186 protein-coding genes, 5 tRNA genes, 1 other RNA gene, 7 pseudogenes and 3 riboswitches (1 of these 202 running past the window's edge) are annotated in these 197,849 nt (G+C 68.6%); of the genes and pseudogenes, 110 read left to right on the top strand and 89 right to left on the bottom strand.

Annotation, left to right across the window (positions count from 1 at the left end):
• Positions 1-79 precede the first annotated feature (79 nt).
• Positions 80-178 (top strand): annotated as a pseudogene (locus QNA08_RS05645) (DUF2274 domain-containing protein); the annotation flags it as partial.
• Here QNA08_RS05645 and QNA08_RS05640 read toward each other — a convergent pair.
• The 6 genes from QNA08_RS05640 to QNA08_RS05615 form a co-directional block, all read right to left on the bottom strand.
• Positions 175-1,137, bottom strand: a complete 963-nt coding sequence (locus tag QNA08_RS05640; protein WP_283739686.1) for a LysR family transcriptional regulator — start codon at positions 1,135-1,137, stop codon at positions 175-177. The pseudogene QNA08_RS05645 and the gene QNA08_RS05640 sit on opposite strands and share 4 nt — an antisense overlap.
• A 107-nt stretch (positions 1,138-1,244) precedes the next feature.
• Positions 1,245-3,587, bottom strand: a complete 2,343-nt coding sequence (gene metE / locus QNA08_RS05635) for a 5-methyltetrahydropteroyltriglutamate--homocysteine S-methyltransferase (protein WP_283739685.1) — start codon at positions 3,585-3,587, stop codon at positions 1,245-1,247.
• A gap of 105 nt (positions 3,588-3,692) precedes the next feature.
• A riboswitch (cobalamin riboswitch) is annotated at positions 3,693-3,904 on the bottom strand.
• Between the two features lie 64 nt (positions 3,905-3,968).
• A complete protein-coding gene (gene prpB, locus QNA08_RS05630) occupies positions 3,969-4,880 on the bottom strand; it encodes a methylisocitrate lyase (protein ID WP_283739684.1) in 912 nt (303 codons plus the stop codon).
• A gap of 11 nt (positions 4,881-4,891) precedes the next feature.
• Positions 4,892-6,094: a bifunctional 2-methylcitrate synthase/citrate synthase gene (gene prpC, locus QNA08_RS05625; RefSeq protein WP_283739683.1), complete on the bottom strand. Its 1,203-nt coding sequence runs from the start codon at positions 6,092-6,094 to the stop codon at positions 4,892-4,894.
• Positions 6,095-6,104: 10 nt separating this feature from the next.
• Positions 6,105-7,658: an MmgE/PrpD family protein gene (locus tag QNA08_RS05620; RefSeq protein WP_283739682.1), complete on the bottom strand. Its 1,554-nt coding sequence runs from the start codon at positions 7,656-7,658 to the stop codon at positions 6,105-6,107.
• Entirely contained in the window at positions 7,655-8,083 is a 429-nt protein-coding gene (locus tag QNA08_RS05615; protein ID WP_283739681.1) for an acyl-CoA thioesterase, read from the bottom strand. Before QNA08_RS05615 ends, QNA08_RS05620 begins: the two co-directional genes overlap by 4 nt.
• A gap of 145 nt (positions 8,084-8,228) precedes the next feature.
• On the opposite strand from QNA08_RS05615, the gene QNA08_RS05610 reads away from it, so the two are divergent.
• From QNA08_RS05610 to QNA08_RS05580, 7 genes are all read left to right on the top strand, one after another.
• The gene (locus QNA08_RS05610) at positions 8,229-9,650 is read left to right on the top strand and encodes a short-chain fatty acyl-CoA regulator family protein (RefSeq protein WP_283739680.1); all 1,422 of its coding nucleotides are present in this window, start codon (positions 8,229-8,231) and stop codon (positions 9,648-9,650) included.
• 64 nt (positions 9,651-9,714) lie between these two features.
• A riboswitch (cobalamin riboswitch) is annotated at positions 9,715-9,926 on the top strand.
• Positions 9,927-10,035: 109 nt separating this feature from the next.
• On the top strand, positions 10,036-12,927 hold the full coding sequence (locus tag QNA08_RS05605; protein WP_283739715.1) for a ribonucleoside-diphosphate reductase subunit alpha: 2,892 nt from the start codon (positions 10,036-10,038) through the stop codon (positions 12,925-12,927).
• Between the two features lie 29 nt (positions 12,928-12,956).
• A complete protein-coding gene (locus QNA08_RS05600) occupies positions 12,957-14,084 on the top strand; it encodes a ribonucleotide-diphosphate reductase subunit beta (protein ID WP_283739679.1) in 1,128 nt (375 codons plus the stop codon).
• 248 nt (positions 14,085-14,332) lie between these two features.
• A complete protein-coding gene (locus QNA08_RS05595; RefSeq protein WP_283739678.1) occupies positions 14,333-14,653 on the top strand; it encodes a hypothetical protein in 321 nt (106 codons plus the stop codon).
• Positions 14,650-15,003: a toxin-antitoxin system TumE family protein gene (locus QNA08_RS05590; protein ID WP_283739677.1), complete on the top strand. Its 354-nt coding sequence runs from the start codon at positions 14,650-14,652 to the stop codon at positions 15,001-15,003. Before QNA08_RS05595 ends, QNA08_RS05590 begins: the two co-directional genes overlap by 4 nt.
• Positions 15,000-15,398 carry an HVO_A0114 family putative DNA-binding protein gene (locus QNA08_RS05585; RefSeq protein ID WP_283739676.1) on the top strand — a complete coding sequence of 133 codons (399 nt, stop codon included), beginning with the start codon at positions 15,000-15,002 and terminating at the stop codon, positions 15,396-15,398. Before QNA08_RS05590 ends, QNA08_RS05585 begins: the two co-directional genes overlap by 4 nt.
• Positions 15,395-17,068: a recombinase family protein gene (locus tag QNA08_RS05580; RefSeq protein WP_283739714.1), complete on the top strand. Its 1,674-nt coding sequence runs from the start codon at positions 15,395-15,397 to the stop codon at positions 17,066-17,068. The genes QNA08_RS05585 and QNA08_RS05580 overlap by 4 nt, the downstream gene beginning before the upstream one ends.
• On the opposite strand, the gene QNA08_RS05575 is transcribed toward QNA08_RS05580, so the two are convergent.
• The 4 genes from QNA08_RS05575 to QNA08_RS05560 form a co-directional block, all read right to left on the bottom strand.
• Positions 17,024-17,100 (bottom strand) — tRNA-Arg (locus QNA08_RS05575). The genes QNA08_RS05580 and QNA08_RS05575 overlap by 45 nt on opposite strands.
• 148 nt (positions 17,101-17,248) lie before the next feature.
• Complete coding sequence (locus QNA08_RS05570; protein ID WP_283739675.1) at positions 17,249-18,694, bottom strand: sensor histidine kinase; 1,446 nt, start codon at positions 18,692-18,694, stop codon at positions 17,249-17,251.
• Between the two features lie 40 nt (positions 18,695-18,734).
• Positions 18,735-20,174: a dihydrolipoyl dehydrogenase family protein gene (locus QNA08_RS05565; protein WP_283739674.1), complete on the bottom strand. Its 1,440-nt coding sequence runs from the start codon at positions 20,172-20,174 to the stop codon at positions 18,735-18,737.
• Between the two features lie 119 nt (positions 20,175-20,293).
• On the bottom strand, positions 20,294-21,082 hold the full coding sequence (locus tag QNA08_RS05560; protein ID WP_283739673.1) for a TVP38/TMEM64 family protein: 789 nt from the start codon (positions 21,080-21,082) through the stop codon (positions 20,294-20,296).
• A 352-nt stretch (positions 21,083-21,434) separates the two neighbouring features.
• On the opposite strand from QNA08_RS05560, the gene rpmH reads away from it, so the two are divergent.
• From rpmH to QNA08_RS05520, 8 genes are all read left to right on the top strand, one after another.
• Positions 21,435-21,569 (top strand): 50S ribosomal protein L34, encoded by a 135-nt coding sequence (gene rpmH / locus QNA08_RS05555; protein WP_055459595.1) that lies wholly within the window; start codon positions 21,435-21,437, stop codon positions 21,567-21,569.
• Between the two features lie 22 nt (positions 21,570-21,591).
• Complete coding sequence (rnpA, locus tag QNA08_RS05550; RefSeq protein WP_283739672.1) at positions 21,592-22,071, top strand: ribonuclease P protein component; 480 nt, start codon at positions 21,592-21,594, stop codon at positions 22,069-22,071.
• Positions 22,068-23,882: a membrane protein insertase YidC gene (yidC, locus tag QNA08_RS05545; RefSeq protein ID WP_283739671.1), complete on the top strand. Its 1,815-nt coding sequence runs from the start codon at positions 22,068-22,070 to the stop codon at positions 23,880-23,882. The genes rnpA and yidC overlap by 4 nt, the downstream gene beginning before the upstream one ends.
• A 145-nt stretch (positions 23,883-24,027) precedes the next feature.
• Positions 24,028-24,726, top strand: a complete 699-nt coding sequence (gene yihA / locus QNA08_RS05540; RefSeq protein ID WP_283739670.1) for a ribosome biogenesis GTP-binding protein YihA/YsxC — start codon at positions 24,028-24,030, stop codon at positions 24,724-24,726.
• Positions 24,723-25,088, top strand: coding sequence for a DUF423 domain-containing protein (locus tag QNA08_RS05535; protein ID WP_283739669.1), 366 nt, complete (start codon positions 24,723-24,725; stop codon positions 25,086-25,088). The genes yihA and QNA08_RS05535 overlap by 4 nt, the downstream gene beginning before the upstream one ends.
• Positions 25,089-25,260: 172 nt before the next feature.
• A complete protein-coding gene (gene argB / locus QNA08_RS05530; protein ID WP_283739668.1) occupies positions 25,261-26,151 on the top strand; it encodes an acetylglutamate kinase in 891 nt (296 codons plus the stop codon).
• 45 nt (positions 26,152-26,196) lie between these two features.
• Positions 26,197-26,526, top strand: a complete 330-nt coding sequence (locus QNA08_RS05525; protein WP_283739667.1) for a DMT family transporter — start codon at positions 26,197-26,199, stop codon at positions 26,524-26,526.
• A 173-nt stretch (positions 26,527-26,699) separates the two neighbouring features.
• Entirely contained in the window at positions 26,700-27,425 is a 726-nt protein-coding gene (locus QNA08_RS05520) for a pyrimidine 5'-nucleotidase (RefSeq protein WP_283739666.1), read from the top strand.
• 43 nt (positions 27,426-27,468) lie between these two features.
• Here the strand turns inward: QNA08_RS05520 and QNA08_RS05515 are convergent, their stop codons facing one another.
• On the bottom strand, positions 27,469-28,338 hold the full coding sequence (locus tag QNA08_RS05515; protein ID WP_283739665.1) for a lytic murein transglycosylase: 870 nt from the start codon (positions 28,336-28,338) through the stop codon (positions 27,469-27,471).
• Positions 28,339-28,582: 244 nt separating this feature from the next.
• On the opposite strand from QNA08_RS05515, the gene QNA08_RS05510 reads away from it, so the two are divergent.
• The 7 genes from QNA08_RS05510 (at position 28,583) to QNA08_RS05480 (ending at position 35,840) form a co-directional block, all read left to right on the top strand.
• Positions 28,583-29,140: a thioredoxin family protein gene (locus QNA08_RS05510; RefSeq protein ID WP_283739664.1), complete on the top strand. Its 558-nt coding sequence runs from the start codon at positions 28,583-28,585 to the stop codon at positions 29,138-29,140.
• Between the two features lie 137 nt (positions 29,141-29,277).
• Positions 29,278-30,075: a methyltransferase domain-containing protein gene (locus QNA08_RS05505; protein ID WP_283739663.1), complete on the top strand. Its 798-nt coding sequence runs from the start codon at positions 29,278-29,280 to the stop codon at positions 30,073-30,075.
• Positions 30,076-30,103: 28 nt separating this feature from the next.
• Positions 30,104-30,235, top strand: a riboswitch (TPP riboswitch).
• A gap of 59 nt (positions 30,236-30,294) precedes the next feature.
• On the top strand, positions 30,295-32,124 hold the full coding sequence (gene thiC / locus QNA08_RS05500) for a phosphomethylpyrimidine synthase ThiC (protein ID WP_283739662.1): 1,830 nt from the start codon (positions 30,295-30,297) through the stop codon (positions 32,122-32,124).
• A gap of 168 nt (positions 32,125-32,292) precedes the next feature.
• Positions 32,293-33,135 carry a 2,3,4,5-tetrahydropyridine-2,6-dicarboxylate N-succinyltransferase gene (gene dapD / locus QNA08_RS05495; protein ID WP_283739661.1) on the top strand — a complete coding sequence of 281 codons (843 nt, stop codon included), beginning with the start codon at positions 32,293-32,295 and terminating at the stop codon, positions 33,133-33,135.
• 384 nt (positions 33,136-33,519) lie between these two features.
• Entirely contained in the window at positions 33,520-33,945 is a 426-nt protein-coding gene (locus tag QNA08_RS05490; RefSeq protein WP_283739660.1) for a PAS domain-containing protein, read from the top strand.
• Between the two features lie 32 nt (positions 33,946-33,977).
• Positions 33,978-35,168, top strand: a complete 1,191-nt coding sequence (gene dapE, locus QNA08_RS05485; RefSeq protein ID WP_283739659.1) for a succinyl-diaminopimelate desuccinylase — start codon at positions 33,978-33,980, stop codon at positions 35,166-35,168.
• Positions 35,169-35,249: 81 nt separating this feature from the next.
• Positions 35,250-35,840 (top strand): hypothetical protein, encoded by a 591-nt coding sequence (locus QNA08_RS05480; RefSeq protein ID WP_283739658.1) that lies wholly within the window; start codon positions 35,250-35,252, stop codon positions 35,838-35,840.
• Here the strand turns inward: QNA08_RS05480 and truA are convergent, their stop codons facing one another.
• The 3 genes from truA to QNA08_RS05465 all read right to left on the bottom strand — a co-directional run bounded on the left by truA (position 35,841) and on the right by QNA08_RS05465 (position 38,184).
• Positions 35,841-36,584, bottom strand: coding sequence for a tRNA pseudouridine(38-40) synthase TruA (truA, locus tag QNA08_RS05475; RefSeq protein WP_283739657.1), 744 nt, complete (start codon positions 36,582-36,584; stop codon positions 35,841-35,843).
• Positions 36,585-36,646: 62 nt separating this feature from the next.
• Positions 36,647-37,579, bottom strand: a complete 933-nt coding sequence (fmt, locus tag QNA08_RS05470) for a methionyl-tRNA formyltransferase (RefSeq protein WP_283739656.1) — start codon at positions 37,577-37,579, stop codon at positions 36,647-36,649.
• An 83-nt stretch (positions 37,580-37,662) separates the two neighbouring features.
• A complete protein-coding gene (locus QNA08_RS05465; RefSeq protein ID WP_283739655.1) occupies positions 37,663-38,184 on the bottom strand; it encodes a peptide deformylase in 522 nt (173 codons plus the stop codon).
• Between the two features lie 90 nt (positions 38,185-38,274).
• Here QNA08_RS05465 and QNA08_RS05460 point away from each other — a divergent pair, with 90 nt between their 5' ends.
• Positions 38,275-39,450: a DNA recombination protein RmuC gene (locus QNA08_RS05460; RefSeq protein ID WP_283739654.1), complete on the top strand. Its 1,176-nt coding sequence runs from the start codon at positions 38,275-38,277 to the stop codon at positions 39,448-39,450.
• Between the two features lie 95 nt (positions 39,451-39,545).
• Complete coding sequence (locus QNA08_RS05455; RefSeq protein WP_283739653.1) at positions 39,546-39,935, top strand: COG4315 family predicted lipoprotein; 390 nt, start codon at positions 39,546-39,548, stop codon at positions 39,933-39,935.
• A 72-nt stretch (positions 39,936-40,007) separates the two neighbouring features.
• On the opposite strand, the gene recR is transcribed toward QNA08_RS05455, so the two are convergent.
• From recR to ffs, 4 genes are all read right to left on the bottom strand, one after another.
• The gene (recR, locus tag QNA08_RS05450; protein WP_283739652.1) at positions 40,008-40,610 is read right to left on the bottom strand and encodes a recombination mediator RecR; all 603 of its coding nucleotides are present in this window, start codon (positions 40,608-40,610) and stop codon (positions 40,008-40,010) included.
• A 106-nt stretch (positions 40,611-40,716) separates the two neighbouring features.
• Positions 40,717-41,037: a YbaB/EbfC family nucleoid-associated protein gene (locus QNA08_RS05445; RefSeq protein WP_283739651.1), complete on the bottom strand. Its 321-nt coding sequence runs from the start codon at positions 41,035-41,037 to the stop codon at positions 40,717-40,719.
• Between the two features lie 152 nt (positions 41,038-41,189).
• Positions 41,190-43,073, bottom strand: a complete 1,884-nt coding sequence (locus QNA08_RS05440; RefSeq protein ID WP_283739650.1) for a DNA polymerase III subunit gamma/tau — start codon at positions 43,071-43,073, stop codon at positions 41,190-41,192.
• Positions 43,074-43,210: 137 nt separating this feature from the next.
• Positions 43,211-43,307: signal recognition particle sRNA small type (gene ffs / locus QNA08_RS05435), an RNA gene on the bottom strand.
• A gap of 98 nt (positions 43,308-43,405) precedes the next feature.
• Between ffs and QNA08_RS05430 the strand changes: the two genes are divergently transcribed.
• Positions 43,406-43,837 (top strand): HIT domain-containing protein, encoded by a 432-nt coding sequence (locus tag QNA08_RS05430; RefSeq protein ID WP_283739649.1) that lies wholly within the window; start codon positions 43,406-43,408, stop codon positions 43,835-43,837.
• A gap of 16 nt (positions 43,838-43,853) precedes the next feature.
• Positions 43,854-44,831, top strand: a complete 978-nt coding sequence (nudC, locus tag QNA08_RS05425; protein WP_283739648.1) for an NAD(+) diphosphatase — start codon at positions 43,854-43,856, stop codon at positions 44,829-44,831.
• A gap of 42 nt (positions 44,832-44,873) precedes the next feature.
• Here the strand turns inward: nudC and QNA08_RS05420 are convergent, their stop codons facing one another.
• The 3 genes from QNA08_RS05420 to QNA08_RS05410 all read right to left on the bottom strand — a co-directional run bounded on the left by QNA08_RS05420 (position 44,874) and on the right by QNA08_RS05410 (position 47,347).
• Positions 44,874-45,494: a GNAT family N-acetyltransferase gene (locus tag QNA08_RS05420; RefSeq protein WP_283739647.1), complete on the bottom strand. Its 621-nt coding sequence runs from the start codon at positions 45,492-45,494 to the stop codon at positions 44,874-44,876.
• Positions 45,495-45,722: 228 nt separating this feature from the next.
• A complete protein-coding gene (locus QNA08_RS05415; protein ID WP_283739646.1) occupies positions 45,723-46,583 on the bottom strand; it encodes a prephenate dehydratase in 861 nt (286 codons plus the stop codon).
• A 20-nt stretch (positions 46,584-46,603) separates the two neighbouring features.
• Positions 46,604-47,347: a 3-deoxy-manno-octulosonate cytidylyltransferase gene (locus QNA08_RS05410; protein ID WP_283739645.1), complete on the bottom strand. Its 744-nt coding sequence runs from the start codon at positions 47,345-47,347 to the stop codon at positions 46,604-46,606.
• 182 nt (positions 47,348-47,529) lie between these two features.
• Here QNA08_RS05410 and QNA08_RS05405 point away from each other — a divergent pair, with 182 nt between their 5' ends.
• The 14 genes from QNA08_RS05405 to QNA08_RS05340 all read left to right on the top strand — a co-directional run bounded on the left by QNA08_RS05405 (position 47,530) and on the right by QNA08_RS05340 (position 65,618).
• A complete protein-coding gene (locus QNA08_RS05405; protein WP_283739644.1) occupies positions 47,530-48,072 on the top strand; it encodes a c-type cytochrome in 543 nt (180 codons plus the stop codon).
• 225 nt (positions 48,073-48,297) lie between these two features.
• Positions 48,298-50,148, top strand: coding sequence for an extracellular solute-binding protein (locus QNA08_RS05400; RefSeq protein ID WP_422679863.1), 1,851 nt, complete (start codon positions 48,298-48,300; stop codon positions 50,146-50,148).
• Positions 50,145-52,019 carry an extracellular solute-binding protein gene (locus tag QNA08_RS05395; protein ID WP_283739643.1) on the top strand — a complete coding sequence of 625 codons (1,875 nt, stop codon included), beginning with the start codon at positions 50,145-50,147 and terminating at the stop codon, positions 52,017-52,019. Before QNA08_RS05400 ends, QNA08_RS05395 begins: the two co-directional genes overlap by 4 nt.
• A gap of 89 nt (positions 52,020-52,108) precedes the next feature.
• A complete protein-coding gene (locus QNA08_RS05390; RefSeq protein WP_283739642.1) occupies positions 52,109-53,218 on the top strand; it encodes a microcin C ABC transporter permease YejB in 1,110 nt (369 codons plus the stop codon).
• 3 nt (positions 53,219-53,221) lie between these two features.
• Entirely contained in the window at positions 53,222-54,367 is a 1,146-nt protein-coding gene (locus QNA08_RS05385) for an ABC transporter permease (RefSeq protein WP_283739641.1), read from the top strand.
• Positions 54,364-55,995 (top strand): ABC transporter ATP-binding protein, encoded by a 1,632-nt coding sequence (locus tag QNA08_RS05380; RefSeq protein WP_283739640.1) that lies wholly within the window; start codon positions 54,364-54,366, stop codon positions 55,993-55,995. The genes QNA08_RS05385 and QNA08_RS05380 overlap by 4 nt, the downstream gene beginning before the upstream one ends.
• Positions 55,996-56,161: 166 nt before the next feature.
• Positions 56,162-57,385 (top strand): phosphopentomutase, encoded by a 1,224-nt coding sequence (locus QNA08_RS05375; protein ID WP_283739639.1) that lies wholly within the window; start codon positions 56,162-56,164, stop codon positions 57,383-57,385.
• 99 nt (positions 57,386-57,484) lie between these two features.
• Positions 57,485-58,783 (top strand): aminotransferase class V-fold PLP-dependent enzyme, encoded by a 1,299-nt coding sequence (locus QNA08_RS05370; RefSeq protein ID WP_283739638.1) that lies wholly within the window; start codon positions 57,485-57,487, stop codon positions 58,781-58,783.
• Between the two features lie 141 nt (positions 58,784-58,924).
• Complete coding sequence (locus QNA08_RS05365) at positions 58,925-60,184, top strand: GTP cyclohydrolase II (protein WP_283739637.1); 1,260 nt, start codon at positions 58,925-58,927, stop codon at positions 60,182-60,184.
• Between the two features lie 38 nt (positions 60,185-60,222).
• Complete coding sequence (locus tag QNA08_RS05360; protein WP_283739636.1) at positions 60,223-61,479, top strand: URC4/urg3 family protein; 1,257 nt, start codon at positions 60,223-60,225, stop codon at positions 61,477-61,479.
• 100 nt (positions 61,480-61,579) lie between these two features.
• Positions 61,580-62,209, top strand: coding sequence for a uracil phosphoribosyltransferase (gene upp, locus QNA08_RS05355; protein WP_283739635.1), 630 nt, complete (start codon positions 61,580-61,582; stop codon positions 62,207-62,209).
• 51 nt (positions 62,210-62,260) lie between these two features.
• Positions 62,261-63,169: a ribokinase gene (locus tag QNA08_RS05350; RefSeq protein ID WP_283739634.1), complete on the top strand. Its 909-nt coding sequence runs from the start codon at positions 62,261-62,263 to the stop codon at positions 63,167-63,169.
• Between the two features lie 166 nt (positions 63,170-63,335).
• Positions 63,336-63,875: a retropepsin-like aspartic protease family protein gene (locus QNA08_RS05345; protein WP_283739633.1), complete on the top strand. Its 540-nt coding sequence runs from the start codon at positions 63,336-63,338 to the stop codon at positions 63,873-63,875.
• 243 nt (positions 63,876-64,118) lie between these two features.
• Positions 64,119-65,618: a phosphomannomutase/phosphoglucomutase gene (locus QNA08_RS05340; RefSeq protein WP_283739632.1), complete on the top strand. Its 1,500-nt coding sequence runs from the start codon at positions 64,119-64,121 to the stop codon at positions 65,616-65,618.
• 110 nt (positions 65,619-65,728) lie between these two features.
• Here the strand turns inward: QNA08_RS05340 and QNA08_RS05335 are convergent, their stop codons facing one another.
• From QNA08_RS05335 to QNA08_RS05320, 4 genes are all read right to left on the bottom strand, one after another.
• Positions 65,729-66,358 carry an HAD family hydrolase gene (locus tag QNA08_RS05335; protein WP_283739631.1) on the bottom strand — a complete coding sequence of 210 codons (630 nt, stop codon included), beginning with the start codon at positions 66,356-66,358 and terminating at the stop codon, positions 65,729-65,731.
• 165 nt (positions 66,359-66,523) lie between these two features.
• A complete protein-coding gene (locus QNA08_RS05330) occupies positions 66,524-67,120 on the bottom strand; it encodes a TadE/TadG family type IV pilus assembly protein (RefSeq protein WP_283739630.1) in 597 nt (198 codons plus the stop codon).
• Complete coding sequence (locus QNA08_RS05325; RefSeq protein WP_283739629.1) at positions 67,120-67,656, bottom strand: TadE/TadG family type IV pilus assembly protein; 537 nt, start codon at positions 67,654-67,656, stop codon at positions 67,120-67,122. Before QNA08_RS05325 ends, QNA08_RS05330 begins: the two co-directional genes overlap by 1 nt.
• Before the next feature lie 301 nt (positions 67,657-67,957).
• Positions 67,958-68,449 (bottom strand): pilus assembly protein N-terminal domain-containing protein, encoded by a 492-nt coding sequence (locus QNA08_RS05320; protein WP_283739628.1) that lies wholly within the window; start codon positions 68,447-68,449, stop codon positions 67,958-67,960.
• A gap of 446 nt (positions 68,450-68,895) precedes the next feature.
• Between QNA08_RS05320 and QNA08_RS05315 the strand changes: the two genes are divergently transcribed.
• The 21 genes from QNA08_RS05315 to QNA08_RS05215 all read left to right on the top strand — a co-directional run bounded on the left by QNA08_RS05315 (position 68,896) and on the right by QNA08_RS05215 (position 91,469).
• Positions 68,896-69,075, top strand: coding sequence for a Flp family type IVb pilin (locus tag QNA08_RS05315; protein WP_283739627.1), 180 nt, complete (start codon positions 68,896-68,898; stop codon positions 69,073-69,075).
• Between the two features lie 485 nt (positions 69,076-69,560).
• Positions 69,561-69,740 (top strand): Flp family type IVb pilin, encoded by a 180-nt coding sequence (locus QNA08_RS05310; RefSeq protein ID WP_283739626.1) that lies wholly within the window; start codon positions 69,561-69,563, stop codon positions 69,738-69,740.
• A 125-nt stretch (positions 69,741-69,865) separates the two neighbouring features.
• The gene (locus QNA08_RS05305) at positions 69,866-70,372 is read left to right on the top strand and encodes an A24 family peptidase (RefSeq protein WP_283739625.1); all 507 of its coding nucleotides are present in this window, start codon (positions 69,866-69,868) and stop codon (positions 70,370-70,372) included.
• A gap of 107 nt (positions 70,373-70,479) precedes the next feature.
• Positions 70,480-71,274, top strand: coding sequence for a Flp pilus assembly protein CpaB (cpaB, locus tag QNA08_RS05300; RefSeq protein ID WP_283739624.1), 795 nt, complete (start codon positions 70,480-70,482; stop codon positions 71,272-71,274).
• 4 nt (positions 71,275-71,278) lie between these two features.
• Positions 71,279-72,832 (top strand): type II and III secretion system protein family protein, encoded by a 1,554-nt coding sequence (locus QNA08_RS05295; protein ID WP_283739623.1) that lies wholly within the window; start codon positions 71,279-71,281, stop codon positions 72,830-72,832.
• 25 nt (positions 72,833-72,857) lie between these two features.
• Positions 72,858-73,586 carry a CpaD family pilus assembly protein gene (locus tag QNA08_RS05290; protein ID WP_283739622.1) on the top strand — a complete coding sequence of 243 codons (729 nt, stop codon included), beginning with the start codon at positions 72,858-72,860 and terminating at the stop codon, positions 73,584-73,586.
• An 8-nt stretch (positions 73,587-73,594) separates the two neighbouring features.
• Positions 73,595-74,860 (top strand): CpaE/TadZ family protein, encoded by a 1,266-nt coding sequence (locus QNA08_RS05285; RefSeq protein WP_283739712.1) that lies wholly within the window; start codon positions 73,595-73,597, stop codon positions 74,858-74,860.
• Between the two features lie 38 nt (positions 74,861-74,898).
• Positions 74,899-76,368: a TadA family conjugal transfer-associated ATPase gene (locus tag QNA08_RS05280; RefSeq protein ID WP_283739621.1), complete on the top strand. Its 1,470-nt coding sequence runs from the start codon at positions 74,899-74,901 to the stop codon at positions 76,366-76,368.
• 19 nt (positions 76,369-76,387) lie between these two features.
• Positions 76,388-77,368, top strand: coding sequence for a type II secretion system F family protein (locus tag QNA08_RS05275; RefSeq protein WP_283739620.1), 981 nt, complete (start codon positions 76,388-76,390; stop codon positions 77,366-77,368).
• Positions 77,369-77,395: 27 nt separating this feature from the next.
• Positions 77,396-78,373, top strand: a complete 978-nt coding sequence (locus QNA08_RS05270) for a type II secretion system F family protein (RefSeq protein ID WP_283739619.1) — start codon at positions 77,396-77,398, stop codon at positions 78,371-78,373.
• A gap of 471 nt (positions 78,374-78,844) precedes the next feature.
• Entirely contained in the window at positions 78,845-79,156 is a 312-nt protein-coding gene (locus tag QNA08_RS05265) for a GYD domain-containing protein (RefSeq protein ID WP_283739618.1), read from the top strand.
• A 1,784-nt stretch (positions 79,157-80,940) separates the two neighbouring features.
• Positions 80,941-82,221 carry a methionine adenosyltransferase gene (locus tag QNA08_RS05260; RefSeq protein WP_283739617.1) on the top strand — a complete coding sequence of 427 codons (1,281 nt, stop codon included), beginning with the start codon at positions 80,941-80,943 and terminating at the stop codon, positions 82,219-82,221.
• Between the two features lie 400 nt (positions 82,222-82,621).
• On the top strand, positions 82,622-83,440 hold the full coding sequence (locus tag QNA08_RS05255) for a class I SAM-dependent methyltransferase (protein ID WP_283739616.1): 819 nt from the start codon (positions 82,622-82,624) through the stop codon (positions 83,438-83,440).
• Between the two features lie 498 nt (positions 83,441-83,938).
• The gene (locus QNA08_RS05250) at positions 83,939-84,847 is read left to right on the top strand and encodes a LysR family transcriptional regulator (RefSeq protein ID WP_283739615.1); all 909 of its coding nucleotides are present in this window, start codon (positions 83,939-83,941) and stop codon (positions 84,845-84,847) included.
• A gap of 110 nt (positions 84,848-84,957) precedes the next feature.
• Positions 84,958-85,764: a carbon-nitrogen hydrolase family protein gene (locus tag QNA08_RS05245; protein WP_283739614.1), complete on the top strand. Its 807-nt coding sequence runs from the start codon at positions 84,958-84,960 to the stop codon at positions 85,762-85,764.
• Positions 85,765-85,775: 11 nt separating this feature from the next.
• Complete coding sequence (locus QNA08_RS05240; RefSeq protein WP_283739613.1) at positions 85,776-86,453, top strand: RraA family protein; 678 nt, start codon at positions 85,776-85,778, stop codon at positions 86,451-86,453.
• A gap of 61 nt (positions 86,454-86,514) precedes the next feature.
• Positions 86,515-87,576, top strand: coding sequence for an ABC transporter substrate-binding protein (locus QNA08_RS05235; protein ID WP_283739612.1), 1,062 nt, complete (start codon positions 86,515-86,517; stop codon positions 87,574-87,576).
• A gap of 23 nt (positions 87,577-87,599) precedes the next feature.
• Entirely contained in the window at positions 87,600-88,730 is a 1,131-nt protein-coding gene (locus tag QNA08_RS05230) for an ABC transporter ATP-binding protein (protein WP_422679859.1), read from the top strand.
• Positions 88,727-89,611, top strand: a complete 885-nt coding sequence (locus QNA08_RS05225) for an ABC transporter permease (protein ID WP_283739611.1) — start codon at positions 88,727-88,729, stop codon at positions 89,609-89,611. Before QNA08_RS05230 ends, QNA08_RS05225 begins: the two co-directional genes overlap by 4 nt.
• An 11-nt stretch (positions 89,612-89,622) precedes the next feature.
• A complete protein-coding gene (locus tag QNA08_RS05220) occupies positions 89,623-90,429 on the top strand; it encodes an ABC transporter permease (RefSeq protein ID WP_283739610.1) in 807 nt (268 codons plus the stop codon).
• Between the two features lie 216 nt (positions 90,430-90,645).
• A protein-coding gene (locus tag QNA08_RS05215) for an IS5 family transposase (protein ID WP_422679862.1) occupies positions 90,646-91,469 on the top strand; the annotation gives its coding sequence in 2 pieces (ribosomal slippage) (positions 90,646-91,008 and positions 91,011-91,469; 822 coding nt in all).
• Between the two features lie 195 nt (positions 91,470-91,664).
• Here the strand turns inward: QNA08_RS05215 and merA are convergent.
• Genes merA through QNA08_RS05195 form a run of 4 tightly spaced genes read right to left on the bottom strand, consistent with a single transcriptional unit; the run spans position 91,665 to position 94,049 of the window.
• Entirely contained in the window at positions 91,665-93,092 is a 1,428-nt protein-coding gene (merA, locus tag QNA08_RS05210; protein ID WP_340321622.1) for a mercury(II) reductase, read from the bottom strand.
• Positions 93,089-93,343 (bottom strand): hypothetical protein, encoded by a 255-nt coding sequence (locus tag QNA08_RS05205; RefSeq protein WP_283739609.1) that lies wholly within the window; start codon positions 93,341-93,343, stop codon positions 93,089-93,091. The genes merA and QNA08_RS05205 overlap by 4 nt, the downstream gene beginning before the upstream one ends.
• 6 nt (positions 93,344-93,349) lie before the next feature.
• Entirely contained in the window at positions 93,350-93,625 is a 276-nt protein-coding gene (gene merP / locus QNA08_RS05200) for a mercury resistance system periplasmic binding protein MerP (RefSeq protein WP_283739608.1), read from the bottom strand.
• Positions 93,626-93,647: 22 nt separating this feature from the next.
• The gene (locus tag QNA08_RS05195) at positions 93,648-94,049 is read right to left on the bottom strand and encodes a mercuric transporter MerT family protein (RefSeq protein WP_283739607.1); all 402 of its coding nucleotides are present in this window, start codon (positions 94,047-94,049) and stop codon (positions 93,648-93,650) included.
• A gap of 111 nt (positions 94,050-94,160) precedes the next feature.
• On the opposite strand from QNA08_RS05195, the gene QNA08_RS05190 reads away from it, so the two are divergent.
• Entirely contained in the window at positions 94,161-94,562 is a 402-nt protein-coding gene (locus tag QNA08_RS05190; RefSeq protein ID WP_422679861.1) for a MerR family transcriptional regulator, read from the top strand.
• A gap of 179 nt (positions 94,563-94,741) precedes the next feature.
• Here QNA08_RS05190 and QNA08_RS05185 read toward each other — a convergent pair whose 3' ends face one another.
• The 7 genes from QNA08_RS05185 to QNA08_RS05155 all read right to left on the bottom strand — a co-directional run bounded on the left by QNA08_RS05185 (position 94,742) and on the right by QNA08_RS05155 (position 106,560).
• Complete coding sequence (locus QNA08_RS05185) at positions 94,742-97,219, bottom strand: hypothetical protein (protein ID WP_283739605.1); 2,478 nt, start codon at positions 97,217-97,219, stop codon at positions 94,742-94,744.
• A gap of 186 nt (positions 97,220-97,405) precedes the next feature.
• Positions 97,406-98,515, bottom strand: coding sequence for an ABC transporter ATP-binding protein (locus tag QNA08_RS05180; protein WP_283739604.1), 1,110 nt, complete (start codon positions 98,513-98,515; stop codon positions 97,406-97,408).
• Positions 98,516-98,541: 26 nt separating this feature from the next.
• Positions 98,542-100,278, bottom strand: coding sequence for an ABC transporter permease (locus tag QNA08_RS05175; protein ID WP_283739603.1), 1,737 nt, complete (start codon positions 100,276-100,278; stop codon positions 98,542-98,544).
• 186 nt (positions 100,279-100,464) lie between these two features.
• On the bottom strand, positions 100,465-101,799 hold the full coding sequence (locus QNA08_RS05170; protein ID WP_283739602.1) for an ABC transporter substrate-binding protein: 1,335 nt from the start codon (positions 101,797-101,799) through the stop codon (positions 100,465-100,467).
• A 185-nt stretch (positions 101,800-101,984) separates the two neighbouring features.
• Positions 101,985-103,379, bottom strand: a complete 1,395-nt coding sequence (locus QNA08_RS05165; RefSeq protein ID WP_283739601.1) for a sigma-54-dependent transcriptional regulator — start codon at positions 103,377-103,379, stop codon at positions 101,985-101,987.
• On the bottom strand, positions 103,376-105,286 hold the full coding sequence (locus tag QNA08_RS05160) for an ATP-binding protein (RefSeq protein WP_283739600.1): 1,911 nt from the start codon (positions 105,284-105,286) through the stop codon (positions 103,376-103,378). Before QNA08_RS05160 ends, QNA08_RS05165 begins: the two co-directional genes overlap by 4 nt.
• On the bottom strand, positions 105,283-106,560 hold the full coding sequence (locus tag QNA08_RS05155) for an ABC transporter substrate-binding protein (protein WP_283739710.1): 1,278 nt from the start codon (positions 106,558-106,560) through the stop codon (positions 105,283-105,285). Before QNA08_RS05155 ends, QNA08_RS05160 begins: the two co-directional genes overlap by 4 nt.
• Before the next feature lie 326 nt (positions 106,561-106,886).
• On the opposite strand from QNA08_RS05155, the gene QNA08_RS05150 reads away from it, so the two are divergent.
• From QNA08_RS05150 to QNA08_RS05120, 7 genes and pseudogenes are all read left to right on the top strand, one after another.
• A complete protein-coding gene (locus QNA08_RS05150) occupies positions 106,887-107,381 on the top strand; it encodes a hypothetical protein (protein WP_283739599.1) in 495 nt (164 codons plus the stop codon).
• A 683-nt stretch (positions 107,382-108,064) separates the two neighbouring features.
• Positions 108,065-108,385 carry an ArsR/SmtB family transcription factor gene (locus tag QNA08_RS05145; RefSeq protein ID WP_283739598.1) on the top strand — a complete coding sequence of 107 codons (321 nt, stop codon included), beginning with the start codon at positions 108,065-108,067 and terminating at the stop codon, positions 108,383-108,385.
• Between the two features lie 188 nt (positions 108,386-108,573).
• On the top strand, positions 108,574-110,013 hold the full coding sequence (locus QNA08_RS05140) for an FAD-dependent oxidoreductase (RefSeq protein ID WP_283739597.1): 1,440 nt from the start codon (positions 108,574-108,576) through the stop codon (positions 110,011-110,013).
• A gap of 524 nt (positions 110,014-110,537) precedes the next feature.
• A complete protein-coding gene (locus QNA08_RS05135) occupies positions 110,538-111,080 on the top strand; it encodes a LysR family transcriptional regulator (protein WP_283739596.1) in 543 nt (180 codons plus the stop codon).
• Between the two features lie 41 nt (positions 111,081-111,121).
• Positions 111,122-111,763, top strand: a pseudogene (locus QNA08_RS05130) (ABC transporter permease); the annotation flags it as partial.
• Between the two features lie 21 nt (positions 111,764-111,784).
• Positions 111,785-112,394: pseudogene (locus QNA08_RS05125) on the top strand (substrate-binding domain-containing protein); the annotation flags it as partial.
• Positions 112,395-112,462: 68 nt separating this feature from the next.
• Positions 112,463-113,113, top strand: a pseudogene (locus QNA08_RS05120) (class II aldolase/adducin family protein).
• A 129-nt stretch (positions 113,114-113,242) separates the two neighbouring features.
• Here the strand turns inward: QNA08_RS05120 and QNA08_RS05115 are convergent.
• From QNA08_RS05115 to QNA08_RS05100, 4 genes and pseudogenes are all read right to left on the bottom strand, one after another.
• A pseudogene (locus QNA08_RS05115) lies at positions 113,243-113,842 on the bottom strand (DUF2270 domain-containing protein); the annotation flags it as partial.
• A gap of 278 nt (positions 113,843-114,120) precedes the next feature.
• On the bottom strand, positions 114,121-114,534 hold the full coding sequence (locus QNA08_RS05110; RefSeq protein ID WP_283739595.1) for a DUF305 domain-containing protein: 414 nt from the start codon (positions 114,532-114,534) through the stop codon (positions 114,121-114,123).
• Positions 114,531-115,955: a YncE family protein gene (locus QNA08_RS05105; RefSeq protein ID WP_283739594.1), complete on the bottom strand. Its 1,425-nt coding sequence runs from the start codon at positions 115,953-115,955 to the stop codon at positions 114,531-114,533. Before QNA08_RS05105 ends, QNA08_RS05110 begins: the two co-directional genes overlap by 4 nt.
• A 232-nt stretch (positions 115,956-116,187) precedes the next feature.
• On the bottom strand, positions 116,188-117,072 hold the full coding sequence (locus tag QNA08_RS05100; RefSeq protein WP_283739593.1) for a tetratricopeptide repeat protein: 885 nt from the start codon (positions 117,070-117,072) through the stop codon (positions 116,188-116,190).
• Between the two features lie 158 nt (positions 117,073-117,230).
• On the opposite strand from QNA08_RS05100, the gene QNA08_RS05095 reads away from it, so the two are divergent.
• From QNA08_RS05095 to QNA08_RS05085, 3 genes are all read left to right on the top strand, one after another.
• Entirely contained in the window at positions 117,231-118,622 is a 1,392-nt protein-coding gene (locus QNA08_RS05095) for a leucyl aminopeptidase family protein (protein ID WP_283739592.1), read from the top strand.
• Positions 118,623-118,708: 86 nt separating this feature from the next.
• Positions 118,709-119,059: a MarR family transcriptional regulator gene (locus QNA08_RS05090; RefSeq protein ID WP_283739591.1), complete on the top strand. Its 351-nt coding sequence runs from the start codon at positions 118,709-118,711 to the stop codon at positions 119,057-119,059.
• Entirely contained in the window at positions 119,056-119,919 is an 864-nt protein-coding gene (locus tag QNA08_RS05085) for a C40 family peptidase (protein WP_283739590.1), read from the top strand. The genes QNA08_RS05090 and QNA08_RS05085 overlap by 4 nt, the downstream gene beginning before the upstream one ends.
• Before the next feature lie 69 nt (positions 119,920-119,988).
• Here QNA08_RS05085 and QNA08_RS05080 read toward each other — a convergent pair whose 3' ends face one another.
• From QNA08_RS05080 to QNA08_RS05040, 9 genes are all read right to left on the bottom strand, one after another.
• The gene (locus QNA08_RS05080; RefSeq protein ID WP_283739589.1) at positions 119,989-120,933 is read right to left on the bottom strand and encodes a 2-hydroxyacid dehydrogenase; all 945 of its coding nucleotides are present in this window, start codon (positions 120,931-120,933) and stop codon (positions 119,989-119,991) included.
• Positions 120,934-120,937: 4 nt separating this feature from the next.
• Complete coding sequence (gene deoA / locus QNA08_RS05075; protein WP_283739588.1) at positions 120,938-122,254, bottom strand: thymidine phosphorylase; 1,317 nt, start codon at positions 122,252-122,254, stop codon at positions 120,938-120,940.
• Positions 122,255-122,341: 87 nt separating this feature from the next.
• Entirely contained in the window at positions 122,342-123,106 is a 765-nt protein-coding gene (gene deoC / locus QNA08_RS05070) for a deoxyribose-phosphate aldolase (RefSeq protein WP_283739587.1), read from the bottom strand.
• Positions 123,099-123,917: a purine-nucleoside phosphorylase gene (locus QNA08_RS05065; protein ID WP_283739586.1), complete on the bottom strand. Its 819-nt coding sequence runs from the start codon at positions 123,915-123,917 to the stop codon at positions 123,099-123,101. The genes deoC and QNA08_RS05065 overlap by 8 nt, the downstream gene beginning before the upstream one ends.
• Before the next feature lie 30 nt (positions 123,918-123,947).
• The gene (gene cdd / locus QNA08_RS05060) at positions 123,948-124,352 is read right to left on the bottom strand and encodes a cytidine deaminase (protein WP_283739585.1); all 405 of its coding nucleotides are present in this window, start codon (positions 124,350-124,352) and stop codon (positions 123,948-123,950) included.
• 1 nt (position 124,353) lies between these two features.
• Positions 124,354-125,322, bottom strand: coding sequence for an ABC transporter permease (locus QNA08_RS05055; protein ID WP_283739584.1), 969 nt, complete (start codon positions 125,320-125,322; stop codon positions 124,354-124,356).
• A 3-nt stretch (positions 125,323-125,325) separates the two neighbouring features.
• A complete protein-coding gene (locus tag QNA08_RS05050) occupies positions 125,326-126,453 on the bottom strand; it encodes an ABC transporter permease (protein ID WP_283739583.1) in 1,128 nt (375 codons plus the stop codon).
• On the bottom strand, positions 126,450-128,009 hold the full coding sequence (locus QNA08_RS05045) for an ABC transporter ATP-binding protein (protein WP_283739582.1): 1,560 nt from the start codon (positions 128,007-128,009) through the stop codon (positions 126,450-126,452). Before QNA08_RS05045 ends, QNA08_RS05050 begins: the two co-directional genes overlap by 4 nt.
• A gap of 129 nt (positions 128,010-128,138) precedes the next feature.
• The gene (locus tag QNA08_RS05040) at positions 128,139-129,140 is read right to left on the bottom strand and encodes a BMP family lipoprotein (RefSeq protein ID WP_283739581.1); all 1,002 of its coding nucleotides are present in this window, start codon (positions 129,138-129,140) and stop codon (positions 128,139-128,141) included.
• A gap of 201 nt (positions 129,141-129,341) precedes the next feature.
• On the opposite strand from QNA08_RS05040, the gene QNA08_RS05035 reads away from it, so the two are divergent.
• Positions 129,342-130,115, top strand: a complete 774-nt coding sequence (locus tag QNA08_RS05035; RefSeq protein WP_283739580.1) for a HesA/MoeB/ThiF family protein — start codon at positions 129,342-129,344, stop codon at positions 130,113-130,115.
• Between the two features lie 46 nt (positions 130,116-130,161).
• Here the strand turns inward: QNA08_RS05035 and QNA08_RS05030 are convergent, their stop codons facing one another.
• From QNA08_RS05030 to rpmI, 5 genes are all read right to left on the bottom strand, one after another.
• The gene (locus QNA08_RS05030) at positions 130,162-130,512 is read right to left on the bottom strand and encodes a hypothetical protein (RefSeq protein WP_283739579.1); all 351 of its coding nucleotides are present in this window, start codon (positions 130,510-130,512) and stop codon (positions 130,162-130,164) included.
• A gap of 165 nt (positions 130,513-130,677) precedes the next feature.
• Positions 130,678-133,101, bottom strand: coding sequence for a phenylalanine--tRNA ligase subunit beta (gene pheT, locus QNA08_RS05025; protein ID WP_283739578.1), 2,424 nt, complete (start codon positions 133,099-133,101; stop codon positions 130,678-130,680).
• A gap of 115 nt (positions 133,102-133,216) precedes the next feature.
• Positions 133,217-134,299, bottom strand: a complete 1,083-nt coding sequence (gene pheS / locus QNA08_RS05020; protein WP_283739577.1) for a phenylalanine--tRNA ligase subunit alpha — start codon at positions 134,297-134,299, stop codon at positions 133,217-133,219.
• A 157-nt stretch (positions 134,300-134,456) separates the two neighbouring features.
• Complete coding sequence (gene rplT / locus QNA08_RS05015) at positions 134,457-134,819, bottom strand: 50S ribosomal protein L20 (protein ID WP_283739576.1); 363 nt, start codon at positions 134,817-134,819, stop codon at positions 134,457-134,459.
• A 41-nt stretch (positions 134,820-134,860) separates the two neighbouring features.
• Entirely contained in the window at positions 134,861-135,061 is a 201-nt protein-coding gene (gene rpmI / locus QNA08_RS05010) for a 50S ribosomal protein L35 (protein WP_283739575.1), read from the bottom strand.
• Between the two features lie 558 nt (positions 135,062-135,619).
• Between rpmI and acuI the strand changes: the two genes are divergently transcribed.
• From acuI to acuR, 3 genes are all read left to right on the top strand, one after another.
• The gene (gene acuI / locus QNA08_RS05005; protein WP_283739574.1) at positions 135,620-136,609 is read left to right on the top strand and encodes an acrylyl-CoA reductase (NADPH); all 990 of its coding nucleotides are present in this window, start codon (positions 135,620-135,622) and stop codon (positions 136,607-136,609) included.
• 85 nt (positions 136,610-136,694) lie between these two features.
• Positions 136,695-137,273: a peroxidase-related enzyme gene (locus QNA08_RS05000; protein ID WP_283739573.1), complete on the top strand. Its 579-nt coding sequence runs from the start codon at positions 136,695-136,697 to the stop codon at positions 137,271-137,273.
• Between the two features lie 39 nt (positions 137,274-137,312).
• Positions 137,313-137,969, top strand: a complete 657-nt coding sequence (gene acuR / locus QNA08_RS04995) for an acrylate utilization transcriptional regulator AcuR (protein ID WP_283739572.1) — start codon at positions 137,313-137,315, stop codon at positions 137,967-137,969.
• A 314-nt stretch (positions 137,970-138,283) separates the two neighbouring features.
• Here the strand turns inward: acuR and infC are convergent, their stop codons facing one another.
• Entirely contained in the window at positions 138,284-138,814 is a 531-nt protein-coding gene (gene infC / locus QNA08_RS04990; RefSeq protein WP_283739571.1) for a translation initiation factor IF-3, read from the bottom strand.
• Between the two features lie 174 nt (positions 138,815-138,988).
• A complete protein-coding gene (locus QNA08_RS04985) occupies positions 138,989-140,224 on the bottom strand; it encodes a glycosyltransferase (RefSeq protein ID WP_283739709.1) in 1,236 nt (411 codons plus the stop codon).
• Between the two features lie 76 nt (positions 140,225-140,300).
• Between QNA08_RS04985 and QNA08_RS04980 the strand changes: the two genes are divergently transcribed.
• On the top strand, positions 140,301-141,077 hold the full coding sequence (locus QNA08_RS04980; protein WP_283739570.1) for an alpha/beta hydrolase: 777 nt from the start codon (positions 140,301-140,303) through the stop codon (positions 141,075-141,077).
• A 48-nt stretch (positions 141,078-141,125) separates the two neighbouring features.
• Here the strand turns inward: QNA08_RS04980 and QNA08_RS04975 are convergent, their stop codons facing one another.
• Together QNA08_RS04975 and QNA08_RS04970 are read right to left on the bottom strand one after the other, a co-directional pair.
• Positions 141,126-141,392 carry a BQ00720 family protein gene (locus QNA08_RS04975; RefSeq protein WP_283739569.1) on the bottom strand — a complete coding sequence of 89 codons (267 nt, stop codon included), beginning with the start codon at positions 141,390-141,392 and terminating at the stop codon, positions 141,126-141,128.
• 39 nt (positions 141,393-141,431) lie between these two features.
• Positions 141,432-141,860, bottom strand: coding sequence for an Hsp20 family protein (locus tag QNA08_RS04970; RefSeq protein ID WP_283739568.1), 429 nt, complete (start codon positions 141,858-141,860; stop codon positions 141,432-141,434).
• An 81-nt stretch (positions 141,861-141,941) separates the two neighbouring features.
• Here QNA08_RS04970 and QNA08_RS04965 point away from each other — a divergent pair, with 81 nt between their 5' ends.
• The gene (locus QNA08_RS04965; protein ID WP_283739567.1) at positions 141,942-142,595 is read left to right on the top strand and encodes a UDP-N-acetylglucosamine 2-epimerase; all 654 of its coding nucleotides are present in this window, start codon (positions 141,942-141,944) and stop codon (positions 142,593-142,595) included.
• 248 nt (positions 142,596-142,843) lie between these two features.
• Here the strand turns inward: QNA08_RS04965 and QNA08_RS04960 are convergent.
• From QNA08_RS04960 to QNA08_RS04950, 3 genes are all read right to left on the bottom strand, one after another.
• Positions 142,844-142,919 (bottom strand) — tRNA-Ala (locus tag QNA08_RS04960).
• A gap of 173 nt (positions 142,920-143,092) precedes the next feature.
• A tRNA-Ala gene (locus QNA08_RS04955) sits at positions 143,093-143,168 on the bottom strand.
• 96 nt (positions 143,169-143,264) lie between these two features.
• Entirely contained in the window at positions 143,265-143,645 is a 381-nt protein-coding gene (locus QNA08_RS04950) for a TIGR02300 family protein (RefSeq protein ID WP_283739566.1), read from the bottom strand.
• A gap of 180 nt (positions 143,646-143,825) precedes the next feature.
• On the opposite strand from QNA08_RS04950, the gene aroA reads away from it, so the two are divergent.
• The 4 genes from aroA to QNA08_RS04930 all read left to right on the top strand — a co-directional run bounded on the left by aroA (position 143,826) and on the right by QNA08_RS04930 (position 147,223).
• On the top strand, positions 143,826-145,169 hold the full coding sequence (gene aroA, locus QNA08_RS04945) for a 3-phosphoshikimate 1-carboxyvinyltransferase (protein WP_283739565.1): 1,344 nt from the start codon (positions 143,826-143,828) through the stop codon (positions 145,167-145,169).
• 11 nt (positions 145,170-145,180) lie between these two features.
• Positions 145,181-145,819, top strand: coding sequence for a (d)CMP kinase (cmk, locus tag QNA08_RS04940; protein ID WP_283739564.1), 639 nt, complete (start codon positions 145,181-145,183; stop codon positions 145,817-145,819).
• A gap of 132 nt (positions 145,820-145,951) precedes the next feature.
• The gene (locus tag QNA08_RS04935; protein WP_283739563.1) at positions 145,952-146,731 is read left to right on the top strand and encodes a DUF1194 domain-containing protein; all 780 of its coding nucleotides are present in this window, start codon (positions 145,952-145,954) and stop codon (positions 146,729-146,731) included.
• Positions 146,732-146,839: 108 nt separating this feature from the next.
• Positions 146,840-147,223 carry a methylglyoxal synthase gene (locus QNA08_RS04930; RefSeq protein ID WP_283739562.1) on the top strand — a complete coding sequence of 128 codons (384 nt, stop codon included), beginning with the start codon at positions 146,840-146,842 and terminating at the stop codon, positions 147,221-147,223.
• Positions 147,224-147,238: 15 nt separating this feature from the next.
• Here QNA08_RS04930 and hrpB read toward each other — a convergent pair whose 3' ends face one another.
• Positions 147,239-149,713: an ATP-dependent helicase HrpB gene (gene hrpB, locus QNA08_RS04925; protein WP_283739561.1), complete on the bottom strand. Its 2,475-nt coding sequence runs from the start codon at positions 149,711-149,713 to the stop codon at positions 147,239-147,241.
• Positions 149,714-149,809: 96 nt separating this feature from the next.
• Complete coding sequence (locus tag QNA08_RS04920) at positions 149,810-150,910, bottom strand: ATP-dependent DNA helicase (protein WP_283739560.1); 1,101 nt, start codon at positions 150,908-150,910, stop codon at positions 149,810-149,812.
• Between the two features lie 270 nt (positions 150,911-151,180).
• Here QNA08_RS04920 and mepA point away from each other — a divergent pair, with 270 nt between their 5' ends.
• The gene (mepA, locus tag QNA08_RS04915; RefSeq protein ID WP_283739559.1) at positions 151,181-152,140 is read left to right on the top strand and encodes a penicillin-insensitive murein endopeptidase; all 960 of its coding nucleotides are present in this window, start codon (positions 151,181-151,183) and stop codon (positions 152,138-152,140) included.
• A gap of 35 nt (positions 152,141-152,175) precedes the next feature.
• Here mepA and QNA08_RS04910 read toward each other — a convergent pair whose 3' ends face one another.
• The 5 genes from QNA08_RS04910 to QNA08_RS04890 all read right to left on the bottom strand — a co-directional run bounded on the left by QNA08_RS04910 (position 152,176) and on the right by QNA08_RS04890 (position 154,759).
• The gene (locus QNA08_RS04910; RefSeq protein ID WP_283739558.1) at positions 152,176-152,688 is read right to left on the bottom strand and encodes a TIGR00645 family protein; all 513 of its coding nucleotides are present in this window, start codon (positions 152,686-152,688) and stop codon (positions 152,176-152,178) included.
• Positions 152,689-152,756: 68 nt separating this feature from the next.
• Entirely contained in the window at positions 152,757-153,146 is a 390-nt protein-coding gene (locus QNA08_RS04905) for an MmcQ/YjbR family DNA-binding protein (RefSeq protein ID WP_283739557.1), read from the bottom strand.
• A gap of 13 nt (positions 153,147-153,159) precedes the next feature.
• Positions 153,160-153,813 carry a peptide-methionine (S)-S-oxide reductase MsrA gene (gene msrA, locus QNA08_RS04900; RefSeq protein ID WP_283739556.1) on the bottom strand — a complete coding sequence of 218 codons (654 nt, stop codon included), beginning with the start codon at positions 153,811-153,813 and terminating at the stop codon, positions 153,160-153,162.
• Between the two features lie 55 nt (positions 153,814-153,868).
• The gene (locus QNA08_RS04895; RefSeq protein WP_283739555.1) at positions 153,869-154,303 is read right to left on the bottom strand and encodes a hypothetical protein; all 435 of its coding nucleotides are present in this window, start codon (positions 154,301-154,303) and stop codon (positions 153,869-153,871) included.
• A 135-nt stretch (positions 154,304-154,438) separates the two neighbouring features.
• Positions 154,439-154,759 carry a hypothetical protein gene (locus QNA08_RS04890; RefSeq protein ID WP_283739554.1) on the bottom strand — a complete coding sequence of 107 codons (321 nt, stop codon included), beginning with the start codon at positions 154,757-154,759 and terminating at the stop codon, positions 154,439-154,441.
• A 278-nt stretch (positions 154,760-155,037) separates the two neighbouring features.
• On the opposite strand from QNA08_RS04890, the gene QNA08_RS04885 reads away from it, so the two are divergent.
• Positions 155,038-155,127, top strand: a tRNA-Ser gene (locus QNA08_RS04885).
• Here QNA08_RS04885 and QNA08_RS04880 read toward each other — a convergent pair.
• From QNA08_RS04880 to QNA08_RS04870, 3 genes and pseudogenes are all read right to left on the bottom strand, one after another.
• A pseudogene (locus tag QNA08_RS04880) lies at positions 155,122-156,144 on the bottom strand (IS3 family transposase); the annotation flags it as partial. The gene QNA08_RS04885 and the pseudogene QNA08_RS04880 overlap by 6 nt on opposite strands.
• A 282-nt stretch (positions 156,145-156,426) precedes the next feature.
• A complete protein-coding gene (locus QNA08_RS04875; RefSeq protein ID WP_283739553.1) occupies positions 156,427-157,068 on the bottom strand; it encodes an acyl-homoserine-lactone synthase in 642 nt (213 codons plus the stop codon).
• 100 nt (positions 157,069-157,168) lie between these two features.
• Complete coding sequence (locus QNA08_RS04870; RefSeq protein ID WP_283739552.1) at positions 157,169-157,906, bottom strand: LuxR family transcriptional regulator; 738 nt, start codon at positions 157,904-157,906, stop codon at positions 157,169-157,171.
• 247 nt (positions 157,907-158,153) lie between these two features.
• Between QNA08_RS04870 and QNA08_RS04865 the strand changes: the two genes are divergently transcribed.
• Entirely contained in the window at positions 158,154-158,888 is a 735-nt protein-coding gene (locus QNA08_RS04865; RefSeq protein ID WP_283739551.1) for a phosphatase PAP2 family protein, read from the top strand.
• Between the two features lie 364 nt (positions 158,889-159,252).
• Here the strand turns inward: QNA08_RS04865 and QNA08_RS04860 are convergent.
• Positions 159,253-159,697: pseudogene (locus QNA08_RS04860) on the bottom strand (gamma-glutamyltransferase); the annotation flags it as partial.
• A 243-nt stretch (positions 159,698-159,940) separates the two neighbouring features.
• Between QNA08_RS04860 and QNA08_RS04855 the strand changes: the two are divergent.
• From QNA08_RS04855 to arsB, 4 genes are read left to right on the top strand one after another with little or no spacing between them, the layout of a single operon-like run.
• On the top strand, positions 159,941-160,312 hold the full coding sequence (locus tag QNA08_RS04855; protein ID WP_283739550.1) for an ArsR/SmtB family transcription factor: 372 nt from the start codon (positions 159,941-159,943) through the stop codon (positions 160,310-160,312).
• Positions 160,305-160,832: an arsenate reductase ArsC gene (locus tag QNA08_RS04850; protein WP_283739549.1), complete on the top strand. Its 528-nt coding sequence runs from the start codon at positions 160,305-160,307 to the stop codon at positions 160,830-160,832. The genes QNA08_RS04855 and QNA08_RS04850 overlap by 8 nt, the downstream gene beginning before the upstream one ends.
• A gap of 8 nt (positions 160,833-160,840) precedes the next feature.
• Positions 160,841-161,266: an arsenate reductase (glutaredoxin) gene (gene arsC, locus QNA08_RS04845; protein ID WP_283739548.1), complete on the top strand. Its 426-nt coding sequence runs from the start codon at positions 160,841-160,843 to the stop codon at positions 161,264-161,266.
• Positions 161,267-161,275: 9 nt separating this feature from the next.
• A complete protein-coding gene (arsB, locus tag QNA08_RS04840; RefSeq protein WP_283739547.1) occupies positions 161,276-162,334 on the top strand; it encodes an ACR3 family arsenite efflux transporter in 1,059 nt (352 codons plus the stop codon).
• Between the two features lie 243 nt (positions 162,335-162,577).
• Here arsB and QNA08_RS04835 read toward each other — a convergent pair whose 3' ends face one another.
• From QNA08_RS04835 to QNA08_RS04810, 7 genes are all read right to left on the bottom strand, one after another.
• A complete protein-coding gene (locus tag QNA08_RS04835; protein ID WP_283739546.1) occupies positions 162,578-163,312 on the bottom strand; it encodes a glycoside hydrolase family 108 protein in 735 nt (244 codons plus the stop codon).
• A 123-nt stretch (positions 163,313-163,435) separates the two neighbouring features.
• Positions 163,436-163,903, bottom strand: a complete 468-nt coding sequence (locus QNA08_RS04830) for a hypothetical protein (RefSeq protein WP_283739545.1) — start codon at positions 163,901-163,903, stop codon at positions 163,436-163,438.
• Positions 163,904-163,951: 48 nt separating this feature from the next.
• On the bottom strand, positions 163,952-164,425 hold the full coding sequence (locus QNA08_RS04825; RefSeq protein WP_283739544.1) for a PLxRFG domain-containing protein: 474 nt from the start codon (positions 164,423-164,425) through the stop codon (positions 163,952-163,954).
• Positions 164,426-164,457: 32 nt separating this feature from the next.
• Positions 164,458-166,437 (bottom strand): hypothetical protein, encoded by a 1,980-nt coding sequence (locus tag QNA08_RS04820; protein WP_283739543.1) that lies wholly within the window; start codon positions 166,435-166,437, stop codon positions 164,458-164,460.
• Entirely contained in the window at positions 166,407-166,964 is a 558-nt protein-coding gene (locus QNA08_RS19015) for an LPD3 domain-containing protein (protein WP_422679858.1), read from the bottom strand. The genes QNA08_RS04820 and QNA08_RS19015 overlap by 31 nt, the downstream gene beginning before the upstream one ends.
• Before the next feature lie 41 nt (positions 166,965-167,005).
• Positions 167,006-167,677, bottom strand: a complete 672-nt coding sequence (locus tag QNA08_RS04815; protein ID WP_283739542.1) for a hypothetical protein — start codon at positions 167,675-167,677, stop codon at positions 167,006-167,008.
• A 290-nt stretch (positions 167,678-167,967) separates the two neighbouring features.
• Positions 167,968-168,057: transfer RNA gene (locus QNA08_RS04810), tRNA-Ser, on the bottom strand.
• A 267-nt stretch (positions 168,058-168,324) separates the two neighbouring features.
• On the opposite strand from QNA08_RS04810, the gene rplU reads away from it, so the two are divergent.
• The 14 genes from rplU to QNA08_RS04740 all read left to right on the top strand — a co-directional run bounded on the left by rplU (position 168,325) and on the right by QNA08_RS04740 (position 180,653).
• Entirely contained in the window at positions 168,325-168,972 is a 648-nt protein-coding gene (rplU, locus tag QNA08_RS04805) for a 50S ribosomal protein L21 (protein ID WP_283739541.1), read from the top strand.
• Between the two features lie 47 nt (positions 168,973-169,019).
• A complete protein-coding gene (gene rpmA / locus QNA08_RS04800; RefSeq protein WP_283739540.1) occupies positions 169,020-169,286 on the top strand; it encodes a 50S ribosomal protein L27 in 267 nt (88 codons plus the stop codon).
• Positions 169,287-169,481: 195 nt separating this feature from the next.
• The gene (locus QNA08_RS04795; RefSeq protein ID WP_283739539.1) at positions 169,482-170,177 is read left to right on the top strand and encodes a GNAT family N-acetyltransferase; all 696 of its coding nucleotides are present in this window, start codon (positions 169,482-169,484) and stop codon (positions 170,175-170,177) included.
• Positions 170,171-170,713: a GNAT family N-acetyltransferase gene (locus tag QNA08_RS04790; protein WP_283739538.1), complete on the top strand. Its 543-nt coding sequence runs from the start codon at positions 170,171-170,173 to the stop codon at positions 170,711-170,713. Before QNA08_RS04795 ends, QNA08_RS04790 begins: the two co-directional genes overlap by 7 nt.
• A 105-nt stretch (positions 170,714-170,818) precedes the next feature.
• Positions 170,819-171,853, top strand: coding sequence for a GTPase ObgE (gene obgE, locus QNA08_RS04785; protein WP_283739537.1), 1,035 nt, complete (start codon positions 170,819-170,821; stop codon positions 171,851-171,853).
• On the top strand, positions 171,841-172,971 hold the full coding sequence (gene proB / locus QNA08_RS04780) for a glutamate 5-kinase (protein WP_283739536.1): 1,131 nt from the start codon (positions 171,841-171,843) through the stop codon (positions 172,969-172,971). Before obgE ends, proB begins: the two co-directional genes overlap by 13 nt.
• Positions 172,972-173,099: 128 nt before the next feature.
• Positions 173,100-174,392 carry a glutamate-5-semialdehyde dehydrogenase gene (locus QNA08_RS04775; protein ID WP_283739535.1) on the top strand — a complete coding sequence of 431 codons (1,293 nt, stop codon included), beginning with the start codon at positions 173,100-173,102 and terminating at the stop codon, positions 174,390-174,392.
• A 16-nt stretch (positions 174,393-174,408) separates the two neighbouring features.
• Entirely contained in the window at positions 174,409-175,032 is a 624-nt protein-coding gene (locus QNA08_RS04770; RefSeq protein WP_283739534.1) for a nicotinate-nucleotide adenylyltransferase, read from the top strand.
• Positions 175,033-175,167: 135 nt separating this feature from the next.
• On the top strand, positions 175,168-175,530 hold the full coding sequence (gene rsfS, locus QNA08_RS04765) for a ribosome silencing factor (protein WP_283739708.1): 363 nt from the start codon (positions 175,168-175,170) through the stop codon (positions 175,528-175,530).
• A 13-nt stretch (positions 175,531-175,543) separates the two neighbouring features.
• Positions 175,544-176,023, top strand: a complete 480-nt coding sequence (gene rlmH, locus QNA08_RS04760) for a 23S rRNA (pseudouridine(1915)-N(3))-methyltransferase RlmH (protein WP_283739533.1) — start codon at positions 175,544-175,546, stop codon at positions 176,021-176,023.
• Between the two features lie 22 nt (positions 176,024-176,045).
• On the top strand, positions 176,046-177,440 hold the full coding sequence (locus QNA08_RS04755; protein WP_283739532.1) for a murein hydrolase activator EnvC family protein: 1,395 nt from the start codon (positions 176,046-176,048) through the stop codon (positions 177,438-177,440).
• Positions 177,440-178,765 (top strand): S41 family peptidase, encoded by a 1,326-nt coding sequence (locus QNA08_RS04750; protein WP_283739707.1) that lies wholly within the window; start codon positions 177,440-177,442, stop codon positions 178,763-178,765. Before QNA08_RS04755 ends, QNA08_RS04750 begins: the two co-directional genes overlap by 1 nt.
• A gap of 131 nt (positions 178,766-178,896) precedes the next feature.
• Positions 178,897-180,111 carry a divergent polysaccharide deacetylase family protein gene (locus QNA08_RS04745; protein ID WP_283739531.1) on the top strand — a complete coding sequence of 405 codons (1,215 nt, stop codon included), beginning with the start codon at positions 178,897-178,899 and terminating at the stop codon, positions 180,109-180,111.
• Positions 180,112-180,113: 2 nt separating this feature from the next.
• Positions 180,114-180,653 (top strand): RNA pyrophosphohydrolase, encoded by a 540-nt coding sequence (locus QNA08_RS04740; RefSeq protein ID WP_283739530.1) that lies wholly within the window; start codon positions 180,114-180,116, stop codon positions 180,651-180,653.
• A 9-nt stretch (positions 180,654-180,662) separates the two neighbouring features.
• On the opposite strand, the gene QNA08_RS04735 is transcribed toward QNA08_RS04740, so the two are convergent.
• A complete protein-coding gene (locus QNA08_RS04735) occupies positions 180,663-181,643 on the bottom strand; it encodes a DMT family transporter (RefSeq protein ID WP_283739529.1) in 981 nt (326 codons plus the stop codon).
• A gap of 161 nt (positions 181,644-181,804) precedes the next feature.
• Between QNA08_RS04735 and hisE the strand changes: the two genes are divergently transcribed.
• The 5 genes from hisE to QNA08_RS04710 all read left to right on the top strand — a co-directional run bounded on the left by hisE (position 181,805) and on the right by QNA08_RS04710 (position 186,685).
• Entirely contained in the window at positions 181,805-182,185 is a 381-nt protein-coding gene (gene hisE, locus QNA08_RS04730) for a phosphoribosyl-ATP diphosphatase (protein ID WP_283739528.1), read from the top strand.
• Positions 182,186-182,415: 230 nt separating this feature from the next.
• A complete protein-coding gene (locus tag QNA08_RS04725; RefSeq protein ID WP_283739527.1) occupies positions 182,416-183,765 on the top strand; it encodes an extracellular solute-binding protein in 1,350 nt (449 codons plus the stop codon).
• A 99-nt stretch (positions 183,766-183,864) separates the two neighbouring features.
• Positions 183,865-184,893, top strand: a complete 1,029-nt coding sequence (locus QNA08_RS04720; RefSeq protein ID WP_283739526.1) for an ABC transporter ATP-binding protein — start codon at positions 183,865-183,867, stop codon at positions 184,891-184,893.
• The gene (locus QNA08_RS04715) at positions 184,893-185,834 is read left to right on the top strand and encodes a carbohydrate ABC transporter permease (protein ID WP_283739706.1); all 942 of its coding nucleotides are present in this window, start codon (positions 184,893-184,895) and stop codon (positions 185,832-185,834) included. The genes QNA08_RS04720 and QNA08_RS04715 overlap by 1 nt, the downstream gene beginning before the upstream one ends.
• Complete coding sequence (locus tag QNA08_RS04710; RefSeq protein WP_283739525.1) at positions 185,831-186,685, top strand: carbohydrate ABC transporter permease; 855 nt, start codon at positions 185,831-185,833, stop codon at positions 186,683-186,685. Before QNA08_RS04715 ends, QNA08_RS04710 begins: the two co-directional genes overlap by 4 nt.
• Before the next feature lie 55 nt (positions 186,686-186,740).
• Here QNA08_RS04710 and QNA08_RS04705 read toward each other — a convergent pair whose 3' ends face one another.
• From QNA08_RS04705 to QNA08_RS04665, 9 genes are all read right to left on the bottom strand, one after another.
• Positions 186,741-187,571: an ABC transporter permease subunit gene (locus QNA08_RS04705; protein ID WP_283739524.1), complete on the bottom strand. Its 831-nt coding sequence runs from the start codon at positions 187,569-187,571 to the stop codon at positions 186,741-186,743.
• A 310-nt stretch (positions 187,572-187,881) separates the two neighbouring features.
• Positions 187,882-188,859 carry a metal-dependent hydrolase family protein gene (locus tag QNA08_RS04700; RefSeq protein WP_283739523.1) on the bottom strand — a complete coding sequence of 326 codons (978 nt, stop codon included), beginning with the start codon at positions 188,857-188,859 and terminating at the stop codon, positions 187,882-187,884.
• Positions 188,860-188,875: 16 nt separating this feature from the next.
• Positions 188,876-189,379, bottom strand: a complete 504-nt coding sequence (locus QNA08_RS04695) for a TetR/AcrR family transcriptional regulator (RefSeq protein ID WP_283739705.1) — start codon at positions 189,377-189,379, stop codon at positions 188,876-188,878.
• Between the two features lie 279 nt (positions 189,380-189,658).
• On the bottom strand, positions 189,659-191,875 hold the full coding sequence (locus QNA08_RS04690) for an amylo-alpha-1,6-glucosidase (protein WP_283739522.1): 2,217 nt from the start codon (positions 191,873-191,875) through the stop codon (positions 189,659-189,661).
• 19 nt (positions 191,876-191,894) lie between these two features.
• Positions 191,895-192,986 carry a glycosyltransferase family 4 protein gene (locus QNA08_RS04685; protein ID WP_283739521.1) on the bottom strand — a complete coding sequence of 364 codons (1,092 nt, stop codon included), beginning with the start codon at positions 192,984-192,986 and terminating at the stop codon, positions 191,895-191,897.
• Positions 192,987-193,178: 192 nt separating this feature from the next.
• Entirely contained in the window at positions 193,179-194,390 is a 1,212-nt protein-coding gene (locus QNA08_RS04680) for an ABC transporter substrate-binding protein (protein WP_283739520.1), read from the bottom strand.
• 70 nt (positions 194,391-194,460) lie between these two features.
• Positions 194,461-195,480, bottom strand: coding sequence for an SMP-30/gluconolactonase/LRE family protein (locus QNA08_RS04675; RefSeq protein ID WP_283739519.1), 1,020 nt, complete (start codon positions 195,478-195,480; stop codon positions 194,461-194,463).
• Positions 195,481-195,494: 14 nt separating this feature from the next.
• Positions 195,495-196,421 carry a 3,5-dioxohexanoate:acetyl-CoA acetone transferase gene (gene kce / locus QNA08_RS04670; RefSeq protein ID WP_283739518.1) on the bottom strand — a complete coding sequence of 309 codons (927 nt, stop codon included), beginning with the start codon at positions 196,419-196,421 and terminating at the stop codon, positions 195,495-195,497.
• Between the two features lie 36 nt (positions 196,422-196,457).
• The gene (locus QNA08_RS04665) at positions 196,458-197,213 is read right to left on the bottom strand and encodes a cyclase family protein (protein WP_283739704.1); all 756 of its coding nucleotides are present in this window, start codon (positions 197,211-197,213) and stop codon (positions 196,458-196,460) included.
• A 155-nt stretch (positions 197,214-197,368) separates the two neighbouring features.
• Here QNA08_RS04665 and QNA08_RS04660 point away from each other — a divergent pair, with 155 nt between their 5' ends.
• On the top strand, positions 197,369-197,849 hold the 5' portion of the coding sequence (locus QNA08_RS04660) for a TetR/AcrR family transcriptional regulator (protein ID WP_283739517.1). 236 nt of this gene lie beyond the right edge of the window; only the first 481 of its 717 coding nucleotides appear in the window; it begins with the start codon at positions 197,369-197,371; its stop codon lies off the right edge, out of view.

Raw genomic sequence — 197,849 nt, 5'->3', positions numbered from 1 at the left:
CCTGCTCTTCTTCACGTCCGTCTCCTCTAGGTGACGGACTCTCACTCAAACCGAGGGATCAGGAAGGGGGCAGGTCAATCCCCCTATCGATCCTGTGCGTCTGATCGTACCCATGCTGGAGCGGTTCATCGCTACGGATCGCGGTTTCGCCAAGGCGCGGCGGACCAGTCTAGCCTAGATCGTGGCTTGTTTGCGCGCGATATCCAGCAAGCCGCGAAGCGCCTTGCTTGTGTTCTGCGGGGACCATACAGCCCCGAATTTGACGGGCTCCGGTTCATCGAGCAGCCGGATGAACGTGATACCGGGAGGGGCAGCCTTGCTGGTCGCCTCGCTCACAAGCGTAATCCCATAATTCGCTGCGACCATTGACAGGAGCATGCAGTGGTCCACGTCGCAGCGCTGCACGTTCGGGTGAAGGCCTCGCTCCTCGAAGCGGCGGACGATATGATTATGTGCTTGCGGGCCAGTTCCGCCGTAGCGCACCAGGAACAGGTCGTCTGCGAAATTGCGCCAGGACAGGGCACTACACTTAGCCCGCGGATCGCTTTCCGGTGCCGCGATAACCAGTGGTTCTGTCCAGAGCGGCTTGGCATGACAATCAGGGATATCGGTTATCCCGGCGACGAAGGCGACGTCCAATTCTCCCTCGCGAACCTTGAGGATGGCATCGCGAGCACGACCATCGAACAGTTCGATGTCGATGCCTGGCCATCGCTGTCGATAGCGATCCAGAAGTTCGGCAAGGAACCCCGCGGCGATCGTTGTCGGCACGCCGATCCTGATGCGACCAATCTCGCCGCCGCCAATCATCCCGGCTGTCTTCACGGCGTAGTCGAGCTGATCTATCGCATCGGTGATTTGGGCGAGAAAGAAGCGTCCGGCTTCAGTCGGTCGAACTCCTCGATGTCCCCGCTCAAAGAGCCGGACCCCGAGCGCCTCTTCCAGCGCCCGGACACGTTCGCTGACCGACGACTGGCTAATGCCAAGAGCGGCGGCCGCATGCCGGAAGTTCAAGTGTTCTCCAACCGCGACAGCCTGGATAAGCGCAATGAGCGGGATGCGCGTACCCAAGAGTTCACGGCGCGCTCCATGATATGCGTTGGCCTTGAGCCGGTGGTTGCAAGGGCGGCGCCTCATCGCGCCGCCCTCGAACCGGTGGTTTCCCGGCAGCAAAGGATCACGCCGCCTTTAGGGAGTATCGCGCACCGCAGCCTCAGCAACACGGCCGGTATTCCTGACCACGATCAGGCCGCCGCCAGGCGGAGTTGCCTCGCCGCAGCAACCATGTTGACAAGCGCAGGGCGTACTTCTTCCCATTTGCGGGTCTTCAGGCCGCAATCCGGATTGACCCAGAGCTGTCCGTCGGCGATGCGCTCCCGCGCAAGACTAAGCAGTTGCGTCATCTCCACCGTTTCCGGCACACGCGGAGAGTGGATGTCGTAAACTCCGGGTCCGATCTCGTTCGGATATTTGAAGGTCCGGAAGGCATCGAGCAGCTCCATTTTCGAGCGCGAAGTCTCGATCGAGATGACGTCTGCATCCATCGCAGCGATGGCGTCGATGATGTCGTTGAACTCCGAATAGCACATGTGGGTGTGGATCTGGGTCTCATCCGAAACGCCAGAAGAGGTGAGCCGGAAGCTTTCGACCGCCCAATCGAGATAGGCCTTCCAGCCGGCCTTTCGGAGCGGCAGACCTTCGCGTAAAGCAGCTTCGTCGATCTGGATCATCCCAGCCCCGGCCGCCTCGAGGTCCTGCACCTCGTCTCGGATCGCAAGCGCGATCTGCCGGCAGGCGACGCTACGTGGAATATCATCGCGCACGAATGACCAGTTGAGAATCGTGACCGGTCCGGTCAGCATGCCCTTCATAGGCTTTTTCGTGAGGGACTGGGCGTAGCGCCACCATTCTACCGTCATCGGCTGCGGCCGCGACACGTCACCGAACAGGATCGGCGGCCGGACATAGCGCGAGCCGTAGCTCTGCACCCAGGCATGCTTGGTGAAAGCGAAGCCCGAGAGCTGCTCCCCGAAATACTGCACCATGTCGTTGCGCTCGAATTCGCCATGGACTAGCACGTCGAGGCCGATCTCCTCTTGCCAGCGCACGGCCGCCTCGGTCTCCTTGCGCAGAAAGGCCTCGTAATCAGCGTCGCTGATTGCGCCCTTAGCATGTGCCGCACGGGCTTTGCGAACGTCTTCGGTCTGCGGGAAGGAGCCGATCGTCGTCGTCGGGAACGAAGGTAGATTCAACGCTGCACGCTGCAGGCGGGCGCGTTCAGTGAAGGGGGTTGCTCGTCTCGCCATTTCCGGCGTGACCGAGGCGATACGGGCCGCGACGGCCGCGTCATGCACCTTCTCCGACGCCTCGCGCCGGCCGGCCGCAACGGCAGAGTCGGTGAGTTGCTGCATCACGGCCTCTCGGCCCTCGACCAGCGCCTTCCCCAGGACGGCGAGTTCACCCATCTTCTGGACTGAAAAGGCGAGCCACTCCTTAAGGTCGGGATCGAGGCCCGGTTCCAGATCGAGGTCGATCGGAACGTGCAGCAGCGAGCAGGATGGTGCGATCTCGACATGATCGGAGCCGCGTCGGGCCACGACCGGCTCCAGGTGGTCAAGAATGGCGGGCAGGTTAGCACGCCAGATGTTGCGTCCGTCGATAACACCGAGCGACAGCACGAGTCCTTGAGGTGCCCTCGCGAGCACGGTGTCGAGCTGCTCCGGCGCGCGAACAAGATCAAGGTGGAGGCCAGCGACCGGCAACCCAAGCGCCACGTCGAGATTATCGCCGAGCTCCCCGAAATAGGTCGTCAGCATGATCTTCAGTTGCGGTATCGCGTGCGCGAAGAAGCTGTAGGCTTGGCGGAATGCGTCTCGCGTCGCCTCATCGAGGTCGAGTACGAGGCAAGGTTCGTCGATCTGTACCCAATCGGCACCGTTCGCCGCTAAACGTCGAAGCACCTCAATATAGACTGGAAGCAGGTTGCCGATGAGCGATAGAGGGTTAAGCGTCGGATCTTTGCTCTTGCCGAGCTTTAGATAGGTGACGGGACCGAGCAGGACGGGACGTGTCTCGTAGCCGAGCGCCTTGGCCTCGCGATACTCGTCCACCGGCTTGTTCGAAGCCAATGTGAATTGTTGATCTTTCGTGAACTCCGGCACCATGTAGTGGTAGTTGGTATCGAACCACTTGGTCATTTCGAGCGCCGGAACACCGCGAGGCTCGCCGTGACCACCGTGGGAGCACGCCGCGTCATGGCTATCGCCCTGGCTGCCGCGCGCCATGGCAAAATAGGTGTCGAGCGGCACGGAGCCGCCCGTCCAGCCGTAAATTTCAGGGATGGCGCCGACCATGACGCTCGTATCGAGCACATGGTCGTAGAGCGAAAAGTCGTTCGACGGGATGTTAGTCACACCGAGCGCCTTCTGGCGCGCCCAATGCGCGGCGCGCAGACCGGCAGCGGCCTCTAGGAGCGCAGCGGCATCGGACTTGCCTGACCAGTAGGATTCGAGTGCGAACTTGAGCTCACGGCGCGGACCTATCCGCGGCACGCCGAGAGTGCTGACAGGAAGTGAAAGTAGAGACATCGGCTCAACCCCATGATGTTGGGGGCAAAGGCCGAGCGGGCGCGCGTGCGTACTCCGGCTAGAATACCGGTAAGACGTGCGACCACCGGGACACCCCGCCCGAGGACGTTTCATGCTGTCGCGGCAGGTCTCCTGGCTCGCGGGTCACGGCCTTCATCCTGCCTTCCCGAAGCCCGAGGGCTTCAGTGGCGCAATTGGGATGAAGGCTCGCCGCCTACAGTTGCGGGGGCAGCTCCGGTATTGCTTTTGGGCGCACCGGATTCCCTCTTAGCTCTGGCCAAAGACAGGCGCAGAGAACCACGACGGTGCAATAATGACGACTACCAATTCGATGTCAAGTGAGATATAAAGACATCTTTATATCATTCTATCGCTTGGCAGTCAGGCAACGGCCGGAAGTACGGTGGCGACAATGGAAGCGTCGAGTCGCTCGTAGTCAGCCAGTCCGATCAGGTCGTACAGTTCTGCGCGGCTCTGCATTTCGTCGAGCAAGGCCCTCGCGCTGCCGTCACGCGCAAGCGCGGCATAGAGCCTTTCCTGCGCCTTGTTGGCGACGCGCAGGGACGAAACCGGCCAGATCACTATGCGGTAGCCCATCGCTTCGAATTCAGACGCCGTGAAGAAAGGCGTTCTGCCGAACTCGGTCATGTTGGCGAGCAACGGCACGCCCGGCATGCGGCGCGCGAACTCGCGGAACATCTCGGCGTCGGTGAGCGCCTCGGGAAAAATCGCATCGGCACCCGCTTCGACATAGAGCTTCGCGCGGGCTACCGCGCCGTCGATTCCCTCGCTCGCGGCTGCGTCGGTGCGGGCGATGAGATAGAGGTTGCGGCGCGCCTTTGCTGCGGCCGCCACCTTGGCCGCCATGTCACGGACATCCGCGAGCTTCTTGTCATTGAGATGGCCGCATTTCTTCGGCAGGAGCTGGTCTTCGATATGGACGGCGGCAGCCCCAGCCTCCTCGAAGGTACGCACCATGTGCATCACATTGAGGGCTTCTCCATAGCCGGTGTCGCCATCGACCAGCACCGGCAGGCCGCTCGCTCGTGCCACCTGGCGGATGAAGAAAGCCACCTCGTCCACGGTGATGATGCCGAGGTCAGGCAAGCCCATGGAAGCCGTCATGGCGGCGCCGGAGAGATAGAGCGCTTCAAAGCCAACCGCCTTGGCCTGGAGCGCGGCCATGCCGTTGTGAGCGCCGGGAATGGGAAGAATGCCGCCTCTTTCCACCAGAGCCCGGAAGCGGGCGCCGGCAGGCTCGGCGGGAGATTCGGATGCAACGAAATAGGGCATATCGGTTTCCTTCAGGCCGCACGCACGGAAGAGCTGGTGCGGTCACGTGCCTCGATGGGCACGAACTGTTGGTGATCCGGGCCGACATAGTTCGCGGAGGGGCGGATGATCTTGTTGTCTTGCCGCTGCTCGATGACGTGCGCGCTCCACCCGGAGGTGCGGGCGATAACGAAGAGCGGCGTAAACATCGCGGTCGGCACACCCATCATGTGGTATGAAACAGCGCTGAACCAGTCGAGATTGGCGAACATCGTCTTGGTATCGCCCATCACCTGCTCGATCCGTTCGGCGATCTCGAACATCCGCATCGAACCTGCTTCGATAGAAAGCCGACGGGCCAACTCCTTGATGACGATGTTGCGCGGGTCCGACACCGTGTAGACAGGATGGCCGAAGCCGATCACGACCTCTTTGGCAGCCACGCGGCGGCGAATGTCCTCTTCCGCTTCCGCCGGATCGACATAGCGCCTCTGAATATCAAAGGCGACCTCGTTAGCCCCACCATGCTTCGGTCCGCGCAGTGCTCCGATGGCACCCGTGATGGCCGAATAAAGGTCTGCGCCCGTGCTTGCGATGGTGCGTGCGGTGAAGGTTGAGGCGTTGAACTCGTGCTCCGCATAAAGGATCAGTGAGGTGTGCATAGCCCGCACATGGCTATTGTTGGGCACACGGCCGTGCAGCAGGTGGAGGAAATGCCCGCCGATAGTCTCGTCGTCTGTCTCAACCTCGATACGCCGGCCGTTCTGGGCGAAGTGATGCCAATAGAGCAGCATGGACCCCAGGGAAGCCATCAGGCGGTCGGCGATGTCGCGGGCGCCGGCATGATTGTGGTCCGCGGCTTCGGGCAGCACGCAACCCAACGCCGAGACGCCGGAGCGCATGACGTCCATAGGATGGGCGGCGGCGGGCAGTTCCTCCAAAGTGCGACGCACGGCGGCAGGAAGGCCGCGCAAGCCCTTTAGCTTCGCCCGATAGGCCGAAAGCTCTGCTGCGGTGGGCAGGGCGCCGTGCACGAGGAGATGGGCGATCTCCTCGAAGCTGCAGGTCTCGGCGAGGTCGAGAATATCGTAGCCACGATAGTGCAGATCATTGCCCGTGCGGCCCACGGTACAAAGCGCCGTATTGCCAGCCACGACGCCGGACAGGGCCACCGACTTTTTCGGCTTCGGCGTCGCAGATGACGCGGCCGTGGCAACAGTCTGATTCTGGGACATCTGATCCTCCCTAACCGGACACGACTGAAGGCTCGGCCGCGGCCGGTGCAGCGCGACGCCAATCAAAGATGCCTGGGGTCGTGGGTGCGCTCAGGATCGCGGGGTCCACCGAGAAAGTGAGGCCGCCCAGATCATCCGATTTCAGCTTGGTGAGACGCTCCACCGCGTCGAGGAAACGGTCCTGCTCTGCGGAGGAGACGGCGCCCTCGGCGAGCGTGCGGAACTTGGCGATGTATTCCGTCCGGCCGAACGGGCGGGCTCCGAGCGGATGTGCATCGGCCACGGCAATCTCGTCTTCGATCACGTGGCCATCTTTGAGCGTCACCACGACGCGACCGCCGAACGCCTTCTGCTTCGGGTTGTAGCTGTAGTAGCGCTTCGTCCAGGACGGGTCTTCGATCGTGCTGATCTTGTGCCAGAGGGCGACGGTCTCCGGCCGGTTGGCGCGCTCCGGCGCGTAGGAGCGCTCGTGGTGCCAGCTGCCGTCCTCCAGCGCGACCGCAAAGATGTACATGATCGAATGGTCGAGCGTTTCGCGGCTCGCCTTCGGGTCCATCTTCTGCGGGTCGTTGGCGCCGGTGCCGATCACGTAATGGGTGTGATGGCTGGTATGGATGACGATGCTCTCCACCTTGGATAGGTCGCCGATCTTCGGCCTCATGCGTCGGGCGAGGTCAATCAGCGCCTGGCTCTGGTATTCGGCCGAATGCTCCTTGGTGTAGGTTTCGAGAATTGCACGCTTGGGCTCGCCCTTTTCGGGCAGCGGCACGATGTATTCCGCCTTGGAGCCGCCCAGTAGCCAGGCGATGAAGCCGTCCTCGCCCTCCCATGCCGGTGACGGCGCGCCTTCGCCGCGCATAGCCCGATCCACCGCCTCCACCGCCATCTTGCCGGCAAACGCGGGCGCATAGGCTTTCCAGCTTGAAATCTCGCCCTTGCGCGACTGGCGCGTGGTGGTGGTGACGTGCAACGCCTGCTGCACCGCCTGATAGATCGTCTCGGTAGAGAGCCCCAAGGCAGCACCAATGCCGGCGGCAGCAGACGGACCTAGATGGGCGATGTGGTCGATCTTGTGCTCGTGCAGGCAGATACCCTTCACGAGGTTCACCTGGATCTCGTAGCCGGCCGCAATACCGCGGAGCAGCGCTGCGCCGTCTAGTCCGCAATGCTGCGCCACCGCCAGAACCGGCGGAATGTTGTCGCCAGGGTGGGAATACTCAGCAGCGAGAAACGTGTCATGAAAATCCAGCTCGCGGACTGCAACGCCATTAGCCCAGGCCGCCCAATCGGGCGAGACGCGCCTCTGCGGGGACAGGCCAAAGATGGTGGCGCCGGGCTGGTAAGGATGGGCAAGTGCCTGCGTCCGCGCGCTCGCCACCGGGCGCCGTGTGAAAGAAGCGGCAGCCACAGCCGCATTGTCGATGATGCGGTTGCCGATCATTTCAGCCACGTCGGGCTCCACGGGCACCGGATCGGTGGCGACCTCCGCAATTTTCCAGGCAAGTTGCTCGGTGCGCGGGAGATTCTCGGCGGACTTGTGCGTTCGGACGGTGTGCTGCTTCACAGGTTGGTTTCCTCTACAAGGTCCGGCATTGATTGGGGTGCGATTGCGACCGGGCGTCCTGCTTCGTCCACGGCCACCATTTCGAAGGAGCCGCGCACGGCGAGCCGGCGCTGACCGGAGACGAGCGCCTCGGCCGTCATGTCCACCACCACGGTCATGGAGCTGGACCCGACCCGTTCCACCCGCGCGCAGAGTTCGACGAGTTCGCCCACGCGGACGGGCATATGGAATTCCACTTTCTCTGAGACGGCCATCACCACCGGGCGGCGCGCTCGCCGTGTGGCCGCAACGAAGGCTGCTTTGCCCATCAGGCTCAGCGCGTGGCCGCCGAACAGCGTTCCGTAGTGATTGGCCTGATCGGGAAAGACGAGCTCGAGGAAGCGCGCTTCGTCTGGTCCTGCCCGTGGCGACGCATCGGCCAACATCGATCACTCGCTCCCTTGCTATCGATCTCGAATATTCGCAATATTCGCACGAATCGGATCGCGAGAAAGGGCTGAAAATGTGTAGATTTGTGAAGCGAAATCGGCAGATTTGCAAAGTTTGCGAAGTCAACAGAGGCCTCGCCCGATGAGGAAGGTGCTCGCGGGGGTACGTTTGAAGCGGCTGCGGGAGGAGCGAAACCTGACGCAGCAGGCGCTTGCCTCCGCGATCGGAATTTCGCTGAGCTATCTCAACCAGCTTGAAAACAATCAGCGCCCATTGACCGTATCGGTACTGCTCAAGCTGGGAACCGCATTCGGCATCGATCTCCAACTTTTCTCGGAAGAGGACGAGGCGCGACTGATCTCCGATCTGCGCGAGGTCATGTCGGACCCCGCCATCAGCGAGACGATCGCCATTGCGGAACTGCGCGAGCTCGCGAGCAACATGCCTGCTGTCGGGCGTGCGATCGTTTCCCTTCATCGCCGCTATGGCCGTGCGCTCGACCAACTCGCCGCTCTGGCTGCGCGGGTCGGGGATGATCGGCAGGGGGATGTGCCGCTTCCCCCTTCAACGGCGTTCGAGGAAGTGAGGGACTTCTTCTATGCGCGCCATAACCACATCTCCCAACTGGACGAGGCAGCCGAGCACATCGCCGCTGAAATGAAGATGCCGATCGGACGGATGGGCACCGCGATCGCCATGCGTCTATTCGAGCGGCACCAGATCCGGATGGAGATCGACAATATGCTCTCCGCTGAAATGCAGAGGCATTTCGATCCGGTTGCGAGATTGCTGCGGTTGTCGGCGCATCTGCGACAAGGACAGCAGGCGTTCCAATTGGCGACACAGCTCGCCTTCCTAGAACAAGGCGAACTGATCGACGATCTCGCCGCCGCAGGCACTTTCACCAACAGCCAATCACAGTCACTTGCCCGTATCGGGCTCGCCAACTATTTCGCCGGCGCGCTGATAATGCCCTATGCAGCATTCCTCGCAGCCGCGGAAGATGCGCGGTACGATATCGAACTCCTCGGGCAGCGCTTCGGCGTTGGCTTCGAGACGACCTGCCATCGCCTCAGCACGCTGCAGCGGCCGGGCGCGCATGGCGTTCCGTTCTTCTTCATCCGCGTGGATCGTGCCGGCAACATCTCCAAGCGGCAGTCGGCTACGGACTTCCACTTCTCACGCTTCGGCGGCACCTGTCCGTTGTGGAACGTATATGAAGCCTTCGCCCAGCCCGATCACATCCTGACACAAGTGGCCAGCATGCCGGACGGGCGAACCTATTTGTGGATCGCCCGATCTGTCTCGCGCGGACAGGGCGGATATCGCGCACCTCGGAAGACCTTCGCGGTTGCGCTTGGCTGCGACATCCGCCATGCGTCGCAGCTTGTCTATGCCGACGGTCTTGATCTCAGTAATCCGGCGGCGGCAACCCCGATCGGTGCCGGCTGCAAAATCTGCGAACGCCCGGCCTGCCCACAGCGTGCATTTCCACCGATCGGCCAGCCTCTGAACGCCGATCCGAATCGCAGCGCTTTTGCCCCTTATGCTGCCATGAGGTAGCCGTTCCAAAAACAACATTGCGGCCATACGAACGCCACCCATTGACAACAGCGACGTCAAGCATACTAAATATAGTGGTCACGGTCTCTCGAATCAGATGATCGAGAGCTAAGAGGGAATTCGGTGCGCCCATAAGGCAATGCCGGAGCTGCCCCCGCAACTGTTGGCGGTGAGCCTTCGTCCATATTGCGCCACTGAAGCCCTCAGGCTTCGGGAAGGCAAGGATGCAGGCGACGACCCGCGAGCCAGGAGACCTGCCGCGACAGCATGAATCGTCCTCGGGCGGGGTGTCCCGGTGGTCGCTTGTTGTCTTGCCGGCCCCTTCTGCCGGACTACGCACGCGTCCGCTCGGCCTTTGCCCCCAAACACAAGGGGTCTCAAGCCGATGTCCTCAATCGCCGAAGCCGCGCTGCGGATCGAACCAGATGAACCCCCGATCGTGCTGCGAGCAGCGCGACCGGCTACCGAACCAAGCTATCAGGTAATCCGTCGCAACGGCACCGTCACACCGTTCGACGCCTCGAAAATCGCCGTCGCTCTCACCAAGGCATTCCTCGCCGTTGAGGGAAACAGCGCCGCCGCCTCGCGCCGCGTCCACGACATCGTGGCTGATCTTACCGAACAGATCGTCGCCGGCCTGACCAGGCGAGCCGATGCCGGGCGGACTTTCCACATCGAAGACATCCAGGATCAGGTCGAGCTCGCGCTGATGCGCGGCGAACATCACAAGGTTGCCCGCGCCTACGTGCTTTATCGCGAAGAACGGGCACGCGAGCGTCTGGCCGAGAAGCAGGCTGTGGCGGAGAACACTGCGCCGGTGCTGCACATCAAGGCCGAGGATGGCTCGCCTATGGCGCTGGACGAGGCGCGACTTGCAGCGATCGCGGAGGAAGCCTGCGCCGGCCTCGACGCCGTTTCATCGGCGCCCATTCTCTCCGAGGCGCGCCGCAACCTCTACGACGGCATCACGCTCGACGAGCTGTCGCTTGCGCTAATTTTCGCCGCCCGCACGCTCGTCGAACAAGAGCCGAACTACGCGTTCGTTTCGGCCCGCCTGCTGCTTGATCGGCTGCGGCGCGAGGCGCTGACCTTCGTCTCAGGGCTCCCGGAGCAGGCGACCCAGGCAGAGATGACGACGCGCTATGCGAGCTATTTCCCGGATTTCGTCAAAGTCGGTATCGAGGCCGATCTGATCGACCCGGAACTCGGCCGCTTCGACCTTGCCCGGCTCGGCGCAGCACTCAAGCCCGAGCGCGACCTGAACTTCCAGTATCTCGGTCTCCAAACCCTCTACGATCGCTATTTCCTCCACACGAAGGGCCAACGCTTCGAACTGCCGCAGGCCTTCTTCATGCGCGTGGCGATGGGTCTGGCGCTCCGCGAGATCGACAGAGAGGCGCGCGCCATCGAATTCTATGAGTTGTTGTCCTCCTTCGATTTCATGGCCTCGACGCCCACGCTGTTCAATTCGGGGACGACGCGGCCGCAGCTTTCGTCCTGCTTTCTCACGACGATCGGCGACGACCTTGACGCCATCTTCAAGGGTATCCGGGACAATGCGCTGCTCGCCAAATACTCCGGCGGATTGGGCAACGACTGGACGCCGGTGCGCGGCCTTGGCGCGCATATCAAGGGCACCAACGGCGAAAGCCAAGGCGTCGTCCCATTTCTGAAGGTCGCCAACGATACCGCCATCGCCGTCAATCAGGGTGGCAAGCGCAAGGGCGCGGTCTGCGCCTATCTGGAGACGTGGCACGTCGACATCGAGGAATTCCTCGACCTGCGCAAGAACACCGGCGACGACCGCCGCCGCACCCACGACATGAACACCGCCAACTGGGTGCCGGACCTGTTCATGCAGCGCGTGGAGGCCGATGGCGAGTGGACTCTGTTCTCGCCCGATGAGACGGCGGACCTGCACGACCTCACCGGCACGGCCTTCCGGAAGGCCTACGAGGCCTATGAAGCAAAGGCGGCGGCCGGCGGAATAAAAGTGTTCCGCAAGGTCCGCGCGCTCGACCTGTGGCGCAAGATGCTGACCATGCTGTTCGAGACCGGGCATCCATGGATCACCTTCAAGGATCCGTGCAACATCCGGTCGCCGCAGCAGCACACGGGCGTGGTGCATTCGTCGAACCTGTGCACCGAGATCACCCTCAATACCTCGCGGGACGAGGTGGCGGTCTGCAACCTGGGCTCGATCAATCTCGTCAACCACATCAGCGGGGACGGGCTCGACATGGAGCGGCTTGAGCGGACGGTGAAGACCGCGATGCGCATGCTCGACAATGTGGTGGACATCAATTTCTACACGATCCCGGAGGCGCGGCGCTCGAACCTGAAGCACCGTCCGGTCGGCCTGGGGTTAATGGGCTTTCAGGATGCGCTGCAGAAGCTGCGCATCCCCTACGCCTCGGATGCTGCCGTGGAGTTCGCCGATCGGTCAATGGAGGCGATCAGCTATCACGCGATCTCGGCTTCGGCAGACCTTGCGGCGGAGCGCGGGCGGTATTCGAGTTTCGAGGGCTCGCTGTGGTCGAAGGGCATCCTGCCGGTCGACTCGATCCGGCTGCTGAAGGAAGCACGGCCCGGCGTCGAGATGGACGAGTCATCGACCCTCGACTGGGAATCCCTGCGCGAACGGGTGAAGACGGTCGGCATGCGGAATTCCAACACGATGGCGATCGCGCCGACGGCGACCATCTCCAACATCTGCGGCGTGTCGCAGTCCATCGAGCCCGCCTACCAGAACCTGTTCGTCAAGTCGAACATGTCGGGGGACTTCACCGTCGTGAACGCGCAGCTCGTCCGCGACCTCAAGGAGCGCGGCCTGTGGGACGAGGTGATGGTGTCCGACCTCAAATATTTCGACGGATCCGTGGGCGAGATCGGCCGCATCCCGGACGACCTGAAGGCGCTCTATGCCACTGCCTTCGAGATCGACCCCAAATGGCTGATCGAGGCTGCCTCGCGCCGTCAGAAATGGATCGACCAGGCGCAGTCGCTCAACCTCTACATCGCCAATCCGAGCGGCAAGAAACTCGACGAGCTCTACCGCCTGGCGTGGCGCAAGGGCTTGAAGACCACCTATTACCTGCGCTCGCGTTCGGCGACCCATGTCGAGAAATCGACGCTGAAGGGCACCGACGGCAAGCTTAACGCCGTCTCCGCGACGGTCGTTGCGGCGCCTGTCACAGGACCGGTCGCGATCGCCACGAACGCCGCCTGGGGCAAGGCCTGCGCCATCGACGATCCCGAATGTGAAGCCTGCCAGTGAGCAGCCGGGAAGAAAGAAAGGAGAAAATCATGCTCGACTGGTCTGAGCCGAAAACCAATCCCTTAATCGCGGTCTCTTCCGAGCCCGCTGCGGTTCCTGTCGCCGATGCGACAGGCCTTGGCGAGATCGAGCGCGGCGCGGCACGCGTGTCGGTTGATGACAAGCGTATGATCAATTGCCGCGCCGACGTGAACCAGCTCTTGCCGCTCAAATATCGCTGGGCGTGGGAAAAGTACCTCTCCGGCTGCAACAATCATTGGATGCCGACCGAAGTCTCCATGCAGGCCGATATCGCGCTCTGGAAGTCGCGCGATGGGCTCACCGAAGATGAGCGGCGAATGATCAAGCGCAATCTCGGCTTCTTCGCCGCTTCCGAGAGTCTCGTCGCCAACAACATCGTGCTGGCGATCTACAGGCACCTCACCAATCCGGAATGCCGGCAGTACCTCTTGCGGCAGGCATTCGAAGAGGCGGTGCATACCCATACCTTCCAGTACATCGTGGAAAGCCTTGGTCTCGATGAGGGTGAGTTGTTCAATATGTACCGGGAGGTGCCGTCGATCACCGACAAGGCAGCCTGGGCGCTTGAACACACGCAGAGCCTCGACGATCCGTCGTTCACCACCGGCACGCCTGAGGCCGATCATGCCTTTTTGCGTGATCTCGTCGCCTTCTACGTCGTGTTCGAAGGGATGTGGTTCTACACGGGCTTCGCGCAGATCCTCTCGCTCGGGCGGCGCAACAAGATGGTCGGCATCGCCGAGCAGTACCAGTACATCCTGCGCGACGAGTCCATCCATCTGAACTTCGGCATCGATGTCATTAACCAGATCAAGCTTGAGAACCCGCATCTGTGGACGAAGACCTTCCAGGACGAGGTGCGGGGTATGCTGAAAGACGCCGCCGAACTGGAGGCCGCCTATGGCCGCGATACCATGCCGCGCGGCTTCCTCGGCCTCAACGCGTCGCTGTGCGAGCAGTACATGCACTTCATCGCCAATCGGCGTTGCGCGCAGCTCGGCCTTAATCCGGTTTTCGCCGAGGCCGAGAACCCATTCCCCTGGATGAGCGAAACGATGGACCTTAAGAAGGAGAAGAACTTCTTCGAAACCCGCGTCATCGAATATCAGAATGGCGGTGCGCTGAGCTGGGATTGAGTGGTCGTCGGAAAGTATCCACCACAGCGGATCGTCCGTCCCATCGAGGCAACCGTGGAAGCACTCTGTCTGCTCGGTGAATAGGTTCGAGCAATCCGCTTCATGTGGCAGCGGCTCCGCCGATTGGGGTGCCGCCAGCGAATAGGTGCGAATGCGGCACGCTACAGGCCGCCGATCCCCCTCCAAGGTTCGCCCAAATTCCGGGGCTAGAGCGCCCCGGAATCCACCGGTGAACCACGGAGGATTTCATGCGCGCGCAATGCTGTCGCGTCCGTAAGGGTCGTCCCCGACAGCCCGCCCCGAAGACGCTCCCCGACGATCTATACGACTACGCGAACGAACCCACGCCCGAGAAACGCCAGCAGCGCCACGATCCGCCGCTTCACGCCATTGATATCGAGAAGCTGCCTGTCATCGACGATTGGCCCGAGCGCGTGCCGGTGACCGAGGCCGAGATCGAAATCTTCGAGCGCTATTTCGGGGATGTGCTCGACCGGCTCTTTGGTCCGATCGGTGGCCCGGAAACGGGCTTGAAATCGTTATCGCATTCTGATAACAAAGCGCAATGAGCGAGGGTCGCGATCCGACCCTCGACACGCTTTTGGACCTCGACGGCCAAGTGCTCGTCGTCGATCCCGAAGGCGGTCATTGGGTGAAGTTCGTCGTCACGCGTGTTCCGGTCTCGCCGGAGAAGCCGCACGGCCTCGACTACTCGCTCACGCTTCACGGGCCTTCGGGCGAACGGCTGATCGGCTTCGACAATGCCCATCCCGTCTGCCGAGGCAGGCGCGGTGAGAAGATGGACCATCGTCACCGCCTCCAGACCGTGAAGCCTTACGCCTACGAGGACGCGGCCACCTTGCTGGCCGACTTCTGGCAGGCGGTGGACGCGGTGTTGAAGGATAGAGGCGTGCTATGACGACGCTGAAGGTCGGGATTGCCGACTACGACGAGATGAAGGCCCGCACCATGCGGATCGCGCGCGGCGAGGAAAAGCCTGCAGCCGGCGATCCCAAGGTCTGGTTCACCTCAACCGAATCTTTCGCCAAGGTTCTGTCGGCAGGCAATCGTGAATTGCTGCGCGTCATCCACGACCAGGCGCCGGACTCGCTGGAGGAGCTGTCGCAGATCACCGGCCGAGCGAAGTCCAATCTGTCCCGCACGCTCAAGACTATGGCGAGCTATGGCCTTGTCCGCATGGAGAAGGGCCAAGGGCTAAAGCTTGTACCCAGGGTGGCACACGACCGCGTGGAACTGGTGCTACCGCTGATCGCGCGCAAAACGCCTCGGAAGACCGCGGAGGGCCGGCGATGAACATTCAAAGTCCCCATGTAGCTCTCCGTGCCGCCCTCTATCTGCGTGTCTCCACGACGCGGCAGGCCGAGCATGACGTGTCGATCCCTGACCAGCGCAAGCAGGGCGAAGCTTGGTGTGCATCACGAGGCTATCGGCTTGTCGAGACCTTCGTGGAGGCCGGTGCCTCGGCCACCAACGACCGCCGACCGGAGTTCCAGCGCATGATCGAGGCGGGCACGTCCAAGCCCGCGCCCTTCGATGTCCTCGTCGTCCACTCGTTCAGCCGCTTCTTCCGCGATCACTTCGAGCTGGAGTTCTACGTCCGCAAGCTCGCCAAGAACGGCGTCAAGCTCGTCTCCATCACGCAGGAGATGGGCGATGATCCCATGCACGTCATGATGCGCCAGATCATGGCGCTCTTCGACGAATACCAGTCCAAGGAGAACGCCAAGCACGTCCTTCGCGCCATGAACGAGAACGCCCGGCAAGGCTTCTGGAACGGCGCGCGGCCACCCATCGGCTATCGCATCATCGCCGCCGAGCAGCGCGGGTCGAAGACCAAGAAGAAGCTGGAGATCGATTCGTTGCACGCCGACACCGTGCGGCTGATCTATCGGCTGTTCCTTGAGGGTGATGGCACGGCTGGTCCGATGGGCGTCAAGGCCATCACGAACTATCTGAACGAGCGACGTATCTTCACCCGCGACGGCGGGCGCTGGGGCCTTGCGCAAATCCATTCGGTCCTGACCCGCACGACCTATATCGGCGAGCACAGGTTCAACACGCGCTCGCACAAGAACCGGGAAAAGAAGCCCGAGAGCGAGGTGGCTATCATGGCGGTGCCGCCGCTGATCGACCGAGAGACCTTCGAAGCAGTACAGGCCCGCCTCAAATCCCGCAATCCTATGGTGACGCCGGCGCGCATCTCTAGCGGCCCCACGCTCCTGACTGGCATCTGCTTCTGCGCGAAATGCGGGGGCGCGATGACGCTCCGCACTGGCAGGGGCAGCGCAGGCGGCACCTATCGCTACTACACCTGCTCGACGAAGGCGCGACAGGGCAAGACCGGCTGCGAGGGCCGTACGATCCCGATGGACAAGCTCGACAACCTTATTGTCGATCATATCGAGGACCGCTTGCTTCAGCCCTCGCGACTGGAAACTATCCTCGCCAGCATCATCGACCGCCGGCAGGAACGCACCGAACGCGGTCGGGAACACCTTGCCGAACTCAACAGGCGAATCACCGAGGCCGACCAGAGGCTCAACCGGCTCTATGACGCCATCGAAAACGGAGTGGCTGATCTGGACGATTCGGCCCTCAAGGAACGCATCACTGGGCTCAAGGCGATACGGGAGCAGGCCAAAGCCGACGCCGAGCGCGTTCAGGCTGCGCTCGATAACGCCGGCAACCAGGCCGTCAGCCCCGAGATGCTAACGGCCTTCGCCCGCACGGCCCGCGAACGGCTTCGGCTGCGAAATGGTGGCTATCGCCGCGATCACCTGCGCGCCTTGGCCCAGCGTGTCGAGGTTGCCGACCAGGAAGTTCGCATTATGGGATCGAAGTCGGAACTACTGCGAACGCTGGTGGCCGCTGCGAGCGGGCAAACGGCGGCGTTCGGCGTTCATAGTTCTGTACTGAAATGGCGCGCCGGGGAAGATTCGAACTCCCGACCCCCAGATTCGTAGTCTGGTGCTCTATCCAGCTGAGCTACCGGCGCATCCCGCTCGGGCATCGGCATGTCTGCGGCGCCCGCGAGCAGTGGCGGTGGATTATCTGCTCCGCGCCCGCTTGGCAACCCCCCTCGACATGCTCGTGTCATCGGCCTGTGGGGAAATCGACTCTGGCGCTCCGTGGAGCCTTTCGTCTCACGCGGCCGGCGGTGCGCTGCGGTCGGGCACGACGAGGCGGAAGGACGCGCCCGCTCCGTTTTCCTCGAGGCGGATGCTGCCGCCGTGCAGGCGGATCAGCTCGGCCGCGATGGCGAGGCCAAGGCCGGCGCCGCCGGGGCGCGTCGTGCCCTGGAAGGCTTCGAACAGCCGTTCGCGCGCCTTCGCCGGCACGCCCGGCCCGTTGTCGGCGATTCGGATGACGACCGCCTGGCCGTCGCGCCGGGCGTCCACCCTCACCTGCGGGCGCTCGCCGCCCGCACCTGCCTGGGTCAGCGCCTGCACCGCATTGCGACCGAGATTGAGGAGGACGCGCGACAGCTGGTCCGGATCGGCATCGACGACGAGATCCGGCGGCACGTCGACCGCGAATTCGATGCTGCTGTCCTCCCCAAGACCGATGAGATGACCAAGGTCGCGCACCAACGGCGCGAGCTTCACCAGCTTGCGACGCGGCACCGGCTCGGCGGCGCGGCCGTAGGCCAGCGTCGCCTGGCAGAAATCGATCGCCCGGCCAAGGGTCGCGATGAGCTTGGGGGCGAAGCGCTTGACGGTCGGATCGTCGAGCTGGGACAGGCGATCGGAAATGAGCTGGGCCGAGGCGAGCATGTTGCGCAGGTCGTGGTTCACCTTGCTGACGGCGAGTCCCAGCGCCGCCAGATGCTTCTTCTGGCGCAGCTCGCCGGCAAGCGTTGTCTCCATCCGCGCCAGCGCGCGCTCGGCGAGCCCGATCTCGTCGCGCCGCGCCGAGGGCCTGATGATGCGCTGCACGTTCTCCGGATCGCGCTCGAAGGCCGTGACATTGGCGGCGAGCCGTCGCACGGAACGCACGATCAGCACGTGCAGTGCCAGATAGACGAGCCCTGCCGTGATGGCCGAAATGGCGAGCGACAGGATGAGGATGTTGCGCGAGAAGGTCAGCATGGCCGCGCGCAGCGGCCGCTCGTCCATGACGAGCTCGACGAAATCGGCCCCGCCCATGCCCGCGCCCAGGATGCGGATTGGCGACGCATCCGCTCTCAAGAGCGTCGAAAAGGCATCGGCGATCAGCGTCGTCCAGCGCGAATCGCGCAGATCCACGGTGCGCCCGACCTCCGGCAGCGCATCCGACATGGCGAGGAGGCGGCGCGTGCCTCCGATCTTGACGGCCACCGCCTGGGCGCCCACGCCGTCGAGCAGCTTGACTTCGAGGCCCGGCTGGATTCCCCCGGCCGGCACGGCCTCGAGCACCAGGGCGGCCACCTGCGCGGCCGCGAGGCGGTCATTGAGCCAGGTCTTGCGGAAGTTGGCGACCGAGGGAACGTAGATCAGCACCTCCGCCAGCATGACGAAGATGACGGTGAGCACGAGCAGACGTGCCGACAAGCCGAAAGTGATGGCGCGCTCGGGCTCCTCCTCGACGCGCGCGCTCACGTGTTCCTTCATTCTCCCCTCTGCCACCTGCTCCGCCAGCATGGTGGACGCCTCACCCCAATCTGCGCAACAAGCCGACGAGGGCCCTCACCCAGGGGCTGCTCGCCAGCGGCGCGTAGAACGACATGGCTGCCCGGCGCGAAACCTCCGACAAGGTCGGATAGGGGAAGACAATCCCCGCGAGATCCTTCACCGACAGGCGCCGGGCGACGGCGAGCGTCCAGGGCACGATGAGCTCGCCCGCCCGCGGGCCGGCGATGGAACAGCCGAGAATCCTGCCGCGCCTGCTCACGATGACCTTCACCTCACCTCGCGTCGTGCGCTCGGCCTGCGCCCGGTCGTTCTCCGCGAAAGGCCAGCGCAGCACGCGGATCGCACCGTGCCGGGCTCGCGCCTCCTCCTCCAGGAGTCCGACCGACGCCACCTCAGGATCAATATAGGTGACGCGCGGGACGGTCGCATAATCGACGTTCGGCGCGCGGCGGAAGAGCGCCCGGCGGACCACCAGCCCCGCGTGGTAGTTGGCCACGTGGGTGAAGCGGTATCCGGCGAAGGGCCCGCCGACGCAATCGCCCACCGCGAAGACGCGGCGGTTCGTCGTGCGCAGGCCCGCATCCGTGATCACGCCGCCCTTGTCCGTCGCGATGCCGGCTGCCTCGAGATCGAGGCCGTCGACGACCGCCTGCCGGCCTGCCGCCACCAGGAGATGGCTTCCGTCGATGATCTCCTCGCCCTCCTCGGCGCCCGCCAGCACAATCCGCACCCCTGCACCGGCCGTCTCGACGCGGAGGATGCGCACCGCCTCGCGGATCGTCACCCCTTCCCGTCGAATGGCAGCGAGCGCATGGGCGGCGATCTCGGGGTCCTCGTGCGCCAGCGCCCTCTCCGCCTCGAGCACCACGACCTCCGCGCCCAGGCGGCGGTGAGCCTGGGCGAGCTCGAGGCCGACCGGCCCCGCGCCGATGACGATGAGACGCTCGGGCCTGCGCGTCAGGTCGAAGACGGTTTCGTTGGTGAGATAGGGAACGCCGTCGAGGCCCGGGATGGGCGGCACCGCCGGGCGTGAGCCGGTCGCGACCACGAAGCGCCGGGCCTTGACGGTCACCTCACCGACGACAATCGTCTCCTTGTCGAGAAAACGCGCCTCTCCCTTGATGACGCGAACCCCGAGCGCCGTGAAACGCGCCTCCGAGTCATTCGGTGCGATGGCGGCGATGACGCTGCGCACGTGGTCGCGCACGCGCGCGTAGTTGGCGTGCGGCTCGAGCCCGTTCAGCCCGAAGGCCGCCGCCTCCCGCGCCGCCTGCGCACGATCGCCGGCGGCGATCAGCGCCTTGGACGGCACGCAGCCGACGTTCAGGCAGTCGCCGCCCATCCGGTCGCGCTCGACGAGCACCACGGGGACACCGAGCATGGCGGCGGCCGCCGCCACCGACAGGCCGCCGGAACCCGCTCCGATGACGCAGAGGTCGGGGCGCAGAATCTCAGGCACGGGCGATCTCCTGCTGGTGGACGGTGTCTCCGGAGGCGTCCCAAGCCTTGGAAAGGGGTCGATCCGGGCGATCGAACGTGGGGTCCGCCGGCGGAAGGACGTGATCCGACAAGAAAGGGTTACGAAACCGCGTTGCCGCCGTCGAGCCCGGAGAGCTTTCTGCCGAACAGTCGCTTCAGGGCGACGGGCAGGAGTGCAAGGAAGCCGAGCGCGACGAGCGCCACGATGAGCTCGCGATTGACGAGCGCCTTCTTGCTCATGGTCAGGCGGCATCCGGTCTGCCCTGCGGCGAGGCAGGCTTCGTAGGCCGCGCGATGCGCCTCGACCGCATTGTCGAGGCCCGCGCCGGCGAAGGCGAAGGCGAAGGTGGCGGGAAGGATGCCGACGATGGTCGTTGCCACATAGGTCGCGAGCGGGACGCCGAAGAGCGCGGGCGCCAGATTAACGAGCCAGAAGGGAAAGACCGGGACGAGGCGCAGGAACAGGAGATAGAACACCGCGTTCTCGCGGAAGCCGCGTGCGATCCTCTGCAGCGCGGGGCCGGCCCTGGCCGCGAGCACGGCGCCGAGGGAGGTGCGCGCCGCGAGAAAGACGATGGTCGCCCCGACTGTCGCGGCGACGACGGCAACCCCGCCGCCGACGGACCACCCGAAGAGGAAACCGCCGAGAATCGTCAGCACGAGGCCGCCCGGAAGGGAAAGGGCGACGACGCCGACATAGACGACGGCATAGAGCGCGAGCGCCGCCGCGTAGTGCTGCGACACGTAGCCCCGCAGATACTCGCGATGCGCGACGATGCCCTCGAAGCTCAAATACCGGTGCAGCCCGCTGGCGAGCACGGCCATGGTCGCCACGAGCAGCAGCACGAGGGGCAGGAAGCGCACGACGGACCGCCTGGAAGCGCTCATTCCCGCATCGTCGCCCGCCATGTCCGTCGTCTGCCCCACACGCTCCCGCCGCGGCCCCGCCCGCGACGGCGCTGGCAACATAACGTCACGCCGTACACCGCACAGCCGGGGGTCACCGGCTCGTGATGGGCTGTGAGGAGCTGCCCCGCCGCGTTCCGGCGCATTGACTTTCCGGGAGCCATCCGCCATAAGCCGCGCTCGGGTTTGCGGCGCTCGCATGGGCGCCGCTCGTCGTCTTGCGACAACCGACTGCACAACAACCAAGGGTCGTCGCCGATCGCATGTCGGCAGGACGACGGACGCCGGGGCTCCCCAAGCCTTCTGCGTCCCATTCGTGACCGGAGACTGGGCCGTGAAGAGGACCTATCAACCGAGCAAGCTCGTTCGCAAGCGCCGCCACGGCTTCCGCGCGCGCATGGCGACCAAGGGCGGACGCAAGGTCATCGCCGCGCGTCGCGCGCGTGGTCGCAAGCGCCTGTCGGCCTGACCTCCTCCGGGTCGTCCGTGCCATGCACGACGCCCCGAACCTGCAGGCTGAGCGGCGCGGAGCCCCGCTGCCGCGGCTGAAAAAGCGTTCCGAGTTTCTCGCGGCGGCCTCCGGCCGCCGCTTTCACACGGCGCGCATGACGGTGCAATCGATCTCTCGCGCAGGTGCCAGCGACGGCGGTGCGGTGCACGGACCTCGCTTCGGCCTGACCGTAACGCGCAAGACCGGCGGCGCGGTGGAGCGCAACCGCATCCGGCGCCGCTTGCGCGAGGCCCTGCGCCGCATTGCCCGTGCCTGGCCGGCAAGCGACATCGATGTCGTCGTGATCGCCCGTCGCGATGCGCTGACGGCGCCCTTCCTCCTCCTGATCGACGATCTCGAACGCGCCATGCGCTCGCTCGGTCGGCCACGAGGGACAAGGCCCCCGTCGGCCGGGACGACGGACACCCCGTCCGCCGACGCGCAGACAGACCGCCATTCAACCGCAACGGATCGTCCATGACCGGCGAAAACAAGAACCTGCTTCTGGCGATCGCGCTGTCCGTCGCCGTCCTGATCGGCTGGAACTACTTCTACGGCGTGCCGCAGATGGAGAAGCAGCGGCAGACGGCACGGCAGGAGCAGCAGACCGCCCCGGTCCAGCCCGGCGGCACGCCCCCCGCGCCCGGCCAGTCCGGCGCACCGACCGCCGGCGCCGCACCGGCGGTCGAGACGCGCGAGGCCGCTCTCGCCAAGGGCCCCCGCATCGTCATAGACACGCCGAAGGTCGCCGGCTCGCTCACCGTGCGCGGCGCCCGCATCGACGACGTGTCGCTCAAGGGCTACCACGAGACCGTCGACCCCAGGAGCCCGAATATCGTGCTCCTGTCGCCCGTCGGCAGCGCGCATCCCTACTATGCCGAGTTCGGCTGGGTCGGCGGCGCTGCGGCTGCCCTGCCCGGCATCGCCACCGAGTGGAAGGCCGACAGCGACCGCCTGACGCCGGCGAAGCCCGTGACGCTCACCTGGGACAACGGCCAGGGTCTCGTCTTCAGGCGTGTCGTCAGCGTCGACGACAACGCCATGTTCACCGTCAAGGACATGGTCGAGAACAAGGGTTCCCAGCCGGTCACGCTGCACCCCTACGGTCTCGTCTCGCGCTACGGCAAGCCGGCGACCCAGGGCTTCTACATCCTGCACGAAGGCCTCGTCGGCGTCCTCGGCGACAAGGGCCTGCAGGAGGTGAAGTACGACAGCCTCGACAAGGACCCGGTGCTCAACGGCAACGTGCGCGGCCAGGTCTACGACGGCGCGACGGGCGGTTTCGTCGGCATCACCGACAAGTACTGGGCGACCGCCGTGATTCCCGACCAGGCCACGCCCTACAAGGGCCGGTTCACGGTGACGCAGGGTGCGGCGGGCAAGATCTACCAGTCCGACATCCTGGGCGACGCCCGGACTGTGGCGCCCGGCGCGAGCGCCGAGGCTACGACGCGCCTCTTCGCCGGGGCCAAGGAAGTCGCGGCCATCGACGGCTACGAGCGGACCCTCGGCATCAAGCGCTTCGATCTGCTGATCGACTGGGGCTGGTTCTACTTCATCACCAAGCCGCTCTTCAAGCTGATCGACTTCATCTACAAGTTCTTCGGCAATTTCGGTGTGGCGATCCTCATCGCGACGGTGCTCATCAAGGGCGCCTTCTTCCCGCTCGCCAACCGCTCCTACGTCTCCATGGCCAAGATGAAGGCCGTGCAGCCGGAGATGATGGCGATCCGGGATCGCTATGCCGACGACAAGATGAAGCAGCAGCAGGCTCTGATGGAGCTCTACAAGAAGGAGAAGATCAATCCCCTCGCCGGCTGCTGGCCGATCCTGATCCAGATCCCGGTGTTCTTCGCGCTCTACAAGGTGCTCTTCGTCACCATCGAGATGCGCCACGCGCCCTTCTTCGGCTGGATCAAGGACCTCGCCGCCCCCGATCCGACGACGATCTTCAACCTCTTCGGGCTCATTCCCTGGAACCCGGGGGCGCTGCCGGTCATCGGCCCCTTCCTCATGCTCGGCGTCTGGCCGATCATCATGGGCTTCACGATGTTCGTGCAGATGAAGATGAACCCGGAGCCGACGGACCCGGTCCAGAAGACCATGTTCGCCTGGATGCCGCTCATCTTCACCTTCATGCTGGCGTCGTTCCCGGCGGGGCTTGTCATCTACTGGTCCTGGAACAACCTGCTCTCCGTCCTGCAGCAGGGCTTCATCATGCGGCGGAACGGCGTCAAGATTGAACTGTGGGACAACCTTCGCGCCATGTTCGCCAGGAAGGCGCAGGCCTGAACGCAGCCGCGACGGAGCGGCATGTCCACGGAGCCCGGCGCCGGCGCGCCGGGCTCTTTTCTTGCACTCTCCTTCTTGCATCCTGCCGCACCACGCGCGGCTGAGCCTTGAAGAACGGGCACGAAGGCCCGATAAGCGCAGGACCATGAGCGACGCCGCCACCATCGACGATCCCTTCCTCGAGATCGGCCGGAAACTCTTCGCCGGAGAGGCCGGGTTCTACTGGGCGGCCGCCTCCCTGGGCGGCCTGCCGCCCATGACCGGCGTGGAAATCGCCTTCGCCGGACGCTCCAACGTCGGCAAGTCGAGCCTCGTCAACGCCTTGACCGGGCGCAGGACGCTGGCCCGCACGTCGCACACGCCGGGGCGCACGCAGGAACTCAATTTCTTCCGCATCGGGCGGGCGGGCAGCCCGCTCGCCTTCACCCTCGTGGACATGCCGGGCTACGGCTTTGCCGCGGTCGGCAAGGAAAAGGTCGCCGCCTGGACGGACCTGATCCACGCCTATCTGCGCGGCCGTGCCAATCTCGCGCGAGTCTACGTGCTCGTCGACTCCCGCCATGGCCTGAAGGACACCGACGCCCGGGTGCTCGAGACGCTCGACAAGGCGGCGGTCTCCTACCAGATCATCCTCACCAAGGTAGACGAGCTGAGACAGAGCGAGGCCGAGGGGCGCATCGCCGCCACACGCTCGGCCATCGCCAAGCGTCCCGCGGCCTTCCCGGACATCCTGCCGACATCGAGCCGTACCGGCGCCGGCATCGCCGAGCTGCGCGCGGCGGTGGCGCGCCTGCTCGCCGAACGCAGCAGCACAGCTCCCGACCCATCCGGGACGCCCTCATGACCGATCGCCTGTTCATCGCTCTCGGCGCTCTGTTCGGTTTCTGGGGCGTCGCCGCCGCGGCCGCGAGCGCCCACGTCGCCGGATCGGGCTCGCTCGGCACCGCCGCGAACTTCCTCCTGTTCCACGGGCCGCTGCTCGTCGCCCTGCCGGCGGTGGCGAGGGCCTGGGTCGGCCATGCCGGCCTGCTGCGCGCCGGCGGCTGCTTCATCGCCCTGGGCGTCGGCCTGTTCAGCGGCGATCTCGCGCTCCGCGCGCTCGTCGGCCTCCCGCTCTTTCCCATGGCCGCGCCCACGGGCGGCTTCACGCTGATGCTCGGCTGGGCCGCCATCGGCGCCTCCTCGCTCATCCGGACCCGCCTTTGAGCGGCGAGGAGAGGGCGGCCGCAGGGGACAGGCCGGATCAGGCCCCGGCGGGGCCGACGGATTCCACTCGCTGAGAAAATGCTCTAGAAGGGCGCCGCCCTTTTCGGCATCCCGCCTCCTCGATCGCCCGCGACGATCTCCCAGTCATCGATCCATCAGGACCGGATCCGCCATGACCGACCTTCCCGACGTGCACACCCAGGCCGAGATCCTCGTGCAGGCGTTGCCGCACATGCAGCGCTACGATCAGGAGATCGTCGTCATCAAGTATGGCGGCCATGCCATGGGGGACCCGGCGGCGGCCGAGGATTTCGCCGAGGACGTGGTGCTCCTCGAACAGTCCGGCGTGAAGCCCATCGTCGTGCACGGCGGCGGCCCGCAGATCGGCAACATGCTCGGAAAGCTGGGCATCAGGTCGGAGTTCGCGGCCGGCCTCAGGATCACGGACAAGGCGACCGTGGAGATCGTCGAGATGGTGCTCGCCGGCTCCATCAACAAGCAGATCGTCGGCACCATCGCGGCGGAGGGCGGCAAGGCCATCGGCCTGTGCGGCAAGGACGGCAACATGGTGACCGCCACCAAGGTGACGCGCACCGTCGTCGACCCCGATTCCAACATCGAGAAGGTCGTCGACCTCGGCTTCGTCGGCGAGCCGGAGCGTGTCGATCGCACGGTGCTCGACGCGGTGCTCAAGGCCGAGCTCATTCCCGTGCTCGCGCCGGTTGCCGTCGGCCACGACGGCGCCACCTACAACGTCAATGCCGACACCTTTGCCGGCGCCATCGCCGGGGCGATGCGGGCAAAGCGCCTGCTCCTGCTCACCGACGTGCCGGGCGTCCTCGACAAGGACAAGAACCTTCTGCCGGAACTCACCGTCGACGAGTGCCGCCGCCTGATCGCCGACGGCACGATCACGGGCGGCATGATCCCGAAGGTCGAGACCTGCATCTACGCGCTCGAGCAGGGCGTCGAGGGCGTCGTCATCCTTGACGGAAAGGTGCCGCATTCGGTGTTGCTCGAGCTCTATACCGATCACGGCGCCGGCACGCTGATCACACGCTGAAGGCGCCGCCGGCGCGGCATCCAGGCACGGTGGAGTGAGCGCCCGATGAACTACCTCTTCCTCGCCATCGCCATCGTCAGCGAGGTCATCGCCACGTCCTCCCTGAAAGCTTCCGAAGGCTTCACCAGGCCGCTGCCGTCGCTGGTGACGGCAGTGGGCTACGGCATCGCCTTCTACTGCCTGTCGCTGACGCTGCGCACGATCCCTGTCGGCATCGCCTATGCCATCTGGAGCGGCGTGGGCATCGTGCTCATCGCGCTCGTCGGCTACCTCTGCTTCCGCCAGACGCTGGATGCCGCTGCGTGGCTGGGCCTCGGCCTCATCATCGCCGGTGTCGTGATCGTGAACGTCTTTTCGCGCTCCGTCGCCCATTGACGGCGGCCGCCGGCGACCGCCGCAGCCGGGCCGCAAGGAGCCGTTAACCTTGGCCGTGGCAGCCTCGAACCCCGGGGGGCCGATCACGGAGCGATGATCGACCGGGGACTTGCGGAGGGCCTTTTCAGACCCCATGTCCTCGCTCCCTCTCCGTCATGAGAGCGGAGGTCATAATGAACAAAATCGTCAATCCGCCGACCGAAGCGGACACCTTGTCGAAGCGCGGTTTCGCTCATGTCGATACCTGGATCTTCGACCTCGACAACACCCTCTATCCGCACGAGGCGAAACTCTGGCCGCAGGTGGATGAGCGCATCACGCTCTTCCTCGCCGACTTCTTCGGCCTCGACGGCCTCTCCTCCCGCGCCCTGCAGAAATACTATTACGGGCGCTACGGCACGACCCTGAAGGGCCTGATGGAGGAGCAGGGCATCGACCCGCAGGCCTTCCTCGATTTCGCGCACCAGATCGACTACTCGGGCCTGCATCCGAACCCGCCCCTCGGCGAGGCGATCGGCCGCCTGCCGGGGCGCAAGCTCATTCTGACGAACGGATCGCGCGGCCATGCCGAGGCGGTGGCGCGCAAGCTCGGCATCCGCGATCATTTCGAGGACGTGTTCGACATCGCCGACTCGGGCTTCGTGCCGAAGCCCGAGCCGCCGGCCTACGAGCGCTTCCTCGACAAGCACAGGGTCGATCCGGCGGCCGCCGCCATGTTCGAGGACCTCGCCAAGAACCTTATCGTGCCGCATGCCCTCGGCATGACGACGGTGCTCGTGCTGCCGAAGACAGCCGATCCGTTCCGCGAAGCCCATGAGCAGGCCCCGATCAAGGCCCCCTACGTCGAGTACATGACGACCGATCTCGCCGACTTCCTGGCACGATCCCTGCCGGGTTGAACGGACACGGGCGGCAGGCGGGCCCCGGGTATTGCGGCGGAGGTCAGGGCAGGCGCCGCTTGCCGTCCCTCTCCGCCGTCCGCCCGTCGGCGAGCCGCGCGGCGAATGCGGCGACGGTGCGGGCATAGACCGCCGACCTGTTCCACTGCCGGATCACCTCGAAATTCGCCGTGCCCTCGTCCCAGGCCTCGCCGCGGCGCCAGCCGTAGCCCTTGAGGTAATTGGCGGTGGAGGCGAACACGTCGGGCGCGCTGCGGATGAGATCCGCCCGGCCGTCGCCATCGAAATCGACGGCGAAGCGTACGTAGGACGAGGGCAGAAACTGCGTCTGCCCGAGTTCGCCGTGCCAGGCCCCGCGCATCTCGGCGGGCGACAGGTCACCGCGATCGACAACGCGCAGGGCGTCCAGGAGCTCGTTCGTGAACATGGCCGAGCGCCGACAGTCGTAGGCGAGCGAGGCGAGCGCGGTCAGCGTCGGCACATTGCCGCGATTGGCGCCGAAATCGGTCTCGAGCCCCCAGATGGCGACGACGACCGGAGCCGGCACGCCGAAACGCCGCTCGACCTGGTCGAGCACGGCCGCATGCCGCTGCAAGAGGCTCGCGCCCTTCTGCACGCGGTAAGGCGAGATCATTCGGCCGGCGAACTGGGCAAAGCTCTGCTTGAAGACGCCCTGGGCGCGGTCGCGCGCCACGACCTCGGCGTCATAGGCGATGCCGGTGAGCGCGGCGCTGATGGCGCGCCGCGAGATCCCTTGCGCTGCGGCCTCCTCGCGAAAGTCGTCGAGCCATACGTCGAAGCTCTCAGCGCGGCAGGACGCAGCGGAGGACGCAGCGGAGGACGTCGACGCGCCGACGAGCGCAGCCGCGAGCACGATGGCGAAGGCGAACGCGATCCGGCTGACACGCCCCATCGGCCTCCTCCCTCGCTGCCGCCGGTCTCCCGGCACGGCCAGGTTCACGGGCGCCGCATCCGCGGCGGCCGGCCAGAACAACCGAACGCGGCTCGTCATGGTACGCGGCAACCGGCCGCGCGCAATGGCCACGCTCGACGACGCGCCGCCCGCGTGCGCGGCCTTGCACCCGCAGGCGGCGAGGGGTCCCCGCCGGCGCCGACAGGGGCTATCCTTGCCGCCAGCGGCATCGGAGGCAAAGGCCATGGCTACCTCACCCCCGCCGGTCGTCCTCGACACACCCGCCCCAGACTTCCGCCTGCCCGGCACCGACGGCAGGACCTATGCGCTTGCCGACGTGGCGGGAGAGAAGGGCACGGTGATCGTCTTCATCTGCAACCATTGCCCCTATGTCAGAGCCGTCATCGACCGCCTGGTCGCCGACGCGCGCACATTGATGGCGGAAGGCTTCGGCTTCGCCGCCATCTGCTCGAACGATGCTCAGGCCTATCCGGAGGATTCCTTCGGCAACATGCAGCGCTTCGCCCGGATGCACGATTTCCCCTTCCCCTATCTCCACGACGAGGATCAGAGCGCGGCGCGGGCCTATGGTGCCGTCTGCACGCCCGACTTCTTCGGCTACGACGCCAACCGCAAGCTGAAGTACCGCGGGCGGCTCGACGAGGGACGCACCACCCCGCCGCCGGAGGGCGCGCGGCGCGAGCTGCTCGAAGCCATGCGCGCCGTGGCTGCGACCGGCTCCGCCCCCGCCGACCAGGTTCCGTCGATGGGTTGCTCGATCAAGTGGAAGCCCGCCGCCTGAGCGGGAGGGGCGCGCCTCGGCGGGACCGGGCGGCGCAGCGCATAATCCATATGGACATGGGTGATTGCGCGCCGATCGGCGGCGCGCTGAGATGGTTCGCCGCGCGGCGTGCTGCTTGTCGGGGGTGGGGGCGGGCCATGGCTCAGCTGTACTCGGAGGAGTTCTTTGCAGGCCAGCAGGCCGGATCGGCGACTTCGGCCGATGTCGTCGTGCCTCTGGTGCTCTCGCTCATTCCGAGCCGGTCGGTCGTCGATGTCGGCTGCGGCGTCGGCGGATGGCTTGCTGCCTTCGCGCGCTGCGGCGTGGACGACTATCTCGGCGTTGACGGCGACTATGTCGCGCGCCAACTGCTCAGGATCCCTGCTGAGCGGTTCCTGCCCCGCGATCTGACGCGGCTCACGGACCTCGGGCGGCGCTTCGACCTTGCCTGCTCGCTCGAAGTCGCCGAGCATCTGCCATCGAGCTGCGCCGAGCAGTTCGTGGCCCTGCTCGCGAAGGCTGCACCCGCCGTTCTGTTCTCGGCCGCAGTGCCGGGCCAGGGCGGCACCAATCACCTGAACGAGCGGTGGCAGTCCTACTGGGCCGACCTCTTCGCCCGGCACGGCTATGTCGCCGTCGACTGCATCAGGCCCGCGATCTTCCATGACGAGCGGGTGGAGTGGTGGTACCGGCAGAACATCCTCGTCTTCTGCGAGCCGGAGCGCTGCCCCCCGGCCCACCAGCCCGTGACGCGCCCCTATGATCTCGACCGCATCCATCCGAGCCTGCTCGCAACCGCGCTCGCCGGTCCGCAGTCGGGACGGGCGGCCCTGCGTGCGCTCGCGGGCACCGTTAAGGTCATCGGGCGGGCCGCCCTGTACAGGACCCTCCGGCGGGCCAATGGGCTGGGACGGTGGCGAAAGGCGCCCCCCGAACAGACCTCCCCCTGCGATTGACACCGTCTCCCTCCTCCCGCACACTCCCGGCCGTTCCGAGGGGGGTCCCGTTAGGGGGCTGAGATACCGACGGCCATGGGCGTAGCACGTCCCGGCGACGCGGTGACCCTTAGAACCTGATCCGGGTCATGCCGGCGAAGGGACGGAAACGCTTGCCGCGAGAAGCACTCCCCGACATCGCTGTCGCCCGGATCTCCTTTGCCCCCAAGGAGGAGATCCATGACGATCCATACGAAGCCCGCCACTGCCACGCCTGACAAGGTGACGACCGGTCCGATCGCCGGGTCACGCAAGGTCTACACCTCGCCCGCCGCGCGCGCCGACATCCGCGTGCCCTTCCGTGAGATCGCGCTCGCGCCGCAGGCCAGCGAGGAGCCCTTCCGCGCCTACGACACCTCGGGCCCCTACACGGACCCTGAGGCCGTGATCGACCTCGAGGCAGGCCTGCCGTCGGTGCGCGGGGCGTGGCTCGCCGGGCGCGGTTTCGCCGCCGTCGAGGCGCGGGCGGTGAAGCCGGAGGACAACGGCAATGTCTCGGCCGAGAAGCTCGTGACGCCCTGCCCCGCGGCGCGCACCGTGCTCGCAGGCGTACCCGGCCGCCCCGTCACGCAGATGGAATTCGCCCGCGCCGGCCTCATCACCGAGGAGATGATCTATGTCGCGCACCGCGAGAACCTCGGCCGCGCGGCAATGCTCGCCGGCGCCGAGGAGCGGCGGGCGGACGGCGAGGATTTCGGCGCCGAGATCCCGCCCTTCATCACGCCCGAGTTCGTGCGCCAGGAGATCGCCCGCGGGCGCGCCATCATCCCGGCCAACATCAACCACCCCGAGCTCGAGCCGACCATCATCGGCCGCAACTTCCTCGTGAAGGTGAATGCCAATATCGGCAATTCGGCCGTCACTTCCTCCGCGGCCGAGGAGGTGGAAAAGCTCGTCTGGGCCATCCGCTGGGGCGCGGACACGGTGATGGACCTCTCGACGGGCCGCAACATCCACAACATCCGCGGCTGGATCCTGCGCAATTCGCCCGTGCCGATCGGCACCGTGCCGATCTACCAGGCGCTCGAGAAGGTGGGCGGCGAACCCGAGAAGCTCGACTGGGAGGTATTCAAGGACACGCTCATCGAGCAGGCCGAGCAGGGTGTCGACTATTTCACCATCCATGCCGGCGTGCGCCTCGCCTACGTGCCGCTGACGGCCAGGCGCGTCACGGGCATCGTCTCGCGCGGCGGCTCGATCATGGCGCGCTGGTGTCTTGCCCATCACCGCGAGAGCTTCCTCTACGAGCGCTTCGACGAGATCTGCGACATCATGCGTCGCTACGACGTGTCGTTCTCGCTCGGCGACGGGCTGAGGCCCGGCTCCATCGCCGATGCCAATGACGCCGCCCAGTTCGCCGAACTCGAGACGCTCGGCGAACTGACGAAGATCGCCTGGGACAAGGGCTGCCAGGTGATGATCGAGGGGCCCGGCCACGTGCCGATGCACAAGATCAAGGTGAACATGGAAAAGCAGCTCGCCCATTGCGGCGAGGCGCCCTTCTACACCCTCGGGCCGCTGACGACGGACATTGCCCCCGGCTACGACCACATCACCTCGGCCATCGGCGCGGCCATGATCGGCTGGTTCGGCACGGCGATGCTCTGCTACGTCACGCCGAAGGAACATCTCGGCCTGCCCAACCGTGACGACGTGAAGACCGGCGTCATCACCTACCGCATCGCGGCGCATGCGGCGGACCTCGCCAAGGGCCACCCCTCCGCCAGGCTGCGCGACGACGCCTTGTCGCGCGCGCGCTTCGACTTCCGCTGGGAGGACCAGTTCAACCTCTCGCTCGACCCGGACACGGCGAGGAGCTTCCACGACGAGACCCTGCCCAAGGATGCGCACAAGGTGGCCCACTTCTGCTCGATGTGCGGGCCGAAGTTCTGCTCCATGAAGATCACGCAGGATCTGAGGGCGGAGGCCGAGCGCCTGTCGGGCCTCGACGAGATGGCGAGGGAGTTCAAGGCGAAGGGCTCCGAGATCTACGTGCCGGCGGCCGAGTGACGTCGCCCGCGACGCGGCCCGTCGCTCTTCCCGCGCGGGCCATCTTCCCGCCCGTCCCTGTACGGCCCGAGGAACGGGCGGCGGGCAGCCCGCCGCTTGACACCATCCCGCCCAATGCGGACAACCCGCGCCGACTTCATTTCGCCCTTCCTTGTCGAGAGCACCGCCATGAGCCTGACCGACCTCGCCGCGACCGTCGATGACGCCTGGGAGAAGCGCACGGAGATCTCGCCCGCGACGAAGGGCGCCGTGCGCGAGGCCGTGGACGAGGCACTCGCCCTCCTTGATTCCGGCCGTGCCCGCGTCGCCGAGAAGGCGGACGGGGAATGGCGGGTCAACCAGTGGCTGAAGAAGGCGGTGCTGCTCTCCTTCCGCCTCAACGACATGGGCGTCATCGCCGGCGGGCCCGGCAGGGCCGTGTGGTGGGACAAGGTGCCCTCGAAGTTCGACGGCTGGGGCGAGGGCGAGTTCAAGGCCGCCGGCTTCCGCGCCGTGCCGAACTGCACCGTGCGCCGCGGCGCCTATGTGGCGCCTGGCGTCGTTCTGATGCCCTCCTTCGTCAATCTCGGCGCCTATGTGGACGAGGGCACGATGGTCGACACCTGGGCGACCGTCGGCTCCTGCGCCCAGATCGGCAAGAACGTGCATCTGTCGGGCGGCGTCGGCATCGGCGGCGTGCTCGAGCCCCTGCAGGCGAACCCCGTCGTCATCGAGGACAACTGCTTCATCGGCGCGCGCTCGGAAGTCGTCGAGGGTGTCATCGTCGGCGAGGGCTCGGTGCTCTCCATGGGCGTCTTCATCTCCGCCTCGACCAAGATCGTCGATCGCGAGACGGGCGAAGTCCACGTCGGCCGCGTGCCGCCCTACTCCGTCGTGGTGCCGGGCAACCTGCCGGGCAAGCCGCTCAGGGACGGCACGCCCGGCCCGTCGCTCTATTGCGCCGTCATCGTCAAGCGCGTCGACGCCCAGACGCGCGCCAAGACGAGCATCAACGACCTGCTGCGCGACTGACGGCGTCAGCCGGAACGGGCGCGCTGCGCGGCCCTGCAACCGACCACGCGGGCGGCTCATCGCCCGCGACGGCGCGGCTCCACCCGGGCGGCAGCGAGGCAGGCATGGAGAAGAACCATAGAACGACGTATTCCCGCAGCAGTTCCCGCACCCGATCCACCGTTATCCGATCAGAAGCTCAGGTATTGGCATCATTGATCTAAAAACACATCATGATACCTTCAAACTTACCATAATACTGCAAACTTTAGTTTAGCTGAAGCGGCCCGGGGATCGCGCTATTTTCCCTGCAGTGTCGACCCGTCGCCGAGATCCCGTATGTCGTGCGTCCCACGCGCGGTCCAATCCGATGAGGAGGACCCCGCGTTTTCCGCCTTGCGCATCATGGGCAAGGCAATCACCCGCGCGGGAGCCCCCGGCACGCGCCGCCTCAACGAGGCCGAGCTCGACCGGCTCGCGCCCCAGCTCATCATCGTCAGGCCGGGCCAGCGCTTCGGCGACTTCCGCATCGAGTATTTCGGCTCCGACCTCGAGCGGGTGAGCGGCGACCTCACCGGAACGAGCTTTGCCGATCTCCTGCACATCGGCCACATGCGCTCTTGCCTCGCGGGCTATCGCAACGTGTGCGACACCCGCCTGCCGGAGTTGCTGCGGAACCAGCCGATCGCCGGCACGCCCAATCTGCGCTACACGCGGCTGCTCTTGCCGCTCTTCACCGGCGATCGAGTGACGCGGATCATCGGCGCCGTGTCGCTGCTGGAGCAGGCTCCCGCGCTTGATCGCGGCGCCCCCCAGGCGCGAATCTATTGACGCGGCGTCCCGTGTCGACGATGACGCGGCGCATGACCCATCCCGTCGTCGATCCCGTCGCCCTGACGCAGGCACTCATCCGCTGCCCCTCCGTGACGCCGGCCGAGGGCGGCGCCCTCGCCCTGCTCGACGAGGTGCTGAGCGCGGCCGGATTCACGGTGCATCGCGTGACCTTCTCCGCCCCCGGCACGCCGGATGTCCAGAATCTCTATGCACGGTTCGGTTCGGATGCGCCGCACCTCGTCTTTGCCGGGCATACGGACGTGGTGCCGCCCGGGGAGATCGCGCGCTGGAAGCACGATCCCTTCGGCGGCGTCATCGACGACGGCGAGGTGCACGGCCGCGGCGCCTGCGACATGAAGGGCGGCGTCGCCTGCTCGGTGGCGGCAGCGATCGAGTTCATCGCGGAGAACCCCGGCTTTCCCGGCTCGATCGGCTTCCTCATCACCGGCGACGAGGAGGGCCCGGCGATCAACGGGACGGTGAAGCTCCTCGAATGGGCCCATGCTCGCGGTGAGCGCTTCGACCATTGCATTCTCGGCGAGCCGACCAATCCGCTGGCCCTTGGCGACATGATCAAGATCGGCCGACGCGGCTCCCTCACCGGCCGCCTCGTCGTGCACGGCCAGCAGGGCCACGTTGCCTATCCGCATCTCGCAGACAATCCGATCCCCGGCATGTTGCGCCTGCTCGGTGCCCTTATCGACGAGCCGCTTGATGCCGGCACCGCGCATTTCGCGCCGTCGAACCTGGAGGTGACCACCGTCGACGTCGGGAATCCCGCCTCCAACGTCATCCCGGCGGAAGCGCGCGCGACCTTCAACATCCGCTTCAACGACATCTGGACGCCCGAGAGCCTGGAGGCGGAGCTGCGGCGGCGTGTCGGCGCCGCAGCCGGCGGCGCCCTGCGCTACGACCTTCGCTTCGAGCCCACGAACGCCACGGCCTTCGTCACCGAGCCCGGCCCCTTCGTCGCCATGACGGCCGCGGCGATCGAGGCGGCGACGGGCCGCCGGCCGACGCTCTCCACGACCGGCGGCACATCCGATGCGCGCTTCATCAAGGATTACTGCCCGGTGCTGGAATTCGGTCTCGTCGGCCAGACCATGCACCAGGTCGACGAGCGGGCCGCCGTCGCCGACATCCGGCGTCTGACCGCAATCTACAAGCACGTCCTGGCGAGCTATTTCGCGCCGGACGGAACGTCCGTCGCCCAGCCTTGATCTGCCGTGAGGCCCGCTGCACTAGACGAAGGTCGTGCGACTTTCGTATTATGCGCATTGCATCACCGGCGGAGGCTCCATATGCTGCTGACAGCGGACGAAGTGAGCCGGTCCCTCCGCGGGTCCTGGCAGCTGCTGCAGCGCCAGGCCGAGGGCATCCGCCTCTTCGACGTCAGCTACGAAGGCTTCTGGCGCTCCTTTGGTGCCATCGTCCTCACCCTGCCGGTCGCCGTCGTCGCGCTCGCCTCGGAGCGCATTCAGCGTGGCCTCGGCACGGAGGGCCTGCGGCTCGCCGATCATCTCGGCCTGACGCTATCCTTCGCACTCGCCCACGTGGTGCTGTTCTGCGCCTTCCCGCTCCTCATGATCGGCTTCGTGCGCCTGATGGGCCTCGAACGCGCCTATGTGCCCTTCGTCGTCGCGCACAACTGGACGAACGCCTTCCTCGCCTTCGTCTTCGCCGTGCCGATGGCGCTCGTCATGCTGGGGCTCGCGACGCCCGGGCTCGGCGCCTTCTATGCCCTTGCCTTCATGGTGATCGCGGCGCGCCTGCGCTGGTTCGTGGCGCGCGTGACCCTCGGCGTCTCGGGCGGCCTCGCGGCGGCCCTCGTCGTCGCGGATTTCGCCGTCGAGATCGGGCTTGCCACCCTCTTCGACGCCCTCACCGGCTGATCAGTAGTCGACCCCGACGAGATAGAGCCCGGCCGCCGGCGCCATGGCGCCGCAGGCCTTGCGGTCGCGTGCGAGAAGTGCGCGGCGCATGTCCTCCGGTCGCCATTTTCCGGCGCCCACGAGCTCGAGCGATCCCGTCATCGAGCGGACCTGATGGTGCAGAAAGGAGCGGGCGGAGGCGAAGATGCGGATCTCCTCGCCCGTGCGCGCCACGTCGAGCCGGTCGAGCGTCTTCACCGGGCTCGCCGCCTGGCACTCGGCGGCGCGGAAGGTGGTGAAGTCGTGGCGGCCGACGAGAAACTGCGCGGCCTCGTGCATGGCTTCCGCATCGAGCGGCCGCGGCACGTGCCACACGTGGCCCGCTTCGAGCGCAGGCTGCGGGCGACGGTTGAGGATGCGGTAGAGGTAGTGCCGCTTCACGGCCGAGCGGCGGGCGTCGAACTCCGGCCCGACGACCTCCGCCCAAAGGACGGCGACACGTGCGCGGGCGAGCTTCAGATGCGCGTTCGTGGCGTCCCGCACTGTATCGGTACGCCAGTTGCGATCGAGATCGACATGCGCGACCTGATGCGTGGCATGCACGCCCGCATCCGTGCGCCCCGCGCAATTGACCCGGGCGTGCTGACCGGCGAAGGCCCGGATCGCCTCCTCCACGACCTGCTGCACGGACAGGCCGTTCTCCTGCCACTGCCAGCCGACGAAGCCGCTGCCGTCGTACTCGATGACGAGCTTGTAGCGGGGCATGGTGCCTCACCCGGCCGCTGGGGCGGCGCCCGGCTGGTGCCGGCGGCGATGCCGCACAGCGCTCACGCGATCGACACCTTCGCCACGAGGCGCGTTCCGCGCAGGAAGTCCTCGCCGCTCATGGCCCCCTTGCCGCCGCGCTGCACCTGCAGGAGCCGCACCGCGCCCTCGCCGCAGGCGATGGTGAAACGCTCGTCGAGAAGCATGCCGGGCTCGGCCGCCCCTTCCGCAATGGCCGTGCGCAACACCTTGACGCGCTCCATCCCCCGGCCGAAGTCGGCCTCGAAGAAGGCCCCGGGATAGGGCGACAGGCCCCGCACACGGTCATGCACCTCCCGCGCCGGGCGCGACCAGTCGATGCGCGCCTCGTCGTTGTCGATCTTGCGCGCGTAGGTCACGCCCTCCTCCCCCTGGGGCACGAAACCGAGCGCGCCTCGCGACAGGGCGGCGAGCGCCCTGACCATGAGGTCGGCACCGAGGACGGCGAGCCTGTCGTGCAGCTCGCCGGCCGTCATGTCGGGGGCGATCGCCACGCGCTCGACCATGGCGACCGGACCGGTGTCGAGCCCCTCCTCCATCTTCATGACGGCGACGCCCGTCTCCCGGTCGCCTGCCATGATGGCGCGCTGGATCGGCGCCGCGCCGCGCCAGCGCGGCAGGAGCGAGGCGTGCAGGTTGAGGCAGCCCAGCGCCGGCGCCTCGAGGACCGCCTTCGGCAGGATGAGGCCGTAGGCGACGACGACCGCGACGTCCGCGCCGAGCGAGCGGAAGGCCTCCTGCGCCGCCTCCTCGCGCAGCGTCTTCGGCGTGAAGACGGGAATGCCGAAGCGGTCGGCCATCACCTGCACGGGCGAGGGGCGCTCTGCCATGCCGCGCCCGGCCGGCGCCGGAGCCCGCGTGTAGACGGCGACGACATCGTGCCCCTGGCCGATGATCTCGGCGAGCGTCGGCACGGCGAAGTCCGGCGTGCCCATGAAGACGATGCGAAGAGACATGGCATCCTTCCCGGCGGCGCGAAGCCCGGCCGGGCTCCGCGAATGGCTCAGAACTCGCGCTGCGTCGGCGGAACGGGGACGGCTCAGACGACCGGCGCCTCGCGCCGCGCCGCCTTCGCAAATTTCTTCATGACGCGGTCGCGCTTGAGCTTCGACAGATGGTCGATGAAGAGGATGCCGTTGAGATGGTCGATCTCGTGCTGGAGACAGGTGGCGAGCAATCCGTCCGCCTCCATCTCGTGCACCTTGTCGTCGAGATCCCTGTAGCGCACCCGCACGCGCGCCGGGCGTTCGACCTCCTCGTAATATTCGGGGATCGACAGGCAGCCCTCCTCGTGGAGGTTCGTCTCTTCCGAGGTCCAGAGGATCTCCGGGTCGATGACCACCATCGGCCGTTTCTCCTCGCCCTCGCGGGCGAGGTCGATGACGACGAGACGCTTGGGCACGCCGATCTGGATCGCCGCGAGTCCGATACCCGGCGCGTCGTACATGGTTTCGAACATGTCGGCGGCGAGCGCCCGGATCTCGTCGGTGACGGGGCCGACGGGCTCGGAAACGCGCTTCAGCCGCGGGTCCGGAATGAGAACGATGGGTCTGATGGCCATGGCGACAGCGAGATAAGCGTTTGTGCGCCAGCGGTCAATGTGTTCCGCTTATGTTCGCATGCAATCCTCGAATCGGCTAGGCTGACACCCATGAACGATACGCTCCTCGTCATCGCCGGCCGCGCCGTCACCCTTGCCGAGGCCACCCTCGGCCTCGGCCTCGCAGCCGTCGCGCTCCTCGCCGCCCTTGCCGTCATGCTGGCGCGCGGCTGGCACGAGCGCGTGCTCGAGGCCGCCGCCGCTGCCGAGCGCGCCCGCGAGATGGATGACAAGATGGCCGAGCTTGCGCGCCTGCAGGCCGAGATGACGGGACGCATGCAAACGGTGGCCGAGATCTTCGGCACACGCCAGGGCGATCTCGCCCGCTTCATCACCGAGCGCCTGGACGGGCTGCAGCACCGCGTCGGTCAGGGGCTCGAGGCCACCTCGCGCCAGACGGTCGAGAACCTCGCCAGGCTCAACGAACGCCTCGCTGTCATCGACGCCGCACAGAAGAACCTGACCGATCTGACCGGCGAGGTCGTGGGCCTCAAGGACATCCTTGCCAACAAGCAGGCCCGCGGCGCCTACGGCCAGGGACGCATGGAGGCGATCGTGCGCGACGGCCTGCCGGCCGGCGCCTACGAGTTCCAGGCCACGCTGAAGAACGGCCGCCGGCCGGACTGCCTCGTGCGCCTGCCCGGCGACCATCCGCTCGTCATCGATGCCAAGTTCCCGCTCGAGGGCTTCATCGCCTTCCGCGAGGCGCCGAGCGAGGAGACGCGCCGGCAGGCGGCGCAGCGCGTCAAGGCGGACGTCACGGCCCATGTGAGGGACATCGCCGAGAAATATCTTCTGCCCGGCGAGACGCAGGACATGGCGCTGCTCTTCGTGCCGTCGGAGGCCATCTACGCCGACCTGCAGGAGCATTTCGAGGACGTCGTGCAGCGCGCCCACCGCGCCCGCGTCGTCATCGTCTCGCCCTCGCTGCTGGCGCTCGCCATCCAGGTCATGCAGGCGCTCGTGCGCGATGCGCGCATGCGCGAGGAGGCGCAGAAGATCCAGGTGGAGGTGCGCCGCCTGCTCGATGACGTGGGCCGCCTCGGCGACCGCGTCGCCAAGCTCGACGCACATTTCCGCCAGGCGCAGGACGATGTCGGCCAGATCAAGATTTCCGCCGACAAGATCGTGAAGCGCGGCGAGCGGATCGAGGCGCTGGAGTTCGAAGACAGGGGCGACGCGGCACGGCCCGCCGCAGTCGGACAGGCGCTGCGCGCCGCGGAGTGAGGCACGCACCGCCGGCAGGGCGGGAACAACGACGGTGCCATGGTGTTCAATCCCTCGGGCCTCCCATGGGGCCTTGCGAAGAGGAAGACGACTCTATGATCAAGACGCTCGCTGCGGCGGCCATGCTCGCCGCTGCCACGCTCGCGGCCCCGGCGGCCCTCGCCCAGGGCGCCGCCCCGGCCAGGGTCGCCGAGACGGCGAAGGGCAAGGCCTATGTCGATGCCAGGGGCATGACCCTCTATGTCTTCGACAGGGATACCGCCGGTAAATCCAACTGCACGGGCGACTGTGCCAAGAACTGGCCGCCCTTCACGGCCTCCGCCGGCGCCAAGGCCTCGGGCGCCTGGAGTCTCGTCCAGCGCGACGACGGCTCCCTGCAATGGGCCTACGACGGCAAGCCGCTCTACACCTGGGCCAAGGACACCAAGCCCGGCGATGCAACGGGCGATGGCGTGAACAATGTCTGGCACATCGCCAAGCCGTGAGGCGAAGCGGACCCGCGGCGCAGGTCCTTGCCGCGGGTCCATCGTGGCAGACGATGCGGGGCGGATGGCGATCTAGAACGTTGTCCGCTGCCGGATGGCGGCCGAGAGCGTGCCCTCGTCGAGATAATCGAGCTCGCCACCGACGGGTACGCCGTGGGCGAGCCGCGTCACCTTGACCGACAGGCTCGCGAGGAGATCGGTGACGTAGTGGGCGGTCGTCTGGCCGTCGACCGTGGCGTTGAGCGCCAGGATCACTTCCTTCACCGCGGGGTCCGCCGCCCGCGCCAGGAGCTTGTCGAGGCTCAGGTCCTGCGGCCGCACGCCGTCGAGCGCCGAGAGCACGCCGCCGAGCACGTGGTAGCGCGCGTTGATGGCGCCCGCCCGCTCCAGCGCCCAGAGGTCCGACACATCCTCAACGACGACGAGGATGGAAGCGTCGCGCCGGTCGTCGCGGCAGATGCTGCAGGGATCGCAGGTATCGACATTGCCGCAGGCCGAGCAGGTGACGACACGCTCCGCCGCCACGCGCACGGCCTCGGCGAGCGGCGACAGGAGCTGCTCGCGCTTCTTGATGAGATGCAGCGCTGCACGCCGGGCCGAACGGGGACCGAGCCCCGGCAGGCGCGCAAGGAGCTGGATCAGGCGTTCGATCTCGGGGCCAATGGCTGCGGGCATCGCCGGTTTCCATCACGCGAGGATACGGGCGGGCCAGATCCCGCCGTCGCCCTCGCAAGCAGGCGGAACGTCCTCGGGCCGGCTCGCTGCCGATGTGCCCGGCGCCTCAGAAGAGCTTCAGGCCGGGCGGAAGCGGGAGGCCCTTCGTCAGTTCGGCCATGCGCTCCTGCATCAGCCGTTCGGCCTTGCCCCGCGCGTCGTTGGCAGCCGCCACGATGAGATCCTCGACGATCTCCTTCTCGTCGGGGTTGAGCAGGCTCGGATCGATCGACACGGCCTTCATCGCGCCCTTCGCCGTCATCTTGATGGTGACGGCGCCGCCACCGGCGGAGCCCTCGACCTCCATATTGTCGAGTTCGGCCTGGATGTCGGCCATCTTCTGCTGCATGGCCTGCGCCTGCTTCATCAGGCCCATGATGTCGCGCATGGTCGCTTCTCCCGGATCAACGTCCCTGCCATTGGACGCTCCCACCCAATGACAGGAACGTTGAATGATTCCAATCGTTTGAACATGGTGCGCTCCCAAGGGTGGCACCATCTTCCGGCATCATTCCCGAGCCCGCGTCGGCGCGGGATTCGTCAGAAATCATCGTCCGTATAGCCCGAGCCGGCCCCGGCCGCGAGATCGGCGTCAGAGAGCTCGCCCGGCTCGCCGGACGGCGGAGCATGTTCTGCCGGCGGCTCCTCCTGCCTCACGTCGCGCACGTCGACGATGGTGGCTCCGGGAAAGCGGGCGAGCACCGCCTTGACCAGCGCATGCGAGGCGGCGTCGGACAGCCGCTCCTCCGCCCGGACCTGAGCCATCTCGTGCAGCGTCGGCGCCCCCTCCTGCGAAGAGACGGCCACCACCCAGCGTCGGCCCGTCCACTCCTGCAGGCGCCGGGCGAGATCGCCGGCAAGCGACTTGCTCGCCCCATCGGCGAGGGCGAATTCGATCTGCCCCTCCTCGAAATGCACGAGGCGCACGTCGCGCTCCAGCGCCATCTTGATGCCGATGTCGCGCTTCTCGCCGGCAAGCGCCACCACGTCCTCGAACCGGGCGAGGCGGACGGCGGTCTGGCCTTGCGGCTGCGCGCCGGCCTCGGCGCGCACCGCAATCGGCGCAGCCGCAGCCCCCCCTCCGCCGGAGGAAATGGCGAGCATCGGGCGTGGGCGGGCGAGCGCCTGCGGCCCGGGGCCCGATGCGGCGGAGGCCCCGCCCTGCCCCGCACCACCACCAAGGCCGCCGTCGCGCAATTGGCGCAGCGCCTCGTCCGGCGTGGGCAGTTCGGCGGCATAGACGAGACGCACGAGGAGCATCTCCGCCGCGGCGATCGGCCGGGGAGCTGCCTGCACCTCGGACAGGCCCTTCGTCAGGATCTGCCAGGCGCGCGACAGGGCGCGGATCGACAGCCGCCCGGCGAAATCGCCGCCGCGCCGGCGCTCGGCATCCGTCAGGGCCGGATCCTTGCCCGCCTCCGGCACGAGCTTCAGGCGTGTGACGAGATGCGTGAAGCTTGCAAGGTCGGTGAGGATGACCGCGGGGTCGGCGCCCGAATCATATTGCCACTTGAGCTCGGCCAGCGCGCCAGCCAGGTCACCGCGCATCACCGCCTCGAACATGTCGATGATGCGGGCGCGGTCGGCGAGGCCGAGCATCGCGCGTACCGCCTCCACGCCGACGTGACCGGCGCCGTGCGCGATGGCCTGATCGAGGAGCGACAGCGCGTCGCGAGCCGAGCCTTCCGCCGCCCGGGCGATGAGCGCGAGCGCCTCGTCCTCCACCGCGACGCCCTCGGCGGCGCAGATGCGATCGAGGTGCGCGACGAGCACGCCCGGGTCGATGCGGCGCAGGTCGAAGCGCTGGCAGCGCGACAGGATGGTGACCGGAACCTTGCGGATCTCGGTGGTGGCGAAGACGAACTTCGCGTGCGGCGGCGGCTCCTCCAGCGTCTTCAGGAAGGCGTTGAACGCCTTCTCCGAGAGCATGTGAACCTCGTCGATGATGTAGACCTTGTAGCGCGCCGAGGTCGGGGCATAGCGGATACCGTCGATGATCTGGCGCACGTCGTCGATGCCGGTGTGCGACGCGGCGTCCATCTCGAGCACGTCCACGTGCCGCGATTCCATGATGGCCTCGCAGTGCACGCCGAGCACGGGCATGTGGATCGTCGGCCCGCCGCTGCCGTCCGGCAGCTCGTAATTGAGGCCGCGGGCGAGGATGCGCGCAGTCGTCGTCTTGCCCACGCCACGCACCCCGGTGAGCATCCAGGCCTGCGGGATGCGTCCGGTATCGAAGGCGTTCGACAGGGTGCGGACCATGGCCTCCTGGCCGATCAGGTCCTCGAAGCTCCTCGGCCGGTACTTGCGGGCAAGAACGCGATAGGGAGCGGTCGCCGCGGCGCGCGGAGCCGGCACGAAGCCCGGCAGCCCTGGCGCATCGGCGGGTTCGGCTGCGGGCTCCACGGAAGGCGTATCGTCCATCGGCGCGGTTCTCGACGAGCGGCGGGGAGGCACGGCGCCACCGGCGCGGATCGGAACCGCCGGCGGGGCAGCGACCGCGCATGCTGCGGCTTGCCCGAGCGCACGCCCCGGTCGTTTCGCATGCTCTGCATGCGGCAGGTGGGAGGCTGGACGAAGACCCGCCCGGTCTCGTTAGGGCTGCTTCCTTCCGGACCTGACCCGGTTGGCGAGTGGAACGTCCAACGCCAACCTCCCGCCCCCTATATCGGGGAAAGGGAGGCCGGACGCAAGGCGTAGCGTGCATGCGTCATGGGGACGTGCAAAGTCCTGCCCGCTCGATTACCGTCGCGGGCATGTCCGAGTCCGATGTTTCCTCCGATTTCGCCCTCGATTCGCGTCTCGCCGCCGATACCATGCCGATCGGCGACCTCGGCCTGTCGCGCCTGCTCCTCATGAACGACGCCCGTTTCCCGTGGGTGATCCTGGTTCCGCGGCGCCCCGGCATGCGCGACCTCATCGATCTCGACGAGATCGACGCCGCCACTCTCCTCACCGAAATCCGCACGGTGGCCTGCGCCCTGCGCGACCTCGTGAGCCCGGACAAGCTGAACGTCGCCGCTCTCGGCAACATGGTGCCGCAGCTCCATGTCCACGTCATCGCACGCTTCACGCAAGACGCCGCCTGGCCCAAGCCCGTCTGGGGCATCGGCGGCCCGGAGCCGTACGAAGCGGCCGTGCGCGACGCCTTCGTCACCGACCTCGCCCGCGCCGTCGGGCTCGCCTGATCTCCCGGAAAGAGCCATGAAGCTGAACCCGAGCGCTGCCGCCGAGGCCATCCCCTTTCGCCGGCCCGAGCGGTCCGCCGCAACCGGTTTCGCCGACAATCCGCTCGAACGCCACTCCGAGCGCCGCGAACGGCCGGAGGAGATCGAAGCGCTCTACCGGCGCGGCGACGCGCGCACCTTCGTCATCGCCGGCGAGATCCCCGTATTGAGGCGCGCCCGAGATGGCTTCGATGCGCGCTTCTCCCTTGCAGAGGCGGCTGCGCTCGGCGAGATCGCCGAGGTTCCCTTCCTCGGCACGATCGACGGCACGCCGCTCTTCGCGACGCTCCTGCCGGCGGCCGAGGCCGAGCCCCTGAAGGCCCGTGCCGACCTCGCCGTCGTCGACCTGCGCTCCATCGCCGTCCAGGGCCTCCTGCCGGCCCGCGAGGTGGGACCGCTCGGGGAGGCGAAGGCACTCCTCCACTGGCACCAGCGCCACCGCTTCTGCGCCAACTGCGGCGCCCGCTCCGCGCCCGCCGCGGGCGGCTGGCGGCGGGACTGCGCGGCCTGCCGCGCGCAGCATTTCCCGCGCGTCGACCCTGTCGTCATCATGCTCGCCGTGCGTGGCGAGCGCTGCCTCCTGGGACGGCAGGCGCGCTTTGCACCCGGCACCTATTCCTGCCTCGCCGGCTTCGTCGAGCCGGGCGAGACGGTGGAGGATGCGGTGCGGCGCGAGCTGATGGAGGAGGCGGGCATCCGCACCGGCAAGGTCCGCTACCTCGCCTCCCAGCCCTGGCCATTCCCGTCCTCGCTCATGATCGGTTGCCTCGCCGAGGCACTCGACGAGGAGCTTGTGGTCGACCGGCTTGAATTCGAGGATGCGCGCTGGTTCTCGCGCGAGGCCGCCTCCGCCATGCTGGACGGAACGCATGCGGAGGGCCTGACCGCCCCGCCGCCGGTGGCGATCGCCCGCCACATCATCGAGGCTTTCGTCAACGGCGACGAGCGGATCTGAGGCAACGACCCGCTCCGCCTGGAGGCGACGCGGACCGCCCCCCTACCGGCAGCTATGGGCGAGCTGCTGACCGTAGCCGGCGAGAAAGGCGCCGCGCGCCGCCCGGTCGCGCACGGCGGCCTCGGACTCGTCGTCCCACAGGGTGAGATCGCGCGTCTCGGACCAGGTGATCGCGAGCTCCGTCACCGGGAAATGCGGATCGAGCTCGGCGCGTGCGCCGGTGATGACCGCACCGAGCGCGCGCGCGAAGGCAACCGCGGCGACGTTGTCCCGCGCCACCCACAGGCCGACGCTCCCCAGCCCGTGGCGCAACAGATGACGCGCCATGACGCCCATGAGGCGGCTGCCGATGCCGCGGAACTGGTAGCGGCGTGTCACGTAGACGGCATAGATCTCGCCGCTCGTGCCAAGCGCCTCGCCGCGCACGGGCCCGCAGGTGCCGAAGCCGATCACCTCGCCGCGAAACTCGGCCACGTAGGCGGCCGTCGACGGCCCGGCATCGTCGGAAAGGCCTGGAGTTCCCTCGGCCTGAACGCGCTCGGCCTGGGCGTGCAGCACGTGCTCCGACACGACACCGCGATAGGTCTCGAGCCACGCCGCCGCGTAAAGACGGGCCACGGCGGCGGCATCGTTGTGGTTCGCTTGTCGAACGACGATGGTCATGACGCGGCTCCCTCTTTCTGCAACGCGGAGCATCCGCAATGACAAAGGCCATAAATGGGCGACAATGGTACGACAGTGCGCCTTCACGGGCGCCGGCGTACCGAACATCACGGAAAACCTGCCGCAACGGCAGTCGTCAGGGTAGCACGAACGCAGACTTTGTCAGGCCCCGCCCGCGCCGCGCGCCGAACCATCCGGTGCGGACGCGATCGTCGGGCGGCCCTTCCGCTATTCCGCGGCCTCGGTCAGGTTCTGGCGCAGGGGATGCGCCGGGAACACGCCGAGGATGCGCAATTCCTTCGAGAAGAAGGCGAGCTCCTCGAGCGCGAGCTTCAGCGGGCGATCCTCCGGGTGGCCGTCCACTTCGGCATAGAACTGGGTGGCGAAGAACTGCCCCTCCACCATGTAGCTCTCGAGCTTCGTCATGTTGATGCCATTGGTGGCGAAGCCGCCGAGCGCCTTGTAGAGGGCGGCAGGGACGTTGCGCACGCGGAAGATGAAGCTCGTCACGGTCGGGCCGTTGCCGGCCGCCACCCATCGCGGCTCCTTCGAGAGAACGACGAAGCGCGTCGTGTTGTGCTCCTCGTCCTCGACGTTCTCGGCGAGCGTGTCGAGGCCGTAGATCTCGCCGGCGAGCCGCGTCGCGAGCGAGGCGCGCGTCGGATCGTTCCACTCCATCACCTGGCGCGCCGAGCCCGCCGTATCGCCGGCCACCACCGGCTTGAGGCCGAGCTTGCGGATGATCTTGCGGCACTGCCCGAGGGCGTGGACGTGGCTGTGCACGGTCTTGATCGTGGCAAGAGTCGCGCCCTTGGCCGCGAGCAGCTGGAAATGGATGGGCAGGAAATATTCGCCGACGATGTGCAGCCCCGAGGTCGGCAGGAGATGGTGGATGTCGGCGACGCGCCCCGCGATCGAATTCTCGATCGGGATCATGCCGAGCCCGGCCGTGCCATCCGACACCGCGGCGAAGGCGTCCTCGAAGGTCGGGCAGGGCAAGGGTTCCCAGTCGGGATACATGTCCCGGCAGGCGATGTGCGAATTGGCGCCGGGCTCGCCCTGGTAGGCGACGACTTTGCGGACGGGCATGACGGGCTTCCTCTCGAAGATCAATCGTCTCGGCGGGCGGCGAGGATGGTGCGCGCCCGCTCCAGGTCGTGCGGCGTGTCGACGCCGAGCGGCACGTCGTCCACGACGACGACGTCGATGCGCATGCCCGCCTCGAGCGCGCGCAGTTGCTCGAGCTTCTCGCGCCGCTCCAGAGGCGACGGCGGCAGCGCCACGAAGCGCGCCAGCGCCGCGCGGCGATAGGCGTAGAGGCCGATGTGATGGAAGAGCGGCCCCTCGCCGTAGGGCGCCGTGGCGCGGGTGAAGTAGAGCGCACGCAGACGTCCGGGGGCGATCTCGCTGCCCACGGCCTTGACGACGCTCGGCTCCGTCTTCTCCTCCTCGCGCGTGATGACGGCCGCAAGCGTGGCTATGTCGACCTCCGGATCGGCGAGCGGCCCCACCGCAGCCGCGATCGCCTCCGGATCGATGGTCGGCAGGTCGCCCTGGACATTGACGACGACATCGTGCCGCCCGTCCGGGTCGAGCACCTGCAGGGCCTCGAAGATGCGGTCGGACCCCGAGGCGTGGTCGGCGCGCGTCATCACGGCGCGACCGCCCGCAGCTTCCACGGCCGTCGCGATGTCGGGCGAATCGGTCGCGACCGCGACGGGGCCGATGCCGGCTTCCTCGGCACGGCGCACGACGTGGACGATCATGGGTGCGCCGTTGATGTCGGCAAGCGGCTTGCCCGGCAGACGGGTCGCGGCCATGCGCGCAGGGATGAGGACGACAGGATTGGGCATCGGAACCAGGCGGACAGGATCTCGCCGCAAAGGCGGCAAAAGGTAGCAAGGGGGTGCACAGCTATACGAGTTGCCAGGCGCGCGGCAAAGCGGGTAATCATCCGCGGCCGTCCGGCACCCGCCGGGCGGCTCTCGCGTTTGCCGTCCCCCGTCCGTGTCGCCGGACCCGGAGCCGCTCATCGATGGATTCCTTCGAGCTCAACAAGATCGCGGGCGCCGTGCTCGGCACCCTCCTCTTCGCCATGGGCCTCAACATCCTGGCGGGCATCATCTTCGCCCCGAAGAAGCCCGCCGTTCCGGGTTACGACCTGCCTGGCGCGGAAGAGACGGCCGCCGCCGGCGCCGCCGGCCAGGCTCAGGCTCCCGCCGAGCCCCTGCCCGTCCTGCTCGCCAAGGCCGACCCCAAGAAGGGTGAGGCCGCGGCCAAGAAGTGCCTCTCCTGCCACGATTTCAGCAAGGGCGGTCCGAACAAGGTCGGTCCCAATCTCTACGACGTGGTGGGTCGCGCCGTCGCCTCGCATGCGGGCTTCGGCTACTCGGGCGCCATGAAGAGCCATGGCGGCGACTGGGGCTACGAGCTGCTCGACGCCTTCCTCCAGAACCCGAAGAAGGCTGTTCCCGGCACGGCGATGGCCTTCGCCGGCGTGCCCAAGGCCGAGGAGCGCGCCGACATCCTCGCCTATCTGCGCACGCTCGCCGACAGCCCCAAGCCGCTGCCGCAATGAGCGGCGCCGCGGCTCTGTCGGGCATCGAAGGCCGGGCTCCCGCCCGGCCTTTTTGATTCCCGCTGCCGCCGCCCGGGCGCTGACGGCGCGCTTCCGACCGCGATCTTGCGCAACGACTGGCGGCGCAGGCTCCGACCGTCATATTCTCGGCGAAGGACCGCGCCAGCGTGCCTGCTGTTCGGGAGGCCCGTGGTGCACCCGCAGGGGGAGGAGACCGGTTTGAACCTGTGCCGCACCGCAAGCTTCGTGCTCGCCTGCCTTCTCGTTTTGGCGCCGGGCGTCGCTGCCGCCGGGGACATGCCCTGGCGCCATGCGCTCTCGCTCCTCGGTACGCCGAAATATCCTGCCGATTTCCCGCATTTCGACTACGTGAACCCGGATGCGCCCAAGGGCGGTCTCGTGCGGCTCGGCGTGCAGGGCGGCTTCGACAATTTCAACATCGTCGTCGCCGGCGTGAAGGGCGACCTCGAGGCCGGTATCGGTCGCCTCTACGACAGCCTCCTGGCCCCCTCGCTCGACGAGGCGAGCACGGCCTACGGCCAGGTGGCGGAGGCGGTCTATCACCCGGACGACTATTCCTCCGTCACCTTCCGCCTGCGCCCGCAAGCGCGCTTCCACGACGGCGAGCCGATCAAGCCCGAGGACATCATCTTCTCCTTCGAGGTCCTGAAGGCCAATGCGCCGCAGTTCGCGCTCTACTGGAAGAACGTCGCCAGGGCGGAGAAGACCGGCGACCGCGAGGTCACCTTCACCTTCGACCAGAAGGGCAACCGCGAATTGCCACAGATCGTCGGCCAGCTCATCGTGCTGCCGAAGCACTGGTGGGAGGGCACAGACAAGGCCGGCCGCAGGCGTGACATCACGCAGACGACGCTGGAGCCGCCGGTCGGCTCGGGCGCCTATCGCCTGAAGAGCTTCGAGCCCGGGCGCTACGCCCTGTACGAACGCGTGAAGGACTATTGGGGCAAGGATCTGCCGGTCAACCGCGGTACTGACAATTTCGACGAGGTGCGTTACGACTACTATCGTGACGCCACCGTCCTCTTCGAGGCCTTCAAGGGCGATCGCATCGACTTTCGCCGCGAGAATCTCGCCAAGAACTGGTCGACGGCCTACGATTTTCCCGCCGTCCGCGAGGGGCGCGTCAAGCGCGAGGAGTTCCCCGACCGCGGCAGCGGGCGGATGCAGGCTTTCGTCTTCAACCTGCGCCGCGACAAGTTCAAGGACCCGCGCGTACGCCTCGCCTTCAACCACGCCTTCGACTTCGAGGAGGCGAACCGCACGCTGTTCCACGGCCTCTACAAGCGCATCGACTCCTACTTCTTCGGCACGGAGCTTGCGTCCTCCGGCCTGCCCGAGGGCAAGGAGAGGGAGATTCTCGAAGGCGTTCGGGACGGGGTACCGCCGGAGGTGTTCACGACGCCCTACAGGAACCCGGTGAACGCCGGCCCGCAGGCCGTGCGCGACAACCTGCGCGAGGCCCAGCGCCTCCTGCAGGAGGCCGGCTACCGCCTCCAGGGGCGGCAGCTCGTCGACGGCAAGACCGGCGCCCCCTTCACCGTCGAGATGCTGGGCCACGATCAGTCCCTCGAGCGCTACGGCCTTGCCTACAAGGCCGCGCTGGAGCGCATCGGCATCACGGTGACGCTGCGCATCGTGGACATCGCCCAGTATCAGAACCGCCTGCGCAGCTTCGACTTCGACGTGACCACCATGGTGTGGCCGCAGTCGCTCTCTCCCGGAAACGAGCAACGCGATTTCTGGGGCTCCGCGGCGGCGGACCGGCCAGGCTCCTCCAACATTGCGGGCATCCGCAATCCGGCCGTGGATGCGCTCATCGAGCGCATCGTCTATGCGAAGGACCGGGAAGAACTCGTGGCCGCGACGAGGGCGCTCGACCGCGTGCTCCTGTGGAACCATTACGTCGTGCCGCAATGGGCGCTCGGCCTCGAATGGACGGCGCGGTGGGACCGCTTCGCCCGCCCCGAGAAACTGCCGGCATACGGCGGCTCGGCCTTCCCGACCGTTTGGTGGTGGGATGCCGTGCGCGCCGCCAGGACCGGAGCCGCGCGATGACCCCCCCGGACCGCATGTCACGCCGCTCGACGCTCGCCCTCGGAGCTGCCACGCTCGCGAGCGGCCTCCTCCCGCCACGCCTTCTCGCCGGGGCTGCCGAGGAGGAGCGCCACGGCCTGTCGACCTTCGGCGAGCTCGCGCTCCCGCCGGATTTCAAGCACTTTCCCTATGTGAACCCGCAGGCGCCGAAGGGCGGCACCCTGTCGCTGCAGATCAGGCAGTCGATCGGCAACCAGAACTTCGACACCTTCAACACGCTGAACATCCACGTGCTGAAGGGTGACGGCGCCGCCGGCATGGACCTGACCTACGATACGCTGATGGTCGGTTCCGGCGACGAGCCGGATGCGCTGTACGGCCTCGTGGCGCGCGCCGTGCGCGTGGCGCCCGACCGACTGACCTACCGCTTCCTGCTGCGCCCCGAGGCGCGCTTCCACGACGGCTCGCGCCTGACCGCGGCCGACGTGGCCTTCTCGCTCGATCTCCTGAAGACCAAGGGCCACCCGAGCTTCCGCACGGTGCTCAGCGAGCTCGCCGGGGCGGAGGCGGAAGGCGACGGCGTCGTCGCGGTCCGCTTCACACCGCGGCGCAGCCGCGACCTGCATCTCATCGTCGCCTCGCTGCCCATCTTCTCGAAGGCCTACTGGACGGGCCGCGACTTCGAGGCGGCAACGCTCGAGCCCCCGCTCGGCTCCGGTGCGTACCGCGTCGGGCGCTTCGAGGTCGGGCGCTTCATCGAGTTCGAGCGCGTGCCGGACTATTGGGCGAAGGACCTCCCGGTCAACGCCGGCCTGAACAATTTCGACCGTATCCGCTACGAGTATTTCCGCGACCGGCAGGTGGCCTTCGAGGCCTTCAAGTCGGGCGTCTACAACTACAACGAGGAATATACGGCGCGCCTCTGGGCCACCGGCTACGACTTTCCCGCCGTACGTGACGGCCGCGTCAAGCGCGAGAAGCTCCCGAACGGGGCCGCGACACCGACGCAGGGCTGGTACTTCAACACGCGACGCGAGATGTTCGCGGACGTTCGCATCCGCCAGGCGATCGGCCTGTGCTTCGACTTCGAATGGACGAACGCGAACATCATGTTCTCGTCCTACCAGCGGCAGAGATCCTTCTTCGGCAACACGGACATGGAGGCGAAGGGATCGCCCTCGGCGGAGGAACTCGCCCTCCTCGAACCCTTCCGCGGCAAGGTGCCGGAGACGGTGTTCGGCGAGCCGGTGTCGCCGCCGGTCTCCGACGGCTCGGGCAGCGACCGCAACCTCTTGCGTCAGGCCGACGAGCTCCTGCGCGCGGCCGGCTGCCGGCGCGACGGCCGCGTGCTCAGGCTGCCGAGCGGCCAGCCCTTCGACATCGAGTTTCTCGATTTCCAGGCGGCCCTGCAGCCGCACACCGAGCCCTTCCAGCAGAACCTGCGCAAGCTCGGCATCAACGCCCGCTCCCGCATCGTCGACGCAGCACAATACCGGCGGCGCATGGACGAGTTCGACTTCGACATGGCGAGCATGGCGCTCGGCGGCAGCCTCCTGCCGGGCGATTCCCTGCGCGTCGTCTACGGCTCCCAGGCCGCACGCACGCCGGGCACGCGCAACATCGCCGGCATCGCCGATCCGGTGGTGGACGCGCTGATCGATCGCGTCACCGCGGCTGCGAGCCGGGCGGAGCTCGTGGTCGCCTGCCGCGCCCTCGACCGGGTGCTGCGGGCCGGCCATTATTGGGTGCCGATGTGGTTCCGCGCCGACAGCTGGGTGGCTTATTGGGACGTCTTCTCGCGTCCCGACCGCCAGCCGAAATATGCGACCGGCGCGCCGGCGACGTGGTGGTATGACGAGGCCAAGGCCAAGCGAATCAACTTCAAGGGATGAGGATTTGGGACCCGGTCACGCAGTCATCGGCGCGCATCCCCTAATGGCGCGCCCCGCCGGCGGGGCGAGGTGAGGAGCGGTCGCCACCGATGTTCGCCTATATCGCGCGCCGTCTCCTCCTGATGATCCCGACCATCCTCGGGATCATGCTCATCTCCTTCGTCATCGTGCAGTTCGCGCCCGGCGGGCCGGTCGAGCGGGTCATCGCCCAGCTGCAGGGCAGCGACACCGCAGCCGCATCCCGCATCGGCGGCGGGGGCGGCGACTTCGGCGCAGGCCAGGCGCAGCCGGGCGGCGGCGCGGATGCGGTCACCTCCCGCTACCGGGGTGCCCAGGGGCTCGACCCGGCCTTCATCAAGCAGCTCGAGAAGCAGTTCGGCTTCGACAAGCCGGCGCACGAGCGCTTCTTTCTCATGCTCAAGAACTACGCCACCTTCAATTTCGGCAAGAGCTACTTCCGCGACGTCTCCGTGATCCAGCTGATCCGGGAGAAGCTGCCGGTCTCCGTCACGCTCGGCCTGTGGATGACCCTGCTCTCCTACGCCATCTCGATCCCGCTCGGCGTCGCCAAGGCGGTGCGCGACGGCTCGCGCTTCGACATGTGGACCTCGGCGGTCGTCATCGTCGGCTATGCCATCCCGAGCTTCCTCTTCGCCATCCTGCTCATCGTGCTCTTTGCCGGCGGCTCGTTCTGGCAGATCTTCCCCTTGCGCGGCCTGTGGTCGGAGAACTGGGACCAGCTCTCGCCGGGCGGCAAGGTACTCGACTACATCTGGCACGTCGCCCTGCCCATCACGGCGATGGCGCTCGGCGCCTTCGCCACGTCGACGCTCCTGACGAAGAACTCCTTCCTGGACGAGATCCGCAAGCAATACGTGCTGACCGCCCGCATGAAGGGGCTCGCCGAGCGGCAGGTGCTTTACGGCCACGTCTTCCGCAACGCCATGCTCATCGTCATCGCGGGCTTCCCTGGCGCCTTCATCCACGCCTTCTTCGCCGGCTCGCTGCTCATCGAGACGATCTTCTCCCTCGACGGCTTGGGGCTCCTGTCCTTCGAGTCCATCGTCAACCGCGACTATCCGGTGGTCTTCGCCAATCTCTACATCTTCTCGCTGCTTGGCCTCGCCGTGAACCTCATCTCGGACCTGACCTACACCTGGATCGATCCGCGGATCGATTTCGAGACGCGGGAGGTCTGAGTCGTGGAGCGCCTCGCCCCGCCCCTGCCGCACAAGGGCCTGCTCAGGCTCTCGCCGGTCAACCGGCGGCGGCTGCAGAACTTCAAGGCGAACAAGCGCGGCTACTGGTCCTTCTGGATCTTCCTCGTGCTCTTCGGCGCAAGCCTGTTCGCCGAGTTCATCGCCAATGACAGGCCGATCCTCGCCTCCTACAAGGGCGAGCTGCTCTATCCGGTCTTCGTCGACTATCCGGAGGAGAAGTTCGGCGGCTTCCTGGCGCGCACGGACTATCGCGATCCCGTCATCGCCAGGGAGATCGAGGCGAACGGCTGGATGCTCTGGCCGCCGATCCGCTTCTCCTACAACACGCACAACCTCGACCTGCCCGTGCCGGCGCCCGCCCCGCCGACCTGGATGCTGAGCGACGAGCAGTGCCGGCCCATCGCCGAGCGCGTCGCGGGCGGCGGCCGGCAAGGGCTCGGCTGCCGCGACATCGAATGGAACTGGCTCGGCACCGACGACCAGGGTCGCGACGTCGTCGCCCGGCTGATCTACGGCTTCCGCCTCTCCGTCCTCTTCGGCCTCATCCTCGCCGGCATCTCCTCCGTCATCGGCATCGCGGCCGGTGCCGTGCAGGGCTATTTCGGCGGCTGGATCGACCTTGTCTTCCAGCGCGTCATCGAGATCTGGACGGCGATCCCCTCGCTCTATCTGCTCATCATCATCTCGGCGATCATCACGCCGAGCTTCTTCGTGCTGCTCGGCATCCTCCTTCTCTTCTCCTGGGTATCGCTCGTCGGCGTGGTGCGTGCTGAGTTCCTGCGCGCGCGCAACTTCGAATATGTGCGTGCGGCGCGGGCGCTCGGCCTGTCCAACCTCACCATCATGTTCAAGCACCTCCTGCCGAACGCCATGGTGGCAACGCTGACCTTCCTGCCGTTCATCCTCAACGGCTCGATCACGACGCTCACCTCGCTCGACTTCCTGGGCTTTGGCCTGCCGCCGGGCTCGCCCTCGCTCGGCGAGCTCCTCGCCCAGGGCAAGGCCAACCTCCAGGCCCCCTGGCTCGGCCTCACCGGGTTCTTCATCATCGCCCTCATGCTCTCGCTGCTCATCTTCACGGGCGAGGCCGTGCGCGACGCCTTCGACCCACGGAAGACCTTCGCATGAGCGCGGCGCCCCTCCTCTCGGTCGAGGACCTGTCGGTCGCCTTCACCCAGGGTGGCCAGAGCACGCTCGCCGTCGACCGCATCTCCTTCGACGTCAAGCCCGGCGAGACGGTGGCGCTCGTCGGCGAGTCGGGCTCGGGCAAGTCGGTCTCGGCGCTCTCCGTGCTGCGCCTCCTCAACTACCCCGCCGCCCACCATCCGTCGGGACGCATCCTGTTCAAGGGGCGCGACCTGCTCGCCCTGTCCGAGGACGAGCTCAGACAGGTGCGCGGCAATGACATCACCATGGTGTTCCAGGAGCCGATGACCTCGCTCAATCCGCTCCATACCATCGCGCGGCAGATCGGCGAAATCCTCAAGCTGCACAAGGGCGTCAACGGTGAGGCCGCGCGCCGCCGCACGCTCGAGCTTCTCGAGCTTGTCGGCATCCGCGACGCCGCCGCCCGCCTCGACGCCTATCCGCACCAGCTCTCCGGCGGGCAGCGCCAGCGCGTCATGATCGCCATGGCGCTCGCCAACGAGCCGGACCTGCTCATCGCCGACGAACCGACGACGGCGCTCGACGTGACGGTGCAGGCGCAGATCCTGGCGCTGCTGAAGGACCTCAAGGCTCGCCTCGGCATGGCCATGCTGTTCATCACGCATGACCTCGGCATCGTCAGGAAGTTCGCCGACCGCGTCTGCGTCATGACCAAGGGCGAGATCGTCGAGGCCGGCCCGGTGGCCGAGATCTTCGACAACCCGCAGCACCCCTATACGCGCAAGCTCCTCGCCGCCGAGCCGAAGGGCAGGGCGCACCCCGTCCCGGCGGATGCGCCCGTCATCGTCGAGGCCGGGCCCGTCAAGGTCTGGTTTCCCATCAAGCGCGGTTTCCTGCGCCGGACGGTCGGGCACGTGAAGGCGGTCGACGGCGTGTCCCTCCGGGTGCGCGAGGGCGAGACCGTCGGGGTCGTGGGCGAGTCGGGCTCCGGCAAGACGACGCTCGGCCTCGCCATCCTGCGCCTCATCCGCTCCGAGGGCCCCATCGTCTTCCTCGGGCAGGGGATCGACGGGCTCGGCTCGCGGGCCATGCGCCCCCTGCGCAAGGCGATGCAGGTCGTCTTCCAGGACCCCTACGGATCGCTTTCCCCCCGCCTGTCGGTGGCCGAGATCGTGGAGGAGGGGCTCCTCGTGCAGAAGCGGGGGCTCTCCTACGAGGAGCGGCGCGAGGTCGTCGCCCGCGCGCTGCTCGACGTCGGCCTCGATCCGGCCGCCATGGACCGCTACCCGCACGAATTCTCGGGCGGGCAGCGCCAGCGCATCGCCATCGCCCGCGCCATGGCGCTCGACCCGCGCTTCGTCGTGCTCGACGAGCCGACCTCGGCGCTCGACATGTCGGTGCAGGCGCAGATCGTCGAGCTGCTGCGCGACCTGCAGCAGCGCAAGAGGCTCGCCTACATGTTCATCAGCCACGACCTGAAGGTGGTGAGAGCCCTCTCCAACACCGTTGTGGTCATGCAGGATGGTCGCGTGGTCGAAGAGGGGCCGGCGGACGAGCTGTTCGAGCGCCCGAAGACGGACTACACGCGCGCCCTTTTCGCCGCTGCCTTCAAGCTGGAGACGGCGGAGAAAGGTGTGGTGCGCGAATGACCGGCCGCCGCACGATGCGATAAACAATCCGAAATACTTTATCATTTCACCCGCGCCCGCCGCGCCTGTAAGACCGGAGTACCGCAAGCGGCATCCGGGTGGCCCATCGCCGCCGGCCCCGGCCGCGAGCCGATCCCCCCAGGACCAGGACAAGACCGGCAGACACATGCCTCGCGCTCTCCTCATCGTCCTCGATTCCGTCGGCGCCGGCGGCGCCCGCGACGCCGCGGCCTTCGGCGACGGGGGCGCCGACACGCTCGGCCATATCGCCGAGGCCTGCGCCACCGGCCGCGGCGACCAGGCGGGCCTGCGCTCCGGGCCGCTCGCCCTGCCCCGCCTTGCCGCCCTCGGTCTCGCCCATGCCGCCGAACTGTCGAGCGGCCGGCCACTCGCCGGCGTGGAGAGGCCCGCCGCGCCACGCGGGCAATGGGGCTGCGCAGCGGAGGTGTCGAAGGGCAAGGATACGCCGTCGGGCCATTGGGAGATCGCCGGTCGCGCCGCGCCCTTCGCCTGGGGCTACTTTCCCGACACATGGCCGAGCTTTCCGCCCGAGCTCACGGAGGCCGTCATCCGCGCCGGCGGGCTCCCCGGCATCCTCGGCAACCGGCACGCACCAGGCACGGCGATCATCGAGGAGCTCGGCACCGAGCACATGCGCACGGGCAAGCCCATCTGCTACACCTCGGTCGATTCCGTCTTCCAGATCGCCGCCCACGAGGAGACCTTCGGGCTCGAGCGGCTCTACGACCTGTGCCGGGCCGTCCGTCTCCTCGTCGATCCGCTCAAGATCGGCCGCGTCATCGCCCGCCCCTTCGTGGGCACGCCGCAGACCGGCTTCACGCGCACCGGCAACCGCAAGGATTTCGCCATGCCGCCGCCGGACGGCACGATCCTCGACCGGGCGATGGCCGCCGGTCGCCGCGTGGTGAGCGTCGGCAAGATCGGCGACATCTTCGCCCATCGCAGCACGGGCGAGGAGATCAAGCCGCACGGCAACGACGCGGTGCTCACCGCCACCATCGAGGCCTTCCGCACCCTGCCCGACGGCGGCCTCGTCTTCTCGAACCTCGTCGATTTCGACACGCTCTACGGCCACAGGCGCGACGTCGCGGGCTATGCCGCGGCGCTCGAGGCCTTCGACGCGCGCCTGCCGGAGATCGAGGCAGCGCTGCGGCCGGGCGATGTCGCAATCGTCACCGCCGACCACGGCAACGACCCCACCTGGCGCGGCAGCGACCACACGCGCGAGCAGATCCCCGTGGTCGCCTTCGGCCCCGGGCTTGCGCCGGGCTGCATCGGCCGCCGCGAAACCTTCGCCGACATCGGCGAGACGGTGGCGGCGCATCTCGGCCTCCCCGTTCTCGGCCCGGGCAAACCGTGGACGGCTTGAGCCGCGGGGGCGGAACCACGCCGCAGGCGCGCCCACCGAAATGAAGCCGTCACAGACCCGTGCCTAGAAGCCTCAAGCTTCAACGTTCGGGCCCGGACCATGACAACGGATCTTCAGCGCAGGCATCTTCTTCTGGGGGCGGCGGCCGGAGCCGTCGGTCTTGCGGCCGCCCGGCCGGCCAGTGCTGCCGAGACATGGCAGGCTCCGTCGCGCAGCGCACCGGTGCTGCCGACCGACGAGGCCTTCTGGGCCTCGGTGCGCGATCTCTACGACGTCGACCGCTCCATCGCCAATCTCGAGAACGGCTACTGGGGCATCATGGCCCGCCCGGTGCTGCAGGCCTACATCGAGAACACCGAACGCGTGAACCGGCAGAACACGGTCTATGCCCGCGGCACATTCCCGAAGGACTTCGAGGCGACGCGCCAGCGCGTGGCCATGGCCGTCGGCGCGCAGCCGGACGAGATCGCCCTGACACGCGGCGCGACCGAGGCCCTGCAGGTGCTGATCGCCGGCTACAACAAACTGAAGGCCGGCGACGTCGCGCTCTATTCGGACCTCGACTACGACTCCATGCAATACGCCATGAACTGGCTGAAGGAGCGGCGCGGGGTCGAGGTGAAGACCTTCGCCATTCCCGAACCGGCGACGCGCGACAGCGTGCTCGACACCTACCGGCGCGTGCTGGCCGGGACGCCCGGGGCGAAGCTCCTGCTGCTCACGCACCTGTCGCACCGCACGGGTCTCGTCATGCCGATCCGGGAGATCGCCGCCATGGCGAGGGAGAGGGGTGTGGATGTCATCGTCGACGCCGCCCATTCGTGGGGGCAGATCGACTTCAACGTCAGCGACCTCGGTGCCGATTTCGTCGGCTTCAACCTGCACAAGTGGATCGGCGCGCCGGTCGGCGTCGGCTTCCTCTACGTCCGCAAGCAGCGTCTCGGCGACATCGACCGCCACTTCGCCGACGAGGACTGGCCGGCGGACGACATCCGCTCACGCGTCCACACCGGCACCCTGAACTTCGCGGCGGCGCTCACCGTACCGGCGGCCATCGACCTGCACGAGAGCATCACCGCCGCCGCTAAGGAGGCCCGGCTGCGCCACCTGCGGAACTACTGGGTGGAGCGCGCGCGCAAACTGCCTGCCATCGAGATCCTGACGCCCGACGATGCCAGCATGCACGCCGGCATTACCTCCTTCCGCCTGGCAGGCAAGGGCTCCAGGGACGACAACAACGCCATCGTCGGCACGCTGCGCGACAAGCACCGGGTGCTGACCGTGCGCCGCGCCGGCGTCGCCAAGGGCCAGTGCATCCGCGTGTCGCCGGCGCTCCACACGACCGAGGCGGAACTCGACCGGCTGGTCGCGGCGCTGGGCGCCGTCACGGGAGCCTGATCGGAGCGGCCGCCGCCTAAGCGCACGCCGGGCGTCCCGCTTGTTGACGGCGCTTCGCGGCTGGGGCAGGCTTGACGAGGTCGAGACAGACGGGCCCTCGAAACGGAGTTTCGGGGGCCTTTCCACTTCGCGAGTGCGGCCATGACCTCGCCGAACCGATCGACCCACATCCGCCTCACGTCGCATCCCCAGCCCGACGCGCCGGCGCGCCATCCCATCCACTGGGGCGCCGCCACGGCCCGGGAGCGCGGACCCGTCATCGGCTCCGTCACCGACCCGGCCGAGCGCAACGTCATCGGCACGCACGGCGGCGCCTACTCCGTCTATCGCGCACTCGCGGTGTCGGCCGGCGCGCTCAACCCCCTGATGCGGCCGGACCTCACCAATACCGACCCGGCCGAGACCATCGGCCCCTACCCGCAATGGAGCGATCCCGACGCGATCGTGTCGCTCGATCCCTGGGGGCATCGGGTCGCGGTCGATTTCGCGCAGGAGGTGGCCGAGGGGCTCGACATCCGTCCCACCATCGCGGTCACCAAGGCGCGCCTCAACCTGCCCGAGATCCTCGCCGCCATGGCGGGCCGCCGGCTCGCGCCCGACGGCGGCATCCTGAAGCCCTCCGGCGACATCGCCGTCACCAAGATCGCCATCGATCCCGTGTGGTACCTGCCCGGCGTCGCCAGGCGCTTCGGCGTGTCGGAGCAGCACCTGAGGCGCACCCTCTTCGAGCAGACGGGCGGCATGTTCCCGGAGCTCGTGACGCGGCCGGACATGCACGTCTTCCTTCCGCCGATCGGCGGCGCGACCGTCTATATCGTCGGCGACGTCGCCGCGCTCACCGACGAGAAGCGCACCGTCGCCTGCCGCGTGCACGACGAGTGCAACGGCTCGGACGTCTTCGGCTCCGACATCTGCACCTGCCGCCCCTACCTCATCCACGGCATCGAGGAATGCGTGAAGGAGGCGCAGCGCGGCGGCGCCGGCGTCATCGTCTACAACCGCAAGGAGGGCCGTGCGCTTGGCGAGGTGACGAAATTCCTCGTCTACAACGCCCGCAAGCGGCAGGAGGGCGGCGATCAGGCCGCGACCTATTTCGAGCGTACCGAATGCGTGGCGGGGGTGCAGGATGCGCGCTTCCAGCAGCTCATGCCCGACGTGCTGCGCTGGCTCGGCATCCGCCGCATCGACCGCTTCGTCTCCATGTCGAACATGAAACACGAGGCGATCGTCGCTGCGGGCATCGACATCGTCGAGCGCGTGCCCATCCCCGACGAGCTCGTGCCGCCCGACGCCAGGGTGGAGCTCGCGGCGAAGAAGGCCGCCGGCTACTACACGCCGGACGGTGCGCCGACGAGCGACGACCTCAGGAGCACGATCGGCCGCTCGCTCGACACGCCTTGACCGCCGGAGCGACTGCGCAACGAACGGGAACCGAAGCGATGCACGAACCCGCGCCGGATGCGCCCACGCTGGCCGACGCCGCCCGTGGCCTTCTCAGCGCGCGCGCCGTGCGGGAGCGGGCGCGGGCGATGCTCGCCCTCGCGCGGGAGGACGGGCTCCTCGCCTGCACCGTCGATCTCGACCGCCTGCCGGCGACCGCCGATTACGTGCTCGACACCATGCGCCGCAACTATCCGGCGCTCGACATCCCGTTCCATGCCCGCTGGCGGCATTTCTCGGTCGGCGGTTTCGACCGCTGGGGCACCCTCACCAGGAACCGCCGCTGGACCAGCGCGATCGAGCGTGGCCGCGCCGCCTTCGACATCGCCATCGTCAGCGTGCTGCTCGACGCCGGCGCCGGTCCCGGCTGGTCTTATGCGGAGCGCGAAACGGGCGAGCGTTACGCCCGCTCGGAGGGCCTCGCGGTCGCATCCCTGCGCATGGCCGAGGCAGGGCTCTTCTCCTCGGACCCGCGCCATCCGCTGCGCGCCGATGCCGGCGCACTGCAGGCGGTCACGCCGGAGCTCCTCGCGCGCGGCTTTGCGGCGGGGCCGGACAATCCGCTCGTCGGCCTTCCCGGCCGGGCCTCACTCCTCAATCGCCTCGGCGCCGTCGTCGCCGCCAACCCGGACGTCTTCGCCTGGGTCGACGATCCGCGGCCGGGCGGCCTGTTCGACTACCTCCTCGCGCAGGCCGAGGGCGGAACGCTGCCGGCCGAGGCCATCCTGTCCGCCATCCTGACCCATCTCGGTCCGATCTGGCCGGCCCGGCTCAGCCTCGGCGGCGTCGATCTCGGCGATACCTGGGAACATCCGCTTGCGCCGGGCACGGACGGCACGGCCGGGCTCGTGCCCTTTCACAAGCTCTCCCAGTGGCTCGCCTACTCGCTCATCGAGCCGCTGCAGGAGGCCGGCATTGCCGTCACCCACATCGACGGCCTCACGGGGCTGCCCGAATATCGCAACGGCGGGCTCCTCCTCGACATGGGCGTCATCCGCCTCAAGGACGCGGCGGACGGTGGGCGCACCCACAGCGTCGGCTCGCCCCTCGTCGTCGAATGGCGGGCGCTCACCGTGGCGCTCCTCGACGAGATCGCCGCGCTCGTCCGGCAGCGGCTCGGCCGCACAGCCGAGGAGCTTCCGCTCGCCAAGGTGCTGGAGGGCGGCACCTGGTCGGCGGGGCGGCGCATGGCCAGGGAGCGCCGCGGCAACGGTTCTCCACCGCTTTCCATCGTGAGCGACGGCACCGTGTTCTGAAGCCTCTTGGCCGGGGCGGGCGGTCGGTGGTTAGGTGATGGCGACCTTTCCCGACCCTGGGCATGCCGCCCGACCCAACGCGAGACAATCGGAGCAACCGATGGACGGCGTCACCATCGTCACGCACCCCCTCGTGCAGCACAAGCTGACCCTGATGCGGGACAAGGCCCGCTCGACCAAGGGCTTCCGCCAGCTCCTGAACGAGATCGGCATGCTGCTCTGCTACGAGGTGACGCGCGATCTGCCGCTCGAACAGGTGGAGATCGAGACGCCGCTCGGCGCCATGACGGCGCCGGTCATCGCCGGCAAGAAGCTCGTCTTCGCGCCCATCCTGCGTGCCGGCGTCGGCTTTCTCGACGGCATGCTGAGCCTCGTGCCGGCAGCGCGTGTCGCCCACATCGGCCTCTACCGTGACCCCGAGACGCTCACCGCTGTCGAATACTATTTCAAGGCGCCCTCCGACCTCGCCGAGCGCCTCGTCGTGGTCATGGACCCGATGCTCGCCACGGCGAACTCGGCCGTTGCCGCGATCGACCGCCTGAAGGAGCACGGCGCCAGGGATATCCGCTTCGTCTGCCTCCTCGCTGCGCCCGAAGGCGTGCGCAAGCTGCGCGCCGCCCACCCCGACGTGCACATCTGGACGGCCTCGGTCGACAGCCACCTCAACGACCATGGCTACATCGTGCCGGGCCTCGGCGACGCCGGCGACCGCATGTACGGCACCAAGTGATCCGGTGGCCCTGAGGCCGCGCCGCGCGCCGATGGGAGGAAGCGAACGGCCATGATCGTCGTCTTCGGCTCGCTCAACGCCGATCTCGTGACCCGCGTGCCGCGCATCCCGGGCCCGGGCGAGACCGTGCTCGGCCCTGCCTACGCCGTTCATCCCGGCGGCAAGGGCGCGAACCAGGCCCTCGCCGCCGCGCGTGCCGGCGCCAGGGTCGCCATGGTCGGCGCCGTGGGCCACGACGGCCTGGCGGAGGCGGCGCTGTCGCTGCTCGTGGCCGAGGGCGTCGACATCTCCGGCGTCGCCCGCGTGGACACGCCCACCGGCGCGGCCTTCATCTCGGTCGACGACCGGGGCGAGAACGCCATCGTGGTGGCGGCCGGCGCCAACGGCGCGGCCAAGGCGGCGCAGCTCGAGAACCTCGCCTTCGGCGAGGGGGATCTCCTTCTCCTGCAACGGGAGGTGCCCGAGGCCGAATGCCTCGCCGCCGCCGAGGCGGCCAAGGCGCGCGGCACCCGCGTCATGCTCAACCTGGCGCCGGCGGGCGCGCCCGATCCGGCGCTCCTCGCCCTCCTCGACATTCTCGTCATGAACGAGCACGAGGCTGCCCTCCTCGCCGAGGCGCTCGCACTCGACAGCGAGGACCCGCTCGCCGTGGCGAAGCACATGGACGAGGAGCGCGGCATCGCCACCATCGTCACGCTCGGCGCCCAGGGCGTGGTCGGCTGGACGCGGGGCGTGCGCCGCGCCGGCCCGGCCCTGCCGGTCGCGGTCGTGGACACGACTGCGGCGGGCGATGCCTTCTGCGGCGCCTTCGCCGCCGCGCTCGACCGGGGCTTCGGCTTCGGCGGCGCCCTGCACCGCGGTGTCGCCGCCGGCGGGCTCGCCTGCACCAGGGCCGGAGCTCAGCCGAGCCTGCCGCGCGCGGCGGAGATCGAGGCCGCCGTCACGGCCCATTTCGCCTGACCCCGGGCGAAGGACCCCGCCATCACGCATTCTCGGCATCGCGGCAACCGACCTTTCACCGCCTCACCGCATCATGGCGCCGTCTCCCGCCGATGCGTCGGCGGGAGACGTATGCGGAGTCTCGCAGGCGCGAACCGCAAGACATGAGGATGACGACGAAACGTCCATGACGGGCCTCTTCGCCAAGACGGCGGCCACCGCCGTGGCCATTGCGGGCGTCGCCCTTTTCGCCACGAGCGACCTCGCTTCGCGCCTCGCATCCCGCTTCCCGGACGCGGACCTCGCGTCAGCGGGAGCCGCGCCGGGCGCGCAGGGAGCTGCCCGGGCGAGCGGGACGGCGGTGGTGCTCCCCGCTGCGCGCAACGGCCACTTCTTCGCCGACACGCTGATCAACGGCGCGCGTGTGCGCATGATGGTCGACACCGGCGCGAGCCTTGTATCCCTGTCGGAGGAGGATGCGGCGCGGGCCGGCATCCGCCCCTTCCCGAGCGACTACAAGTTCACGCTGTACACGGCGAACGGCATCGCCAGGGGGGCGGAGGTCACGCTGCGCGAGGTCGAGCTCGCCGGCATCCGCCTGCGCGACGTGCGCGCCGTGGTCTTGCCGAGGGGCCTGCTCGCGAGCGGCAGCCTCCTCGGCATGTCGTTCCTGTCGCGCCTCTCCGGCTTCGAGACAGGTCCCGACCGCATGGTGCTGAAACCGTGAAGGCTGAACGAACGTTCAGCGGACGGCCCATCTTCCGCCGCCTTCGCCCGCGACAAGACCGCCATGCATCGGGAAATCGCCATTGAACGGTAACGCCGTTGCGCTATCCACCGGGTGGCTCCCACCCGCCGGACAAGGCCCATCGACCATCGACCGACGTTGTGAATCGGACCGTTCCACCGGATGCTGACAACCGTCGGATATGATCCCGAGCCGTCACGCCACAAGGATGAAGCGAACGACATGTTTCCGAAGCCCCTTCCCTCGCTGACGCCGAACACCTACGACTACGAGTCGCTGCCGATGGTGAAGCCGACGGGCTTCCGCGAGTACGACGCGCGCTGGCTGTTCCAGAAGGAAATCAACCTGATGGGCGTGCAGGCGCTCGGCATGGGCCTCGGCACGCTCATCCACGAACTCGGCGTCAGGCCCGAGATCATCACCGGCCACGACTTCCGCGGCTATTCCTCCGCCATCAAATACGCGCTCGTCTCCGGCCTCATGGCGGCCGGCATCAGGGTCAAGGACATCGGCCTCGCGCTCTCGCCCATGGCCTATTTCGCGCAGTTCGCGCTCGACGTGCCGGCGGTCGCGATGGTCACCGCCTCGCACAACGACAACGGCTGGACAGGCGTGAAGATGGGCGCCAATCGCCCGCTCACCTTCGGCCCCGAGGAGATGGGGCGGCTGAAGGAGATCGTGCTCTCCGCCGCCTTCCGGCTGCAGCCCGGCGGGACTTACGAATTCGTCGAGAACTTCGCGGCGCGCTACATCGCCGACCTGACCGACCGGCCGAAGATCAAGCGCCGACTCAAGGTGGTCGCCGCCTGCGGCAACGGCACGGCCGGCGCCTTCGCGCCGCAGGTGCTCGAGGCGATCGGCTGCGAGGTCATCCCCCTCGACACCGAGCTCGACCACACCTTCCCTCGCTACAACCCCAATCCCGAGGACATGAAGATGCTTCATGCCATCGCGGACAAGGTGCGCGAGACGGGGGCGGATGTCGGCCTCGGCTTCGACGGCGACGGTGACCGCTGCGGCGTCGTCGACAACGAGGGCGAGGAGATCTTCGCCGACAAGATCGGCGTCATGCTGGCGCGCGACCTCTCCGCGCTCCATCCGGGCGCGACCTTCGTCGTCGACGTGAAGTCGACCGGCCTCTTCATCACCGATCCGGTCCTGCGCGAGAACGGCGTCAAGGCCGACTACTGGAAGACCGGCCACAGCTACATCAAACGCCGCGTCACCGAGCTCAACGCCCTCGCCGGCTTCGAGAAATCCGGCCACTTCTTCTTCAATGCCCCGATCGGCCGGGGCTACGACGACGGCCTCGTCACCGCGCTCGCCGTCTGCGACATGCTCGACCGCAACCCGGACAAGAGCATGGCCGACCTCTACCGGGCGCTGCCGCGCACCTGGGGCACGCCGACCATGGCCCCCCACTGCGCCGACGAGATCAAGTACGAGGTCGTCGACCGCGTGGTGAAGCGCTTCGAGAGCGTGAAGGCCGGGGGCGGCGCGGTCGCCGGCCAGAAGATCCGCGACCTCGTCACCGTCAACGGCGTGCGCGTCGTGGCCGAGGACGGCACGTGGGGCCTCGTGCGCGCCTCCTCCAACAAGCCGGAGCTCGTCGTCGTCGTCGAGAGCCCGGTGTCGGAAGAGCGCATGCGCGAGATGTTCAAGGCGGTCGACGGCGTCATCCGCGAGAACCCGGAAGTGGGCGCCTACAACCAGACGATCTGACGGTCAATCAGCGCGCTGCAGGCCGAACAGCAGAACGGCCGCCGGAGGGGCGGCCGTTCCTGTTTCGTCGGCAAGTCGGGAGGGCGAGGGTCTCGCGCCGATGCGCCGGCCTATACGGGGAAGCCGTGCGCCCTCAGCTCGGCCGCGAAGGCATCGGGCGTGGTGAAGTGGTGGGCGTGCATGCCGACGGCGCGCGCGGCCGCGACGTTGCGGGGGCTGTCGTCGACGAAGATGCAGTCGCCGGCCGCAAGCCCATAGCGGTCGAGGAACAGGCTGTAGATGGCGAGATCGGGCTTGAGGAGCCCCACCTCGGCAGAGACGACGATGCCCTCAAAGCCCTCGAGGAAGGGAAAGCGCAACCGCGCCTCGACGAATTTCTCGTCGGAGAAGTTGGTGATGGCGTAGGTCGGCACGCCCGCGCTGCGCAGACGATCGAGAATGGCGACCGTGCCCTGAATCGCCCCGGGAACCATCTCGTGCCAGCGCTCGTCATAGGCGGCGATCTCCGCCCGCCACTGCGGGAAGGCGGCCGAGAGCTCGGCCACCGCATCGGCCCAGCGCCGGCCGCGGTCCTGTTCAAGGTTCCACGCCGGGGTGCAGACCGTGCCGAGAAACGCCTCGACCTTGCCCTCGTCGCCGCCAAAGATCTTCCGGTAGAGATGGCGGGGGTCCCACTCGATCAGCACATTGCCGATGTCGAAGACGACGATGCGAGCAGGCGACGGTGCGGGGGCGTGCATGTTCCTGAGCCTATCGGAGCGTCGGGGCGTTCCTGGAGCACTTCCCGATTCAATTGAATCGGGAAGTGCGTCTATCTTTTTGAGAATAGAGCATTTTCTTCGCCGAACCGGCGACCACCTCGGCGGAAAATGCTCTAGCCCGGCGGGTGATCGCTTGCAACCAACTCAGGTCGGGGGAGGAGGGCAGCTGTCGGCCAGTCCCACGCGCGGGACGAGCCGCGGCGTCATGTAGATTTCGTCCCGCATGACGATGGTGCCGGTAATCATATAGCCGATGGTGGGCGTGTAGTGGAATTCCGTGTCCGCGCGGATGATGCTCGGTGTCCTGCCCGGCACCGCAATGCCGTCGGGCAGGGTCACTCCGGCTCCTTTTGGCAGACGATCGAGGCCAAAGCCGCAGCTCCAGAGCACCGTTGCCTTTCCTGCGGCATCTATATCGATGCTGGTGATCCGCATGCGGATATCTTTGCTCTCGTAGGGCTGCATGACGGCGCTCGCTGCATTGAACACGTTTTTCAGGTCGGACTGGTTGACCGTGTTCGTCCTCGCCACGAGGTCCGCCAACGTGCGCGTCAAGGGATACAGCTTGCGCTTCGCGCCCCAGCCGTCCGCAAGCTCCACCAGCGTGAAGAACATGGCGACAAGGAGGGGAAACACGAGGGCGAACTCGATGGCTGACGCCCCGGCGACGTTGGCGGGCAGATCGCTCGCTCTCGCCGCTGTGCGTCGCGCGATGACGTGGAAAGACCCGTGCATCGTCATCAGGGTGACCCGGAACCCAAACCGCCGGATGGCGCGGCCGGCTGGAACGGTTCGCTGCGGAACGCGGCCGTGGCCATCAGCAGGCGGTTGCCGTTCGCCAGGTTGGAGATCGGCGAGGGGTAGTAGGGGATGAAGACCGGATACTCGGTAACGGCACGCACGACGACGATCTGCCCCGGGGTTCCCGGCTGGAACCCGAAGCCGGTCGTATCAAGCTTGCCGTCCTTGATAGGCAGCGGCACGCCGCCGATCGGGAAGGCGTCCATGGTCTTCACGTCGATGGCGACCTTGTCGCAACTCACGAAGGCGGGAAGATGGGCGCACAGCTCCTGCTTGAAGCGCGCCGCATCGAAGCCCCCATTCTGCGCCCGCCCGGTGAGGATCAGGCGGGCGGCGTCGGTCACCGCCGTTTCGAGGACCTGCCCGGCGGTGAAGACGATGGCCGTTTGGAGGACGGCGAAGAGCAATGCAGCGAAGGGCAAGGCCACCAGCGCGAATTCGATCGCCGTCGCACCACGCCGGTCGCGGCGGAACATGCGCCCCCATCGCCTGCCGTGCGCCAGAATGCCGCGATCTGCAGCCTTGTGCATTCGCTCCTCGTCGCCTCTGCCGGGCTCCCGGGCTGATCATTCGGATGTGCGGGGCTGAATGAACGGGTTCATCTGCCCCTCCTCCGAGTCGCCGAGCCCATCGATAGTGTGAAAGTCTTGCCGTTCCGTTAGATGAATCATCGAAATGCGGTCGACGCCGACCGACAGCGCGCGGCAGCGATCCCCGGATGGAAGAATGCTGGCTGGCGGGAAGGAACGGGAAGCACGAACCCCGGAGGCGGCAGCGCTACTGCCTCCCGGAGGCGAGGGAATTGCGCTGGCCGGCCTGGCCGCTGATCTCGCCGAAATACTTGTTGTTGTCGCCGAGGATGACGGACGGCTGGCAGTTCGGTGTGCAGGAATAGGACTCGCGTTCGAGCCCGCGCTGGACGGTGATGATCGCCTCGCTCGGCGCCTGCACGCGAATCATCGATTCCGCCAGCATGTTACCGGTGGCATCGAGGGCGATGAGGTTCGTCACGCCGTAGCTCTTGCCGGTGACGACGAGGATGCCGTTCTTCTGCACTGTGACGTCGGCGATCATGGGGTTGCCGACGATCACCGTCTGCGCCCGCTCGGGCAGGCGCACGATCTTGGCCTGATCGACCACGACGTCGACGGCATCCGGCGAGGCGGCCGACGCGACGGCCGATAGGGCGGCTAATGCGAGCCAAGCCACGCCGAGAAGGCGCGCCGGAAGGCGGTGCGCGACACGACCCTCGCTACGGCGCCTCGGCATGATCCCTGTCCCCACACGAGCCGGCTGCTCCTTCGCTGCACCATCGCCCGGAATGGTGAAGGATTGCCTAACCCGGTCACGGCGAGCCACATCGCAGGTGCCAAGGCACCATCCTGGGCGCATCCCCGACCGCCAACTTGCGCTCGCGGCGACGAGCGCTCCTTGCTTGAAAACCCAGTTCCTCGGCACGGAAGCTGATTGGCAGATGCGCGACATTATGGTATTAAAACACCACTATCAATCATAATAGACACGAAAAATACTATACTACCTGCAAATACGGCCGCGCGATCATCCATCGGACAATTCTCGCAAATACATTGAGTTTGCCGATTTCACTTTAACCAGGACGAAAGAGCGGATCGCTACCGTTGCACCGGTTCCGATCGACCCGCGAGGCAACGAGGGGGGGGCGGACGAAAACCGTGGTGCAAGGAGCAATCTCTATGGTGTCTCTTCTCTCCCGCTTCACCCAGGACGAGTCCGGCGCGACGGCGATCGAGTACGGCCTGATCGCCGGCCTGATCAGCGTCGTCATCATCGCGGCGGTGAGCGCCATCGGCACGGACCTCAAGGCGAAGTTCGAAGCCATTCAGAACGCCCTTTCGGGCGCCAAGCCGGCCTGACGACGGCTGCGCAGGCCCAGACGCAGCCGATCGGCGGGAACGCCGATCGTGCTCGGCCGGGCGGCAGATGCCGTGAGGCCCGGGCCACCATGAGCACGATCCCGCCCTGCTCGGAGAAGGAGAGAGGAACGACCGTTGCTTCAACGCCTCGGAACGACCTCGATGTCCAAGAGCGCCTTCCGGCCCGGCCGGGCCGGAAGGCACGTCCGACTTGTCGGGCGTCGAGCCCGGATTGCCCCTTCGTCACCGCGCCATACAGAGCCGGAAAGAGCCAGGCATTTGGAGAATTATGACTTTCTGCCAGAATAGATACCGCAGAAATAGACATTTAACCAGCATCGAAATCTGGCGGATACAGAGCTCTTTCGCAGTTCACTTTAACCTCGGCGAAAGGGGGGAATGGCTACCGTCGCCCGCGGTTCCGATCGGCCCACCGTGCAATGAAGGGCGGCGGACAAAACCGTGGTACTGAAGGAGCTCATTCCATGAAGTCACTTTTCTCCCGTTTCGCCGAGGACGAGTCGGGCGCGACCGCCATTGAATACGGCCTGATCGCTGGCCTGATCAGCGTTGTCATCATCGCGGCGGTGAGCGCCATCGGCACGGACCTCAAGGCGAAGTTCGAAGCGATCAAGACGGCCCTCGCGGGAGCCAAGGCGAGCTGACGGCTCGCTCGGCAGAGCCGCCCCCTGGCTCTGCCACCAGCGAAGGGCGTTCTTCCTGCGCACGCGGCCGGCGCTTTCGGCGCGCCGCGTGCGCCAGCATCCCCGAGAGGAGTCTGGGCAACCCGATGATGGCGATCTTCGCCCTTGTAGCCTTTCCCCTGCTCATGGCCTTCGCCGCCGCGAGCGATCTCGTCACCATGACGATCTCCAACCGCCTGAGCCTCGCGCTCTGCGCCGGCTTCTTCGTCGTGGCGCTCGCGAGCGGCCTGCCGCTTCCCGCCATCGGGATGCACATCCTGGCCGGCGCGCTCGTGTTGGCTGCGACCTTCGCGCTCTTCGCTCTCGGCTGGATCGGCGGGGGCGACGCCAAGCTCGCTGCCGCGACCGCGCTCTGGCTGGGCTTCGGCTCCCTTCTCGATTACCTGCTGCTCGCTGCCTTCGCCGGCGGCCTGCTGACGCTCGCCCTGCTCCTGGTGCGCAGCGTGCCGCTGCCGCGATTTGCCCTCGGTTGGGAGTGGGCGGCGCGCCTGCACCACCCGAAGACCGGCGTTCCCTACGGCATAGCCCTCGCCTTCGCCGGGCTCGTCGTCTATCCGCATTCGGCGATCTGGAAGGCAGCCGCAGCCTTCTGACGGAACGGCCCCGAGGCGCCGGATACGGTCGATTAACCATAAGTTGACGATTGGCTGATCAAATCCGCCCGACGGCGTGGGAGGCCGTCGCCCGGATACGATCACCCATGAAGCCTGCCCGCCTGCTCGTCCTCGGCATCGCCCTCGTCGCCGGTGTTGCGGCCGCCTATCTCGCCGCCGGCAAGAAGGCGCCCGCTCCCGTCGTCAAGGTCGAGGCACCGCGCCCGAACACGAGCGACGTGCTGGTGACGGCGGTCGAGGTGCCGATGGGCAACGGCCTCAAGGCCGGTGACCTGCGCTGGCAGGCCTGGCCGGCCGATTCCGTGCCGCCCGGCGTCATCCTGCGCAAGGACCGCCCCGGCGCCATCGAGGAACTGACCGGCGCCATCGCCCGCACCGCACTGCTCAACGGCGAACCCGTGCGCAGCGAACGGCTGATCAAGACCGACGGTACCGGCTTCATGTCGGCGATCCTGCCATCGGGCATGCGCGCGGTCGCCATTTCCATCGACAACCGCGGCGCCTCCTCGGCCGGCGGCTTCGTTCTGCCCAACGACCATGTGGACGTCATCCGCACCTACCGCGACGAGGAAGCCTCGAAGGCGCAGGGCATCGACGTCTACGTGTCCGAGACGATCCTGCGCAACGTGCGCGTGCTCGCCATCGGCCAGACCGTGCAGGAGCGCAACGGCGACAAGGTCGTCACCGGCGAGACGGCGACGCTCGAGGTCGACCCGTCCCAGGCCGAGGTCCTGACGCTCGCCCAGAAGGTGGGCCACATCTCGCTCGTCCTGCGCTCTCTCGCCGACGTCAATCAGACCGGCATCCCCCTGGCCTCGGCGGAGGACGGCGCCCTCACCGTCGTGCGCTACGGCGTGCCGAAACAGACCCCGAGGCGCTGACATCATGCCGCTGCCGATCGACGATAGGCCCGAGATGGAGCGCCGCATTCCTGCGCAAAGGCGCGCCCGCGCGCTGCCGTTCCTGGCCGCCTGCCTCGCGGCCGCCGCGGCCGGGCTCGCCCCCGCCGGGGCGCAGACCGTGGCCGCCCCCCAGCTCAACGTCGGCGCCCACGAGCAGGCGGTCGCCCGCCGGATCGACCTGTCCATCGGCAAGTCTCTCATCGTCGACCTGCCGCGCGACGCCAAGGAGGTCTTCGTCGCCAATCCGAAGGTGGCGAATGCCGTCGTGCGCTCGACGCGCAAGGTCTTCCTCATCGGCATGGCCGACGGTGCCACCTCGATCTTCGTCATGGACGCGGAGGGCCGTCAGATCGCGGCCTTCGAGATCACGGTCGGGCGTGATCTGACGACGCTGCGCCAGACCTTGCGCGCCTCCCTGCCCACGGCGGCCATCGAGGTGAAGCCCGCCGGCGATTCCGTCCTGCTCGTCGGCACCGTCGATTCCGCCGCCGATGCCCAGCGCGCCGTGGACATCGCCAACGCCTTCGTCGGCCAGAGCCAGCCCGGTGCCACAGGCAGCGCCGGCACCACCTCCGCCGGCGCGGCGTCGATCAGCATCGCCCCCGCCACCGTGACGGGCAAGGTGATCAACTCGCTCACCGTCCGCGGCAAGGATCAGGTGATGCTCAAGGTCACGGTGGCCGAGGTGCAGCGCTCCGTCCTCAAGCAGCTCGGCATCAACTCCTTCGGCACCTGGCAGATCGGCGACTTCAAGACCAGCTTCCTGCTCGACAACCCGTTCTCGATCCAGAACCAGGTCCTGTCGAACACCCAGATCGGCGCCGGGCTGCGCTCCGCGGCCCCGAACAACTTCACCCTGCGCGCCCTCGAGCGGCAGGGCGTCATGCGCACCCTCGCCGAACCCAATCTCACGGCCATCTCCGGCGAGAGCGCCAAATTTCTCGCCGGCGGCGAGATCCCCGTGCCGAAGAGCCAGGACTGCGACACCGACATCATCGGCCGCCGCACCTGCAATATCGGCGTCGAGTACAAGCCCTTCGGCGTCACCCTCAACTTCACGCCCGTCGTCCTCTCGGAGGGGCGCATCAGCCTGCGCGTCGCCACCGAGGTCACGGACCTCGACTTCGAGAACCAGATCCGCTTCGACCAGATCAACGTGCCGGGCTTCAAGGTGCGCAAGACGGAGACGACGGTGGAGCTGCCCTCCGGCGCCTCGCTCGTCACAGCCGGTCTCATCCTCCAGGGCTCGCGCCAGGCCATCAACGGCTTTCCCGGCCTCATGAACATCCCGGTGCTCGGCGTCCTGTTCCGCTCGCGCGACTATCAGCGACAGGAGTCCGAGCTCATGATCTCGGTCACGCCTTACATCGCAAGGCCCATGAACCCGGGCGAGGTCACGCGGCCGGACGAAGGCTTCGTCGACGCCACCGACCCGCAGACCGTCCTTCTCGGGCGCCTCAACCGCATCTACGGCGCGACGGGCGCCAAGGCGCCGCCGCAGGGCTATCGCGGCCGCGTCGGCTTCATCAACGACTGAGGACCGGGAGAGCACGAAGGACGCCATGACGAAGCCGGCCACGCTCCTCCCTCCGCTGCGGCTCGCCGCCCTTGCGGCCGTCGCCCTGCCGCTCGCCGCCTGCGGCGCCGACCGCATCGTGACCGGCGCCACCATGCCGCAGGACTATCGCGAGCGGCATCCGATCGCGCTGGCCGACGCGGCGAAGACGCTCGACGTCTTCGTCACGCGCGGCCATGGGCTCGACCCGCGCCAGCGCGGCGACCTGCGCGACTTCGCCCTCGACTATCGGCGCACGGGCAAGAGCGGCCTCACCGCCTACGTGCCGACAGGCACCGGCGAGGACGCGGCGGTCGCCAGCACGCTCGGCGCCATCCGCCAGACGCTCTCGGAGGCCGGTGTCCCCGGCCGCTCCCTCGCCGTCGCCTCCTATCGCCCGGCCGACCCGGCACTCGCATCGACCATCCGGCTGAGCTACCGCGCCCTGCAAGCCAGGGTCGCGAGTCAGTGCGGTGAATGGCCGGCCGATCTCGCCGGCGGCGCCAGGCTCGCCACCTGGAGAAACGAGCCTCACTGGAACCTCGGCTGCGCCTATCAGGCCAATCTCGCCGCGCAGGTCGCCGATCCGCTCGATCTCGTGCGGGCACGCCCGGAGACCCGCGTCGACACGGCCAAGCGTCTCAACACCATCGAGAAGTGGCGCAAGTCGCAGGATCCGTCGACGCAGTACAAGCAGGATTCGACGAAGATCAACCAGGCCGTGGGGAGCAACTGATGAGGGCGATGCTCGGGCCGGACGCAGCACCGGCCGGACAGGCCGAGGGCGCGGGAGACCGCGTGATCGCGCCGGTGCCGCACATCACGCTGCAGGCCTTCTGCGAAACGGCGGAGCTCGCCGCAGCCGTCCAGGCCGCGGCGGGCGACCGGCGCATGCAGAAGGCGCTTCTCAAGGTGCAGATGGGCGGGGCGACGGCAGCGGTGGAGGCCTATCGCCACGCACCGACGCCCAACGTCATCCTCATCGAGGCAAGCGGCGAGCCCAGCACCATCGTCACCCACCTCGACGCCCTCGCCGAAGTCTGCGACCCCGGCACCAAGGTCATCGTCGTCGGCCATGTCAACGACGTCATCCTCTACCGCGAGCTGATGCGCCGCGGGGTCAGCGAATATCTGATCACGCCGATCGACGCGCTCACGGTGGTGAGCACCGTCTCCGAGATCTTTCATGCGCCTGGCGCCGACCCGATCGGACGGACCATCGCTGTCGTCGGCGCGAAGGGCGGCGTCGGCGCCTCCACGATCGCGCACAATCTCGCCTGGGCGATCGCGCGCAACATCGGCCTTGCGACGGTCATCGCCGACCTCGACATCGCCTTCGGCACTGCCGGCCTCGACTTCAACCAGGACCCGCCGCAGGGCATCGCCGAAGCGGTCTTCGCCCCCGACCGCCTGGACACGGCCCTGGTCGAGCGCCTGCTGTCGAAATGCAGCGACAACCTGAGCCTGCTCGCCGCGCCGGCGATGCTCGACCGGACCTGCGACCTGCCCGAGACAGCGCTCGACGGCCTCGCGGACATCCTGCGCAACATCATGCCCGCGGTGGTCTTCGATGTTCCGCACGTGTGGACGGCCTGGGTGCGGCATACGCTGATCGCAACCGACGACATCGTGGTCGTGGCCGCCCCCGATCTCGCCAGTCTCCGCAACGCGAAGAACCTCTTCGACCTGCTCCGGCAGACGCGGGCCAACGATCGGCTCCCGAAACTCGTCATGAACCAGATCGGCCTGCCCAAGCGCCCGGAGATCGCTGTTGCCGAATTTGCGAAGGCGCTCGGCATCGACATCGCCGCCAGCATCCCCTTCGACGCCCAGCTCTTCGGCACGGCCGCCAACAACGGCCAGATGATCGCCGAGGTGCAGGCCGGCGGCAAGATCGCCGAGGCCTTTGTGGAGCTCGCCGCGGCGATCACAGGGCGGACCGGGCCGCGCCGCTCGCGCAGCGCGCTGTTCGAGCCGCTGCTGGCCAAGCTCGCCCTGCGGCGGGCGTAACTGGACACGGGACTCAAGGCCAACGAGGTCGCCACAGAATGTTTGGCAAGCGGTCGACCCCAGGCGGCACCTCCACTTCCGCGCCCACGCGGCCGGCTCCCGCCGTCGGCGGCGCGCCTGCGGCCGTGCCCGCGGCCAACCTCGCGGGGGCGCCCCCGCCCCCCCGCCCGCAGCCGGCGGCGCAGACGCCGCTCACGATCGAGACGCGGCGGTCGGAGGAGTACTACCAGACCAAGAGCATGATCTTCGGCGCGCTGATCGAGGCCATCGACCTCGCCCAGCTGATCAAGCTCGACGCCGACAGCGCCCGCGAAGAGATCCGCGATATCGTCAACGAGATCATCGCGCTCAAGAACGTCGTCATGTCCATTGCCGAGCAGGAGGACCTGCTCGACGACATCTGCAACGACGTGCTCGGCTACGGCCCCCTGGAGCCACTGCTCGCGCGCGACGACATCGCCGACGTCATGGTCAACGGCGCCAACCGCACCTACATCGAGGTCGGCGGCAAGATCCAGCTGACCAATGTGCGCTTCCGCGACAACCAGCAGCTGATGAACATCTGCCAGCGGATCGTCAGCCAGGTCGGCCGGCGTGTCGACGAGGCCTCGCCCATCTGCGATGCGCGCCTGCCGGACGGGTCGCGCGTCAACGTCATCGTGCCCCCGCTCGCCATCGACGGCCCGGCGCTCACCATCCGCAAGTTCAAGCGCGACAAGCTGACCCTCGAGGATCTCGTGCGCTTCGGCTCGATCTCCAGGGAGGGCGCCGAGATCCTGCAGATCATCGGGCGCGTGCGGTGCAACACGCTCATCTCCGGCGGCACCGGTTCGGGCAAGACGACGCTGCTCAACTGCCTGACCCGCTTCATCGAGCACGACGAGCGCATCATCACCTGCGAGGACGCCGCGGAGCTGCAGCTCCAGCAGCCGCACGTCGTGCGCTTGGAAACGCGGCCGCCGAACCTCGAGGGCCAGGGGCAGGTGACGATGCGCGATCTCGTGCGCAACTGCCTGCGCATGCGGCCGGAGCGCATCATCGTCGGCGAGGTCCGCGGCCCCGAGGCCTTCGACCTCCTGCAGGCGATGAACACGGGCCACGACGGCTCGATGGGGACGCTGCACGCCAACTCCCCGCGCGAGGCGCTGTCACGCCTCGAATCCATGATCACCATGGGCGGCTTCTCGCTACCCTCGCGCACCATTCGCGAGATGATCTGCGCCTCGGTCGACGTCATCGTCCAGGCCGCGCGCCTGCGCGACGGTTCGCGCCGCATCACGCATGTCACCGAGATCATGGGCATGGAGGGCGACGTCATCATCACCCAGGACATCCTCGCCTACGACATCGTCGGCGAGGACGCGAGCGGTCGCCTCATCGGGCACCATCGCTCGACCGGCATCGGCCGCCCGCGCTTCTGGGATCGCGCCCGCTACTTCGGCGAGGAGCAGCGCCTCGCCAACGCGCTGGATGCCATGGAGCGGCGCGAGGTGGACGAGACGGTGTGAGGCAGGGGAGCGGCGGAACGTGGACCTGAGCCAGATCGCGGTGGCCTTCCTCGCGACCGTCGCGGCCGGCGGCGTCGCCTACGTGTTCCTCTATCCGCTGCTCTCGGGGGAGAAGAAGGCCGAGCAGCGCAAGAAGGCCCTCACCGCCCCCAACACGCAGCGCGTCCTCGACCGGGGCGCGATGGCGGCCGCAAGCCGCCGCGAGCAGGTCGCCCAGAGCCTCAGGGAGATGGAAGCGCGCGAGAAGGCGCGTCACAAGGCCACGCTGGAGACGCGGCTCGCCCGCGCCGGCCTTTCCTGGACGCGGCAGCGCTTCTTCGTCGTGAGCGGCGTGATCGGCTTCACGACGGGCCTCCTCCTCCTGGTCCTGTCCGGCCATGCGGTGATGGGCCTCGGCGGGCTCGTCATCGGTGGGCTCGGCCTGCCCCACTGGCTGCTTGCCTATCTGCGCCAGCGCCGCATCCGAAAGTTCATGGACGAGTTCCCCAATGCCGTGGACGTCATCGTGCGCGGCATCAAGGCCGGCCTGCCGCTCGGCGACTGCCTGCGCATCATCGCGAACGAAGCGGCGGAACCCGTCCGCTCCGAATTTCGCTTCGTCGTCGAGTCGCAGGCGCTCGGGCTGCCGGTCAGCGATGCGGTTGCCCGCCTGCCCGAGCGCGTGCCCGTGGCCGAAGCGAACTTCTTTTCCATCGTCATCGCCATCCAGCAGAAGTCCGGCGGCAATCTCTCCGAAGCGCTCGGCAACCTCTCGCGCGTCATCCGCGACCGCAAGAAGATGAAGGGCAAGATCACCGCAATGAGCGCGGAAGCAAAGTCATCGGCGATGATCATCGGTGCCCTTCCCTTCATCGTAGGCGGAATGGTCTACATGTCGAGCCCGAAATACGTCTCGCTTCTCTGGACGACACAGGTGGGCCAGCTGAGTCTCGTCGTCGCCGGCCTGTGGATGATCGTCGGCATGGCCGTGATGAAGAAGATGATTTCCTTCGATTTCTGAGGGAAAGAGGGCGGAAGGCACCGGGACATGATCGCTGCGATCTACGACAGGCTGAGCGACACGCAGTTCCTGCTGGCCGTGCTCACCGCCGTTGCGGCGGCAGCCACCGTGGTGACGGTGGCCATGCCCTTCGTCGAAACGGACAATCTCGGCCGGCGGATGAAGGCCGTCTCCGTCGAGCGCGACAAGATCCGCGCCCGCGAGCGCGAGCGCCTCGCCAAGGCCCAGCAGCGCGTCAGCCTGCGCCAGGAGCCCAAGGCCTACATGAAGCAGGCCGTCGAGCGCTTCAATCTCGGCCGCTGGCTCGGCACCGACACGGCCAAGCAGCGCCTCACCATGGCCGGCTACCGCGGCGAACAGGCGGAGGTCGCGTTCCTGTTCTTCCGCATGGTGATGCCGATCGGCCTGTTTCTCTTCACGCTGTTCTACGTCTTCGTCCTCGTCGACTTCAGCCAGCCGCCGGTGATCCGTTTCGGGATCGCGCTGTTCGCCGCCTATCTCGGCATCAAGGCGCCGGAGATCTACCTTGCCAACGTCATCCAGAAGCGGCAGCAGTCGATCCGGCGCGCCTGGCCGGACGCCCTCGACCTGCTGCTCATCTGCGTGGAATCGGGCATGTCGATCGAGCACGCCTTCCGCAAGGTGAGCCAGGAGGTCGGAACCCAGTCGATCCCGCTCGCCGAGGAACTGACGCTGACGACCGCCGAGCTGTCCTATCTGCCCGACCGGCGGCAGGCCTACGAGAACCTCGGCATGCGCACCGGCCTCGAGCCGGTGCGCAGCGTGGTGACGGCCCTCATCCAGGCCGAGCGCTACGGCACGCCGCTCGGCCAGGCGCTGCGCGTCCTGTCGCAGGAGAGCCGCGACCAGCGCATGACCGAAGCCGAGAAGAAGGCCGCAGCCCTGCCGCCGAAGCTCACCGTACCGATGATCATCTTCTTCCTGCCGGTGCTCTTCGTGGTGATCCTGACACCGGCCCTGATCCAGGTCTTCGGCTGGAAATAGAATTTCTACATACAATTCTTGTATGAGCTCATTTTGATTGAGTCTGTTTCATTTGAAATGAGGCTCAATCCCACTGCATCTCATGGAAACGAGACTGCCATGCGCATGGCGCATGTTCATATCAACCCGATCGGTCTGAGGGATCTCCCCCAGCTTCCCGGCCGGACCGTATCAGCTCTCCGTCGGACAGCTGCGTGACGGCGCAGATTGGCTTCGCCCGGCCAAGGCCGGTCGAATGCGGCCGATCCGAGGCGGAGGTCCGGGTTGCCCAACGGTCGCGGAGGTGTCGTCCACGCCGGCGAGGCGGCTGGTGTCGAGGCGGGTCATTTCGGGTGCGGGCAGGCTGTGCGACACTACCTGCCGCCCGGGACGGCGCGACGAGGATGGTCGCGCCGTCCCGGGCGGCTTGCGGGTTCAGCGCCCGTCGGGCGCGATGCCGCGAGTGTGGGACCTCGCACCGGGAGGTCGGTCATGCCCGTATTCGTCATGTTGACGCGCATCAGCCCGGAGGCGGTGCGTGCACCGAAGGCGTTGGAAGAGCTCGAGAAGCAGGTGATGGCCCGCATCCGCGAGCAGTGCCCGACGGTCGAGTGGCTCGGCAGCTACGCCGTGCTCGGGCCGCACGACTATGTCGACATATTCCGGGCAGACGGGGTGGAGACGGCCACCAAGGTCTCGACGCTCATCCGCACGTTCGGCCACGCACAGACCGAGATCTGGGCGGCCACCGAATGGGATCGTTTCAAGGACCTCATTCGAGATCTGCCGGGCACGGCGCCCTGAGCAACCGCAGGCCAGCCCAGCGAGGCTCCTCCGCCGACATGGACTGCGCCGGTGAAGGTGGGTTCGGGGCTCCCGCGCAGGGCGGTTAGCACCCTCGTGCGCGGGCCATGCCATCCGCCTGAACCGTTGCCGACAGGGACCGGGCCTTCTTGCCGGCATGACAATCGTTGCTCTGCCCGCCGAAAGGGCGTTGATGCACGCCTCACCGATGGCCGGCATCGCGCCGCCGCCGCGTGCAACCGTCACGCGTCAGCATGCCGGATCGCGCGGGCGTGGTTGAGCGGGGTCAGGCGCAGCACCTCGAAACGGCAACGACGGTGCCCCCCAGCATTCCTTCGACGACCGTCGACTGCGGGCGTGCCACGCGCTTCGCGACGCCCACACCGTCGACAACCCGGTCGCTCGGATGGACCACAATCTCGCCGCCGGCCCCGAACCCCGAGATCACCTCCGCCGAGCGGCCGTTCTGCTGCCCGACCTCGAGGGGCACTACCCGGGCCCGCCCGTCCCGCGGCCGACGTCGAGAACGTGATCGCCGCGCCGCAAGGCCCCGATCGCCACTGATCGCTCGCGAAAGGCTGCCCCCCGATCCGAAGAGCAGGCAGATCGGGTCATACCATGGGGCGAGCTTGAGAAGCTGTCGACGGTTCATGCCTGTTTCCTTTCGCTTTGCCGCCCCCGCCTTGCGTTTGTGCCCTCCCCCGGTTGGTCGCCCGCAATGGGGCAGGTCGCGCGAAGGCGCACAGGCGGTCGAGCGGTTGGGATCAGTTCTCCCGGCTCGTCGAAAGCCGCCGTGAGCCGACCTCGGCTGCGCCTCTGCCCTCTGGGCAAGCCCCAGATTCAGACGATCGCGCGAGGAGGGCGACGCGCCGGCTCGGGCTCCGCGGCATTGCCGGTGGACACTGTCAGGCTGAGAAATCCGGATAGGACGGGAAGGTCCGGAATGGGCACACCCGCTGCTGGCAGGGCGAGATTGCAGGTCGTGGATCACGCCCGGGCGCAAGCCCTGGACTGTGCCTGGTCACACGCGCCTCGGCCGATGCCATCGCAGCAACGGCTGTGCGCAACGGCGGCGGCCGACAGCGATCCTTCATTCGTCCCCGGCGATTCGGCTGCACTCGCGGCCAAGGTCGCTGCAAAGGCAAGGGAGGGCGCGGGAGCATGGCGCGGGTTGATGCCCATGGCAAGAACCGCGCTGGCAATCAGGCCGATAACCAGAAAGAGCCGCGTCCGCGCGAGGCCGCCGACCGAGCCCCCCTGCCCCCCTGCCCGCCGAACTCTCTCCGGGAACGCCCATCGCCTGCGCGCCCATCCATGGTTCACCCATGACACCGGATCCCAACCTGCCCGCTGGCATCTTGACATGTATCAACCTACAGCTGCACGCACCCCGCCCTGATTTCCCTCGCCCGGCCTGATGACACGCGACGCTCTCGCGCGCCTTTGGTCTTCCCCATTGCAGCACCCCAGGCACGGCGACGGGAGTCTTGACGAAGTGGCCTTCCGACCATCGCGATGATGCCGCCGGAGGATCGAAGGGCAAGCTCTCTGCGGTCACGGTCGAGCGAGCCCGCCGCGTCGACCGCATTCCGAAGACAGCGTCCGATGAACTCGATGGCGGGGAACGCGACCGTCGCGGCCAAGGCCCCGCCGGCGCACCGCCGGCATTCGCGGCCTCGCCGGAGCGACCCGTTGATTTGCCTCATGGCATGAAAGAGCGGCATCGTCGGCAGAGCGCCCTGATCGGCGCGGTTAGGAGGCCCGGCGCGGCCGGGTGGCCGGCGATGCGGCTTGATCTCGCCATGCTCACGGAACCGTCCGGCAATCTGCTCGACCTCGAGATCGTCGAGCGGAAGGGACTGGGCCATCCCGATACGATCTGCGACCATCTCACCGAGGAGCTCAGCCTCGCCCTCTCCCGCCACTACCTCGCCCAGTTCGGGCGGGTGCTGCACTACAACGTCGATAAGGCGCTGCTGTGGGGCGGGCGGTCGCAGCCCGCCTTCGGCGGAGGAGCCATCCTCGAGCCGATGGAGGTCTTTCTGGCGGGCCGCGCCACCACGGCGTTCGGTGCGGCGCGGCTGCCTCTCGCCGAGCTGGCCGAGGACGTGGTGCAGCGTTGGTTCGGCAACAATCTTCCTCTCATCGACCTGCACAGGCACGTGCGGACCCACTGCCTCGTGCGGCCCGGCTCCAGCGACCTGACCGACGTCTTCGAGCGACGCACGACGGGAACGGTCCTGCTCGCCAATGACACCTCCTGTGGCATCGGCTACGCACCCTTGAGCCGTCTGGAATCGATCGTCTACGCGGTCGAGCAGGAGCTCGGTGCGATCGCCCTTCGAGCCCACCCCGAAATCGGGCGCGACATCAAGGTGATGGGCGTGCGACGCGGCCGCGACGTGATGCTGACGGTCGCCTGCGCCTTCGTCGGCCGCTTTCTCGCAACCATCGCCGACTATGCGGCCGCCAAGGCGTTCGTCGCCGACACCGCCCGCGAGGTGGCAGCCGCTCACGGTGCGGACGCAACGGTCGCGGTCAACGTCGGCGACGACCTGGCCGCCGGGAGTGTGTACCTGACAGTGGTCGGCACCTCGGCCGAGGGCGGCGACGACGGCGAGGCTGGCCGGGGCAACCGCGTGAACGGCCTCATCACCCCCTTCCGGCCCATGACGATGGAGTCCGCCGCTGGCAAGAATGCCGTGACCCACGTGGGCAAGCTCTACAACCTCGCGGCCGGGCTCATCGCCGAAAGGATCGTCGAAGAGCTCCCCGCCATCGATGAGGCGCAGTGCTTCCTGGTGAGTGGTATCGGTCGCCCCGTAAGCGATCCACAGACCATCGGCATCCGGCTTCGTTCCGGTCGGCAGTCATCGCCCGCCGCGCACGAGATGGCCATTGCAGCGATCGTCGAGGAGGAACTCGCCAGGCTCGCCGCGGCCGCCGAGGCTCTCGCCGCCGGCACCCTGGCCATCGGCCGCTGGCCATTACGGTCGCGGGAGAGCCGAATTGCCGAGAGTTCCGGCGACCCGCCGGATCGAAATCATGAGAGAGGAGCCTCTTAGCCGCAGCCAGCGACGCCGAAGAGCCTGATGGGCGTCCTTCGGGAGCCGCCTTTGCCGGCCCGGGAGCGGGAGGGCTGCGCCGGTCTTCGCGACAGGTCAGGAGGCCGGGAGAAGGCCCCCGGCCCCGCCGCGGAGAACCCGCCATGCCCAAGCCCCGGAGGATGATCCCCGGTCGGCCCCGCGCATTCCCTCGACCAGTTCATGGCGTCACGATCAGTGCCGACCGCGAGCCCGGGAACCGGTGCGGGACGCGCTGCATCGGTCCGGCAACAGGGAACCGTCACTTCCGGCGCCTGCTGACGGACGGTGCCGGGCGGCTGCCGCCCCCTTCATTTCGCTGGGCAATCACCCCAAAGTCCCAGATCATTGGGGATCGGGGTCACTCTCGGCAGCGCATGCGATGAGCCTGTCAGCGCGGGAGAAGTCGAAACTCGACGATTACGACGCGATCTACCGGCAGGGCCAGCTGCCGGTGATGCAGGCCGTCGAACGCCGCGTCTGCGGTTGCGTCTATGGCGCCACCAGCTGGGCCACCCGCGACGAGGCCGACCTCATTGCGGCCGCGCTGGGGCTCGAGCCCGGGATCAGGCTTCTCGAGGTCGGCGCAGGATCGGGCTGGCCGGCACTCTATCTCGCCGCGAGATCGGGCTGCGACGTGACGCTGACGGACCTGCAGGTGAGCGGCCTCGAGATCGCGCTGAAGCGGGCGATGCGAGACGGCCTCGCCGCGCGCAGCCGCGCCACGATCGCCGACGCTGCGCAGCTGCCGTTCGCGGACGCGAGCTTCGATGTCATCAACCAGAGCGACGTGCTCTGCTGCCTGGTGCAGAAGCGCAAGGCGCTGAGCGAATGCCGGCGGGTGATCCGAGCCGGCGGGCGCATGGCGTGCTCGCTGATCCACGTGCCTCCGGGGCTCGATGCCGATGATCGTGCCCGGGCGGTCGAGACGGCGCCGGATTTCGTCGAGGCGGAGGCGGAGTATCCGGTGCTCTTCGTAGCGACCCGCTGGGCGGTCCTCGACCGGCTCGACCTGACGGAAGCCTTCACCCAAAGCTGCCGGGCAAAGCTGCGCGCCGAGGAGGAGCTGCGCCCGGAGATCGAGCGCGTCGTCGGCGCCGAGGAGCTCGGACGTCTTCACGCGCGCATGCGCCGGCGCATCGCGGTGCTGGAGCGGGGGCATCTGAAGCGCGAGCTGTTCGTCCTGAACGCCGTGCCATGAGGCATGGCTGGTGGGGATGCGGCTCCGGAACCAGCGCGCAGAGATCCTTCGCTACCTTGAAGAACGCTGCGCTCCCCGGAGCTCGACAGTCACCCCGCTCCGGTCCCGGCGAGGCGTAGCGCGGCGGCAGCGGCGCCGACCGCATGCCGAGCCGAGGCGCCATTGCCGGCCGTCGGGCACCAGTGGATCTCGTGCAGCGATCCGATCTGCCGTCGCGCCTCGGCGCTCACGGGCTCGCCTCGCCTGCCCCCCGGGGCGATGACGGCTTCGAGGCCAGGATTCGCGACGGCGGCAGCCTATGGTTGATGAGCCGACGCGAGCGTCCGGCCAAGCGGTGCCGTTCGAGCGGGGCACACATTCCACAACAAGAGAAGGGCGCGACATGTGCGGATCCGGCGCCCACGTCGACGAAAACTGTTCTAGCATCGCATGGAAGCGACCGACGCACGGCACCTGTGCCGATGCCGCCCCCAGGGCGCAGGTCGCGGGAGTGACGAGGTGAATCTTCGCTTTCTCGAAACCTTCGTATGGGTGGCGCGCCTCAAGAGCTTCAGCCTTACCGCCGAGAAGCTGCACACCACCCAGGCGGCCATCTCCCACCGCATCGCGACGCTGGAACGGGAGCTCGGCGTGCGGCTCTTCGAGCGCGATGCGCGCGACGTGCGATTGACGGCGGAAGGGGCGGACGCGCTCGATCATGCCGAGCGCATCGTGCGCGCCGCCGCCGAGTTCCGCCGGCGCATGAGCGATCCCAAAGCCCTGCGCGGTACGGTGCGCATCGGCGTCATCGACACGATCGCCCATTCCTGGCTGCCGCAGCTCATCGACCGCCTGCGCCACACCTATCCGGACGTGGCACTGGAGCTCAACGCCGACACGAGCGTCGACATCGCCAAGGACATCCTCGCCAATGAGGTCGATCTCGGGTTGATGATGGGCCCGGTCGAGGGGCACGGCATCGTCAATATCGAGCTGTGCACCTTCGCCTGCGTCTGGGTGGCGAGCCCGAGGCTCGGCGTGCCGGACGGGCCGCTCGAACTGACCGATCTCGCGCGTTTCCCGATCCTCTCCTTCCCGCGCAGCTCGAAGCCCCACAAGGCGATGGTGGGCTATTTCCAGCGCCTCGGCGAGGAGGAGGTGCGGCTGCATACGGCGGGCCTGTCGACGCTCATCCGGCTCGCGAGCGACGGTCTCGGCGTCGCCGCCATTCCCGCGGCCACGATCCAGCGCGAGATCGCGGAGGGCACGCTTCTCGCGCTCAACGTGCGCCAGCCCTTCCCGCCCCTGTCGCTGCACGCGGTCTACCAGGAGGCCGGCGACCGCCCCCTGCCCGGCCTCATCGCCGAGATCGCGCGCGAGGTGGCGGATGCCTTCTGCCGCTCCGTTGACCCACTAATTGCCTGGTGAACAAGGATTATTAGAAATTTCTATCGGGCCGGATCAGGATTTCGAGTTGGACGCTCGGGAAGCTCTCTTCCGATGATTGCAACCAATGCGGGAGCACCACGGAGGATGACGTGAAGGTCGCCCAGATCCAGATGAACACCCGGGAGGACAAGGAGGCCAATCTCGAGACAGCGGCGCGGCTCGTGACCGAGGCTGTCGAGAAGGAGGGGCCTGACCTCATCGTCCTGCCCGAATACTATGCCGCCCTCGTTCCCGACCCGACGGGCCAGCAGAGCACGGGTGAGGCCTTTCCGGAGGGCACCTCCTACAGGCTGATGTCGGGCCTTGCGGCCCGCCATAAGGTCACGATCCACGCCGGCAGCGTCGTGGAGAAGGCGGGCAACCAGTTCTTCAACACCACGCTCGTCTTCGGCCCCGACGGCAGGGAGATCGCGCGCTACCGCAAGATCCACCTGTTCGACGTCGTGGTGCCGGGCGGCCTGCGCTATCTCGAGTCGGAGACGGTCGGGCGCGGCGAGGAGGTCGTCACCTACAGGGTCGGCGAGTACACGGTCGGCTGCGCGATCTGCTACGACCTGCGCTTTCCCGAGCTCTTCCGCAAGCTGCGCGACCGCGGCGCGGACGTGATCGTGCTGCCGGCGGCCTTCACCCTGCAGACCGGCAAGGACCACTGGGAGACCCTCTGCCGCGCGCGCGCCATCGAGACGCAGACCTACTTCCTCGCGACGGGCCAGGTCGGCACCCACGCCGGCGGCAGGAAGGCGTGCTGGGGACACACCATGACCATCGACCCCTGGGGCAGCGTGATCGCCCAGGCATCCGACCGCGAGGGCTTCATCACGGCGCGGCTCGACAAGGGCTATCTGGCAGAGATCCGCCGGAGCCTTCCCGTCGCCGATCATCACGTGCTCGGCTGAGGACCCGCCCCATGTTCATGCTCAACGCCCTGCCCAGGCAGCTGCCCGCCAAGCTCGTCGCGCTCATGGAACAGGTGGAGACGGCGACCATCGGCCACATTCTCCATTCGGGCTTCGTCGACCCGGCCATCCGGGCGGTCCTGCCGCATAAGCGCGTCGCCGGCACCGCCGTCACCCTGCGCATCCCCGGCGCCGACTCGACCCTGCTGCACCACGTTCTCAGCCTCGTGCGGCCCGGCGACTTCCTGGTGATCGACCGCTGCGGCGACACGCGCCACGCCTGCTGGGGCGGCGTCGTCACGAATGCCGCGAAGGCCTCCGGCGTCGTCGGCAGCATCATCGACGGCCCGGCAACCGATTTCTCCGAGATCCGCCGCTGCGACATGCCCGTCTGGTGCCGCGGCCCCTCGCCGATCACCACGAAGCTCCTCGGCCTCGAGGGCGCCTTCAACGTCCCCGTGACCGTCGGTGGCCAGACGATCTGCCCCGGCGACGCCATCCTCGCCGACGAGAGCGGCGTGCTGGTGCTCAAGCCCGATGAGGCCGAGGCGATCTGCAGCCGTGCCATCGGCATGCAGGAGCGCGAGATCACGCTGCTCAACCGCATCCACAAGGGCGAGAAGCTCGCCGACATCTCCGGCGCGACGCGCATCGTGGAAGAGGCGAACCGCCGCGTTGCCGCGCAATGAAGACAAGCGAGGCCGGCGGCGATGCACCGCCGGCCGTCCGATCCAGGGGAAGGCCACGACCATGACCATCGACCGCCGCCTGTTCATCGCCGGCCTTGCCGCGAGCGCCCTCACGGCGCTGCCGGCCTTCGCGCAGGACACCTCCCTCTCCGGCGAGATCACCCTCGCCGCCTACAGCGGGGTGTTCCAGGACAACTACACGAAGGCCGTCGTCGAGCCCTTCATGAAGAGGTTTCCCAATATCAGGGTGAACTACTATCCGGCGCAGAGTTCGGCCCAGATGCTCGGCACGCTGCGCGCCCAGAAGGGAAGTCCGCAGGTCGACGTGGCGCTGCTCGACGTGTCCATCGCCAGGGTGGCGACGGACGAGGAACTCTTCGTGCCGCTCGAGGCCGCCAATGTGCCGAACCTCGCCAGCCTGCACGACCTGGCGACGATCGAGGGCGTCGCGGGCCGCGGCGTCACCTTCGACCATCTCACCCTGATCTACAACACGAAGGCAGTCAGCCCGGCGCCCACGAGCTGGAACGACCTGTGGAACCCCCGCTTCAAGGGCAAGTTCGTCATGCCGGGCGTGCCTGACATCCAGGGAACGGCGCTTACCGTCATCGCCAATGCCATGGCCGGCGGCGGCGATCCCGCCCGCGGGCTCGACAAGGGCTTCGCCAGGATGGTCGAGCTCGCGCCGCTGGTGCAGAGCTGGGACCCGAAGCCCGACGCCTATACGCTCGTCATCAACGGCACGGCCGACGTCGGCGTCGGCTGGAACGCGCGCAGCCAGTTCTACAAGGACCAGTCGAAGGGCCTTCTGGACGTCGTGCTGCCGAAGGAGGGCAGCGTCTTCCAGATCAATACCATCAATCTCGTCGCCGGCTCGAAGAACAAGAAGGCGGCGGAAGCCTTCATCGACTACGCCCTCGGGCCCGAGGCGCAGAAGGCCTTCACCGAGACCATGTTCTACGCCCCCACGAACAAGAAGGCCGAGATCGGCAAGGAGGCGCTCGACCGCACCGCCGCGGGCGTGATGGAGCGCATGATCAGGGTCGACTGGATCGCCCTCGCCAAGCTCCGCGACAAGCTGACCGAGCAGTGGCGCCGCCAGGTGCTGCCAGCGAGCCGATGACTGGACCGTGAGGGGTGACGGTGATGATGACCTCTCTCATTGACCGGGACATGCCGACGATCGCGCCCGCGCACGATCCCCGGCCCGACCATCTGGTGCTGGAAGGGCTCGAGAAGCGGTACGACAAGGTGGTCGCCGTCGCCGCCCTCGATCTCGCCGTCAGGCAGGGAGAATTCATCGCCCTGCTCGGCCCCTCGGGCTGCGGCAAGACGACGACCCTGCGCATGACGGCAGGGCTCGTTCCGGCGAGCGCCGGGCGCATCGTCATCGGCGGGCGCGACGTGACGCATCTGCCGCCCTATCGGCGGGACATCGGCCTCGTCTTCCAGAACTACGCGCTCTTCCCGCACATGACCGTGGCGGAGAACGTCGCCTTCGGCCTTGAGATGCGCAAGGTGCCGAAGGCCGACATCGGCAAGCGCGTCGCCGAGGCGCTGGCGCTCGTGCGCCTCGCCCAATACGGGGAGCGTCGGCCGCGGGAGCTCTCCGGCGGGCAGCAGCAGCGCGTCGCCCTCGCCCGCGCCCTCGTCATCCGCCCGAGCATCCTGCTCCTCGACGAGCCCCTGTCCAACCTCGACGCCAAGCTGCGCGAGGAGATGCGCACGGAGATCCGCGAGATCCAGCGACGGCTTGGCATCACCACCCTCTTCGTCACGCATGATCAGGTCGAGGCGCTCAGCATGTGCGACCGCATCGCCGTGATGCAGGCAGGCGAGCTCGTGCAGCTCGGCACCCCTTTCGAGATCTATGAGCGACCCCGGCGCGCCTTCATCGCCGACTTCGTCGGACGCTCCAACAAGCTCGACGGGATCGTGCGCGAGGCAGGCGTCATCGAAGTGGGGCCGCTGACCCTGCGCGCCACGGAAACGCCGGCGCGCGGCACTGAAGTCCGGATCTCGGTGCGCCCGCACCGCATCCACATCCATCCCCACCCCGGCTCCGCGCGCCCCCATGCCCGCACGAACCTGCTCGTCGGCCGGGTGGTGCGGACGACCTATGTGGGCGACGTCTTCCAGTATGACGTCGATGTCGGCCCCGGAGTGATGCAGGTGGAGAAGCCGACGGCCGCGGGCCCGCAGCCGATCAGCCGCGGCGACGAAGTCGAGCTCGAATGGTCCGTCGTCGATACGCTCGTCTTCGAGGATCGGCCATGACGGTGGCCACCTTCTCGGACGCCCCGGCAGCGACCCGCCAACGTCCGGTCGCGCCGCTCGCGGCCGCCATGCTGCTGCCGATCGCCATCGTCAACGCCATCGGCTTCCTGGCGCCGGTCGCGAACCTCTTCCGCATGTCGTTCAACGAGGCGACGGGCGGCGGTGGCCTGCGCGAGGCGGTGACCTTCGCCAACTACCTCGCCTTCGTCATGGACCCGTTCTATCTGGAGCTCGTGACCCGATCGATCGGCATGAGCCTCGCCATCACGCTGCTCACGCTCGTCGCGTCCTACCCGATCGCGCTCTTCATCCACCGCGCCCCGGCGCAGTGGAAGAGCCTGCTGACGATCGTCACCGTCTCGCCGCTCCTCGTCAGCGCCGTGGTGCGAACCTACGGCTGGATGCTCATCCTCGGGGACAGGGGCCTCGTCAACGGTCTCCTGACGAGCGCCGGCGTGATCCACGAGCCGCTGCGCCTCGTCAACAATACGACCGGCGTCGTCATCGGCCTCGTCGAAATCCTCATGCCCTACATGGTGCTGTCGCTGATGGCCGGCTTCGGCCGGCTCGACCGGACCTACGAGGAGGCGGCCCAGTCCCTCGGCGCCATGCCCTGGACCGCCTTCCGGCGTGTGGTGGTGCCGCTCACCCTGCCGGGCATCGCCCTCGGCTGCCTGCTCTGCTTCGTGCTCGCGGTCTCGTCCTTCATCACGCCGAAGCTGCTCGGCGGCGGGCGGGTCTTCCTGCTGGCGACGGAGATCTACGACCAGGCGATCGTCATCCTCAACTGGCCGCTGGCGGCGACGATGTCGATCGTGATCCTGGCCATCTTCGGGCTGGCGCTCGTGGCCTACACCCGCGTCGTCCGCCTGCTCGACTGAGAGGGAATGCGATGGACATCGGACGCAACTCCCAGGGCTTCACGCTGCTTGTCGGGCTGCTCTTCGCCTTTCTGCTCGCACCCGTTCTCTTCGTCTTTCCCATCTCCTTCAGCAACGATCCGTTCCTGGCCTTCCCGCCGCAGTCCTGGGGTTTCAAGTACTTCGCCGCACTGCCGCGGAACGCCGTGCTGATGAGCGCCTTCAGGACGAGCCTCGCGCTCGCCGCGACGGTGACGGCGCTCTCCCTCGCGCTCGCCGTTCCTGCAGCCTATGCGCTCGTGCGCCTCGACTTCAGGGGCCGGGACTGGCTGATGAGCCTGTTCACGGCTCCCCTTCTCCTGCCCTCGATCGTGCTCGGCCTCGCGATCCTGCTCGTCTTCGTGCGGGTGGACCTGCTCGCCACCTATCCCGGCCTCGTCATCGCCCATCTCGTCGTCACCCTGCCCTATGCGCTGAGGGTGATCGCCACCGCGCTCGGCACGCTGCCGCCGGCGATCGAGGATGCGGCGGCCACGCTCGGAGCTCCGCCCTTCACCGTCTTCCGGCGTGTGACCCTGCCGATGATGATGCCCGGCATCGTGGCGGCCTCGGCGCTGTCCTTCCTCGTCTCCTTCGACGAAGTGGTCATCTCGCTGTTCATCGTCGGCCCCAAGCTCTCCACCTTCCCCGTCGAGATGTTCCGCTACGTCGAGACACGGACGGACCCGCTCATCGCCGCCGCCTCCGTCATCCTCATCGTCGCCACGATCGGCATCGTGCTCGTGCTCGAGCGCAGCATCGGGGTCGCGCGAGCGCTCGGAAAGGCGAGTCAGCCATGAGCCTTCAGTGGGCTGCCCACTCGGCCTGAGCCAGGGAAATCGGCGCTGGCGGATCAACGGTTGCCCCGGCACGGAACGGGCCCCGGAAAGAATGCCGCCTCCGGTTGCCTCCATCATTTGTGTGGCGCCAGGTCCAAGAGCCCGTCCCGAAAGGGTTGAGTGGCCGGGACACTCGTGATTCCAAGGGGTTGTTCAGGCCATCTTGGGAAGCGAGCGATGTGGCCCCCAGCCACTCGCCGGCAGCATCGTCGCGCGGGGCTTCGATACGAAACGGATCTGACGGATGCGGAGTGGCGGCTGGTCGAGCCGTCGCTGCCAAGGCCGAAGCGGACGGGCCGGCCCTCGTCCTGGCCGCTGCGCGAGATCGTCAACGCGATCCTCTCCGTGATGCGCGGCGGCCTCGCCTGGCGGCTCCTGCCGAGCGATTTGCCGCCCGGGAGCACGGTCTGTCGCTGGTTTGCCGCGCGGCGCGACGGCGGCGTGTTCGAGGCGCTGAATCATGCGCTGCTGATGGTCGATCGCGAACGCAGCGGTCGGTCGGCTTCGCCGAGCGCCTGCATCATCGACAGAAAGACGCGTGAAGAAGCGTGAAGACGCGCGAGGCCAGCGGGCCGCGCGGCTGCGACGCCGGCAAGGAGGTCATGGACCGCAAGCGCCATGCCCTCGTCGATACCGACGGGCGCGGCCTCGTCCCCTTCGCCCACCCGGCCAGCATGCAGGATCGTGACGGCGCGGGTCTGCTGCTGGCCGCCTCGCGCCGCCCGTTCCCCTTCATCGAGAAGGTCTTCGCCGATGCCGGCTACCAAGGCCCGCGCGTCGCGACCGCAACCCGCATCGCCGTCGAGATCGTCCGCCGCAAGCCCCATCAGATCGGCTTCGCGGTTCAGCCAAGGCGATGGGTCGTCGAGCGCTTCTTCGCCTGGATCAACCGAAACCGAAGGCTGTGGAAGGATGCGGAAGCCACGATCGCATCGGCGACAGCCTTCCTCTATGCGGCTGCTGCCATGGCTCTCATCCGGCGCATCGCACGCACCTCATGACTTTCGGGACGGACTCTCAGGCCGTAATGCGCTGAACTGATTGAATCTCATGGCCGCATTCGGCCGCATTCACCGGCATCGGACCACAACAAGCGGATAACGACTCCGTTACGGCGGCGGGCGCATTGCGGAGTTGAAATCACGCAATATTGGCCGCCTGGCCGACACCGACCAGGCGACGATTGCGCGACAGCGTCAACCGGCGCAACACGATAGCTTCGCCACATCCTTCTCGAAGGACAATGCTGCAAGCTTCAGCCCTTCGACCGTTGTGAGGTAGGGGAAGATCGAGTCAACAAGGTCATCAATCGTGAGCCCCTGACGGATAGCAAGGACGGCAGTCTGAATGCTATCGGCCCCTTCCGGGGCAAGAATGTGCGCACCAAGGAGCTTGCGGGTTCTCGCATCCGCAACGAGCTTAATGAGCCCGCGCGTGTCGCGGGCGGCGAGCGCGCGTGGCACCTGATCGAGCGGAAGGACCGATACTTTCGCGTGATAGCCCGCCGCGCGGGCAGCGGCCTCGGTGAGGCCCACGCTTGCGACCTGCGGATCGGTGAACACCACCGCCGGTATCGCATGATTGTCATATCTGAGGCTGTCACCATTGAGAGCGTTCTTCGCCGCGATCTTGGCGCCGTAGGCCGCCATGTAGACGAACTGATCGCGGCCGGTCACGTCGCCTGCGGCGTAAACGCCCGCGCGCGTCGTGCGCATCCGGTCATCCACCTTGATGCCGCCGTTCGACAGCACCTCCACCCCGGCTTCGGCGAGCCCCAACCCTTCGGTGTTCGGCCGCCGGCCGGTGGTGACAAGGACCATCTCGGCCTCGAGTGTGTCGTCCTTGCCGCCGTCGCCGATGTCGAGCGCAATTCCGCAGGCTGTCTTTCGGATTGCCTGCGGCCTGACGCTCTCGCGCAGCACGATTCCCTCGGCGCGGAAGTAGTCCGCCAACGCCTTGGAGATGTCCGGCTCGCCGGCCGACAGGATGGGCACGAGATCGACGATCGTCACCTTGACCCCGGCGCGGGCGAACATCTGTCCGAGCTCGCAGCCGATATAGCCGCCGCCGATCACCAGCAGTGATCTCGGGAGCCGTTCCAGTTCCAGTGCCGTGGTGCTGGTGAGGTAGGGAACGCCGTCGATCCCCGGAATCGGCGGCAACGAGGGCGAAGCGCCGGTGGCAACGATCACTTTGCCAGCCTTAACGAGGCTGCCGTTGAACCCGACGCCGCCATCCGCGAGGCGAGCGCGGCCTTCGAGATACGCAATCGTGTTGTAGCTCGGGAGCAGGTCGAGATATTTGGATTGGCGAAGCGCGGACACAAGATCATCCTTCTGGCGCACCATCGCGTGCCAGTCCTCGATTCTTGCGTCCGCGCGGATGCCGCCGAAGCGCGCGGCAGCCTTTGCCTGATGGAGCGTTTCGGTTGCGCGAATGAGATTCTTGGACGGCACGCAGCCGACATTGACGCAGGTGCCGCCGATGGTGCCGTGGCCGATGAGCGCGACCTGCGCGCCCTGCTCGGCCGCCGTGATCGCGGCCGAAAAGCCGGACGAGCCCGCGCCGATCACGGCAAGGTCATAGCTCCTGCGTCCGTTGGATGGCGTGCAGCAGTCGCTCATTGTCTGAAACCTTCTTTCAGGGACTGGTCTTCGCAGCAGGGCGTAGCGCTCGCGCGGCGCCTGTAAAGACGCAGCCCGACCCATCCGAGCACGAGAGCAAGAATGGGAATGAGCAGATAAGCACCGCTCGCGAGCGCGCCGCCGATCCCGAGCGACCCGATCGCGACGACCAGAAGAGGCGCAGCGCAGCAAACGATGGCCGCCAGCAACCCGCCGATTGGTCCGACCAGCATCCGTGTTCGATCGCCCATTCCATTTCACCCCTTGGGAGCGGACGGATAGCCGGCGTTCGCGGTCGCCGCGGTGAGCGCCGTCATGTCGGTCTTGCTGTCATCGTAGATGACGACCGCGGTCCCGCCCCTGTAGAAAACCTCGGCCTTGATGACGCCCGGCACGCGTTCGAGGCTCTCCCGCACGATGATCGGGCACGCGGCGCAATACATGTTCTCGACGGCGAGCGTAACTGTTCTTTCGCCGGCAAAGGCCATCGATGATGCGAGAAGGCCAAACCCGAAGGCGAGCAATCTAATCATGGTGGGTCTCTCCCTGGGTTCATCACAGCAGATAGGGCGCCACGTAATCGAACGCGAACGCAGCTGCGACGACCACGGTCGCGAGCCACAAGGCGATCTGGACGAAACGGCCGGGAACTCGGCATGCGCAGGTGGAGCCCTCAGCGCAGGCTCGCCCCGGCCTCCGGTAGAGGAGGTAGAAGCCGTAGCCGAGCACGCCTGCCGTCCCGGCGACGACAAACGGCTTGTAGGGAGCGAGCGCTGTCAGATTACCGATCCAGGCGCCGCTGATCCCAAGGCTGAACAGGACGAGTGGAATAATGCAGCAGGACGCGGCGGCGAGCGCGCCAAGAATGCCGCCGGCGGCCACCAGCCTCTGCCGTTCGACCTCGCCCCGGTCCGACGCCGTAGTCGGCTTCAATGGTATGAGCTGCGATGAATCCATCTCGGCCTCGCTTTCCTTGCCAAAGTCCGGTGCGAGCTATATCTAGGGTCTGTAGTCCCTACAGACTCAAGGGAACTTCACGCCGTGTGCGATCACGCCGCAGTGAAGCGGATGAAACGGGCCGAGCTGGCGCGGCGGGCCGGCTGCAACCTGGAAACCATCCGCTACTATGAGAAGGCCGGTCTGTTGCCGGAGCCGCCGCGCACGCAAAGCGGCTACCGGAGCTACGACGCAACGCACGAGCGACGGCTGAAATTTGTGTTGCGGGCGCGCGCGCTCGGTTTTTCCCTTGACGAGGTTCGAGCACTGCTTCGGCTTGTCGACGAGCGCGATCAGCCCTGCGCCGAGGCGCGAGACCTCGCCGGCGCGCACCTGAAGGACGTGCAATCGAAGATCGCCGATCTGAAGCGAATGGAGCGTGTGCTCAAGGAAATGGTCGCGCAGTGCGCGGACGGCACAACGCCGGAGTGCCCTCTGATCGAGGCCTTGTTCCGCGCCAATGGGAAAAGCTGACTTGGCGCCTGGGTGTGGAGCCTCAACAGGTTGTTCCGGCGAGTGCCTGAGCGGGTGATCTGCGGGCGAGGCTGGCATGGGGCCTTTGTTCGTTGCACCAGGCGAGCCATCGCGGCAGGTCGGCGGCATGGCGATGGCCCCGCAGCTGCCCCATGACATTTCGCGCAGGCGTGGCCACGTCACTGCGGACGGCAGGATTTGCCGGCGAGGCCTGTCTCCCTGGCAAACACCTCGCGGAGCACATCGCTCAGCGCCTGTGCATTCTCGCGGCACTCGATCTGCTCGTGCAGGCGCGCCTGGACGGGCTGGGACAGCCACCAGCTCATGGACAGGGCCTTGGTCCGCTCACCGTCGACTTCCGGCCGCACGCGGACATGGGCGACATGGCTTCTCCCATCCTCGTTCAGGAGCGTCCGCATCTCCGCCCGCAGCTGCGCCATGGCCAGGGTGCCGCGCGCATTGCGCGTGTTCGCGAAGGCGTCGAGGGGGCCGGTGATCCCGCCGAACCAGCGGCCATCCATCTCCTCCGCATGTGCGAGACCGCTCACCTTCGGCCAGTCGGCCTCGATGTCGGCGGGCAGATCGGCCAGCGTCTCGGGATCATTGCTGATGACGAGAACGAACGGACGCAGGCCCTTGGCCCGCAGCGCCCGCGCCAGCTCGAGGGCGGTGAGGGCTCCGAAATTCTCGAAATAGCCACCGTCGACGATGCGGTCGACCACCTGCTGTTCGGTGTTGCGGATGGCGCCCGGCGGCGAGACGACGGGGAAGCGCGCGGAGTTGAGGGCGGCCGTGCTGAGCCGGATGTCGTTGAACTGCTTGCCTGCGGTCAGATGGGCCCAATAGTCGGCGAGGAACCATCGCTGCCCATAGGCCCACAGCCGCTGGTACCAGGGCCATTCCGCGTCGGGAGGTCGATCGTCGCCGAGAAGCGCGTGGAAATGATAGGCCTCGTCGAAGAGACGGGTCTGAACCGTCCCGTCACGAAGACAGGGGGCTCCATCGCGCGCCTCCCTGTCCGGGCACAGGAGGGTCGTGACGATCCGCCGGCCCGTGCTCATCGACGTGCCGTTGAGAGCGAGGAGAGGAAGCCAGCGTTCGTCGCTCGGGGCAAGACGCGTGAAGGGACAGCCGAGGCCCGCGCAGGGCCCTCCGTCAGCGGAGGACCCGGCGAAGAGGGATTTGTGGTCGATGATCGCCTCGAAGCGGCGTTCCCACGTCTTTTCCAGGAGGGCGGCGCGATCCTGCCACCAGCCGAAGCGAAGCAGGTCGTGGAACGACAGGCCGATGGCGACCGGCGTGAGAAAATCGCCGGCGAGCAGCATCTCGAGGCAATCGCGCCAGCCGTAGACCGTCGTCCCGAACCACAAGTCGTCCTTGGGCGGCAGCGGATGCAGCCATTTGCAAGGGGGTGCGGTGCGCCCGTCCTGGGTCGCCAGGGCCGTCACGGCGAAGGCCGCCCCGACCGATCCGCCCGAGACACCGGAAATGGCGAACAGCCGATTGCGGACGAGCGTGGCATCCGGCCGGCCGGCGGGGGAGGTCACATCCATCAGGTGGCCGATGACGCTCGCCGTGTAGAATCCGGCCCGGCTGGCACCGCCGGCGGCCGCAATGACGAGCGGCCGCGGACAACGCTGCGGTTCGTCGCTGCAATCATTGGCCTTCCGCCACAACTCCACCGCCTTGTCGAACGTCAACCCGGGAAGGGGAGCGACGCTGATGCGTCTCACCGTGTGGTTGTCGCCGATGATGACGGTGAGGAGGGCCGAGGCTGCAACGGCCAGCGTGATGAAGGGCACGTAGTATTTGCGCCCGTAGTGGGAGGCGAGGGTCAGAACGGGCAGCCAGGCGCCGAAGATCAGCGGGATTGCGAGGGCACGAGGCGCACGGCTTGCGGCCATTTCCGCGCCCACCGCGACCACCCACGCCGAAACGGCGAAGACGATGGTGAGCAGGACGACGCCGATGGAGACGCCGCGCCCCGCGGCCCCCTCCCCGCCGAGCGGCAGCGCGGCAAGGATGCGCGACGAGACGGGGCGGACGAGGCGGTCGAGATGTCGCCCGAAGCGGGCGATGCGGCCGCCCTTCCGCCGGCGGACCTCCACGAAGCGATAGAACAGAACCGCGCATGCGAGCGTCGCCGCCACCATCACCCACATCTGTTGCTGGGCGGCAAGACGGAGATTGCTGTCGCCCGAGTCCGGCACGTTGGCGAGGGCGCGCGTCAATCCGACCAGGACCACGGCGAAGGCGCTCAGCCCCAGGAGGCGCGGCACCCAGATCTCGATGCCTTCGATGGCGCCGGAGGTGGAGCCGCCGCGCTTCCAGCCGTTCTGATAGCGGGCGTCGCGGTCGAGAAGAAAACGCGCCGAGTAATGGAGCGGCATCGCCCAGACGACGAACAGCAGGAACAGGAATTCGGCGGCGCGCGTGAAGAACAGGAGCGACCAGGGGCGCGCCCCCTCGATCCAGTCGGCAAAGAGATCCTGCGCCTGCGGCGCGAGGAAGAGCACGAGGAAGCCGATCATCGCGCTGGCGAAGGCAGCACGGGCAACCCACAAGGTCAGGGCGACGTCGAGGACGAAGGCCCACCACCGCCAGCGATGCACAGTCGTGTTCCGCCCGACCGGATTCGCAACGATCGCCTCGCCCATGACGCGCTCCGGCAATCGATCATCCGCCATCGGGCAGCTGCCCTGACCGAGGCGGCCCGCACATCAAACTACCACATCTGTCCACGTCGATCCAAACCGCCCACCGGCGGCCACGGCCGTCAGGCCTGCGGCAGAGCCCGGCCGCGCGGGGGCGGACTTGCCCCCCGCGCTCCCGGTTTCGCCCCTTCAGGAGGCGAGATAGCACAGCTTGTCGACGGCCAGATCGACAGCCACGTCCCTCCCGTGGTCGAGCAAGGGTTCGCCGGCCTGATGCGCGACGTCGATCAGCATCTCGGCGGCGCCGATCTTCACGACGTAGCGAACGGTGCCGCCCAGGAACTCGCAGTGCGACACCCGGCCCATGAGGCGCGTGCGTCCGGCGGTGGCGGGCGCCGACGCCGGCACGATCGCGGCGTTCTGCGGCCGGAACATCAGTTTCGCTCCCATCGGCGGGAGTTCGCGTCTCGGTAGCGGCACCTCTCCCCCGCCGCCGGCGATCGCGAATACCCGCTCGCCGCCGGACGACTTCAGTTCGCCGGGCAGGATATTGGCCGTCCCGAGAAAACCCGCGACGAAGAGATTGACGGGGCGGTCGTAGAGCTCCATCGGCGTGCCCACCTGCTGCACGACGCCCTCGTTCAGGACGGCGATGCGATCGCAAATGGTGTTGGCCTCCTCCTGGTCGTGCGTCACGAAGATGGTGGTGAGGCCGAGCTTGCGCTGAAGGTCGAGGAGCTCACGCCGCATCTGCACGCGCAGCTTGGCGTCGAGATTCGACAGCGGCTCGTCGAGCAGCAGCACCTTCGGCTCGACCACCACCGTGCGGGCCAGGGCCACGCGCTGTTGCTGCCCGCCTGAGAGCTGCGAGGGCTTGCGGTCGGCGAGATGCCCGAGTCCGACGAGCTCGAGCGCCGCCTCCACCCGCCGCTCCACCTCCGCGCGCCGCACACCCCGTTCCTCGAGCCCGAAGGCGACGTTGCGGCGTACACTCATGTGCGGCCACAGGGCGTAGCTCTGGAAGACCATGCCGACGTCGCGCTTCCACGGTGGCAGGGTCGACACGTCCCTCCCGCCGACGAGGACCTTCCCCGCCTGGGCCACGTTGAAGCCGGCGATGAGGCGCAGAAGTGTCGTCTTGCCACACCCCGAGGGCCCGAGGAATGCGAAGAACTCGCCCGGCTCGATCTCCAGATCGACCGACTTGAGCACCCGCGTCGCCCCGTAGGACAGGTCGATGCCCTGGATGGAAATTCCGGCCGCCTGTGCGCGTTGCGCGGCGTGAGCATGCACGTTCATGGGCTGTCTCCTCCCGATAGCGGACGTCATTGGCGCCGTGCCCCTGTTTCGCTCTTGGCGGCCCGATCCCTCTCGGCGATGTGGTGCGACAGGTAGGTGCAGACGCCGACGATCAGGACGGCGATGACGCCGAGCGCGGCGCCCGCCCCGCGCCCGGCCGGCGATTGCATGAAGACATAGAGACCGTAGGCGAGCGGCGCGTCCGCGTTCGACTGCACCAGCATGATGGTTGCGGACAGCTCCACCGCAGCCGTCGCGAAGCTCGTCACGAAACCGGCAACGAGGCCGCCCGTCATCAGCGGCAGGACGACGCGCCGGATGGTGCGCATCTTGGTGGCGCCCAGGTTCTCGGCCGCCTCCTCCAGCGACTGGCTGACCTGCTGGAGGGCGGCGGTGCAGGCCCTGAGCGCATAGGGCAGCCGCCGGACGGCGAGGGCGAGCACGATGACGAACCAGAAGGTCGCGAGCGCCTGGCCGTTCGGCAGCGTCACGCCGTAGTAGGTTCGCAGATAGCCGATGCCGAGAACGACACCGGGCACCGCGAGCGCCGCCATGGCCGTGTAGTCCAGCCATCGGGCCGCCTTCACCCTCGTCCGCAGCACGAGATAGGCGATGGCTGTGCCGACGGCGATGTCGATGCCGGCCGCGAGCGAGGCATACAGCAGCGTGTTCCAGATGTACCGACCGCTGTCGGAGAAGACCGCGACGTAGTGCTTCAGGGTGTAGGCGTCCGGCAGCGGGCTGTAGGACCAGATGGTCGCGAAGGACATCAGGGCAAGACCCGCGTGCGGCGCCAGCACCAGCAGGAGGACGAGCGCAATGACCGCATAGGCGACGACGGCATCGCGCCGTCGCATCCTGCGCTTGGCGAGGCCGCCGCCGCCCCGCTGCGTCGTGGCGTAGTCCTTGCCGCGCATGGCGAAGGTCGAGAGCCACATGGCGACCAGCGAAAAGGCGATGAGCACCACGGAGATGACGTAGCCCATGGGATCGGAGATGCCGATCGACGTGATGCGCAGATAGGCCTGCGGCGCCAGCATGTCCTTGACGTTAAGGAGAAGCGGGGTGGCGAGGTCGTCGAACACCTTGATGAAGACGAGCGAAGCGCCGGCCACGAAGCCGGGCATGGCGAGCGGGAAGACGATGCGCCTGAACAGGCGCAGGCCGCTGGAGCCCAGGTTCTGCGCCGCCTCCTCCATGGCCCGGTCGATGTTGCGCAGGGAGGCCGACAGGTTGATCAGGATGAACGGGAAGTAGTGGACCGACTGGACGAAGATGACGCCGTTCAGCCCCTCCATGAAGGGGATGTTGATGCCGAACCACTCGCCGAGCAGCAGGTTCACCGTGCCGTTGCGGCCGAAGAGGAGCTGCATCGCCACAGCGCCGGCGAAGGGCGGCATGATCAGCGGGATGACGCCGAGCGTCTGCACGATCGCCGCGCCGCGGAACTCGAAGCGTGTCGTGTAGTAGGCAAGCGGCAGCGCGAAGACCGACGCCAGCACCACCGACATGGCCGAGACAGACACCGAGTTCCAGAACGAGCGGACGAGGAGATCCGTGCGCAGGAAGTCGAGGAAGTTGATCAGAGTGAAAGCGCCGGTCGCCTTGTCGCGGAAGGCCGCGACGACGACGGCGGCCACGGGGGCGACCAGGAACAGGACGAGAAAGGCGGCGATCAGCAGCAGCGCTGCCGTCTGCCCGGGCCGCACCCGGGAGGACGCGCTCGCCGCGCCGGAGGAATAGGCCGTCGAGAAGGCCGTCATGGAGCCCCCTTCGCCTCGGTTTCGAGGCGTGTCAGCAGAGATGGAGGTTGGCGCCGCCTCGGCTCGCGCGCATCGATGCGCGGCGCCTCCACTCCCTCCCGGTCACCGGGAGGAAGGGCGGGCTTGCGCCGTTCTGGCCGTCGGAGGACGGGATGGCCCGCCGTGCCGAGCACACGGCGGCGCGTGTCACTTCAGGAGCTTCGCGGCTTCTTCCGCTTTCGCCAGCGCCTTCGCGTAGTTGTCGGCGGCGAATTTGCCCCACGCCTGCTCGAATTCGGCCTGACGCGGCGCCTTGTCCCTGCCTGACCCGCCCTTGAAGGCGGCGGCGATGTCGCTCGCGACTGCCTGCGTGTCGGTGATCGGCATTGCGGCGATCAGCTCCCGGGCCTCGGCGATGAGTGCCCCGGCCTGCTCGTTCGGCCCGGCTGCGAGCCGCGCTTCCGCGTCGTGGATCGCCTTGGTGGCTTTCTTGAGAGCAGCGAGCTGGAAGGTGACGAGCTGGTCGTAGAGCGCATCGACCACCGCGCCGCGCGACTCCGACAGATCGGAATTGAACTTGAACCCGCCGCCCCCGCTCCATTTGAACTTGAACGGATTGGGCATGCCCTCGGGCGCCTTGGCATAGACCTCCGGGTTGACCGGCAGGCGACGGATCGACGGCGCGAACAGGATCTCCTGGCCCTGTGGCGACAGCAGGAACTCCACGAAGGCCTTCGCCGCCGGGGTGTTCGGTGCATCCTTCACGATGGCGATGTTGGCCGGGACGATGGTGGTGACCGTCGGGTACACGAACTTCACCGGAAAGCCGGCGCCCTGGGCCGAGAAGCCGAAGAAGTCGATGACGATGCCGTAGCCGAACTGGCCGGAATTGACGCCGTCGGGGACGCCGAAGCTGCGCTCGGTCACCTCGCGCAGGTTGCCGCCGATTTCCTTCAGGGTGCGCCAGCCCCTGGCCCAGCCCTCCCCTTGCAGGATCGCCTCGAGGGTCAGGTGCGTCGTGCCCGAGCGCGAGGGCGCGGCGATAGCCACATGGTCAAAATAGGCGGGCTTGGCGAGATCGCTCCAGTCCTTCGGCTCCGGCAGCTTGTGGGCAGCGACGTAGCGCGTGTTCCACATGATGCCGTAGCCGGAAGCGGCGAAGCCGAGGTAGTGTCCATCCGGGTCGTTGACGGGATAATCGCCGATCTTCTCCGGGATGCCTGTCGCCTGCGGCTTGTACTTCTCGAGGCGGCCGCGCCCCTTCAGCGCCTCGAACGCATCCGGTGCCGAAGCCCAGAACAGGTCGGTGGTATTGTTGCCCTTCGTCTCGTCGAGATATTTCACCGCCGCGTTGGTATTGCGGTTCTGCATCTCGACGGTGAGGCCCGGGTAGGCCTTCTCGAAGGCCTTCTTGAAGGGATCCGTCACATCCTTCGAGAAGGAGGTGACGACAACGAGCTTGCCGTTCGGAGTCTGGGCGACTGCGGATCCGACGACGGCCGTTCCGGCGGCGAGGATCGCCGCGGCGAGAGCAAGACGCATTCCTGGTTTCCTCCCGGAAAACGGTTTGGTGTCGCCAGGGGCGTCGAGGCCCATGGCTGTTGCCGCATCTTCCAAGAGGCGTGCCAAACGGGTTCCGACCGCAAAAAAACTGAACGCATCAATGCCTTATGGCGAACATCGACAATGCGCGGCGATCCGGCCTGGGTAATTTGCGTAACATCGCCTCAGACCGGGGAGTCCGGATCGGTAACATCGCCGTCCAGACGGAACTCCCCCTTGTCGAGGCCATATCTGCGCATCTTGAGGTAGAGCGTCTTGCGCGTGAGGCCGAGGGCATCGGCGGTGCGAGCCATGCGGCCGCCGAGCTGGCGCAGGGCGAGCGCGATGGCATTGCGCTCGGCCTCCTCGATGGTGTCCGCGAGGGGGCGCACGCCGGTCGCCGGGCCGCCGTCAGACACGATCCCATCGTCGCCCGTCGGCACGGCCTCCCCCAGCCCGAGGGCCACCCGCTCCGCGGCATTGCGCAGCTCGCGTACGTTGCCCGGCCAATCATGCGCGAGCAGCGCCGCGATCTCGGCCGGTCGCGGCACGGGGCGCGGGCGGCCGTGCCGCACCGCGGCAAGATCCAGGAAATGGGTGAAGAGGAGCGGGATGTCCTCCCTGCGCTCGCGCAGTGGCGGGAGGCGGACGGTGACGACGTTCAGGCGATAGTAGAGGTCTTCGCGAAACTGGCCCTTGGCCGCGAGCTCCTTGAGGTCGCGCTTGGTCGCCGCCACGACGCGGATGTCGACCGGGATCTCCTTGTTGGAACCGAGCCGCTCGACCCGGCGTTCCTGCAGCACGCGCAGGAGCCGGACCTGCGCTGCAAGCGGCATGCTCTCGATCTCGTCGAGGAAGAGCGTGCCGCCGCTCGCATGCTCGATCTTGCCGATGCGCCTTTCGCGCGCGCCGGTGAAGGCGCCGGCCTCGTGGCCGAACAGCTCACCCTCGATCATGGTCTCGGGCAGCGCCCCGCAGTTGATGGCGACGAAATGGTGCGACCGGCGACGGCCGAAATCGTGCAGGCAGCGGGCAACGAGCTCCTTGCCCGCGCCGGTCTCGCCGTGCAGCAGCACGTCGGCATCGGTTTCCGCCACGGCGGCGACCGTGATGCGCAGCCGCGCCATGACGGCGGAGCAGCCGACGAGGCGCAGGTCCAGGCGATCGCCGCCGGCGGCCTGCCGCAGGGCCCTGTTTTCGACGACCAGGCGGCGATGCGCGGCAGCGCGGTGCAATGTCTCGACTATGCGTTCGGGATCGGCCGGCTTCTCGATGAAGTCGTAGGCGCCGTCGCGCACGGCCCGCACCGCGGTCGCCACGTCGCCGTGCCCGGTCACGAGCACCACCGGGATGTCGGGGTCGACGGCGCGCACGCGCTCGAGCACCGCAAGTCCGTCGAGCCCCGGCATGCGCAGATCCGTCAGCACGATGCCCGGGAAGCTGCGATCGAGGCCGGCGAGCGCCTTCGTCGCCGCGCGCTCGGCGCGAACGGCGAAGCCCTCGAGTTCCAGCGTCTGACGGTAGGCATCGAGCACCTCGGCATCATCGTCGATGAGGAGCACGAAAGGCTGTTCACTCATTCCGCGGCCCTGAGCGTGATGACGAAGAGGGTGCCGGCTCCACTGGTCTCGGCCAGCGCGAGACGGCCACCGAAATCGCGGATGATGTTGTACGACATCGACAGGCCGAGCCCGAGACCCGAACCGATGGGCTTCGTCGTGAAGAAGGGATCGAAGATCGTTGCCCGATGCGCCTCGGCAATGCCGACGCCCGTGTCCGCGACACGCACCTCGATCTCTCCATCGCCCTGCGTCGCAGAGATGGTCAGGCGACTGTCGTCCACACCCCGCATGGCATCGACGGCATTGCCGATCAGGTTGACGAAGACCTGTTCGAGCCGCACCTCCTCCGCGCGAACGGCGATCTCGTCCGCGATGTCGACCTCGAGCACGATCCCCTCCTCCTCGAACCGGCGATCGAAGAGGCTCAGCGCGGCCTCGACGACCGACCGGAGCGGCACAGGGCCGAGGATCGCGTCGGGCCTGCGGGCGAAGCGCTTCAGATGGGTGATGATGTCGGCCATGCGCGCCGTCAGGGTCTGAATGCGTGTAAGCGCCGTCCCGGCCTCCTCGTAGCGGCCGCGCTCGAGCAGGAGACGGCAGTTGTGTGCATGCGAGCGGATGGCCGCCAGCGGCTGGTTGAGTTCGTGACCGATCCCGGCCGAGAGGCCGCCGAGCGCTGCGAGTTTCGCCGCCTGGATCAACTCCTGCTGGGTATCGCGAAAGCGCTTCAGGGCCTGCGCCATGACGGCGAGCTCGTCCCCGCCCTGCAACGGGATGGGCGTCGCGAGATCGCCACGCGCCAGCGCGCCCGCCGAACTGGCGAGGCTTCTGATGCGGCCCACGAGGCTGCGGCGGACATAGAAGAGGCCGACCAGGGCCGCGGCGAGCACGGATGCCGCGGCGACCCCGAGCAGCAGCCGGCGACCGACCGCGATGGCCCGCTCCGACTGAGCGGCGGCACGCTCGGCGGCTCTGTTCGCCTCATGCACATGCGCGCCAATGACATCGTCGAGCGCGGCCATGAGGCCGCGGTTCTCGGCGAGCAGCATGCGGGTCTTGTCGGCGGCCAGGATCTCGCTGCGGCGAACCGCCGGAATACCGCCGTCCGGCTTGGACAGCTCGAGCAGCCGGCGCACAGTCTGGCGCAGCGTCAGGGTGTCACTCGCATCGTCGAGCGCGGTGAGCTGCTGTTCGATCGTGTCCGCCGTTTCGCTCAGGAAGTGCGTGGTCTGGATGAGATCGTCGAGCGTGGTGATCGTCCCCACGCGGTTGAGGAGGCCGACGGCGAGGTTGGTCTGTGCATTGAGGCCGTTGATCGCCTCCGTCTTGCGGATCTCCTTGCGCAGTTCGCCGAGCTCGTCGCTGCCGAGTGCGCGCTCCGCCGTGGCGAGACCGGAGCGGATGACGAAGCGGGCATCCTCGACCAGGGGCTCGGCCTCGTCGATGAGATCGGCATGCAGCCAACGCAATTCCGCAATCGCCTCACGGTTGCGCTTCTCCAGCGCCAGACGCTCGCGCACGCTCGCATCAAGCCCGGCAAGGTTGATCGCGATGGCCTCGACGGAGGACGCGAGGCGCGCCCCCTGAAGCCCGCCGGCAGGGTGGCGCCGGATTTCTTCGAAGACGGCGCGCATGGCGGCGAGCCGTGTGTCGAGCCCGTGCTTGGCGATCTCGTATTCCTCGGGCTTGCGTGCCAGAGCCAGCACGGGGGCGGTGGCGATGATCCCTCCGCCATGTTCGGCGAGGCGGGCGGCGAGCGCCACGGCCGGCAGGTGCGTGCGGTTGATGGCCCCGAGATTCTCGCTGAGCCGTTCGTAGGAGAACCAGCCCACGACGCAGGCGACGACCGCCAGCGTGCCGACGCCGCCGAAGGCGAGCATCAGCCGTGCACCAATGCCGAACCGGATGGGGCGGGCGGCGCTCATGGCCGCGGCTCCCGAGCCTGCAGGGCCTCTTGCATCATCGCGGCCTCCGCCTCGGCGACAAGCGCCTTGGCCTCGGCAAGCCGAGCTTCGAAGAAGATGCGCCAATCGGCGACGAGCGCCGCCTGGCGCGGGCTGGGTGTCACGCCCCAGGAGAGGCGCCTCAGATCCCCCACAAAGGCGGCGTCGCTTGCTTCGGACGGGCTGACAGGGACAGCGGTCAAGGCTTGGCGTGCCCGGGCCAGGAGCCCCACCACCGATGCCGCGCCAGACCGGGCGACCAGCGCCTCCAGGCCGTGCAGCCTCCGCCACAGCTCCTGCAGCGGCTGCAGGCGATAGGTGATGGCCTCATCGAAGAGCAGATTGACGAGCTCGTAACGCCGCCCCGACAGCGCCGCGTCGAAGGAGGGGGATGTTTCCGTCCGCCCGGCCAGCATCCGATAGGGATTTGCGTAATCGCCCGGCGCCTCGGCGTAGGCGGCCGGATCGACGGGCAGGCGGCCGATGCCGGGGCTGACGAGAAGCCGTTGCCCCTCTTCCGACAGCAGAAATGCGATGAACTTCTCCGCGCCCTGCCGGTTCGGCGCATCACGCAGGACCGCGACGCTCCCAGGCAGGAAGACGTTTTCCGCCGGATAGGCGAAACGGATCCCCTCGCCTTCCTGCTCCCCGGCCCGGCCCAGGAAATCGATCGAGAGACCGATCCCGAACCGTCCCTGCGCCACACCGGCACCGACCCCGAAACTGCGTGCGGTGACGGTCGCGAGATTGCCGCCGATCTCGATCCAGGTTGCCCAGCCCTCCCGCCATCCCTGTTGTTGCAGGAGGGCCTCGACCATCAGATGCGTGGTACCGGACCGGGAGGGCGCGGTCATGCCGATATGGCCGGCGTAGGCAGGGTTCCTGAGCGCGACGATGCTTTGAGGAGGCCCCAGCCCCCGCACATCGAGATAGCGCCTGTTCCAGACGATGCCGTATCCCGAGAGAGCAAAGCCGCGGTAGAGCCCGCCCGGGTCGTCGATCGGGAAACCGCCGATCCTCGCAGGCACCGCATGCGGTCGTGCCGGCGCCGGCGCGAGGCGCTGCGCCGCCGCGAGGAGAGCGAAGGCGTCTGTCGCCGATGCCCAGAATACGTCCACGGTCTCGCGGGAGCGATCGATCAATGTCGCGACCCCCGCCGTCGTCTTCCGGTTGACGACGCGCAGCCTGAGACCGGGATGACGCGCCTCGAAGGCATCTCGGACCGGCTCGTAGAAGCTCGCCGGAAAGGACGTCATGACGACGACCGACGGCGCATCAGCCGCGCGCGCTCCCCCGGCCTGCAGAAGAAGGCAAAGGATCATGGCGCGGGCAATCCGCATGAAACACCCCTTCGCAGCCTGACGCCGGCGCCGGCACCGCTTGGACGTGCGGTCGCAGCGACGGCAACCGCCTTCCCCCGATAGCCGGCTTGGCGCCTTGCCGCCAGCGCCGGCTCGGCCGACGGTGCAGCGAGGGCCCCGCCTCTGCCGGGCGCCCCTCGAGACAAGGGCCTGCTGGTCGGTCTATCAGGATCGGGGCAGCCACAACCGCATCCGGATCAGCGAGCGGCGCCCAGGGTCGCATGGATTTCGGCTCTGACCTCCTCGAGGTCCCGTCGGAAATCCGGATTCGCATGGGCGAGGACGGCGATCATGGCCGCCATCTGCCGGCCGGCCTCGACGTCGCTTGGACAGTGCACGCCGCCGATGACCCGGTTGTCACCGAACTAGGCCGCACGCGCGAAGATGGCTTCCCGCCTTTCCGGCACGATGTCGGCGAGCACGATCGCCGTGAGATGCGCAAAGGCCGCGTGTCCGCTCGGATAGGAGCCGCTGGTGGAGAATCTGGCGACCGGCCTGATACGCTCTTCCACCACGGGCGTCCTCGGCCGGTTCCATTTCTCCTTGCCCGCTTGTTGCGAGCGCTCTCGATCCTGCAGACCCTCTCGAAGAACGCCGCCGTCTTCGGCAGTTGTGTCGCCGTGAAGCCCGGACCCATCACGTCGGCGAACCGGAAGACGCTCTGCTCGAGGTCGGCGACAGATCTCACCGCCTGTTCCTCGCTGCGCTTCTCCTGAAGGCGCAGCATGAACTCCAGTTCTCGCCGGCTCACCTCCGCGGAAGGCGGAGGTGCCATGAAATGCGTCGTGTCAAGCTGATCGAGCGTCACATGATACTTGCCGGCCGGAGCATCGGCACGAGCCTGGACGGTGGTCAGCAGGGCGAGGCCGAGGGCAAGACCCGGGAGCTGTCTCATCTTATTCCCTCCCGATGGGCGGCTTCCTCCGCTGTCCAGCACCGCCCGCGTGTCACTGGCGTAACAACCGCTCCGCCACGATGGGAACGGAAAGTAACATCGGGTGTTGCCGGCCCATGGGGGCCTGCCTGCCGAGCGGGCTGAGGACCGACGAGGCCGTTCCTCACGCGCAATGACGACCACGGCTCGGGCGATTTCGCAGCAATTGGCAGGTCCGTTGCGCCAGAACTTCTGAGGCGGAGAAAGGTTAGGCCCTCATCGACAGTCCCTGCGACGACGCCTTGGCGCGCCCCTCGAGGAGCGCCCTATCCGCGAGGCAGGCCTTTCCCCTCTACGATCCGGCGTCCTATGGCTTCGCAAGCGGCTCCCGGCATGCGATCCGGCAGCGGCGGCAGATCACCGCCTTCAGCGGCTGTGCCCGGCCTTGCGCGCGAGTCGCCATTCATTCGATAATACTCGAAATAGCCCTTGACGCTGCCCGGCTGGCGGTGTAGGCATATTTCCATGAAACTCGAACAAGCAGCCAGGCAACTTGAGGCGCTCGGAAAGCCGACCCGGCTCGAGGTCTACCGGACACTCGTCCGCGCAGGTCCGAACGGTCTTCCGGTCGGCCGGATCCAGGAGCGGCTCGGCATCCCGGCCTCGACGCTCTCGCACCACCTGCACCGGCTCATCCTCACCGGGCTGGTGACGCAGGAGCGGCAGGCGACGACCCTGATCTGCCGTGCCAACTTTCCGGCGATGAACGAGCTCCTCGGCTTCCTCGCCGACCAGTGCTGCGCCGATGCGGGATGCGGTGCTGCGGCCGACGAGGCCGCGGCATGAGTTACCTTGATATAAATTTCGATAATACCGGAATTTTGGACCAATGCACCGCCAATGTCGCCCTTCCCCTCTGCACCCTTCGCCTGCCGGCCGATGGCGCAAATGGCTGACGCGCGTCCGCGGCAACGGCGTTGTGCGCACCACAACCCTCCCCGGCCGCTGACACTTCTTCGCCAGGAGACAACCTCGTGAGCACACTCGACACACTTCCCGTCGCGGTCATCGGAGCAGGCCCCGTCGGCCTCGCCGCCGCCGCCCATCTGGTCCGTCGCAGCCTTCCCGTACGGGTGTACGAGGCCGGCGCCACCGTCGCCGCCAATGTCCGCGACTGGGGCCATGTCCGGCTGTTCTCCCCGTGGAAGTACAATACCGATACCGCGGCCCGGGCGCTCCTGAAGGCGCGGGGCTGGCGGGAACCGCCCGGCGATGCGCTGCCCAGCGGGTTTGACCTCTTCGATGCCTACCTGAAACCGCTCGCCGAGACGCCCGAGATGGCCACGGCGATCGAGACCGGGGCCAGGGTCACGGCCATCACCCGGCTCGGCGCCGACAAGGTGTCGAGCAGGGATCGCGGATCGCGGCCGTTCGCGCTCGCCGTGGCGCATGCCAACGGCGCCATCCGCCACGACCTGGCGCGCGCCGTCATCGACGCCTCGGGCACCTGGACCACCCCCAATCCGCTCGGCGCGGGCGGGATCCCCGCGGCGGGCGAGGCCGCGCACGCCGACCGCATCGCCTATGGCATCCCGGACGTGCTCGGTCGCGATCGGCTGACCTATGCGAGCCGGACGGTGCTCGTCGTGGGCGGCGGACACTCGGCGGCCAATGTCCTCCTCGATCTCGCACGCCTCGCGGAGCAGGATCCCACGACCTCGATCCTGTGGGCCACGCGCGGCACGGACCTGAGGCGGATCTACGGCGGCGGACGGGCCGACCAGCTTCCTGCCCGCGGCGAACTCGGCTCCAGCTTGAAGGTGCTGGTCGACAGCGGCCGGATTACCCTGGTGCCGCACTTCAATGCGACCGCCGTCCGGTCATCGGGCAGCCGGATCCTCGTCCTTGGAGACACGGCGGATGGCCCCCGGGAACTCGGCCCCGTCGACCGCATCGTCGTCGCCACGGGCCAGCGGCCCGATCTCGCACTCACCCGCGAGCTGCGGCTCGACCTCGATCCGTGGCTGGAGAGCGCGAAGGCACTCGGCCCGCTGATCGATCCGAACCTGCATTCCTGCGGCTCCGTTCCGCCGCACGGTCACCGCGAACTCGCGCATCCGGAACCGGGCTTCTACACTGTCGGCATCAAGAGCTACGGACGGGCGCCCACCTTCCTGATGCTCACCGGCTACGAACAGGTCCGGTCGGTGGTGGCGGCGATCGCAGGCGATCTCGCCGCCGCCGACGACCTCCGCCTCGTCCTTCCGGAAACGGGCATCTGCGCAAGCGCCATCGGCCCCGACGGCCCGACGCCCCCCTCCGGCTGCTGCGGCGGCCCGGCTCCCGCGACGGCCGACGCCTGCTGCGCCGCCGATGCGGAGGCCAAGGCGAAGGGTGCAGCCGGCTGCGGCTGCGCGGCTCCCGCCGACCGGACAACTCCCGACAGGGTTTCGGCACCCGTCGGCTGCTGTTGAGGTCGGCGCGTGCTCCCCCACGCGCCGATCGGGGACGAAAGTCCCGACAACGCCGACCCCCGATCGGCGGGTGGTGGTCGCCGCTCTCGGGATCACGCAGATCCTCGCCAGTGAAAGCTGCCTCGACTGCCGCTGCGGATGCGCGAAAGCATAGCCGTGACCTCCTCCACGAGGCCGTCCACCAAGGGATCGACAGGCGGGATCGCCCGATCGATTCTCGAAGGGCAGAACGACGATCGACGGCCGCCCGTCCCCCGTCTCGGGGGGCCTGTCGACCGCGCGGGCGCCCTCCGTCGCCGGGCCCCACCGCCCCGTCCCTGCCGCCCTTCGCGCCAAGGCTGGACCTGCAGCCCCCTCCCGGACTCTGCCGCCGCTTCCCCCGCCAGCGCGAGGCGCCGTAGATTTTGCGCTCGGGCCGGATTCGCAGGTCCAGGGAGGGGGCAAGCATTGTGTTCCATCATGGACACGGGCCGATCGTGCCGAATGCCATGCCTGCGTGAGGGACCAAACCTCTGCGGGGCGCCATGTCGCTGACCTTCCGCCGGATCGAGTGCTTTCTCGGCGTCGGCGACGCCGCAAGCTTTTCGCGCGCGGCGATCGTGCTCGGCGTCACCCAGTCGGCTTTGAGCCGGCACATCAAGGCGCTGGAAGGCGACCTCGGGGGCCAGCTGTTCGACCGCAACGGCCGCGGCGTGCGGCTCACCGAACAGGGGCGGCTGTTCCACGAGCGCGCCCGCGACGTGCACGAGAACCTGCAGAGCGCCCGGCGCGAATTGGGCAAGGTCGGCAGCAACCAATGCATCATCGCCCTGACGCCGACCTTCTTGCGTTTCATTTCGGCGCTGGTGGTGCGGACTCTGGCGGAAAGGGTGCCGCACATGCGCGTGCGGCTGGTCGAAGCCCTCAGCAGCCACATCCTGGAATGGCTGGCGAGCGGGCGCGTCGATCTGGCGCTCATCTACGATACGTCGGCAGCCCACGGCCAGCAGACCGCGACGTCCTCGTCGTTGTCGGAGGCCGAGGCCGAGCGGCTGTTCGCCGCCATCGAGTGCCAGGAAGCGGCCTGAGCCGCCCTGCCAGGCAACGAACACTGCGGGAAACGCCGGCCATGACCTCGTACAGCCGCGACAGCATGATCCGCTACGGCCTGCTCGTCATTCTCGTCGGCATGACCGGCCTGCTCGCGCTCCTCGAGCCGTCGTTCCTCAGGGTCGGCAACGTCTTCATCATCCTGCAGTCGGTCTCGATCGTGGCGCTGCTGGCGCTCGGCGTCACCACCTCGATGGTCGTCGGCGGCTTCGACCTGTCGATCGGCAGCGTGGCGGCCGCCTCGTTGATGGCCCCCGCCTGTGCCATGGTCGTGTGGAAGCTCGGCACCGTCGAGGCCATCCTCTTCTGCCTCGCCATCGGCCTCGCGACCGGGGCCATCAACGCCTTCCTCATCGTGCGGCTGCGCATTCCCGACCTGCTCGCCACGCTCGGCATGATGTTCCTCATCGTCGGCCTGCAGCTCATCCCGACCGGGGGGCGGTCCATTGCAAGCGGCATGCAACTGCTCTCCAGCGCCATCGCCGACGGCAGCTTCGCGGCACCGTTCCTGATGCTCGGCCGTTACCGCATCGCCGATGTCGTCCCCGTCCTCGTTGTCGTCGTGGCCGTGCTCGCGGTCGTCACCCGGGTCTTTCTGGAGCGCACGCGCTGGGGGCGGATGATGTATGCGATCGGGGGCAACGAGCAGGCCGCGCGGCTCGCCGGCGCCCCGAAGCCCTTCGACAAGGGGGGCCTGCGCATCGCCCTGGACGGCAAGGCCTTCGCCGCCGGCCATGTCCATGTCGCCGGCATCGCTCCGCTCGATCGCCGCGACGGACCTGGCCGAAGCTCAAAGCCGCCAATGCCGGGATCAAGGAGGTGGCGCGCTGGGGCACGATGGACAATCCGATCGCGAATGCGGTCGCGAACCAGACGGCCGCCGTCCTGCGTGCCAATCCGGATATCAAGGTGGTATTCGCGCCGTACGACGAGTTCGCCAAGGGCGTGAAGATCGCCGTCGACGAGGCCGGCCGCAACAGGGACATCAAGATCTATCCGGCCGATATCTCCACCGCTGACATCCAGGCCATGCGCGAGCCGGACAGCGCCTAGGCGGCAACGGCGGCGACCAACCCGGCCGTTGTCGGCGAGGTCTGCGTGAGGGCGCTCGCCCTGCACATGACCGGCGAATTGCCCGGCCGGCAGGTGATCGTGCCGCCGACGCCGATCCCCGGCAGGACCTTATCGACAAGAACATCACCAACATGCGGGAACTCGGCCGGAAGATGCCGCAGTTCGAACATGCCGACGTGATCGTCCCCGGCTGGATCCCCCTGCCCCGGCGCGGCTGACGGGCGAGCCGACAGTTGCGAGGCCGCCGACGGGTCTGGCAGCCTCGCACGTTCGATCGGAGCATTCCATGAGCGAGCACGACCTCCGCCAGGCGATCGTCGCCCTGTGCCGCCAGATGAACGCGAGCGGCCTGAACCAGGGCACGTCCGGCAATATCAGCGCGCGCTACAAGGACGTGATGCTGATCACGCCGAGCGCGCGCCCTGTGACAGCATGACGCCGGCCGATATCGCCATGATGCCGCTCGCAGGCGACGATGCCAGCTGGTCGGGTCCGCTCAAGCCCTCGACCGAATGGCCGTTCCACCGCGCCATCCTGCGGGCGCGCAGCGATACCGGTGCGGTGGTGCACACGCACTCGACCTTCGCGACCACCCGGCCGATCGCGCGCCGCGACATCCCGGCCCGCCACTACATGATCGCCGCCTTCGACGGCCCGACCATCCGCTGCGCCGACTATGCCACCTACGGCACGGAGGCCCTGTCGGACAACGTTCTTGAAGCGCTCCGCGACCGCAACGGCTGCCTGCTCGCCAACCACGACCAGGTCGCCATCGGACCGAGCCTCGACAAGGCAATGTGGCTTGCCGTCGAGCTCGAGACCATCGCCAGGCAGTACTGTTACAGCCTCCTGATCGGCGGCCCCCGTGCTTCTGCCGGACGAGGAGATCGCGCGCGTGCGCGAGGGCTTCCGCAGCTACGGCCTGCGCGATCGCTGACCCCGGGGGCCGATCGGGGGTCCCCCCCCCGCGAGCGAGCTCCAACAGGTCGTCCTTCACCGGGCGGGGCGGCCGCGCCCGGCCGGCGCCCCGCCGGCTTCTGTAGGTCAACATGGCCAAGGTCGCCCAGGTGGCGTGAAAGACGAACCCTGCCGCGAGCACGAGTTGGCCGGGCACCGGGCCGATCGCTGCCCGCGTCCAGACGTCCTCGAGGCCCGTGATCGGCGCCGGGTGGATGAGCAGCTTGCCGACATAGGCGATCACCTGGATGAGGAAGATCCAGCTGTAGTTCCGGCGGATGCGACGGCCGATCGCCTCGAAAAGCGTGATGTGCAGGCGCGGTGTCTGGTAGTCGCGATAGAGAACCTCGTTCCAGCCGTTGTCGACCCGCACGCCCTGGCCGCGCAGGATCGGCCCGAAGAAGTAGAGTTCCAGCACGTGCGCCCGCAGGCGCCAGAAATCGAAGAAGCAATAGCGCCGCGCCTCGATGTAGAGGAACACGGTCACCACGAGGCCCACCAGGACCAGCGGCAGCGGCGAGGCGGACGGGCTGCTGTAGGTCAGCGACAGGGCGAGGCCGGTGGTGACCACGGCCCAGTTGGTTGTCGTGTCGAGGCGCGTCCGCCAGACGGTGCTTCGATACTGCTCGCCTCGGTAGAGGTGCGCGAGGGCGCTGATGTCCGCCGCATTGAACGGCGAGGGCAGCGCTTGGCCTTTCTCGTCACTCATGGCTCGCCTCTCCTCCCATGGACGACCTCGCGTCCCGTGGCCGAGGCCGCAGCATTGATTGTGGAGCCAGGGACGATAGTAGCGCGAAGCCGGGTGCAGCGGCGTCCCTTGCAGTTGGCCCCTCCTCCGGCTGGGCCCGGGCCTCCGACCCGGGGCGGGCCGGAGAGCCTCGCGAGGACGAACAAGCGCCAGGCACCGCTCGCGGCCTCGACGCTCGACGCCGCGGCTCCTCCCGGGAAGCTCGAATGACCGCGGGCCGCGAGGAAACGGCGCTGGCGTCATTCGCCTCGCGTGCCGCTGAGGGCCGGGAACGGGTCGCGGGCGTCGCCGCCCGACGCCAGCGCATCGCGCCGCCCGCGCATGGCGGCGATCTCGACGCGCTGGGCGGCCAGGATCCCCTCGGCGAGCTGACGCACGAGCGCATCGCGCCCCTCGCGCAGCACCAGTTCCGCCATGTCGACCGCGCCCTGGTGGTGCGGGATCATCATCACCAGGAAGTCGTGGTCCGGATCGCCCGCGAAGGGGCCGCAGTGCATCTCCTCGTCCATGCGCGCCATGATCGCGTGCATCGCAGCCATGAAGGCGTCGCTCGCCGCGGCGACGGCTGGTGTGCGGGCGCCGGGGACCGCGTGATGCGGCGGAATGGCGCCCGCCCCGCCGCACGCACCGGCGTGCGTGCTCCGGCCGCTCATGCGCTGGCGCTCCGGCTGCCCGGACGGACATAGACGAGATTGATGCTCTTGCGATTGCGCAGTTGTCCGGACGGCAGGCCGAGGGCGCCGAGCGGGATCTGGGCGAGGAAGCCTGGCTGCAGCGGATAGTCGATGTCGAAGACCGTGCAGACGGTCTGCCCCGCGTTCGGTGTGCCGGGCAGTTCGTCCTGTTCGTGCGCCACATAGAGGCGCGTCGCGGCCGGGTCGGTCCACAGGCCGTGCGCCTCCCGGCCATGGCTGAAGAAGCTGCCGACGACCCTCCGGCGCCCCACGGGGGCGGACCGGTCGACGATGGCGATGCGGCTCGCGGCCACGTCGCCCGGGCCTCCGTCGTCGACGCGCGCGCAACTCACGTAGGCGACCCGCCCGCGCGCGTTCTCGGCAAATTCGACATGATTGGGACGCGCCCCCTCCCCGAGGGCCACAGTCTCGCCGAGACGTTGGGGCGCGCCGGGCAACAGCACCGAGACGGCATCCGCCAGCTTGTGCGAGATCCACATCTCCTCGCCGTCGGGGCTGAGCTTGAGGAAGGGGCTGAAGCCGAAGCGGTCGGCCGCGGTGATGTCGAGCCGCTTGCGCCGGCCGACGGTGCTGAAACCCTCGCCGCCGTAGCTCACTTCGAGAACATCCACGGCCGCAGTCTTCTGCGAGACGACGAAGGCGAGCCGCCCGTCCTTGGAGAACCAGACGTGCGCCGGCCCCGGCAGGCTGGGCACGAAACCGCGCAGGGCCGAGCCGCGCCCGGCGCCATGCGATTCGGCGATGGCCTTCTCGACGTCGAGCACGGCAATGCGGTCCTCGCCCCGCACGCATACCCAGAGTTCCCGACCGTTGCGCGTGAAGGTCGGCTCGTGCGGCTCGCGGCCGACGAGGATGCCGCTCGTGATGCGGTCCGGATTGGTCTTCTCCGTGGCTTGCGGGTTTGGCCCGTTGCCGACGACGCGCCGGGTCGTCGTATCGGCGAGATAGACGTTGCTCGATCCCCGGCCGGTCACCGCGACGAACCGCGAATCCGGCGAGGGCACGCAGCCGTGGATGGAGATGGCGCCGTGGTAGAGAGGCTTTTGCACCATGCCGCCATGCGTGGGCGTCACGCCGCCGGTGACGAAGCGAAAGGGCGGCCGCGGGTCCTCGTCGAAACTCGTCAGATTGATGGTCGTCGCAACCGAATTCGTCGTCGGATCGATGACGGACAGCGTGTTCGAATCCTCGTTGCAGAGGATGACGGCATCGCCGGCCATCGGACCGCCGGCCGTGGTCTCGGCCTGCGCGGGACCCAGCGACAGGGCGGTTGCCGCCGCGGCCGCGGCGGCGCCGGCTGCGCCTTTGAGGAGCGTGCGCCGCGTCGGCAGGGGGACGGCAGGAGCGGGAGCGTCTGGTGTACGGGGGGCTCGGTTCATGGTGCCTCTTCAGGGCTGCGCCTGCACGGCCTCGTGCAAGGACGTCCCGTGGCGCGCGGCGCCGACGGGACACGCAGCGGCAGACACCGTCGCGGCCGGCATCATTCCGTCACGGGCCCGTGATCGACCGCGCGGCTGGCGCGGCGCGTCGAGGAACGGGCGGAGACGGAATGACGCTGACCGTCGCAGCAGGGAGAAAGACGCGCCGCCGTCGGGCGGGCGGAAGGGCCGCTCAATCGCTCGTCGCGACGCGCAGCCCCGTGTCCGACTGGGCGGTGCGGCGGGGAGCCGCCTTGCCCTGGCCGTCGAGGCTGCGGATGGCGTTCCAGCTGTTGGGCTGTGACACGACCTGCTTGAGATAGGCAGCATTGGCCGCCGCCTCCGCCGGCGGCAGGTCGCGGCGCAGGACGGTTTCCGCATCGCCGAACTTGCCCTGCAGGCCGAGCACCAGAGCGAGGTTCTGCCGCACGCGCGCGTCGGCGCGCGGATCCTCGGCGGCCTGACGCAGGGTGCGCTCGGCCTCCGGCAGGCGCTTCGCCAGCGCATAGGAGAGCCCGAGGTTCGACATCACCGACGGCTCGCCGGGCGCGATCTTCAACGCGGCCTCGTAGTAGCGCCGCGCCGTCTCCGGCTCGCCGAGCTGGTCGGCCACGATGCCCTGGGCGGACAGGATGCGCCAGTCCGGGCGGTCGGGCGTGTGCGCCCGCGCCAGCACTTCCGCAGCCTCCTTGAAGCGGCCGACATCGATGAGCGCCTTGCCGTAGGCCGCCAGGATCTCGGTGTCTTTCGGCGCCCGAATCGCAACCGTCTGGAGCACCGCCACCGCCTGGGCGCGCTGGTCGAGGGCGCGCAGTGCCTGCGCATAGGCGAGCGCCGCCTGCTTGTCGGCGGGATTGGCCTCGTAGCGTTTGCCCCAGCTGTCGGCCGCCGCACGCCAGCCCTCCTCGCTTGTCGGCGCAGCCTGGCGCCCCCCGATCGAGCCGGTCACGTCGGCGGATCCGCCGCGCGACAGGCACCCGGCGAGGGTGAGCGCCGAGAGCCCCACCATGAGCACGCGGCCGGCCGCCCGCCATGCAGGCCGAACCTCGGAAAGACGGGGAACAACGGCGGAGATCATGAGAATACCCGCGGAATCTCGGAAGAAGCCTCACCGATCTTCGTAAAGCGTTAACCCTAACGGAGCGTTAAGCATCCCTGCTCCGCGCCGCCGCCGGCTCCCCGCCCGAACCGCGCCGTGCTAAGCGAGAGCTCGTCATTCCTGGAGGACGACGGCCCGTGCATCCGCTTCTCGTCAACGACCCGTCCGCGCCCGCGATCCCTGTTCACTTCACCACCGCCGAGACCTGGGCCGACATCTCGGAACGCCTGTCGCCGCTCGCGCGCGGCTTCGCCGGGGCGCAGAACTTCGAGCCCGCGGCGGGCAAGCACCTCCTGCTGCCGGATGCGGGCGGCGGCATCGCCGGCGTCGTCTTCTGCCTCGACAACGCCGACGCCAGGCATCCCGACCCCTTCCTGCCCGGCAAGCTGCCGACGCTCCTGCCCGACGGCACCTACCGCTTCGCCGACGGCCTGCCGGACGTCACGCTCGCCACTCTCGCCTTCCTCCTCGGCGCCTATCGCTTCGACCGCTACCGCAAGCCGAAGACGGTCGGGGTGAAGCTCGTGCTGCCACCGGGCGTCGACGGCCTCGAGGTCTCGCGCCTCGCGGAGGCCGTGACGCTCGGCCGCGACCTCGTCAACACGCCGACGAACGACCTCGGTCCGGACGGCATCGAGACGGCCGCCCGCAACCTCGCGGCGCGCCACGGCGCAGAGGTGAGCGCCATCGTCGGCGATGCGCTCATCGCCAAGAACTTCCCGATGATCCACGCCGTCGGCCGCGCCTCGGCGGTGCCGCCGCGCCTCGTCGACGTGACCTGGGGCGAGCCCTCCCACCCGAAGGTGACGATCGTCGGCAAGGGCGTCGCCTTCGATACCGGCGGCCTCAACATCAAGCCCGAGAGCGCCATGGCCCTCATGAAGAAGGACATGGGCGGCTCGGCTGCCGCGCTCGCCCTCGCGCATCTGGTCATGGACGCGCAGCTGCCGGTGCGCCTGCGCGTGCTCATTCCCGCCGTCGAGAATGCCATCTCCGGCTCGTCCTATCGGCCGGGCGACGTGCTCAGGAGCCGCAAGGGGCTCTCCGTCGAGATCAGCAATACGGATGCGGAGGGCCGCCTCGTGCTCGCCGATGCGCTGGCGCTCGCCGACGAGGAGGCGCCCGACCTCATCGTCGACTACGCCACCCTGACCGGCGCCGCCCGCGTCGCGCTCGGCCCCGACCTGCCGCCCTTCTACACGCAGGACGAGACCATCGCCGACGATCTCGCGCGGCTGTCCCGGGCGGTGAACGATCCGGTCTGGCGCCTGCCCCTCTGGGCGCCTTACGACAGCATGCTCGATTCGAAGATCGCCGACGTGAACCACACCTCCGGCGGCCCCTTCGCCGGGTCCGTCACGGCCGCGCTATTCCTGCACCGCTTCGTCGAGAAGGCCCGCGCCTACGTGCATTTCGACATCTTCGCCTGGAACCCCTCGACGAAGCCGGGACGGCCGGAGGGTGGCGAAGTGCAGGCCGCCCGCCTCGTCTACGCCCTCCTCAAGCAGCGCTATGGAACCGCCGCCTGACCGCACCGCTTGCCGCCGGCGCGGCCTGCGAGAATAATACGGGTCCGAAACGAACGGACCCGTACGCTCCCTGCCCCTCCCTGCCCATGTCCATCGAGCTGCGCCCCTTGCAGGCCCTGATCCTTTGGCACGGTGTCACGCTCGACCTCGTGCGCGACGGTCAGCATGACCTCTCCGCCCGGCAGATGGCGATACTGCTCACCATCTACCTGGAGACGCCGCCGCACACCGTGCGCGGCCTCGCCCGCAAGCTGGGCGTGACCAAGCCGGTGATCACGCGGGCGCTCGACACCATGGGCAGGCTCGATCTCGTCTCGCGCCGGCGCGACGAGGCCGACCGCCGCAACGTCATCGTGCAGCGCACCGTCAAGGGCGCGCTCGCCGTCGAACGTCTGGGCGACCTCGTCGTCGCCCACGCCAGGAACCTGCCGAGATGAACGCCCCCGCAACCACGCTCGACCGCCGCCTGACTGCCGCCCGCTCCGATCTCGCCGCCGAGGCGCTGCGCGGGTTGGTGGACGCCCCGCGCTATGCGCAGGGCTTCCTGCGCCGCGTCGTCGATCCCGTCGCCGACCTGCGCCGCGAGCCGCGTCCGGACGCCCCCCTCGACACCCAGGCGCTCGCCGGCGAGGCGGTCACGGTCTACGACGAACACGAGGGCTGGGCCTGGGGGCAGCTCGCCGGCGACGGCTATGTGGGGTACCTGCCGGCCGCGGCCCTCGGCCCTGCCGACCCTGCCCCCACCCATCGCGTCACCGTCCAGCGCACGTTCGTCTATCCCGGACCGAGCATCAAGCTGCCGCCGCTCGCCGCAGTGTCCGTCAACAGCGGCTTCGCCGTCGCGCGGACGGAGGGCGACTTTGCCGTCCTCGCGACGGGCGGCTTCGTCTACGCCGCGCATCTTTCGCCGCTCGATACCGAGGCCCCGGATTTCGTGGCGGTGGCCGAGCGCTTCCTCGGCGTGCCCTACCTGTGGGGCGGCAAGACGAGCCTCGGCATCGACTGCTCGGGTCTCGTGCAGGTGGCACTCGCGGCCGCCGGCATCGCGGCCCCGCGCGACAGCGACATGCAGGAAGCCGGCCTCGGCCGTCCGATGGACATCGCTCCCGACCTCGCAGGCCTGAAGCGCGGCGACCTCGTCTTCTGGAAGAGCCACGTCGGCATCATGCTCGACGCGGTGCGTCTCCTGCACGCCAACGGCCACCACATGCTCGTCGTCGCCGAGCCGCTTGCCGAGGCCGCGACACGCATCCTCGCCAGGAACGGCGGGCCGATCACCAGCGTCAGGCGGCTCTAACGCCGGAACGCGCGAGCCGGCGGCCTCGGCGGCCGGCGAGGGCGGGCCGGAGGCAGAGCGCCCCGCGCCTCAGTAGCCGCGCGAGCGGTCGACCACGTGGTCGAAGGCACCACCGTCCTCGTGCCGGCGGATCTGGCGCACGATGAGGCGACCGACCGCGTCGGGATCGCTCATGGCGGCATTGTGCGGCGTGACGACGACGCGCGGATGCGCCCAGAGGGGCGAGTCCACGGGCAATGGCTCGCTCTCGAAGACGTCGAGGCTCGCGGCGGCGAGCACGCCCTCGTCGAGCGCGCGCAGGATGTCCGCTTGCCTTTGCAGGCCGCCGCGCCCGGCGTTGATGAGCACCGGGCCACCGAGGCGCCCGTCGCGGGCGAGGCCAGACAGGAGCGCGTGATCGATGATGCCGCGCGTGTCCTCGGTGAGCGGCAGCAGCACGACGAGGATGTCGGTCCGCGCCAGGAAGGGCCCAAGCCCGTCGTCCCCGGCGTAGGTGATGAGGCCCGCGATCGTCTTCGGCGTGCGGCTCCAGCCGGCGACGTCGAAGCCCATCACCGCGAGCTTGCGTGCCGCATCCTGCCCCAGCACGCCGAGGCCCATGACACCGACGCGCACGTCGGCGGCCGCCGGCTGGTAGCGGTCGTCCTCCCACAGCCGTTCGCGCTGCTGCGCCTCGTAACGCCGGAACTGGCGCAGGTGAGCGAGTGCGTGCAGCACGACATACTCGCTCATGCGGTTCGTCAGGTCGTTGTCGACCACGCGCAGGATCGGCACGTCGGGCAGGTCGGGATCCTCGAGGATGTGGTCCACGCCCGCCCCGAGCGAGAAGATCGCCTTCAGGTTCGGCAGCCGGCGGAAGATGCCGTGCGGATGCTTCCACGACACGGCGTAGACGATCTCGCCCGGATCGTACTCCTCCCCGAGATGGACGACGCGCCGTTCGGGCAGGAGGCGGGCGAAGCGCTCCACCCAGGATTCGACATGCCAGCCGGTAAGCGCGACGAGAAGCGTCATCAGGTCACTCCGCAATGCGGTGCGAGACGAGGGAATGGGAAGGGGGAGCCCCCGTACCGACACGGTAGGCGCGGCGCAGCGCCTCGCCCGCCGCCTCGGCCTGTGCCTCGTCCCTGGCGTGAACAAGCGCCAGCGGACGGCCCTGCCCCACCATCTGCCCGAGCCCGGCGAGCGCGGTGAAGCCCACCGCGTGATCGATGCCGTCCTGCGGGCGCGTGCGCCCGCCGCCGAGAGCGACGACGGCGAGGCCCACGGCGCGCGTGTCGATCGCCGCCACGATCCCCGCCGTCCCGGCCTCGACCGGCCGCACGACCGGCGCGGCCGAAAGGTGCTTCTCGGGACGCTCGACGAGGTCCGCCGGGCCGCCGAGCGCCGCCACCATGCGGGCGAAGCGCTCCGCCGCGGCACCGCTCGCGATCGCTTCCTCCACGCGCCGTCGCGCCTCGGCAAGGTCGGCGGCGAGCTTGCCCAGCACGAGCATCTCCGCGCCGAGGCACACGGTGATCTCGTGGAAGCGCGCCTCCCGGCGCCGGCCGGCGAGATAGTCGAGCGCATAGGCGACCTCGACGGCATTGCCGGCGGCGGAGGCGAGCGGCTCGTTCATGTCGGTGATGAGCGCCGTCGTCGGCAGGCCGGCGCCGTTCGCGACCGCCACCAGGCTCTCGGCGAGGGCGCGCGCCTCCTCGGCCGAGGCCATGAAGGCGCCGTTGCCGGCCTTCACATCCATGACGAGGCCCTCGAGGCCGGCCGCGAGCTTCTTCGACAGGATGGAGGCGGTGATCAGCGGGATCGATTCCACCGTCGCCGTCACGTCGCGGATGGCGTAGAGGCGCTTGTCGGCGGGGGCGAGGTCCGCGGTCTGGCCGATGACGGCGCAGCCCACCTCGCCCGTCACCCGGCGGAAGAGATCGGCGTCGGGCTGCGAGACGTAGCCCGGGATGGCGTCGAGCTTGTCGAGCGTGCCGCCGGTGTGGCCGAGGCCGCGCCCTGAGATCATGGGCACGTAGCCGCCACAGGCGGCGACCGCGGGGGCGAGCGCGAGCGACACCGTGTCGCCGACGCCGCCGGTCGAATGCTTGTCGAGCACCGGGCCCGGCAGGTCCCACGTCAGCACCGTGCCGGAGCGCATCATGGCGCGCGTCAGCGCCACGCGCTCGTCGCGCTCCATGCCGCGGAAGAAGACGGCCATGGCGAAGGCCGCCGCCTGCCCCTCGCTGACGCGGCCCGAGGTCAGGCCTTCGATCAGGAATGCGATCTCGGCCTCCTCCAGGCGGCCGCCGTCGCGCTTCTTGCGGATGATCTCCTGCGGGAGAAAGGCCATGAGTCTCGATCCGTCATCTTGCGGCCGCGCCCGCGGGCTGCGCGGCGCGGCTCGGTGTCTCGTCCGGGTGGGCCGATCGAGGAGCGCTCAATAGCCCGCCCTGCCCTCCTCCTCCCGCCCCTCGATGGCGGCGACGAGGGCGGCATGGAGGCCGCTCGCGCCGAAGCGGAAGTGGCGTACGTCCGCCCATGAGGCGCCCATCATGCGGTCGGCGAGGGCGAGATAGGCCGCGGCGTCGGCAAGCGTGCGGATGCCGCCCGAGGGCTTCAGCCCGACGACGCGATCGCTCATGCGGATCGCCTCGAGCATGGCTTCCGCCGCGGCGAGGGTGGCGGAGACGGCGGTCTTGCCGGTGGAGGTCTTGATGAAGTCGGCGCCGCACTCGATGGCGAGGCGGCTCGCCGCGGCGATGGCCTCCCGGTCGGGATAGGCCCCCGTCTCCAGGATGACCTTGAGGAGCCGCCCCTGCGGCACCACCTCGCGCACGGCCTCCACCATGGCGCGCGCCATGGCCGTGTCGCCGGCGAGGAAGGCCTTGTAGGGCAGGACGAGGTCGATCTCGTCCGCCCCGTCGCCGAGCGCCTCCTTCGTGTCCTCCACGACGCGCTCGACGTCCTGTTCGCCGCCGGGGAAGTTGACCACGGTCGCGACGCGCACGGGCGAGCCTTCGAGGCCCTCCTTCGCTTGCCGCACGAACTGCGGCCAGACGCAGACCGCCGCGACGGGCCCGTGGCCGGCATCGCCCTTCGCGGCGGTGACGAGCCGGCCGACCGCGGCTTGCGAGCAGTTGTCGGTGAGGTCGGTGAGATCGAGCAGCGACAGCGCCCGACGCGCGACGGTCACATCAGACATCGTCGGGCCTCGCGATGAAGGCGCGGATGATGCGGCGCAGGCCGGCGGCGGCGCCGGCCGCGACATCCTTCGTTTCCCCGTGCGAGGGGGCCGCCCCCTCGATGCCGGCGGCGAGATTGGTGATGACCGAGACCGCCGCCACGCGCAGCCGGTAGCGCCGCGCCAGGATCACCTCGGGCACCGTCGACATGCCGACGAGGTCGGCGCCGAGCATGCGGGCCATGCGCACCTCCGCCGGCGTCTCGAAGCTCGGCCCGGAGAACCACATGTAGATGCCTTCGTTGAGCGTGATGCCGCTCGCGATGGCCGCGAGCTTGAAGCGCTTGCGCAGGCGCGCGTCATAGGCGTCCGTCATCGACACGAAACGGCCGTCGCCCGTGTCGCCGATGAGCGGGTTGAGGCCGGAGTAGTTGATGTGGTCGGTGATGAGGGCGAGGCTGCCGACGCGGATGCTCTGCTTGAGCGAGCCCGCGGCATTGGTGAGCACGAGCTTCGGGCTGCCGAGGGCGGCGAGCAGCGCGATCGGCACGCGCATGACGCGCGCATCGCCGGTCTCGTAGTAATGGGCGCGGCCGCCGTAGATGAGGACGTTGCGGCCCTCGAGCCGGCCGGCATGCAGGCTGCCGGCGTGGCCGGACACACCGCTCGCGGGAAAGCCCGGGATCTCGGCATAGGGAATGGTGATCGCATCCTCGAGATCCTCGGCGAGCTTGCCGAGGCCCGTGCCGAGGACGAGCGCATAGTCGAAGGGCCCGGTGATGCCGCGGTCCACGAGGGTCTGCAGCGCCTGATCGAGAATGGGTTCGGCCATGTTCGCCCGTCCGGTCCTTCGCCTGTCCTGTCAACGCGGCGCCAAATTGTCCGGTCCGAAGGACGAGGGCAACAGCTCTTCGAGGGTGAAACTGCGCCGCAGGCCCCCGGGACCGGCGACATGGACCGGCGCGTCTGGCGCGGCGAACTCGCGGATGCGTTGCCTGCAGGCGCCGCAGGGGGTCACCAGCGCCTCGCCGTCGCCGAGCACGAGGATGGCGGATATGCGCGTCTCCCCCGCCGCCACCATCGCCGAGATGGCCCCGGCCTCGGCGCAGGTGCCGACGGGATAGGCCGCGTTCTCCACGTTGCAGCCGGCGAAGACCGTGCCGGCGGGGGTTATGACCGCGGCCCCCACGCGAAAGCGCGAATACGGGGCATAGGCGCGCGCCTGTGCGGCGCGCGCGGCCTCGAACAGGCGGTCGACCTCCGTCACCTCAGCGCTCCTTCACATAGGGGATGCCGGAGGCGCGCGGCGGCACGGCGCGCCCGATGAAGCCGGCGAGCAGCACCACCGTCATGACATACGGCAGGGCCTGGATCGCCTGCACCGGCACCTGGCCGATGCCGGGCACGACGACCCCCTGCAGGCGGATGGCGACGGCATCGAGGAGGCCGAAGAGCAGGCAGGCGCCGAGCGCCGGCCACGCCCGCCACTTGGCAAAGATGAGGGCGGCGAGGGCGATGAAGCCCTTGCCGGCCGTCATCAGCGGCAGGAAGCCGGCCGACTGGGCGATGGCGAGATAGGCGCCGCCAAGGCCGCACAGGGCACCGCAGATGGTGACCGCCGCATAGCGCAGCGCCGCGACCGAGATGCCCGCCGTATCGACGGCGGCCGGGTTCTCGCCAACGGCGCGCAGCCTGAGCCCGAAGCGCGTGCGCGCCAGTACGAACCACGTCACCGGCACCGCCGCGAGCGCCAGATAGACGAGGAGGGAATGGCCAGAGACGACCTCGGCGTAGAACGGGCCGAGAACCGGCGCGGCGGCGAGCCTCTCGGCCCCCGGCAGCACGAGTTCGCCGAAGCGCGCCGCCCCGTCGACCGGCGGCGTGCGTCCGCCCTGGCCGTACCAGGCATTGCCGATGATGGCGCTCAGGCCCGCCGCCAGCATGTTGATGGCGACGCCGGAAACGATCTGGTTGCCGCGCTGGCTGATGGCGGCGAAGCCGTGCACCAGGGCGAAGGCCATCGAGACCGCGATCGCCGCGAGGAGGCCGAGCACGGCCGAGGAGGAGGCGTGGGCCGCGGCCCCCGCGGCGAAGGCCGCCGCCAGCATCTTGCCCTCGAGGCCGATGTCGACGACGCCGGAGCGCTCCGACCACAGCCCCGCGAGGCAGGCGCAGAGCAGCGGGATCGAGAGCCGTACCGTCGAGTCGGCGATGGTGAGCAGGGTCGTGTAGTCCACGGCTCAGCCCTCCGCCGCCGCGCGCCGCGGCGCGGCCGCCCGCACGCGGCGCAGGACACCGAGGCCCCGCGCCACGAGGCGTCGGAACAGCCCTTCAAGGGCCCCCGCGAAGAGGATGACCACGCCGCCGATGACCACCACCATGTCGCGGGTGATGGTCGGCGTCTCGAAGGCGAGCTCGGCGCCGCCCTGGTAGAGGATGCCGAAGAGCACGGCAGCGAGGACGACCCCGCCGGGATGCGAGCGCCCCATGAGCGCCACCGCGATGCCGACGAAGCCGTAGCTGCTCGTGAATTCGAGCAGCAGGCGATGCTGCACGCCCATGATCTCGTTGACGGCGAGGCCGCCGGCGAGCGCGCCCGAGAGCGCCATGGCGATCATGATCACGCGCGCCGGCGAGATGCCGGCATAGACGGCGGCGCCCGGATTGGCGCCGACCGTGCGGATCGCATAGCCGAGGCGCGAGCGGTAGACGAGGAGCCAGATGCCGTATGAGGCGGCGAGCGCGAGGAGGAAGGTCAGGTTGAGCGGCGACGTCGGCAGGGCGATGCCAAGCGGTGCCAGGAGCTCGTGCACGTAGGGGATCGTCGCCTTGGCGGCGAAGGCGCGCGTCTCGGTGAGCCCCGGCTCGCCGATGACGTTGACGACGAGATGGACGATCAGCGTCGCAGCGATGAAGTTGAACATGATCGTCGTGATGACGACGTGGCTGCCGCGCCGCGCCTGCAGCCAGCCGGGCACGAAGCCCCAGGCGGCGCCGAAGGCGGCGGCGCCGAGGATGCCGAGCGGCAGGAGGAGGACACCGGGAAGAAAGTCGAGATAGAGGCAGACAAGCGCCGCCCCGATGCCCGCCACCGTCGCCTGCCCCTCGCCGCCGATGTTGAAGAGCCCGGCGTGATAGGCCACGGCGACCGCAAGGCCGGTGAAGATGAAGTCCGTCGCGTAGTAGAGGGTGAAGCCGAGCCCCTCGCCCGAGCCGAGGCTGCCGGCGAGGAGCAGCCGCGTCGCCTCCACCGGATTCTCGCCGATCGACAGCACCACGAGCCCGGCGACGACGAAGGCCGCCGTGACGCTGACGAGCGGCACGAGCACCACGTCCGCCCATTTCGGCAGCTCGATGGGGGCGCTCATGCGGCGCGCTCCGTAACGCCCGCCATGAGCAGGCCGAGGTCGCGCTCGTCCGTCTCGTGCGGCCGGCGCTCGCCGGTGATGCGGCCCCCGCACATGACGAGGATGCGGTCCGACAGGCTCATGATCTCCTCGAGCTCGACCGAAACGAGCAGGATGGCGACGCCCGCGTCGCGCAGGGCCACGAGGCGGCGGTGGATGAACTCGATGGCGCCGATGTCGACGCCGCGCGTCGGCTGGCCGACGAGCAGCACCCTGGGATCCCTCTCGATCTCGCGGGCGAGCACGATCTTCTGCTGGTTGCCGCCGGAGAACTTCGACGTCCTGAGGCGCGGGTCGCGCGGGCGCACGTCGTAGGCCTCCATCTTCGCCGCCAGATCGGCGACCATCGCCTGCCGGTCGAAGAGTGCCCCCTTGCCGTAGGCGGGATCGTCGGCGAAGCCCAGCGCCGCGCTCTCGAAGGCCTCGAAAGCCGGCACGAGCCCGGTGCGCAGCCGATCCTCCGGCACGTGCAGGAGGCCGAGCCGGCGCAGGGTCCTCGGCCCGTGCTCGGCCGGGTCGAGCGCCCGGCCGTCGAGGGCAATGCGGCCGAGCGTCGGCCGGCGCATGCCGGCGATCGCCTCGAGAAGCTCGCTCTGGCCGTTGCCGGCGACGCCGGCGATGCCCACGATCTCACCCGCGCGCACGGCGAAGGACACGTCGGCGACGCGCAGGCAGTTGCGCTCGTCGACCACCGACAGGCCCTCGACCGCAAGCGCAACGTCACCGGGCACGTGCTCCTTCTTCTCGACGCGCAGGAGCACGCGCCGCCCCACCATGAGCTCGGCGAGCGCGGGCGGCGAGGTCTCGGCCGTCGGCAGCGTCGCCACCATCTCGCCGCGGCGCATCACCGACACCCGGTCAGTCACGGCCATGATCTCGTTGAGCTTGTGGGTGATGAGGATGACGGTCTTGCCCTGCTCCTTGAGGGCCCTGAGCAGGCTGAAGAGCGCGCTCGCCTCCGCCGGGGTCAGGACCGCCGTCGGCTCGTCCAGGATGAGGATGTCGGCGCCGCGGTAGAGCGCCTTCAGGATCTCGACGCGCTGCTGCAGGCCGACCGAGAGTTCCCCCACGATCGCATCGGGATCGACGACGAGGTTGTATTCGCGTTCGAGCCTGGCGAGCTCGCGCCGGGCCTGCGCCTCGCCCTTCTCGAGGAGGGCGCCGCCCTCCGCCCCGAGCATCACGTTGTCGAGCACGCTGAGCGGCTCCACCAGCATGAAGTGCTGATGCACCATGCCGATGCCGGCGCGGATGGCGTCCGCCGAGGAACGGATGGCCATGGGCCGCCCGCCGACGCGGATCTCGCCGGCGTCCGCCTCGTAGAACCCGTAGACGATCGACATGAGCGTCGACTTGCCGGCGCCGTTCTCCCCGACGATGCCATGGATGGACCCGCGTTCGACGGTCAGGTGCACGGCCTTGTTGGCGTGAACGGCGCCGAAGCGCTTGTCGATACCGACGAGTTCGATGGCGGGCGCGGAGGCCGCGGGGGCTGAGGTCTTGCCGTAGGCGTTCATGCGATCCCGGCTGGTGTCATCCCGGGGCGGTGGCCCTCGGCGCCGGCGACAGCCGGTGCGCCGCGGGCCCGCCACCGTCGTCCGCGGCCGCACCCGGGCGCGGCCTCGCGGGCAGCTGACAAGGTCCGCTCAGTTCGTCGGGCACTTCGCGTCGACGCGATAGTCGTGCACCTTGATGGTGCCGGCGACGATGTCGGCCGCGGCCTTGTCGACGGCCGCCTTCATCTCGGCGGTGATGAGCGCCTTGTTGTTCTCGTCGAGCGCCCAGGCGACGCCTTCCTCCTTGACGCCGAGCGAGGTGGCGCCCGGCTTCCAGGCCTTGTTCTTGGCGTCCATGAAGGTCTTGTAGGTGGCCGTGTCGACCCGCTTCAGCATGGAGGTCAACACCTTGCCGGGGTGCAGGCCGTTCTGGTTCGAATCGACGCCGATGCCGAGCTTGCCGGCATCCGCCGCCGCCCTGAGCACACCGATGCCCGTGCCGCCCGCGGCGTGATAGACGACGTCGGCGCCACGGTCGATCTGGCTCTTGGCGAGCTCGCCGCCCTTCACCGGGTCGTTCCAGGCGGCGCCCGTGGTGCCCGTCATGTTCTGGAACACCTCGGCCTTGGGATTGGCGTACTTGACGCCCTGCACGTAGCCGCAGGCGAAGGCGCGGATGAGCGGCACGTCCATGCCGCCGACGAAGCCGACCTTGCCGGTCTTCGAGGCCCTGGCGGCCAGCAGCCCCACGAGGAAGGAACCCTCCTGCTCCTTGAAGACGATGGACTGCACGTTCGGCTGCTCGACCACCATGTCGATGATGGCGAACTGCAGCTTGGGGAACTCCTTGGCGACCTTCTCCACCGCACTCGCCTGGCTGAAGCCGACCGCGACGATCGGCGAATAGCCGTCGCGGGCGAAGCGGCGGAGCGCCTGCTCGCGCTGCGCGTCGTTCTGCGGTTCGAAGTCGCGGTAGGCGACGCCGGTTTCCTTCTTGAAGCGTTCCGCGCCGTTGTAGACGCCTTCGTTGAAGGACTTGTCGAACTTGCCGCCGAGGTCGTAGACGACCGCCGGCTTGAACTCCTGTGCCGCCGCCATCGCGGTGGCGGCGACGAGCCCCGCGAGGGCCAGACCAAAGCTCTTTGCGCGCATCGAACGCTCCCCTTCCGCAATCCCGGGCGTCATCGCGGCCGCGCGCCCGTTTGACGAAACCATGGCACGGCTTGCCGGCGGATTCCAAGCGCTCGCGGCGCAAAGGCACGGAGGGCGTCCACAGCTATGGCACAGACCATGGTACCTTGGCTTCCACGCCCCGCGCTTACCACCTAAGCTCCCGCCACGACAGCCGAGGCCATGATGCTCTCGTCGGAAGAAATCGAACGCTACGCCCGTCATCTCGTGCTGCGCGACGTCGGCGGCCCGGGTCAGGCAAGGCTCAAGGCCGCCCGGGTCCTCGTGATCGGCGCCGGCGGGCTCGGCGCGCCCCTGCTGCAATATCTCGCCGCGGCCGGCATCGGCACGCTGGGCGTCGTCGACGACGATGTCGTATCCCTCTCCAACCTGCAGCGGCAGGTCATCCACGGCACGCCGGACGTCGACCGCCCCAAGGTGGAGAGCGCGGCGGACGCCATCGCCCGCCTCAACCCGCACGTCACGGTCGAGCAGCACCGCCTGCGCCTGACGGAGGACAACGCCCGCGCGCTCGTGCGCGGGTATGACATCGTGGCCGACGGGTCGGACAATTTCGCCACACGCTACACGGTCTCCGACGCCTGCTATTTCGAGGGCAAGCCCCTGGTGACGGCGGCCCTCGGCGCCTTCGACGCCTCGCTCACGACGATCCGCGCCCATGAACGCGGCGCGGATGGCAAGCCCAATCCGACCTACCGCTGCCTCTTCCCCGCCCCGCCGCCGCCCGGCCTGGTGCCGACCTGCGCGGAAGCGGGCGTGCTCGGCGCACTCGCCGGCGTCATGGGTTCGCTGATGGCGATGGAGGTCATCCGCGCCATCGTGGGCTTCGGCGAGAGCCTCGTCGGCCGCCTCCTGCTCATCGACGCCATGTCGATGCGTTTCGAGACGCTGCGCTACAGGTGGGATCCGGACAATCCGCTGAGCGGCGGCAAGTGAGGCGGCGGCGCGAGCGCCGCATCCGTTAGTCCGCCCCGCCGGTCGCCTATCGCGTCTCGCGGCGCGGGCGCCCGCCCTGGGCAGCCCCCTTTGCGGGCGTCACGTCAAAGACCGCGAAGGAACGCCCTCCCGCCCGTTTCCCGGAAGCGACGGCGCCGGGAATGGCCTGCCGTCCGGCCGCGGCGCGGGCGGGGCGCGCCCCGGGCTCGCCCTCCTCCGCCTGCGGCATCGTGCCCGGCGCCGGCCGCTCGCCCCGCCTCGGCCCGAAGGAGGCGAGACAGGCGTTGTAGGCGAGCGCGGCCTCGATCTTCTCGCAATCCGCGAGCGTGCGCGGCTTCGCCTGCGCGAGGGCGGCGGCGGGAACGACGGTCAGAAAGAGAGCGAGAAGGACTTTCAACGCCTGTGGCCTTTGCGACGACGGCCGGTGCCGCGCGGAAATGTGGCAGGGCCGGCGGTCGAGAACAAGCGCCGTCTTGCGGCCGGATCGACGGGCAGCCGGCGCCACCGGGGCGCCCCGTCGCCCGGGCGCTGGCGCCGCTCCCCTTCCACCCCGGTACCGCTCTCAGGCGCGCAGGGTCGCGCCCGTCTTCCTGGCGACCGCCTCGACGATGCGCTGCGATATTGCCTCGATCTCGGCGTCGGTCAGCGTCTTCTCGGTCGGCTGCAGCGTCACCGCCACCGCGACCGACTTCCTGCCCTCGCCCACGTGCGGCCCCTCGTAGACGTCGAAGACCGTGACGTCGGCGACGAGGTTGCGCTCCGCCCCCGTGGCGGCCTTGACGATGTCGCCGGCGGCGACCGCCCTGTCGACTACGAAGGCGAAGTCGCGCGTCAGCGGCTGCAGCTCGGGCAGCACGAGGCGCGGCTTCATCTTCGTGGGCTTCGCCCTGGGCGGCGGCAGCAGATCGAGCACGATCTCGCAGGCGACGAGCGGCCCCTTGGCGTCGAGCGCCTTGAGCACCTTGGGATGCAGCTCGCCGAAGGCGCCGACGACCGTCTTGGGGCCGAACTGCAGCGTCGCCGAGCGGCCGGGGTGATACCAGACCGGACCGCCGGGGACGACCTGCAGCCCGCCGGTCGGAATGCCCAGCGCCGCAAAGAGCGCCATGGCGTCGGCCTTGGCGTCGAAGGCGTCCACCTCGCTGGCGCCCCCGTCCCAGTGCCGGCCGACGCCCTGGGCCCGGGCCGTGCCGCGGCGGACCGCCGCCGCCACGATTGCCTGGCCCTCCGGCTCGTCGGAGGAGAAGACCTGCCCCACCTCGAACAGCGCCACGTCGGCATAGCCCCGGTCGGCGTTGCGCTGCGCCGCCCTGACGAGGCCGGGGACGAGGCTCGGCCGCATGTCCGACAGTTCCGCTGCGATCGGGTTGGCGAGCGCCAGGCGCTTGTCGCCGCCACCGAAGAGTTCGGCCTCGCCCCTGGAGATGAAGGACCAGGTGACGGCCTCGACGAGGCCGCGCGAGGCGAAGAGACGCTTGGCGAGGCGCGTGCGCCGCTGCAGGAGCGTCAGCACCGGCTTGCCCACCGTCGCCTCGAGCCGCGGGAAGGCCTGCGACGGCACGCGGTCGAGGCCCGCGATGCGCACGATTTCCTCCACGAGGTCCGCCTTGCCCTCCACGTCGGCGCGCCAGGACGGCGGCGAGACCTTGACGCGCTCGCCCGTGCCCGAGACGTGGAAGCCGAGCGCCGTGAGGGTGAGCTTCATCTCCGGCTGCGGCAGGTCGAGGCCGGTGAGGCGCTTCACCTCCGTCCAGGGGAAATCGATGACGCGGCCGGTGTCGGGAACGGCCCCGGCGACCACCGTCTCGCTCGGCGTACCGCCGCACAGCTCCACGACCATGCGCGTGGCGAGGTCGAGCCCCTTGACCATGAACTCCGGATCGACGCCGCGCTCGAAGCGGTAGCGCGCGTCCGACAGGAGTCCCAGACGGCGCCCGGTCTGCGCGACGTTGAGCGGATCCCACAGGGCCGACTCGATGAGCACGTCCATCGTGGCCTCGGAGCAGCCGGAATGTTCGCCGCCCATGATGCCGGCGATCGACTCCACGCCCCGGTCGTCGGCGATGACGACGATGCCGTCGTCGAGAGGATGGACCTTGCCGTCGAGGGCGAGGAGTTCCTCCCCCTCCTTCGCGCGGCGCACCACGAGGTCGCCGGCGACCTGGGCGGCGTCGAAGACGTGCAGCGGCCGGCCGCGGTCGTAGGTGATGTAGTTGGTGATGTCGACGAGGGTATTGATCGGCCGGAGGCCCACGGCCTTCAGGCGGCGCTGCAACCACTCCGGCGAGGGACCGTTCCTGACGCCGCGCACGAGGCGCAGCGCGAAGGCGGGGCAGAGCTTCTCGTCGCCCGCGGCGAAGTCGAGCTTCACCGACACGGGGCACGGCCCCTGCCCCTTCACCGGCGCGACCTCCGGCGTCTTCAGCCGGCCGAGACCGGCGGCGGCCAGGTCGCGGGCGATGCCCGCAATGCCGAGCGCATCCGCCCGGTTCGGCGTCACGGCGATCTCGATCACCGGATCGTCGAGCCCGGCATAGGCCGCATAGGGCGTGCCGACCGGCGCGTCCTCGGGCAGGTCGATGATGCCCTCGTGGTCGTCCGACAGCTCGAGCTCGAAGGCCGAGCAGAGCATGCCGCGGCTCTCGACGCCGCGGATATTGCCGACGCCGAGCGTGATGTTCTTGCCCGGGATGTAGGTGCCCGGGCCGGCGAAGACCGACTTCATGCCGGTGCGCGCGTTCGGCGCGCCGCAGACGACCTGGATGGACTCGCCCGTGCCGATGTCCACCCTGCAGACGCGCAGGCGGTCGGCGTTGGGGTGCTGCTCGGCGGAGACGACGTGGGCGATGATGTAGGGCGCGAGCGCCTTCGCCTTGTCCTCGACGCCTTCGACCTCGAGGCCGATGCGGTTGAGCGTCTCGGCGATCTCCTCGACCGAGGCGTCGGTCTCCAGATGGTCCTTGAGCCACGAAAGGGGGAACTTCATCCCGGACGTCCTTCAATCGACATCTCGGGGCGCGATGGCACCCCGGATCGGTATCGCAGTCGGATTCGCAGTGCTTCCCGGAGGGGGGGGCCAGCCGCCCGCCCCGGGAAGGGGCTCACGCGCTCAGGCCGCCGGCCAGCGTCGGCAGGTCGAGCGGGCGGAAGCCGTAGTGCGCGAGCCAGCGCACGTCCGCCTCGAAGAAGGGGCGCAGGTCCGGCATGCCGTACTTCAGCATGGCGATGCGGTCGATGCCCATGCCCCATGCGAAGCCCTGGTACTCGTCGGGATCAAGGCCGCAGTTGCGCAGCACGTTCGGATGCACCATGCCGCAGCCTAGGATCTCCAGCCAGTCGTCGCCCTCGCCGAAGCGGATCTCGCCGCCCTTGCGCGAGCACTGGATGTCGACCTCCGCCGACGGCTCGGTGAAGGGGAAGAACGACGGCCTGAAGCGCATCTTCACTTGGTCGACCTCGAAGAAGGCCTTGCAGAACTCCTCGAGGATCCACTTCAGGTGGCCGATGTTGGAGGACCTGTCGATGACGAGCCCCTCCACCTGGTGGAACATCGGCGTGTGCGTCTGGTCGGAGTCGCAGCGGTAGGTGCGCCCCGGGATGATGACGCGGATCGGCGGCTTCTGCCCGAGCATGGTGCGGATCTGCACCGGGCTCGTGTGCGTGCGCAGGAGCTTGCGCTCGCCCCGGTGATCGGGCGGGAAGAAGAAGGTGTCGTGCATCTCCCGCGCCGGATGGCCGACGGGGAAGTTGAGCGCCGTGAAGTTGTAGAAGTCGGTCTCGATGTCCGGGCCTTCGGCCACCGAGAAGCCCATGTCGGCGAAGATCGCCGTCAGCTCGTCGATGACCTGGCTGATCGGATGGATGCGCCCGCGCGTCTCGGGTCCTTCCTGCACCGGCAGCGACACGTCGACGCGCTCGGCGGCGAGCCGTTCGGCGAGCGCCGCCTCCTGCAGCGCCTCGCGACGGGCGGCGATGGCGGCGGCGATGCGGTCGCGCAGGCCGTTGATGAGCGGTCCCTTCTCCTTGCGCTCCTCCGGCGTCATGGCGCCGAGCGACTTCAGGAGTTCGGAGACGGAGCCCTTCTTGCCCAGCGCCGAGATGCGCAGCGCTTCGAGCGCTGCTTCGTTCTCGGCCGCCCGCACGGCGCCGAGGAGGGTCTGTTCGAGGGTGGGAATGTCGGTCATCGGTCCCTCAAGCGTTCCATGCGCTTGTCGGCAAAGGCCGCAGGACCGTCAAGCCCTCCGGCCACGACGAAGCGCACGGCAGCTCCATGCGGGAGCCGCCGGGCGCAGTCAGCCTCGGAAGGGCGGGGGTGTCGCGGGCGGCCGGGCCGCCCGCGCGTCAGGCCGCCGGAAGCGCGGCCTTGGCCTTCTCGACGATCGCCTTGAAGGCCTCCGGCTCGCGGATGGCGATGTCCGAGAGGACCTTGCGATCGACCGCGACCCCGGCCTTGCCGAGGCCGTCGATAAATCGGCTGTAGGTCAGGCCGTATTCGCGGACCGCGGCATTGAGGCGCTGGATCCAGAGGGCGCGGAAGTTGCGCTTGTTGTTCTTGCGGTCGCGGTAGGCGTACTGCATCGCGCGATCCACGGCCGCCTTGGCGGTGCGGATCGTGTTCTTGCGACGGCCGTAGTAGCCCTTCGCGGCCTTCAGAACCTTCTTATGCTTGGCGTGGGCGGTCACGCCGCGCTTGACGCGGGCCATGATCGTTCTCCTGGGAACTTGAAAACTGCGGTCGGCGCAACTCAGCCGTTGGGGAGGAAGAACTTCTTGACGTTCCTCGCGTCGCCCTCGAACAGCGTGGTCGTGCCGCGCTGGTTGCGGATCTGCTTGTTGGTCCGCTTGATCATGCCATGGCGCTTGCCGGCCTGCGCGGCCAGCACCTTGCCGGTCCCAGTGATCTTGAAGCGCTTCTTGGCGCCCGACTTCGTCTTCAGCTTGGGCATTTTGCTTCCCTTGTCCGCCGCAGCCGACCCCTTCACGAAGCCTTGTCCCTGCGGAAAATTCCGCGGAGCCCGCTTCCCGAACGGCGCAACCTGCGGCCCATCTGCTCGAAAGCGCTGCAGACCGCCACGGCAGCCCTTCATAAGCCGGGCGATCTGAACGAGGCCGGGCTTATGCCAGACATGGGGGATAAAGGCAATGGGGGGAGCGGCTGGAATGGGGCGGCCCAACGATGCGCCGGTGACTGACGTTGGACCGATGGCGGCTCTTGCCGGATGCCGGTGGGATATCGGACGCCCGCCCGCCATGCAGACGCCTTCCTGATGCAGCCGACCATCGTCCGCCGCAAGCGACCATCAGTTTCACCGGCCGCCGCACTCCGAGGACGGCGCACGAGCCATTCAGGATCTCGGTGCGGGCGGTGGAGCCGCGCCGCGCGGACTCCTGTCCTCGTCTACGCGCCATGATCCTCGACCGAGGATGGCATACCGCTTGCAATTAATAGACCAATCAGTCTATTTTGTAGCTGCAGCCGGCGACTTGGCAGAGGTAAACTCGGAATGTTCGAAGCGATCCTGATCGAGAAGAATGAGACGGGGCAGACCGCCCGCCTGACGAACGTCGGCGAACATGCGTTGCCCGAGGGTGACGTGACGGTCCGGGTTGCGTGGTCCACCTTGAACTACAAGGATGCGCTGGCGATCACCGGCAAGGCCCCCGTGGTTCGCCGCTTCCCCATGATCCCGGGCATTGACCTCGCGGGCGTGATCGAGGCCTCGGACCACCCAAACTGGAAGCCAGGCGACAAGGTGGTGCTGAACGGTTGGGGCGTCGGCGAGACGCATTGGGGCGGCCTCGCGCAGAAGGCCCGGCTGAAGGGCGAATGGCTCGTCCCGCTGGAATCCGCCTTTTCCATGGCCCAGGCGATGGCGATCGGCACCGCCGGCTATACCGCCATGCTCTGCATTATGGCGCTCGAGAAGCACGGCGTGACGCCGGGCGATGGCCCGGTGCTGGTCACAGGCGCCGCCGGCGGCGTCGGGAGCATCGCGGTCGCGCTCCTGTCAAAGTTGGGCCATGAGGTCGTTGCGGTCACGGGCCGCCCCGAGGAAGTTGACTACCTCAAGGGCCTCGGCGCTTCCGACATCCTCCCACGCTCTCGATTCTCGGAGCCCGGCCGCCCGCTCGGCAGGGAGCAGTGGGCCGGGGCGGTGGATGTCGCCGGCGGCCCGGTTCTGGCCAATGTCTGCGCGTCCATGCGCTACCGTGGCACGGTGGCGGCCTGCGGGCTGGCGGCAGGGATGTCGCTGCCCGCCACCGTCGCGCCCTTCATTCTGCGCGGGGTGACGCTGGCGGGTATCGACAGCGTGATGTGCCCTCAGCCCGAGCGGCGCGAGGCCTGGCGGCGCCTGGGCAAGGATCTCGACCCAACGATCCTCGACGGGCTCTGCGAGACCGTGACACTCGCCGAGTGCATTCCCGCCGCCAGCCGCTTGCTGGCGGGACAGGTCCGGGGGCGCGTGATCGTCCCCCTGGACGGCACCGGATGAGCGGATGTCGCCCGCGTCACGATGCCTGTCTTATCCACGTCGCGACGCCGGTCGTCGCCAACCGCGGATTTCAAGGAGAACACCCATGTCAGCCCAAGACCTTCCGGTCAGCCGCTTCCCTGTCCCCAGCCTCGCCGACATGCCGGCCGACATCCGCGAGCGCATCGAGGCCGTGCAGGAGAAGTCCGGCTTCATCCCCAACGTGTTCCTCGTGCTGGCCCATCGCCCGGAGGAGTTCCGCGCCTTTTTCGCCTACCACGATGCGCTGATGGACAAGCCCGGCAACCTGACCAAGGCCGAACGCGAAATGATCGTCGTGGCGACATCGAACGTGAACCAGTGCCAGTATTGTGTCGTCGCCCATGGCGCGATCCTGCGCATCCGTGCCAAGGACCCGCTGATCGCCGACCAGGTCGCGATCAATTACCGCAAGGCTGACATCACAGACCGGCAGAAGGCGATGCTCGACTTCGCGATGAAGGTCAGCCAGTCTGCGCACCTGGTCGGAGAGGCCGATCTCGAGGCACTCAAGACGCATGGCTTCGACGAGGAGGACGCCTGGGACATCGCGGCCATCGCGGCCTTCTTCGGCATGTCGAACCGGCTGGCGAACGTCACCAGCATGCGCCCGAATCGCGAATTTTACACCATGGGGCGCGACTGAGCGCGCCGGAGGATCATGGGAAGCAGGAGCAGGGAAAGCGTGAACCTTCGCTCCGTCTCCACCGGGCTGGCAGCCCCGCGCCGTCGCGGCCGCCCGCCTCGGGGAGAGGCGCGGCTGGCCGCCGCGCGCGAGCAGCTGTTGCGCGCGGGCGTGGCCATATTGACCGAGCGGGGCTTCAGTGCCGTGGGCCTGGATGAGGTCCTGAGCGCTGTAGGCGTCCCTAAAGGCTCATTTTACCACTACTTCGGCAGCAAGGCAGAGTTCGGCCTGGCTCTGGTCGACACGTACGCCGCCTATTTTGCGAACAAGCTCGATCGCTGGTTCCTGGATGAGAGCCTCTCGCCCCTGGCCCGCCTGCGCGCCTTCGTCGAAGACGCCCGCGCTGGCATGGCGCGCTTCGACTATCAGCGGGGCTGCCTGGTGGGAAACCTCGGACAGGAGATCAGCACTCTCCCGGACCCGTTCCGCGACCGCCTGGCCGCCGTCTTTGCCGATTGGGAGGCGCGCACCGCGCGCTGCCTCAAGGCAGCGAAGAGCGCTGGGGAGATTGATCCCCGTGTCGATTGCGCGCGCCTTGCCGCCTTTTTCTGGATTGGCTGGGAGGGCGCGGTCCTGCGCGCCAAGCTGGAGCGCGGTCCCGAGCCCCTGGATCAGTTTGCCCAGGGCTTCTTTGCCCTGATCGAACACCGCCTTTGAGCCGATCCTCTCGGGTCGCCCCCGAACGGCTGCCCGCACTTTCAGGCGCGAGGCCAGTGTCGCCTTCGGACAGGATCGATCCCTTCGTTGCGTTTGCCGCGAATGACTGCTCGGCGTCGAATTCCGCCGCAGCGTGAAGGTCGTCTGTCGAGACGCACGATGAAGGTCCGGTTGTGGCAGACTTCGCCCCGAAGCTCACCTTTGACCGATGTGCGCTCAGACGGGGCACCTCCGCTGGAAGCCTCGCAAACGCCCGACACAAAAAGCCGCCGGACAACGCCGGCGGCCTGAACGCGTCCCGCGCGACCGGCGCCTTACCGCGGCGCCAGGATCATGATCATCTGGCGGCCTTCGAGCTGCGGCGCGCTCTCGACCTTGGCGATGTCGGCCGCCTCCTCCTGCACGCGCATGAGCAGTTTGTAGCCGAGGTCCTGGTGGGCCATCTCGCGGCCGCGGAAGCGCAGGGTCACCTTGACCTTGTCGCCTTCCTCGAAGAAGCGGCGCATCGCCTTCATCTTCACGTCGTAGTCGTGCGTGTCGATGCCGGGGCGCAGCTTGATCTCCTTGACCTCGACGGTCTTCTGCTTCTTGCGCGCCTCGGCGGCCTTCTTCTGCTCGAGGAACTTGTAGCGGCCGTAATCGAGAATCTTGCACACCGGCGGCGTCGAGTTCGGTGCGATCTCGACGAGGTCAAGGCCCGCCTCCTCGGCGACGCGCAGCGCGTCGAAGAATGACATGATCCCCCGGTTCTGCCCGTTCTCGTCGATGAGCTGAACCTCACGGACACCGCGAATGTCTCGGTTGGCGCGCGGTCCCTCCTTCTGCGGAACCGCAAGCGATCTCATAGGCCTGCGAATGGTTCGTATCTCCTCTCAAGCGCCGGTGCGCGAGGCGGCTTCGGCAAACCGGCCGGCTCGATCCGGCCCGATGCACCCTCACGACGACGCACATGCTCGCTGGACAAGCGACATTTGCAGAACGCCCCGAGAAGTCAACAGCTTCGCGCGGCTAACCAAGGGCTACGGCGCGATTGTTGCCCGCGCGCCCCGTTCGACGAGGGCCGAATAGACGTCGAGCGTGTCCGACACCATGCGTTCGAGCGAGAAATACCGCTCGACATGGGCCCGCGCCCGCGCCGTCAGCGCGTCCATGGCGGTGGCGCCGAGCGCCATCGCCTCGCCGAGGGCTGCGGCGAGCGCGACCGCATCCCCTGCCGGCACGTGCCAGCCCGTGCGCTCGCCCGGCGGCACCTGCGGGGGCGCGAGCACCGTCTCGGGCACCGCGCCGAGATCGGAGACGACGACGGGCGTGCCCATGGCCTGCGCCTCGACCGCAACGCGGCCGAAGGCCTCGGGCTCGGTCGACGGCACCGTCACCACGGAGGCGGCGAGGAAGGCCGCCGGCATGTCGGCGCAATGGCCGACCCGGCGCACGACGCCCTCGAGCCGGTTGCCGGCGATGAGGCTGTCGAGCTCCTTGACGTAGGCGTCGCGTCCCTGATGGTCGCCGGCGAGCACGAAGACGACGTCGCGCAGGCCCCGCTCGACGAGCAGCTTCGCCGCCTCGATCAGCACCTTCTGCCCCTTCCAGCCGGTGAGCCGCGCCGCCAGAAGGACGATGCGCTCGTGCGGCGCGATCGACCAGGCCCGGCGCAGCGCCTCGACCCGCTCCGGTGCCACGGCCGCCGGCGAGAAGGCGGCGAGATCGGTGCCGCGGTGGATGACGCGCAGATGGTCGCGCGCGAAAGGGTGCGCCTTGAGGATGAGATCGGCCGTGTAGTGCGAATTGGCGATGACCACGTCGCCTCGCGCCATGACCGAATTGTACCTGATCTTGACGGCCGAGCGGCCGGCATAGCTGCCGTGGTAGGTGGTGACGAAGGGCAGGTCGAGGGTGCGCGCCGCCGCGAGCGCCGACCAGGCCGGGGCGCGCGAGCGCGCGTGGACGATGCCGACCCCCTCGTCGAGGCAGAGCCTGATGAGCCGCCGGACGTTGAGAAGCATGACGAAGGGGTTCTTCGTTCGAGCCGGAAAGGGGATCCATACCCCGCCCTTCGCCTGCAGCTCGCCGACAAGCCGCCCGCCCTCGGTCGCGACGAGGGCCCGCGCGCCGACCGCCGCGAGCCCCGCCGCGACATCGACCGTCGTGCGTTCCGCCCCGCCCGTCTCGAGTTCGGGCACGATCTGCAGCACCGTCCGGCCCGCGAGCGGATGCGCCCCGGTGGCGGGGAAATGGACGGGTGCGCCGGGTCGCATCGACGAGATCACCGGTGTATGAGGCCTCCTGCGGCGAGTCACCATGCACGGACTCGCTTCTTCTGGAGTGTTTAGGGTGAGCGCGCCGAAACCGCAATTTCTCGACGTCGGAAAGGGCGCCGAAGCCCGCCGCATCGCCGTCCTCGCCCGCCCGGGCGCAGGCCCCCCGGTGGTCTGGCTGGGCGGCTTCCGCTCGGACATGCGCGCAACCAAGGCCGAAGCCCTCGATGCCTGGGCGGCCGAGCACGGCCGCGCCTACGTGCGCTTCGACTATTCCGGGCACGGCGAGTCGGACGGGCGCTTCGAGGAGGGCACCATCTCCCGCTGGCTGGAGGAGAGCCTCGCCGTCCTTGCGCGATACGCGCCCGGCCGCCCCATCATCGTCGGCTCGTCGATGGGCGGCTGGCTCGCGCTGCTCGCGGCACGGGCCCTCCGCCAGAGCGCGCCGGACCGGCGCCCGCTGCGGCTCGTCCTCATCGCGCCCGCAGTCGACTTCACCGAGCGCCTGATGTGGGATGCCTTTCCGGCCGAGGCGCGGCGCGCCATCGGGGAAACGGGCGTGTTCATGCGCCCGTCCCTCTATTCGGCCGATCCCTATCCGATCACGCGCGCCCTCATCGAGGACGGGCGCGCCCATCTCCTCCTCGGCGCACCGATCGAGCCGGGCTGCCCGGTGCACATCCTGCAGGGCATGCAGGACCCCGACGTGCCGTGGCGGCACGCCATGACGCTCATCGAACACCTGCCTGGAGAGGCGGCGACGATCACGCTCGTCAAGGACGGCGAACATCGCCTGTCGCGGCCGCAGGACCTTGCTCTCCTCATCGGCGCCGTCGCCCGGGCCGACGATTGAGCCCGCGCATCCCCCGGTCCGGGCGATGGCCCGCGGGCCGAGCCGTCTTCAATGCACGCTCACCGTTTCGAGGTCGTTCACCCAGGCGTTGGCGATGGCCGCGTCACGGGAATCGGTGAGCAGGATCGGCGTGCCGTCCGCCGCGAGCAACGCGAAGAGTTCGAGGCCCGGCTGGATGTCGGGCGCCTGCGGGAAGACGCGCTTCACGTCTTCGGAGCGCATCTGCTTCACATAGGCCACCTTGCCTTCGCCCGCGAGCACGAGCGCGGCGCGGTCGGTCACATTGCCCTTGAATTCGAAGACATCGTCGTTCATCGCACCCTCCTTCTGAAGCGGTGGCGAAACCGGCCGCGATCAGTCGCGCGCCAGGATGTCGATCTTGCGCACGATGCGCTCGAGTTCCGGCCTTGCCAGATCGACGGAGAGCAGGCCGTTCGAGAGATCCGCTCCGAGCACCTCCATGCCGTCGGCGAGGAGAAAGGCGCGCTGGAACTGCCGCGCGGCGATGCCGCGGTGCAGGAACTGGCGCGTCTTGTCCTCCACCTGCCGCCCGCGGATGACGAGCTGGTTCTCCTCGAGCGTGATCTCGAGCTGGTCGCGCGTGAAACCGGCCACCGCGAGCGTGATGCGGAGCCTCTCGGGCTCGTCGGCAGTGCGGGCGATCCGCTCGATGTTGTAGGGCGGATAGCCGTCCGACGCGGCCTTCGCGACCCGGTCGAGAGCGCGCTCGATCTCGTCGAACCCGAGCAGGAAGGGGGAAGACAGAGACGGTACTCGTGACATGTGCGAAGCCCTCGTTCAGGCACTTCGTAGGCGGGCCCGCCTCACGCGGCACCCTGGGCAGCCTGTGCTGCCGCCATTGATATGACGACGTTCCGTGCTCCGTTCAAGAGACCCAAGGCGCCGCGCCTTCGCCCGGCCCTGTTGCGCGCCCCTTGCCAGGGGCCAGGATATAGGGCAGCTAGCGCCACGCCTTGCGCAAGCCCGTGCCGCCGCGCGAAGCTTCCGGCCGCCGTCGAGCGCGCAGCCGCACGCTCGCGAATCCTCGACATCCTGGAGCTGACGCCGCGCACCTACGCGGTGTCCACGATCCACCGCGCCGAGAATACCGATGACCCGGAGCGGCTGGCGCGCGTCGTGGCGTGGCTGGAGGAGGCCGCTCTGACGCAGCCGGTGGTGATGGCCGTTCATCCGCGGACGCGCAAGCTGCTGGAACGCAACGGCATTGCGCCGCGCGGACTGAGGCTCGTCGACCCCCTCGGATATCTGGACATGACCCAGCTCGTGCATCACGCCGCGAGCGTCTTCACCGATTCGGGCGGGCTGCAGAAGGAAGCCTATTTCCATCGCGTGCCGTGCGTGACGCTGCGCGACGAGACCGAATGGGTCGAGACCATCGAAGCGGGCTGGAATCGCTTGTGGACCGAGGATCGCTACAAGCCGCGGCGCGAAATCCCCGACTACGGCGACGGCCGGTCGGCCGCCGTCGTAGCGGAGCTCATGCACGCGCTTGTCTGACGGGGAGCGCCGGCCGGCCGGCGCTTCCCGACCCGCCTCGTCCTGACGGCGCCGTCCCCGGGCTGGCGATGTCCCCTGCCGGCGCGGTCAGCCATGCCCCTCGACGCCATGATTCATCGGCCGGGGCCGAAAAATGGCGCCTTCACCAGGGATCGCCGGCATCGGGTGCTTGCCCGCCGGAGCCCCCCGGCTGCACCCCGATCACGTCACGCCAGGTTCTTTGGCAGAGCTGTGTTCTTTGGGAGAGTTGGTGGAGCCAGGCGGAATCGAACCGCCGACCTCTTGAATGCCATTCAAGCGCTCTCCCAACTGAGCTATGACCCCACTCAAATCGCGCGGCGCCTTGGGGAGCGCCACACCTGCGGATGCCGCGGCGGCCCCGCGGTCGTCTTCAAGCCGCCCCTCCGCCTCTCGGAGGAAGAGCGGCGAACGCGGCAATGATGCCGCTTCCGGCAACGATCGCTGACTGTTCACCTGCCGGGTGAGCGCCGCGGGTTTGGTGGAGCCAGGCGGAATCGAACCGCCGACCTCTTGAATGCCATTCAAGCGCTCTCCCAACTGAGCTATGGCCCCACTCAACTCATGCCGGCGCCTTGGGGAGCACCGGGGTCGGCCGTCGAAACCGCGACGCGGCGACGGCCGGGTCTATAGCTTCCCTCGATCGGGCTTTCAAGCCTCTTCGTCGTCCTCGAGATCGCTGTCGATAAGTCCGGACACATCGTCCTCGGACTCCTCGTCCTCCTCGAGGAACGTGTCGTCGTCGCCGATATCCTCGCCGACGTCGATGTCCTCGTCGCCCGGCAGTTCCTTGCCGTCGTCGCCAGCTTCGACCTCGTCGAGCGACACGAGCTCGGCAGCGCCGGTCTCGATCTCGGATTCCTCGTCCTCGCCGTGTGCCGCGACCGCCTCGGGCCGTCCGCGCATCGCCAGCGCGACGGCCTGGAAGACCGTGCCGCACTTGGGGCAGACGATGGGATCCTTGTTGAGATCGTAGAATTTGGCGCCGCAGCTCAGGCATTGGCGCTTGGTGCCGAGTTCCGGTTTCGCCACGGGTTCGCACTCTCGCAGAAATAGGGGTGAGCGCTCCCGTTAGTCGCGTGCCCCGCACCTGTCAAATGCGAAATCCGAGTCGGCGCCACCCGCCTGCCGCCGCGGGCTGCGGCGGGATGACGCTCGCGCGAGCGCGTGCTAGGAGGCGGCGGTCCATCCCTGCCGCCGAGACGAACGCCCGTGTCCGCCCACGCTCAAGCCCCCGCGCCCCTCACCGCCCGCCGCTCGGAGAAGCTGTCGGGCCGCATCCGCGTACCAGGCGACAAGTCGATCTCCCACCGCGCGATGATTCTCGGCCTGCTGACGGTCGGCGAGACCCGCGTCGAGGGCCTGCTCGAGGGCGAGGACGTTCTGCGCACGGCCGATGCCGCCAGGGCGCTCGGCGCCATGGTCGAGCGTACCGGCCCGGGATCCTGGCGCGTGCGGGGCGTCGGCATCGGCGGTCTCGTCGAACCGCGGGACGTTCTCGACTTCGGCAATGCCGGCACGGGATCGCGCCTCATGATGGGCGTCGTCGCCGGCCATCCCGTCACTGCGACCTTCGACGGCGACGCCTCGCTGCGCAAGCGCCCGATGCGCCGCATCCTCGATCCGCTCGTCCGGATGGGAGCGGAGATCGTGAGCGAGGCCGAGGGCGGCCGCTGCCCCCTGACCATCCGCGGCGCGCGCGAGACGATCCCGATCACCTACGAGACGCCCGTGCCCTCGGCGCAGATCAAGTCCGCCGTCCTCCTCGCCGGCCTCAACGCCCCGGGGACGACGACGGTCATCGAGCGCGAGGCCTCGCGCGACCACACCGAACGCATGCTGCGCCATTTCGGCGCCGAGGTCGCGGTCGAACCGGCCGGCGAGCACGGGCGGCGCGTCACGCTCGTCGGCCAGCCGGAGCTGCGGCCGGCGGTGGTCGTCGTCCCGGCCGATCCCTCCTCTGCCGCCTTCCCGCTGGTGGCGGCGCTGATCGCGCCCGATTCGGACCTCGTGCTGGAGGGTGTGATGATCAATCCGCTGCGCAGCGGCCTGCTCACCACCCTCGTCGAGATGGGCGCGGACATCACCTTCCTCGACCGCCGCGAGGAGGGCGGAGAGGAGGTCGCCGACCTGCGCATCCGCGCGGGGGCGCTCAGGGGCGTCGACGTGCCGGCGGCCCGGGCGCCGTCGATGATCGACGAATATCCGGTCCTCGCGGTCGCGGCGGCCTTCGCCAGCGGCGACACGCGCATGCGCGGCCTGCACGAGCTGCGCGTCAAGGAGTCGGACCGGCTCGCCGCGGTCGCCGCCGGGCTTGCGGCGGCGGGCGTCGACAGCACCATCGAGGCGGACGACCTCATCGTGCACGGGACCGGCGGGCGCGTGCGCGGCGGCGGCACGGCGGCGACGCACCTCGACCATCGCATCGCCATGGCCTTCCTCGTCATGGGCCTCGCCACCGAGAAGCCCATGAAGGTGGACGACGGCACGATGATCGCGACGAGCTTCCCGACCTTCGTCCCGCTGATGCGCGGGCTCGGCGCCGACATCGCGTGAGACCCGCGCCCATGATCATCGCCATCGACGGCCCCGCCGCCTCGGGCAAGGGAACGCTCGCCAAGCGGCTCGCCGCCCACTACGGCCTGCCGCATCTCGATACGGGCCTGCTCTACCGCGCGGTGGCGAAACGCCTCCTCGACGCGGGCCTGCCTCTCGACGCGCGCGACCATGCCGTCGCGGCCGCCACCACGCTCGACGTGGCGACATTGGACGAGGATGCCCTGCGCGGGCGGCCCATGGGCGAGGCCGCCTCGATCGTCGCCGCCTTCCCGGACGTGCGCGCGGCCCTCCTCGCCCAGCAGCGCAGCTTCGCGGCCCAGCCCGCCGGCGCGGTGCTCGACGGACGCGACATCGGCACCGTCATATGCCCGGACGCGCCGGTGAAGCTCTTCGTCACGGCAAGCGCCGAGGAGCGCGCTCGCCGCCGCACGCTGGAGCTCGTGGGGCGCGGCGAGCCCGCCGACGAAGCCGCGATCCTCGCCGACATCCGCCGCCGCGACGCGCGCGACTCCGGGCGCGCCACGGCCCCCCTCCTGCCCGCGCCGGACGCGGTCATCCTCGACACAACCGGCCTGACGATCGAAGAGGCCTTCCAGGCAGCACTACAACTCGTGGAAAGCAGGATCGCGGCCTACAACTCCTTGTGAGGCGGTCGCGGCGCCGTTGGCCTGAGGGAACACCGGTGTCACACTGTCTCCCGTCCTCTCCTTGAATGGCGGGAGGCGGCGATGGTCGTCGGGATGTCGAGGCTCTTGCGAGGCGGGCGCTGGATCAGGGGCGTGGCCAGCGCAGGTATCGTCTCTGTGGCCCTGTTCCTGGCCGGACCGGCGCAGGCCCAGCAGGAGGTCGACGTGGCGCTCGTGCTGGCGGTCGACATCTCCTACTCCATGGACGAGGAGGAACAGCAGCTCCAGCGACAGGGATATGTCGAGGCGCTGCGCTCCTTCCCCTTCCTCGACGCCGTGCGGCGCGGCGCCGTCGGGCGCATCGCCGTCACCTATCTCGAATGGGCAGGCACCGCCACCCAGGACGTGATCGTGCCCTGGCAGATCATCGAGGGGCCGGAAAGCGCCGACGCCTTCATCGACAAGCTCAAGGCCGCGCCGATCCGGCGGGCCTACCGCACGTCCGTCTCCGGCGGCATCGACTTCGCTGCGAAGCTCTTCACCGATATCCCGTTCAAGCCGCTGAAGCGCGTCATCGACGTCTCGGGTGACGGGCCGAACAACCAGGGCCGGGCGGTGACCGCCGCACGCGACGAGGCGGTGGCCCGCGGCATCACCATCAACGGCCTGCCGATCATGCTCAAGCGCCCCGGCTACATGGACATCGTCGAGCTCGACGACTACTTCCGGGACTGCGTCATCGGCGGCCAGGGCGCCTTCATGGTGCCGATCCGCGAGCAGCATCAGTTCACCGATGTCATCCGCACCAAGCTCATCCTCGAGGTCGCGGGCCATGCGCCGCCGGCGGCCGAGATTGTCCGCGCCCAGGCGACACAGCCGCGCGTCTCCTGCCTCGTCGGCGAGCGGCAATGGAACGAGCGGATGGGCAACTGAGCGGCCTCGCCCCACCGCAGACGCGGAACGGATCGTGCGCGCGGACGGGGACAGCTCCCCCGCCATCGGTCATGTTTGTGGGTGACCGAATCGCCGCGAGTCTCGCCCATGCCCGACCGCACCGCCGTCGCCCTCGTCGCCCATGATGCCAAGAAGGACGAGATGGCCGCCTTTGCCGTGGCGCACCGGTCCGTCCTCGCCGCCTGCACCCTCTACGCCACCGGCACCACCGGCGGACGCGTGATGGAGCGCTGCCCGGAACTCGCCATCACCCGCCTCAAGAGCGGGCCGCTCGGCGGCGACCAGCAGATCGGCGCCATGATCGCCGAGGGCCGCATCGGTGCCCTGTTCTTCTTCGTCGACCCCCTCTCGCCGCATCCGCACGACGTGGACGTGAAGGCCCTGACGCGGCTCGCCCTCGTCTACGACATCCCCGTGGCCCTCAACCGGGCGACGGCGGAAATCCTCGTCGGCGCGCTGGCACGGCGCTGAGGCGCCCCCGGCGCCCTACCGCGCCCGCGGCTTGGCGCGCGTGGTCGGCGGCGCCGCGAGCGGATCGTCCGGCCAGGGGTGCTTGGGGTAGCGTCCGCGCATGTCGGCCTTCACCGCCGCCCACGACCCGCGCCAGAAGCCCGGCAGGTCCTGCGTGATCTGGATCGGCCTGTGCGCCGGGGAGAGGAGATGCAGCACGAGGGGCACGCGCCCGCCGGCGAGCGCCGGATGCTCGTCGAGCCCGAAGAGCTCCTGCACGCGCACGGCGAGCACCGGCCCCTCCTCGCCGCCGTAGTCGATCGGGATGCGCGATCCCGTCGGCACCTCGAAATGCGTCGGCGCCTCGACATCGAGGCGACGCTGCAGGGCCCAGGGCAGGAGTGCCTTGAGAGCCGCATCGAGCGTGCCGGCATCGATGGCAGCCAGGCCCGTCCGCCCGATGAGATGCGGGGCGAGCCAGTCCGCCGCCGTCCGGACGAGCGCCTCGTCCGACAGGTCGGGCCACTCCTCCCCCTCGGCCCGGCGCAGGAAGAGGACGCGCTCGCGCCATTGTGACAGGGCCTTGCTCCAGGGCAGCACGTCGAGCCCGAGCGAGACGAGCCCGCGGGCGAGGATTTCGGCCGCCTCCCCGGTCGCCGGAACGGCAAGCGGCCGTTCGGCGAGCACCAGCGCCTCGTAGCGGCGCAGCGCCCGCGCACGCAGGGCTCGCGCGGCCCTGTCGAAGGTGACCTCCTGCACCTCCTCGACATGCGCGCCGGCCACCGCCTCGACCTCGGCGGACGTCAGCGGCGCGGCGATGAGGATGCGCGCCGCGGCAGCCGCGCCCGCGATTTCCGCCACCGCCAGGAAGGGCTCGCGCGCCAGCCGGTCGCTCGCCTCGAGCGCCGCGCCGCGGCCGTTCGCCATGAGGAACTCGCCGGCCCTGCCACGGGCCTTGGCGATGCGGTCGGGATAGGCGAGCGCGAGGAGGGCACCGGGACTCGTGTCGGTGGACACCGGCCCGACAGCGCCCTCTCCCGCCTGCCGGGCCCATCCGGCGGCAAGGCGGCGCATGTCCTCGGCGCGGCGCGAGCGGTCGCGGCGGAAACGCTCCAGGCGCTCGCCGAGATCGGTCGAATCGCCGCCGAGGCCGCGCTCCACCAGGAGGGCCGCGATCTCGGCCGCCGTGCCTGCCGCCCCCTGCCCGGCCGCGGAGAGGATCATGCGCGCGAGCCGCGGCGGCAGGGGCAGGGCCTGCAGGCGCCGGCCCATTGGCGTCAGGCGCCCGTCGGCGTCGATGGCGTCGAGCTCCGCGAGGAGCGCCCGCGCTTCCGCGAGCGCCGCCCTGGGCGGCGGGTCGAGGAAGGCGAGCGTCGTCGGATCGGCAACGCCCCAGGCGGCACAGTCGAGCAGGAGGGGCGCGAGATCTGCGGCAAGGATCTCGGGCTTGGCGAAGGGCTCGAGCGCCCCCGTCGCCGCCTCCTCCCACAGGCGGTAGCAGACGCCCGGCTCGGTGCGCCCGGCGCGCCCGCGGCGCTGGTCGGCGGCAGCGCGCGACACACGCACGGTCTCGAGCCGCGTGAGGCCGATGTCGGGCTCGTAGCGCGGCACGCGGGCGAACCCGGAATCGACGACGACGCGCACCCCCTCGATGGTCAGCGAGGTCTCGGCGATGGAGGTGGCGAGCACCACCTTGCGCCGTCCGGGCGGAGCCGGCAGGACGGCGCGGTCCTGCTCCGCCCGGTCCGTGGCGCCGTAGAGCGGCGCAATCTCGACCGCCGGATCGGCAATGCGCCTGTCGAGCAGGTCCGCCACGCGCCGGATCTCGCCCTGGCCGGGCAGGAAGACGAGCTGCGAGCCGGGCTCGGCGCGGAGCGCCGCGGTCACCACCGCCGCGACCTGCTCGTCGAGGCGCTGGCGCGGATCGCGGCCGACGTAGCGGGTGTCGACGGGAAAGGCGCGGCCTTCGCTCGCGATGACGGGCGCATCCCCGAGAAGACGCGCGACGCGCGCGCCGTCGAGGGTCGCCGACATGACGATCAGGCGCAGATCCGGCCGCAACGCCCCCTGCGCGTCGAGCGCGAGCGCGAGGCCGAAATCGGCGTCGAGCGAGCGCTCGTGGAATTCGTCGAAGAACACGGCCGCGACGCCGGTGAGTTCCGGATCGTCAAGGATCATGCGCGTGAAGACGCCCTCGGTCACGACCTCGATGCGCGTGCGGCGGCCGATCCTGGAGCCGAGACGCACGCGCAGGCCCACCGTCTCGCCCACCTCCTCGCCGAGCGTGCGCGCCATGCGGTCGGCGGCGCTGCGCGCCGCGAGCCGCCGCGGCTCGAGCAGGATGATCTTGCCGCCCCCGACCCAAGGCTCGTCGAGGAGCGCGAGGGGCACGCGCGTCGTCTTGCCGGCACCGGGCGGCGCCACCAGCACCGCGCTCGGCCGGGCGGCGAGCGCCTGCGCGAGCTCGTCCAGCACAACGTCGATGGGCAGCGGTTCGGCAAAGCGGCGCATGGCGGGCGAAGGCGATCGGCAGGTGAGCATGACCGGCGTGTGGCGGCGTTCATAACCGGCGGCGCGGCGCCGCGAAACGGGGCGGTGCCGTGCTCGTCAAACCACCACGGTCAGGCGTTCCGCGGCGCGGGTGATGCCGGTGTAGAGCCAGCGGCTGCGGTGCTCGCGGAAGGCGTAGGATTCGTCGAACAGCACCACCTCGTTCCACTGCGAGCCCTGCGCCTTGTGCACCGTGAGGGCATAGCCGTAGGTGAATTCATCCGCCTCGCGGCGCTTGCTGAAGGGCAGTTCCTCCTCCCCGCCCTCGAAGAAGACGCGCGGCACGGCGATCGACACCGCGCTGCGTCCCCCGTCGTGGCCCGCCTCCTCCGGCACCACGTCCATCTTGACGCAGCCCTTCGCCTCGCCGCGTACGGCCTTGATCGTCCAGGTGCCGCCATTGAGGAGCCCCCTGCTCTTGTCGTTGCGCAGGCAGACGAGCTTCTCGCCCGCCGCAGGCATCGGATCGCGGTAGCCGAGGAGGTTGCGGATGCGCTGGTTGTAGGCGCGGCGCGTCTTGTTGAGCCCGACGAGCACCTGGTCGGCCCGCATGACGAGCGCGGCGTCGATGTCGCCCTTCGGCACGACGCGGGCCGCGCCGTAATCGCCCCTGTCGAGCCGCCCGCCCTCGCGCACGATCATCGACAGGCGGATGATGGGGTTGTCCTGCGCCTGCCGATGCACCTCCGTGAGCATGATGTCGGGTTCGGCCTCGGTGAAGAAGCCGCCGCCCTTGACCGGCGGAAGCTGCGCCGGGTCGCCGAGCACCAGCACGGGCGTGCCGAAGGACAGGAGATCGCGCCCGAGCTCCTCATCCACCATCGAGCACTCGTCGATGATGACGAGCTCGGCCGTGGCTGCGGCGCTCTCGCGGTTGAGCACGAAGGAGGGGCTGTCGGTATCCGTGCCGCGCGCCCGATAGATGAGGCTGTGCAGGGTGGTGGCGCCGGCGCAGCCCTTCTGCCGCAGGACGGAGGCGGCCTTGCCCGTGAAGGCGGCGAAGACGATCTCGCCGTCGATGCCCTCGGCGATGTGGCGCGCGAGCGTCGTCTTGCCCGTGCCGGCATAGCCGAACAGGCGGAAGACCTGCCGGTCGCCGCGGCGCAGCCACTCCGCGACCGCCGTCAGCGCGTCGTTCTGCTGGGGGGACCAGGCCATCGCTCCCTTCCGCCTTTCAGATGGCTTTCCGATGCCCGCCGAGCGGAAAGCGCAACCTTTGATCCTTCAACCTCTGATCCTTGAAGGCTGGCAGGCCCTCCGCGAATCGCCGGCGGCCGCCGCCAGGGATGCCGGGGGAGCGGACGCCGCCTCTCCTAGATGATTCGGTGCCGCAGGAACTCCCGCAGCGGCGGCCGGACGGCCCACATATGGCCTCGGCGCAGGGTCTCGGGTAGCGTCTTCGCCCCGGGGGAGGAACGGAGACAGGCGATGATGGCGCGCTCGCGGCGCGAAGGGGAAGGTTCACGCGGCTTCTTCCGGGCATGGACTGCCACGGCGCTCGCGGTGCTCGCCGCCCTCGCCCCTCCGGCGCCGGTCGCGGCCCAGGAGAACGGCGCGCAGGAGGCCGCCCGGCGCGCCGCGGCCCTGGACGGCCTGCCCAGGGACGCCGCCAAGCGCCTCTTCGGCAGCGAGACAGCCCCTGCCCCCCTGGCCGCACGCGCCTTCGGCTCCTACGCCCGGGGCTGTCTCGCCGGGGCGGTGGCCCTGCCGGTCGATGGCGAGACGTGGCAGGTCATGCGCCTGACGCGCAACCGCAACTGGGGGCATCCGGCCCTCGTCGCCTTCCTGGAGCGTTTCGCCGCCAAGGTGCCGCGCATCAACGGCTGGCCCGGCCTGCTCGTCGGCGACATGGCGCAGCCGCGCGGCGGGCCGATGCTCACCGGGCACGCCTCGCACCAGATCGGCCTCGACGTCGACATCTGGCTGACGCCGATGCCGCAACGGCGCGTCAACGGCAGCGAACGCGAGGACATGCCGGCGACGAATGTGGTGGCGGCGGACTGGAACGACGTCGACCCGGCCGCCTGGACGCCGGCGCACACCGCCCTCCTCCGGGCGGCGGCACGCGAGCGGGAGGTGGCGCGCGTCTTCGTCAATCCGGCGATCAAGAGGGCCCTGTGCCGCGAGGCCGGTACCGACCGGGCATGGCTCAACAAGATCCGCCCAACCTACGGGCACAACTACCATTTCCATGTCCGCCTCGCCTGTCCGCGGGGCGAGGACGGCTGCGAGGACCAGGCACCGCCGCCTTCCGGGGACGGCTGCGGCAAGGAGCTCGACTGGTGGTTCACGGAGGAGGCGCGCCGTCCGAAGCCGACGCCGCCGCGCCCGCCGCTGACCCTCGCCGACCTGCCCAACGAATGCCGCAGCGTGCTGGTGGCGCGCTGACGGGCGCGGGCCGCCCGCGGCAGGCACCGATGCCGTCAGTGGCTCCTGTGGCCGTTCTTGCCTTCGGCGATGCGGTCGGTGAGCGCGAGCAGCACGCCGGAACCGACGAAGACGAGATGGATCAGCACGAGCCAGGTGAGGTCGCGGTCCGTCGTCTTCTGCACATTCATGAAGGCCTTCAGCACCTGGATGGCCGAGATGGCGACGATCGAGGACAGAAGCTTGAGCTTGAGCCCCGAGAAGTCGATCTTGCCCATCCAGTCGGGCCAGTCCTTGTGCTCGGCCTCGTCGATCTTCGACACGAAGTTCTCGTAGCCGGAGAAGATGACGATGACGATGAGCGAGCCCGTAAAGGTGAGGTCGACGAGCGTCAGCACGCCGAGGATGATGTCCGCCTCCGTCGCCGTGAACGCCTGTTCGACGAAGTGCACGAGCTCCTGCAGCGCCTTGAGCATCAGCACGACGAGACACACGACGAGGCCGACGTAGAACGGCGCGAGCAGCCAGCGGCTGGCGAAGAGGAAGCGTTCGAGGACCCGCTCGATCATGGTGGATATGCAGTCTCGGAAGGCGGTCGGGTGATGAGGTGGGACGCGTTGATTGCCACGCGTTCGCGTCATGAGCAAGACAAGGCAGAGGACGGGCGCGCGGTCCCGTGCAGCCCGAGCTCGTGCCGCAGCCTGCGCGGCAGCCCTCCTGCCACGAGCCGGTGCGCCTCGGCGAGATAGGCCGCGAGGGCCTCCGGGGGCAGTGCGCCCGGAGCCGCCCTCAGCCAGCCGGCCCGGGCGAGATAGGGCGCCGGTCCGATGCCCGCGGTCGTTTCCGGCAGCAGGCGGAAGGCCATCTCGGACGCCTTGAAGGAGACGGAGGCCGGCCCCTCCTTCTCAACCCGGCCGATGGCGAACATCTTGCCGCCGACCTTCCAGACATGCGCATCTCCCCACTGGATGGTCAGGGTTGCCGCCGGCAGGGCGCCGCAGGTCGCGTCGAAACGGGCAAGGCCCAAGGCCGCCCCCGCCTCAGGCCGTCACGCCGGTGCCGAGGGGACAGGCCACGCCCGTGCCGCCGAGGCCGCAGTAGCCCGCCGGGTTCTTGGCGAGATACTGCTGGTGGTAGTCCTCGGCGAAGAAGAAGACGGGCGCGTCGCCGATCTCCGTCGTGATCGCCCCGTGCCCCGCCGCCGCGAGCGCCGCCCCGTAGGCCTGCCGCGAGGCGAGCGCCGCCTGCCGCTGCGCCTCGCCCGTCACGTAGAGGGCGGAGCGATATTGCGTGCCGACGTCGTTGCCCTGGCGCATGCCCTGGGTCGGGTCGTGATTCTCCCAGAAGACCTTGAGGAGCGCCTCGATGCTCACCGCCTCGGGATCGTGGACGATCAGCACCACCTCGGTGTGGCCGGTAAGCCCCGTGCAGACCTCCTCGTAAGTCGGATTGGGCGTGAGCCCGCCGGCGTAGCCGACAGCCGTCACCCAGACGCCGGGCACCGTCCAGAACTTGCGCTCGGCGCCCCAGAAGCAGCCCATGCCGACGATGAGCTGCTCGTGACCGTCCGGATAGGGTCCCTTCAGGGGGCGGCCATTGACGAAGTGGCGCTCCGCCGTGGGGATCGGCCCTGCCCGGCCGGGCAGGGCTTCGGCCGCGGTCGGCAGGGTGAGCGGCTTTTTCGCAAAGAGCATGGCCCGATCCTCGCTTCCCGTCCGGCGCCCGTGCCGTCGATTCGCGATCGGCCCGTCAGCGGCCGAAATAATAGACCGCCGAGACGATGAAAGTCATGAGCGTCAGCAGATGCAGCAGGGTGTGGTTGAGATCGGGCTGCGGATGCCGCGGGCCGCGGTAGGGCACGAGCTTGATGGTGCGGGCGAACTGCCGCCGATGCACCGCGAGCCACGCCTCCCCCGCGCCGAACCAGTAGGGCAGCCACCAGATCCTGACCATCATGACGAGCAGCAGGGCGTAGACCGCGAGGCCGAGGCCCATCAGCGCTGCCTGCCCAAGAACGAATCCCAGCGGCGGCAGTCCCATGAGCAGGCCGTTGATGAGGCACTCCGCCACGATGTCGCGTGGCGACTCGCTGCGCGCATCGTTGAAGGGGAAGAGATCGCAGGCCGTCGTCACCTGATGGTAGCCGAGGGTGGCAAGCTGCAGGATCAGGACCACGGTGAGCATGGCGGGCTCGCTGCTATGAAGGATGCCCCGAGGCGGCCCGCGGCACTGCGGCACACCCCAGGATCGGCGCGATCGGCCGAATTCGGCCGCCTGTCTGCCATTGCAGCCCGGGAGGATTGCCGGAAGGTGACGCGGTCAGCGCTTCGTCGAGAAGCCGATGGGCTCGGCCGGGCGGCGGCCGAGCCACAGGAAGGCCAAGCCGATGACAGCGGCGACGGCGAAGGTCGGGGCGGTGAAGAGCGACAGGAGCACGGGGTCCCACAGGAAGGGGTGCACGTGCCGCGCCACCGCCGGTTCGATCAGCGGAAAGGTCTTGGGGAAGATCGCAAGGAGGGTGGCCCCGAGCGGGGTGAAGGCGACGGTGCTGTTGGCGATGGCGCGCGTGCCGTCGATGACGAGCGACACGAAGCCGCCGGCCACCAGCAGAAAGCCCAGGATGCGAAGGAAGAAGCGCATGCGAAGGGTGAAGCCGGGAAAGAAGGTTGCCGCGAGGAGCGGCCGGCAAGGGGTAGCCGCCCCGGCGAGGCGGGGCAAGACACGAGGCCGCGAAAGAGCGTGATCGCCGACTTGCGCTCGACGCCGCCTCGGCTATACATGCGCCGGTCGTTCCGCCTCGCCCTTGAGGCCCTCTGCGCGAAACCGTGGCCCAGCCGGGATGTCCCGACGATGCGCCACAGGTCGACGCACCGGACGGCAGGAACGACGGCGCATGCCCGCAAGGCCAAGGCGCATGCGGAGAGGTGGCCGAGTGGTTGAAGGCGCACGCCTGGAACGCGTGTATACGGGAAACCGTATCGAGGGTTCGAATCCCTCTCTCTCCGCCAAGCCTCGATGATCCATCGCGCCTCGGCAAGCGAGGAGAAGGCGTGCTTCGTTGAGGCACTCGTCGCGCAGGCGGCCGTTGAAGCTCTCGACGAAGGTGTTCTGAATCGGCTTGCCCGGCGCGATGGAGTGCCATTCGATGGCGGCCTCCTCGCAGAAGCCGAGGATCGCCCGGCTGACCAGCTCGGTGCCATTGTCCGAGACGATCATGCAGGGCCGGCCGCGGCGGGCGATGACCTCATTGAGCTCGCGCACCACGCGGGCGCCGGAGCGCGAGGTGTCGACGACGAGCGCCCGGTACTCGCGGGTGAACCGAAGGTCCGCGAAGCGAATTCGTCGACGATGTTCAGCACCCGGAAGCGCCGGCCGTCGTTCAGGGCATCCGACACGAAGTCGAGGCTCCAGGGCTGGTTCGCTCCCTGCGGGATGGCCGCAGGCGCCCTTGTGCCGAGCGCTCGCTTGCGCCCGCCGCGCCGGCGCACAACAAGCCGCTCCTCCCGGTAGAGGCGGTAGACCTTCTTCAGGTTCATCCTCAACCCCTCCCGCCTCGGCAGGATCGCCAGCCGCCGGAGCCGAACCGGCGGCGGTCATTAACAAGCTCCCGCAGGCGCGTGCGGATCGCCGCATCACCCTCCGCCGCGCGCTGGTACTGGAAGCTCGACCGATCCACCCCGACCAGCCTGCAGGCTCTTCGCTCTGAGGAGCCGTGATCGCCGATCACGCGCTTGACCGTCGCGAACCGCGCCGCAGGCGAGCTCAGTTTCTTCCGAGGAGGTCCTTAGCACCGCACTGTCGAGCATCTGCTCGGCCAAAAGCCTCTTCAGCCGCCGGTTCTCGTCCTCGAGCGTGCGAAGCCGCGCTGTCTCCGGGGCCGTCATGCCCCCGTACTTCGCCTTCCACTTGTACAGCGTGGCGTCCGAGATCCCGTGCTTGCGGCACAGCTCGGCGGTCTTAATCCCCGCCTCGTGCTCCTTCAGCACCAAAATGATCTGCTCCTCGCTGAAATGGCTGCGCCGCATGGTCCTTCTCCTGATCGAAGGACCCAACTTATCCCTGGCCGGAATTCAGGCGAGCACGTCGCTCCGCCCGGCCGCTTCAGGCTGGGATGGCGATCCGGCGGGAGAGCCGGCCGGACGGAGCGCGGCGCCGTTCGGCGCCGAAGGACGTTTCCTCCCCGACGCAGCCCTTCGCTGCGCCGGCCCTGCGCGCTGGCGCATATCGCAAGCGGCGCTGGCAACCGCTCGGTTGCCCCAGGGCGCGACGTTCAACCGATGCGATCGCCCCGGGGGCTGTGCGGACGATCACTGAACCGGGAGGCGGTATCCGTCCCGTCGCACCAGCGGCGGCGAGTCGCCGCGCCTGACCAGCACGCTCGCGGGCAGGTCGCCGAGCTGCCGCACCCTGGCGAGCGATTCCTCCCGAATCTCGATCATCACGGCCGCCGTCGCCACGCCTTCTACGGGCTGCGGCAGGCCCAAGGGATGGACGACGAAACCCGCCTCATGGAAGCGCGGCAACCACCACATCTCGATGACCGCGGTGATGGAGGATATGCCTTCCTCGAGGCAGAGCTGCTGCACGGCGGCCATCAGGCGCAGATAGGTCCGGCCCGAGCGCCGCTCGCGCACGATGAAGAAGCGTGACCATTCGTAGACGTCGGGCGCGGACGGCACCTTCTGTGCGACGAGCGCCGGAAAGACTTCGCTGAGCATGTGGGGGCGCGTCGTCGGAAAGAGCCGGTGGCCCCCGACCACGCGCCCCTCATCGAGGGCGAGCAGGTAAATGGTTTCGTCCGTGTCATAACCATCGAGCTCGCGCCCGTCCGGACGATCGAGCGCGGACCAGCCGCGCTCCTTGACGAATATCTCGTGGCGAATGAGATGGTGCTGGGCCAATTCGGACGCATAGAGCGACCGGTTGCCAGCGGTAATGACATGGATCATGTCGTCTCGCCCCTCGACCCTGTGCCGAGCGGGGGACAGCCTGCTCCAGATTGACGCCGTTACGTATGGTCAACCTTGACCATTGACAGGCATGCGACTGTCAGATGTTCACCTCGCGGCGCTCGATGGCGCGGGCAACGGCGTGGGTCTTGTTCGCGGCGCCGAGCTTGTGCATGGCGCTCGCGACATGCTTGTTCACGGTCGGTGCGGAGATCCGCAGAATGCAGCCGATCTCCCAGGCGGACTTGCCCATCGCGGTCCAGGTCATCACCTCGCGCTCGCGGGAGGTCAGGAGCGGCTTGCGCGGCTCGGCGAGCGGCGCGAGCAGCTGGCGGGCGCGGTTGCAGGCATAGATGGCCATGAGATGCACGGCCGCCTTCGCCTGCGGCGACAGGTCGAGATCGCTTCCGCCGGCGGAAACGCAGGCCTCCAGTCCGACGAAGCCGTGGATCGGCACGCACAGGCCGTTCGTCATGCCGAAATCCGCGGCGCGCCTCATGATCTCGGCCGAGCGCGGGTGGCGCTGCGGATCGTAGGGCGCCGAGGCCCATTCGAAGGGCTCCACCGTCCTGCGGCACTGCACGGCGACGGGATCGTCGAGGATGTATCCCTCGCGGGTGTAGAGATCGAACCAGCCGGCCGGCCAGTGCTTGAGCAGGACGAGCTGCTCGAACCGCTGGCCGCCGTTCGGAAGCCCGGTGATGATGAAGGTTTCGTAGCCGAAGCGGCCCAGGGCTTCGTGAAAGAGCCGCACCACGTCGGTGGCGCTCCTCAAAGCGCAGACGCGCTCGATGAATTCGAACGCACCCCGACCGTAGTCAACGGATTGTCCGGTCATGGCCATCTCTCATTCGCCCGTGTCGCGGCCAGCAACATAGCTTCTCTCAAAGCGCACAATCTGTCATGTGTCGTCAGGTGATCCAAGTGGATGCTTCCGCCCTCGCGGCCCTTCCGATCCTTCCGGGCATCCCGGACCGGCCTCCATGCGGCATGCCGCTTGGTCTCGTGCGGCGGCGACACCACATGGACCGGCACGGGGTCCCGCTTGCGGACGCGCGCTCGCATCCATTGTCGCGACATTTCGCATGATCATCGCTCCTTCCAGGCCGGGTTCTGGCCCCATCGCCCGCTTCCGCGCGCTGCTGCGCGAGGGACCGGCGCCGCTGCTCGCGCTCTTCGCCCTCGGATCGGCCGGGCTCTTCGGGATCCTCGCGAGCGACGTGCTGCGCGGCGAGCGGCAGGGCTGGGACGAGGCGATCCTCCTCGCTCTCCGTCGGCCCGATGCGGAGCGCAGCCTGATCGGGCCCCCGTGGCTGCACGAGGCGGCGCGCGACATCACGGGGCTCGGCAGCACCCCCGTCCTCGTCCTCGCGGTGCTCGTCGCCAGCGGCTATTTCCTCGTCATCCGCCAGCGCTCCGCGGCGCTCCTTCTGCTCGTGTCCGTAGCCGGCGGCGCGCTGCTCGGCACGTTGATGAAGATGGGCTTCGACAGGGCGCGGCCCGATCTCGTGCCGCATGCAGCGAAGGTTTTCACCGCAAGCTTCCCGAGCGGCCACGCGATGCTCTCGGCCATCACCTTCCTGACGCTCGGGGCGCTCGTCGCCCGGGCGCATGCGCATGCGGGCCTGCGCCTCTACCTGACGGCGGTTGCCCTGGCCATGACCGTTCTCGTCGGCGTGAGCCGCGTCTACATCGGCGTGCATTGGCCGTCGGACGTGCTCGCCGGCTGGTCGATCGGTTCGGCCTGGTCGATCGTCTGCTGGTATGCCATGGCCTATATCGGGCGGCGTCTGAAACCGTCCGGCGCGGCGGGGAACTGACCGCCGCGTTGCGAGGCAATCCGGCCGCGCGCCGCCCCGGGGAGCGATGGCCGCGGGCGCCGTCACATTCACCGATAAGCCGGCGCAGGCCGTGCGGTTTCCCGATACGAGCTTGACGTGCCGTGAAAATCGGCGTGGAATCTCCCCCGTTGAGCCGGCGACCTGTGGCCGCCTCGGCAACCAGGCCGGGACAGATACAGTAGACCTCAGCCTTCGTGCTGTTGGCCGTCCGGGCCTCGAGAAAGCCCGTCTCAGAGCGAAGAGACGGGCTTTCCGTTGGTGCACCCGCACTCCCCACACGCCTTCGCAGTTGCAAGCGACGTCCCCACCTTCGGCTGATGCGGCATGTCACCGCAGCCCGGCCCGCCCCGCGCAGGATGCCGTCGTCGCCGCGCTCCGCCGCCGTGAGGCAGCCGACCGACCAGGCCGGAGCCACCTCGACATCATGGCCGCGTGCGCGCAGCTCCTCGATCGCGGCGGCGCCGAAGCTCTCCGCGACGACGACATGTCCGGGCTCGGCCTTGCACGGGCAGAACGAGGAGGGGAAGTGCGTCGTGTCGAAGAGCGGCAGGTCGATGCCTTCCTGCAGGTTCAGGCCATGGCGCACGCGGCGCAGGAAGGGCACGAGCTGCCACCGGTCCTGCTGGTCGCCTCCCGGCATGCCGAAGACGAGGCGCGGCTGGCCGCCCTCGAGCGCGAGCGAGGGCGGCGGCGGCCGGGTGCGGGCGTTTGCCCGGCGCGAGGCTGCGCGGCAGTCCCTCCCCCAGCCAGACCATCTGGGCCCGGCTGTTGAGCGGAAAGCCGAGCCCGGCCCCACCGGCGAGGATTGCGGCCGGCCGATCACACAGGCCATCCCATGTCCGAGTTTCCAGCAGATCCCAGCCTTGACCGATGGGCACACCTGACTGTCAGTCCCTGATGCTGCCAGTGCTGCAGATCGCATCGAAGGAGGAGACTTCGGTGCCGCTGGCGGAGGCGGAGCACCGCCAACGTCGCGCGCAGGATGAACATTCCGGATTGGCAAAGCCCAATATGTCGATTAGTCTCGACGCATGGAATCAAGGCAAGCCATCCTCGCCTTCGCCGCGCTCGCACAGCCGACCCGCCTCGACGTGTTCCGTCTGTTGATGGAGCACGAGCCCGACGGCCTGCCGGCCGGCGAGATCGCAAAGGCCATGGACGTGCCGCACAACACGATGTCGACGCACCTGGCGATCCTGACCCGCGCCGGGCTGATCGAGGCCGAGCGCCAGAGCCGGTCGATCATCTATCGCGCAAGACTGGACGCCGTCCGCGCGCTCGCTGGCTTCCTGGTCAAGGATTGCTGCGGTGGCCGGCCGGAGATCTGCGCGCCGCTGATCGCCGACCTTTCTCCATGCTGCCCGCCACAAAGGATCGCCGCCAGGGAGGCCGCCCATGACTGACCGCATCTACAATGTCCTTTTTCTCTGCACCGGCAATTCGGCGCGCTCGATCCTGGCCGAGAGCATCCTGACCAGGGATGGAGCCAGCCGCTTTCGCGCCTTTTCCGCCGGCAGCCAGCCGAAGGGCGCGATCAACCCCTTCGCCTTGAAGATGCTGCGGGCCTGCGACTATCCGGCCGAGGGCTTCCGCTCGAAGAGCTGGGATGAGTTCGCCAAGCCTGGCGCACCCGTCATGGATTTCGTGTTCACCGTCTGCGACAACGCCGCCGCGGAAGCCTGCCCGGTGTGGCCGGGCCAGCCCATGACCGCGCATTGGGGGATCGAAGACCCTGCCGCCGTCGAGGGCACGGACGTCCGGAAGGAAGCCGCCTTCAACGCCGCATTCCGCTATCTCAAGAACCGGATTTCCGTCTTTACGGCGCTACCGGTCGGCAGCCTCGACCGCATGACGCTCGGTTCCAAACTCATCGAGATCGGCCAGTTGCAGGGCGCGACCAGGCCGCGCCCGAGCGCCGCGTGAGGTCGGCCATGGACGTCATCATCTACCACAACCCCGACTGCGGGACTTCACGCAATACGCTGGCGATGATCCGCAATGCCGGCGTCGAACCGCACGTCATCGAATACCTCAAGACGACACCGACGCGGACCATGCTCACGCGGCTTATCGCCCGCATGGGCATCACCGTCCGCGCCCTGCTGCGCGAGAAGGGCACGCCCTATGCCGAGCTGGGACTCGACAATCCGGGCCTCACTGACGATCAGCTTCTCGACGCCATGCTGGCGCATCCGATCCTCATCAACCGGCCGATCGTTGTCAGTCCGAAGGGCGTGAAGCTCTGCCGGCCGTCCGAAGAAGTGCTTGACCTGTTGCCGCCGCAGCGTGGCGAGTTCGTCAAAGAAGACGGAGAGCGGGTGGTGGACGAGCACGGTCGCCGTGTGGCGACGGCGTGAGGGCGAGCCATGTCCACATTTGAACGCTATCTCACGCTCTGGGTCGCGCTGTGCATCGTGGCCGGCGTCGCTCTCGGCCACCTCATGCCCGGCGTCTTCCATGCCATCGGGGCTGCCGAGGTTGCCAAGGTCAACCTGCCGGTTGCGGCGCTGATCTGGTTGATGATCGTGCCGATGCTGGTCAAGATCGACTTCGCCGCGCTCGGCGAGGTCAAAGAGCATTGGCGCGGCATCGGCATCACGCTCTTCGTCAACTGGGCGGTGAAGCCGTTCTCGATGGCCGCGCTCGGCTGGCTGTTCATCGGCGACTTGTTCCGACCCTATCTGCCGGCCGACCAGATCGACAGCTACATCGCCGGCCTCATCATCCTCGCGGCTGCGCCTTGCACGGCGATGGTCTTCGTCTGGTCGAACCTGACGAGAGGCGAGCCGCATTTCACGCTGTCGCAGGTCGCGCTCAACGACACGATCATGGTGTTCGCCTTCGCGCCGATCGTCGGCCTGCTGCTCGGCCTCTCCGCAATCACCGTGCCGTGGGATACCCTCGTCCTCTCCGTCGCGCTCTATATCGTCGTGCCGGTGATCGCCGCGCAATTCCTGCGCCGCAGGCTGCTGGCGATGGGCGGAGAACCGGCCCTGAAGCGCTTCCTCGACCGGCTTCAGCCGCTTTCGCTGCTGGCGCTTCTCGCCACTCTCGTTCTGCTGTTCGGCTTCCAGGGCGTGCAGATCCTGGCGCAGCCGCTCGTCATCGCGCTGCTCGCCGTGCCGATCCTTATCCAAGTCTACTTCAATTCCGGGCTCGCCTATCTGCTCAACCGCCTCACCGGCGAGCAGCACTGCGTCGCTGGCCCCTCGGCGCTGATCGGCGCGTCCAACTTCTTCGAGCTGGCAGTCGCTGCCGCCATCAGCCTGTTCGGCTTCCAGTCGGGCGCGGCGCTCGCCACTGTGGTCGGCGTGCTGATCGAGGTGCCGGTCATGCTCTCCGTCGTCTGGATCGTGAACCGCTCGAAAGGCTGGTATGAGGCGGGGCACACCGCCGCCCGGGTTGCAGACGAGACTGGACGATAATTCGATGATCGTGGAAATAGTCGCTGACGCCCGGACCGGCGGAGGCCAATCTATTTCCGCGAATCTCGAACAAGCTGCTCGAAGCCTTCGGCAACCCGACCCGTCTACCGATCTATCGGACCCTCGTGCGGGCTGGTGGCAGGGGGCTTGCCCGTCCGCCGTGGCGTGGCCGATATCATCTGTTCGACGGTTTGCCGCTCGATCAGCGGTGCCCGAGCCACTCTTCGGCCAGCGCGTCCCGCGTCACGCCTGCACCTCTTGCAAGGCCGCGCGCAGGGCCTCCTCGCGCAGGCGATCCACGTGGGCGCGCCAGGCCAGGTAGAGGCCGGTCAGCACGACCGCGCCGGCGAGCGCCCCGGCCAGGGCGAGAGCAGTCGGGTCGGCGACCTCGAGGGGCACCGCGGCGGCACCGCTTCCGGTGGCCGCGGCCGCGCCGGCCGTGCTCCGCCTCGCCCCGCGTGCCGCCCTGCGGGCCTCGTCGCCGAGGGCCGCCGCGACGTGCGGCGCGTCGCGCTCCGCCGCCAGCGCCATCCGGACGCCGAGGGCCTCGCACGCAGCGATGCGCCGCGCCCAGCCCCTGCCGAAGGTCTTCCAGTGCCGGAACGTCTGGTAGATCGAGAGGCGGCGGGCACAGAGCCTCCGGACCGTCTCGTGGTCCGGGCCACCCGCCACGGCCCGCAGACCCTTGCGAGCCGCCGAGGGGCCGGAGTTGACGGCGTAGTCGAAGGTGGCGAGGTCGACGCCGGCGGGCAGATCGTCGCCGCGCACCGCGTCCCAATAGTCCGCCCGATAGATCTGCGCCACCAGCGCGTCGGGAAGCGCCTTGAGGTCGGCGACGCTCGCCCCCGGCCGGTGCCGGCGCAGCGTGGCGAGCGTGATGCCCTTGTTGGTCGCCCCGCCCGGGTCGGCAGGGTGGTGCACGAAGCCGCCCTCGAACCCGAGGGTGAAGCGCAGCGATGTCGGGAAGTTGTCGCGCATGCGTGCAGCCCATGTGAGCACGTCATGCGCGAGGAGACACCTTATCTACGCGGGAACCGCGACCAGGGCAAGAACGGGGCGCCTTCCGCCGCCTGGCCCCGCGTGTCGCGGGCGCGATGGCGCTCAGAGACAGGTCCTGATGCCGCTCTTCACCAGCTCCTGCCACTCCGGCCCGAGCGCCTGCCTGGCGTCCAGGGCCTGTTCGTACCCGGGGTCCCCCTTCCTGAACATGACGACCTTCAACATTCTGTCGTGAGTGCCGTAGATGATCGTGTTCGGGGTATAGGTCGTGGTCGCGCTGTAGGTGCCGCCGCCAAGGCGGGTGCCGTAGGTGGTCGCGGTGCCGCCGACCGTCGCCACGCCCACGTTGTTCTGCGCGGCACCTCCGGTGATGATGTAGCGATCGAACCCGGCCCTGATCGTCTCGATGGCCGCCGCCCTGGCCGCCACCCTGCTGGCGCCCGTCGCGCCGCATTCCGGGTCGGCCTCGGCGTCGATGATCATGGTATTCGCCGAGGTGCGTGTGGCCTGCGCTGCGGCGCACGCCGCCAGCGCCAGGGCCACGGCGGCAACCGCCATGTGCTTGAGCATGAACCAGCCCCCAATGAACGATGCGGCCCGGGCGGGCCGCATCCATTCCTAGCGGTAGCCGGGTGCGGGCTGCAAGCCGCGCAGGTAACGTCCGAGCGGCCTGTTCTGGATCTGAACCCCGTCCTCCCGCAGGCGCGCGTTGCGCCGGCGGGTCTGGGCGGACCGCTGCAGCGTCTCCTGCGTGATGCGCACCCCCCTGGCGTAGGGCCTGGCATTCCACGCCCTGATCCGCTCGAGCGCCTCGCGGCGCCCCTCGTCGTCGCCCGCCATCCGCGCCGTCGCCCACCTGTCCACCAGCGCGCGCCGCTCCTCGAGCACCGTCCCCTCCGCCTCCCTGAGGCGCCTGTTCCGCTCATGGGTCTCGGCGACGCGCGCCGAGGTAAAGCCCATCAGCCTCGCGATCCGGTCCCACGCACTGATCCGGTCGCGCTCCAGGATGACGTCGCCGCGCCGCGTGGTCAGGCCCTCGTTCCACATGCGGTACGCCTGCATGGCGTCCCTGGCGAACTTCGGGGCCAGCATCTCGATGCCGCGAAGGGTCCTGCCATCGCTGATCAGGGTGAGAGCGACGGGTCGATGCCGGCGAGGGTGGCGTCATGCATCAGGTCCGCGAGCGTGCGCGCCCTGGCCCTGCCGTCCGTGCCGAGGCCGAGCCGGGCGTAGCGCAACCACGCCTGGGCAACCTGGTCGGCCGCGTCGTGCTTCCTGCCGCGGTAGGCGTCCATCGCGCGCTTGAGGCGCAGGTACTCGTCGACGGCCGCCATGTTGGGCCGCTTCAGCTCGCTGAAGTAGTTCAGCGGCACGGTGGCAAGCATCGCCGGCTGCAGGTCGGTGAGCCGATCCGCGAGCCCGTCGACGAGGCGCCGGCGCGCGCCCGCAGGCGCCGGCCCACCGGCACCGCCGCGAACGGAGTAGAGCAGGCCCCCGAGGCCGCCGCGTGCTACCAGTTTGGATTGCTGGCGTAGAACAAGCTCCAGTAATCCGGGTCCTGCGCCGCTCTCCGCGCGTGCCACGGTATTGAGGAGTATGCCTCTCTTAAGCGTTCGGCGCCCCGCGCCCGCCGCTCGCACTCGGCCAGATCGAGATGCCCACCCGTCCAGCACCTCATCAGATAGGGGTGCGCCCTGAGAATCTCGGAAGGTTCCTGTTTCGAAGTCGTAGTAGGCACGTCTGACCTCCGGCACATCATGCGCGAGAGAGCCGAGCGAGGCGTCGATCAGGGCGGCGATGTTACCCATGGTGTCGCCCGGCGTCCACCGCAACGGCGGCACGCCGAGCCGGGCGTCCCCCGCCACCTGCCGCGGGTGGGGGGCGAGGTGATCGGTCGTGCCGAACTTCAGCGCCGAGGACAGCATGGCCTCGGTGCGGCGCCGCAGCGCGAGGTCGGACAGGCCGGCCGGGTCGCCGATGAACACCCTGCCCGTGTTGTAGGCATAGTTGGCGACGGCGGCATAGACGGCACTCCCCATCTGGCCCTCGTCGAGGCGGCTCACGTCCAGCCAGACGGTGCCATCACCCTCGTAGACATGGAAGTCGCGCCCGGCCCCGGTGCGCAGCAGGGTCTTTTTCTCCGCGTCACGGGCGATGTCCTCCTCGGAGAGGTCGACCGGGCCGATCAGTGTCACCTCGGGCATGATGTCGGCAAAGACACCGCCGAGGTCCCGCGCCCGCGAACGCGGGTTCTGGAAGATGTCGTCGTTGGCGGTGAGCTCGACGAGGACCCCGGCCGCAAACCGCGCTCCCTCGCCCTGCCCGCCGCCGTGCCGGAGGGAGGGCCGCCCCGCGCCCCGCTCGTCCGCTCCGCCCGCCGCGCGCGCTGGCGGCGCCGCAGCTCGCAGGGCGGCGGCGGCAAGCGCGCGCAGCTGCTCCGGCGTCACCGCGCCGAACTGGCGGCCGAAGGTGCGCAGCAGCCACGCCTTGACCAGTCCGGCGATCCTGTCGACCCAGCGCTTCATCGCCGGCGGAGCGGCCTCGTAGTGCTCGATGAGATAGGCCCCGAACTCCTCGGCGGAGATGTCGCCCGGCATCGCCTGTCCGGCGGCCAGGGCGATGCCCACGCTGCGGCGCGCCTCGTCGTAGAGCCCGCGCAGGCGGGCGCTCCCCCGCCTCGCCTGGGTGCGCAGGGTTTCGAGCTCGCGCATCAGGCCGTTCCACGCGGGGTCCCCGATCAGGGGGCGGACGCCGGCGTGGAACGCCTCGTGCAGGAGCACGGCGGTCTCCGTGCCGGGCTCGATGGCGTCCGCAATCAGCGTGATCCTGCCCGCGCCGTCGGCCCAGGCCTGCACCCCGTCCGGCATGCCGGCCGGCAGGTCGGCGGTCGTGATGATGCGAAGCCGCCCCCACCGCATCAGCGGCGCGATCAGCGGCCCGGCCGGGCCTGTGCGAAGCGCCTCCTCGACCTGCGCGATCGTCCCGGCCGCAACCGCGGGATCGGCGGGGAGATCGCCCGCGGCGGTCGCCTCGTCGCTCCACGCGAAGAGGTTGAGGCCGCCCGGGGGATCGGCTATGCTTGTCTTCGTGTCGGGGTGTGGCAATGGCAAGCTGGGTAGCGGGCCGTTCGCGGCGGTCGCAAGCCCCCCGGAGTCGACGCCCGGCTCCTCGACGCGGCTGGGGTGCTTTCTGCCGCCGAACGGCCCAACGAGCGCTCCGTCTCCACACCGCGAATGGAACGCGCACCCGTGGTCTCGCCGGGTACACCAACCCCCGGACCCCCAGCGCTCCTGTCGAACGTGAAGTCGTAGTGCCAGTTGCCGTCCGTCCTGCGATGGATCGAGACGGCCAGCCTGTGCGTCTCCCCCGCCAGAGAGACAGGGGCCGAGACAATGGCGCGCTCGATGATCCCCGGCCTGTTCCCCGGCTCGCGGTGGACGACCTGCCCGGTCTCGATGATGGCGCGGATGGCCGGCACGGCGCGGAGAAGCACATCGCCCTTGCCGCCGAACGTCGATTTCCTGAGGCCGCGCCTGTTGAACTGAACCACGCTGCCGTCCCGCATCGTCGCGGCCGAGCCAACGAGGTTCTCGTCATACCAGCGCTGGGCGGCGGCGCGCAGGGCCGGCATGTCCTGCCCGCCGCGGAACCCCACGCCAAGCTCGGTGCCGGTCAGGCGCGCGACGGGCTCGCGCGCGCGAAACGACAGCCTTGGCCCGGACGCCGCCCCGGCCCCCCCTGCCGGAGTCGCAGCTGGGCGATCACCGCCGCGTGGCGCGCGCGCGCCGTGGCGAGCTCCGCCTCGTCCGGCCACGCGCCGGCCTGGCGTTCAAGTGCCGGGATCTGTCGTTCGATCTCGGCGAGCCGGGCCCGCATCCGGTCCGGTTCGGCGGGCATGCGACGCAGCGCGTTGAGAACGCGCATGCCGGTGCCGGCCGGATCGGCGTTGTCGATGTCGTCGATGGGCACATCGTGCCGGTGCGCGCCGGCGAGCACCAGGCTGAACGCCCTGCTGTGCACGTGCTCCAGAGCCGCCTTGAACCCGCCGACCGTCCCGAGGTCGGCGGCGTCCCTGCCGGCCGCCAGCACCTCCCGCCCGGCCCTGATGATCGCCGCGCCGATGTCCTTCGCCCTGTCAAGCCTCTCCTTGCCGAAGTCGGCCACGAGGCCATGCTCGATCGCCAGGGCCGCGCGGGCCGCATCCTGTTCCGCGAGCGGCAGGCGCCCGGACATGCCGTCGGCCTCCCGGCGGAGCGCGCGCACCAGGCCGCGGAGGCGGAACTGCTCGCGCTCGTGCTCGATGCGCGCCCCCTCCAGGCGCCGGATCTTCTGGCGCAGGCCCATCTCTTCGAGGATGAGCGGATTGCCCGAGGCCGCCGCCTTCATCTCGGCGGCGCTGGCAGCCTCGCCGGCGATGTCCTCGATCACGCGCGCGCCGGCGGGTTGCCGATCGCAAGATCGAAATGTCCGTCCGGGACAGCGAAGTCCTGAAACCCGACCGGCGCCTGAATGTTCGCGCCCGGGTAGCCATGATGTGTCCTGCCACTGTGGCGTTGCTGTGGCGGACTGAATTTTCAGGGTGTTTCGGAGCTTCTTCGCCGAGATGCTGAACCCTTGTTGTTCAAAGGGTTAGCTGGCGGAGAGGGGGAGATTCGAACTCCCGATACGGTTGCCCGTATGCCGCATTTCGAGTGCGGTGCATTCAACCACTCTGCCACCTCTCCGCGGCGGCGCTGTCTTACACGCAGGCGTATCGAAAGATCAAGCGCCTCGAAGCGGCTTTCCCACGGTCGTTGCGTTGACAGGCCCGGTCGGGCGCTGTATCGACAGCCGCCTTGGGCGTGGGGACACTTGCGCCCTGTGTGTCGCGTGGCGGCGGCACGGCCGCAAGCAGAGCCGTCCGCCCGCATCGATAGCCGGAAACGGGCTGCCAAGAAGCCGGCCCGGCGGGACAGCCGCCGAGCGCCGGCAGGAACACGGGAAGAAGAACGATGTTCGCAGTCATCAAGACCGGCGGCAAGCAGTACAAGGTTGCCGCCGACGACGTCATCACCATCGAGCGCCTGGCGGGCGGGCCCGGCGACGTGGTGGCCTTCGAAGAGGTGCTGATGCTCGTGAAGGACGGCGCGGCGGAAGTGGGCGCCCCCTTCGTTGCCGGCGCCACCGTTGCGGGCGAGCTCGTCGAACAGGCGCGCGGGCCGAAGGTCATCGCCTTCAAGAAGCGTCGTCGCCAGAACTCCAAGCGCAAGCGTGGCCACCGGCAGGAGCTGTCCGTCGTCCGCATCACCGAGATCCTGACGGGCGGCGCCAGGCCCTCCGGCAAGAAGGCCGCTGCCGCGAAGCCCGCCAAGGCCAAGGCTGCCGCTCCGGCCGCTGCCGCGAGCGATGCGTCGAACCTCTCCCTCATCTCGGGCATCGGCCCGACGATCGAGAAGAAGCTGCGTGCGGCCGGCATCAATTCCTGGGAGCAGATCGCCGGCTGGACCGAGGCGGACCTCGCCAGGTACGACGAGGAACTTGGCCTGCGCGGCCGCGCCACGCGCGAGGAATGGGTCATTCAGGCCAAGGAGCTTCTCGCCGGCAAGCCGCCGCGCGCGAAGATCGACCAGGCCGAGCAGAAGTCGGGTGAGGATCGGTGAGCTGCGCTGCCTAGCGCGCCCCGTCACAGGAATTCAGGAGTTCTATCATGGCTCACAAGAAGTCTGGCGGTTCGTCCCGTAACGGCCGCGATTCCGACGGCCGCCGCCTCGGCGTGAAGAAGTTCGGCGGCCAGGCCGTCGTCGCCGGCAACATCATCGTCCGTCAACGCGGCACGAAGGTGCACGCGGGCGTCAACGTGGGCATGGGCAAGGACCATACCCTCTTCGCGCTTACGGACGGCCGCGTCACGTTCGGCACGAAAGCCGGCCGAGCTTACGTGTCCGTGGTACCCGCCATCGAGGCGGCAGAGTAAAGAGGCGGAAGCTGCCAGACGAAGAGCTCCCGCCGGCATCCCGAAACCCGGCGGAAACGAAGCTCCAGGTCTTGGCCTTCCAAGTCTCGCTTCGGATCCAGGCGACAGGGGAGATGGGATGCCATCTCCCCTTCGTCGTTTCGGGCTACGCATCGCGCCAGTGGCGATTCGGGCCCGCGGAACCGGAGCGAAGCGATGTTCACCCGCGATATCGTCGACGACGCCTTCGTCATCGAGACCGAGCGCCTTGCCCTGCGCTGGCCCCGTCTCGCCGACGCCCGCGCCATCGAGCAACTCGCGGGGGAGAAAGCCGTAGCCGAGATGACGGCCCTCATTCCGCATCCCTATCCACCGCGGGCGGCGGAAACCTTCATCTACGCGGCACGGCTCGCCAACGCCACGGGCGAGGCGTTGACCCTCGTCGTCACGCCGCGGCGCAAGCCGCACGAGGCGATGGGCGCCATTGCCGTGCATTCGCGCAACAATGGCGAGCCCTTCGTCGGCTATTGGCTCGGCATGCCCCATTGGGGCCAGGGTTTCGCCACCGAGGCGCTGCGCGCGATCGTTGACACGGTGTTTGATCATACCGAGGCACCGGCGCTGACGGCGGGCGTGCGCGTCGTCAACCCGGCGTCGCGGCGCGTTCTCGAGAAGTGCGGCTTCCGGTCGGAGGGCTCGGGCCTCGTCGAGTTTCCGGCCCGCGGCGGGCTCTTCCCGGTCGAGCACATGCGCCTCGACCGGCGCACCTGGGCGAGCCTCAAGGGCTGGATCGATCCGATCTTCGTCGGCCTCGGCGTGCGCGAGCGCACAGGCGAGGCGATGGCCGCGATGCTAGCCAGTGACCGCTCACCCGAGGCGATGACGGCGATGATAGGGAACGAGCCATGCTGAACCGCACGCTCGACACGAGCCGCCTGATCCTGTGTCCGATCGCGCTGGAAGATGCCGGCGCCCTGCATCGGGAGATGACCTGGGAGGTGGTGCGCTGGCTCTCGCCCGTGCCCTGGCCACAGCCGCTCGCCGCGATGAGAGGCTTCTGCGCACGCGCGGCTGAGGACATGCGGCGCGGCGCGGCGGCCCATCACGTGGTCCTCGCCGACGGGCGGACCGCCGGCCTGATCAGCCTCATGCCGGCCGACGGCGCGATGGAGCTCGGCTACTGGCTGGGACCGTCCTTCTGGGGCCGGGGCCTGATGAGCGAAGCGGCGGAGACTTACGTCGACGCCTTCTTCGCCGAGACGCAGGCCGTGCACATGACCTCCGGCGTCTTCGCCGACAACCGGCGGTCGCTGCGCATCCAGGAGAGGCTCGGCTTCGTCGTCGTGGGCGAGGGGCTGAAGTTCTCCAAGGCGCACGGCCGCTACCTGCCGCATGTCACCACCATGCTCGGGCGTGCCCGGCGTCGCCAGCCCGCACTCGCTGCCTGACGGCATCCGGCCTCTCCCGCCCCAGCGCCATCGGCCGATTGCGGCCGGTGGCGCGCTCCTGTAGGGAAATCGCTCCCGCGCTCGGATGCGGGGGCGCGTGAATCCATGAAGTTTCTCGATCAAGCCAAGATCTACATCCGCTCGGGCGACGGCGGCGCGGGCTGCGTCTCCTTCCGCCGCGAGAAGTTCATCGAGTTCGGCGGCCCGGACGGTGGCGACGGTGGCCGTGGCGGCGACGTCGTGGTCGAATGCGTCGACGGCCTCAACACCCTCATCGACTACCGCTACCAGCAGCATTTCAAGGCCCGGCCGGGCATGCACGGCATGGGCAAGAACCGCGCCGGCGGCAAGGGCGAGGACGTCGTCCTCAAGGTGCCGCGCGGCACGCAGATCTTCGACGAGGACGGCGAGACCCTGATCGCCGACCTCACCGAGGCGGGCCAGCGCATCGTGCTTGCCCGCGGCGGCAATGGCGGCTTCGGCAACGCCTATTTCAAGACCGCGACGAACCAGGCGCCGCGCCGGGCCAATCCCGGCCAGCCGGGGACGGAGATGTGGATCTGGCTCAAGCTGAAGCTCATCGCCGATGCCGGCCTCGTCGGCCTGCCGAATGCCGGCAAGTCGACCTTCCTCGCCGCCGTCAGCGCGGCCAAGCCCAAGATCGCCGACTATCCCTTCACCACGCTCCATCCGGGCCTCGGCGTCGTGCGCGTCGACGGGCGCGAGTTCGTCCTCGCCGACATCCCCGGGCTTATCGAGGGTGCGCACGAGGGGCACGGCCTCGGCGACCGCTTCCTCGGCCATGTCGAACGCTGCCGGGTGCTGCTCCACCTCGTGGACGGCACCTGCGAGCACGCCGGCAAGGCCTACAAGGTCATTCGCGGCGAGCTCGAGGCCTACGGCAACGGCCTCGCCGAGAAGCCGGAGATCGTCGCGCTGTCGAAGGCCGACGCCCTCGACGAGGACACGCGCAAGGAGCAGGTCGCCCGCCTGAAGCGCGCCGCCGGGCGCACGCCGCTCGTGCTTTCCGCCACCTCGGGCGAGAACGTCGAGGCGGCCCTGCGCAGCCTCCTCGCCGTCATCGACGCGGCGCGTGCCGAGGAGCACGCAGAAGAGCAGGAAGAGCCATGGCAACCGTGACGCCGCGCCTGGAGCAGTTCCGCCGCATCGTCGTCAAGGTCGGCTCCTCCCTGCTGGTCGACCGGGCCAAGGGGCGGCTGAAGCACGCCTGGCTCGCGGCACTCGCCGAGGACATCGCGGAACTGCACGCGCGCGGGGCGGACGCGCTCGTCGTCTCCTCCGGCGCCATCGCGCTCGGCCGCACGGTGCTCGGCCTGCCGCCGGGACCGCTCAAGCTCGAGGAGAGCCAGGCGGCCGCGGCCGTCGGCCAGATCGCGCTCGCGCGCACCTGGGCGGAGGTGCTCTCCCACCACGGCATCACGGCGGGGCAGATCCTGGTCACGCTCGCCGACACCGAGGAGCGGCGGCGCTACCTCAACGCCCGCGCCACCATCGCCAGGCTCCTGGACCTGCGCGCCGTGCCCGTCATCAACGAGAACGACACCGTTGCGACGAGCGAGATCCGCTACGGCGACAACGACCGCCTCGCCGCCCGCGTCGCCACCATGGCAGGCGGCGACCTGCTCGTGCTGCTCTCCGACATCGACGGGCTCTACACCGCCCCCCCGAGCACCGATCCGGACGCGGTGCTCATCCCCGTGGTCGAGCGCATCACGCGCGAGATCGAGGCCATGGCGGGCGGCGCCGCCTCCGAGCTGTCGCGCGGCGGCATGCGCACCAAGGTCGAGGCCGGCAAGATCGCAACCGCCGGCGGCACGCACATGGTCATCACGGACGGGCGCGTGAAGAACCCGCTCAGGGCCGTGGCGGAAGGCGCACGCTGCACCTGGTTCCTCACGCCCTCGAACCCCGTGACCGCGCGCAAGAAATGGATCGCCGGCTCGCTCGAGCCGCGCGGCACCATCCATGTGGATGCAGGGGCCGCGCGGGCGGTGCGTGCCGGGGCGAGCCTGCTGCCGGCGGGCGTGCGCAAGGTGGAGGGCGATTTCGCCCGCGGCGACGCCGTCGTCATCCGCGGGGCGGACGGAGCCGAGATCGGCCGTGGCCTCGTCGCCTACGACATCGCGGAGGCGCGGCAGGTCGCCGGCCGCTCGACGCGCGACATCGAGGGCATTCTCGGCCATCCCGGCCGCGCCGAGATGGTGCACCGCGACGACATGGCCCTGACGGCGGAGTGAGTCTCCGCCCGCCGGGCGCTGCGAGGGCGGCCCGTTTGTGTCGCGCCCGGCTCTCGCTTATTGAGTACGCGAAGGTTTGGCGCTTGCCTGCGGGAGAGAGAGCTCCCGCGGGGCTGGAGGACGAAGGCATGAGCGAGGCCCTGCGGGTGATCGAGGGCGGCCGCGAGATCGCCGAGTTGATGCGCGACATCGGGCGCCGCGCCCGACGCGCGGCGCGGCGCCTTGCGCTCGCGTCCGCGGCGGAGAAGAACGCCGCCCTCGCCGCGATGGCGGCGGAGGTGCGGGCCGCGACGCCCGCCATCCTCGCCGCCAATGCGGAGGATGTCGCCGAAGCGCGCGCGGCCGGGCAGACGGCGGCCTATCTCGACCGTCTGGCGCTGGACCCCGGCCGCGTCGCGGGCATCGCCACCGCCATCGAGAGCGTTGCCGCCCTGCCGGATCCCGTCGGTCGGGTGCTTGCGAGCTTCAAGCGGCCGAACGGCCTCGTCATCGAGCGCGTGGCGACCCCGCTCGGCGTCATCGGCGTCATCTTCGAGAGCCGGCCGAACGTCACGGCCGACGCCGGCGCGCTCTGCCTGAAGGCGGGCAACGCCGCGATCCTGCGCACGGGCTCGGACAGCTTCCGCTCGGCATCGGCCCTGCGCGAGGCCATGGCGAAGGGGCTCGCGAGCGCGGGGCTCCCGGCCGACGCCATCCAGCTCGTGCCGACACGCGACCGCGCCGCGGTAGGCCACATGCTCGCCGGTCTCGACGGCGCGATCGACGTCATCGTGCCGCGCGGCGGCAAGAGCCTCGTCGCCCGCGTGCAGAGCGAGGCACGCGTGCCCGTCTTCGCCCATCTCGAAGGCGTCTGCCACGTCTATGTGCACGCCGCGGCGGATCTCGCCATGGCCAAGGCCATCGTGCTGAACGCCAAGCTGCGCCGCACGGGCATCTGCGGCGCGGCCGAGACGCTGCTCGTCGACCGCGCCTGCGCGGCGACGCATCTTGCCCCCCTCGTCACCATGCTGCTCGACGCGGGCTGTGCCGTGCGCGGCGACGAGACGGTGCAGGCGGTCGATCCGCGCGTCGAGCCGGCAAGCGAGGAGGACTGGCGGACCGAATATCTCGACGCCATCATCGCCGCGCGCGTCGTCGACGGCCTCGATGCGGCGATCGAGCACATCGAGACCTACGGCTCGCACCATACGGAGGCGATCGTCACCGACGATGCCGCGGCCGCCGTACGCTTCTTCGACGAGGTGGATTCGGCCATCGTCCTGCACAACGCCTCGACCCAGTTCGCGGACGGCGGCGAGTTCGGCTTCGGCGCCGAGATCGGCATCGCCACCGGGCGCATGCATGCGCGCGGGCCTGTCGGCGTCGAGCAGCTTACATCGTTCAAGTATCGCGTGCGCGGCAGTGGCCAGACGCGCCCGTGAGGCGCTGTGGCGGCCGATGACGGCAGCGCCCCCCTCCCCGCCCCCCCTGCCGCGCCATGCGCCGGGCATGCGCATCGGGCTCTTCGGCGGGTCCTTCAATCCCCCGCACGCAGGCCACCGCCTGGCGAGCCTCGTCGCCCTGCGGCGACTCGGGCTCGATCGGGTGTGGTGGATCGTCACGCCCGGCAATCCGCTGAAGGACAACGCCCGCCTGCCCGCGCTCGCGGCGCGGATGGCCGCGGCGCGGGCCACGGCCGCCCACCCGCGCATCGACGTCACGGGCTTCGAGGCGTCCATCGGCACGCGCTACACCTACGACACCATCGCCTATCTGCGGCGCCGCTGCCCGGAAGTGCGCTTCGTCTGGATCATGGGCGCCGACAATCTCGCAGGCTTCCACCGCTGGCAGCGCTGGCGCGAGATCGCGGCGCTCGTGCCCATCGCCGTCGTCGACAGGCCGGGTGCGACCGTGAAGGCGGCGCGCGCCAAGGCGGCTCAGGCCCTTGGCACCCGGCGGCTGCGCGAGGCCGAGGCCCGCCTCCTGTCCGCGGCGAGGCTGCCCGCCTGGGTCTTCCTGCACGGGCCGCGCTCCCCCCTGTCCTCGACGGCGCTGCGTGCCGCCGCGGGACCGCATCGTTGAAGCGAAGGCGGTTGCAGACTATCTTGGAAACTGCGGCGCCGGGAGCGCCGCGCCAATGAGGATGAAGCACTGAGCCACACGCCACTTCACGAAGCGGACCTTGGTACGCTTCACCCGGCGGCCGGCGCGACTGCCCTGTCCGCTGGGAGACCGTTTGACGGCGATGCTGTCGCGCTCGCTCGTCACTGCATCGAGGACATGAAGGCCGAAGAGACGGTCGTCATCGACCTGACCGGCAAGACCTCGATCGCCGACACCATGATCATCACCTCCGGACGCTCGAACCGCCATGTCGGCGCCATCGCCGACAGCATCATCGAGGCGTTCAAGGATGCCGGCATCGGCCCGCTGAGGGTCGAGGGCTTTCCGGCCTGCGACTGGGTGCTGATCGACGCCGGCGACCTGATCGTGCACGTTTTCCGGCCGGAAGTTCGCGCCTTCTACAATCTCGAGAAGATGTGGGGCGCGGATCGCCCCAAAGAGCGGCTCGCCGGCTGAAGGCAGCCGGCGCGTGCGTCTCGTCGTCGTCTCAGTCGGCCGCCTGAAGGCGGGGCCCGAGCGGTCGCTCGTCGAGCGCTACGTGGAACGGGCGGCGCCGCTTGCCCGGTCGCTCGGTCTCGGCGCGCTCGATCTCGTCGAGATCCCGGAGAGCCGGGCACGACGGGATGCCGAGCGCAAGGCGGAGGAGGCCGCAGCCATCCTGGCACGCCTGGGCGCGGGGCCGGTCGTCGTCTTCGACGAGCGCGGCGCCGCGCTGTCCAGCGAGGCGGTCGCCGCCCGCTTCGGTGCCTGGCGCGATGCCGGCGAGACGGCCCTTCACCTCGTCGTCGGCGGGCCGGACGGGCTCGACGAGGCCGTGCGCCGACGCGCGACGCTTGTCCTGTCCTTCGGCGCCATGACGCTGCCGCACCAGCTCGTGCGCGCCCTCGTCGTGGAACAGCTCTATCGCGCCATGACAATTCTCGCGGGCCACCCCTATCATCGCGCCTGACTGAATCGTTCTCGCAGCCGACATGTCCCCTGCCGCCCCCGATGTCCTCGCCCACACGCGCCGGCGTCTGATCGCCGCCGGCGCCGGCCTGGCGTTCGCGGTGGCGGCAGGCCCCGCTGCGGCCGAGGGGCCGTCGCGCACCGCCCCGCCCACAGCCCCGTCGGCAGCCGAGAGGGCGCTCGAGAAGGCGGCGGAGACCTCGGCCCAGAAGGCCTCGCGCGAGGAGGAGCTGAAGGCCCTGCAGGAGGAGCTGCGCGCCAACGCCGAAGCCAAGGCGCGGCTCGACGCCGAGATCGCCGCACTGAGGAGCGACCGCGCCAAGCTCAACGCCGCGCTTCTCGACGCGACCGAGCGCACCAAGGCCGCCGAGACGCGAATCACGGCGCTCGAGCAGCGCCTCATGACGCTCGACGGCAGCGAGCAGGCGATCCGCCGCTCGCTGGAGAGCCGCCGCGGCGTCATCGTCGAGGTGCTCGCGGCCCTGCAGCGCATGGGCCGCCGGCCGCCGCCGGCCGTGCTCGCGCGGCCGGAAGACATGCTTGAGGCCGTGCGTACCTCGATTCTCCTCGGCGCCGTCGTGCCGGAACTGCGGGCGGAGACAGAGGCGCTCGCGTCCGACCTCGCGGAATTGTTACGCCTGCGCGCCGCGATCGCCTCCGACAAGCAGGCGCTCGACAAGGACCTTGCAACGCTCGCCGGCGAGCGCGAGCGCCTGTCGGCCCTCGTCGCCGCGCGCCAGCAGCAGCTCGTCGACGTCGAAAGGCTCGCCGCCGACGAGGCCGGGAAGGCGACGGCGCTCGCCGCCCAGGCCCGCAGCCTCAAGGAGCTGATCGACCGCATGGAGCGCGAGATCTCGGCCTCCCAGCGCGCTGCCGAGGAGGCACGCAAGGCGGCCGAGGCACAGGCACGCGAGGCGCAGGAGAAGCTCGCCGCGGCGCCCTTCAAGGATCCGGCACGGCTCGCCCCGAAGATCGCCTTCGCCGAGGCCAAGGGCATGCTGCCGATGCCCGTCAGCGGTCAGCTGCTGCGCCCCTTCGGCGCACCCGACGGCTTCGGCGGCGCGACCAAGGGAATCTCGCTCGCCGCCCGCCCCGGCGGCATCGTCGCGGCCCCCAGCGACGGCTGGGTGGCCTTCGCGGGCCCCTTCCGATCGTTCGGCCAACTCTTGATCATCAATGCCGGCGGCGGGTACTATATCTTGCTAGCCGGCATGGAGCGTATCAACGTCGCTCTCGGGCAGTTCGTGCTCGCCGGCGAACCCGTCGCCGTCATGGGAGAAACCGCGACGCCGCTGTCGACGGCGTTCGGTGGCGGAACGAACGGACCCGTTCTCTACGTTGAATTCCGCAAGGATGGCGGGTCGATCGACCCGGCTCCGTGGTGGGCAAGGTCGCAAGGCGAAAAGGTTCGCGGATGATGCGCAAGATTTCTCTCGTGATGGTGGGGGCCCTCATCGGCGCGAGCGCTGCAGTGGTCGCCACCCAGTCGCGATTGCTCACGAGCACGAGCGCGGTCGCGGCCTCCGCGGAGACCTATCGCCAGCTCAATCTGTTCGGCGACGTCTTCGAGAAGATTCGCACCGACTACGTCGAGAGGCCCGACGAATCGAAGCTGATCGAGGCTGCGGTCAACGGCATGTTGTCCTCGCTCGACCCCCATTCGAGCTACATGGACGCCAAGAGCTTCCGCGACATGCAGGTGCAGACCCGCGGCGAGTTCGGCGGCCTTGGCATCGAGGTCACCATGGAAGAGGGGCTCGTCAAGGTGGTCACGCCCATCGACGAGACGCCCGCGGCCAAGGCCGGCATCCTGGCCAACGACATCATCACCCACATCGACGACGAGCCGGTCCAGGGATTGAGCCTGAACCAGGCGGTCGAGAAGATGCGCGGCCCGGTCAACACCTCGGTCAAGCTGCGCATCCAGCGCGCCGGTCGGAAGGACCCTGTGGAGGTCAAGCTGACGCGCGACGTCATCCGCATCCGGTCCGTGCGCTTCCGCAGCGAGGGCGGCGACGTCGGCTATATCCGCGTGACGCAGTTCAACGAACAGACCTTCGAGAACCTGAAGGGCGCCATCGACAAGATCTCGGCGGAGATCCCGGCGGACAAGCTGAAGGGCTACGTCCTCGACCTGCGCAACAACCCCGGCGGCCTTCTGGACCAGGCCATCCTCGTCTCCGACGCCTTCCTCGACCGGGGCGAGATCGTCTCGACGCGCGGCCGCAATGCCGACGAGACCCAGCGCTTCAACGCCAAGCCCGGCGACCTCGCCAAGGGCAAGCAGGTGATCGTCCTCATCAACGGCGGCTCGGCCTCGGCCTCCGAGATCGTCGCCGGCGCCCTGCAGGATCACAAGCGCGCAACCGTGCTCGGCACCCGCTCCTTCGGCAAGGGCTCGGTGCAGACCATCATCCCGCTCGGCTCGAACGGGGCGCTGCGCCTCACGACCGCGCGCTACTACACCCCGGCGGGCCGCTCCATCCAGGCCAAGGGCATCGAGCCCGACACCGAGGTGCTGCAGGAGGTCCCCGACGACATCAGGGGCAAGGACGAGACCAAGGGCGAGGCGGGCCTGCGCGGGCACCTGAGGAACGGCGACAACGAGAAATCCGGCTCCTCCGCCTATGTTCCGACCGACCCGACGAAGGACACCCAGCTCAACGCCGCCTTCGACCTCCTGCGCGGCGTCAAGAAGGACGCCTCGTCCGCGCCGAAGCCGACGGCTGCCGTGCCCAACTGACCCTGCGGCATTCGGCTGGCGCTTCCACCCCTCGACGGCCCGCCGCCGCATCATGGACAATGCGGCGGTGGGCTCCTTGATTCGGCCCGCTGCCTTCGTTCTGTTGCGGTGACACCCGAGCCGCGCCGGAGATGCTCCTCTTGGTGCATGCGACGCCCGACGATCTCGTGACGCCCCTGGGGCAGGGCCGACCCGCGCGGCGGGGGGCCTCCGTCCGCTTGCCCGTCGCGCGCCTTGCGGCCGGCGTCGCGGCCCTCGCCTTCGGGGGGCTCGCGCTCCATGTCGCGCTCGTCGACGATCCGCTCGGCGGCGAACCCCATGTCATCGTCCCGATCGTGCGCGCGCCGGTTGCCGTCGCCCAGGCTTCGGAACCGGCCGAGGGACGGCAGGGGGCTGAAACGGCGCCAGGCCTCAGGACGCGCAGCACGGCGGCGGAACTCGAGGGCGAAGCCGGCGTCGCCGTGGTCCGCCCGGAGGGGCAGGCGCCCGGCGCCATCGTCATCCGCGTGCCCGACCAGGCGACCGTTCGCCTCGCGCCGGCTCCCGACCGCCGGCTGGTCGAGCGCACGCGCTTCGGGCTCCTGCCCAGGATCGGCGCGGACGGCGCGCGTCCGGCGGAGGTCTATGCGCGTCCGGCGGGAACGCTGCCGGGCGGCGCCAGGCCTGCCGGCCGCATCGCCGTCGTCGTCGGTGGCCTCGGCATCGGCCAGAACGCGACCGCCGAGGCGATCGCGCGCCTGCCCGGCCCCGTCACGCTCGCCTTCGCTCCCTATGGCGGCAATCTCGACGCCCATGTCGCCCGCGCGCGCGACGAGGGCCACGAGGTGATGCTCCAGGTGCCGATGGAGCCCTTCGACTATCCCGACAACGACCCCGGTCCCCATACGCTGCTCGCACAGGCGAAGATCCCGGACAATCTGGAGCGCCTGCGCTGGGTCATGGGGCGCTTCACCGGCTATACGGGCCTCGTCAATTTCATGGGCGCCAAGCTGACAGCCGACGAAGCCGCGCTCGCGCCCGTCCTGCGCGAGGTCGGCGAGCGCGGCCTCTTCTTCCTCGACGATGGCTCCTCCTCTCGCAGCAGTGTGGCCACGGTTGCGCCGGCGGCCAAGGTGAGCGCCGCCCGCGCCGACGTCGTGCTCGACGGCCTCGGCCGCGCGGAGGCGATCGACGCCGAGCTGGCACGAGCGGAGAAACTCGCGCGCGAGCGCGGGCTGGCCATCGTGAGCGCCAGCGCCTTGCCCATCGCGGTCGAGCGCATCGCGCGCTGGGCCAGCGACCTGGAGGCGAAGGGCATCCTGCTCGTGCCGGCGAGCGCGGCGGTCGGCTCAAGGCCGCGGGGCTGACGATGAAACCGGCCGGGAACAGGGAAACCTCGTGCGGGGGGCTCGACGACCTGCCCTATCGCCCCTGTGTCGGCGTGATGCTGCTCAACAGCGCCGGTCTCGTCTTCGTCGGCCGGCGACCGATGGAGGGAGGCGTCGACCTGGCGGCGGCCGACTATGCCTGGCAGATGCCGCAGGGCGGCATCGATCCGGGCGAGGATCCCTACGAGGCGGCGCTGCGCGAGCTCTACGAGGAGACGAACGTGCGCTCCGTCGCTCTGCTCGCCGAGACGCCGGGGTGGCTTCGCTACGACCTGCCCGCCGAACTCGTAGGCAAGGCCTGGAAGGGCCGCTACCGCGGTCAGGCGCAGAAGTGGTACGCCTTGCGATTGACCGGGGACGAGACGGAGATCGACATCCGCTCGCCCGCTGGTGGCCACGCCCCCGAGTTCGAGGCCTGGCGCTGGGAGCGGATGGAGCGCCTGCCCGAGCTGATCGTCCCCTTCAAGCGCCCCGTCTACGAACAGGTGGTCGCGGCCTTCGCGCATCTGAGCGGGCGCTGAGCGCGATCGTCAGCCTTCGGCGTCGCCGTCCGTCGCGACGCGCGCTCGCGCATCCGGCCGCAGGAGCGCCGGGAGCAGCGCCGAGAGCGCCGTGAGGGGACGGCCGTCGATGGCGGCGAGGCCGGCCGCAATCAGCGACATGCCGGCAAGATGACCGGGCCCGAGCCGCTCGCCGAGAAAGGCGTAGCCCAGAAGGGCGGCACTCGCGGGAATGAGCAGCGTCACGAGCGACAGGTTCGTGGCCCCCGCCGTGGCCAGCAGGCGGAAATAGACGACATAGGCGAGGGCGGTGGAGAGGATGGCGAGGCCGGCGAGCGCGCCGAGCGTCGCCGGATGCGCCAGGCCCTGAAGGCTCGGTCGATCAACGATGAAGACGACGGGCACCAGCATCAGCGTGGTCGCGGCAAGCTGACCGAAGGCGGTCTGCAGGGGTGCCACTCCGAGCCGCCGGAAGCGCCGGCCGAAGACGCCGGCGCAGGCATAGCAGAAAGCCGCCGAGAGGCAGGCGACCTGCGCCCAGAAGGCGCGATCGACGACGGCGAGCCCGGGACCGATCATGACCACGACGCCACCGAAGCCGGCGAGCATGCCCGCGAGCTTGGCCGGCGTGATGCGCTCCTCGGTTGTGGTGACATGCGCCACGATGACCGTGAACAGCGGCATCGTGGCATTCAGGATCGCGGCATGCCCTGCCGTCAGCGTCGTCTGCCCCCAGAAGATGAGGGAGAACGGCGCGAGATTGTTGAGGAGGCCCATGACGAGGAAGGCGCCCCAGAGCGCCCGCAACCTCGGCAGCCCTTGCCGCAGAACGGCGAGCACGAGGCCGAGGGTCGCAGCCGCCAGCCCCACCCGGCCGAGCGCCACCGTGAAGGGCGGAAGCTCCCGCAGCGCCACCTTGGCGAAGAAGAAGGAACCGCCCCACAATAGGGACAGGGCGAAGAGCAGGGCCCATTCGCCGAGGTTCATATGCCTGCCGTCGTTGCCGTGCATCTTGGCGCTTCTCCATTGCCCCTCCGCAACATGGGCGGAAGGGCCGGCGAGCACGACCCGATTGCTGCGGCGCGCAAGAATCCGAGCATTCTGCGCGCGAAAAGGTGCATCAGCGCATCGAAATGCGCGCATTGCGTTTCATTTCGTCCTAACGTGAAGCCATGACCGATTCGCTGAGCCGGCTTTACAACGCGGTGCACGACGCCAAGACGCGCGACCCCGCCTCGTCGCGCACGGCCAGGCTCACGCGGGAAGGCGTGGCCAAGATGGCCAAGAAGCTGGTGGAGGAGGCCGCCGAGGTCGGCCTCGACGCGGTTCAGGGCGACCGGGGGCAGATCGTCAACGAGAGCGCCGACCTGCTCTACCACCTCGTCGTCCTGTGGGCGGAGACGGGGGTGGCACCCGACGACGTCTGGAAGGAGATGGACCGGCGCGAGCAGCTCTTCGGCATCGCCGAGAAGCTGCCCAAGGTCGGCGACAAGGGGAGACGCCCCCTCGCCGTCTCCGAGCGTAGCCGCCGCTCCCTGCGGCGCGACGGGTGAACCGCCCCGAGGTGGCGCCCGCCCTGCCCGCCAGCCCTCGCCTCCCATGGATGCGACCGCGCCGCCGAAGCCCGGCCCGAGGCGCGTCGGGCTGTATTGCCGGCGGTTTTCCGCAGTCGTGAGAAGCAATATACTGTCCGCCATCGAACGCTGACGACGGGGAGCCCTCCCGGACGTTACAGCAGCGACCGGGACGCTACCGCCGGGCGACATGCGGAAGGTAGCGGACAATGACAGCCCAAGCGCAGCAGCGAGGCGGTGCGACCCGCCGCGAGGTGATCAAGACGTTCGCCGGGGCCGGCGTGGCTGTCGGCCTCGGGCCGCTCGTCCACGCCCGCCGGGCCCATGCGGCCAAGAACACCTTGAAGATCCTGCAGTGGAGCCACTTCGTCCCCGGCTACGACAAGTGGTTCAACACGCAATACGTAAAGGAGTGGGGAGAGAAGAACGACACGGACGTCATCGTCGACAACATCAACCTTGCGCTCATCGAATCGCGCGCGGCGGCCGAGGTCTCGGCGCAGAAGGGGCATGACCTCGTCCTCTTCCTGTCGCCTCCTGCGGTTTTCGAGGACCAGGTCGTCGATCTCACCGACGTCTATGCCGAAAGCGCGAGGAAGCACGGCACGCCGATCGATCTCGCCGTGAAAAGCACCTACAATCCGAGGACGAAGCGCTACTTCGCCTTCTCCGACAGCTTCGTGCCGGACCCGATCGACTATCGCACCGACCTGTGGGGCGATGTCGGGATGAAGCCCGACAGCTGGGACGACGTACGCGTCGGCGGCAAGAAGATCAAGGACAAGCACCGCATTCCGGTCGGCATCGGCCTGTCGGCCGAACTCGACACCGCCATGGCCATGCGGGCGATCATGTATTCGTTCGGCGCCCATGAGCAGGACGCCGAGGGCAACCTGACGATCAACTCCCCGCACACGCTCGAGGCGCTGAAGTTCGTCAAGGCCCTCTTCGAGGAGGCCATGACGCCCGAAGTCCTTGCCTGGGACGCCTCCTCCAACAACCGCCAGATGCTGGCGGGCCGCTCGTCGCTCGTGCTCAACGCCATTTCGATCACGCGGACGGGCGAGAACGACAAGCTGCCGATCCACGAGAAGATCGCCCTCGCCAAGGCGGCAAAGGGGCCGGTGCGGCGCATCGGCCTCGAACATGTGATGAACTGCTACGCCATCTGGAAGTTCTCCGACAACATCGACGGGGCCAAGAAGTTCCTGGTCGATTACGTCGACAACTTCCGCAAGGCGTTCCTGGCGAGCGAATTCTACAACTTCCCCTGCTTCGCCAATACGGTGCCGGATCTCAAGCAGCTCATCGCAAAGGATACGAAGGCGGTGCCGCCCGACAAGTACGCCGTGCTCGCGGATGTGCTCGATTGGGCGACCAACGTGGGCTATCCGGGCTATTCGAGCGCGGCCATCGCGGATTCCTTCAACACCTGGGTGCTCAACACGATGTTCGCACGCGCGGCGACCGGCGCCGAGACACCCGAGAACGCCCTGAAACAGGCCGAGACTGCGATGCGCGCCATCTGGGCGAAATGGCGCGACCGGGGGTTCATCTGAGCCCTCTCCGCTGCGCCGCCGGCGGCGGCGCAGCGGGCTCTTGCGGTCAAGCCGGCGGGGCGGCCGGCGAGGCGCGTCCGGCAAATCGGAGGCCGGTCCATGGCAACCGTCGAGGCGCGGGGGGTTTCGAAATATTTCGACGACGTGCACGCGGTTGACGGCATCGACCTCGTGGCGCGGGAGGGGGAGTTTCTCGCCCTGCTCGGCCCCTCCGGCTGCGGCAAGACCACGCTGATGCGCATCATCGCCGGCCTCGAGCGCCCGACCGCGGGCGACGTCGTCATCGACGGCGAGGTCGTCACGGACCTGCCGCCGCGGGCGCGCAACGTGGCGATGGTTTTCCAGAGCTACGCGCTCTATCCCCACCTCTCCGTCGCCAAGAACATATCCTTTCCCCTGCGCGCGCTCGGCACGGAGAGGGGCGAGATCGCGCGCAAGGTGGGCTGGGCCGCGCGCATGTTCGGCATCGAGCACCTGCTCGCCCGCAAACCGCGCCAGCTCTCGGGCGGCGAGCGCCAGCGCGTGGCGCTGGCGCGCGCGGTGGTGCGCGAGCCGGTCGTGTTCCTGCTCGACGAGCCCCTGTCCAACCTCGACGCCAAGCTGCGCAATGCCGCGCGCGACGAGCTGAAGCAGTTCCAGCGCCATCTCGGCACGACGACCATCTACGTCACGCACGATCAGGCCGAGGCGATGGGCCTTGGCGACCGCATCGCCGTGCTCAACCACGGCAAGGTCTGCCAGATCGGCACGCCGCAGGAAATCTATGGCCGACCGGTGGATGTCTTCGTCGCCACCTTCATCGGTTCACCTCCGATGAATCTCGTCGAGGAGGAGGACATCTGGCTCGGCTTCCGCCCGGAGGCCTTTCTGCCGCGCCAGGTGGAGCGCAGCGAAGGCAGCGTCGAGTTCCCGTTCCGCGTCACGCGCGTCGAATATCTCGGCGCCGAGCGGCTGGTCTACGGCGTCATCGAGGGGAGGGCGTCCGACGCCCACGTCATCTCCAAACTGCCGACCAACGTCCGCGCCGACATCACGCCGGGCGAACGCCATGTCTTCGTCGTCCGCAGCCGGGACATCGACCGTTTCGACCGCCAGAGCGGCCGACGCATCGACGGAGGCGCGCCGTGATGCTGCGGCCGGCGCCGAAGGACAAGTCCGCCGCGCGCGGGGGCTTCTTCGCGCGGATGGCCGACGACGAGCGCTGGCTGTGGCGCTTCATGCTCGCCCCGGCCGTCCTCTACATTGTCGCGCTCGTCGGCGTCCCCTTCATCCTGTCGCTCTACTACAGCCTGTCGAACGTCACCGTCGCCAGCCGCGAGACCCAGTTCGTCGGCCTCGAGAACTTCTCCCGCATCCTCGACAGCCCGACCTTCTGGAGGGCGCTGCGGAACACGCTGATCTTCACGGTCCTGTCGCAGGCCGTCGTGCTCGTGCTCGCCAATGCGCTGGCGATCGCGCTCAGCGCCGACTTCCGCGGCAAGTGGTTCGTGCGCTTCCTCATCCTGCTGCCCTGGGTCGCCCCCATCTCCCTCGGCAGTATCGGCTGGCTATGGATCTACGATTCGATCTACAGCGTCATCAACTGGACGGCTCGTGCGGCCGGCCTCCTCGGCCCCGCCGAATGGCCGATCTGGCTCGGGCAGCCGAACCTCGCCATGACCTCCATCATCATCGTGCAGGTCTGGCGCATGCTGCCGCTCGCAACCGTGATCATCCTCGCCGGCCTGTCCTCGATCCCGCAGGACATCCACGACGCAGCGGCCGTCGACGGGGCGGGCTTCTGGCGGCACCTCATCCAGATCACCTTCCCGCTGGTGATGCCGATCATGCTGGTGGCACTCCTCTTCGGCGTCGTCTTCACCTTCACGGACATGATCGTCGTCTTCGTGCTCACCCGCGGCGGCCCCTACGATACGACGCAGGTTCTCGCCACCTGGGCCTATTTCACCGGCATCCAGGGCGGCGACCTCGCCGGCGGGGCCGCGATCTCGCTGTTCCTCTTCCCCGTCCTGGTGGCCGGCGCCGTCCTCATCCTGCGCCTCGCCCGGCGCGCGGAGATCGCCGCATGACCCCGCTCGAGGCACGCGCACGTCGATGGGGTGGCGCCTTCGGTCGCACGGGCCTGCTGATGTTCTTCGTCTCGTTCCTCGCCTTTCCCTTCTACTGGATGCTGATCACGACCTTCAAGACGACGCAGGATCTGCACGACATCACCAACAATCCCTATCTCTTCAATGATCCTCCGACGCTGCACCATCTCGTCGTCCTGTTCGAGGACACGCAGTACCTGCAATGGCTCGCCAACACCGGCCTCGTGGGGCTCGCCGTGGTGGCGATCACGCTGCTGCTCGCCCTGCCCGCGGGCTATGCGCTGGCGCGCATGACGGGCGCCTGGGCACAGACGCTCGGCGTCGCCATCTTCCTCACCTATCTCGTGCCGCCGACGATCCTGTTCGTTCCCTTCTCGCGGATCATCGCGGCCCTCGGCCTGCAGGATTCCCTGTGGTCGCTCGTGCTCGTCTATCCGAGCTTCACGGTGCCCTTCTGCTCGTGGCTTCTCATGGGCTTCTTCAAGGCGATCCCGCGCGATCTCGAGGAGGCCGCCATGGTCGACGGGCTTAGTCGCCTCGGTGCCTTCCTCAAGGTGGTCATGCCCATCTCGCTCGCGGGCGTGCTCACCGCCGTCATCTTCACCTTCACGCTCGTGACGCAGGAATTCGTCTACGGCGTGACTTTCATCACCTCGTCCGCCAGCTATACGGTGAGCGTCGGCGTGCCGACCTTCCTCGTGCGCGGCGACGTCTATTTCTGGGGCTCGATGATGGGCGCCTGCCTCATCGCGAGCGTGCCGATCGCGATCGTCTACAATCTCTTCGTCGACCGCTTCGTGGCCGGCTTCACCGTGGGGGCGGGAAAGTAGGCGCAAGCGCGCGACAGCAGCCGTCAGGCGCGACGGCGCCTCGCGGCACGCTGCCTCATGCGTGGGCCGCGCGCCCGAAATAGAGCTCCGCCGCCTTCTCGTCGGCGAGGGCCACGCGGCCACCGTCGAGGATGCAGCCCCGGTCGGAGATGGTGAGGGACTGGCGCGCCCGCCGCTCGACGACAAGCACGGTAACGCCGAGCGACGGCAGGCGCCGGATGAGCGTGAAGGAATCAGCGACCTTGGCCGGCGACAGCGCCGCGGTCGGCTCGTCGAGGATCATCAGCTTCGGCCGCGGCATCAGCGCGCGGGCGAAGGCGAGCTGCTGGCGCTCGCCGCCGGCGAAGAGCCACAGGGCAACCATGACGCGCTCGGGCCGGATGCCGGAGACGCGGGCGAGATCGCGGTCGTCGGCCACGGCGCGCATCTGCCGGCCGATGGGCGTGAGATGCAGCACGGCGAAGACGGCCGCGAGCGCCACGGCCGCGACGCCGGCAAGCTGCAGGTCGAGCGGATTGACCGCGATCTCGCCGAAGCGGATCGGCCGCGACAGTGGCACGCCGAGCGCCGCGCGGATGACGAATCCGACGCCGATGGAGGCGACGAGCAGCGCCACCACGGAGCGGTTGGCGAGGTTGCGGAACACCGCGAGATAGGCAGCGAGCGACAGGACGCCCGTGGCCGCGACCGCCGAGAGCGAGCCGAGGAGGAGCGAGCCGGTCGCCTTGTGCGCGGTCAAGGCCGCGTAGGCGCCGAAGGTCATGGCGTCGCCGGTCGCCGCATTGGCGAAGCGCGCGATGCCGAAGACGAGCGTGATGGCGAGCGCGGCGAGCCCCACGACGAGGCCCTGCACGATGCCGTTCACGACGAGCTGAGCGTAGAACAAGGGGCGCATCCCTCGAGCCGGCGCGGGTTCCGCCGGCCCGGACCAGTGACGCTTGCAAAGACCCGTGGAGCCGCTTCCCGCAGGGGCAGGCTCCACTGGCACCGCCTCGGCCGCCGCCACGATCATCCTCTGCATGCCGCCGCCGTAGGGCCCGCCGGAGCCGGTGATCGGGTTGAGCGCGCCGATGCGGATGGTTCCTCCATCCTGTGCGCGCAGGATGCCGGGGCAACGACGAGCGTGGCGCCGCCTGCGAGCAAGCCGAGAAAGCTGCGGCGAGTGGTCTGCATCGCTGTATTCCCTGGAGGAGCGCTTATGCGTCGAGTTTGTTCTTCAGGAAGCGGCCGGCCTTCATGATGGCCGGCATGTGCCGTCCCTGGCCGGTGAGGTGCAACAGGTCGGCGAGCGGGTTGCCGTCGACGACGACGAGATCGGCGTGGGCGCCCGGGGCGATCGAGCCCACCTGCCCCGCCATGCCGAGAAGGGCTGCGGCGTCCGCGGTCGCCGAGCGAATGACCTCGGCGGCCGGCAGCACGCGGCCGCGGATGACGAACTCCTCGGACTGGTGCCGATGCATCTCGCCGAGCAGGTCCGAGCCATAGACCATGGTCACGCCCGCCTCGCGCAGGATTTCGAGGGAGCGCATGCCGGCCAAGCGCACGTCGTCGATCTTGGCAACCGAGGTCTCCGGGAAGCCGAGGGCGGCGCCTTCGTTCTTCAGCGCCTCGTAGGTGACGAGCGTCGGGCAGGCGACGGCGCCGCGCTCGGCCATGAGCCGCGCCGTCTCCGGCCCGACGAGATTGGCGTGCTCCACCGAATGCACGCCGCATTCGACGCCGCGGCGAATGGCCTCGTCGGTGTAGAGATGCGCGGAGACGTAGGTCTGCGCGTTGCGCGCCTCCTCGACCACGGCGAGGAGTTCCTCGCGCGAGAAGCCCATGAAGGCAATCGGATCGGTGGGCGAGGCGACGCCGCCGTTGGCCATGATCTTGATGAACTGGGCGCCGGCCTTGATCTCCTCGCGTGCCGCGCGCCGCATCGCCTCGACGCCGTCGCAGATGCGGCCGAGCGAACCGAGCCGCGGGCGGAAACAGTCGGGGTTGCGCGTGTCATGGCGGCCACGGAAGTCGCAGTGGCCGCCGGTCTGCGACAGGGCCTTGCCGGAGATGACGAGACGCGGGCCGAGGATCGATCCCTCCTCCACCGCCTGCTGCAGCCCGAAATCGGCGCCGCCGACGTCGCGCACGGTGGTGAAGAGGATGAGGGGCTCCGCCCGGTTCGCGTCTGTCATCGGCTCCGTTTCCAGGTCAGTCCGGCCTGCCGTCGCGCAGGCGGACCAGCAGCGCGAGCTGTCCCTTCCACCAGGTGAGCAGGCGGGCGTGATAGGCGGGGTCGTCGCGCAGCACGGTCTGCACGCCCATGCCGCGCAACAGGCAGAGGGTGGCGCTGAGGGCCGTCTCGATCTCGCCGTCCGACAGGTGCGAGCGGCCGAAGAAGTTGCGCCAGGTCTCGTCGAGCGCCGCGTGGAACTCGCGGACCACGGGCACCATGCTCTGCCTGAGGGCGTCGTTGTGGCGCGCCTCGGTGATGTGCTCGAGCGTGATGAGGAAGAGCCGGCCGGAGAACATCTCCCACAGCCGGTCGAGGAACCCATCGAAGCTCAGCCGCCCGTCCCGCACCTCGGCGGCGAGCGCACGGATTTCTTCAGTGTAGCTGTGCAGCAGCTCCTCGACGGAGTGGACGACGAGGTCTTCCTTGCTGGCGAAGTGATGGTTGAGCACGCCGCGCGACAGCCCCGCCCGCTCGGCGATGTCGGCCGTGGTCCGCCCTCCCCTGCCGTTTCAACGACCGGCCGCGCGATCGGCCGCTTCCATCAATCTCCATATGTGCGGGACGCATGTGCCGGTTGGAACGACGCCCGCCGGGCCCTGGATCGGACAGGCAATCGGCCCGCCGGGCATGCGCGCGGAAGCCGTTGCGGGCGCGCACCACGCAGACGTCGACGCGACCATGTCGGGCCGCGCGCGGCGAGCGGGATCGGCGATCGATCCGCACCTCGACACCATCCCGACAGCACGCTGCCGGCCCCCCTAGCTGGTGGTCACGACACGGATGTCACCGTCACGTGACAGGACATTGGCGACCACCTCGGAGCCGATGCGCCTCAGTGCCACGTCCACCGATCCACGGCCGACGGACAGGTGGCGCAGCACGACCTCCTGCAGGAACTCGGGCAGGATCGGCCGGGTAAAGGTGATCTGGCCCGTCTCCGGCTCGAAGCCGAGACCAAGGCAGGACTGGATGAGCGACAGGGGCGCCGCCGCCGCCCAGGCCTGCGGTGCGCAGGCGACCGGGTAGAAGGTCGGCCCCTGGCCGCGCTGCCGCGGAAAGCCGCAGAACAGCTCGGGCAGGCGCCGCAGGTCGATGTAGATGGAGGCGGAGAACAGCCCCTCGAAGATGCGCGCCGCCTCGCGGCGAAAGCCGTAGCGGGCGCAGCCGGCGGCAATCAGGGCGTTGTCGTGCGGCCAGACGGAACCGTTGTGGTAGCTCATCGGGTTGTAGCGCGCCTCCGTCGCCGCGACGGTGCGCACGCCCCAGCCCGAGAAGGACGGACCGGCCATCAGCGCATCGATCACCGAAGCGGCGCGCTCGGGATAGGCGATGCCGGTGAAGAGCGCGTGGCCGGCATTCGAGGCGCGCACCCGGCACGGCCTCTTGTCACCGTCGAGGGCAAGCACATAGGTGCCGAGTTCCTCGTCGAAGAAGGCCTGGTCGAACCGCCGCCGCAGCGCCTTCGCCTGGGCCTTGAGCTGCGCGCCGCGGCTCGCCTGCCCGAGGCGCCTGGCGAGCAAGGCCGCCGCGCGCCAGGCGCCGTAGACATAGGCCTGCACCTCGGCGAGCGCGATCGGCCCGCGGGCGAAGCTTCCGTCGGCGTGGAAGACGGAATCGTGGCTGTCCTTCCAGCCCTGGTTCACCAATCCGTCGCCGGCCCGACGGGCGTATTCCACGAAGCCGTCGCCGTCCCTGTCGCCGTCGTTCTCGATCCAGGACAGGGCAGCCTCGATGTGCGGCCACAGCCGCCGGGCCGTCTCCAGATCGGCGGTCCGCTCGTAGTAGGCACCGGCGAGCATCACGAACAGCGGCGTGGAATCGATGCTGCCGTAGTAGCGGCGGAAGGGCACCTCGCCGAGCTCCGCCATCTCCCCCTGGCGCAGCTCGTGCAGGATCTTGCCCGGCTCGGCATCGGCCGACGGGTCAGCCGCCGTCGCCTGGTTGGCTGCCAGATGGCCGAGCACGCCGCGGGCGAGCGCAGGATCGAACCAGAGCGTCTCCAGTGCCGTGATCAGGGCGTCACGCCCGAACACCGTGCTGAACCAGGGAATGCCGGCATAGGGATAGGGGCCCTCGGGCGTATCGGTGGTCAGCATGCAGAGGTCCGAGACGCTGCGCCGCACCGCCTCGTTGAAGATCTCGTTCGACGTGACGATGGACGCGCCCCGTGTGGACGAGGCGCGCAAGGCCCGCCGCGCGTCGCGCAAGGCCATGAAGAAGGCCCTGCGCAGTGGATGGTTCGACGCCTCGCCGGCGCAGCGGACCTCGACGAAGAGCATCTTGGTCTCGTGCGGGGCCAGGTCGATGTCGAAGACGGCATGATCCCCCGCGATTTCGCTCGGCAGGGGGTCGAAGCGCAGGTTCGTTTCGCGCCTCTGCCCGTCGAGCCCCACATAGGCGAGCGTCACCCCGGCAGGGCCGATATCGGGGGCCTGGTGGGTGCCGCGGCGGGCCCGACGGGTGCCGCGCACCTCGAAGAGATCGGCGAAATCGGCGGCGAAGGCGATCGCCAGCCGCACGTGCTGGCGCTCATCGTTGAAGTTCCGCACCGCCAGGCGCTCGAAGCAGGTCGCCCGCCACAGGAAGCGCGAGCGGCGGATGTGGATGAGGTCGTGCTCGAGCGCGAGCCTGCCTTCCGCATCGAACAGATCCGGATTGGTGAGGTCGCAGGTCAGCGTCGCATTGTCGTCGCGCAGCGTGGAGCTGAGCAGCAGCGGCCGCGCACCTTGGACCGTGAGGCAGAGATGCGACAGATGGCGTGTGTCGCGGTGGTAGAGGCCCTCCGGGCTGCCGGGGCCGGAAAGCGCGTCGCCGTTGTGATCGAATACGGCGAAGGTGTCGCCATGCTTGAGCGTGCGGGGCCGCCGCTCCTGGAGCGAGGCGGCGGCCGGGATGAAAAACTGTGCGATCTGCGAGGCGACCGTTCCGGCCCCCGCCGGAACCTGGGCAGCCGCCCCGGGACTGATCGTCTGCATCGGCACCTCTCTCCGCTGATCAGGCGACCACCTGGAGGCCGACATCCCCGCCGTCGCGGCGCCGGCCTTCGGCGGCGGCACGCAGGCCGGGAAGCGCGCGGTAGATGGAAACGTAGCGCAGCGCCATGTGCTCGGCCGTGAAGCGGCTCTCGAAGCTCGCCCGGACGCGGGACCGATCGAGCATGCCGATGCGCCGAACGGCATGGACAGCCTCCTCGACGCTGTCCACGATGAAGCCGGACACGCCGTCCATGACGACCTCCGGCACCGATCCGTGCCGGAAGGCGATCACCGGCGTGCCGCAGGCCATGGCCTCGATCATCGCGAGGCCGAAGGGCTCGGGCCAGTCGATCGGGAAGAGGAGCGCCCGCGCGTTGCCGAGGAAGGTCGCCTTCTCGCCCTCGCCGATCTCGCCCAAGAACCGGACATTCGGATGGGCCTCGATCATGGGAGCGATCACGTCGTGCCAGTAGGCCCGGTCCACCCTGTCGACCTTGGCGGCGATCCGGAGGGGCAGGCCGGCCCGCACGGCGATCTCGATGGCGCGATCGGGCCGCTTCTCCGGCGAGATGCGCCCGAGAAAGGCGAGATAGTCGCCCTGCGGTCGGGCCACGTACGGCAGGAGATCGCGCGGCAGGCCGTGGTGCACCGTCCCCACCCAGGTGACCGGTGGCATCGGTTCCCGCTGCGCGTCGGAGACCGAGACGAGCGGGATCTCGGAGAAGACCGTGTAGAGCGGCTTCAGGTCCGGCAGGTCGAGGCGGCCGTGCAGCGTGGTGACGGTACGGTCCGCGAAATCGCGGACGAGCGGATAGTGCCAGAGGTCGATGTGGAAATGCAGGACATCGAAATCGTCGGCCCTCCGCCGCACCGCGTCGAGCATGACGATGTGATACGGGACATAGTCCTCGACCGCCGGATCGAGCCTCAGCGCCATGTCCGAGCAGGGCACGAGCCGGGCGGTGGTCAGGGAATCGCCACTCGCGAAGAGGGTGACATCGTGCCCTTGCCGGACGAGCTCCTCCGTGAGGTAGGAGACGATCCGTTCGGTACCGCCGTAAAGCTTCGGTGGAACGCGTTCGGCGAGGGGAGCGATCTGAGCGATCTTCATCGGCAAGGCCTCCGCACACGGACGAAGCATTGACAATGAAAGATGCAGGCCGACCCGGCCCGCATGGCGCAGAACGACGCCGATCGAGAAGCGGCGTTGCGGATCAGTATAGCGGCGATGCCCCTCCTCGCACAGTCCGCGACGCAAACCGCCCCGGCAGGGCGGCGCAAGCAGGCGCGCGAGGCGCGGCGATCACTTCCGGATCGCCGGGCAGGTGCTCTGGCCCAAGGGGCGGAAGGCCTCGTCGCCGGGGATGGTGGCGACGAGATCGTAGAAGTCCCATTCGCCCTTGGAGGCCGCCGGCTTCTTGACCTCGAAGACATAGAAGTCGTGCACCATGCGCCCGTCCTCGCGCAGGCGGGCGTTGCGGACGACGTCGTCCTGGATCGGCAGCTCGCGCATCTTGGCGATCACCGCCTTGGCGTCGTCGCTCCCGGCGGCGGCCGCCGCCTTCAGATAGTGGCGCACGGCCGAATAGATGCCGGCGTGGATGGCGGAGGGCACGGTGCCGTTCTGCGCCTTGAAGCGCTCCGAGAAGGCACGGGTGCGCTCGTCGAGATCCCAGTAGAAACCCTCCGTCACGGTGGTGCCCTGGGCGGTGGCGAGGCCGACGCTCCTGACGTCCATCACGGTGAGGAAGAAGGCGACGAGCTTCTGCTTGCCGCCGGTGATGCCGAACTCGCGCGCCGTCTTGATGCCGTTGATCGTATCGCCGCCCGCATTGGCCAGCGCGATGACATCCGCCCCCGAACCCTGCGCCGCGATAAGCGGCGAGGAGAGGTCGACCGCCGGGAAGGAATGGCGCGTCGAGCCGAGGAAGGCGCCCTGCCTCGCCGTGACGACCGCCTTCGTATCCGCCTCGAGCTGGTGGCCGAGGGCGTAGTCGGCCGTCACCAGATACCATTTCGTGCCGGATTTCGTCAGGCGGTTCGCCACGCCCGCCACCTGCACATAGGTGTCCCACATCCACTGCACGATATGGTCCGGCTGGCAGGCGTCCCCCGTCAGCCGCGCCGTGCCGCCGGGAAAGAGGGCGACGCGGTTCTTCTCCTTCACGAGCGGCGGGATGGCGAGCTGGATCGAGGCGTTCGACATGTCGGCGAGGACATCGACGCCCTGCTGGTCGATCCATCCGCGCGCGATCACGGAGGCGACGTCGGCCTTGTTCTGATGGTCGGCCGAGACGACCTCGATCTTCATGCCGGCGCATTCGGCCTTCAGGCAGTCCTCGACCGCAAGCCGCGTCGCCAGGATCGAGCCCTTGCCCGTGATGTCGGAATAGACGCCGGACATGTCCGTCAGCACGCCGATCTTCACCATGCCGTCCGACAGCTCGGCCGTCGCCGGCGTGATCGCAAGCCCGGCAGCGAGGGCGGCCAACGCCCCGAGAGAGCCCTTCTTCATCCTTGTCCTCCCTGTCTCGTGCTTCTTGTTGTCTGTCGTTCGTCAGCCGGCCGGCACCGCCGGCCGGGCATTACCAGTGCGCCATCGGCAGGCCGGCGACCGGGGAGCGGAAGCGCGGAATGCTGTTCGCCCTCAGGCTGCCGATATGGACCGTGCGCAGGTCCGGCCCGCCGAAGGTGATGCTGGCGAACCAGGGCGCGATGTTGCCGCCGCAGGCGAGCATGAGTTCCGGTGTCACCTGGTCGCGCGCGAAGGCGTCCATCAGCGCCCGGCCCGCGGCGCTCTCCCCGTCGTCGTCGAGGAGGATGCGCCGCTCGCCCTCGGGCATGATGGCGAAGATGCGGTCCGTCATGACGTGCGTGCCCCACAGATTGCCGTGGGCGTCGAAGGCGATGCCGTCGATGAAGGCGCCGTGGTCGCTCGGGCCGAAGACCTCGCGCTCGTCGAGGCTGGCGTCGCCCCGCACCCGCAGGCGGCTCACCCGCCGACCGCAGGTCTCGGCGACGTAGAGCCATTCTTCCGCGGCATCGAGGCGGATCTCGTTGGCGAAGTGGAAGCCGTCGGCGACGATGCGCAGCCGCCCGCGATCGCACAGGGCGACGTAGCCGTCCCGCACCGCCGGGCTGATCGCCCGCATCCAGTTCGTCGTCCGCGTCGAGATCGTGAGCCAGATGCGGTCGCGGCTGTCGCGCAGGACGAAATTGACCTTGCCGATGGGCTCGCCGTCGATCCTGTCGGCGAGGACCCGTGTCGTGCCGTCCCGCGCCATCACCTCCAGCCGGTCGGTGCCGAAATTGGCGACGAGGATGTCGCCGTTGCCGGCGAAGGCGAGCCCGTTGGGCAGCGGGCCGGCGACGAAGCGGGTGGCGTCGTCGCCGGCCTCGGCGAAAACCGCGCTCGGGCGCTGCGCCACGAGGCGCTGACTGCCGTCGGGGCGGATGTGCACCACCCCACCGCGCGCGTCGGCGGCCCAGAGCGAGCCGTCGCGCTCGGCGAGGATGCACTCCGGCCGCTGCAGTCCCTCGCCGACACGGGAGATCGCGGCAGGGTCGACGACGAAGCCGTCGAGGGGGTTCGGCCGGCGTGCCACGGCGGCCCCGGCCGTCAGAACCGCACGCGGTCCCCGCCCTTGAGCCCGAGCATGGCCCGGGCCTCGGCGGGGGTCGCGACCTCGTGGCCGAGTTCCTCGACGATGCGCCGGATCTTGGCGACCTGCTCGGCGTTGCTGGCGGCGAGCTTGCCGCGCCCGATGTAGAGGCTGTCCTCGAGGCCCACCCTGACGTTGCCGCCCATCATCGCGGCCTGCGTGGCGAAGGCCATCTGGTGGCGCCCGGCTGCCAGCACCGACCAGCGGTAGTCCGCGCCGAAGAGCTTGTCGGCCGTGCGCTTCATGAACATGAGATTGTCGGGGTCGGCACCGATGCCGCCCAGGATGCCGAAGATGAGCTGCAGGAAGACCGGTGGCTTGAACCAGCCCTGGTCGAGGCAATGCGCCAGGTTGTAGAGGTGGCCCACGTCGTAGCACTCGTGCTCGAACTTGGTGCCGTGCCCCTCGCCGAGCAGCCGGTAGATGCGCTCGATGTCGGCGAAGGTGTTGCGGAAGATGTAGTCCTTCGTGCTGGCGAGATAGGGTTGCTCCCAGGCGTGCTTCCATTCGCTGTAGCGCTCGGCGAGCGGATGCAGCGCGAAGTTCATCGAGCCCATGTTGAGCGAGCACATCTCGGGCGCCGCCGCGAGCGGGGCCGCCAGGCGCTCGTCGATGGTCATCTTCAGCCCGCCGCCGGTGGTGATGTTGATCACCGCGTCGCAGCCCTGCTTGATGCGCGGCAGGAACCGCATGAACACCGCCGGGTCCGGTGTCGGGCGCCCGTCCTGCGGATCGCGCGCATGAAGATGCAGGATCGCCGCGCCGGCCTCGGCGGCGGCGATCGCCTGCTCGGCAATCTCGTCGGGCGTGATCGGCAGGGCGTCCGACATGGTCGGCGTGTGGATGCCGCCGGTGACGGCGCAGGTGATGATGACCTTGCTCAAGCCGCTGTCCTCCCGATGTGTTTCCTGGCAGCGTCCCTAGTCCGGCAGAATGGCCACGGCCCTCGTCCAGCCTGCCGAGCCGCCCCGCACCTTCACGGGAAAGCAGGCGATGGTGAAGCCGGTCGCCGGCAGCGCTTCCAGGTTGTGGAGCTTCTCGATCTGGCAGTAGCCCGCCTCGCGCCCGGCCTTGTGCCCCTCCCAGATGAGCGAGGCATCGCCCGTCTCGGCGAAACGGCGGGCGGTGTGGCGGAACGGCGCATCCCAGCTCCAGCCGTCCGTGCCGACGACGCGGATGCCCTGGCGCACGAGATGGAGCGTCGCCTCCCGGCCCATGCCGCAGCCGCTGTCCACATAGTCGGGCTGCCCGTAGCGGCCGCCGGCGCTGGTGTTGATGACGACGATCTCGCGCGGGCTCAGGCGATGGCCGATGCGCGCGAGCTCGGCGTCGATCTCGGCGGGCGTGACCACGTGCCCGTCCGGCAGGTGACGGAAGTCGAGCTTCACGCCCGGGCGGAAGCACCAGTCGAGCGGCACCTCGTCGATGGTGATGGCGCGCGCGCCCCCGTCCATGGTGGGGTGGTAGTGCCAGGGCGCGTCGACATGGGTGCCGTTGTGCGTCGAGATCGCCACCGTCTCCACCGCCCAGCCCTGGCCGTCCGGCAGTTGCTCGGGCTTCAGCCCCGGGAAGCTGGCGACGAGGTCGCCCGCCGTCTCGGCATGGGTCCGGTAGTCGATCCGCACCTTCTGGAAGGGCGGATCGGCGGGCACGTCGTTCTCGAGCGGGATGGACATGTCGATGAAGCGCGGCACGGCAGCCCCCAGCCGACAGATGCCCGCCGGGACAGCGGGCGCAGCAGGTCTTGGACATTCGTATGCTTTTTTGTACGATCGTACAATAGGCCATCGTGCGGCGTGGCGCGGGCGTCGCCCAGACGGTATGAAGCGGCATGACGAGCACGAGGAAGAGCAACGCAGGGACACCCCGACCGCGGCGCCGGACCACCACCGGCAGGACGCGCCGATCCGTCGTCGCCTCCGCCGAGCCGCAGCGGCCGGACCGGCGCAAGGACATCCTCCTGAGTGCGGAGGCGCTCTTCGCCGAGCGCGGCTATGCGGCCGTGTCCGTGCGGGACATCGCCGCGCGGGCCGGCGTTCCGGTCGCTCTCGTCGGCTATTATTTCGGCCGCAAGCAGGAGCTCTTCGACACGGTCTTCGAGCACCGTCGGGCCTATATCGCCGAGCGGATCGAGCGCATCCGGGCCGTCGACTGCTCGCCCACCAATCACAACGCCGTCGAAGAGCTCGTGCGCGCCTGGGCCGAGCCCGTCATCCGGCTGCGGGCGAGCGACAGCGGCGAAGCGTTCTCGCTGCTCGTGGCCCGCACCGCCTGGGATCCCGGCCCGGAGGCGACCGGCATCATCGAGCGCT

Source organism: Chelatococcus albus (genome assembly GCF_030067675.1).
Lineage (GTDB): Bacteria > Pseudomonadota > Alphaproteobacteria > Rhizobiales > Beijerinckiaceae > Chelatococcus_A > Chelatococcus_A albus.
The sequence above is the reverse complement of the archived record's forward strand: the minus strand, read 5'-3'. Positions and strand labels throughout refer to the sequence as shown.

What these genes read in the sequence shown, in the direction of transcription:
- QNA08_RS04700 (WP_283739523.1), bottom strand. Translation starts at nt 188,859, where the DNA reads ATGACAGACGCGAACCGGGCGGAGCCCCTCATCCTCTTCACCACCGTG.
- QNA08_RS05065 (WP_283739586.1), bottom strand. Translation starts at nt 123,917, where the DNA reads ATGGCCGAACCCATTCTCGATCAGGCGCTGCAGACCCTCGTGGACCGC.
- truA (WP_283739657.1), bottom strand. Translation starts at nt 36,584, where the DNA reads ATGCCCCGCTACAAGCTCGTCATCGAGTACGACGGCAGCGGCTTCGTC.
- QNA08_RS04715 (WP_283739706.1), top strand. Translation starts at nt 184,893, where the DNA reads ATGCTGCGGCCGGCGCCGAAGGACAAGTCCGCCGCGCGCGGGGGCTTC.
- QNA08_RS05465 (WP_283739655.1), bottom strand. Translation starts at nt 38,184, where the DNA reads ATGGCCATCAGACCCATCGTTCTCATTCCGGACCCGCGGCTGAAGCGC.
- QNA08_RS05505 (WP_283739663.1), top strand. Translation starts at nt 29,278, where the DNA reads ATGGCTCAGCTGTACTCGGAGGAGTTCTTTGCAGGCCAGCAGGCCGGA.
- QNA08_RS05560 (WP_283739673.1), bottom strand. Translation starts at nt 21,082, where the DNA reads ATGAGCGCTTCCAGGCGGTCCGTCGTGCGCTTCCTGCCCCTCGTGCTG.
- QNA08_RS05440 (WP_283739650.1), bottom strand. Translation starts at nt 43,073, where the DNA reads ATGGACGATACGCCTTCCGTGGAGCCCGCAGCCGAACCCGCCGATGCG.
- QNA08_RS05280 (WP_283739621.1), top strand. Translation starts at nt 74,899, where the DNA reads ATGTTTGGCAAGCGGTCGACCCCAGGCGGCACCTCCACTTCCGCGCCC.
- dapD (WP_283739661.1), top strand. Translation starts at nt 32,293, where the DNA reads ATGAGCCTGACCGACCTCGCCGCGACCGTCGATGACGCCTGGGAGAAG.
- QNA08_RS05370 (WP_283739638.1), top strand. Translation starts at nt 57,485, where the DNA reads ATGACAACGGATCTTCAGCGCAGGCATCTTCTTCTGGGGGCGGCGGCC.
- merA (WP_340321622.1), bottom strand. Translation starts at nt 93,092, where the DNA reads ATGAGCGACTGCTGCACGCCATCCAACGGACGCAGGAGCTATGACCTT.
- QNA08_RS05510 (WP_283739664.1), top strand. Translation starts at nt 28,583, where the DNA reads ATGGCTACCTCACCCCCGCCGGTCGTCCTCGACACACCCGCCCCAGAC.
- QNA08_RS04665 (WP_283739704.1), bottom strand. Translation starts at nt 197,213, where the DNA reads ATGTCCATCCCGCTCGAGAACGACGTGCCCGCCGATCCGCCCTTCCAG.
- QNA08_RS04865 (WP_283739551.1), top strand. Translation starts at nt 158,154, where the DNA reads ATGATCATCGCTCCTTCCAGGCCGGGTTCTGGCCCCATCGCCCGCTTC.
- QNA08_RS05190 (WP_422679861.1), top strand. Translation starts at nt 94,161, where the DNA reads ATGAAACGGGCCGAGCTGGCGCGGCGGGCCGGCTGCAACCTGGAAACC.
- QNA08_RS04870 (WP_283739552.1), bottom strand. Translation starts at nt 157,906, where the DNA reads ATGACCGGACAATCCGTTGACTACGGTCGGGGTGCGTTCGAATTCATC.
- QNA08_RS04735 (WP_283739529.1), bottom strand. Translation starts at nt 181,643, where the DNA reads ATGCACGGCAACGACGGCAGGCATATGAACCTCGGCGAATGGGCCCTG.
- QNA08_RS05230 (WP_422679859.1), top strand. Translation starts at nt 87,600, where the DNA reads ATGATGACCTCTCTCATTGACCGGGACATGCCGACGATCGCGCCCGCG.
- QNA08_RS04970 (WP_283739568.1), bottom strand. Translation starts at nt 141,860, where the DNA reads ATGTCACGAGTACCGTCTCTGTCTTCCCCCTTCCTGCTCGGGTTCGAC.
- QNA08_RS05515 (WP_283739665.1), bottom strand. Translation starts at nt 28,338, where the DNA reads ATGGGGCGTGTCAGCCGGATCGCGTTCGCCTTCGCCATCGTGCTCGCG.
- hisE (WP_283739528.1), top strand. Translation starts at nt 181,805, where the DNA reads ATGACCGATTCGCTGAGCCGGCTTTACAACGCGGTGCACGACGCCAAG.
- QNA08_RS04680 (WP_283739520.1), bottom strand. Translation starts at nt 194,390, where the DNA reads ATGAAGAAGGGCTCTCTCGGGGCGTTGGCCGCCCTCGCTGCCGGGCTT.
- QNA08_RS04895 (WP_283739555.1), bottom strand. Translation starts at nt 154,303, where the DNA reads ATGCTCACCGTGGTCCTGATCCTGCAGCTTGCCACCCTCGGCTACCAT.
- prpC (WP_283739683.1), bottom strand. Translation starts at nt 6,094, where the DNA reads ATGTCCCAGAATCAGACTGTTGCCACGGCCGCGTCATCTGCGACGCCG.
- QNA08_RS05365 (WP_283739637.1), top strand. Translation starts at nt 58,925, where the DNA reads ATGACCTCGCCGAACCGATCGACCCACATCCGCCTCACGTCGCATCCC.
- QNA08_RS05090 (WP_283739591.1), top strand. Translation starts at nt 118,709, where the DNA reads ATGTCCATCGAGCTGCGCCCCTTGCAGGCCCTGATCCTTTGGCACGGT.
- QNA08_RS05405 (WP_283739644.1), top strand. Translation starts at nt 47,530, where the DNA reads ATGGATTCCTTCGAGCTCAACAAGATCGCGGGCGCCGTGCTCGGCACC.
- QNA08_RS05590 (WP_283739677.1), top strand. Translation starts at nt 14,650, where the DNA reads ATGAGCGAGGGTCGCGATCCGACCCTCGACACGCTTTTGGACCTCGAC.
- QNA08_RS05290 (WP_283739622.1), top strand. Translation starts at nt 72,858, where the DNA reads ATGACGAAGCCGGCCACGCTCCTCCCTCCGCTGCGGCTCGCCGCCCTT.
- QNA08_RS05345 (WP_283739633.1), top strand. Translation starts at nt 63,336, where the DNA reads ATGACGGGCCTCTTCGCCAAGACGGCGGCCACCGCCGTGGCCATTGCG.
- mepA (WP_283739559.1), top strand. Translation starts at nt 151,181, where the DNA reads ATGATGGCGCGCTCGCGGCGCGAAGGGGAAGGTTCACGCGGCTTCTTC.
- msrA (WP_283739556.1), bottom strand. Translation starts at nt 153,813, where the DNA reads ATGCTCTTTGCGAAAAAGCCGCTCACCCTGCCGACCGCGGCCGAAGCC.
- rplU (WP_283739541.1), top strand. Translation starts at nt 168,325, where the DNA reads ATGTTCGCAGTCATCAAGACCGGCGGCAAGCAGTACAAGGTTGCCGCC.
- QNA08_RS05430 (WP_283739649.1), top strand. Translation starts at nt 43,406, where the DNA reads ATGTCCGAGTCCGATGTTTCCTCCGATTTCGCCCTCGATTCGCGTCTC.
- QNA08_RS04685 (WP_283739521.1), bottom strand. Translation starts at nt 192,986, where the DNA reads ATGAAGATCGCTCAGATCGCTCCCCTCGCCGAACGCGTTCCACCGAAG.
- QNA08_RS04710 (WP_283739525.1), top strand. Translation starts at nt 185,831, where the DNA reads ATGACCCCGCTCGAGGCACGCGCACGTCGATGGGGTGGCGCCTTCGGT.
- QNA08_RS05050 (WP_283739583.1), bottom strand. Translation starts at nt 126,453, where the DNA reads ATGAGCGCCCCCATCGAGCTGCCGAAATGGGCGGACGTGGTGCTCGTG.
- QNA08_RS05110 (WP_283739595.1), bottom strand. Translation starts at nt 114,534, where the DNA reads ATGAGCGGCCGGAGCACGCACGCCGGTGCGTGCGGCGGGGCGGGCGCC.
- QNA08_RS05335 (WP_283739631.1), bottom strand. Translation starts at nt 66,358, where the DNA reads ATGCACGCCCCCGCACCGTCGCCTGCTCGCATCGTCGTCTTCGACATC.
- recR (WP_283739652.1), bottom strand. Translation starts at nt 40,610, where the DNA reads ATGCCCGCAGCCATTGGCCCCGAGATCGAACGCCTGATCCAGCTCCTT.
- cpaB (WP_283739624.1), top strand. Translation starts at nt 70,480, where the DNA reads ATGAAGCCTGCCCGCCTGCTCGTCCTCGGCATCGCCCTCGTCGCCGGT.
- QNA08_RS04910 (WP_283739558.1), bottom strand. Translation starts at nt 152,688, where the DNA reads ATGATCGAGCGGGTCCTCGAACGCTTCCTCTTCGCCAGCCGCTGGCTG.
- QNA08_RS05410 (WP_283739645.1), bottom strand. Translation starts at nt 47,347, where the DNA reads ATGCCCAATCCTGTCGTCCTCATCCCTGCGCGCATGGCCGCGACCCGT.
- QNA08_RS05535 (WP_283739669.1), top strand. Translation starts at nt 24,723, where the DNA reads ATGACCGATCGCCTGTTCATCGCTCTCGGCGCTCTGTTCGGTTTCTGG.
- rpmA (WP_283739540.1), top strand. Translation starts at nt 169,020, where the DNA reads ATGGCTCACAAGAAGTCTGGCGGTTCGTCCCGTAACGGCCGCGATTCC.
- QNA08_RS05350 (WP_283739634.1), top strand. Translation starts at nt 62,261, where the DNA reads ATGATCGTCGTCTTCGGCTCGCTCAACGCCGATCTCGTGACCCGCGTG.
- QNA08_RS05235 (WP_283739612.1), top strand. Translation starts at nt 86,515, where the DNA reads ATGACCATCGACCGCCGCCTGTTCATCGCCGGCCTTGCCGCGAGCGCC.
- QNA08_RS05375 (WP_283739639.1), top strand. Translation starts at nt 56,162, where the DNA reads ATGCCTCGCGCTCTCCTCATCGTCCTCGATTCCGTCGGCGCCGGCGGC.
- rpmI (WP_283739575.1), bottom strand. Translation starts at nt 135,061, where the DNA reads ATGCCCAAGCTGAAGACGAAGTCGGGCGCCAAGAAGCGCTTCAAGATC.
- QNA08_RS05310 (WP_283739626.1), top strand. Translation starts at nt 69,561, where the DNA reads ATGAAGTCACTTTTCTCCCGTTTCGCCGAGGACGAGTCGGGCGCGACC.
- QNA08_RS05045 (WP_283739582.1), bottom strand. Translation starts at nt 128,009, where the DNA reads ATGAACGCCTACGGCAAGACCTCAGCCCCCGCGGCCTCCGCGCCCGCC.
- QNA08_RS04965 (WP_283739567.1), top strand. Translation starts at nt 141,942, where the DNA reads ATGACGACGTTCCGTGCTCCGTTCAAGAGACCCAAGGCGCCGCGCCTT.
- QNA08_RS04850 (WP_283739549.1), top strand. Translation starts at nt 160,305, where the DNA reads ATGACTGACCGCATCTACAATGTCCTTTTTCTCTGCACCGGCAATTCG.
- QNA08_RS05595 (WP_283739678.1), top strand. Translation starts at nt 14,333, where the DNA reads ATGCGCGCGCAATGCTGTCGCGTCCGTAAGGGTCGTCCCCGACAGCCC.
- QNA08_RS05600 (WP_283739679.1), top strand. Translation starts at nt 12,957, where the DNA reads ATGCTCGACTGGTCTGAGCCGAAAACCAATCCCTTAATCGCGGTCTCT.
- QNA08_RS05445 (WP_283739651.1), bottom strand. Translation starts at nt 41,037, where the DNA reads ATGCGCGACATCATGGGCCTGATGAAGCAGGCGCAGGCCATGCAGCAG.
- QNA08_RS05180 (WP_283739604.1), bottom strand. Translation starts at nt 98,515, where the DNA reads ATGAACGTGCATGCTCACGCCGCGCAACGCGCACAGGCGGCCGGAATT.
- prpB (WP_283739684.1), bottom strand. Translation starts at nt 4,880, where the DNA reads ATGCCCTATTTCGTTGCATCCGAATCTCCCGCCGAGCCTGCCGGCGCC.
- QNA08_RS05085 (WP_283739590.1), top strand. Translation starts at nt 119,056, where the DNA reads ATGAACGCCCCCGCAACCACGCTCGACCGCCGCCTGACTGCCGCCCGC.
- QNA08_RS05170 (WP_283739602.1), bottom strand. Translation starts at nt 101,799, where the DNA reads ATGCGTCTTGCTCTCGCCGCGGCGATCCTCGCCGCCGGAACGGCCGTC.
- QNA08_RS04750 (WP_283739707.1), top strand. Translation starts at nt 177,440, where the DNA reads ATGCGCAAGATTTCTCTCGTGATGGTGGGGGCCCTCATCGGCGCGAGC.
- QNA08_RS05305 (WP_283739625.1), top strand. Translation starts at nt 69,866, where the DNA reads ATGATGGCGATCTTCGCCCTTGTAGCCTTTCCCCTGCTCATGGCCTTC.
- rnpA (WP_283739672.1), top strand. Translation starts at nt 21,592, where the DNA reads ATGCACGACGCCCCGAACCTGCAGGCTGAGCGGCGCGGAGCCCCGCTG.
- QNA08_RS04790 (WP_283739538.1), top strand. Translation starts at nt 170,171, where the DNA reads ATGCTGAACCGCACGCTCGACACGAGCCGCCTGATCCTGTGTCCGATC.
- QNA08_RS05490 (WP_283739660.1), top strand. Translation starts at nt 33,520, where the DNA reads ATGGGCAAGGCAATCACCCGCGCGGGAGCCCCCGGCACGCGCCGCCTC.
- QNA08_RS05525 (WP_283739667.1), top strand. Translation starts at nt 26,197, where the DNA reads ATGAACTACCTCTTCCTCGCCATCGCCATCGTCAGCGAGGTCATCGCC.
- QNA08_RS05420 (WP_283739647.1), bottom strand. Translation starts at nt 45,494, where the DNA reads ATGACCATCGTCGTTCGACAAGCGAACCACAACGATGCCGCCGCCGTG.
- QNA08_RS05225 (WP_283739611.1), top strand. Translation starts at nt 88,727, where the DNA reads ATGACGGTGGCCACCTTCTCGGACGCCCCGGCAGCGACCCGCCAACGT.
- nudC (WP_283739648.1), top strand. Translation starts at nt 43,854, where the DNA reads ATGAAGCTGAACCCGAGCGCTGCCGCCGAGGCCATCCCCTTTCGCCGG.
- QNA08_RS05315 (WP_283739627.1), top strand. Translation starts at nt 68,896, where the DNA reads ATGGTGTCTCTTCTCTCCCGCTTCACCCAGGACGAGTCCGGCGCGACG.
- QNA08_RS05035 (WP_283739580.1), top strand. Translation starts at nt 129,342, where the DNA reads ATGATGCTCTCGTCGGAAGAAATCGAACGCTACGCCCGTCATCTCGTG.
- QNA08_RS04720 (WP_283739526.1), top strand. Translation starts at nt 183,865, where the DNA reads ATGGCAACCGTCGAGGCGCGGGGGGTTTCGAAATATTTCGACGACGTG.
- QNA08_RS05080 (WP_283739589.1), bottom strand. Translation starts at nt 120,933, where the DNA reads ATGACGCTTCTCGTCGCGCTTACCGGCTGGCATGTCGAATCCTGGGTG.
- QNA08_RS04815 (WP_283739542.1), bottom strand. Translation starts at nt 167,677, where the DNA reads ATGGGCCTGCGCCAGAAGATCCGGCGCCTGGAGGGGGCGCGCATCGAG.
- QNA08_RS05185 (WP_283739605.1), bottom strand. Translation starts at nt 97,219, where the DNA reads ATGGGCGAGGCGATCGTTGCGAATCCGGTCGGGCGGAACACGACTGTG.
- QNA08_RS05585 (WP_283739676.1), top strand. Translation starts at nt 15,000, where the DNA reads ATGACGACGCTGAAGGTCGGGATTGCCGACTACGACGAGATGAAGGCC.
- QNA08_RS04795 (WP_283739539.1), top strand. Translation starts at nt 169,482, where the DNA reads ATGTTCACCCGCGATATCGTCGACGACGCCTTCGTCATCGAGACCGAG.
- yihA (WP_283739670.1), top strand. Translation starts at nt 24,028, where the DNA reads ATGAGCGACGCCGCCACCATCGACGATCCCTTCCTCGAGATCGGCCGG.
- QNA08_RS05455 (WP_283739653.1), top strand. Translation starts at nt 39,546, where the DNA reads ATGATCAAGACGCTCGCTGCGGCGGCCATGCTCGCCGCTGCCACGCTC.
- QNA08_RS04830 (WP_283739545.1), bottom strand. Translation starts at nt 163,903, where the DNA reads ATGCTCAAGCACATGGCGGTTGCCGCCGTGGCCCTGGCGCTGGCGGCG.
- QNA08_RS05325 (WP_283739629.1), bottom strand. Translation starts at nt 67,656, where the DNA reads ATGTTCCGCCGCGACCGGCGTGGTGCGACGGCGATCGAATTCGCGCTG.
- QNA08_RS19015 (WP_422679858.1), bottom strand. Translation starts at nt 166,964, where the DNA reads ATGCCGGCCCTGCGCGCCGCCGCCCAGCGCTGGTATGACGAGAACCTC.
- QNA08_RS05265 (WP_283739618.1), top strand. Translation starts at nt 78,845, where the DNA reads ATGCCCGTATTCGTCATGTTGACGCGCATCAGCCCGGAGGCGGTGCGT.
- QNA08_RS04770 (WP_283739534.1), top strand. Translation starts at nt 174,409, where the DNA reads ATGACGGCAGCGCCCCCCTCCCCGCCCCCCCTGCCGCGCCATGCGCCG.
- QNA08_RS05165 (WP_283739601.1), bottom strand. Translation starts at nt 103,379, where the DNA reads ATGAGTGAACAGCCTTTCGTGCTCCTCATCGACGATGATGCCGAGGTG.
- QNA08_RS05105 (WP_283739594.1), bottom strand. Translation starts at nt 115,955, where the DNA reads ATGAACCGAGCCCCCCGTACACCAGACGCTCCCGCTCCTGCCGTCCCC.
- QNA08_RS04775 (WP_283739535.1), top strand. Translation starts at nt 173,100, where the DNA reads ATGAGCGAGGCCCTGCGGGTGATCGAGGGCGGCCGCGAGATCGCCGAG.
- QNA08_RS04855 (WP_283739550.1), top strand. Translation starts at nt 159,941, where the DNA reads ATGGAATCAAGGCAAGCCATCCTCGCCTTCGCCGCGCTCGCACAGCCG.
- QNA08_RS05295 (WP_283739623.1), top strand. Translation starts at nt 71,279, where the DNA reads ATGCCGCTGCCGATCGACGATAGGCCCGAGATGGAGCGCCGCATTCCT.
- obgE (WP_283739537.1), top strand. Translation starts at nt 170,819, where the DNA reads ATGAAGTTTCTCGATCAAGCCAAGATCTACATCCGCTCGGGCGACGGC.
- QNA08_RS05160 (WP_283739600.1), bottom strand. Translation starts at nt 105,286, where the DNA reads ATGAGCGCCGCCCGCCCCATCCGGTTCGGCATTGGTGCACGGCTGATG.
- arsB (WP_283739547.1), top strand. Translation starts at nt 161,276, where the DNA reads ATGTCCACATTTGAACGCTATCTCACGCTCTGGGTCGCGCTGTGCATC.
- QNA08_RS04725 (WP_283739527.1), top strand. Translation starts at nt 182,416, where the DNA reads ATGACAGCCCAAGCGCAGCAGCGAGGCGGTGCGACCCGCCGCGAGGTG.
- rplT (WP_283739576.1), bottom strand. Translation starts at nt 134,819, where the DNA reads ATGGCCCGCGTCAAGCGCGGCGTGACCGCCCACGCCAAGCATAAGAAG.
- dapE (WP_283739659.1), top strand. Translation starts at nt 33,978, where the DNA reads ATGACCCATCCCGTCGTCGATCCCGTCGCCCTGACGCAGGCACTCATC.
- cmk (WP_283739564.1), top strand. Translation starts at nt 145,181, where the DNA reads ATGATCATCGCCATCGACGGCCCCGCCGCCTCGGGCAAGGGAACGCTC.
- QNA08_RS05390 (WP_283739642.1), top strand. Translation starts at nt 52,109, where the DNA reads ATGTTCGCCTATATCGCGCGCCGTCTCCTCCTGATGATCCCGACCATC.
- QNA08_RS05320 (WP_283739628.1), bottom strand. Translation starts at nt 68,449, where the DNA reads ATGCCGAGGCGCCGTAGCGAGGGTCGTGTCGCGCACCGCCTTCCGGCG.
- thiC (WP_283739662.1), top strand. Translation starts at nt 30,295, where the DNA reads ATGACGATCCATACGAAGCCCGCCACTGCCACGCCTGACAAGGTGACG.
- QNA08_RS05610 (WP_283739680.1), top strand. Translation starts at nt 8,229, where the DNA reads ATGAGGAAGGTGCTCGCGGGGGTACGTTTGAAGCGGCTGCGGGAGGAG.
- QNA08_RS05135 (WP_283739596.1), top strand. Translation starts at nt 110,538, where the DNA reads ATGTCGCTGACCTTCCGCCGGATCGAGTGCTTTCTCGGCGTCGGCGAC.
- QNA08_RS05520 (WP_283739666.1), top strand. Translation starts at nt 26,700, where the DNA reads ATGAACAAAATCGTCAATCCGCCGACCGAAGCGGACACCTTGTCGAAG.
- QNA08_RS05270 (WP_283739619.1), top strand. Translation starts at nt 77,396, where the DNA reads ATGATCGCTGCGATCTACGACAGGCTGAGCGACACGCAGTTCCTGCTG.
- QNA08_RS05040 (WP_283739581.1), bottom strand. Translation starts at nt 129,140, where the DNA reads ATGCGCGCAAAGAGCTTTGGTCTGGCCCTCGCGGGGCTCGTCGCCGCC.
- QNA08_RS05285 (WP_283739712.1), top strand. Translation starts at nt 73,595, where the DNA reads ATGCTCGGGCCGGACGCAGCACCGGCCGGACAGGCCGAGGGCGCGGGA.
- QNA08_RS05240 (WP_283739613.1), top strand. Translation starts at nt 85,776, where the DNA reads ATGTTCATGCTCAACGCCCTGCCCAGGCAGCTGCCCGCCAAGCTCGTC.
- upp (WP_283739635.1), top strand. Translation starts at nt 61,580, where the DNA reads ATGGACGGCGTCACCATCGTCACGCACCCCCTCGTGCAGCACAAGCTG.
- QNA08_RS05155 (WP_283739710.1), bottom strand. Translation starts at nt 106,560, where the DNA reads ATGACGTCCTTTCCGGCGAGCTTCTACGAGCCGGTCCGAGATGCCTTC.
- QNA08_RS05415 (WP_283739646.1), bottom strand. Translation starts at nt 46,583, where the DNA reads ATGCCCGTCCGCAAAGTCGTCGCCTACCAGGGCGAGCCCGGCGCCAAT.
- QNA08_RS05360 (WP_283739636.1), top strand. Translation starts at nt 60,223, where the DNA reads ATGCACGAACCCGCGCCGGATGCGCCCACGCTGGCCGACGCCGCCCGT.
- QNA08_RS05195 (WP_283739607.1), bottom strand. Translation starts at nt 94,049, where the DNA reads ATGGATTCATCGCAGCTCATACCATTGAAGCCGACTACGGCGTCGGAC.
- QNA08_RS05000 (WP_283739573.1), top strand. Translation starts at nt 136,695, where the DNA reads ATGTCAGCCCAAGACCTTCCGGTCAGCCGCTTCCCTGTCCCCAGCCTC.
- QNA08_RS05580 (WP_283739714.1), top strand. Translation starts at nt 15,395, where the DNA reads ATGAACATTCAAAGTCCCCATGTAGCTCTCCGTGCCGCCCTCTATCTG.
- fmt (WP_283739656.1), bottom strand. Translation starts at nt 37,579, where the DNA reads ATGTCTCTTCGCATCGTCTTCATGGGCACGCCGGACTTCGCCGTGCCG.
- hrpB (WP_283739561.1), bottom strand. Translation starts at nt 149,713, where the DNA reads ATGCGCCGCTTTGCCGAACCGCTGCCCATCGACGTTGTGCTGGACGAG.
- QNA08_RS05340 (WP_283739632.1), top strand. Translation starts at nt 64,119, where the DNA reads ATGTTTCCGAAGCCCCTTCCCTCGCTGACGCCGAACACCTACGACTAC.
- QNA08_RS05615 (WP_283739681.1), bottom strand. Translation starts at nt 8,083, where the DNA reads ATGTTGGCCGATGCGTCGCCACGGGCAGGACCAGACGAAGCGCGCTTC.
- QNA08_RS05460 (WP_283739654.1), top strand. Translation starts at nt 38,275, where the DNA reads ATGAACGATACGCTCCTCGTCATCGCCGGCCGCGCCGTCACCCTTGCC.
- QNA08_RS05395 (WP_283739643.1), top strand. Translation starts at nt 50,145, where the DNA reads ATGACCCCCCCGGACCGCATGTCACGCCGCTCGACGCTCGCCCTCGGA.
- QNA08_RS04740 (WP_283739530.1), top strand. Translation starts at nt 180,114, where the DNA reads ATGAAACCGGCCGGGAACAGGGAAACCTCGTGCGGGGGGCTCGACGAC.
- QNA08_RS05255 (WP_283739616.1), top strand. Translation starts at nt 82,622, where the DNA reads ATGAGCCTGTCAGCGCGGGAGAAGTCGAAACTCGACGATTACGACGCG.
- metE (WP_283739685.1), bottom strand. Translation starts at nt 3,587, where the DNA reads ATGTCTCTACTTTCACTTCCTGTCAGCACTCTCGGCGTGCCGCGGATA.
- QNA08_RS04755 (WP_283739532.1), top strand. Translation starts at nt 176,046, where the DNA reads ATGTCCCCTGCCGCCCCCGATGTCCTCGCCCACACGCGCCGGCGTCTG.
- pheS (WP_283739577.1), bottom strand. Translation starts at nt 134,299, where the DNA reads ATGACCGACATTCCCACCCTCGAACAGACCCTCCTCGGCGCCGTGCGG.
- QNA08_RS05260 (WP_283739617.1), top strand. Translation starts at nt 80,941, where the DNA reads ATGCGGCTTGATCTCGCCATGCTCACGGAACCGTCCGGCAATCTGCTC.
- QNA08_RS04930 (WP_283739562.1), top strand. Translation starts at nt 146,840, where the DNA reads ATGCCCGACCGCACCGCCGTCGCCCTCGTCGCCCATGATGCCAAGAAG.
- deoC (WP_283739587.1), bottom strand. Translation starts at nt 123,106, where the DNA reads ATGTCTGATGTGACCGTCGCGCGTCGGGCGCTGTCGCTGCTCGATCTC.
- QNA08_RS04690 (WP_283739522.1), bottom strand. Translation starts at nt 191,875, where the DNA reads ATGCAGACGATCAGTCCCGGGGCGGCTGCCCAGGTTCCGGCGGGGGCC.
- QNA08_RS05330 (WP_283739630.1), bottom strand. Translation starts at nt 67,120, where the DNA reads ATGACGATGCACGGGTCTTTCCACGTCATCGCGCGACGCACAGCGGCG.
- QNA08_RS04975 (WP_283739569.1), bottom strand. Translation starts at nt 141,392, where the DNA reads ATGAACGACGATGTCTTCGAATTCAAGGGCAATGTGACCGACCGCGCC.
- QNA08_RS05640 (WP_283739686.1), bottom strand. Translation starts at nt 1,137, where the DNA reads ATGAGGCGCCGCCCTTGCAACCACCGGCTCAAGGCCAACGCATATCAT.
- deoA (WP_283739588.1), bottom strand. Translation starts at nt 122,254, where the DNA reads ATGGCCTTTCTCCCGCAGGAGATCATCCGCAAGAAGCGCGACGGCGGC.
- merP (WP_283739608.1), bottom strand. Translation starts at nt 93,625, where the DNA reads ATGATTAGATTGCTCGCCTTCGGGTTTGGCCTTCTCGCATCATCGATG.
- QNA08_RS05480 (WP_283739658.1), top strand. Translation starts at nt 35,250, where the DNA reads ATGCTGCTGACAGCGGACGAAGTGAGCCGGTCCCTCCGCGGGTCCTGG.
- QNA08_RS04875 (WP_283739553.1), bottom strand. Translation starts at nt 157,068, where the DNA reads ATGATCCATGTCATTACCGCTGGCAACCGGTCGCTCTATGCGTCCGAA.
- proB (WP_283739536.1), top strand. Translation starts at nt 171,841, where the DNA reads ATGGCAACCGTGACGCCGCGCCTGGAGCAGTTCCGCCGCATCGTCGTC.
- QNA08_RS05145 (WP_283739598.1), top strand. Translation starts at nt 108,065, where the DNA reads ATGAAACTCGAACAAGCAGCCAGGCAACTTGAGGCGCTCGGAAAGCCG.
- QNA08_RS04745 (WP_283739531.1), top strand. Translation starts at nt 178,897, where the DNA reads ATGCTCCTCTTGGTGCATGCGACGCCCGACGATCTCGTGACGCCCCTG.
- QNA08_RS05205 (WP_283739609.1), bottom strand. Translation starts at nt 93,343, where the DNA reads ATGGGCGATCGAACACGGATGCTGGTCGGACCAATCGGCGGGTTGCTG.
- QNA08_RS04835 (WP_283739546.1), bottom strand. Translation starts at nt 163,312, where the DNA reads ATGCGCGACAACTTCCCGACATCGCTGCGCTTCACCCTCGGGTTCGAG.
- QNA08_RS05570 (WP_283739675.1), bottom strand. Translation starts at nt 18,694, where the DNA reads ATGAAGGAACACGTGAGCGCGCGCGTCGAGGAGGAGCCCGAGCGCGCC.
- QNA08_RS05150 (WP_283739599.1), top strand. Translation starts at nt 106,887, where the DNA reads ATGGATTTCGGCTCTGACCTCCTCGAGGTCCCGTCGGAAATCCGGATT.
- QNA08_RS05220 (WP_283739610.1), top strand. Translation starts at nt 89,623, where the DNA reads ATGGACATCGGACGCAACTCCCAGGGCTTCACGCTGCTTGTCGGGCTG.
- QNA08_RS05380 (WP_283739640.1), top strand. Translation starts at nt 54,364, where the DNA reads ATGAGCGCGGCGCCCCTCCTCTCGGTCGAGGACCTGTCGGTCGCCTTC.
- QNA08_RS05100 (WP_283739593.1), bottom strand. Translation starts at nt 117,072, where the DNA reads ATGATCTCCGCCGTTGTTCCCCGTCTTTCCGAGGTTCGGCCTGCATGG.
- QNA08_RS05175 (WP_283739603.1), bottom strand. Translation starts at nt 100,278, where the DNA reads ATGACGGCCTTCTCGACGGCCTATTCCTCCGGCGCGGCGAGCGCGTCC.
- argB (WP_283739668.1), top strand. Translation starts at nt 25,261, where the DNA reads ATGACCGACCTTCCCGACGTGCACACCCAGGCCGAGATCCTCGTGCAG.
- QNA08_RS04985 (WP_283739709.1), bottom strand. Translation starts at nt 140,224, where the DNA reads ATGCGACCCGGCGCACCCGTCCATTTCCCCGCCACCGGGGCGCATCCG.
- QNA08_RS04825 (WP_283739544.1), bottom strand. Translation starts at nt 164,425, where the DNA reads ATGCTGGCCCCGAAGTTCGCCAGGGACGCCATGCAGGCGTACCGCATG.
- QNA08_RS04920 (WP_283739560.1), bottom strand. Translation starts at nt 150,910, where the DNA reads ATGGCCTGGTCCCCCCAGCAGAACGACGCGCTGACGGCGGTCGCGGAG.
- QNA08_RS04890 (WP_283739554.1), bottom strand. Translation starts at nt 154,759, where the DNA reads ATGCGCTTCTTCCTTCGCATCCTGGGCTTTCTGCTGGTGGCCGGCGGC.
- infC (WP_283739571.1), bottom strand. Translation starts at nt 138,814, where the DNA reads ATGAGATCGCTTGCGGTTCCGCAGAAGGAGGGACCGCGCGCCAACCGA.
- arsC (WP_283739548.1), top strand. Translation starts at nt 160,841, where the DNA reads ATGGACGTCATCATCTACCACAACCCCGACTGCGGGACTTCACGCAAT.
- pheT (WP_283739578.1), bottom strand. Translation starts at nt 133,101, where the DNA reads ATGAAGTTCCCCCTTTCGTGGCTCAAGGACCATCTGGAGACCGACGCC.
- yidC (WP_283739671.1), top strand. Translation starts at nt 22,068, where the DNA reads ATGACCGGCGAAAACAAGAACCTGCTTCTGGCGATCGCGCTGTCCGTC.
- QNA08_RS05605 (WP_283739715.1), top strand. Translation starts at nt 10,036, where the DNA reads ATGTCCTCAATCGCCGAAGCCGCGCTGCGGATCGAACCAGATGAACCC.
- acuI (WP_283739574.1), top strand. Translation starts at nt 135,620, where the DNA reads ATGTTCGAAGCGATCCTGATCGAGAAGAATGAGACGGGGCAGACCGCC.